We start from the raw sequence: 230686 nt of genomic DNA, 5'->3' as shown, positions 1-230686 counted from the left end.
TCCCGACGAGCCTGCCGTGCTCGTTCACCACCGGCAGGTGGCCTATCCCCTTCTCCCTCATGTACTCCGCGGCAGCGGCGAGGGTAGCGTCCTCGTAGATCGTGACCGGGTTCCTGGTCATTATGTCCTCCACCCGGGTCTTGGAGGGGTCCAGGCCCCGGGCCACCACCCTCCTCACTATATCGCCCTCGGTAACTATCCCCAGTATGGTGCCCTTCTCGTCCACGACCACGACACTGCCCACGTCGTTCTCGGCCATCTTGCGTGCCGCCTCCACGGCAGTCTCGTCGGGCCTAACGGTGACAACGTTAACCGTCATAACGTCGGAGACGCTCAGCTCCTCCGGGGGAGCACTCTCAGAGGACACCATCAGCCACCCCGCTCCTCCGGGACAGTCTTGAAGGCGATTGGGAGGTTAAAGAATGGTACCTCAAGCCCCTAGAGGAGGCCGAGCCGCCGCGCCTTCTCCACCGCCGGGCCCCAGAGGCTTCCAGGCCTCCTACGCCGCAGTGCCTCCAGGAGCCGCCGGTTCCTCTCCTTAGCCCTCGCCAGGACCTCGTTAGCCACGTCCACCATGCGGTGGAGCGCCTCGCGGTCAACCAGCACCCGGTCTCCATCGGCCAGCAGCATGTCCGCCCTCACCCCCGTCCGCAACTCCACCAGCGGGGCCTCGCCCAGCACCATTACCCCGCTGTGCTTGAACCCCGCCTCCCTCGCAGCAGCCAGCAGCTCCCTGGCCTCCTCCAGGCTGGCCGTGTAGACGTGGTATATGGGCCCCTGCACGCTCAGCCAGAGCCGGTGGGCCCAGGGCTTCGCGAGCACCCCCTCTATCTCCTCGTAGCCCACCCTCCCGTGCTTCTTGAAAACAGTCATGGTCTCGTCCTTGGCCCAGGGGTAGGCGGCGTCTATCACGGTTATCCTGCCCGAACAGCTGCTCTTCGGGTAGCTCCAGGGCCGCAGGAAGATCTCGATCAGCACGTCTAGGATATCCTCGTCGAGATAGCCTATCCTGAGGTCCTCCCAGAGCCTCCGCCAGGCCTCCATCTTGGCCTGCTGCCAGCCGCCCCCCGCCGCCACGGCTCCTAGGCCCCGGTGGAGGGTGTTGGAGGAGGGCCTGGAAGACTTGATAAAAGGGCTTGCCGTACCAGCTACTCACTGAAACGGGTACCCATGGCGAGGGAGGGGCGGGGGTGGACGGCATGGGGGCGCTGCTGGAGAAGCTTAAGCCCATGAGCCCCGGGCAGGAGGAGATGCTCCAGGCCCTCACAAGCGACGAGTACGAGATAGTAGGGCTCTTCGGCCCCACGGGGAGCGGTAAGAGCCTCTTCAGCGTCCTCTACGGGATCGACGCGGTGCTGGAGGGCAAGTACAAGAGGCTCATAATCTCGAGGCCCGTGGTCGACGTTGTCACGGGCAGGGAGCTCACGGCCCAGGAGCTGGGGGAGCAGTACTACGAGATAGCCTCGGCCTACCTCCGCGACATCCTGGCAGGCTTCATAGAGTGGCAGGAGGTAGAGAAGCTCATAGACGAGGGCAAGATAATGTTCGCCGACACCCACTACCTCCGCGGCAGGACTTTCGACGACTCAATAATCTTCCTAGACGACTCGCAGAACATCCCCCCGGAGAGCAGCGTTGAGATACTCATGAGGATAGGCAGGAACAGCAAGTTCGTCATAGCCGGCGACCCGGTGTTCCAGAAGCCCCACGGCGTGGAGCGCGACGGCGCCACCGTTATGAGGGAGGTACTGGTCGGCGAGGAGAATGCCAAGGTTGTAGACCTCGGGCTGAAGGACATAGTTAGGCCCGGCGCCCGCCGGGGGATAAGGCTCCTCATAGAGATGAGGATGAGGAACAGGCCCCTCAACGAGGCGGAGAAGAGGGTGATGGAGGCCGCCAGGATCTACGCCCCGGACGCCGACGTGATAACAGTGGTGGAGTTCATAGACGCCAAGAAGCAGTTCCAGATAACGGCCGAGCACGTGCCAGACGCCCTGATACTGGTGAAGGAGGGCTACCTGGGCAGGCTGGTGGGCCGCGGCGGCGAGAGGATACAGAAGATAGAGCAGGACACCGAGCTGAGGCTCCGCGCAGTGGAGCTGACACTAGACTTCACCAACATCATAAGGGCTGTACACCCTGTAAGCTGGATATACAAGCACGTGGTTGATGTGGACTTCGAGGGCCCCTACCTAGCGGTCCGGGTCCGGAGCGACGAGTTCGGCGCCTTCGTCGGCCAGCGCGGCTTCCACGTGAAGTTCCTGGACGCTGTGTTCAGGAAGCTGCTCGGCGTAGGGGTAAAGGCCTACGAGGTCGAGGAGGAGACTAGGCGTAGGAGGAGGCGCTAGCCCCCAGGCCCCCCTTTCTACGGGGCCCCGGGGGCCACCCACTTGTCCCCCCGGGGGCCGCAGCGGCCCCCCTCTGCCCCGGGCAGCCTCCTTGCCGAGGATCAGGCTTGTGCGCGACTCGAGGCTCGGGGAGGCCCTCCGACTCCTCGTGGACGCCCTCGGCCTGGACTACGTGGACAAGTCCAGGCTCTACGCCGCCTGGAGCAGGGGCGCCCGGACGCGAGCATACGCAAGGATATGGGGGGTTCCCAGCCCCTTCACCAGGCTGGGGCTCTGCAGCCCCATGTACGTGGTGGAGCTGGTCTCAGAGAACTTCGCCCACCTGGGCTGCCGCGACCGGGTGGCGGTGCTGGTGCACGAGCTGCTCCACATACCGCGGAGCTTTAGCGGGGGCCTCCGCAGCCACGGGGAGTGGAGCCGCTGGAGCAGGCTGAGGAGGCTGGCGGACAGCCTCCCCGGCGGCGTGGTTGAGAGGGTGTGCAGGCTCCTGGAGAGCTCTCTGGAGGAGCTTATAGGCGGGGGTGCAGGAGGCGATGGGCAAGATCTACGTGCTGAGGGAGCCCCGTAGGGGAGACCGGGCCTGGAACATCTACGCCCTCCGTGAGGCGGCGTGGCTGAAGCGCTGGTTCCAGGGCGTCTACTACAGCCCGCGGCTCAAGAGGCTCCTAGCGGTCTTCAAGCCGACCCCGGGCACCCATGTGAACATGCTGGTGTTCGAGGAGATGGGGGAGAGCGTGCTCAGCGACGCCTACAGGATGGAGTGCCCCAGGGGCTGCAACCGCTGCTGCGTCTTCCGCAGCGGCGCCTTCATCCTCGAGAACGAGCTGCGCCGCCTCCCCGTGGAGGTCCAGGAGAGGATCCGGAGCCAGCCTAGCGAGCTGGTCCGCACCCCTGGCGGCCCCGTGAGGGTCTACAGGCTCGACACCGGGCCTATGGGGCGCTGCATATTCTTCGACGTCGAGGAGGGTAGGTGCATGCTGGAGGACTACGGGAAGCACGCCAAGCCGATAGTATGCCTGCTGACCTACTGCACCGTATTCGCCACCCGGGGCGGCAGGCTCTACCTCAAGAGAGGCTACCGGGTCCTGCGAGACGGGAGGGTGGAGATGCGCTACGAGGAGGTGGACCGGGATACATGGAACAGGATGGTGGCCAGGATGGGCTCCCTCTGGTCCAGCTACCGTAAAACCTTCAGGAGGGCTGGCGCCGGGGCGGTGAAGAGGGAGGCCAAGGCCTAGATGTGCATTACAGCGCCCTCCCCGACACTCATGGGGGCGCTGCTCTCCAGGTACTCCGGGCTCTCCGCGTAGGGCCTCCTCCGCTTCTTCATAACCTTCTCCACCGCGGCCGCGAAGTCCTCCATCGACACGTACCTGCGGCCGCTCCTCAGCGCCATGAGCCCGGCCTCCATAACTATAGCCCTTATATCCGCCCCCGTGGCGCCCTCAGTCACCCTGGCCAGGTAGGCTAGGTCGACGTCCTCCGCCAGCGGCATCCTCCTGGTGTGTATCTTGAATATCTCCAGCCGGCCCTTCTCGTCCGGCGGCGGCACGTAGATCAGCCTGTCGAACCTGCCGGGCCGCAGCAGGGCCGGGTCGAGTATATCGATCCTGTTGGTGGCGGCTATCACCTTCACGTTGCCGAGGGGCTCGAAGCCGTCCAGCTCCGCGAGCAGCTGCATCAGGGTCCGCTGTATCTCGCGCTCACCGCTGGTACCTATGTCTATCCTCTTAGCAGCTATCGCGTCTATCTCGTCTATGAATATGATGCTGGGCGCCTTCCTCCTCGCCAGCTTGAACACCTCCCTCACTATCCTCGCGCCCTCGCCCACATACTTGTGGACGAACTCGGAGGCCACAACACGTATGAAGGTGGCATTGCTCATGGTGGCCACGGCCTTGGCGAGCAGCGTCTTCCCGCAGCCCGGCGGGCCGTAGAGCAGCACACCCTTAGGCGGCTCTATCCCCAGCTCGCGGAACGCCTCCGGCTTGAGCAGCGGGAGTATGACGGCCTCGTAGAGCTCCCTCTTCTGCTCATCCAGCCCCCCTATATCGTCGAAGGTGACGCCAGGCTTCTCGGTGACCTCCATAGCCCTTACGGTAGGGTCCTCCCTCTCGGGGAGCACCTCTACTATGGTCGAGCCCCGCTGGTTGAGCGCCACGTAGGCGCCGGGTGTGAGCCTTGAGACGTCCACGTTGGAGGAGACGTTCACAACCAGGTTGGGCCCGGTACTGCTCTTTACCACGACCCTGCCGTCGGGGAGCACGCTGAGCACTACAGCCTCTATGAGAGGCGGGTTGAGGAGCTTGTCCACCTCCATCTTGTAGCGGCGCAGCTCCCTACGCAGCTCGGCCCTCTCGGCCTCCAGCTCGCGGACACGCCTCTCAAGGTAGTGTATATAGTCCCTGGTGGCCTCGTTGTCGGCGCCGCGCCGCTGCATACCACTACGCCACCATGCACCTAGATTAGAACGGGCATATGAACACCTAAATAATAGTTTGTGCCCCGTGGCTACTCTGGTGAGACGCCCCCTATGCCGCTAGGGAGACGCCGCAGGGAGGTAGTCTACTGCGAGATGTGCGGCCGCCCGATAGAGGGGAGGAGCTACACCATAGTGGTCGAGGGCGTCGAGATGGTGGTCTGCGAGAGCTGCTACCGCCGCTACATGTCCCGCGCCTCCACTACGAGGATGGATGAGCCGCTGCGGCTCCGCGTGGCGCCCGGCTCCCGGGCGCCGGAGCCCAGTGGGCCGCGGGCCGCCAGGCCAGCGGCGCCCCGGAGGGTGCGGCAGAGGCCCCCCGCCCGCCGTGGTTCGGGGCTGGGGCTCGTCGAGCGCTTCGAGGTGGTGGAGGACTACGCTGAGAGGGTGAGGAGGGCCCGGGAGAAGCTCGGGCTAACCCAGCGGGAGCTGGCGGTGAAGGTCAGGGTCGGGGAGAATGTGATAAAGCGTATCGAGGCTGGGACACTGGTGCCCCCGATAGACCTGGCTAGGAGGCTGGAGAGGGTGCTGGGGGTGAAGCTGCTGGAGCCCGTAGCGGAGGAGCCGCTGGAGGAGCTGGAGGAGGGGAGAGACAGGGGCGGCTTCCACCTCACCCTAGGCGACGTCGCGGAGCTGCGCGAGGACTAGCCCCCCAGGGCAGCCCCTATAGCCGGGCTCCCGCCCCACGCCCAAGCCCGGATGGCCTGCCGCTCCCCGCCGGGGATGCGTGGAGCCGCCTTGAAGCGCGCCATTCTAGCCCTGCCGAGGAGTATGGAGGGTTGGGAAGAGAGGGAGGCATACGCGCTGGTGGAGACTGCAGGCTACCGTGTCGAGGGTGTCGTGCGCTACCGCCCCGTGTCGCGCTCCAGGCTCTTCAGCAGGGCTAAGCTCGAGGAGATCGCCGCCAGCGCCAGGGGGCTGCGGGACGACGAGGAGGCGAGGATAATAGTCTACGACGAGCTGAAGCCCCGGGAGTACTTTCGGGTGGTTAGGGAGGCCGGCGTGGAGGCTATAGACAGGACGCTCCTCATACTGGAGATCTTCGCCCTCCACGCTGGCAGCAGGGAGGCCAAGCTGCAGATAGAGCTGGCCCGGCTCAGGCACCGGCTGCCGCTGGTGAAGGAGGCTATAAGGCTTGCCAAGATGCGGGAGCTGCCCGGCTTTCTGGGCCCCGGCGGCTACGCGGTGGACGCCTACTACCGGTACATGGTCTCGAGGATAGCGAGGATAAGGAGGGAGCTGCAGAGGCTCCGGGAGCGTAGGGGGCTGGAGAGGAGGAAGAGGAGGAGCGCCGGGCTCCCCCACGTAGCTATAGTGGGCTACGCCAGCGCCGGCAAGACGACGCTGTTCAACATGCTGAGCGGGGAGGCTAAGCCCGTTGGCCCGGAGTACTTCACAACCGTGTCCCCCAAGGTCAAGGCTGTAGGTGTTGACGGGCTCCGCTTCGCGGTGGTCGACACGGTCGGGCTCATCTCGAGGATACCCCCGGAGATCATAGAGGCCTTCCACTCCACCCTCGAGGAGGCCGCCGAGGCCGATCTAATCCTCTACGTGCTGGACGTGTCGGAGGAGGAGCACGTGCTGGCGGAGAAGCTGAGCGAGGGCCTCGACACGCTCCGGAGGATAGGGGTGATCGACAAGCCCATGGTGATAGCCGCCAACAAGATGGACCTGGTCAGCGACAGGAGCGAGCTCGACAGGGTGCTCCGGCTCGTGGAGGCCATGGCCTCCTCGGTCTACCCCGGGCTCCAGGGAGTTATACCCGTCTCAGCCGCGACCGGTGAGGGCCTGGGCAGGCTGCTATGCCGGCTGTCCACCCTGCTGAGAGGTACGGCCGGGTCTACGTGCTCCGGATAGGCCACAGGCCCCAGCGCGACAAGAGGATAACCACCCACGTGGGCCTCGTAGCCAGGGCGTTCGGGGCCAACGGCTTCATACTCGGCGACGTCTGCGACGACCACGTGATGGAGTCGCTCCGCGGGGTGCTGGAGAGATGGGGCGGCTCGATGGAGCTGCGCTGCGGGGTCAGCAGCCGCCGCTACGTGGCTGAGTGGAAGAGGGGCGGCGGCGAGGTCATACACTTGACCATGTACGGGCTTCACGTGGACGATGTCATAGGCGAGATAAGGGCCAGCCCCAGGCCTAAGCTGATAGTCGTGGGGGCGGAGAAGGTGCCCCCGTTCTTCTACGAGGCCGCCGACTACAACGTGGCTATAGGGAACCAGCCGCACAGCGAGGTGGCCGCGCTGGCAGTGTTCCTCGACCGGCTCTACGGGGGCGAGGAGCTCCGCATCGAGTTCCCCGGGGCCAGGGTGAAGATCATACCATCGCCCAGGGGCAAAAGAGTAGTAAGCCTGGAGTGAGCACAATTATACCTGGCTGACGTCATGGGGCTGAGCAGGCCATGCAGGGCAGCGAGCTTGAGAAGTTCTACCTGTTCGTGGAGAGGCTTGTGGACAGCGAGGCCCGGCAGGTGATCCAGGCCCTCTACGAGGAGGGGGGCGAGCTCTCCGAGGCCGATATAGCTGAGAAGACGGGGTTGAAGCTCAACGCCGTCCGCAGGGCCCTCAACCTCCTGGCGGAGAAGGGGCTTGTCGTGTACAGGAGGCAGAGGCACCCGGAGAAGAACAGGCTCGTCTTCTACTGGAGGATAAACTACGAGGGCCTCCCGGCGATCATCGAGGCGAGAAGGAGGGCTGCGCTGGAGAGGCTCCGGACGCTGCTCGAGGGGGAGGAGGGCACCTACTACTACGTCTGCCCCAACGATGGGACCAAGTACACGTTCGAGGAGGCGCTGGAGCACGAGTTCACCTGCCCCAGGTGCGGCACCATGCTTGTCCCGGACCCGGACCGGGAGCTGCGTATACAGATCCTCCGGCAGTACGTGTCGCTGCTGGAGGCGGAGGTGAACAGTGCTAGGCGTCGTTGACCTCTTCGCGGGCGCCGGGGGGTTTGCGGAGGGGTTCCGGCGGGCTGGGTTCCGCATCCTCCTGGGCGTGGACAACGACCCGGCGGCGATAAGGAGCTATAAGGCGAACTTCCCCGAGTCGGTAGCCCTCGCCATGGATATCAAGGAGGTGACGGGGGCGCTTATAGAGAGGCTCGTGGGCCGCCCCGACGTGGTGATAGGCAGCCCTCCCTGCGAGCCCTACACCGGCGCCAACCCCAGGAGGATGCGGAACCCCCTGGACAGGCTCTACCAGGACCCGGCGGGGCAGCTGGCCCTGCACTTCGCCAGGATAGTCGGGGAGCTGCGGCCCAGGGTATTCGTCATGGAGAACGTGCCCGGCATCCTGGACGTGGAGGAGGAGCTGCGCCGCGTCTTCGCCGAGGCCGGGTACCCGAGGATATACTTTAACCTCCTCCGGGCGGAGGACTACGGCACCCCCAGCCACAGGCTCCGCGTATTCATCTCAAACATCAGGATAAAGCCGCCCAGGAGGAGGCGGAGGATAACCGTCGAGGAGGCCCTGCGCGGGCTCCCCGAGCCGGGCAGCGAGGGAGTGCTGAACCACGAGCCCCCCTCCATGAGCCCCAGGAAGGCCAGGAGGATAGCGAGGCTCCGCTGGGGCCAGGCCCTCATCTACTACGAGGGCGCCGAGGGCCGCCGCTACCCCAACCTGATAAGGCTGGACCCCCGCCGCCACGCGCCCACGGTGCTGGGCTCCAGCAGGTTCATCCACCCCTACGAGCCCAGGTTCCTCACCGTCAGGGAGCAGGCCAGGCTGATGGGGTTCCCCGATAACCACGTCTTCCTCGGAGGGAGGGACGAGCAGTACAACCAGGTGGGGGAGGCCGTCCCGGTCCCGCTGGCGGAGGCTATAGCCTGGGAGGTTAGGAGGTTTCTCGAGAAATCCTCCTAGCCAGGGGGTAGAGGAGGAGCGCCGCCTCGGCCACCGGGGTTAGCCTGCCCTCGCTCCCCACGGGGTAGACAGCCTCCCCGAGCCCCGCCACGTCCCTGCCCGGGGCCGCGTCTATCCCGCCGAGGACTATCATCAGGCTCTCCTCCCCGGCCAGCTTCTCCGCGTAGCTCCACGGGTCCACGGGCTCCCCGTACTCCCTCGACACCACCACTATCCTCCCAGGGGAGAGGATCTCCACGGCGTCCTTCACGCTGGGCAGCACCGAGAAGCTCCTCCCCAGCCGCAGCGCCAGCCTCATCGCCTCCGGGACCCCGCTGGAGGCGGCGGCGCCGTAGACCTTGGTGGCCACCAGGTGGGTAAAGCCTAGGCCGTAGACGAGCTTAGCCATGTCTATGAGGCGCTGCGCGCTCGAGACGTCGTGAACCACTACGGCCACCCTCGGCCTCAATGAGCCGCTCCACCCCCTGCCCTGGTAGCGCGCCGCCGGGGGCTCGGCACTTAAAGGTGTCCACATCGCGCCCGGGCTCGGCGAGTACAGCCTTCGCCACAGCCCCCGGCCATCTAGAACCTGCCAGAAGGCCTAACCCGAATTATAGGGACGCGCCGCCTAGACCACCCCAGGGGCCCCTCTAGCCCGTCATCACGCTGAGGGCCCTCCGGCCGGCGAGTGGTGGACGCTCATGCCGCGCCTGGTAGCTCTACGCCTCCCCGACGACGTGTACAGGGAGCTGGAGGAGAGGGCCAGGAGGGAGGGCTTCCCCCTCGTCTCCGACTACATCCGCTACCTCGTGCTGAGGGAGCTGGGCCTCCTCGGCGAGGAGAGGAGCGTGGAGGCGCTGGTGGAGCGCGCCGTCTCGGAGAAGCTGAGGGAGCTGGCCGGGGAGGGCAAGCTGGAGGTCACGCCCCCGGACGTGGAGAAGCTGGCGTCCAGGCTGGAGCGCAGGATACAGGACATGATAAACCCCTGGACGGCTAAGATAGACTCGCTGTCGGCGAAGCTGGCCGAGGCCATAGAGAGGCTGGAGGCTCTGGAAGACAGGCTGAAGAGCCTCGAGGAGGCCGTGGAGGCCCAGCGCCGCCAGGAGCAGCCCCCGCCGCCGAGGGCCCCGGTCCAGCCGGCCCCGGGCGAGAGGGCGGCGGGGAGGGAGCACCACCGGGGCAGGAGGCGCTCAGCCATAGAGAGGCTCCGGGAGCAGGGCGTCGTCTTCGAGCACGAGGTCCACTGGCTCCGCGACCGCGACGCGTTCTTCGAGAAGCTCCGCCGCGAGGGGGCGCTGGTGCTCGACCTCGGCGGGGAGCGGGTGGCGGTCGACAGGGGCTTCTGGGAGAACTTCCGCGAGAAGGTGGAGCAGCTCCCCACCGCCAACGACGAGGAGATAAGGATGCTGCTCACCGACGCCCAGTACGAACTGTTCAAGAGGCTCAAGGAGGCCGGGCTAGTCTACTTCGACGCCTCCAGGAAGGCCTGGCGCTTCGTGGAGGAGCCCGAGCCGGGGTAGGCGGCCTCGGAGCCAAGTCACTCTTCACAGCCGGCCCCTAGGGGCTCCGGCGCTGGCGTAGTCTTCATCGGCCATCCCCAGGGAGGGGGCCGGGGATGCGGGGGCTCCCGAAGGGGCGAAACTCGCCATCCCCCGCGCCGCTGCGCGGGGCTCGGATCGGCTGTAAGGCTTCACAGCCCCCATAGGGCTGGGGCCCGGGGCCCATCCCTAAATACGGTGCCTGGAGCCAGGGGGCCGGGGAGCATGGCCAGGCTGGGCGACCTGGAGGAGAGGGTGCTGAGCTACCTCCGCGACCACCCGGGCAGCGGGCCGAGGGAGATAGCTGACGCGCTCGGAGAGCCCCTGCAGAGGGTGCGGGCGGCGCTCCAGAGGCTCCGCGACGCCGGCCTCGCCGCCCGCGGCGAGGAGGGCCGCTACTACGCCGTCGCCCCCGCGGTCCGCGGGCTGCCCCGCAGGGAGCTGCGCCGCCCCGGGGGCCACTTCTCCCCCGGCGACCTCGAGGCGGTGGTTGCGAAGCTCGCGGAGCTCGAGGAGAGGGTCGGGATGCTCGAGGCTGCGGTGGAGAGGCTTCTCCGCCGCTGCGGGGCCCGCGGCGATGAGTCCAGCGCCTTATAGCCTCGCCCCCGTCGGCCGCGAATGATACCCCTCCGGGGGTCTGTGCAGGGTGTCCGCCGGGCTGCACAAGCTGGAGGCAATGGCCCGGGGCTACGCCCTCGCGGCCGTGAGGGCCGACCGGGAGGGCAGGATACAGGAGGCTATATCGAACTACAAGAAGGCCATAGATATACTCGGCAAGATAGTGAGGCTCTACCCCGACAACCCACTGGCCCATGTCTACCGCGGGATAATCCAGCAGTACCGCCGCCGGGTAGAGCAGCTCGAGAAGCTCGGGGTCCCGGCCTCCCCGGCGGAGGCGGAGCAGCTCGAGGACTGGATAGTCACGGAGAGGCCTAGGGTGAGGTTCAGCGACATAGCGGACCTGGAGCACGCGAAGCAGGCGATAAAGGAAGCTATAATATACCCGGTTAGGAGGCCGGATCTCTTCCCCCTCGGCTGGCCCCGCGGGATACTCCTCTTCGGCCCGCCGGGCTGCGGCAAGACAATGCTCGCCGCGGCGGTGGCCAACGAGGTGGACGGGGTCTTCTTCAACGTGGACGCGGCCAGCATCATGAGCAAGTGGCTGGGGGACGCCGAGAAGAGGGTGAGGATGCTCTTCGAGAAGGCGCGCGAGGCGGCCCGCGGCGGGAGGCCGGCGATAATATTCATTGACGAGATAGATGCGCTCCTCGGCGTCCACGAGAGCGAGGTCGGCGGGGAGGTTAGGGTGAGAAACCAGTTCCTCAAGGAGATGGACGGGCTCCAGGACAAGAGCAGCAAGCTGCACGTATACGTTATAGGCGCCACCAACAAGCCGTGGAAGCTAGACGAGCCCTTCATAAGGAGGTTCCAGAAGAGAATCTACATACCCCCGCCCGACCGGAGGGCCAGGCTGGAGCTCTTCAAGCTCTACACCCGCGGGCTCCGGCTGACCCCCGACGTGGACCTGGAGAAGCTCGCCGACATGACCGAGGGCTACAGCGCCAGCGACATAAAGGACATAGTCATGGAGGCCCACCTCCGCACCGTGAGGGAGCTGTTCGAGCGGCAGGGAGGCCAGGGCGAGCCCAGGCCCCTGACCATGGAGGACTTCGTGGAGTCGATAAGGTCCAGAAGGCCGAGCATAACGAGGGAGATGATAGAGGCCTACGAGAAGTGGTACGAGAGGTTCAGGGGCTAGCCCCTCCTACCAGACCACGGTCTCCCGGTGTATAGCCGCCCGGCGCGGCGGGCCGCAGAGCCGGAGCCAGGGGAGGGGCTCGCCGCAGCGGGGGCACCTGGGGGCCGTGCCGCCCCCCGCGTCGGCGTACACCCTGACCCCCCAGGGCTTCCTCGAGACCACTGGGGCGCCGCACCTGGGGCAGGCGGTGTCGGTGAGGGTGTAGCTCTCCTCCGGGTAGAGGTAGACGTTCCACCTCCCCCGGTCCCTCAGCTTCTCCACGAGGCTGTACGCCTTGTCGCCCAGCTCCTCCCCCAGGGGGAGCACGTGGACCGGAGTGCCGGGGTACCTAGCCGCCAGGTCGGCCACGGCGGCGGCCGCGCCGGGGGAGCCGTCGTAGGGGACGTGGATCTCCACGGCCTCGAACAGCCGGTGCGCCTCCCTCAGCGCTGCGGCGGCGTGGTCGGGCCGGGGGAGCTTCTCGACGGCCAGCAGGTACTCGAACACGACGCCGTTGTAGCCCGCCTCCCGGGCCTCGCGCAGCCTCTCCAGCGCCACCAGGCCAGCGGTGCGGGCGAGCACGTAGCGCACGCCGGGGGCGGCCTCGCGTACGAGCCCGGGGAGCTGCATCACCCAGTCAGCCACCAAGGGCTCGCCGCCGTCGAGGAGGAAGACGCTGGGGGACAGCATGCGGAGCCTCCGCAGCTCCCCCGGCTCCAGCCTCCGCAGCTCCAGGCCCCTGGGGTCGGCGTAGTCCCTCCAGCTGCAGCGGCTGCAGCGGACCGGGGAGCCGGGGAGCATGAGCCTGGCCGCCACCCCGCCGGGGCAGGTGTGGGCGAGGGGCACGTCCTCGACGCGGAGCACGCTGAGCCAGAGGGCCCTCCAGGGGCGGAGGTCGCCCCTCCCCGGCGCCACGACGCCGCAGCGCCCCTCGCCGCGGCAGTGGAGGATGCAGCGGCTGCACACCGGCCCCTGCCCCTCCAAGGGCCTCCTACCTCCGGCGGAGCCACCAGCTGCTCCGGTACCTCTCCTCCAGCCGCCGGGCCAGGCTCTCCTCCTCCGGGCTGAGGACGTCCAGCCTCACGGTGTCGTAGCCGAGGGCGCGTCGGAAGCCCTCCACCAGCGCCAGGGCGGCCTCCTCCCGGGCGGGGCGGCGGCCCAGCACCCTCTCGACGGTGGTGACCCTCTCCTCTATGCTCCGGGCCCCGTGGCTCTCCAGCTTCTCCCTGGGGGCGCGGAGGAGCCTGGCCATGACCTGGAGGTCTGAGGCGTAGAGGAGGGTGCCGTGCTGGAGCAGCGCCCCCGCGGCCCTCGCCTGCGCGTTCCCCGAGATCTTCCTCCCGGCCACGACCACGTCGTTCACCGGCTTGAACTCGGCCTCCACGCCCAGGACGCGGAGCGCCTCCACAACGCCCCTGCAGAGGACCCGGTAGCTCTCCTCCACGTCCCTCAGCCCTGGGAGAGAGTCCAGCCCCAACGCTATGGAGTATGTAACCTCCCCCGCCGGGTCGTGGTAGACGCTCCCCCCGCCTGTGAACCTCCTCACCACGTCGATCCCCATCCTCCTGGCCTCCTCCAGGTCCACGCTGGCCTCGAGCCTCTGGAACCTCCCGATAGTCACCGCCGGGGGGTTGAAGACGTAGACTCTGAGCGTGTCCGGGACCGCGCCCTCGCCGCGGAGCCGGAGCAGCGCCTCGTCCACCGCCATCTGCCAGGAGGCGGGGTGGCCCTCCAGGTCCAGGATCACCCGCAGCACCCTCGCCAACGCCTACCGGGCCCTCCTCCCGGGGGCTGGAGCGCGCCTGCCCATATATGCCGGCCCCGGAGGCCCCGTGGCCAGGGGCCGTGCAGGGTGCTGGTACGCGCCTCCATAGGCACGCTGGCCGTGCTGGGGCTCGAGAGGATCCCGCTGGCCGCCAGGCCCACCACGGCCTATCTGCTCCAGTACAGCCCCCAGGGCTGTATGGCGCGCTGCATGTTCTGCAGCCAGTCCGTCTTCTCCAGGGCGGGGAGGAGCCTGCTGAGCAGGGTCACCTGGCCCGTGGTCAGGCTCGGGGACATCCTCTCTAGGTGGAGGAGGGGGCTCTTCGCTAGGGTCTGCATCCAGACCGTGCTCCGGCCCGGCTTCGCCTGCGAGGCCTACAAGCTGCTGGAGGGGCTGCGCCGCGTCGACCCCGACACCCCTGCATCGGTGACCACCACGCCGGTGGCGGCGGGCGTCCTCGAGGCCTGGCGGCGGCTCGGGGTGGACACGCTCGGCGTAGGCCTGGACGCTGCAAGCCCCAGGGTTTTCGCCGAGGCCGGGAAGCCCTACAGCTGGAGCACCTACATAGGGTTCATAGGGAGGGCTGTGGGGGTCTACGGGAGGGGCAGGGTCTACGTCCACCTGGTGGCCGGGCTCGGCGAGACGCCGGCCGAGATGCTCAAAGCGATGAAGCTCATCTACTCCCTCGGCGCCCGGGTGGCGCTCTTCAGCTACACCCGGGTCCCCGGCACGCCGCGCCGCTTCCCGGGCGTGGACATCCACACCTACCGTGTCTACCAGGTCGCCCGCCTCCTCCTCGAGGAGGGCCTCGACCCCCTCGACTACATCGACCCTGGGCCCCCGGCCCGGTTCGCCCGGAGGCCCCCCGTGGACCCGCTCCCTGGGCTCCTCACCAGCGGCTGCCCCGGCTGCAACAGGCCCTTCTACAACGAGTCCCCCAGGGGCCCCATCTACAACTACCCCTCGGCCCGCCTCCTCCAGCGGGACCGGGGCCTCCTCGAGGAGCAGCTCCGCAGGATAGGCCTAGGGTGACTGGGCGTGGGGCTCCCGAAGGCCTTCAGGATGATGAAGAGGTTCACGGAGATAAGCCTCACCGGCGCCAGCTGCCCCCTCAACTGCAGCCACTGCGGGAGCCGCTACCTCCGCGGCATGCTGCCCGTCCCCCGGGGGCCCCGCGGCCTCCTGGGGCTCCTCGAGTCTCTCCACCGCCGCGGGGTCCGAGGCGCCCTGGTGAGCGGCGGCCTGACCAGGGAGGGGAGGCTGCCGCTGGAGCCCTTCCTGGACCAGCTGGCGGAGGCCCGCAGGGAGCTCGGCATGGTGTTCAACCTCCACCCCGGCTACGAGGACCGGGGCTGGGTCCTCGAGAGGCTCCGCGGCGTCGTGGACATACTAGACTATGAGCTGAGCCTCAGCAAGGAGATGGTTATGGGTGTCCGCCGTCTCCCCTTCGGCCCCGAGCGCGTCGCCAAGATAATGGAGCGGATGATGGAGCACGGGCTCGAGGTTGTGCCCCACATCTTCCTCTGGCACCCCTGGAGCAGCCCGGAGCTGCTCCGCCGGGAGCTGATGCTCGCAGCCGACCTGGGCGCTGAGAGGGTGACGCTCCTCGTCTACATCCCCCCGCCCGGCGAGCCCGCGCCCCCCGCGGAGAAGCTCCCCGGGCTCCTCCGGCTAGCCCGCAGCGTCTGGCCCGGGGAGCTCTCGCTCGGCTGCATGAGGCCCTACCAGGTGAAGCCCCTCCTTGACCGGGTGGCGGTGGAGGAGGGCATGGTGGACCGGATAGCCAACCCGAGCCCCAGGGCGCTTAGGGAGCTGGGGGTCAGGCTGCCGCTCTACGATGCCTGCTGCAGCCTCCCCGAGAGGGTGCTCCCACTGTTCAGGGTGAGGTAGGGGCTCTGGGCCGTGGAGTGGCTCGAGATAGGCATCAAGCCGAGCAGCTACATCTCCTCCCTCTGCTACAGCGTGTTCCGGCTGGAGCCCTTCACCGGCTGCGTCTTCGACTGCCTCTACTGCTACGCCCGCTGGTACCGCGGCCTTCGGGCCCCTGGCCAGGAGGCTCCAGGGGCTCCCCAGGCCGGTGCTCCGCCTCTCCACCCTCTCCGACCCCCTCCAGCCCCCGGCGGGGCCCACCCGGCTGTGAAGGAGCCGCTCCGGGCCGGCCCTCCGCCACCGGGTCCCAGCCATAGTTAGCACTAAGGGCGACCCCCTGGCCGACCCCGAGGCGCTCAGCCTCCTCTCCCTAGCCGACCACGAGCTGCTCCTGCTCCAGGAGACCATAGCCCTCCCCGACGGGGCCTCGAGGCTGCTGGAGCCCCCGCCTCCAGGAGGCTCGACGCCGCCGAGGCCCTGGCCAGCCACGGGGTTAGGGTGGTCGTCAGGGTGCAGCCCCTGCTCCCGGGGCTCGAGGAGGAGCAGCTGCGGGTGGCAGAGGAGGCCCTGGAGAGGGGCGCCGCGGGCGTCATAGCGGAGCCTATACGCGAGACGAGGGAGGGCCTGGAGAGCCTCTACCGGGTCCTCGGCGCCGCGTCCCCGAGGCGGGCTGGGAGCCCTACCAGCTGGGCCCGGAGCCGGGGAGGGGCTCCTCCACCCCCGGAGCCGAGTGGAGGAGCAGGATCCACCGCGCTGGAGGCCCTCTCCCTCCGCCACGGCGCCGTCTACGCCCCCTGCAAGGACGCCGTTCTCCCCCTCGTGGCCCGCTGGTACCGGCCCGGCAGGAGCTGCTACCTGGAGTGGCTGGCCGTGGACGAGCCCCCTGCTGCTCCGGGCCCACGCTGCACTAGTACCTCTACTGGCGGCTCCTCCAGGGCGGGGGCGGGTCCTGGAGAGGCTTCGAGGGCTACGCCTGCAGCCTCCCCGAGTTCGAGGCCTTCTGCAGCATGCTGGACCGCCACCCGGGCCCGTGAGGCACACCCTCCGCGCCCACCACCAGCGGCTCCGGCGCCAGCATCCCCAGAGAGCCCCAGGGGCCCGCCGTGGCCGCCGCCAGCCCCCGCCAGCGGTTTTAGTCGACGCCCCACACGCCCTGTGGGGAGAGGGCCGGGAGCATTGAGGATCGTAAGCCTCTCCCCCTCGGTAACAGACACCCTGGTGGAGCTCGGCGCCGGCGACGAGCTGGTAGGGGTCTCCTCCTTCTGCCTCCCCTACGCGCCCGGGAAGAGGATAGCAGGCGACTACCTGAAGCCCCGGCTCGACGTGATCCAGGAGCTCAGGCCAGACGTGGTCTTCACCAGCGGCGAGGCCCAGCTCCCGGCGGCAAGGCTCCTCACCGCCCACGGCTACCGCGTAGTACACATCGACATCCCGGCAAGCCTCCACGGGGTAGCAGACATGGCGTGGAGGATAGGCGTCCACATAGGCAGGATAAGGGAGGCGGAGGAGCTATCCCAGAAACTCCACCAGCGCCTCGCCAGGCTCCACGCCGCCGCCAAGGGAGCACGCATAGCCTACATCATAGACCTCGGCGAGCCAGTCTCACCAGCCGCCCTCAGCTACGCAGGCCACGCACTAACCCACCTAGGAGCAACCCACCCCTACCAGAACAGGCAGGCCAAATGGGCCTACCCCACACCGGAGGAGCTAGAGAAGCACAACCCAGCCATAATAGTCTACGAGGCCAAATCACCAAACCCCACCCACCGCCTCGCACAGAAACGCCTAGAAACATGGCGCATGGCAGGCCTCCTAGCCAGAGCAAAGCTACTAGTAACACCAGTCGACACACTAGCCCACTACGGGCCAAAACTAGCACAAAGACTAGAAAAACTAGCAGAACAACTCAAAACAACTCCAACACCCCCCTGACACCCCCCTCCAATCCTATTTGTTTAGGTTTCATCAAGAATGGCGGCGGGTAGGCAGAGCTATAGAGCAATAGAGCCCCCGGCAACACGGGCCAACACCGATGCCCGGCGATGAAGAGATGCAGAATCTGCCCTTACGGCTTGTGGCTGGCGCGGAGGTGGCAGTTTTTGTGCGTCGCCATGCTGGGGCCGGCGGGTTGGGCCGGGTTGGGGCTGGCTGGTATTGTGGCTGGTGTTGCTGCTGGTGTTGTGGGGCTGGCTGCCGCTGGTGTTGTTGAGACTCTGGCTGCTGGGGTTGAGCTCACGCGTGTCAGGCTTGGTGTTGGTAGGCGTGTGCTTCTTCTCGCCGATCTCCATGTTCATGGGTCTCCTGGCTGGAGGGCTGTGTGGGCTGCGCGTGCCGCCCGCCCGGACCTGGTGGTGCTTGCGGGGGATACGTGGGATGAGAGGACGAGGGGGTTTGGGCCGGTGTGGGAGACGCTGCGGGAGGTGGCTAGGTACATGAGGGCTGGTGTGGCCGTGCTTGGGAATCATGAGGTGTGGGCGGCTCGCAGGCTCCCCCTGGGGGAGGGGGTGAGGCTGCTGGAGGATGCGGGGTTCTCGGTGCTCCTTGACTCTGACGCCGAGGTCCTGGGGCTGCGGGTGGCGGGGCTGGCTTGGAGGGAGGATCCCCGTGGCTACCGGGGGCCCTTGGAGAGGCTGGCGCGGGGGGCGGATCTGGTGGTTGTCCATAGCCCCGACGCGTTCAGCCACCTGCCTAGGGGTGCTAGGGTGGTGGTGCTGGCCGGCCACACTCATGGGGGCCAGTGGTGCCTGCCGGTTAACCGGAGCGTGTGGACTAACAGCCGGTATGGCTACGCCTGGGGGCTCTACCGCCGCGGGGAGTCGGTGATGTACGTGTCTAGGGGCCTGGGGGAGAGGGATCCGCCCCGCGTCTTCTGCCACTACCAGGCCGTGCTCATAGAGTAGGGGTGGGGCTAGCCTAGCAGCTGGCGGGCTAGCTGGGCGAGGCCGCGGAGGAGGGGCAGCTCGTCCACGCCTATCACCTTCACGCCGCTGTCGGTCCAGAACTCTACGCCCTCGGCGGCCCCCCGGAGCCACTTATGGAAGCCGGCCAAGTCGACCACTAGGTCGTGGGGGCCGCGTCTGCCGGGGCCGGCGGGGCCCGGCGCCAGGTTGTAGACTACCACGTAGCCCCCGTGGTCCACCTCCACGGAGTGGCCGTCCACGACTAGGACTAGCCTCGGGCCCTCGCCGCTGGAGGGCTCCGGCGCCACCACAGCCTTGAGCGTGGAGGCCTCGGCCTGCTGGTAGCGGAGGCCCTGCCCCGTATACCTTATCGTGGTGTTGGAGGCTACGAGCCTATCGTTGACGTATATTGCCTCCACCGGCGTGTCCCTTATCTCTACCCAGCCGCCGCTGTTGAAGTGGATGTAGCCGCGGGTGGTGTTGAAGACCAGCCTCACCCGGTCGCCGGGATTGACCACCACCGGCCCGCTGTCGGTCACTATGGTGCCCGCGCCTCTGGGGTGCACTGTGAACTCTATGTAGCCCGTCAGCCTCAAGACGAAGCTGCCGTCCATGCGGATCTCCACGTAGTGGTGCCCGTCCCCTGCCGCGGCCGCGCCCACCGCGAGCAGCGCCGCGCCGAGGAGGGCCGCGGCGAGCACGGCGAGGCTGCCGGCGCTCACCCTGCGCATCCCTCTCCCCTCCGGGAGCGGGGGTCCCCGGCCATGCCGCTCTTATAAGCGCCCTAGCCGGCCTCTCGAAAAGCTTGTTGCAGCCGGGGGCCTCACCGCGGGCCTGGCTTTATAGCCGGAATACCCGGGGGGCTGCGGGCCCCTAGGAGTAGGAGCGCTCCCGGAGGGGAGGGTGCGCGGTGCGGGCTGTGCGGGGCCCGGGGTTCAGCGTGGAGGCTGTAATCGGGCTCGCCAGGGTGCTGGCGCCGGGGGGCGGCGTGGAGCCCGCCATCGTGTACCGCGGCAGGGTCTACCCGCTGGGCCCCTGGGGCTTCAGCGACGTGAGGGAGGTGATGCTCGAGTACCCGCCCGAGGAGTTCGAGGCGCTGGCCCGCCGGGTCTCCGGGAGCGACCATGGGCTCCCGCTTCGCGGGGTGAGGCTCGCGGCCCCAGTGGAGAGGCCGGGGAAGCTCATACTGGTGGGGCTCAACTACCGGGACCACGCCAGGGAGATAGGTGTCGAGCCGCCCAGGGTCCCCGACCTCTTCTCCAAGGGCAGCAACGCGGTTGTGGGCCCGGGGGACCCGATACTGCTGCACGACCCGGGGCTCCGGGTGGACGCTGAGGCCGAGCTCGCCGCGGTGCTGGGGCTCCCCGCGCGCAGCCTGGAGCCCGGGGAGGCGCTGGAGGCTGTCTGGGGCTACACGTGCCTCAACGACGTCTCGGCGAGGACGGAGCAGCTGCTCTCCGGGGCCTCCCAGTGGTGGAGGGGGAAGAGCAGGGACACCTACTCGCCCCTAGGCCCGGTGGTCGTGCCGAGGACCGTGCTGGACCCTGGCAGGGGGCTGCGCTTAGCCCTAACCGTGTCAGGGGAGAGGCTCCAGGAGGGCACCACGAGCGACATGGTGCACAGCGTGGCTGTGCTCGTCTCCTACGCGAGCAGGGGCACTCTGCTCGAGCCCGGCGACGTAGTGGCCACCGGGACGCCGGCGGGGGTGGGGCACGCCCGCAGGCCGCCCCGCTACCTGAGACCCGGCGACACCGTGGAGGTCTGCGTCGAGGGGATAGGCTGCCTGGAGAACCCGGTGGTAGCCGACTCCCCTGGGGAGGGCTAGCTCCCGTTCACCCTCCCGAAGCGGTGGAGCTTCCCCCTGGCCTTCTCGAGCACCGGGTCCAGCATCTCACGGTACTGCTCTATGCTGTAGCGTGGGAACGGCCTGGGCGTGCCCCGGTAGACTGGTGTCTCCCTCAGCGTGTAGGAGTTGACCCTCACCACCTCGACCTCTCCGCCCTCCTCCACCCTCAGCACGTTGAAGGAGGGGACTGTGCCCGCCTTTATCCTGGTCGTGGTGGCCGTGCCGGCGTGGACGAGGAGCATGCCGTTGAGCTCCCATATCCAGGGCACGTGCTTGTGCCCCGCGAGGACTATGTTGACGCCGAGCCTCATGAGGAGGTCCAGGAAGTCGCCGGCGTCGGCGGGTATGTTCCTCTCCCTGCCCGTGCCCGGCACCGGCACCAGGTGGTGGTGCAGCGCCACTATCCTGACCCCGTTGCAGCCCCCGAGGTTCTCCTCCACGAGCCTGTAGGCCAGCCTGCCTATATGGCCGTCGTCCAGGTCGGGCTCGCTGGAGTCCACGCCCTGGATGCAGACACTGCCGCTGCGCAGGAAGGGGTACCGGGTGCCGAAGAGCTCCTCGAATACCACGTAGCCCATGTTCCTGGAGTCGTGGTTCCCGGGCACCAGTATGAGGTCCCGCGTGTTTATCCTGGAGAGGAGCTCCACGGCTTTCTCGTACTCGTGGATGTAGCCGTAGTCCGTTATATCCCCGGTGACCACCACTATATCCGGCTCAAGCCTGTCCAGGTACCCCACAACGTTCTCGGCAAGCTCGGGGGAGAAGTAGGGTGCGCCCACATGCAGGTCCGAGATATGCGCTATCGTGGTCAAGGCTCTCCAGGCCCTCCTTTCTCAGCCCCTAAGCCCGGGGGCCCTGGGGGAGGGTAAAGAGCCGGATCCACTGCCTCTAGAGGCGGCTGTATACGCCTATAGAGCCTGCCGGCGGCTCTATAGGGCCTGGCCCCTCTTCCTCTGCTCCCCGAGGTACTTGCTGAGGTCTATGAGGCCGAGGGCGGCCTTCTGCTTGCACTCGCTGCACAGGTAGATCTTCATGATGGTCTCCTCCGGCAGCCCGCTGGCGCGGAGCCTCGCCTCCACCTTCCTCAGCATGCTCAGGGGGCCTATCGGCCTCCCGCAGACTATGCAGTGGGCCGTCTCGTCGCTGTGGAGCAGCCTGGTGCCGCCCGAGAGGAGCCCGGGATCGACGGCGCGTGTGAGGCGTATCGCGTCCTCCGGGCAGGTGTCCACGCAGAGGCTGCAGGCGGGGCAGCGGTCGGGGTGGAAGAGCAGCCGGGCGCCCTCCCCGCCCTCCACCATCTCGAGCGCGCCGGTGGGGCAGGCCCTGCTGCAGGCGCTGCAGAGGGTGCACCTCGAGGGATCCACCTCCACCACGCCGAGCAGCGGCGCCGCCGTCTCAACCCTGGAGCCGGGGGGCCTAGCCTTAACCGCCTCGACCGCCGAGCGCCACGCCTTCTCGGCCCCCTGCGCCGCCGGCTTCAGCCCCGGCTCCCGCTGCAGCACCTCCCCGAGCTCCCCCCGCTCGGCGGCGAAGACCGGCTTCAACCCGGTGAGCGCAGTGTAGTCCGCAGCCACCGTCTCCAGGTACCTCTGGAAGGCCTCCACCCCGCAGGCCTTCACGCTCCCGCTGCTGCAGACGTAGACGGGGGCGAGCCCGGCGCCCCAGGCTGCGAGGAGGAGCCGGAGCCCCGCCTGCCCGGGGCAGGTGAGCGGGAGGATGTAGGCCCTGGCCGCCGGCTCGGCCCCGCGCAGCGCCTCGACGGCCCAGGCCGCGTCGCGGCGGCAGAGGATGAGCAGGTAGCCCGGCCCACGGGCGCCTAGGAGGCGTAGATACCTCCAGGCCGGGTCCTCGCCGGCCCCAGCGGCCTCGAGCACGCCGGCGGGGCAGGCGGAGAGGCAGAGCCCGCAGCCGGTGCACTTGTATGGATCAGCCCTGGGCGGCTTCCCCTCCAGCGCCCCGTAGGGGCAGGAGTCTATGCAGGCCCTGCAGCCCTTCAGCAGGCTGCAGGCCTGGGGGTCGACCACCACCGGCGTGTCCACGGCCTCGAAGACGGCGGCGGGCCCGGAGCGGAGCAGGTCGCGGCGCCCAAGCTTCTTCCCGGGGGCTGTGCGGAGCCCGGCCTCCTCGGGCTGGAGCCACTCGAGGAGCGACCGGCGGGCGGCTGCAGCAGCCTCGAGAGGGACGCCGGCAGCCCGGGCCTCGACGGGGTCGAGGCCCCAGACCAGCAGCGGGTTGCCGCCGGTCTTCTCAAGCCTCTCCCAGGCCAGCTCGGCCGCCCTCCACGCCCCGTCCCCTACTATGAGCACGCGCTCGCCCTCTCCGGCCAGCTCGGCCGCCTTCTCGGCGGCGTTCTCGAGCCCGTCAGCCTCCACCGCACCCTCCACGCTGGCGCCAGGGAGCGCGACAAGTCTCGCCAAGTGGGCGCGCCTCCATCCTCATCGGGGGCGGAGGCGATACTAATAATAATGTTTTTTGATGGGGGATGGGCCGCTCTGCGCTCCCCCGCGGGGACCCCCGGGGGCTCCACGCATACCACGGAAAACATGGTGCAGCACAACAGTGATGGAGGCTCTCCACGGCTCCAGGCTCGGGGCAAGCCCCTGGACCGGCTCATAGCAGGCTTCACGGCGCTGAGCCGCGTCTACTGCGTGGGGGTGCGTGACCAGCTGCACAGCCCCGGGGGCGGGACCCCGTGAACCCTCGTGGCGGGGCTAGCGGCCCCCGATAGAGGGGCTGGAGTCCATGGTAGGCCGGGTTTTGACCGGGATGAGGGCCCCTAAGAGGCCTGGCGGGGCTGCCTAGATCCGGGCTGCGAGCCCGTCGGAGGGGACCAGCACGCCCCGCGGCAGCTTGCCCCTCCTAGCCCTCTCCCTCAGCTCCCCCAGGCTGCTCCCGGTGAGGTGGACTAGGGCTAGGATGCTGCCCGGCTTCATGTACCTCCGGTGGGCCAGCGCCTGCTCGACAGTGTGGTGCCCGGTGGCCGCCGCCACCTCGGCCAGGCTGCTGGGCATCGTTGCCTCCACTGCTGCCAGGTCTGCCTTCCCGGCGGCCTCCTCCACCGCCCTGGAGGGGGCCGTGTCGGCGCTGTAGTAGAGGGCTGCGCCGCCCTCCTCCCGGAGGAGGGCGCCGTAGCAGGGCACCGTGTGGCGGGCCTCGACGGGCTCCAGCGCGAGGCCGCCCAGCTCCAGGCTGCCGCCGGGCTCCACCGCCTCCAGCCGGGCCTTCTCGCGGAAGCTGCCCGGCATCCTGGGCAGCAGCACCTCCCTCGCCTCGGCCGCCACGGGGCCTGCGGCTAGCAGGGCTGGGGGCCTGCAGGCCTGCTCCGAGGCCTGGACGGCTAGGTCGAAGAGCCCGGACCAGTGGTCGAGGTGGAGGTGGCTGATGTAGACGTAGCTGATGTCGCAGACGGTGTAGCCTGCCTCGAGGAGGCGCTGGCTGCAGCCCGGCCCGGCGTCGAGGAGCACAGCCACCCCGCCGGCCTCGGCCAGGATGCAGTTCTCCGCCCTGCCCGGCGGCGCCCCGCTCCCGCCCGTGCCCAGGAAGACCACGTGCACCCTCTCCCCCGGGGAGGGCGGGCTTGGTGCACCGGGCACCGCTTTAGAGCCCCCGGCCGGCCGCCGCAGAGCCTAGCCGGCCGGGGGGCTAGAGGGCTTGGAGGGCCTGCTGGCGGGCTGGGAGGGCGGCCCGGTGGAGACGGCGCTTGTAATGGGGCTGGTGGCGGCGGCCTTCACGAGCATTGGAGGGGTGCTGGCTCTGCCCCTGAGCCGCCGGGGGCTGAACCCCAGGGACCTGGATGTGGGGCTGGGGTTCAGCAGCGGGGTTATGACCGTTGCTAGCTTCACCAGCCTGCTGATACCGGCGATAGATCTGGCCGGGAGCCCGTGGAGGCCCCTCCTCGGCTTCGCCGCTGGCGCCATCGCCGTAGCAGTGCTGAACCGCGTCCTCCCCCACGAGCACGCGCTGATAGGCAGGTATGAGGGGCCGGAGTGGGGGAGGAAGCTGCGCGCCGCCTGGCTGGTGGCGCTGGCCATACTTATCCACAACCTGCCGGAGGGCATGGCTATAGGGGCTGCCTCCGCCTACAGCATCGCCAAGGGCGTAGCCACCGGCCTCGCCATAGCGCTGCAGGACGTGCCGGAGGGCCTCGCGGTAGCCATGCCCATCCTGGCCGCCTCCGGGAAGAGGCTCACCGCGCTTGGAGTGAGCGTCCTCAGCGGGCTGAGCGAGACGGCCATGGCCGTGCCGACGTCCATGCTCGGGAGCCTCGCCGCCAACCATCTCCCCGAGCTCCTGGGCTTCGGGGCCGGGGCTATGATGTACGTGGTCAGCCACGAGGCTATACCGGAGAGCCACCGCAGCGGCCACGAGGACCTGGCGACCCTGGGCTTCTTCCTAGGCTTCGCGGTGATGCTGCTGCTCGACACCCTGCTCCAGGGGGCCTCCCCGGCGCCCCGGGGGCCGGGGGAGATATAGCCTGAAAAGCCGCTGCCCCGAGGAGGCGCCGGAGGGCGTGGAGGCCCCAGCCGTGGCGCCGGGGGACAGGGCCGGGGAGCTGAGGCTCCGGCTGGAGGCGGTGGAGCTCCTCCGCCTCCTCCGCCGCTGGTGGAGCCTGAGGGAGCTGGAGGAGATAACCGGGGTGCCCCGCGGGGCCCTCTCCCACTACGTCTCGGGCTCCAGGGTGCCGAGCACGGGGCAGGCGAGGGCGATAGTGGAGAGGGTGCTGGAGAGGCTTCCCCCGGGCAGGCTGCTGGGGGAGAGGATACGCGGGGCCAAGGGCATGGTGGACACCCAGGAGCTTGTGCTGGACCCCCTGGTGCTCCGGCTGGCCTCCCTCTGGGCGTCCCACCGGTACCGGGGCAGGGCCGGCAAGGTGCTGGCCGCCGAGACCGCGGGGGTCCCGCTGGCGACCGCGATAGCCCTGGGGCTCGGGGCCGACCTGGTGCTGGCCAGGAGGAGCAGGGAGAACCCCTACCGGGGCTACATCCGGGGCGAGGCGGGGGAGCCCCCGTTCAGCGTGAAGGTGTTCTACGCCCCCGAGGGGAGCCTACAGCGGGGCGACAGGGTGCTCCTCGTGGACGACCTGGCTAGGACGGGCGCCACCCTGGAGGCGCTGGCCAAGATAGTAATCCGGGCCGGCGCGGAGCCCGTGGCCGCGGTGGTGCTGATAGCCCTGGGGAGCGAGTGGCGCCGCCGCCTGGCGGGCCTCGTCCCCGAGGCCCTCGCCATGCTCGAGATAGGGTAGCCCCGCGGGGGGAGGGTGCCGCCGTGGTGCTCGTTGACGCTGTGCAGGCCGCCAGGGTGGGGGAGGCGCTGCGCCCCGCGCTGGAGCGCTACCGGCCCGACTCCTTCACCGACCCCCGGTTCTACCCCCCGGCGGGCGAGGACCCGGAGACCGTGGCCCGCTACTTCCTCGTAATGGTGGCCATAGACCACCGGCTCTCGAGGCCCGGGAGGCCCTACGAGGCCGTGGTCAGGGGGGAGAGGCTGCACGGGGCGGACCTCCTATACAGGCTTGGCCGCCTCAGGCTGGACGAGGATCCTGGCTTCTTCAGCCCCCGGAGGCTTGCAGGGATCACCGCCAGGGACGTTGAGGAGTGGCTGTGCGTGGGCGGCGTGTGCCCGCCCGACCCCGGGGTGAGGGCGGCGCTGCTCCGGGACCTGGGCTCGAAGCTGGAGGCGCTCTACGGCGGGAGCGCTCTCAGGCTCCTCGAGGAGTCGCGGGGGCTGCTCCACAGCTGGGACCCCTCGAGCCCGGGGCTGGTGGAGAGGCTCCGGGTGTTCGAGGCCTACGGGGACCCGGTGGAGAAGAAGCCGATGCTCCTGGCGAAGTTCCTGGAGAGGAGGGGGCTGCTGGAGATAAGGGACCCGTGGGACAAGAGGGTGCCGGTTGACAACCACGTGGCCAGGATAGCTCTCCGCCTCGGCCTCGTGAGGCCGGAGCCCCGCCTCCTCGAGAAGATACGCGGAGGCCGGGAGACCACGCCCTGGGAGGACGTTCTCATCCGCATCGCCGTCCGGGAGGCCTGGCACCTGGTGGCGGAGAGGATCAGCGTTGACGACTTCATCCTCGACGACGTGCTCTGGACCATGGGGAGGAGGGTCTGCGTCCACGGGAGGCCGAGGTGCAGGGGCTGCAGCGGCCACCCCGCGTGCGAGGGGGGAGGCTGCATCCTCCGCGGCGTGTGCCCCGTGGGCCTAGGCGTGGAGGAGCCTGTGGAGGAGCATAGGTTCCTAAACACCTGGTGGTACTAGCCCCCGGGGCCCCGGGGGCCGTGAGGCCGCCTCCCTTTGGCTACCTCCCGAGCCCCTCGGAGGGAGGGGTGGTGAGGAGTCCTGGCCTTGCCGAGCCCCCGGGGCATGCTGCCGCTGCTCTGCGGTGGATGCGGAGAGAGCCCCCCGGGAGCCAGTGTCAATAACGCCGGGGCGCGGGGGGCGGCTGGGGTGCTGCCCGGGCATGGCTCCGCCCGGCCGTGGCCTGGTAGCTTTCATGACTGACTTCGGGCTCAGCGACCCCTACGTCGGGATCGTGAAGGCTGTCATCGAGAGGCTCGGCGCGGGGCGGGTGAGGGTGGTGGATATAACGCACGAGGTGGAGGCCTTCAGCATCCTGGCGGGCGCGTATGTGCTATACACGAGCTACCGCTACTTCCCCCCGGGCACGGTGTTCCTGGCCGTGGTCGACCCGGGGGTTGGGACCGAGAGGAAGCCCGTGGCTATAGAGACCCGTAGCTACTACTTCATCGGCCCCGACAACGGGCTCCTCTACCCGGCCGCCTCCGAGGACGGGATAGTGAGGGTTCACATGATAAGCAACGAGGCGGTCTACATTAAGCCCGTGTCCCGCAGCTTCCACGGCCGCGACATATTCGCCCCCGCCGCCGCCCACCTAGCCCTCGGCGGGGGCATCGAGGCGCTCGGCGAGCCCCTGGACCCGGGCTCGCTGAGGAGGCTCAGCCTCCGCAGGAGCTGCAGGGGCGACGAGGAGGAGGTAGAGGCCATGGTAGTCTACATAGACAGGTTCGGCAACGCGGCCCTAGGCCTCACGGAGGAGTGCTTGAACATGCTCTGCCGCCACGGGGAGGTGGAGGTGGAGGCCAGGGGGAGGAGGAAGGCCCGCTGCCTCCCCGTCTTCAGCCAGGCCGAGCCCGGCGAGCTGGTGTTCTACATGAACAGCCTCGGGTTCCCCGAGCTGGCGGTGAACCTCGGCAACGCCGCCAGGGAGCTGGGGCTCGCCCCGGGCTCTAGCCTAGGGCTGCGCCCCGCCGGGCCCCGCGGGTAGGCCCCCCGGGGCCGGGGGCGAGAGTGAGGAGAACCCCCGCGGGGCAGGAGTAGGAGGCCCGGAGGCGCCTAGCCGTGGCGGCCCGCGGAGAGGCCCTGGAGAGGCTCCGGGCGAGCGGCCTCGACGCCCGGGTCGAGGATGGGAGGCTCCATATACGCGCCGGCAGGGGCTTCAGCCTCGCCGACCTCCCGGCGGAGCTGCTCGAGGACCTCATGGGCTTCGAGGAGATACTGGTGGAGGCCCCGGAGGGCTACTACTTCTACTTCCGCAGGGGGGATGTGGAGAAGCTGCTGGAGCTGAAGAGGAGAGAGGATGGGGGCAGGGGCCCCTAGCCCCGCGGCAGGTACTCCTCCAGCTCGCCGGGGAGGCGGAGGAACTTCCACTCCAGGTACTCCACCAGCGCAGCCGCCGAGGGCTTCCCTCCGAGGCTCCTCTCCACCAGCTCCAGCGGCGGGAAGGTGGCGCCCCAGCGGTGTATCCTCTCGCCCAGCCAGGCGCGGAGCCCCGCCAGGTCCAGCCCGGTCAGTAGCTCGGGGCTCCCGCTCCACAACCTCCTCCATATCATAGCCGCTATCACGTTGCCTAGCGTGTAGGTGGGGAAGTAGCCGAAGCTCCCGTGGCTCCAGTGTATGTCCTGGAGCACGCCCTCGCTCGGGCTCCTTGGCCTCACCCCCAGCAGGTCCTCCATCATATCGTCCCAGGCCTGGGGGAGCTCGTCCACCATCACGCTGCCCTCTATAAGCTTCTTCTCCAGGATGTAGCGGAGGTAGATGTGGAGGTTGTAGGTCACCTCGTCGGCGTCAACCCTTATGAGGTCTGGGCGGACGGTGTTCACGTAGCGGTACAGCTCCAGCGGCTCTAGCCGGAGCCCCAGGTGCTCGGCGAGCCTCTTCGAGAGGAGCCCCATGAACCAGGGGCCGCGGCCGACCACGTTCTCCCAGAACCTCGACTGGCTCTCGTGGACACCCATGCTCACCCCCGTCCCTATCGGGGTGTAGGCCAGCCTCCGGTCTATCTGGAGCTGGTAGAGGGCGTGGCCGTACTCGTGGACGAGGCTGTAGACAGCCCTCTTGATGTCGCGGCCCTCGTAGCGGACTGTTATCCTTACATCATCTATGCCCATGTCTATTGTGAAGGGGTGAGCGGACTCGTCCAGCCTCCCCCGGTCCCAGGGCCAGCCCAGGTCGTCCAGGAGGCGGCGGAGCATCGCCCTGGCCCGTTCCACGTCGTACCCCTGGTCCTCGAGCGGGTGGCGGCTGGGGTAGAAGCCGCCGGTTAGGACGCGGTCGAGTATCCTCCTGGTCGCCGGCACCAGCTCGTTGAAGAGCGGGTCCAGGTGGCGGACCCTCAGCCCCTCCTCGTAGAGGTCGAGGAGAGCGTCGTAGGGGTGGTCCTCATAGCCGAGCAGCTCTGCCTTCCTCCTCTGTATCTCGACTATCTCCTCCAGGTAGGGCTTGAACATTTTGAAGTCGGCCTTCTTCTTGGCCTCCTTCCAGACCTGGGTGGCCTCGCTGGTCACCCTCGCCTCGCGGCGGGCAAGCTCCTCGGGCACCGCCTTGGCTATCCTCACCGCCCTGCGGAGGACCCTCACCACGCCACGCTCGTAGACGTTGAGGCTATCGAGCTTCTCCTCCGCCTCGCGGAGGAGCTTGTCGAGCTCGGGGTCTAGCAGGAGCCGGTGGCTCAGCCCCTCCAGCTCCTCGGCCGCCGTGGAGCGGTCCTTTACCCCCGCCCTGGGCATGTAGGTCTCGAGATCCCAGCCCATGAGGGATAGGGCGTGGCCCAGGGCCCAGAGCAGCCGGTACTTGCCAAGGATTCTCCTGACCGTCTCGTCGCGGAACAGGGTCCCCGCCTCGGAAGCTGTCTCGGGCATTAGCTCCCACGCCTCGCCCAGCAGGAGCAGGCCTCCATATATACATCCCCGGGGGTCTCTGCGGGTATTCGCTGTTTCGCCGCACACTCGGAGCGCTGTATGGGGCAGCGCAATTTAGGGTCCAAGCCCCACGGGGCAGCAGCGAGGATTGGTGGAGTATGCGCGGCTGGAGGCTCTACGCTGCAGTAGCTGTAGCGGTGGCCGTGGCGGCTGCCGCGGCGCTGCTCCTAACCCACCGGGGCGGGGGAACCGCCGCCTCCAGCGCGGCCGGGCCCCGGGCGTGCGGCAGCGGCCCAGCAGTGATGGTCGTCTACGAGAAGGGGCAGGAGAAGCTCGCCTCGGTGGTCCAGGAGCTGCTCAGTAGGCAGCTGGCGGGGCTCCTCCCCAACGGCACCAGGTTCTGCAATGCCACCGCCGAGGCCGCGGGGCTTAGGGGGCTGCGCGTCTACCCCGCGATACTGGTGAGGGCCGGCAACGTTAGCGGCGAGCTCGCCCGGGCGCTGCTGAACGAGACCCTGCCCGGCGGCTGGAGGCCCCTCCGCTACGACTACACAGCCGCCTTCGAGACCCAGGTGGCGCTCCGGCTGGGGCTCCCCAGGCCCAGCTACGCGTACACCGCCAAGCTGCTAGTTGTTGAGGGCGACATGCCCTACGCAACGGTGAACAGGGACTCGCTCAAGCCTGGGAGCAGTATAATGGAAATCCTCTCATCCCTCTTCGCCGCCAAGATAACCGGGGTCGAGTACGTCAAGAAGCCGCCCGCCGGCGTGGACCCCAGGGAGCTGCCGGCCTTCTACGCCGTTTCCCAGCAGCCCCTGGACAGGGGCGTCCCCGGCGTGAGGAGGATAAGCGACAACGTCTACGAGGTAGCCGACGTCAATATAACTGATCTCCTCCTGGAGTCTGGCGCAGTGGAGGCAGTGGAGAGGGAGGGGCCGCCCCCCGGCATAGAGGGGCACCCCGCCCTGGGCCACGGGAGGGTGCACATCGCGATATACGAGGACTTCGCCTGCCCCTACTGCGCCAGGTTCTACAGGGACATCTTCCCCGAGATCAAGAAGCTCGTGGACGAGGGCAAGATCACCTACCATATAGTCGACCTCGTGGTGCACCTGAACCCCAACGTAACCAGGCTGCACGAGCTGTTGCTATGCTACTACAATAGGACGGGCAACGCCACCGCCTACCTGGAGGAGGCCACAAGGATATATAGCAAGGTCTACAAGCTCTACCAGGAGGGGCTGGCCAGCGCGAGCCAGCTCTACAACAGCATGGGCAAGCTACTGAGCGAGGAGGAGCAGAGGCTCAACGCCACCCCCGACTGCCCCGCAGCCAGCCTGGTGGAGGAGGCGTCCCACGCAGCGGTCATGGCGGGGCTCCAGGGCACGCCCAGCTTCGCAGTGTGGGTTGAGGGGAGCAACAAGACCCTCTACATACTGGGCTACAGGGACGCGGACTTCTTCAGGAAGCTGGTGGATCAGCTGGAGAAGAGCTAGCCCTCCAAGCGCCGCAGCAGGGGCCGCACCCGCGTTTTTAGCCCTCCACGGGCCTCCCCCGGGGGCTAGTAGACTATCCTGCCGTACATGGTCTCGAGCACCACCGCCGGCTCCTCCCCCTCCGCCTCCTCCACGCGGCCCAGCAGGTGGGCCCGGTGGCCCATCCTCTCGGCGAGGGAGAGGGCCTCCTCGGCGCGGTCGCCGGGCGCGGCCACCACGAGGCCTATGCCCATGTTCCACACGCGGTAGGCCTCCCTGGGCTCCACCCTCCCGGCCTCCATCAGTATGCGGAATATGGCGGGGAGCTCGGGCATCTCCATCACCGCCGCGGAGCCGTGGGGGAGGATCCTCTTGACCTTGGTGAAGGCCCCGCCGGTTACGTGGGCGGCCGCGGTTATGAGGCCCCGGCGCCAGGCCTCGAGGAGGAACGCGGTGTAGTTGGCCACTGGCTTCGAGAGCTCCTCCCCCAGCCTAACGCTCTCCACAACCGTGTCGTAGCCGCCCAGCCTCTCCTCCACTATCCTCCTGGCCAGACTGTAGCCGTTGGCGTGGAGCCCGCTGCTCTCCAGCCCGAGCAGCACGTCCCCGGGCTTCGCTCTGTTCCCCCTCCAGCCCTTCTCCCTCACAGCCAGCACCGTGCAGACCACGTCCACGCCGCCCGCGAGGCCCGGGAGCACGGCGGTCTCGCCGCCCAGCAGCGCCGCTCCCGTAGCCTCCGCCGCCTCCCTGACCCCCTCCAGGACCTCCCGGAACACCCTCTCGTCGGCCCTCGGCATGGCTATGTAGTCTACCAGCGCCAGGGGCCTGGCGGCGTCGCAGGCGACATCATTGGTGTTCATGACCACGCAGTCCCAGCCGGCGACCCTCATCCTCCCGGTCCTCTCCAGCACCAGCGTCTTGGTGCCGACGCCGTCGACGTGGAGCACCAGCTCGTAGCCTCCAAGCTCTATGGAGGAGGTGTAGGCCTCCCGGCGGCCGGCGAGAAGCCTCGAGGCGAGGCGGTGCATGGCCTCGCTGGCGTCCAGGTCGACGCCGGCGTCGCGGTAGCTGAGGCCCCTAGCCACCACGCCTCCCCGGCCGCCACCCGGCGGCTGGCAGGGATATAGAGATGGCCCGGGGCTGGTAGGATACGCGGGAGGGCATGGCGGGCTGGACAGGGGCCTGCCGCCGAGGATATGCTGGGAGACCAATGGGCTTGCAAACCCCGCGGTCTTCAGGGAGGCTGTCAGGCTCAGCCTCGAGGGCGGCGGCATAGTGAAGGTTGACTGGAAGGCCTGGAGCCCCAGCGTCTACGAGGCCCTCACCGGGTCGATGGGCGCAGGGCTGTTGAGAGGCTGAAGGATAGCCGCCGAGCTGGCTAGGGAGAGGCCGGAGCCGCCGCTCCTGGTGGTAAGCATACTCCTGGTACCAGGCTACGTCGACGCCGAGGAGGTGCGTGGAATAGCGGGCTACATAGCCGGCCTGATGGAGGAGTACGGGGTGAACATACCGCTGGTCCTCCTAGCCTTCCACCGGACCACAGGATGCTGGACCTGCTGCCTACCAGCCGCCGACACGCCCTCGAGGCTAGGCGCGTGGCGCTGGAAGCCGGTGTTAGAGAAGTAACAATAGGTAGTGTAATGCCTGGCTCCCCGGCGACTACTATTAGAGCCCCCTGGAGGCCTCACCCCTCGGAGTGACTCTCAGCCTCCTGGCGGCCATCTGGGCCTTCCTCCTGGCCTCCTCCACCGTCTCCGCCCTGGCCAGCACCACCGCCATGCGGCGCCCCCTGTAGGTCCGGGGCTTGCCGAACCAGCGCACCTCCACCCCCGGCTCCCCGAGGGCCTCGTAGACCCCGTCGAGCACCGGGTACCACTCGCCGTCGAGGTCGGTGTACACCGCTAGGCTCGCGGCGGGGGTGAGGACCCTGGGCCTGGGCACGGGCAGCCCCACGGAGGCGCGGACGTGGACCTGGAACTCGCTCATATCCTGGCTCGCCATGGTGACCATGCCGGTGTCGTGGGGCCTCGGGGCCACCTCGCTGAAGAGGAGGCGGCCGTCCCTGGTCTGGAGCAGCTCGACGCCGAAGACGCCCACCCCGCCGAGGCCCTCGGCCACCCTTATCCCTATATCCCTGGCCTTGTCCAGCAGCTCCCTGGGCCTGGTGCTGGGCTGCCAGGACTCTATGTAGTGGTACTCCCCGTACCTCCAGTGCTCCACGGGCTCCATCGCATCCGTCCTGACCCTGTCTCCGTCCAGCCAGCGGTAGGCGAGCACAGTGTACTCCGTCTCGAGCTGGACGTACTCCTCCACTATCACCCTCCTGCTCGCGCCGCGCGCGTGCCTTATCGACTCCATGTAGGCCTCCTCCACCGCCCTCCTGCTGGGCTCCTCGACCTTGACGTGCCCGTGGCCGCTACTGCTCATCTCGGGCTTGATGAGGCAGGGGTAGCCTACGCGCTCGCAGGCCTCATAGGCCTCCTCCGGGCTCGAGGCGAAGGCGTACCTGGTGGTGGGCAGCCCCAGCTCCTCCGCGGCCCAGCGCCTCAGCTCGATCCTGTTCATCGCTATCTTGACCGCCCTGGCGTTGGGGACGACGTGGAAGCCGCGCTCCTCCAGCCTCTCCAGGGCCTCCGTGTCCACGGCCTCTATCTCGGGGATCACAGCCACCGGGTTCTCCCTCTCCACTATAGCCTCCACCGCCCTGCCGTCGAGCATGTTGACCACGTAGCGGCGGTGGGCTACGTGCATCGCCGGGGCCCAGTCGTAGCGGTCGACAACGACCACCTCTAGGCCGAGCCTCTGCGCCTCGATGGCCACCTCCTTGCCCAGCTCTCCTCCGCCCAGGAGGACTATCCTAGCCGCTCCGGGGCCCAGGGGGCTGGGGAGCCTCTCCATCCTAGAGGGCACGCCCATCCCGGATGGACACCTCCACGCTCACGGGGTGTACACGGGTGACTGGGTATGGGAAAGAAATTAGCCGTAGTCGTAGACCAGGAGGCCGCGACCGGGGATCCAGTCGTAGACCCTGGTCTCGCCCCTCTCACGGCGCCTCAGGTAGGCCTTCCTCACGCGCTCGGCGAGCCTCACCCGGGCCTCGATGTGGCTCCGGGAGCCTATGTCGCGCCGCCACACCAGCGGGTGGCCGTCGAGCAGGCGCACCGCCGAGGCGGCGCGCTGGGCCCTCGCCGCGGCGTCCTCGTAGCCCCTGGTGCTCGGGCAGGCTATCTCCACGAGCCTCGAGCCGGTGGAGACCAGGCCCCCGGGGCCCTCGTCCACGCCGGCGTAGAGGAGGCTGCAGCCCTCCCTCTCCACGGCCCCCCGGTCCACCGCCACGGGGTGGCCCCTGGCTATGGAGCGGTTGTTCGGGTAGCCCGCCGGCGCCAGGGCTATGGTCACCACGTAGGTGTCCTCCGCCACCTCCAGCCTGTAGCCGGCCAGCCTCCCCGAGGCCGCGCGGTCGAGAAGCTCGAGGAAGTCGCTCTCCACCATGTGGACCAGGTTGGCGGTCTCCGGGTCGCCGAAGCGGGCGTAGTACTCTATCACCGTGGGGCCCCAGAGGCTGGTGAGCATCATCTGGCCGCTCAGCGTCCCCCGGTAGGGCTCCCCGGTGTCGGCGCGGATAGCCTCCACGGTCTTCTCGAGGATCTCCACGGTCTCCCGGTACTCACCGGGCTCCAGGAAGGAGGGCGTGGTCCCGGGGCCGCTGACCGCCCCCATGCCGCCCGTCTCGGGGCCGAGGTCCCAGGTGAAGAGGTGCGGGTGGTCCTGGATCGCGGGGAGCGGCACCACCGTGGAGCCGTCGGTGACAGCCATGACCGTGTACTCTACGCCCTCAACCCTCTCCTCCACTATCACCGCGTGCTCTATGTCGCTGTAGCTCTCCCGGATCCTCTCCGCGAGCCTCTCCGCGTAGCCCGCGGCCGCCTCCCTCACAGCCGAGCCCAGGTGCTCCATGGGCTCGGCGAAGACGCGCACCCCGCGGCCGCCCGCCTGCCTGGCAGGCTTCACCGCCACGTCGCCCGCCGCGCGGGCGTACTCGGCCGCCTCCCTCGGGTCGGTGAAGACGCGGTAGCGGAGCCGGCCCGGGATGCGGTGGCGCCACATCAGCTCCCTGGCGTAGGCCTTGTCCTTCTCGATCCTGGCCTGGGCCGCGCCGGGCCCGTAGACGGTGAAGCCCCTCTCCCTCAGCGCGTCGGCCACGCCGGCGAAGAGGGGCTCCTCCGGCCCTATGACCACGAGGTCGGGGCTCCACTCCTCGGCGGTCCTGGCCACGTCGGCCGGGCTCGTGGGCTTCCCGGTGTAGAGCCTGCCCCCCGTCCTCTCGGCGGCCTCGGCGAGGCCCGGGTTCCTCTTGTCGCTCACCACCGCTATCCTGGGCTCCAGGCCGCTCCTGGCCATCAGTACTGCGAGGGCGTGCTCCCGGCCGCCGCTGCCGACTAGGAGGACCTTCACTTCCCGGCCACCTCCCTGTCGCTCATGCAGGCCGTGCAGGGGTCGACCCCGCGGGCCCTGAGGTAGGAGACCGCCTCCCCCAGGGGGAGCCATGCGAGGCTGTCGACGTCGAGCACGCGCTTGATATGCTCGTCGCGGAGCTGCCGGGCTATCAGCGTCCCTGGGTCGAGGAGCTGGACCCGGTGGGGGCAAGGGGCGACTATCCTCGGGCTCGAGACGGCCACGTGGATCTCGCGGGGCGCCTGGCTCCTCCAGAGGCGGTGGATGAACGTCTTCAGCGTGAGCCCGGTGACCACGCTGTCGTCGACCACGGCTACCCGCTTGCCCTCGAACACGCCCGGTACAGGGTTGAACTTCAGGCTGAGAGCCATCAGCCTCTCCTCCACGGAGCCTGTGGACATGATAGCGGTGCGGACCCTGCCCAGTGTGGAGACCAGCGCCAGCTCCAGGGGGGCCCGCTTCTCCTCCGCGTAGCCGAGGGCGTAGGGGAGCGCGGTCTCCGGGACCCCCACCACGACGTCGACCTCCACCTGGTGGCTGCGGGCGAGCCTGCGGCCCATCTCCCTCCGGAACATGTAGACGTTCACGCCGTCCACAAGGCTGTCGGGCCTGGCCAGGTAGATGTACTCGAAGAGGGAGGTGCCCCTCCTCCCCCTCCCCGCGGACACAGTGTCGAGGCTGTACCGGTCCCCGTAGACCGCCTCGCCCGGCTCCAGGTCGTGGCGGTGCTCGCCGCCCATCAGGGTTATCGGCGCCGTCTCGGTCGCGGCGTAGAGGGCGTCGAAGCCGTAGCCGCCGACGGATAGGGGCCTCACCCCGAGCCTGCCCCGGTAGAGCAGGTAGCCCCCGTCCGCCCTCAGCGCCGCCACGCTGCAGGCGTCGAACTCCTCGAGGGAGGCGAGGGCCTCCCCGGCCTCCCCGGGGCCCCGGGCCCCCTCGACAGCCTTGAGGGCCTTCTCGGGGCTGCAGGCGCCGTCGACGGCCACCGCCGCCCTCCTGGAGGCAGCGAGCCTCCCCGTGGGCTCCACGGCCGCCACCACCGCGCCGCCGGGGGGCAGGCTCCAGCCGTCGCTCCAGGGGTCGATGCTGCCCGCCTCCAGCCCACCGCCGCGGAGCACGGCGTAGGAGACCCTGGGGCCCCGGTGCCGGAGCCCCATGACCCCGTAGCGTGCGTACACGTGGGCAGGCTGGTCCTCCTCGTAGAAGTAGGCCAGGAGGACTCCCATACCCTGCCCTCACCTCCTGCCCTCTGTGAACACCTTCTCCAGCCTCTCCACGTCGAGCGGGAACGGGTAGGAGCCGCCGAAGCAGCCGAGGCAGAGCCGGCGGCCCACGGCCTCCTCCAGCCCGCGGAGGCCGAGGTAGAGGAGGCTGTCCACACCGAGGAGCCTGGCCACCTCGTCCACGCTCCTCCCGTGGGCTACCAGCTCGCGGCGGCTAGGCATGTCTATGCCCAGGAAGCAGGGCATCACCACGGGGGGAGAGGCTACGCGGAGGTGCACCTCCCTCGCGCCGGCCGCGCGGAGGGTGGCGGCTATCCTCCTGCCGGTCGAGCCCCTGACAACACTGTCGTCGATGAGGATTATCCTCTTGCCCCAGGCGGCGGAGCGTATCGGGTTAAACTTCCTCCGGAGCCTCCCGTCCCTCTCCCTCGGCGGGGCTATGAAGGCGCGGCCGGCGTACCTGTTCCTGTAGAGCACCTCCACCAGGGGGATGCCCCGCTCCAGCGCGTAGCCTATCGCCGCGCTCCTCCCGCTGTCGGGCACCGGGGCCACCAGGTCTGCCTCCACGGTGTCGCTCCGGGCGAGCCTGCGGCCCATCTCCACCCGGGCGGCGTGGGCCTCCACGCCCTCGAAGACGCTGTCCGGGCGGAGGAAGTAGACGTACTCGAACGCGCAGGGCCTGGGCTCGTGGGAGGGGGCGAGACGGGTCTCGACACAGTCCTTGGGGCTCCCGTTGCAGTATAGGAGGCCTCCGGCCGGCAGCTCCCTCCAGGCCAGCCCCATGGTGTCGAGCGCGGCTGTCTCGCTGGCTACAGCGGCGTAGCCGTCGCCGAGGGCGTAGGCCAGCGGCCGGACCCCATAGGGGTCCCTCGCCGCCGCCAGCTCGCCCCTCGAGCTCAGGGCGACCATGCTGTAGGCGCCGCGGAGCAGCCGTGCCGCCTCACGGAGCGCGTCGGCCAGGCTGCCGTGCTCCAGGTAGAGGGCCTCCACAAGGTCTGCCACGAGCTGGGCGTCCCAGCTGTAGCGGCGGCCGAGCAGCTCGCCGCCCAGCTCACGGTAGTTCACAATGTTGCCGTTGAACGCCACGTAGACCAGGCCCCGGGCGCCCGCCACGGGCTGGAAAAGCTCGCCGCCGTAGAGGCTGCTGGTGCTGTACCTCACGTGCCCTATCGCTGCCCACGCCCTCGAGGCCTCGGGCGGCAGCTTCACCGCCTCCTCCACCAGCCCGCCGCCGCCGGCGAGGCCGATGCGGCCGCCCGCGAGGAACGCCACGCCTGCCGCCTCCTGGCCCCGGTGCTGGAGCTCCAGCAGCAGCTCGTAGACCGCCCCGGCGGCCCCCTCCCCCATCCACGCCGCCACGCCGCACAAGGGCCCCTGCTCACCCCCGGGCTAGGCTCCTCTCGAGAGCAATCTCGTAGGCCTCGCGTAGCCCCTCCAGCGGGAGCCTGGATACCAGTCTCCCCGAGGACAGTAGCTCCACATAGTCACCGCCGGTCTCGCCCACCGGGCGGGCCCAGACCCCGAGCCTCCTCGCCTCCTCGAGCACCTCCCCCAGGCTCTCACGGGGCACCTCGAGGAGGTAACGGCCGGGGGTCTCGGAGAACCCTGCCTCGAGGAGGCTGCTGCACCGGGGGCAGAGCGCCCCGAGGTCTATGCTGGCCCCGGCGCCGCCGGCGACGGCCATCTTGGCTGCGGCGGCGGCCGCGCCCCCGAGCCCCACCGAGTGGGAGGCGGTGACTAGCCCCCTCTCGACGAGCCTCCTCACAAGCTGCGCCGCGGCCTTCTCCTCGCCGGGCCTGGGCTCCGGCGGGGCGCCCGCGGGCTCGCCCAGGAGGATCTCGGCCGCCTCGCTAGCGCCCAGCTCGGGCCTGGTCTCCCCCACCGCCACGAGGACGGCGTCGCCCTGGAGCGCCAGTCCCGTGGCGCGGCCGGCGTCGGCGATCCTGCCGACGACGAGGACGGTGGCCACCGGGTCCACCATGTGGCCCCTCTCGTCCTCGTTGTAGAGGCTTACGTTGCCCCCTATGAAGGGTATCCCCAGGCCCCTGGCCATCCAGGCGAGGCCGTCAACCATCCTCTCGAAGTACCAGAACTGCCTCGGCTTCTCAGGGTTCCCGGCGTTGATGTTGTCGAGCGCCGCCAGCGGCTCCCCGCCCACCGCGGCCACGCTGCGGTAGGCCTCCGCGAGGCTGAGGGCGGCGCCGCGGAACGGGTCCTGCCTCGTATACCTCGGGTTCCCTGCCAGCGCCGCCACGACGCCCCTGGCCGTGCCGTCCTGCAGCCAGAGGACCGCGGCATCCCCATGGCCCGGCGGGAGCCTGGTGCGGCCCTGGACGCCCCAGTCGTACTGCTCATAGACCCAGGCCTTGGAGGCCGCCCTGGGGCTGGAGAGGATCCTCTCGAGCAGCCGGCCCAGCTCCTCCTCCGCCACGCTGAGCCCGGGCAGCGGCCCGGGGGGCTGGGGCTGCTCCGAGCGCCTCTCCACCGGCGGGGCCTCGGCCGCCAGCTCCACGGGAAGGTCCACCACTGTCCTGCCCCTGTAGACCGCCCGGAGCCTGCCCGTGTCGTCGAAGTAGCCTATCACGCTCGCCTCGACCCCGTAGCGGTCGAGGATACGGAGCAGCTCGCCCAGCCTACCCTTCTCCGGCACCAGGAGCATGCGCTCCTGGCTCTCCGAGACCAGTATCTCAGCGGGGTCCATATCCGGCTCCCGGAGGTGGACCCTGTCGAGGTGCACGACGGCGCCGACCCGGCTGGAGGCCGCGGTCTCGGCCACCGCTGTGGCCAGCCCGCCGCCGCCCAGGTCCTTTACGTGGCGGAGGAGGCGGCGCTCGAAGGCCTCGGAGAGCGCGTCTATGAGGAGCTTCTCGAGGAACGGGTTCCCCACCTGCACCGCCGCTATGTCCTCCTCCCTCTCGCCCAGCGGGCGGCTGGCGAAGCTGCTCCCGAGCATCCCGTCCCTCCCGGTGGAGTTCCCCGCCAGCACCATGACGTCGCCAGGCTCCACCCTGCCGGGGAGGATGGCGTCGGGCCTGGCCACGCCCAGGCAGGCCACGTTGACCAGCGGCTGCCTCTCGTAGCTCGGGTGGAACCACGTCCGCCCGGCCACGGTGGGGACTCCTATCCTGTTCCCGTAGTCGCTTATCCCCCGGACTATGCCCCTGGCGAGCCACCTGGAGACGGGGGTGCGGAGGCTCCCGAGGTAGAGGGCGTCGAGCAGCGCTATGGGCCTGGCCCCGAGGCTGAGCACGTCCCTGACGATGCCCCCCACGCCGGTGGCCGCCCCGTTGTAGGGGTCCACAGCGGATGGGTGGTTGTGGCTCTCTATCCTGGCTACCAGGGCCACGTCGTCGAAGAGCTTGACCGCGCCGGCGTCCCTGCCGGGCCCGACCAGCACCCAGGGGGCCTCCGTGGGGAGCCTCCTCAGCAGCCTCTTGGTGCTCTTATAGCTGCAGTGCTCGCTCCAGGTGGCCTCGAAGAGGGCTAGCTCCTCCCTGGTGGGCTCCCTGCCGAGCCTGCGCCGTATCTCCTCCAGCTCCTCCCGCGTCAGCGGCATCACCAGCCCCTCCGCAGCGCTGCCCCGATGGACTCGAAGAGGACGCGGCCGCCGGTTCCCCGGCCCCTGGGCGTCTGGAGGGGGTGGGCGGCCCTCTCCGGGTGCGGCATTAGGCCCAGCACCGCCCCGTCCTGGCTACCCAGCCCCGCGATGTTGGCGACGCTGCCGTTGGGGTTCTCGAGGTACTCCAGCCAGGGCCTATCCCTCAGCAGGGAGCCGGGGTCTGGGTGGTAGTAGCGGCCCTCCGCATGGGCTATAGGCATCTCCAGCACCATCCCCTCCTCGGCCGCGAGGAGCCAGGGCCCCCGCGGCGCGTGGACCCGGACACGCGTCCAGCGGGCGATGAAGCGGCCGCTCTCGTTGGGGAGGAGCGCGCCGGGGAGTATGCCGGCCTCGACGAGCACCTGGAAGCCGTTGCATATGCCGAGTATGGGGGAGCCGGCCGCCGCGGCCTCCCGGAGCTGCTCGGCTGCTGGGCTCCAGGAGGCGAGTAGCCCGGCGCGGCCGTAGTCGCCGTAGCTGAAGCCCCCGGGCACCACGGTGGCGTCCCAGCTCCTCCAACTGTACTCGGTGTGCCAGACCACGTGGGCCTCCACGCCGGCTACCTCGCGGAGCATGTAGGCGGTCTCCTCGTCGCAGTTGGTGCCGGGGAACTTCACCACCGCGACCCTAGGCAAGGGGGATCACCAGGAGGCTGTGGACGGCGGGGTTGTAGAGCCGGGTCTCCCTGGCCATCTCCTCTACGAGCCGGGCCGCCTCCTCCCTTGACCCGGCCTCGACCTCGAAGACGAAGGCCTTCCCGGCCCTGGCGCCGAGGATCCACGTGTAGCCGAGCCTCCTCAGCTCCCCGGCCAGGGTCTCGCCCTCCGGGTCCCGGGCGGAGGGCTTATAGGACACCATTACCAGCACGCGGTGCCTCGCCAAGGCCTCCTCACTCCCCGCAGAGCCTCTCCGGGGCCCCGGCCAGCCTGGCCAGCTCCCTGTACGCCTCCACCAGCTCCTCCACGCTACCTCCCCGGCGGTAGAGCTCTTTGTCCAGGTGCCTGCCCTCGGCGTCGACGAGCCTCATCGTGTCGCCCGACACCTCGTCGACCACCACGAAGCCCCTCGGGGTCCTCGCCACCTCTATCTTGAAGTCTATGAGCCGGAGCCCCCTCCGCCTCCAGAAGGATTCGAGAACCGCGTCCACCCGGAGGGCGAGGCTCCGGAGCGCGTCCAGCTCGCTCCAGGAGAGGAGCCCCGCCTCCACCACGTCCTCCGGGAGCAGGAGGGGGTCGCCCCTCTCATCGTCCTTGAGGTGCAGCTCCACCAGCGGCCTAGAGAGCCGGGCCATGGGCTTGAGGAAGGGCATGCGCCTGACCATGGAGCCGTAGGCGTAGTTACGCACTATCACCTCGAGGGGGGCCACCTCGTGCCTCTCCACGAGGATCCGGGAGCCGCCCATGTAGCAGATGTAGTGGGTGCGCACCCCGTGCTCCTCGAGGAGCTCGAACATCCTGGCCGAGAGCCGGGCCGCGGCCTCCCCCTTGCCCGGCGCCGGGTCCCTCCTCCTCCCGTCGAACGCCGTGACCCCATCCTTGAACTCCATGACCGCCCTTCCGTCGCCGGCGTCTAGGACTCGCTTAGCCTTCCCCTCGTAGAGGAGCCGCCCGGGCCTCAGCGTAACCCCCATGATTGGGACTTGGCCGAGTAAGGGGTCTAAAAGCATTCCAGGATGAGGGAACCCCTCGCCTCTACTTGGCCAAGTATAGAGGATGGAGACTCGCGCTAGTCGCCCGGGGGCTCCGCCGCAGCCACCCTGTCTCCACCGCCACGTCCCCGGCCTTCCCCAGCCGGCCCCGTGGAGCCGCGCGTAGTAGACGTAGGCGGCGTCGTAGACAGTGAGCCCCAGCTCGCCGGCGAACCTCTCCACGGCCTCCACGTCGCCGGGCTTTATCCTCAGCAGGGTGAGGCTCTCAGCGAGCACGGCAAGCGCCCGGGCCAGCGCGCCGCGCCTCCACGAGGGCAGCGTTAGCGGCCTCGTAGAGGGCCAGATCCAGTATGGCGGCCTCCTCGCGGAGTATCCTCTCCGCAGCCCTCTCCACGCCACTCTCCTGCGCCATCTTCGCCAGCGGGTAGAGTGCCGAGGCGTCGAGTGTGATCAAGCCGGGCTCCTCCCCTAGGGGAGGCCTTCACCGCCTCAACCCGGTCGCCCGGCTCGAGGCCTCCGCCGGCCTCGGCGGCCCCGCGGAGGGCTTCGGCGAGCCTACGCCTCCTCTCCTCCTCCACCGCGCGGCGGATAGCCTCCACCACCCTGATGTCGATGCCCAGCCTCTCAGCCTCCTCCTTCAGCTCCCTGGGCACCCGGACGGAGACTACGGCGGTAGACACGGGGCCCCGTGTATACAGGGTGGGGGTGTATACAGGCTGTTAAGGCCTGCCGCCCGGCCCTACAGCCTCCCGCCGCTGCTGCCCCGCGGCCGGCATAATCCCCCGTGGAGGACCCTGGAGGCGGGTGCCGCCGAGGCCTTGCACAGGGTGCTGGGCAGGACCGGGCTGAGGGTCTCCAGGGTCGGGCTGGGCCTCTGGCAGGCCAGGTCGAGGCTCTGGGGCTCCCCTGGGGAGGGGCTGCGGGGCGCCCGGGAGGCGGTGAGGGGCCTGGCGGGCTACATAGGGGTCTCCAACTACCCCCAGCCCCTCCTCGAGAAGGCTATGCTCTGCACGCGGCGCCACGAGATAGCTGTGAACCAGGTCCACTACAGCCTCGGCTGCCGGGTGGCCGAGAACAGGCTGAAGCCCTTCATGGAGAGCCGGGGGTGGCTCTGCAGGCCTGGAGCCCCCTCGACAAGGGCGCGCTCGCGGGCAGGACCCGGGCCGACAACCCGGCCCGCCGCATGGACCCCGTGTTCAAGACCGTGGCGGGGGACAGGGTGCTCCAGGAGACGCTGGCGAGGGTGGCGGAGAGGCTCGGCACCAGCAGGGCCGTGGTGGCCCTCGCCTGGCTCGTGGCGAAGGGCGCCTTCCCCCTGGTGGGGGCTAGGAGGAGGAGCCACGCCGAGTCGGCCGCGGAGGCGGCCCGCCTAGACCTCCCCGGCTGGGCAGTCGGGGAGCTCGACAGGGCTAGCGGGCGGTACCGGAGCCTATGGGGCAGGTGCTGCAGCGAGCTGTCCTGGAGCCGCGTCCTCCCTGGGCTCCTCCAGGCCCTAGTCTTCAAGTACATACTCCGAGGCATATAGCCGGCCAGTCTTGCAGCAGCCGGGATGGGCACATAGATGATGCCCCTGGCCCCCGCCCTCCTCCCGGGGAAGGCCGGAGCCGAGGCCGGGCAGACGGGTAGAAAACTAGGGAGAGGCTACCCGCCCTTCTGCTCCTCGAACTTCTTCTTCAGCTCTAGGAGGCAGGCGCCAAGATGCTTAGCCATAGCTATCAGCAGGCCTATGCCATGCTGCACCTCCGGGTCGCGGAGCGCCCCCATGAGGCCTAGCAGCCCAAGAGGTTTGACCTCACTGGGCTTCAGCGATGCCATGGACTTCATGGTGCAGCTTGTTATCCCCTCAACGTTCAGCTTGGCTGAGACGACCTCCTCGGGCTCCAGGCTATTGATGCCCCGCGTGGCGCCATGCGTGAGGGCGAGCAAGCGGTAGAGCGTCGGATCGCGGCTGAGTATGGTAAACAGCTCATTGCTCTTCTCGGCTATGAACTTCAGCATATCCAGCATACCGCTTTTCTTGAGGTAGACAAGGGCCTCTATGATGTCCTCGAGAGCCTTCATACTCTCCTCGTCGAACTTGAGGGCCTCCTCTATAGTGCCCCTCTTCTCCCCAGCCTGGGAGGCCATAGTGCACCACCCGAGCCGGCTGCTACTTCATTGCGGCTATCCATGACTTGTAGAAAGCCTCCTTTACTATACGGAGCAGGGGGTTTGTGGCGGCTATATACCTGGCAGCCTTCCACTGGTCACTCTTCTCATCATATTTCATGTCGAACGCTATCATTATGCCTGAGGTCGCGCCGAAGTATCCGACAACCATGGTGCCCCTGGCGAACTCGGCCACCGGGTAGCCGCCGGTTATCTCGCTGATTATCTGGTCGGCTGCGTAGTCGGCTGCAAGATGCACCGGCACGCCTGCGCCCGGGAAGCCGAGAGGCGGCATGGAGTGCTCTCCCACCATGAATACGTCGTCGTAGTCTGGGTGGCGGAAGTTCCTGGGCCTCGCCGGCGCCCACCTCGGATCCTGCTTGAGCTGGAAGCCCTCACTCCTGGCCAGGGGCTCCGGAAGCCTACTAGGAGGCACCTTAATCAACAAATCATACCTCTCCTCAACATTCCCCGCACGAACAACACCCCTCTCACCATCAACCTCGACATTACCGTCATGCATTACAACCTCTACCCCTGTCTCCTCCATCTTCTCCATCCATATGCGTAAGGTGTCGAGAACGCTGAGAGGCGGCGGCATCCTCTCCATCTTAGGCATCATCAAGGCCACCTGTGGCTTCACACCACGGTGCTTGAGGCTCTCAGCCAGCGTGGTGGCAAGCTCCATGGGGAACATTGGGCAGCGATGCTCGGCCTCTGGCACTAGTATGACTATCCTCCCGCCCTTGAAGCCCTCCAGGGCCTTCCTCATCTCCAGTGCTCCTTCGAGCGTGTAGCTGTGGTACCCGTAGCGGTCTAGGCCTGGGTAGGCCTCCCAGCCGTAGCGGACCCCGAGGCTCACGACGAGGTAGTCGTAGCCCAGCCTCCCACCCTTCTCAGTCTCAACAGCCCTCTCGCCGGCATCAATCCGGGTAACCCGGTCAACCAGCACCCTGAAGCCAAACCTCCTACCAGCATCAACAATAGAGGCGCGAACCTCATCCGGCACAGCAGCGCCGAGAGCAACATCTCCATAGAGGGGGCGGAAGTCGTGCCAAGGCTCATCAGCCACAACAGTAACCTCGGAGTCAGCATTCATCTTCCTGAGGTATTCGGCGAGCCTGCGGGCGGCGACGTAGCCTCCGGAGCCGCCACCTAGGATGAGGATGCGTTTAGTCACAGCCTAACACCTAGCTACTAGCCCGTTGCGTCATATTGATTGACTGGTAGCGCATTCAAATAAACTTATCCACATTTCTCTCTGCTCTTGCATTAATACATATATATCTTTTAATCCATAAATACCTATAGTATCTCCATGAGGGGTCGCGTGGATAGGGTCTCCAGCGACGCGGGTTCCGGCTGCACCGCCGCCGGCGGTAGGAACCGGGCAGGGGCGGCGGAAGCCCGGCGGAGAGGAGGGTACGGTAGCGCCTGGGGCTCGGCTCCCCGCTTCCGGTCACCGCCTCTCCCGGGCTCCCTCCTTCTAAGCCTCCTCACAGCCCCGGGCGGCGTGCTAGAGGGGTCTCCTCCGCCTCTCCACCTCCGCCAGCGCCTTCTCCGCGTCCTCCACCGCCCAGTCGAGGCCCAGGCGGCGCAGCGTCTCGGGGAGGGGGACGCCGTACTCCTCGTGGTAGCCTCTCCTCCTGTAGAACTCGCGGATCGCCTCCATGAGGTCGCTCCAGTCCAGCGCGGCCTTCTCGCCCTTCAGGGGGCCCTCCCTTATCGGCTCCATCCAGCGCTTGGGCGGCCGGTCGCCCTCCGGCACCCTGCCGGCCAGGGCCGCGTGTATCCTCGCCAGCGCCTCCGTCCTCCAGCCCACGAGCATCAGCTCCTCTATCCCGGCGTCCAGCCCGGTGACGGCGCTGTAGAGGGCCTGCACCTCCCCGGGCCGGTAGGGCACGAAGCTGCAGAGCCCCATGCTATCGAGCAGGGCCTTCCAGTCCCTGTCCCTCAGCATGCTCTCCACAGTCTCCCTGGCAGGGCCCTTGCTCGGCGGCTGATGGGGGCTGGGCCAGCCGCGGAGGTGGCTAGCGCCCACATCCGCGGTTGCGTAGCTCACCACCAGCCCCCTGCGGCCCCTCGGGTCCCAGGCCGCCGCCTCGAGGCCCTTGACGTGGACCGCCCGGTCGCCGCCGCGGCCCAGTATCCTGGAGGCCTTCTCAACGCCCTCTGCCAGCACCGCCCCTATCCCGCGGCGCTCTGCCACGAGGCGGGCCAGCTCGCGCACTGCCTCGGGGTCGCCGTGCCTCGGCTCCCTGGTGAGCCCGGCCAGCTCCTCCCGGGAGACGAGGCCCTCCTCGTAGAGCTCCATGAGCCAGGAGGCTGTCTCGCCGAAGCTTATGCTGTCCAGCCCCAGGCTGTTGATGAGCCACTCGGTGTAGAGCACCTCGTCGGGGTCAACCACCCCGGGGGCGAGGCCCAGCATGGCCAGGTTCTCGTACTCGGGCTTGACCACTATGTGCTCCAGGCCCCTCCTCCTCGGGGAGGCGAGCTTGCTGCACTTGACGGGGCAGCCCCAGCCCCAGAGGATGCCGGCGTACCTCCGGTAGACGCTCCTCGGCGCCTCCCGGGAGAGGATCTCGTCGCCGCTCAGCCTCCTGGCCTCCTCCTCGGGGAGCCAGTTCCTCCTCCAGTGCCAGCCGGGGCACATGCTCAGCCTGCTGCAGACCGAGACGCCGTCGTTGGTGCCGTAGCGGGCCCAGGCCCTGGTGGGCTCGTCGCCGCGTATCCTCTCGTAGACCTCCAGGTAGAGCTTCCTCCACTCCTCGGGCCTGGCTCTGGCGGGCACACTGCTCCCCCAGACGGCCACGGCCTTCAGCCCCATGGAGCCCATTACTGCTCCCAGCCCGCAGCGGCCGGCGGCGCGGAACCCGTCCACGATTATGTTGGCGTAGCGCACCAGCCTCTCCCCCGCGGGCCCTATGGCCGCGACGCTGGCGCCCAGCCTCGTCTCCTTCCTCACGGCCTCAGCTGTCTCCACCGCACCGCTACCCCAGAGGTGGCGGGCGGGCCTCACCTCGACCCCGCCATCCTCTATGTAGAGGTAGACGGGTTCCTCGGCCTTACCGTAGACAACTACCGCGTCGAACCCCGCCATCCGCAGCTTCCCGGCGAACACCTGGCCAGCGTAGCTGTCACAGAGGATGCCGGTCAGCGGGCTCTTGGCCAGGAACCCGGTCTTCGACGCGCCGGGCGCGTGGGTCGCCAGCGCCCCGGCGGCGATGACGAGCCTGTTAGCCGCCGGGTCCAGGGGGTCGGCGCTCGGCGGGATCAGCCTGTAGCCAAGGAGGTAGAGGAGCCCCTTCCCTCCGAGGAACAGCCTGGCCTCGCTCTCGCCCAGCTCCCGCGTCTCAACCCTCCCGCTGGAGAGGTCTATGAACGCTATCCTGCCGGCGTAGCCGGGGACGGGCACGGGCCGGAACACCCGGGGGTGGAGCCCCGGGGCCCCAGGGTAAAGAGGGCCCCATAGCCGGGACGCCTAGAGGCAGCGGGGGCCCCTGGAGAGGGATTCAGCCACCCCTGGCCCGGCGCCCGCGGCTGCCATCAGCCGGCTCCACCTGCTCCAGGCCCGGCTGCACGTCTCCCTAGCCTCTTCGAGGGGCCTAGGCTCCCTCGTGGGGGCCGGGTCGAGGGCTGTTAGGCAGTAGATCTCCGGGGCTATCTTCTCCTGCCACTCCCAGTCGCCCTCCACTACGCCGCGGCCCAGGAGCCTGCGGACCGCCTCCCGGTACCGGGGGTGCACCGGCCTCGGCCGGGCCCTGGCGAGAGGGGTGCCGGGGAGGGGTAGGAAGCTGTGGAGCCGAAGCCTCGCCCCCATGCCGGCCAGACGGTATATGACCTCCACGGTCGCCTCCACCGCCTCCTCGTCCTCGCCGGGGAGCCCGAAGATTATGTCCACCACCGCCTGGAGCCCGTGGCGGTGTATCAGCTCCACGGCTTCGAGCGCCTCCTCCACAGTGTGGCCCCTGCCAACGGCCTTGAGCACCTTGTCGCTGCCGGACTGGAGGCCCACCGACACCCTGCGGTTGGCGGCGTAGCGCTTCACCACGCGGAGAGCCTTAGGGGTGACGTACTCGGGCCTGGTCTCGCTGGGGAAGCTGCCCAGGTAGGGCTCCCCGCCCGCCTCCCTGACGCCGCGGAGCAGCTCCTCCAGCGCCTCCGGGTTCGGCTCGCCGGGCCGCGGCGACATGTAGGCGAAGCCTATGGGGGCTATGAAGCGTATTCTCCTCCTGCCCGCCTCGATGTAGGCCCTCGCCGCCTCCACGGCGCGGCCGGGGCTGCGGAAGCGCACCCTGGACTTGAAGAGCCAGGGGACCTGGCAGAACCTGCAGGAGTAGGGGCAGCCCCTCATTATCTCCAGAGGCGGGTAGAGCTGGTAGCGGCTGCTGTAGGGCCGGTAGTCGTCGAGGTCGACAAGCTCTATCCTCGTGACACGGAAGACGCCCCCGCCCTCCATGTAGGCTATGTTCGGGACCTCGGATATGTCCCGCTCCCCGAGAAAGTGCTCGGCGAGGGCCACGATAGCGTTCTCCCCGTCTCCCACCACGGCGGCGTAGACGCCGAGGCGGAGGAGCTGCCAGTAGGCCCCCTCCGCGTGGGGGCCCCCGGCCACCACTGGGTAGCGGGAGGCGGCCCCGGCGATCTCATCCATCAGCTCGAGGAACACTGGGGTGGAGACCCCGTAGAGCAGCACGGGGCGGTAGCCCTTCTCCTCCAGCCTCCTGGCCAGGGGGACCGGGTCCTCCTCGGCGAAGAAGAGGTCCAGGCCCTGGCCCAGCAGCCCGCTATCCTCCAGCGCCGCGGCCAGGTGGGCGAAGGCGTTGCGGGCCCCGTAGAGCGTCCGGGCCACCAGCGCGACTCTCTCCGGCAAGACCCCCTATACCCCTAGGCCCCTGGGGGCCTCCGACCCCTAGGCCCGGAAGGGGGTCTAGTATTGGAGTGAAGGGATATAATAGATTGGGATTGGGGGAGCCGCCGGGCCAGGAGGAGCGCCGGGGTGGCGTGGCTTGCATAGCTCTAGACGCTTGATGCTAGCGGCCGCATTGGCTGCGATAGTCCTTGCGGCCGCCGTGGCCCTCCTGAGCCTCCGCATGGGGGCTGGGAGCGGCGGGGAGCTCGTCGTATTCACCGCCGGCTCGCTGAGGATCCCCCTGGAGAAGGTGGCGGAGGAGTACAAGAGGCTCCACGGGACGGACGTGATAATAGAGGCTAGCGGCAGCGTGGAGGCGATACGCAAGGTAACCGACCTGGGGAGGAAGGCCGACATCATAGCCGTGGCAGACTACAGGCTTATACCCAGGTTCCTGGTCCCCAGGTACGCGAGCTGGTACATAGCCTTCGCGAGCAACGAGCTGGTACTAGTATACACGAACCACTCCAAGTACCACGAGCTGCTCGAGAAGCACCCGGAGGAGTGGTACGAGATACTCTCGAGGAGCGATGTAAAGTGGGGCTTCTCCGACCCCAACAAGGACCCATGCGGCTACCGGGCGGTGGGCGCGATAGGCCTGGCCTCCCTATACTACCATAACGCATCGATACTAGGGCTGCTCACCAACAACACCAACATAGAGGTTAGGAGGATGGAGAACGGCACGCTGGAGCTGGTAGTCCCCGCGGACCTCGAGGTTAGGAGCGGCAGCAACCTGGTGGTGAGGCCCAAGAGCGTGGACCTCATAGCCCTCCTCGAGGCCGGTGAGCTGGACTACGCCTTCGAGTACCGCAGCGTGGCGGTGCAGCACCACCTCCACTACCTGAGACTCCCCCGGGCAATCAACCTGGGAGACCCCAGGGAGAGCAGCTTCTACAGCAGGGTGGTGGTCAGGATACTCTCGGGGACTGACAAGGAGACGGCAGTGGCCATGGCCCCGATAGTGTACGGCATAACCGTGCTCGATGACGCGCCGCACCACGAGGAGGCGGTAAGGTTCCTGAGGCTCCTGCTCGGCCCCTACGGCAGGAAGGTGTTCGAGGAGGCGGGGCAGCCCTTCCTTGAGAAGCCCCTCGCGTATGGCAGGGTGCCGGAGGAGCTTAGGAGCCTTGTCAGCCTCCAGGGCCAGGAGGGTTGAGAGGCTCCTCCTGGTTTTCGCCGCCTTCTCCTCGCTCGGCATGCTGTTCATACTCGCGCCCCTGGCAGCTCTCCTCGTCAGCGTGGACCCTGGGACATTCGCCAAGGTGTGGCTCCGCGACACCCCCTACGCGCGGCAGGCCTACCCCGCGCTGCTCCGGACCCTCGAGGCCTCCCTAGTATCCTCGACACTGCTGCTGGTAATCGGTATACCCCTGGGCTACCTGCTGGCCCGCAGCGAGTTCCCCGGGAAGAGGCTGGTCGAGGCCCTGGTGGACGTGCCGCTGGTAATCCCCCACGCCGTGGCCGGTATAATGATCCTGCTCGCCTACGGCCGCCGGGGGCTCCTCGGGGGCCTCGCAGCCGCCCTGGGGCTCCAGGTGGAGAACGGCTTCTGGGGCATAGTGGCCAGCATGATGTTCGTGTCCTTCCCGTTGATGGTTGACGTGCTGAAGCTGGGCTACGAGAGGGTCGGCGCCTCCCTGGAGCTCGTAGCCAGGAGCCTGGGGGCAAGCCCCTGGATGGTGTTCAGGAGGGTGACGCTGCCGCTCATACTGCCCCACATCGCCGCGGGCTTCCTCCTGTCATGGGCCAGGGCTATGAGCGAGGTCGGCGCGATACTCATAGTGGCGTACTACCCGAAAACAATAAACGTGCTGATATACGAGTGGTTTAACAACTACGGGCTAAGATACGCTGTAGCCCTCTCAGCCTTCGTAGTGCTCCTCTCCATCGCGGCTTTCACGGCGATAAGGGTGCTGACCCGCCATGATCACGGTGCGTAACCTCCGCGTAGAGCTGGGGGGCTTCACGCTGACCATACCGCGGCTGGAGGTGAGGGAGGGGGAGTACCTGGTGGTAATGGGGGCCAGCGGCGTCGGCAAGACGGTCCTGCTACACGCCCTCGCCGGCTTCATAAAGCCCGCTGAGGGCGAGATACTCGTCGACGGCCGGGACGTCACCAGCCTCCCCCCAGAGGAGAGGGGCTTCGCCTATGTTCCTCAGGATTATGGGCTTTTCCCCCACATGACTGTCTACGAGAACATTGCCTTCGGCCTCCGGGCCCGCCGCTGCCCCGGGGAGGATGTGGACAGGAGGGTGCGGGGGGTCGCCGGGGTCCTCGGGATAGAGCATCTCCTCGACCGCAGGCCCGCGGAGCTGAGCGGCGGCGAGAGGCAGCGCGTGGCGCTCGCCAGAGCCCTCGCAGTAGAGCCCAGGCTACTCCTCCTCGACGAGCCCACGGCCAACATAGACCCGGGCAACCGGGTCAGGGTGAGAGCCTTTATCCGAGAGCTTAGGGAGAAGCTGAGGTTCACAGCAGTACACGTGACCCACGACATAGTGGAGGCCCTGGAGCTGGGGGACTCGATAGCCTGCATGGAGAGGGGGAGGCTGACCGGCAAGTGCAGCGTGGACGAGTTCCTCGAGACGGAGTATGCGAGGCCCTACCTCGAGGAGCTGAAGCCGCTGCTGAAGCGCCTCGGCTACGCGTGACAGGAACCCGGGGGGGGCGAGGAAGGCCCGCAACGGCTGCTGCTCCTCGGCCCTGGGAGGGCTAGCCCTGCTCCCCCACCGCCCGGAGCGCCGCCCGGTAGGCCGCCTGGAGCGCTGCTGGCGGGTAACCGGGCCTCACCAGCTCCTCCCAGGGCCTCGGGCCCTTCCCGGAGGTGTAGGCGTCGAGGCTCACCCCTAGCCTCCTCGCCGCCGTCCATAGCTGGCCCAGCCTGCCGCCCAGCCGGGCCCACTCGGCCAGCAGCTCCGCCACCCTCTCGTCGCCCCTCGCCACCACCGCCTGGGCGTAGGCGTAGCGGTAGCTGAGAGCATCTACGCTGAGCACCTTGCTCTGGGCACGGCGGAGGATCCTAACCCTCCTCTCGTAGACCCTCCGGTCTATGAGGGGGTGGCGCTGGAGGGGCGTCCAGGGCTTCGGGACCAGGGGGTTCACGCTGACCCGTATCGCCTCCCTGGCGGGGGGCGCGCGGCGGCTCAGCCTCCGGAGCGCCTCGGCGTAGGCCTCCACGTCCCCGTCGCTCTCGCCGGGGAGGCCGAGCATGAGGTATAGCTTGACGTGCATCCTCCGGCGCCAGGCCAGCTCGGCGATCTCCTCGACCCTCTCCAGGGGTATACACTTGCCTATGCCGCGGCACAGCCTAGGGCTGAGCGTCTCCGGGGCCACAGTCACCACCCTCTGCCCGGCCCTGCTCATCAGCTCCACCCTGTCCTCGGTGAGCTGGTCGGCCCTCAGGCTGCCTATCGAGGCCTCCAGCCCCTCCCCGACGACCCACTCGAGGAGCCTGTCCGCACCCGGGTGGTCGAAGAAGCTGAGGGAGTAGAAGGCCACCCCGTTGACCTTGTTGGCCTCCACGCCCTCCTCTACGAGGCTCCTTATCCTCGCGGTGCTCCGGTGCCTGGCCGGGAGCAGGAAGTGGGCCTCCATGCAGAACCTGCACATGTGGGGGCAGCCCCTGCTGGCCTCGACCATGTAGGCCTCTCCCCAGGGCTCCCCGCTGCCGGGGACGCGGAACTGGATGGTCGTGTGGAAGGCCTCGTCCAGGCTGGCGACCACGGCCTTGTGGACGGGGCTGCTGCAGCCGGGGGCCAGGAAGCCAGTGCTGCAGGCCAGCTCCTCGGCGCCGCCTGGGCCCCCGCCGTGGAGGGCATCGAGGAGCCTCGGCACCGTCTCCTCTGCTTCCCCGACCAGCACCAGGTCGGCGAGGCCGAGCGCCACGGCAGGGTTCATGCTGGGGACGGGGCCGCCCACCGCGACCAGCGGGCCCCTCCCGCCCCTCCTGCGGCGGAGCGGCTCAATGCCGGCGGCCAGGAGGATGCGGGCGAGGGTGACGTAGTCTAGCTCGTAGCTCACGGGGGCGAGTATGAGGTCGAAGCTGGAGAGGGGGGAGCCGGTCTCGAGGCTCCTGGGGGGAGGCTCCTCCCCGGCCGTCGAAGCCGCCACGAACCTCTCGGCTACAGCGTAGTCGAGGCTGTTGATCATGTAGTAGAGGTTCTGGTAGGCCAGGCTGGCCACCGCAGCGCTGTAGACGGATGGGTAGACCAGGGCCACCCGGAGGCAGCCCCGGCACCGCTTCACCACTACACCGTGCTCCCTCAGCCGCTCCGGGCCTCCTGGCACCGCCGCTGCAGCCCTGCCCGTGGCCCCGCCGCCGGGACGCGAATATACCGTGGCCCCGGGGCCTCTACCGCCCCGTCGCCGGCGCGAGGGGGCACAGCGGGTCCGGGGCCGGGAGGCGGCCCCAGCGGAGCATTGCCCTAGCGTAGCAGCCCCCGCGGCAGCGGGGGCGAGGGGGCAACCCCTACACTCCCTGGGCACGCTGTGGGTGAGCTTGTTCAGTGGGTGGCTCTGCAGCTTCTCCCAGGCCCTCCGGAGCCCCTCCTTCGCCGCGTCAGCCACCACTACGCCCAACACGTCGCAGAGCACAACCTTGCCCGACGGCGTTATATCCATGACGGCCCAGTCCCTGCAGTTGCTGGCCCTCAGGTGCTTGGCCCAGGGCAGGGCCTCGACGAAGGGGGCGCACCAGGCCGAGACCGTTACGCCGAGCCTCTCGGCTGCCTCCTCCGCGCCGCGGAGGGCCTCAAGGAGCTCCCTTGAGGAGATGTAGCTGCGGGTCTCCACCGCCCTGCCCGAGGGCATCGCCGGGATGATGGAGACGCTTGCAGCCCCCAGCCCAACCGCCGTCTCGACGGCCTCGCCCACCCTCCTGTAGTTGAGCCGGGAGACCGGGATGTTGACGTGGAAGCCCAGGCCGTGGCGCCGGGCCGCCCCCAGGCCCTGAGGAACCTCTCCCAGCTCCCCGGGCCCTTCGCCGCCTCGTAGACCTCCCTGGGCCCGTCGAGGCTGGTGTAGAGGAGCACCCCGAGCCTCGCCAGCTCCCCCGCAACGCCGTCGCGGAGGAGAGCCATGTTCGTGAAGAGGCTCGCCTCTATGCCCGAGTCGACCGCCGCCGCCAGGAGCTCCAGTATGTCGCCGCGGAGGAGGGGCTCGCCCCCAGTGAGGTTGATATGCGCGACCCCCAGCTCGGCCGCCTCCCCCACCAGGCGGAGCGCCTCCCCGGTGGAGAGCGGCCTCTCACCGAGGTAGCGGGCGGCGTAGCAGTAAGGGCAGCGGAGGTTGCAGGCGGCAGTCACTATCCAGACTATCCACTCCGGCCCCTCGCAGCCCAAGACCCGTCCAGCCCATCCAGCTCGGGGCGGCTGGCCCCCTCTTCTACCCCCAGCCTCCCCGGGGGGCCGCGGGGCCATCGCGTTACAAAAATTATAAATATAAAAAGGAGCGCCCCTGGAGCGCCCGCGGAGGGGCGGGGAGGAGGCCCGTTAGGGGGCCTCCTCCCTGGCGCCGCCCCGCACCCCCTCTACTGCTGCTGGCCCTCACTCTCCTTGGACCGCTTGGACCTCTTCTTCTTCTGGGCCATGTAGGCCACCTCCCTCAGTCTTAGCGTGTGGGAGGGGGAGGGGGGTCCAGGCTATCTAGTGTTCACTTAATCACGCATGCCCGGAAAGGGATATCTACCCCCGCATGGGGCCGCCGGCGCCCACCCCCCGCCCGGCGCGGCGGGGCTAGATGACGAGCCTCTCCTCCTCCACTCTCCTGCTCCTGGTGCCTAGTATGCTCGCGTCCACCTCCTCTCCGCCGTAGAGCGCCGCCCTCTTCTTGCCCAGGGCTAGGGAGGCAGCTATCCTGCCGACCGCGTCGGCCTTCATTATCCCGCTGCCGCTTGTGCCGGCCGCCGCCACGAGCCCGGGCTCGGACAGCACGACGGGTTGCCCGTCTATGGAGATGTCGTAGAACCCCGCCCAGGCCGAGGAGGGCCGCGCGTTCTCGAAGGCCGGGAGGTAGTTGTGGAGCACCGGGTAGATGCCGTACTCGTAGAAGTGCTCCTCGGGCTGGGGGTCGGGCTCCCAGGAGAAGGGCCTGCCCAGGTGGTCGGAGGCCCCAACCCAGAAGGCGTTGTCCTCGGGGGCGGGGCGGATGTAGACGCCTTTCGGCAGGAGGATGAAGGGGGCGAGCCCGAGGCTGTTGAAGCCCTCGGCGTGGAGCAGCCTCCGCAGCTCCGGCCGGTCGGCGCGTATGACGAAGACCTGCCTCTTCTTCGGCTTCGCGTGTATATCCACGCCCACAGGGTCGAGGAGGAAGGGGGTCTCAGCACCCCCGGCCACTATGGTTACGTCGGCCCTTATCTCGCCCCTCGACGTGGCCGCGCCCACCACCCGGGCCTTCTGCCAGGGGAGGGGCTCGCCGGGGACCCCCAGGGGCTGCTCCGGCTCCACCAGTATCTTCTCCACCCTGGTGTTGTAGAGGGCCTCAACGCCCATCTCCCCTATCCTCCTGCTGTAGTACTCCACCAGCCTCTCGGGCCTGATTATGCCCGCGTTCTCGGCCAGCACGCCCACGTCTATGCCGGGGAGCTGCATCAGCTCCGCCTCCTCGCCGCCCGGCCTCGTCCTGAGGCCCAGCAGTTCCTCTAGCTCCTCGGGGCTGTAGACCCGGTAGCCCAGGCCGCGGCGCCGCAGCTCCTCGAGGACCGGCGCGAGGGCCTGGTGCTGCTCCTCCGTGAGGAGGAAGAGGTAGCCCGTGAACCTCATCCCTAGGTCGAAGCCCTCCCTCTCCTGCACCTCCCTGTAGAAGGCTATGCTGCTAGCCGCCAGCGCCATATTGGTCCTGGATGTGAAGAACGCGCGGAAGGCGGCGGCGCTCCTGCCCGTGTCGCCGTGGCCGGGGCCGGGGTGCTTCTCCACCAGGAGGACCCGGCAGCTGGGGCACAGCCTCTTGACGTGGAAGGCGGAGGAGAGCCCGATTATCCCTGCCCCAACTACGAGCACGTCCACCCTGGTCATAGCAGTGCATCCCGCGCCCCTTCTACGGCCCCTCACCCATGCTGTGGGCCGGCGGGGGGAGCCTACGGGGGGTGGTCTACCAGTGGGCCAGCTATAAATATCGAGCATGGTGCCGCCCAAGCCCCGGGGCGTGGAGCAGGCCTTGCCTACAACACCGCAGGGCGGCGGCTTCCTAGAGGCGCTGCGGAGGACCGTGGAGATACGCTTCCACGGCCGCGGCGGCCAGGGGGCGGTGACGGCCGCCTCCATACTCGTGAGGGCGGTGCAGCTGGAGGGCAAGTGGGGCCAGGCTATCCCCAGCTTCGGCGCCGAGAGGAGGGGCGCCCACGTCCTAGCCTTCGCCCGGGTGGCCGACCGGCCGGTGCCGGTCCACAGCATGGTGCGGAGGCCCCACGTGGTAGTGGTGCTCGACCCCTGGCTCCTCGAGACCGAGAGGGAGAAGGTTCTGGAGGGCATGAGGCCTGGGGCCACGGTGGTGGCCAACCTGCCCAAGCCCGTGGACCTCGGCGTCGAGGGGCTCCGGCTCTACTGGGTCAACGCCACGAGGATAGCGGAGGAGCTGGGCCTCGTGGTGGCGGGCTGGCCGGTGGTGAACACGGCCATGCTGGGCGCACTGGCCAGGGCCACCGGCATAGTGTCGATAGACTCGGTGGCCAGGGCCATCCGGGAGCACTGGAGCGGCAGGCCCCGGGTGGCGGATCTCAACGCCGAGGCCGCCAGGCGCGCCTACATGGAGACCGGGGAGGCGGTCCAGAGGCCCGTGGAGGTGGCCGGGCTGTGACCGCGGAGGCCTCGGGGACCCGGAGGCCGGGGGAGGTGGCTGCCGTTGACCCGGCGGGCCACGCGCTCCCCATAGCGGTGGCTGGGCGTGGCTCGGCCGGGCGCACCGGGTCCTGGAGGGTCAAGCGCCCCGTCCTCCGCCCTGAGAAGTGCACCGGCTGCTACCTCTGCTGGATCTACTGCCCCGAGGATGTGATAGACATGAGGGAGGGCGCGGGCCCTAGGGGCCAGGCGATACCGGTGATAGAGTACGACTATTGTAAGGGCTGCGGCGTCTGCGCCATGGCCTGCCCCACCCACGCTCTCGAGATGGTTGACGAGGAGGAGTTCCTCCAGCGCGAGGGGTGAGGCCCGTGCCCGTGGTCACGAGTCTCCGCGGGAACGAGGCGGTCGCGTACGCGGCCAAGCTGGCCCGCGTCGAGGTGGTGGCGGCCTACCCCATAACCCCCCAGACCATAATCGTCGAGAAGATCGACGAGCTTATCTCCAGCGGCGAGATGGACGCCGACTTCATCGATGTCGAGAGCGAGCACAGCGCCCTCGCCGCCGCCTACGGCGCCGCCGCGGGGGGCGTCAGGGCGTTCACCGCCACCAGCAGCCACGGGCTAGCCTACATGTATGAGATGCTCTGGTGGACGGCCGGCAGCAGGATCCCCCTGGTAATGGCCGTGGTTACCAGGGCCATCGGGCCGCCCTGGAACATTCACGTGGAGCACGCTGACATAATGAGCACTAGGGACACGGGCTGGCTGATCTCAATGGCCGAGAACAACCAGGAGGCCCTAGACCTGACGATAATGATGTTCCGGGTGACCGAGGACCCGAGGGTGTATCTTCCCGGGATAGTCGGGCTGGACGGCTTCATACTCAGCCACACCGTGGAGCCAGTGGAGCTGCCCGACCAGGAGACCGTGGATGAGTTCCTCCCGCCCCGCCGCCAGCCCTACGTGATACAGCCCCGGGAGAAGATCGCGATGGGCAACCTTGTGCCCGACGAGTACTTCGAGGAGCTGAGGATGGACATGCACCGGAGCATGGCCAGGGCCAGGGAGGTGATAAGGGAGGCCGGCCGGGAGTACGGGAAGCTGACGGGGAGGAGCTACGAGAGCCTCATAGACTGCTACCGTTGCAGCGACGCCGACGTGCTGGTGGCCGGCATAGGCTCGTGGATGGGCGACGCGAAGATAGCTGCCGACATGCTTAGGGAGAAGGGGATACGCGCCGGGGTGCTGAGGCTGCGGTGGATCCGGCCCTTCCCCTGGGAGGAGGTCCGCGAGGCAGCCATAGGCAAGAAGCTCGTGGCCGTGATGGATAGGAGCATCTCCTTCGGCCACGCCGGGCCGCTGTTCCTGGAGCTGAGCAGCGCCCTGGAGGCGAGGCCTAGCATGGTAGGGGTGCCGGCCGGGATAGGCGGCGTCGATATCTCCTACGAGGACATAGCATCTATAGTGGAGCATGCTTACAGCCTGGTGGAGGAGGAGGGCCGCGTCTACATACCCGCCTACTGGTACCACCTCGGCAAGTTCCACCCCATGCCCCCGCTCGAGCACCCCGTGAGGGGGGAGAAGCTGCGGGAGGCCCGGAGGTGAGCCCCGGGATGGCTATAAACATACGTAAGCTACCCAAGGAGAAGTACGTTATGCCCGGCAACGCCGCGTGCCCGGGCTGCCCGGAGACCATGGGGTTCAGGTACCTCGGCATGGCGCTCGGCGACAAGGCTGTGGTAGTGATCCCCGCTGGCTGCAGCTCCGTCATACAGGGCATGTGGCCCCGGCAGGGCTGGGGGCTCCCGGTGCTCAACATAGTGTTCGCCGCCGGCGCTTCCGCCGCCAGCGGGCTTGCCAGGGCGCTCCGCCGCAGGGGCGTGGACGCGCAGGTGGTTGTCTGGGCCGGGGACGGCGGCACCGCTGACATAGGCCTCCAGGCCCTCAGCGCCGCCGCGGAGAGGGGCGAGGACATAATCTACATCTGCGTCGACAACGAGGCCTACATGAACACGGGTATCCAGAGGAGCGGGCTCACCCCCTACGGCGCCTGGACCACGACCACCCACCGGGGCAAGAAGGAGTTCAAGAAGCCCATGCCACAGATAGTAGCCGCCCACAGGGTCCCCTACGTGGCTACCGCAAGCGTGGGCTACCCCTGGGACTTCATAGCGAAGCTGCGCAAAGCCGCCAGCATAAGAGGGTTCAAGTACATCCACCTCCACGCCCCCTGCCCTGTGGGCTGGAGGTTCGACTCAAGCCTGACCGCGAGGATAGCCCAGCTGGCGGTCGAGACGGGGATGTGGATACTCTACGAGTACGAGAACGGCCGGCTGAGGCTCAACCCGCCGAGCAACAGGCTGCTAGACCCCTCGAAGAGGAAGCCCGTGGAGGAGTACCTCAAGCTCCAGGGCAGGTTCCGCCACCTGACCGAAGAGGACATCAAGAAGATCTACGAGGAGATAGAGGCCAACTGGCGCGAGATAAGGGCGATGCTCAAGCTCCAGGAGCTGGAGGAGCAGGACAAGCTCTAGCACTAGGCGCCTAGAGCATCGGGAGAACGCCTCACCCTTTTCCACGCGCCCCCACGCTCTCCCGGGGAGCTCTTGAGCCCCCGCCTTGACGCCAGGGTGCCCTGGCAGCGGCGGCCCGGCGGTGAGGGGCAGCTCCGCTGCGTCGAGGAGGTATGGCCCTGGCAGCCTCGTCCACCAGCACCTGGAGCCCCTCCCCCGCCCCGGGGGCCACATTATTAAGCCTGTTACATGGGTGCACTTCCCTACACCCTCCAGGGCGGAGGGCCCATGGCCGGCGGGATGGCTAGGGCCTATCTCCGCATCTACGGCAGGGTACAGGGCGTCTTCTTCCGGGCCACTATGAGGGAGGTTGCCCGGAGGCTCGGGGTCACGGGCTGGGTCAGGAACATGCCTGATGGGAGCGTGGAGGCTGTTGTCGAGGGGCCCCGGGAGGCCGTTGAGGAGGTGATACGCTGGGCCCACCGGGGCCCGCCGGCGGCCCGGGTTGAGAGGGTCGTGGTGGTCTGGGAGCCGTACCGGGGCGAGTACCGGGACTTCACTATACGCTACGACCTGGAGCCGTACCGGCCCACGCCCCTCCAGGAGGAGGGCTAGAGGCCCCAGGAGGCTCCGGCGCCGCGGCCATAGTGCTACCCGTGTACTACGGGCTGGCCGCCGGGAGCCGAGGGGTGCCGCTGTATGAGTGTTACTCATGCCTCTACACCCGGGTTTCGGCTATGCCTCCGGAGACTGTGGCCAGGCGCTGCGGGCCGCCGCCCGCGAGGCTGCCGAGCCTGACTGGCACGGACGCCAGGAGGCTCGACGAGTACCTCCCCCCGCTGCCGAGCAGGCAGAGGGTCTACCAGCAGGTAGCCGAGGCCCTCAACGAGATGGAGAAGAGCCAGGACCCCGTCCTCGTGCTCCTCGTGGCGGAGTGGGGGGAGGGGAAGACAAGCGTATACAACGCTAGGATCAGGCCCTGGCTGGAGGAGAGGGGCTGGCTGGGCCTCGAGGCCCGGGCCGCCACGGTGCTCGCCCACCTCTCCTCGCTGCGCGGCAGGAGCGAGAGGGGCCCCGCCTACCGGCTCGCCGCCGCGCTCCTCGCCGCGGGGCTGGAGCAGAGGGGGCTCCTCCCCCGCTACGGCGGCCCCGATGGGGCGGAGAGCCTCCGGGGCTACGTGGAGAGGGTGCTCCGCGGCCTGGTGCCCAGGGGCGGTAGGCTCGTAGTGTTCATAGACGAGCTCGAGGACCTCGTCGCCTCGGCGAGGGAGGAGGAGCTGGCGGAGCTCGTGGCAGGGCTCGTGGGCATACTGAACGGCGACGTGGAGATAGTCTCCGCCGGCTGCAGCGGCGAGGGCTGCATGCCGGGCGCCCTCCACCTGGTGGCCAGCCTCACTCCCCCGGCCTACAGCAGGCTGATGGGGCTAAGGGACTTCGCCACCGTGGCCGCGAGGCTCCGGAGGAGAGTGAGGAGTATCTGGATAAGGCCGCTCACCAGGCGCGAGGCCTTCGCCTTCCTGGAGAGCCTCGCCCGCTACACTCTCGGCAGGGGGCTCGAGGGGCTGCTCAGGGACCACAGCCTGGCCCACGCTGTGGTATCAGGCACGCTGGGCAACATGGGGGCACTGGTCTCGGCCTTCCGCTACCTAGTCTCCTGGGCGCGGGGCCGCGGTGACTGCGGCGACGGCGTGGCCGTGCTCGATACCGGGGAGCTGCTGGAGGCCCTCCAGGGCCTCACGCTGAGCGTCGGCGGCGCCGAGCTGCCGGCCCTCAACAGCGAGGCCTACTCGAGGCTGGCTGAGGGCTGGGGGGCCCGGGCGAGGCTGGCGGGCTTCGACGCGGGGCTCGCCAGGAGGCTGCTCGAGGAGCTCGTGGCCAGGGGCGCCGCGCCGGTGGAGGACCTCGCCGCCGCGCTCGGGGCCAGGCCCGGCGTCCTTGAGGAGATGGTTAGGGAGATGAACCTCTACGGCGAGCAGTCCTGGCCCCGCCGCGAGCTGGGGGTGCAGAGGCTCGTCCACGAAGTGCTCGAGACCCCGGCGGTGGAGGATGCCTTCAAGCTTCTCCGCACGGTGGAGCCGGAGGCTGTGAAGCTCCTCCCCCAGCTGGCGGGGATGGATGGGGGGAGCCCGCTGGAGCAGCTGCTCGACAGCCTCGTCTACACCGAGCCCACGGGCAGGCTGGTCGTGGCCGTGCCCCCGGACGAGAGGGCCGCGGTGGACCTGGTGGCGGACGCGTCGCCGCTGGAGCTAAGCCGCTCGGAGGCCGAGAGGCTGGCCCAGCTGCTCTGGGAGGCCCTATTCTCCCGGCTCCTGGGCGCCGGCGGCTCCAGGGCCTACATGCTGTCGCCGAGGCTGCAGCGCCTCCTCTACGTGAGCCCCGAGCTGAGCTACCTGGACTTCATAGCTGACCGTGTCGAGAGGCTGCAGGTGATACGCCGCGTCTACACCGAGGCCGGCCGCAGCCACCTCGCCGCCGGCGCCGCCGCTGTGCTGGCCGCCGAGGGGCTGCTAAGGGAGCCGCCGGCGCTCCAGGGCGAGGGCGTGGCTAGGGCTGAGGCCGTGCTCCAGGGGGGCGCGAGGGCCCGGGTGCTGGTCTACGCGGTGCCGGGCGAGGTGACCGCCGAGGAGGCTAGGAGGCTGGAGAGCCAGGTGATGGCTGCCGTTATGAGCGGCTGGAGGCCCCACGCCGTGCTGCTGGTGCACCATGGAGGGGTGGAGCCGCGGGCCAGGAGGCTGCTCGAAAGCCTCGAGGGCAAGCTCTTCCTGAAGATAGTCGACGCCCCCATAGAGTCCATGGTTAGCCGCGTCAGGCTCCAGGCCCTCGGGGTGAAGCTGGCCGCCGAGACGGGCGGGCTGGAGGAGGCGCTGCACGCCGCCGTGGAGGCCGCGGGGAGCCCGGAGGCCGCCGAGAGGCTCGGGCTGGACCCCCTCCGCCTCCACTCCATGCTCCGCGAGCTCGCCGAGGAGCTGAGGCCCAGGGAGAGGCTGGAGCGGGGGCTAGAGGAGGGCGTCGAGGGGGCCCCGCTTCTGGTGAGGGACCCGAAGCTGGGCTACGACGTCGAGAGGCCGACGGAGCTGAGCGGCGCGCTCCGCTACTTCCTCGTGGTCCCGAGCACGAGGGCCTCCGCCAGGGAGGCGCTGCACGCCGCCTACGAGTACGTTATGAGGTACCACCTCTACCGCGGCCCGGGCGGCGAGGGGCGGGGCCTGCTGAGCCCCGACATAGACCGGGGCGAGGTCCAGACCCTGGAGAAGTACATGCTCCTGCTGGCCGCCAACGGCTTCCTGGAGAAGACGAACGGCTCGGCGAGGGTGGACGTGCTCAGCCCCGTGGAGAGGAGCGTGCTCCGGGCCCTGGAGCAGCTGGGCGCCCGGAGCCAGGAGGTCCAGGCGTCCAGGGTTTGGGAGCTGCTGGTTGTCGAGGCTCGCAACCCGGGCACTAGGAGAATGCTGCTCCAGAGCCTCGTCTACCGGGGCCTCGTCGCCGCCTCCTCCGAGAGGAGGGTTGACCCCGAGCGCTCCAGGCTCCGGCTCCGCGACAGCGAGGAGGCAGCGTGGCAGCTGATACGGGAGGCCCGGGAGCTCGTCGAGGAGATAGAGGGGGACCCCGAGGCGAGGAGCTGGGGGCTGATAGTCTCCGCGAAGGCGAGGGACTACAGGGCTGGAAGCCTCGAGGGGTTCGCCAGGAAGATGAGAGGCCTGCTGGCCACTGCCGAGGAGGCCCTGAAGGCTGGCAACCTGCTCATGTCCCTCCGGCTGGCCCGCACCGTGCTCGACGCGGCGGAGTACGTGAGAGGCGAGATCCTCCGGGGCCACGTGAAGCCCGCCGCCGCGGAGGCGAGGAGGCTGAGGGCGCGGCTGGAGGAGTACGCCGGCAGGATAGAGGAGGCCCGCAGGGAGACCGAGAGGCTGCTGGAGAGGCTCACCGGCAGGAAGGTGAGGCTGAGGATAGAGGGGCTCGAGAGGCTGAGGGAGGCGGTCCACGCAGTGGAGGAGATAGAGGAGCTGAGGATCAGCGAGGCGCAGCTGGAGGAGGAGGCCAGGAGGCTCTGGGAGGAGGCCAGGCGCCGGAGGCCCCGCGACCCCGGCCGGGTGAACCCCTTCTACGTCTCCGGCACCGGGCCGGCGCTGCACTTCAACTACAAGCTCTGGCTGGTAGCGAGGAGGCTCGAGGAGCTGGGGCTGGCCAAGCTGACCCCCAGCGGGATAGAGGAGGGCGAGTGGCTGCAGAGCACGCTCAGGGCGCTGGAGGAGCTGGCCGAGAGGCTGCGGAGACTGCTGGAGGAGACCGCCGGGCTCCGGAGGAGGGCGGAGGAGCTGGCCGAGAGGCTGCGGAGGCTGGGCGCCGAGGCCCCGGAGCCCCAGGCGATAGTGCTGCAGGGCCTGGAGGCGCCCGGCGAGATAGGCCTGGACGAGGCTGAGCAGCTGCTCGCCGAGGCCCGGCGCCAGCTCGAGGAGGGCCGCCGGCCCCTGCTGGAGCTGGAGGAGCAGGTGGACCGGCTGCTCCAGAGCCTGGAGGCGATGGAGGAGCTGGCCGCCGAGGCGGAGAGCTGGCTCCACGGCCTCGAGGAGGCCAGGGCCAGGGCCGGGGAGGCCGGGCTCCCCTCCTCGAGGAGGCTCGGGGAGGCGGTGGAGGACCTGGCGCTGGCCCTGGACCAGGCCAGGGCGCTCAGGAGCAATGCGATGGAGGCGCTGAGGAGGGGCGGGGGCCGGGTCGAGGCCGCCAGGGAGGCCAGGGGGCTGGTGGAGAGCGCCGTGGCGGTGCTCCGGGACAGCCTTGAGAGGGCTAAGAGGGTTCACGCCGACGCGGTGGCGGAGGCTGAGAGGCTGCGCAGCGCGCTGGAGGCGGAGGCGCAGGCGCTCCGCGAGGCGCTGGAGAGGGCGGGCTCCGGGGCCCCGGAGCCCCCCAGGGCCGGGGACCCGTTCGAGGCCGTGGCCAGGCTGCACGGCTACATGGAGGAGCTGAGGAGGATGGCTGAGGGAGCAGGGCTGCTCTCGCCGGAGGAGCTGGAGGCCTACAAGCTGGTGGCGCTGGAGCGGAGGAGGAGGGGCGAGCTGCTGCTCCGCGAGGCCGCCGAGATAGTGGCCGAGAGGATGGGGATCGGCCTCGAGGAGGCCAGGAGGATACTGATATCCCTCATCGAGAAGGAGGTCCTGGAGCCCAGGCTCTAGCCTCTCTTCCCCGCGGCCTCCGGGCGGCGGGATTAGCTTCGGCCACCCCCAGGCAGAGCTATAGGGAGGCCCGGCCGGCAACGAGCGAGAGGGGGAAGAGGGGCCGGGAGAACCCCTCCTCCCAGAGCCTCCCGGGGGGCAGGAAGGGGCAGCGGTGATGCCTAGGAACCGGCGGCTGGACGACTACCTCCGCGAGCTGGGGGCGGCAGTCCACTCCAGGCAGGTAGACGTGGAGGAGCTGATCCGCCGCGTGGCGGAGGAGGCCGCCAGGGAGGCCGGCGGGGGCTGCGGGGAGGGGGCCGATAAGGCCCTCCTCGAGAGGCTTGAGAGGATAGAGGAGAGGCTGGAGGCCATCGAGAGGAGGCTGGAGGCGCTGGAGCGCCGGGGAGGCGGGCTAACGCGCCGCGACGTGGAGGAGCTGGCCCGCGCCATATCGGCCGCGGTGGCCCAGGCGCTGCGGCAGGCGCAGGGGAGCCGGGCCAGGGAGGAGCCCGCCTGGCTCCGCGCCGTGGCCGAGAGGCTCCGGGGCAGGGGCTACGTGCTGCTCCACGAGCTGCCGCCGGAGGCCCGGGAGGGCTTCGACCCGGAGGAGGCCCGGAGGAGGGGCCTAGTGGTGGCCGGCCTGGGCGGGGAGACCGTGGTGCTGACGCGGCAGGGGCTCCGCGAGTTCCTCGAGAGGCTGAGGGGGCTCCGGGCGAGCGACGAGTACGAGGCAGAGGCGCAGATGGGCCGCTACAAGGCTCTCTTCCGGCTCCTCCGCGAGGAGGGCCTCGTCTACTACGCCGGCCCGGGCCGGGGCTGGGTGGTGCAGGGCAGCCTGGGGAGGATGCTAGCCGAGGAGAAACTTGTATAGCAGGAGCCCGGCCAGGGTCTTGCAGTCCCTTATCTCCCCCCTCTTGATCATCTCCAGCGCCTCCTCCAGCGGGACCCAGCGGACCTCTATCACCTCGTCCTCCTCCGGCCTGGCCCCCACCTCCCTGAGCCCGCCCGCCGCGTAGATGTAGAGCATCTCTGTGGAGACCCCGGGGCTGCTGTAGAACCTGGCCAGGGGCCTGAGCCAGCCCGGCTCGTAGCCGGTCTCCTCCACAAGCTCCCTCCGCGCAGTCTCCTCCGGCTCCTCCCCCGGCTCCAGCGTGCCGGCGGGGATCTCGTAGAGCCACTCCCCCACGCTCGGCCGGTACTGGCGCTCCATAAGCACCCTGCCCCGCTCGTCCACCGCCACCACGGCCACCGCGCCCGGGTGCTGGAACGTGTCGAACAGCCTCCTCTGCCCGTTAACCAGGGCCTCTACCTGGCCGAAGGAGAAGCGGCGGCCGCGGCACAGCTCCCGGAAGCCTAGCACCCTTGGCTCCTCTCCACGGCTCCCCGGCAACCATGACCCCCTCGCTCTGGGTTGCATCCCCTGGAGCCGCCGGGGCCTGGCTGGCTCCGAGGGGGACCGGGCTAGGCGGTATATAGCCTCTAACCCCGGGGTGGAAGCCTAGGTGTGTAGAGGAGGGCGGCGGGTTGAGGGCTTTATCGCCGGTGGTGGCGGAGGTGCTGCTGATACTCATAGCTGCCGCGGCAGCCGCCCTCCTCTACACCTGGCTCAGCGGCCAGGTCTCGGGCTCCCTAGGGACTCCGGCGCTGCTGCCCGAGCTGCGTATCGAGGACGCCGCGCCCCTCTACAGCGGCAATGGGAGCTACTGCTACGGGGTAAAGGTGTCGCTGAGCAACACGGGCCTCGCGGCGGCCGAGCTGGACAACATGACTAGCGGCTACATACTGGACTCGACGGGCTCGGCGATACCTGCGGTGGTCTACAACATAACGGGGGGCATGAGTATCCCGCCCGGGGGCTTCACCGCCCTGATCGTGCTACCCCTCGAGAACACCAGCCTGGTCAACCCGGTGTACGCCAAGATTGTGGCGCGCAGCGGCGTGGAGGCTGTGGCGCCCGTAGCCCCCCTATGCAGCCTGATGGGGGCGATAGTTGCTAGGCTCCCCGCCCAGGACGGGTACAGCAGGACCCTGGAGGCGGGTGACGCGAACCTAACGCTATCCGTGACAAGCCCCAGCACCGGCCTATACCGGGTGGACTATAGGATAGACGTGCCCGGCGGCTACAGGCTCGTCTACGCCATGATCGAGGTCTTGAACTCGACGGGCCGGCACCCCATGTGGGCCGCCAGCCCGGTGGTGGTCTACAAGGACGTGGCGGGGCCAAACTACGTGGCGGGCTACTGGTACCCTATAGCCGGCCAGGAGTTCCCCGTAACTGTGAGGCTCGTGCTCTACGTGGAGAGGGCCTCATAGGAGGCGGCGGCCTTGGGGATGGAGGTTGTGCTAGTACCCTTCCACCTCGCCAGGCTCGGCGACCGGCTGGTGGGAATGGACGCCTACTTCTGGCCGAGCCTGGAGGAGAGGTACCGGGTGGTCCTCCTAGTCCAGCCGGCTGAGCGTCTCTCCGGCGCCCCGGCCGGCGGCTGCCGGCTCCCCGCGAGGGTGGAGGCCCGGGACCAGGTGGAGGAGATCCAGCACCTCGCCAGGGAGAGGATCCCCAGGCCCCGGGTGCGGAGGGGCAGGGCGTGGCGCAGCCTGGCCTGGCTCCTCATACCCGTGAAGCTGCTCGAGGCGGCCGGCCTCTGGGACCGAGTGGAGGTGCCCGAGAAGGCCTACGCCCTGGCGCTGGCCCGCGGCCTCCAGGGGCTCGAGCCCCTAGGCGAGACGCGGTACGCCGCCTTCACCCGCGGCGGGGATGGCGTTCTCCTCCCCGTGGACGAGGGGATGAGGAGGATCTACTCCGAGCTGGCCCGCCGCGACAGGGGCTACGCCAGGGCCGCCAGGGAGGCTGCATGCAGGGGCTAGAGGGGATTGGCGGGTCGGCCAGCAGCCCCTTGGTCTTCACACCTAGGCCCCCACGGCCCCCGGGGGAGACGCCGTGGAGGGCCTCAGCTTTGCTACATCTCCTCACTCCCGCCTACCCCGGGCTGGCGGCTGGCGAGGCGCCTATTGTCTTTACCCCGGCGGGCCCCCGGGGGCCGGGCCGCCGGGGGTGGGGATGGGCTGAGGCCTGGAGGCGGTAAGCTGAGCCTCTGGGAGGCCACCGCCATAGCCGTCGGCATGATCATAGGGGCTAGCATATTCGCGCTGGTCGGCGTGGGGGCCGAGGTCGCGGGCAGGGACCTTCCCCTGGCGCTGGTCCTCGACTCTCTCGCGGCCGGCCTCGTGGCCTACTCCTATGCCAAGCTGGGCGCCAGGTTCGTCTCAAACGCCGGCCCGATAGAGTTCATCATAAGGGGGCTGGGGGACGGCCTGGCCACCGGGGTCCTGGCCTTCATGCTCTGGCTCACCTACGTGCTCTCAATATCCATGTTCGCCAAGGCGTTTGCCGGCTACCTCCTCGCCCTCCTCGGCCGGGAGCCCGGTGGCCTCGCCGCCGGCCTCGCCGAGGCGCTGGCCATAGCCTTCTTCACCGCGCTCGACATAAGGGGCTCGAAGACCGTGGGCAGGGCCGAGGGCGCCATAGTGGCTGCCAAGCTGGCGGTGCTGGGCCTCTTCATAGCCGCCGGCATCTGGAGCGTGGAGCCGGGCCTGCTCGCCCCCGACCTCAGCCCCCGCGGGCTGCGGGGAGCGCTCTACGCCGCCTCGGTCTTCTTCCTCAGCTACACCGGGTTCGGGCTGGTGACCAACGCCTCGGAGGACATAGAGGACCCCGAGCGCAACGTGCCCCGGGCAATCTACCTGAGCCTGGTGATAGCAAGCCTCGTCTACGTGCTCGTGGCTGTTGTCGCCGTTGGCAACCTGCCGGTGGAGGAGCTGGCAAGGGCCAGGGACTACGCGCTCGCCGAGGCGGCGAGGCCCTTCCTCGGGAGCCTCGGCTTCACAATGGTCTCGCTGGGGGCGCTGCTCTCCACGAGCAGCGCGATAAACGCCAGCCTCTACGGGGGCGCCAACATAGCCTACGCGCTCGCCAAGAAGGGGGAGCTGCCCAGAGTGTTCGAGAGAAGGAGCTGGCTCAGCGAGCCCGAGGGCCTCTACATAACCGCGCTCCTGAGCCTCGCCTTCGCCCTCGGGCTCAACCTGGACGGGGTGGCGGAGGTCTGCAGCGCCACATTCATAGCCGTGTATATGGCCGTCATAGTGTCCCACTACCGGCTCGCCGGCGAGACCCGGGGGAGCAGGCCGCTCATACTGCTGAGCCTCGCGGTGGTGCTGGCCCTGCTGGCCCTCCTCCTCTACTACCAGCTGGCGAGCAACCCACGCGCCTTCTACACCACGGTCACCGTCTACACCGCCGTGGCCCTGCTGGAGGCCGTGTACCGCCGGGCCACCGGCCGCCGGTTCCGCGCCGGGGCTCAGGAAGGCCAGCTCAACAGCTATAAGCATAAGTATTGGACCCCGGGTCCAGCCAGTGCTCCGGCGGCAGGCCTTGAGGACCGGAGCAGCTGTGGCCCTGGCAGTGGTCCTCCTCCTAGTGGGCCTAGCAGCCGGCTACCTAGCTGGCAGGAGCGGCTCCAAGACAGCCACGGAGACGGTGGCCACTACCGTGACAACCACTGTGACGCAGACCATGCCGCCGAGCACCGTGACGGCTACAGAGACCGTGACAAAGACCCTGGTGGAGAATCACACGATCGTTGAGACGAGCACGGCCACCGTGACAGCCACGGCCACGAGGATAGTGCTCGTGGACGCGCTGGGCAGGAGTATTGTGCTGGAGAAGCCCGCGGAGAGGATAGTAACCCTGGCCCCCTCGATAACGGAGGATGTGTGCAGCCTAGGGCTCTGCAGCAGGATAGTGGGGCTAGACAGCTACTCCAAGACGGTGGAAGGGGTGCCGTCGAACGCCACCGTGGTGGGCGGCTACTGGAACCCCAGCCCGGAGAAGATAGCGGCGCTGCACCCCGACCTGGTGCTCGCCTGCAGCGGCGTACCCTACCAGGAGAGGATGGCGCCGCAGCTGGAGCAGCTGGGGATAAGGGTGTTCTTCCTCCGCTGCGACCGGGCCAGGGACCTGAACGACATCTACTGGGACCTCCGAGCCGTGGCCACCCTGCTCGGCCGCCCCGAGGCAGCCGATAAGGTGATAGAGGGGATGCGGGAGCGGGTCGCCAGGCTCGAGGAGGCGCTGGCCAACATGACCAGGCCCAGCGTGGCGCTGCTAGTCTACCTGCAGAAGAACGGCGCCTGGGTGGCCGGCGGCGGCACATTCCAGGACACGCTGGTAAACCTTGCAGGCGGCACGAACGTGTTCCACAGCCTCCACGGGTGGCAGATGGTCGGCTACGAGGAGATACTCTCCAAGAACCCCGACTACATAGTGGTGACGGGTATGTCCCCCGCCGACTACAACCGCACCATAGCGCTGTTCGAGTCCACGCCGCTGAAGAACGCGAGGGCCTTCAGGGAGGGCCACGTCTGCGTGCTCTACGGCGAGGCGGCAAACCGTCTAAACCGCCCAAGCCCTGGAGTGGTTGACGCCGCCTACCTGCTAGCCCACTTGCTCCACCCCGACAAGGTGGAGGCCCCGGCAGGCCTCGCCGAGAGCTACCACTGCCTAGGCCAGAGCGGCTAAGGGGGACCGGGGCGCCTCCCATGGGGAGCCCGCGTGTTTTTCCCTGGCTCGGCGCGGCCCTGGCGCTGCTCTTCCTGGCCTCGCTCTCAGTCGGGCCCGCCGGGGTCTACAACCCGCTCGATCCGGGCGGCTGGGGGCTGATCCTCCGGCTCCGGCTTCTCCGCAGCCTCCTAGCCCTAGGGGTTGGCGCCGCCCTGGGGGCTGCCGGGGCGCTGATGCAGTACAGCGTCTCCAACCCTCTGGCCAGCCCGAGCATACTGGGCGTCTCGCCCGGGGCGCTGCTGGCCTCCGTGCTCGTCTTGCTCGCCTGGGACGGGGCGCCCCTGCCCGGCCTGCCTCTCCTCGCCGGAACCCTGGGCGGGTTCGCCGCCTACCTGGCCTCCGCCGGGCTCGCAGCCCGGCTGGGCTTCACCCGGGCCGGGCTGGTGCTCGCCGGCCTGGCGGTCTCGAGCCTGCTCTCGGGGCTCTCGAGCATGCTCGTCATGCTGGCAGAGGCGAGGCTGGGCATGCCCGCCGCCATGGTGCTCCTCGGCAGCTTCGCCTACGCGGTCCCGGGGGACGTCTACACAGCGCTGGGGGCGGCCGCGGCCGCGGCCCTACTGGGGGCGGCTCTGGCGAGGGGCCTCGACGCGGTCTCCTACGGCGACGAGGCCGCCGCGGCCATGGGCTATAGCCCGGCCCGGGTGAGGCTGGCGGCGAGCCTCGCGGCCGCGGCGCTGACCTCCGTGTGCGTCTACGCCGCCGGGCTCATAGGCTTTGTTGGCCTCGTAGCCCCTAACGCTGCAAGGCTGCTGGCCGGCGGCCACCCGAGCCGCAGCATCCCGGGCTCCCTGCTCCTGGGCGCGGCTACGGCGTTGTCCGCCGACCTGGCGGGTAGGCTGCTCGCCCTGGCCATGGGCCTCGGCGAGGTGCCCGCCGGGCTGATAACCAGCAGCGTGGGGGGCGCCTTCCTCGCCTACATGCTCCTCCGCGGCGGCCTGGAGGAGGGCTAGGTGAGGCATGGAGGAGGCTGAGGGGCTGAGGGCCCTCGATATCCGCGTGGAGCTGGGCGGCGCCACCATCCTGGACGGGGTGAGCCTTGAGGCCAGGCCCGGGCTGGTCACCGTGGTGCTTGGGCCCAACGGGGCCGGGAAGACCACGCTCCTCAAGACGGTGGCAGGGCTGCTGGAGCCCAGCAGGGGCCGCGTCCTCCTCGACGGGGTGGAGGTCCACCGGCTCCCCCCGAGGGAGAGGGCCAGGCGGCTAGCCTACATCCCGGCCTTCCTGGAGGCGCCGGGGCTCGGGCAGAGCGTCGAGGAGTTCGTCGCCGCCAGCCGCTACCCGCTCCGCCGGAGCCTGGCCCTGGGCCCCTCGGAGAGAGACCTCGCGGAGGCTAGGAGGCAGCTTGCCAGGGTGGAGGCTGCGGGGCTCGCGGCGAGGAGGCTTGCGGCGCTGAGCAGCGGCGAGAGGCAGCGGGCCCTCCTAGCCCACGCTCTCGCCAGGGGCGCCCGGGCGCTGCTCGCCGACGAGCCCACTAGCTTCCTCGACCTGCGCGGGAGACTGCTCACCTACAAGCTGCTCGTAGAGGAGGCGAGAAGGGGACGCATCGTGGTGGCCGCGACCCACGACATGGTGCTAGCCGGGCTCTACGCCGACCGGGTGGCAGTGCTCCACCGGGGCCGGGTGGTGGCCGCCGGGGGGCCGGGAGAGGTGCTGGAGCCGGGGCTGCTGGAGGAGGTGTTCGGGGTTAGGGTGGAGATGGCCCGGGTGGCCGGGAGGAGCGTGCCCGTGCCGGTGGACACCGCGTAGGGAGCGTAGAACCCGGGGGGACGCGCCGGGGCCCGCGAGAAGGGGCCCGGTGGAGACGGGGAGAGGGGAAAAAGACTACGGGTTCACAGGGTTGGCCGGTTACTTCACTGTGACTGTTATCTCGCTGAACTTGGTGCCGCCGTAGAGCAGTGGGCCGGCGTAGTCGTCGGGGTCCAGGTAGTCGGGCGCCCAGCCTATGATGTAGACGTCGAAGTCGCCCTTCTCGGTCTTACTCAGCAGGGTTGGCCAGTTCAACGCCTTCACGGTCACCCTGAAGCCCAGCTGGCCCCAGGTCTGCTGGAGTATCGACGCTATCTTCTCGCGCTGGCTGTTACCAGTGTTGTACCATATCTCTATCGTGTACTCGGATGGGTTGATGCCGCTCTTCCTTATCAGCTCCGTGGCCTTAGCGGGGTCGAAGTGGTACTTGATCACTATGTCGTCGTTGTGCCCGGGGAACCCGGCGGGTAGCACGCCGTACAGCGGCACCAGGTAGCCAGCGTACACAGCGCTGCTTATCTGCTCGAAGGGTATCATGTATATCAGCGCCTGCCTTACCAGCCTGTTGTTGAACGGAGGCTTCATAGTGTTCAGCACTATGTAGATTATCGTGGGCTCTATGCCGCCCTCCTCCACCTGTATCCTGAAGCTGGTGCCCTCCATCTGGTAGTCCTTCACGTCCTTGAGCCTGTCGAGCGGTATCGCGCCGGTGTCGGCCTGGCCGGACTTCAGTATCTCTATCCTGGAGACCGCGTCATTGTTTATCAGGTAGATCACTGTCTTGTGGCTGGGGACGCCGTTCTCGCCGTAGGGCTTCATTGTCCAGAGGGTCTTGTTCCAGTAGTAGGGGTTGTACTCGAGCACTATGTAGCTGTTCTCCTTGTACTCCTTCACGTAGTAGGGGCCGGTGCCGACGGGCTTCTTGTGGAGCAGCAGGTGGGTCGGGTCCTGCTCGCCGGGCTTCACGTAGGCTGCCCAGGCGGCGGGGTTCTTGCCGTAGTTGCTGGCCTTGAGCGCCTCCTCGTACTTGCCCTTCAGCTGGTCAATGTTGTCGAAGAAGTACTTCATGGGCACGACGCTGGCGAAGGGGTCGGCGAGTATGCTTAGTATAGCGCCGTAGGGCTGCTTCAGCTTCAGCATGACTACGCCGGCGGTCCCGCCGCTGTAGCCGAAGAACTTTAGCAGCTCGTCCAGGCTCTTCGGCTCCACGGTCTTCCCGTGGTACTCGGCGTAGATGCCGCCCTTCTGCAGGAGCTGGTTGAACTCCTGCTCGGTCAGCACCTTGGAGTTGTTAACGTCGACGAACTCGGTTATCATCCAGCTGGGGTCTAGGCCCAGCCTGGCTATGCGCCATATGCTGAACAGCGCATCGACAGCGGTTATATTGTAGGTCTTCTTGTCCCAGGGGTCGTAGGCCTTCACGCCGCCCCTTATCACGAAGTACCACACGGTGCCGTCCTCGCTGTGGGCCCAGGCCACCGCTAGGTCGGGGCTCACCTCCTTGGTCTCGTTCTTCCAGTAGGTTACCAGGGTGTCGCCTATGTTGTGCCATATCGCCCAGCCGAAGGTCTCGTAGTCGGCGGCGGGGTCGAAGGTGTCAGGCCAGCCTATGGTGACTATCACGTAGGTGCTGGGATCGTTCTTGTAGCCTCCCAGCCCAAGGTCCACGCTGGGGGCGTTCTTGTCCTCCCAGAGGAGGTCGTAGCGCTCGGCGAGGATCGGGTGGTAGTAGCGGCCGTGGAGCCAGCTCCACTGGACGCGTACCTGCTTATACTGGCCCAGCCAGAGTATGGGGACCTCGTAGTTGCTCAGCTTGTAGATTGCCTCGTAGAGTATCTCGCGTATCTCGGGGTTGGTCTCCCTCCTGGCAGCGATTATCAGCGCGTCTATGGTTGTGTTCCTGTAGAAGGCGGGGTCTATGGTTGTGAAGGCTACCGACTCGTTTATGGGCTTGGTGTGCTTCTCGTCTACAACGTACCTCACTACCACTAGCTTCTTACCGTGGGTCTCTATTTGGGGTATGCTGACCCCCTTGGGAGCCACTACCACCACGGCCTTGCTCGTCTCTATCACGTGGACTCCCTTGGGCAGCTGAGCAGGCTTCGCTGTCTGGGTGGCGGTGGCCGTTGGGCTGGCTGTAGCGGTGCGGGTCGTGGTGGTCCCGGGAGCCTGCGTTGCCGGGGAGGTCGAGGCGGCTGTGGTCGTGGCGGCCGTGGTGGTTGTAGTTGCTACCGGTCCTCCGCCCTTGTGGAGGGACACGTAGGCAGCTATTATGGCCAGGATTATGATTAACACGCCTATAGCGCCTAGGGTCTTCCCGGACGCCATGCCAGGTGCACCTCTCCCGTGGGCATAGGGCTGCCAAGTGTTCGGGCATTGTTTTAGTACACTATCTGGGTTAGCCCTAGGCCGCATCAGCAGTGTTTATAAAAGCTATCATGAGGTTCCACTGGGTCTTCAAAGCATAGCGCGTGGGATAAGCTTCCCGCAAAGAGTTATCCGGGGCCCCGCTCGGGGGGCAGCCGACGCGGCGGCCAGTGGGCCTGGAAGCCCCCGGGGGCTGGAGGAAGAGCCTCAGGGTGGGCTCTTGTGGCGGACCTAAGGAGGTTCATCGCGCGTAGGTTCCTAACCTTCGTGCCCACCATTATAGGGGTGACTCTCCTCGTCTACATTATAGCTGCTGTTATACCGGCTAACCCTGCGAGGCTGTGGGCGGGCGGGCAGAAGGCCTCGCCGGAGGTCGTGGAGAGGCTTATCCGGGAGTACCATCTGAACGACCCCTGGTACATCCAGTACTACTACTTCATGAAGAACTTGTTCTTCGGCAACCCCGTGAGCCCTGTGACCCACAACAACGTGTGGAGCGAGATCACGGACCGGTTCCTCACGGTCACTCTGCCCCTCACGCTCCTAGCCTTCGTGCTGATAGTTGTTATTGGTGTTCCCCTGGGGGTGTTGGCGGCGATTAAGAGGGACACCGCGGTCGACATGGTTATCCGGGGCCTGGCCCTGGTCGGGCTCTCTACGCCGATCTTCTGGCTGGCCTACTTGATGATATTCGTCCTGTACCCCCACGGGCTCGTGACCCTGGCGGGTATGCCGACGCCCAGCTACCGTATCACGGGCGTGCCCCTCGTGGACGCGCTGCTGAAGCTCGACCCCCACTACCTGGGGCTGATGCTGAAGAGGCTCTGGCTGCCAGCGTTCATGCTAGCCTACCCTGGTATAGGCGTGATAACAAGGCTTGTCCGGAACAGCTTCCTCGACGCGTATAGCAGGGACTACGTGGACTTCATGGAGGCCCGCGGGTTCCCCAGGAGGAGGGTGTACCTGCACGTGCTCCGCAACTCGCTCTCCCCGATAGTCACCGTGCTGGGGCTCCAGTTCGGCGGGCTGCTGGCCGGCGCCCCGATAACCGAGACGATATTCGGCCTGCCCGGGCTCGGGCTCTACATGCTCCAGGCTATAGAGAACTTCGACTACATGTCCCTGACCGCGTCCGTGCTCCTAGTAGCCTTCATCTACACCTCGGTCAACCTCGTGGTGGACGTGCTCTACGCGGTGATAGACCCGAGGGTAAGGTATTGACGAGGGGCTCCTCCGGGAGGGGTGCATCAGGGCTTGGCGGCGGAGGAGGTGTATGAGAAGAAGCTCCTGGACCACATGTCCGACCTGATGCTGGCCGGGCTGGCCGCGGTGGCCGACAGGATCCGCCCGGGCTGGAGCACGAGGAACCGGGGGAGGCTGGAAGAGTGGAGGCTGATGCTCTACACGCTGAACCGCTCCCCCCTCGGGCTCCTCGGCCTGCTCCTAGCCGCGGTATTCGTCGTGCTCGCCCTGCTCGGCCCCAGCATAGCGCCCCTAGGGTATGACACCCAGCTCTTCCTCTGCGACAGCCACGCGAGGCTCGCGCCGCCGGGCACGGTGGTGCACATACCCGATAACGCGTTCTGCCGGAGCCTCGGGCTCCACCCGGGCAACTTCACCATGCTCCTGGGCGGCGACGACTACGGTAGAGACCTCTGGAGCAGGATCCTCTACGGCGCCCGCACCAGCTTCATAGTCGCGGTCATAGTCATGGCTGTGGGCCCCTGGATAGGGATAGCGCTGGGCCTGGTGGCCGGCTACTACGGCGGCGTGGTGGACGAGGCTGTAATGAGGCTCACCGACATATTCCTCGCGTTCCCCGGCATGATACTGGCTATAGCGTTCTCCGCCGTGCTGCCCTACAGGATCCAGGACCTGCTCCAGGCCCACCCGCACCTGGCGGACTTCCTCCGCATGCTCTTCGCGGTCAAGCCCAAGGACGAGCCGGCTCTGGCCAGCCTGCTCTCGGTGATAATCGCGCTCTGGCTGGTCTGGTGGCCCGGCTACGCGAGGCTCGCCAGGGGCATGGTGCTGAGCACGAAGGAGAACACGTACGTCGAGGCGGCTAGGGCGCTGGGCGTGCCGACTAGGAGGATACTCTTCAGCCACATACTCCCCAACATAGCCGGGCCCCTGCTGGTGTTCCTAACGATAGACTTCGGCGGCGTGATACTGACGGAGGCCGGGCTCAGCTTCCTGGGCCTCGGCGCGGTGCCGCCGCTGGCGGACTGGGGCAGGATAATCTACGACGGCTCCCAGTACTTCCCCGACAGCTGGTGGCTGGTGTTCTTCCCGGGCCTGATGATATTCCTCACGGTGTTCGGCTTCAACCTGCTGGGCGACGCTCTACGGGACATAATGGACCCGAGGGTGAGGCGGAGCATAGAGTTCAAGGTGAAGAGGAGGGCTGGGGCCGCGAGCCCGGTCGGGGAGGCGGAGGCCGTAGCCGAGGAGTGGACCCGAGGTGAGGAGGGTGGCTGAGCGGAGGAGGCTCGACTGCAGGGACCCGATTATACTGGTGAGGGGGCTCCGCGTCAACTTCTACACCTACGCCGGCGTAGTTAAGGCTATCGACGGGGTGAGCTTCTGCATAGAGAGGGGTGAGACCTACTGCCTGGTCGGGGAGACCGGCTGCGGTAAGAGCGTGACCAGCCGCGCCCTCACCAGGCTCATAAAGCCGCCGGGGAGGATAGAGGGGGGCGAGATAATCTACTACCCCGAGCCCGGCAAGCCCGTGAACATCATGGAGCTAGGCGAGGAGGAGCTGCAGAGGATAAGGGGCAGGGAGATAGCCTACGTGTTCCAGGACCCTGGCGCCGCGCTTGACCCTCTCTACACGGTCGGCTACCAGGTCTCCGAGACCATGCTAGTCCACGGCATAATTAGGAGGATAAAGGACGGGTTCCAGAGGGCCGTGGAGCTGCTGAGGAAGACGCTGATCACCGACCCGGAGAAGAGGGTCCGGTCCTACCCCCACGAGCTCAGCGGCGGCATGAAGCAGAGGAGCGTGATAAGCATAAGCCTCTCCACTAAGCCGAAGCTCCTAGTGGCGGACGAGCCCACAACGGCCCTCGACACGACGGTGCAGGCGGAGATAATGGACCTGCTCCGCAGACTCAAGAAGGAGGAGGGGCTGACGCTCCTCCTAATAACCCACAACATGGGCCTAGTGGCGGAGATGTGCGACCGTGTAGCGGTAATGTACGCGGGCCAGATAGTGGAGGAGGCCCCCGTCGACGAGATATTCAAGAACCCGCTGCACCCCTACACCAGGGCGCTGCTGAGGGCCATACCAGACCCCTCTAGGAGCGTTGAGAAGCTCGAGTCGATACCCGGCACCGTGCCCAACCTGGTGAACCCGCCTCCGGGCTGCAGGTTCCACCCACGCTGCCCCGAGGCTATGCCGGTCTGCACGCGGCGGCCCCCCGTGCTCAGGATGGGGGACCGCCACTACGTGGCATGCTGGCTCTACGCGGGCAAGGGCAGGAGCGGGGGTGGCGGGGCGTGAGCGCCGGCGAGGCAGGGCTCGCGGCCAGGGAGGACCCGGGCTATAGGGAGGCCCTACGGGAGCTGGGCAGGCTGTTCCCCGGCGAGGAGCCGCTGGTGGTAGCCCATCACCTGGCCAAGTACTTCCCCGTGAAGGGGCTCTTCTTCACCAGGGGCTGGGTGAGGGCGGTAGACGATGTATCCTTCATAGTGCCCCGCGGCAAGACGATGGGCCTTGTGGGGGAGAGCGGGAGCGGGAAGACCACCACGGGCCGGCTGGTGCTCAGGCTGATAGAGCCTACGAGGGGCACCGTGTTCTTCGAGGGCCGCGACGTGTTCAAGCTGAAGGGGAGGGAGCTGAAGTGGTTCCGCAGGCAGGCGCAGATAGTGTTCCAGGACCCCTATAGCAGCCTCAACCCCCGGATGACCGTCTACGATATCCTCACCGAGCCCCTCCGGGTCCACGGTATAGAGGTTGACGACACATACAGCTACGTGGTGAAGCTGCTCGAGGAGGTGGGGCTGAACGAGAGCCACGTCTACCGCTACCCCCACGAGTTCAGCGGCGGGCAGCGCCAGAGGATAGCAATAGCCAGGGTGATGGTGCTCAAGCCCAAGTTCATAGTGCTCGATGAGCCCACCAGCGCGCTCGACGTCTCGGTGCAGGCCCAGATACTCAACATGCTGAAGGAGCTGCAGGCGAAGTACGGGCTGACCTACCTCTTCATAAGCCACGACCTGGGGGTTATACGCTACATGAGCAACTACATAGCCGTCATGTACCTGGGCAAGATCGTTGAGCTGGGGCCGGCGGAGGAGGTGTTCGAGAAGCCCCTGCACCCCTACACGGAGATGCTGCTCTCCGCCATACCTGTCCCTGACCCGGAGAGGGCTAGGAGCAGGAAGCGGGTGAGGATCGAGGGGGAGCCGCCGAGCCCCATCAACCCGCCGCCGGGCTGCAGGTTCCACCCCAGGTGCTGGAAGCGCCTCGACCACTGCAGCCGCGAGGAGCCGCCGCTGGTCGAGGCCGAGAAGGGCCACTATGTCGCGTGCTGGCTCTACGCCCGCCGCTAGCCCCTGAGGGGGCCGAGGAGAGGGAGTCTACACGAGATCCCGGGGGCGCCTCGCCTGGCCTGTAGGCCCTCCGGGGCCGGAGCCCGCGGCGGCTGGAGGGCTACTAGCCCCGGAGCCCCGGGAGCCCGAGCGAGCGGCATACAAGGGGGGCCAGGGGCCTAAGAGTCGTCAGGGAGGGCCCTAGGGGCCGGGAGTGAAGAGCGGGCTACCAGCCCGGGCAGGCCCGGGGCCGATGCCGGGGAGAACCTCGGGGGCGACCCGGCCGGGGCCCCTCCAGGCGCCGGGCTTATCAACCGGGGGCGCGGCGCCCCTCCCCCGCGAGGAACCGGGGCCAACGCGGAGGCCTGGCAGGCAGCTGCGGGGTGCCCGGCTTGGTGTTCAGGGTTAAGGCGTGCACGATGTTCTCAGCGGCCCACCGGATAGAGGGCCACCCCCGCTGCGGGCGGGTGCATGGGCACAACTATAGGGTCTGCATAGTGCTCCGGGAGGACAGGCCCATGGGGATAGACCTGGACGAGCTGGAGAAGTGGCTGCGCGAGAACGTCTACAGCAAGTTCGACCACCGGTACCTCAACAGTGTTCTCGCCGAGGGCGGCGGGGAGCTGCCGGTGGTGACCAGCGAGGATCTCGCCGTCCTGGTGGCCCGCGGCCTAGAGGAGAGGTTCCCCGGGAGGGTGGAGCTTGTCGAGGTCTGCGAGACAGAGGATCTCTGCGCAAGCTACCAGCCCTAGGCTCCGCGTCTCCGAGCTCTTCCTGAGCCTCCAGGGGGAGGGCCCCTTCACGGGCATGAGGGCCCTCTTCATAAGGCTCGCCGGCTGCAATCTCCGCTGCCCCTTCTGCGACACCAAGTACAGCCTCGACCCCAGGGCCGGCAGGCCGGTGGAGCTGGAGGAGGTGCTGGCTAGGGTGGAGGAGCTGAAGCCCAGCCTGGTGGTCGCGACGGGAGGGGAGCCGCTGCTCCAGCGCCGGGCTCTCAACGCGCTGGCGGAGCGGCTCCACGAGCGGGGCTACACGCTGCAGCTTGAGACCAACGGGACGCTGCCGGCCCCGGAGGCGGGGGAGCCCCTCTACAGGGCCTACCACGTGGTCTCCCCGAAGGACGTGCCCGTGGCGGTGCCGGGGGCCAGGACGCACCCTAGCTGGGTGAGCTACGCCAGGGAGACTGGCAGGGCCTGGTTCAAGTTCCTCGTCTCCGGCGAGGAGCACGTGAAGGCTGTGGAGAGGTACGTCGAGGAGAACGGCATCCCCCGGGAGAGGGTCTACCTGATGCCCCTGACGTCCGAGGACATGGGGCCGGAGGAGCTGCTGGAGGCCCACCGCCGGGTGGCCGGGCTGGCCCTCGGCAGCGGGTTCAACTTCAGCCCACGGCTCCACCTTCTCCTAGGCCTCCGCTAGGGGCCGCGGAGCACCGGGTAGCTGCCCAGGACGCGGAGGAAGAGGCTCCTCTCCCGGGCCTCCTCCAGGGCCTCCGCCACCCTCTCATCGAGCCTGCTGCCCTCCATGTCTATGTAGAAGTTGTAGTGCCAAGGCTTGCCGTGGATGGGCCTGGAGTAGATCATCTTCAGGTTCACCCCGTGGCTGGCGAAGGGCTCGAGCAGCCTGTAGAGGCTGCCAGGCTCATCCGGCACCGCTGTTATGATGCTCGTCCTCTCCCCCCTCTCCGGCTGGTCCCTCCACGCCAGCGCTATGAACCTGGTGTAGTTGGGGCCGTCCTCGACGCTCTCGGCGAGCACCTCCAGGCCGTGGGCCGCCGCTGCCCGGTGGCTGCAGACGCACAGCGCCCCCTCCTCCGCGGCGCGGCGGGCGGCCTCGGAGGTGCTCGAGACCGCCACCCTCTCCACGCCGGGGGCGAGCCTGTCGAGGCTCCTGGCCGCCTCCCGCAGCGCGTGAGGGTGCCCGTAGAGCCTCGGAGCGCCCCGCCGGCCGGCTAGGACGAGGCTTATCCTGGCCTCGAGCGCGGCGTAGACGTGGAGCATCGTGGAGGCCAGGTTGTCGAGCGTCTCGCCCACGGGCCCCTCGAGGCTGTTCTCCACGGGGACGACGCCGTAGTCGGCCTCGTAGCCCTCTACAGCCCTGAAGACCTCGGTTATGCTCCTGCACGCAATGTACTCGGCGCCGGGGAAGAGCCTCTCGGCAGCCATGTGGGTGAAGCTGTGCTCCGGGCCTAGGAAGGCGACGCGAACAATAGCGCCCCACCGGGGGCCCACCACGGGCCCCGGGGAGGTTATACTCCTGACGGCGCGGGGCCCGGGCCGTCGGAAGCCGTTTAGCCAGCGAGACGGCGTCCTCCAGCAAGCCCCGGGGGAGGCTATGGCGCAGAGTACTGGGGGAAGGGAGGGCTCCGGGTCCCCGGAGCCGGAGAGGCACGACATAATAGTGATAGGGGCGGGCATGGCTGGGCTCACGGCCGCCCTCTACCTGGCTAGGCAGGGTGTCGACGTGCTCGTGGTCAGCAAGGACCTCGGGGGCCAGCTGCTCCAGGCCACGGTCATAGAGAACTACCCGGGTATTGAGGCTATAAAGGGCGTAGACCTGGCCATGAAGGTGGAGAAGCAGGCCAGGACCTTTGGGGCCAAGTTCAGGTACGGGGAGCTTATAACTAGGATAGAGAGGCTTGAGGACGGCAGCTTCCTCCTCGAGAGCGCTAGGGGCAGCCGCTACCAGGCCGAGGCGGTCATCCTAGCCTTCGGCAAGACCCCGAAGAGGATGAACGTCCCCGGGGAGGACGAGTACGATGGCCGCGGGGTGAGCTACTGCACTATCTGCGACGGGCCCCTCTACCGGGGCAAGAACACGGCGGTGGTGGGGATAGGCGACCAGGGGCTCGAGGCCGTGGCGCTCCTCGCCGGGCTCTGCCCCCGCGTATACTACGTGACCCCCACCAAGCTCTTCGGCGACCCCGACCTGGTGGCCAGGGTGCGCAGCGCCGAGAACGTGACCATACTGGAGAAGCATGAGCCTGTCCGCGTCCTAGGCGACGGCAGGAGGGTCGCCGGGCTCGTGGTGCGGGACAAGGAGACCGGCGAGGAGAAGACCCTGGAGGTGGAGGGCGTGTTCGTGGAGCTGGGCTACGAGGCCAAGACGGAGTTCGTGAAGCACCTAGTAGACCTTAACGAGAACGGGGAGATAGTCACCGACTGCATGGGGGCAACCAGGACGCCGGGCCTCTTCGCGGCCGGCGACGTGACCCATATACCCTTCAAGCAGGCCGTGATCTCGGCGGGCGATGGAGCCAAGGCCGCGCTGGCCGCGTTCAACTATCTGCAGAAGAGGCGGGGCAGGAACGTGGAGATAAAGGGCGACTGGAAGAAAACCGGCCGCGTTAAGCCGAAGGTACAGCTCCGCGTGGGCCTCAAGAAGAGGAAGGAGCAGTAGGAGAGGGCCTAGTGGCCCTCCTCCTCCCTGCGTATCTTTTCCGCGTACTGCTCCGGCGTAAGCAGCTTCTCGAGCTCGCTCTCATCGCTTATCCTTATCTTGAACATCCAGCCCTCCCCGTAGGGATCCTTGTTGACAAGCTCGGGCTCGTCGTAGAGCCTCTCGTTAACCTCGACAACCTCCCCGGAGACGGGGGCGTAGATGTCGGCGGCGGCCTTCACCGACTCTATGCTCCCCACCGCCTCGCCCGCCTTCACCCTGGAGCCCGGCTCCGGCAGCTCCACGCCCACTATGTCGCGCAGCTTCTTCTGCGCATAGTCGGTTATCCCTACCACTACAACGCCGTCCTCCCTCTTAGCCCACTCATCGGTCCTCGTGTAGAGCCTGTCCCGGAGCACTATGTAGTTGCCCACACGTATCTCCTCGGCCAAGCCGGGGCACCTCGCGTGGCCGCGCTCCAGGCAATGCCCAGCCTGGGGAGGATAAAGAGGGCCCTGGCCCCGGGGGCAGGGCTATAACGCTGCCCCCGCCGCCCTAGAGGGGCCGGCGCCGCGGGGCCGAGCGGGGGAGCTGGAGGGGCGTGGATAGGGTTGGCCGCGGGCTATGCCGACGCTATAGTGTCTATAGCAGCTGTCCTCGTGCTCGTACCCGCCAGCATTATCCTCGCCTACCTGCTCCTCTCCCGGGCCACGCGGGGCCCGGAGCACGTCTTCAAGAGGCTCCGTTTCGAGGCCGGCAACCCGCCCGGCGGGGAGGCTAGGGTTCCGACGCTCTACCAGTACCTGGGCTACATACTCATATTCATAGCGCTTGACCCCGTGTTCATGCTGCTCTTCGTCCTCCCGGCGGCAGGGGGGAGGAGGTACCAGGTGGCTTTCCTCGTCCTAGCCTCGGTGGCGGCAATACTCCCGCCCATAGTGTACGCCGTAAGATATGCCAGGAGGCGGGAGTACTGGGGCCTGCCCTAGGGGGTGGAGAGCCGCATGTACCAGTACCGGGATTGGAGGCGCGGCCTCATACTGGTGGGGAACCTCGAGGAGGCTGCTGAGAAGGCGGCGCGCTGGCTGGTGGAGAAGACCCCTATCAAGACTCTCCGGGACTGGGCTACCAGCTTCAGCCTCTGGCCGGTGCACCTCACCACCAGCTGCTGCGGCGCCGAGTTCGCCGCCCTCTACGCGCCCAAGTACGACGCTGAGAGGCTGGGTAGCCTGCCCTTCACCCACGCGCGGAACACCAACCTGGTGATTATAGAGGGGACGCTCACCAGGAAGATGGCCAGGGTTGCAAGGATAACCTGGGAGCAGATGCCCTGGCCCAAGTTCGTGATAGCTATGGGGGCGTGCGCGCTCACCGGCGGCCTATTCTACAACAGCTACAATGTAGTGTTGGCCCACGAGGTGCTCCCCGTCGACTACTACGTGCCGGGCTGCCCGCCGCCGCCCGAGGCCGTCGCCCACGCGCTGGTGAAGCTGCAGCAGAAGGTCAGGCAGGGCAAGTGGAGGCCCAGGGACGTCGAGGACAAGAGCAAGCTGAAGGAGCTCATGGAGCCCATGTACAGGAGGGCTGAGGAGTACCAGCGTGTTGTCGCCGAGCAGCGGCTCCTGGCGGAGGGGTAGAGGGAGGGCTCCCCTCAGCCTTTTCCGCCTCCCTCTCCAGCCCCGGCTTCGCCGCCGGGCTTCAGCTCGGGCTTCAGCACCCATATCGGCTTGCTCGGCTTGGAGGATATGTAGGGCTCCTCGGCCACGTGGAAGTCCTTGCGGAGCGGGTAGACACCCTCGGGCCAGTCCTCGGGGAGGAGCAGGTGGCGGAGGTCCGGGTTGCCCTCGAACACTATGCCCAGCATCTCGTGCTCCTCCCTCTCCTGGATCTGCGCCGCCGGGTAGATGTCGTATACCGAGGGCACGCGGGGGTCGTCACGCGGCACCATGACCTCGAGGGCGACTAGCTCGGAGGGGTTGCTGCTCCTCGTTATATGGTAGACTATTCTCATCCTCCCCTGCTTTGGCTCATCCACCCCGCTGACCATGAGGAGGTAGTCGTAGCCGGCCTCCCGCAGCCTCTCCGCAGCCTCGCGGAGCCGGCTAGGCTCCACGATAGCCACCTTCACTCCCTGGCGCTCCTCGACACGCTGAGCTAGGCCCGCTAGGAGCTCCTCTAGCTCCTGCAAGGGTCTCCTGCACCTCCCGCCTAGGGGCCGGAGGAGCCTCCCGGAAGCGCTGTGAAGCCCTCCCCCGGGCCCCTTCTTAGCCGCTGGCCCGCTGGGTGTGCGGGGTCCTATTGACCGATGCTGTACAATGGCTATTCCGTCTGGGGCTCAGTATTTTAGGGTGCTTGACGCCTTGGCCGGTGCTTCGGGCCGGGGGCGCCTAGCATTACGCGTCAGTAGTCGAACCCAGGTCTTCATGGTCTCAGCCGTCCGCCGTGCTGCGCGGGGTGGCTGACGCTATGGCCGCGGTGGAGCTTCCGGGGATGATGGGCCGGGAGCTCGGGACCCGGGAGGGCTACCGGGTGGTCGAGCTCTACATAGGGCCCCAGCACCCCGCCTCGGGGCATATGAGGCTTATCGTCTATCTTGACGGTGACAGGGTTGTACGGGTCGACCCGGATATAGGGTATGTGCACCGCACTATGGAGAAGCTCTCCGAGGTAAGAGAGTACGTCCGTATCATAAGCCTCCTGGAGCGCATGACAATAATCGACGCCTGTAACATTACCCTCCCCTACGTCGAGGCTGTGGAGAAGCTGCTGGGCGTTGAGCCCCCGCCCAGGGCCAGGTACCTGCGCACCATCCTCTGCGAGGTGAACAGGATAGCGAGCCACCTCTACGGCCTCGGGATAGGCGGGATATTCCTCAACCACTCTACCATGTACATGTGGGCCTTCGGCGACCGCGAGGTATTCGTCCACCTAGCCTCGCTGCTCACGGGCACGAGGCTTACCCACACCTACCCGATACCCGGCGGGGTCCGTCTCGACCTCCCCCAAGTGTTCCGCGAGGAGTTCGAGAAGGCGAAGCGCTACATGCTGCGCAGGCTCCGCGAGTACGACAAGGTGTTCCTCAACAACCCGGTGATAAGGGGGAGGCTCGAGGGAGTCGGGGTCCTCCCCCGCAGCCGTGCCGTGGCCCTCGGAGCCACTGGGCCTAACCTGAGGGCTAGCGGCGTCCGCTACGACGCCAGGCTCCTGGGCTACGCCGCCTACGGCGAGCTCGACTTCGAGCCCGTGGTCGGGAGCGAGGGCGACGCGCTCGAGAGGATATGGGTCCGGCTCCGCGAGATAGAGGCCAGCCTCGAGCTGATAGAGAGGGCGCTCCGCCAGCTCCCCGAGGGCCCGTTCATGAGCGAGCGGTTCATCCGCCAGGTGCCCCCGGCCATGAGGAAGTGGTTCGAGCGGGGCCGCGTCAAGCTCCCCGGGGGCTATGTGAGGCTGAAGGCCAAGCCCGGCGAGGTGGTGGGCCGGGGAGAGATGGGGAGGGGTGAGGTGACCTACTACCTGGTCAGCAGCGGGGATACGAAGCCCTACCGGCTCCGCGTGGTGACGCCGAGCGCTAGGAACGTGGTGCTCTTCGACGCCCTGGCCAGGGGCCACACGCTAATGGATGTGCCCGCTATATACGCGAGCATCGACTACTTCCCCCCGGAGGCTGACCGGTAGAAGGAGGGGGTGAAGGCTTCCATGCTGCTCGGCTGGCTCGCAGCCCGCCTAGGCGTGCCCGAGTGGGCTGTGAGGGCGGTGTTCGCGCCCCTCGTCTACCCGGGGCTCCTCACATTCACCCTCCTGGCCCTCTTCATAATCTGGGCTGAGAGGAAGATCGCTGCCAGGGCCCAGATGAGGGTGGGGCCCTACTATGTCTCGCCGAGGCTCCAGGGCGCGCTGCAGATGCTGGCGGATGGCGTGAAGTTCGCCTTCCAGGAGATAATAGTGCCGGTCGAGGCAGAGAAGTGGAGCTTCCTCTTCGCCCCGGTACTCGCCTTCACCATAGTGGCGCTCGCATTCACCGTAGTGCCTGGCGGCCCCGGGATCTACGGGTTCAGGACGCCCTTCAGCATACTCATCGCCACAGCCATTATTGGCCTAACCCCGATACTAGCGGTCATAATGGGCTGGGCGGCCTCCAACAAGTTCGCCTTCATCGGGGCCAGCCGTGAGGCCCTGGTCTCGGTGACGGGGGAGGCTACCCTACTCGCCTCCCTCCTAGCGACCACAATGATGTATGGTGTTCTGGACTTCAGCGAGGCTGTCGAGAAGCAGATGGCTACAGGGGTTATAGGGCTCGTGGCCAACCCTATAGCGGCGCTGCTCTTCTTCATAGCCGCGCTCCTGGTCACCGACAGGGTGCCGTTCGACCTGGTGCTGGGGGAGCAGGAGATAGTGCAGGGCCCCTACACCGAGTATAGCGGGCTCCTCTACGCGCTGGTAATGGCCCTGGACTACGCCAAGCTCTACGTGCTGATGCTCATGTTCACACTCCTCTTCCTGGGGGGCTGGATGCCCTTCACGAGCCCGCTGCTCGGCAGCATCGCCGTGCTGGCCAAGACGGTCGCCCTAATGCTATTCACGGTGTTCCTCCGCGCAGTATATGGGAGGATGCGGCTGGACCAGACGGCCGACATGTTCTGGTCGCGTCTCTTCCCCCTGGCCCTCCTGGCCTTCGCCGTCTCGGCTCTCGTGCGCTACATCTACACGGGGTGAGCCATCTTGGCTCCGGGCCTCAGCGAGAGGAGGGATAAGGGTCGGGCTGGCCGTAGGCCGCCGCGCGTGAACCCGGTTAAGGGCCACCTGGACGCCATACTCACTGTGGCTAGGCGGATGCTCCACCCGCCTATGACGCTCCAGTACCCCGACGTGGAGGAGGAGAAGCCGGAGTACTACCACGGCATAATACTCTTCGACTATAACAAGTGCATAGGCTGCACGCTATGCGCCCAGGTCTGCCCCTCCAGGGCGATCAAGATGTTCAGGGTGCCGGGCGATAAGAGGATGAGGCCCGGCTACGATATCGGTCGCTGCATCTTCTGCGGGCTCTGCGCGGACATATGCCCGACTGACGCGCTTGAGACGAGCATAGTGCATGACAAGGTGTTCGAGAAGCTTGAGACCATGGACCTGGACCCCGTGGACTGGGCTATATACTCCAGGAAGCTGCGGGAGGAGATAAAGAAGCCCTCAAGGCCCCGGGTTAGGGCCAGAGTTGATGAGAAGGCGGGGCTCCGCTATGAGCGTGCAAGCTAGCCTCCTCGATGCGGCTATAGTTGTGTCGCTGCTAGCAGCGGCCTCGGGCTCTGTAGGAGCCATTATGGCTAGGAAGACGGTGCATAGTATAGCCTGGCTTGTCATTGCCTCGCTCGGGGTTGCCGCGGTTCTCGCGCTGACGGGCTACGGCTACCTCTCGGTCTTCCACATAGTCGTCTACACGGGGGCGGGCATCATGCTCCTAGCCATAGTGGTTATGATGCTGGGTTGCGGCGTGGAGCCGAGGACTCTGAACCCTGGCAGGCTTGTGCTAGCCTTCTTCGCCGCGGCCGCGCTCGAGGCGCCGCTGGCGATGTATGCGCTCAGCCACCCCGTGTCAAGCAGCGAGCTGGCCTCCAGGAGCCTCAGCTTCACCCAGGCAGCCCGGGTGCTGATGGACTGCTGGCTCTGCACCCTCCTAATGGTGGTGACGGTTGCAGCGGTGCTGATAGAGGCCCTCTCCATGGCGCGGGGCTCCGCCGCCCCCCGGGGGGAGTAGAGGGGGCCGGCGCGCCGACGCCGCGGCGTGGAGGCAGAGTAGAACTTTTTCCCAGCTGGTCCCCGAGCCGGGCTGGCACAGCCCTTGGGAGGATGGCGGGGCTGTGAACGGCGAGGCCCTTACGCTGCTCGTCTACCTGACCGCGCTGGTGGCCGGCATGTCCGGGCTCTACGGGGTTATGACAGCGCGTAGTCTCGTGAAGCTCTTCATATCGGTGGAAGTATTCTTCAACTCTGTGGTGCTTACCGCCGCCTACACGGGCCTCGTTGCAGGGGCCCGCCCAGGGTTCTACAGTGTCCTCCTCGCAACCATAATGCTCACTATAGCCGAGATCGCGGTGGTCGCTGCACTCCTCATACTCGTGTACCGTAAGAAGAGGAGCATGAGCGTCGACCTGCTGAAGGAGACCCGGGGGTGAAGGGGCTGATGGAGGAGACTGGGCTCGGCCTCCCTCTGCTCTGGGCCAGCGTGGCCGCCCCGGCCATAGCGGGTACTGTCAGCGGGCTCTACGCCTCGAGGATCGGGCGGAGGGGCCACGTGCTGCTCAACTCGGGCAGCTGGCTGATCTCCCTGCTCCTCCTCCTGCCCCCGGCCGCGGCCGCGCTGGGAGGCAGGGTTGTCCTAGACCCTCTCTGGGCGAGGGTGCCCGGCGTCGGGGTGTTCAGCCTCTTCCTCGACGCCGTGGGGGCTGCGATGGCCCTCACCATCGCGGTTGTGAGCCTGCTTGTGGCCCTCTACTCCAGCCCCTACATGGAGCACCGCTTCGAGGAGATGGGGCTGGATGAGAGGCACTGGGGCGTCTACTACCTGCTCTACCAGCTATTCACCGCGGGGATGCTGGGCGCTGTCATGGCTGGCAACGGTATACTCTTCTACCTCTTCCTCGAGCTCACGCTGATCCCGAGCGCGCTCCTCATAGTCCTCTACGGCTACGGTGACCGGGTGCGCGTGGGCCTCATCTACCTCGTCTGGACCCACCTGGGCGCGCTCCTCTACCTCCTGGGCCTCTTCCTCATCCACTCCTACGACTTCTACCTGCCTGGCTCCGGCTACGTAACCGGGGCCGGCGGGGGCCACGCGCTGGCGCTCGCGCTCATAGTCGTGGGGCTCGCGGTCAAGATGGCCATGTCTGGGCTCCACCTCTGGCTCCCCTACGCGCACGCTGAGGCCCCTACCCCGGTCTCGGCGCTGCTCTCGCCGCTGTTGATAGGGATAGGGGCCTACGCCATGCTCCGGGCCGGTGTCGGGTTCTTCCCCCGCCTCTGGGGCTCCGTTAGCCCCATCCTCCTCCTCTGGGCCCTGGCCACCATGCTCTACGGGGGCTTCCTGGTGCTCGCCCAGAGGGATGTGAAGAGGCTGTTAGCCTATAGCAGCATATCGCAGATGGGCTACCTTATGCTGGGGCTCGCGGCCGCAAACCCGGTGGGTGAGACCGGGACGGTGCTCCACTATATGGCCCACGCGCTGGGCAAGGCAATACTCTTCGGCGTCGCCGGCGTCTTCATAGTGGGTCTGGGCACCCGCGACCTCGGGGAGCTGGGTGGGCTGCTGCAGCGCATGCCCTACACGGCTGCCGTAGCCCTCCTCGGCTTCATGATGATATCCGGTATACCCCCGACGCTGGGCATGTGGAGCGAGGTCTACCTGGTCTTCGGATTCGCCAGGTGGGCCAGCGGCTACGGGCCCGGCGCCTTCGTGGTCCTCGCGGCAGGCGTCGCGGCGGCAATGACGCTCACTGCTGTCTACAGCTTCCTCGCCTTCAGGAACATGTTCCTCGGCAGGCCGGGGAGGGCGTACGAGAGGGCTGGGGAGGAGGGCGTGCGGGGCCTGCTCGCGCCCCTCGTGGCCCTGGCGGTGCTCGGCGTAGCCCTCTTCATACTCGTCAACCTGGTTGCCGGCCCGGTGCTCTCCCTGCTGAGGCAGGTCTACGGCTGATCCCCGGCGAGAGGTGGGCTGGATGGCCTCGCCCGGGCTGCTGGCGCTGGCGGCGGTGGCGTCCGAGTACCTGGCGGCCCTAGCCGTGGTGCTGCTCGCCGTGCTCGGCTCCGGCTGGAGGAGGATTGCCTGGACCGGGGTGGCGGGCGCCGCAGCGGCCACCGTGTTCTCCTGGCTCGCGCTCGCCGCGGGGGAGGGGAGGCTCAGCTATCCCTGGGTGCCCGGGCTCGGCGTCGACCTGGCGCTCCGGGTGGATGCGCTCTCCGGGATAGTGGGGGTGGTCGTCTCCACCCTCAGCCTGCTGATAGCCCTCTACAGCGTCGACTACATAGGAGAGTGGGGGGCGGCCAGGTACTGGCTGTTCTACAGCTTCTTCGTGGCTAGCATGCTGCTGCTCGTCTACGCCGACGACCTTGTTGTAATGTTCATAGGCTGGGAGGGCACCGGGCTCTCCAGCTGGGCCCTCATAAGCTTCTACCACGACGACCGGGAGGAGGCGTGGGTGGGCGACCCCGGCCGCTCCAGGCTCGGGGTGCCCATGTGGTTCACGCCAACTCATAGCGGGCTCCGGGCACTCTCATTCACGCGGCTCGGCGATATGGGCATGCTTATAGGCATGGGCCTCGTGGCCGCCTCCCTCGGCTCCACGAGCATGTCGGGGATGGAGGGGCACGCCGCCTGGCTGCTCTCGGACCTCAACATGAGGGGGCTCCTGGCTGCGTGGCTCGCCCTCTTCTACCTAGGCGCGCTGGCGAAGAGCGCCCAGTTCCCCTTCCACGAGTGGCTGGTAACCGCCATGACGGGCCCCACCTCGGTGTCGGCGCTGATACACGCGGCAACCATGGTGAAGGCGGGTGTCTACTTCGCGCTCCGCTTCACCCCCGCCATAGCGGCGGGGCTGGCCCTCTTCCACGGCGCCGGCGCCGGCGTCTATCGGGGGCTGGCCTGGCTCGCCCTGCTCACAGCCTTCTCGACGGCTACAATGGCTATAGTGGCTAGGGAGCTTAAGCTCATACTAGCATTCTCCACGGCCAGCCAGCTATCCTACATGATGGCCGCCGTCTTCGCCGCCGCGGCCGCGGGGAGCCCGGCCCTCGGCAGCCTCGGGGGGCTGGCCCACCTAATCTCCCACGCCGTGTTCAAGGCGGCGCTCTTCCTCGCCGCCGGCGCGGTGATACACGAGGTGGGCAGCCGCTACATAACAGACATGGGCGGGCTGCGGCGCTCAATGCCCTACACGTTCCTAGCCTTCCTCCTGGCCGGGCTGAGCCTGGCCGCGCTGCCGCCCTTCTCGGGCTGGTGGAGCAAGGACCTGGCCGTGGAGGCGATAGGCCTGCTCGGCGGCTGGGCCAGCCTAGCCGCGCTGGCCACCGCTGTGCTCACAGCGTTCTACACAGTTAGGATGATCTACTACGTGTTCCTCGCCCCGCCCCGGGGGGAGCGCCACGCCGGGGAGCCCGGCTGGCTGATGCTGGGCCCCTACCTGGCCCTCGGCCTGGCCTCCCTGGGCCTCGGCCTCGCCTGGCCCTGGCTCGCGCGCCTCCTGGAGGAGGCCGTGGGGCTCCATGCTTTCAGGGAGGAGCTGGGCGTGGTGGCCTACGGCACCCTCGCTGCAGCGCTGGGGGCGTCGGGGATCCTGCTCTACCGCGCCCGCCTCCTCCCCCTACGGGGGGTTGAAGAGAGGCCCCTGCTGGGTGCTCTCCACGGGTTCCTCTACGACAGGTGGCTGGTGAACCCTCTGATATACAGGCTCGTAGTCTACCCGGGCGCGTGGCTCTCGCGCGCCCTGGCCCGTGTGGAGGAGCTGCTGGACCTGGCTGTGCACGGCGGCGTGGCCCGGGCGGGCTGGAGGATGATTGGGGCGCTGCAGGAGGGGGCTGAGCTGAGGCTGGACCGGGCGCTCCACGTGGAGCTGCCCGCCGCGGCTGCGGGGCTGAGTGCGGCCGTTAGGAGGCTGCAGAGCGGGGACGTGAGGATCTATATCGTGTACTTCATGGCTGGAATGGTGCTCGCGGCGATCCTCTCCACGGTGGTGATATTCTTCATAGCCCACGCGGCCTGGCCCGCGCTGGCAAGCCTTGCTCCAGGGTGGTAGCCGTGGTGCCGCCCGTCCTCACTGGCGTGGCCGACTACAGCTTCCTCGCCGTGCTCGTGGGCTATGCTTTCACCGGCCTGGTGGCCCCGCTCTGGGGGCCGCGGGCCGCGAGGGTGAGCCTCTACGCCGCCACCGCCGTGGCTCTCGCCGCAGCGCTCTACATGAGCCTGGCCTTCGCGCCGGCGCAGGGCTATACCACAGCGTTCAACGGGGCCCTGGTTATCGACACTTACTCCGTGTTCCTACTCTCCACAGTGGTTATCGTGTTCGCCCTAGCGGCTATGGCGGCGTCGCGTATAGTCGACTACTGGGAGGCGGGCGAGGCCTTCTACGCCGTCATGGGGCTTATGGCGCTCGGCGTCATAGTGCTCGGGCTCGCCCGGCTCCTCTACCTCGTCTACGTGGGCTGGATACTCGCGGCCGTCTCAAGCTACATCCTGGTGGCCCTCTACCGCGACGCCATATCGGCGGAGGCTGCTATAAAGTACGCTGTAAACGGGACCATTGCAACCATTATACTCCTACTGGGGCTCACGCTCTTCTACATCGTGCACGGGGACGCCGCCATATCGCCGGGGCTCCTGATCCGCGATGCGCTGCTCGTGACCCCCACAGTCGCAATGGTGGCCGTGGCTGTAGGGTTCAAGATGGGTGTTGTCCCCTTCCACGGCTGGCTAATAGACGTCTACGGTAACGCGAAGCCCCTGGTGATAGCTGTCGCGAGCGCAGCCGCGAAGATAATAGCGGCGCTTATGATAGCCAAGCTGGTCGCGCCCTTCGCGGTGGTGGAGCCACACATAGTGCTCTGGACCATGGGTGTGCTCGCCGCCCTTACGATGCTCTACGGCAACCTGGGGGCGCTGCTCACGGTGAGGGACTCGCCCCAGAAGCTGCTAGCCTACAGCAGCGTGGCCCAGGCCGGCTACATCGTCGTCGGCTTCGCGGCGCTCGCCCGGCTCCCGGGCATAGATAACGTGGCCGCGCTGGCGGGTATAGCGCTCCACACGGCTGGCTACGCGTTCTCCAAGCTCGCGAGCTTCCTGGTGCTAGACACGGCCTGCGAGGACGATAGGCCCTGTAGCTGGGAGAGGCTGCGCGGCCTCGCCTACCGGAGCCCCGTGGCGGCGGCAGCGCTGGTGCTGGCCCTCGCCTCGCTGGCCGGGGCGCCGCCCACGCTAGGGTTCTGGGGGAAGCTATACCTGCTCATAGCAGCTGTCTCGGCTAGCCCCGCCCTGGCGGCCCTCATGGTTATCAACTTCGCTGTGGCGGTATTCTACTACGGCTACATGATATACATGGTGTTCACGGGGCCGCGGGAGGCGGCCGGGGGGAGGCCGGGGGCCCGGGAGGCGGCCGCGCTGATAGCGGCGCTCTTCACCGTGCTGCTCGGGCTGGCGCCCTGGGAGGGGTACGGGCTAACCCTCTACGCCTACACCACCGCCTAGCCGCCGCGCCGCCGCCAGCTCCTCCGCCACCCTCCTCCAGCCGCCGAGCCGGTCACGGAGAAGCCTCATGGATATCGGTATGGGGAGCGAGGTGTCCTCGAAGAGGCCCTCGGCGAGCGCCTCCAGGGTAGGGTGGCAGTCGAGAGCCCCCTCCCTGACCATGCACGTCTTCGTGGACAGCTCCAGCACAGCGTCCAGGTCGTGGCTGGCCATAATCACTGTCTTCCCCCTCGCAGCCGCCTCGCGCACTATGCTGAACAGCTTCTCCACCCCGGCCCGGTCCAGGTTGGCAGTGGGCTCGTCCAGGAGCAGCACGTCGGGGTCGTAGACAAGTATGGAGGCAAGGGCTACCAGACGGCGCTGCCCCACGCTCAGCCTGTAGGGCGGCCGGCTCAGGAGCCCCTGGATCCCTAGCCTCCGGGCAACCCTCTCCACCCTCTCCTCAATCACGCGCCCGGGGAGCCCGAGGCCGCGGAGAGCGTAGGCTATCTCATCGTACACCGTGGGGTTGAAGAGCTGGTCGTCGGGGTTCTGGAAGAGCAAGCCTATCCTCCTTCTAGCCCCCGGCAGCTGGCTCCACAGCGGCCTGCCGTCGAGAAGCACCTCCCCCCGGCTCGGCCTCAGCAGCCCGGCCAGGATGAGGAGGAGCGTCGACTTCCCAGAGCCCGTGGGCCCGGCCAGCGCCACAACCTCGCCGGGGCCCGCCCGGAGGCTGGCGCCCCGCAGCACCGGGCTGCCGCGGGAGTACTCGAACCAGACGCCACGGGCCTCAACAACCGGCAAGCAGGGCCGCCACCTCCACCGCCACTACCGCTGCCGGGGGGAGATAGGCGAGAAGCTCCGCGGCTGAGCCTGCCCACCCCCCTCCACGCCCCCGGCCCCGGGTCAGCGGGGACAGGCTTCTAGCCTCGATAGCCATGCCGAGCAGCGTGGCGCGCTGCATACTCCTCTCCAGGAGCTCCCCGGCAGCACCGGCCAGGAGCCTCCAGGCCTCGCGGAGCCCCGGGCGCCCAAGGCTCCTGGCCCTCCTGGCAGCGAGGAGCCGGAGCATCTCCGAGGCGAGGAGGGGCACGTAGCGGGCCACCAGGCTGAGGCCCTCCACGATCTCTCCCGGGAGCCCGAGCTCCCCCAGGCCCTCGGCCAGCCGCCTCCACCCCACCAGGGCCGCCACGGAGGCCACCATGGCGGAGGCCGCGGAGACCCGCAGGAGGAAGAGGAGCGCCTGAGACCCACGGTGGAGGGGCAGCAGGGGGAGGGCGACCAGGGCTGAGGCCCCCACCACGTAGGCTGCCGACCTGACCACCGGGGCTACGGGGCCTCGGCGGGATAGGGCAGCGTAGGCGAGCACGGGCATGGAGGCGAGGAGCCCCGCGGCTGCTGGGAGCGGCGGCGAGTAGGAGACGAGGGCCACGCCCACGACGAGGAGAAGAAAAACGAGGCCAGGGTGGCGGGGCTCCACTGGGCCCTCGCCGGCCGCCAGGTAGAGAGCCGCCTCCCTAAGCTCGCTGAGGAAGCCCGCCAGTGCCTCGTCCAGCAAGCCCCGTCCTCTGCTCACCGCCCGACGCGCCTCGCAGCCACGTAGCCTATGGCGAGGATCACTGCTACACCTACGGCGCCGGCGACTATGTAGCCCAGCGTGTCGGGCAGCCCTGGGAACGTGTAGTCGCTGAACGGCGTCCACTCGCCAAGGCTCCTCTCCTGGAGCCCTAGCTTCTCGGCGGCGACGTCGAGGGGCTCGTGGTAGCCTAGCTTGTCCGCCAGTATCACGCCGAAGACCGGGCTCACCACCAACAGCACGGCCATGGCTATGAACGCGCCCCGGTACCTCGAGAAGAGGCCGGGCACGGCCCCCACCCCCTCTAGGCTTTGACTGTTAGGGTGGCCCTCTCAGCCGCCTCGACCAGCGGGCTGCGGTGCTGGTACAGGTAGTCCACAACCAGCGCCGTTATCACACCCTCTATTATACCTAGGAGGGCGTGCCAGCCAGCCATTACAGGCACAGTTATCTTCACACCGTAGGGGAACGACGGGCTAAGCCCTATCTCGACACCGGCCATCGCTCCAGCCAGGGTTATGCCTAGCCATCCCCCCAGGAAGGCACCCAGCAGCCTCGCTCCACGCGTAGCCCCCAGCGCCCTCACCGTGGCCCGGTACACCGCGTAGCCCACAAGACCGTCTATGATAGCCATGTTCAGTATGTTGGCGCCCAGCGTTGTTATCCCGCCGTCGTGGAAGACGAGCGCCTGGGTGGTTACAACCAGGGCTAGCACGTAGGGGCCGAGCCAGGGCCCGAACAGTATGGCGGCGAGAGCGCCGCCCACGAAGTGGAGCGAGGTGCCGCCCGGTATCGGCCAGTTCAGCATCTGCGCCACGAATATGCCGGCCGCCAGCACCGCCGCGGCTGTCACCTGCTCGCGTGTCAGGCGGCCGCGGAGCCTCCTCCACGCAGCCGCCAGGTAGGCCACGCTGACGGCGTAGGTGGCTGCGCACCAGTATGGATCCAGGTAGCCGTCGGGTATATGCAACCCGTCACACGCCCCCTGGTACACCTTTCCGGGGCCAGCGGTGCACCATAACCAGATATTATTTAAGGATATTGCTGGAAGGGTGCCGGTGGGCAGCCCATTGGTCCGAGTGGCCCTGCTATCCGGGGGCAAGGACTCCCTCTACGCAGCGATGCAGAGGTGGCCGGTGGACCTCGGCCTGGTGCTGGTCTACCGCTTCCCCAGGCCCAGCCCCCACCTGCTGAACCTCGGGAAGACCGTGGAGACCCTCAACCTGGCCGGGATACCGGTGGTGGTGGCGAGGCTCCACAGGGGGAGGGAGAGGGAAGAGACTGTCGAGATCCTACGCAGGCTAGGCGCGGACGAGGTGGTCGCGGGCGACGTCTATGTCGAGGACCACCTCCGCTACATGGAGGCTGTGGCTGCAGACGCGGGGGCCAGGCTGAGCGAGCCCCTCTGGGGCATGGATCCCGTGGAGCTGGCCTACCGGGAGGCCGAGGCGGGGATAGAGGCGCTCTTCACCGGGGTTGACGCCAGGCTTAGCCGGTGGCTGGGCAGGGTCTTCTCACGCGATACTGTGGAGGAGCTAGTGGAGGACGCCAAGCGGGCCGGGGTAGACCCCCTCGGCGAGCAGGGAGAGTACCACACCCTGGTCATCGACAGCCCCAGGCACGAGGAGAGGCTCCCCTACCAGGTGGTGGAAAAGCTGGAGATCCAGGGCTATCATCTCCTCAGGGTGGTGTAGCTGGGTGGCCGGGCTCTCCTGCAGAGCGGCTGAGGAGCTTGTGCTAAGCGCCCTGCGCCGCTACGTCGGAAGCGTGGGCTGCGACTGCATAGCTATGAGCGGCGGCATCGACACCACCGTGGTGGCGCTCGCCGCGAGGCTGGAGGCCCTGCCCCTACGCGGGGTCACGGCCTTCTACACCCGGGGGCTGCCGAGAGACCTCCCCTACGCACTCTACGTGGCCGGCAAGCTGGGGATAGAGCTCCACGTTGTCCCCGTAGACCCGGGCTACATAGCGGGGCACGCACCACTGGTCATAAGGTGCACGGGCAGGAGGGACCACGTGGAGCTGAGGAACGACATTGTATTCCTCCGGGCGCTTGAGGAGGCTAGGAGGCTTGGCTGCCGCTACATCCTCCTAGGCGAGGGGGGCGACGAGGTGTTCGCTGGCTACCGGTTCATGCTGAGCCTAGGCCCCGGGGAACTGAGGGATACAATACTCCGGATGGCCGCTAGGGGCAGGTACCCGGGCATGGAGCTGGCCGAGTGTATCGGCGTGGAGGCCCACGCACCCCTGCTCAGCGACGAGGTGCTCGAGACTGTTATGAGCACGCCCCTCGAGTGCCTCCGGCAGAGCGTGTGGGAGGGGAAGGAGTTGCTCCGCAGCATCCTCCGCCGCCACGGCCTCACGCTCGTCGCCGACAGGCCGAAGACCCCCGCGGAGCAGGGAGCCGGCACCGAGGCGCTGGGCAGGACGGAGCTGGAGGCCCTCACCGGCATAGAGCTGCCGGACTGCCACTGCTAGGCCAGCGTGAGGGCGAGCAGTGCCAGCAGGAGCCAGGCAGCGGCCACCAGCAGGGCGACGCGCACAGCGCGCCTCATCTCCCGGGGACCGGGTAGCTGGGCCTCCCCGAGCGCGTAGTTGCTGGGCTTCTCCAGCCTCACTCCCAGCGCGCCCGCCATGGCGCTCATCGGGTGGCCGGCGTTCCTGCTCTCGGTGGAGGAGGCGTAGCGGCTCCAGACCCGCAGCGCCGCCGCCACGCTGCCCCCGGCGGCGGGGGAGGCCAGGGCTATCAGCACGGCGGTGACGCGGGCGGGGACGTAGTTGAGCAGCGTGTCCACCCATGCGCTCGCCCAGCCGGCCTCCAGGTACTCCGGCGTCTTGAAGCCGAGGGCGCCGTCGAGCGTGTTAGCCAGCCTCTGGAGGAGGCCGCCGAGCGGCCCGAGGAGCAGCGTGTAGAAGAGCGGCGAGGTGTAGCCGTCCACCAGGCTCTCCGCGAGGCTCTCCACCGCCGCGCTCGCCACGTGGCCAGGGCCCAGCCTGTAGACGTCGCGGCGCACCAGGCCCTGGACCAGGCTGCGGGCCTGGTCGACGCAGCCCTTCTCCATGAGCGCCGCGGCCCGCCAGACGGTCTCCAGTAGGAGGCGGAGCGAGAACGAGGTCTTCAGCACCCAGGAGGCGGCCAGGAGCCAGGCCAGGGGGCTGAGCCTCCACGCGGCGTAGAGGAGGAGCGCGTAGCCCGCCAGGTGGGAGCCCACCACAGCCGCCCAGGCCGCAGCGCCCCGGAGCCTGCCCGAGCCGGGGGGGAGCCAGCCGCTTGGCCATGAAGTAGGAGGTGTGGACGGGGTGCACCCGGAGCAGGAGGCCCCGGTGGAAGGGGTAGATGAAGTCGAGCACATGAGCCAGTAGGATAGCCTCGGCCAGAAGGACTCTCCCGGGATAGAGCCACACGGGGAGCCACGCGGGAGCCATGGCGCCGCGGCACCCCTAGCCGGCGAGCAGCGCGGCCGCTAGGAGGGCGGATGTATGGGCGAGCTCGTAGGCGAAGCCGAGCACGTCGCCCGAGGCGTAGCCGAGCCTCCCCCGAGCGTCCCGGGCCGCCACCAGGGCGGCCGCCACGCCCCCAGCCAGCGCCGCGGAAGCCCCCAGAGGATCCTGGAGCAGGAGCGCCAGGGCCGCAAGCGCGTAGACGGCCATGTTAACCGTGGCCGCGCCTCCCCCGGTGCCGAGCCTCCGGAAGAGACTGCCGAGCCCCTCGTAGCCCGGGGCGGGGAGGAGCAGGGAGACCATGTACATGGCCTCGGCTGCTGCCAGGTAGGAGGCGAGCACCACCGGCCAGCGACGCCACGCCGCCATGAAGCCCGCGTACTTGGCCAGCAGGAGGGTGGCCGTATAGGCTAGCGCGAAGCCTCCGCGCCTCGGATCCTTCATTACCTCCAGCGCCCTGTCGCCGCGAGCGCCGGCGCCGGCAGCGTCGCTGTAGTCGGCGAAGCCGTCCAAGTGGAGGGCCCCGGTCACCAGCACGTGGGCCGCCAGCCCGAGGGCGGCCGCTACGCCGGGGAGCCGGGAGGCCAGCATGGCAGCGTAGACGAGCACTCCCTCGACTAGCCCGACTAGGGGGACCAGGGGGTAGCCCCTGGCAGCCTCCTCGATATCGTGGCAGCCCAGAGGGAGCCGCGTGAGGAACGACGCCAGGCAGGCCAGCCTCCTAGCAGCCCCCGGAGGCCTAGCCCCCCTCGAGCGCCCTCTCGAACGCGCGTAGGAGGACATCGTTCTCACCAGGGGTTCTGATCGAGACCCTGCTGTAGCCCGGGCCCAGCCCGTGGAAGCTCGAGGCATCCCTCACGTAGACCCCCTGGGCCGTGAGGGCCTCCTGCATCGCGGGGTGGGGGAGCCAGGGATGCCCCAGGAGCAGGAAGGGCGCCCTGGAGGGGTAGACGCGCAGCCCCATCTCCGCGAGCCTCCGGGCGAGCCTCCTGGACTCCAGCGCCGCCAGCTCGCGGCCCCTGGCGACGTAGTCCCGGCTCCGGGGGTCGTGGAGCAGCCTGGGGTAGACGCAGGCCTCGAGACCCCCTACGGGCCAGGGCTGGCGAGCGCCGTCCAGCTTCCTGGCCAGCCACTCCTCGGCGTAGATGTAGCCCAGCCGGAGCCCCGGGGAGGCGAAGGTCTTGGTGAGGCTCCGGACCACCACCAGGCCGGGGCCCGGCTCCAGCGGCTCCGCGCCCGGCGAGAGGTCGATGAAAGCCTCGTCCACCACAAGCCACGAGCCCCTCTCCGCGAGCCTGCGGGCGAGGTCCGCGAGGAGGTCGGCGGGCGCCAGGTAGCCGGTCGGGTTACTGGGCCTGGAGAGGACCACCACTGAGCCCTCCTCCGCCGCCTCGAGCACACGGGCCTCGTCGATAGTGAAGCCCTCCCCGCCCCTCTCCATGACCACCCTTGCCAGCCCCAGCCCCATGGCCGGCGCCTGGACCCCGTGGTCCCCGAACCCGGGCTCGACCACGACGAGCCTCTCCGCGTGGAGGAGGAGCGGGAGCACCGCCAGCGCCTCGGCTGCGCCGTTAACCACCACTATCATCCGGGGGTCGGCGCGGTGGAACCAGGCTATAGCCTCCCGCAGCTCCTCGAGGCCAGGGCTCGGGTAGCGGAGGTGAACCCTCCTCGCCATGCACTCCTCCAGAAGCTCGCCCAGCCAGGCCGGGGGCCCCAGCGGGTTGGCAGGAGCGCTGAAGTCGTGGCAGCAGGGCGGCGGGCTGCCCCCGTGGATCCTCAGGCTAGCCGCCGGCAAAGCCTCTCAGCCTCCACAAGGTCCTCCGGGGTGTTCACGTTGAGGAGGTCGGGCCCCCACTCCTGCCGGATCGTCACCCAGGGCTCCCAGCCGCCGAGGAGCAGGGAGACGCCCAGCGGCCCCCGGCCGCCTGCCTCGAGGGTGGCCAGGCCCGCGGCCGCCGCCACAGCCTCCCTGACAAACCTCCTGAGCCTCCGGGGGCTGAGGAAGGGCGTGTCCGCGGGGAGGAACAGGAGGGGCCTAGCCCTCACAGCCTCGGCCGCGAGCCTCATGTCGGCTGGGTAGCCGGCGCCCGGGAGCTCCATGCACGCGTCTACCGGGAGCCGGGGGCAGAGAGGCTTGGCCGCGGGAAGCGTGTAGGGGGAGAGAGCCACCGCCACCCTCCGCGCAGCCTCAAGGGCGGCGGCCGCTACGCGCTCGAGAATCGTGGAGCCGCAGACCCGGAGCAGGGGCTTAGCCACGCCCCCCAGCCTCCTAGCCCTCCCGCCGGCCATTATCACCGCGGCCGCGGCCATCAAGCCGGGTCCACGCCCTAGACGCCGGTGCCCAGCAGCCGGTCGTAGAGCCTGGCGAGCAGCGCCCCCGCGAGCGCGGCGGCCGCGTCATCCCCGAAGACGGGCAGGCTGGCCAGGCGCAGGCCAGCCTCGTGCTTGGAGCGGTCGACCCAGTAGGCTGCAAGGAGCCCGCGGAACCCCGCCAGGTAGAGCGCGAGCGCGGCTGCGAGCGCCTCGTCAGCGACTATGCCCCTGCTGTCCGCCTCGAAGCCCCCGCGGCTGAGCCCGGGCAGGGTGCCAGAGACGCCGTGGATGTCAAGCTCCCTGGCGGCGACGAGGAAGGCCCAGACGTTGGGGTCGCGGAGCACCCTGTCAAGCATCTCCTGGAGCAGCCTGGAGGCCTCCTCCAGGCTCACCCCGGGCACCGGGGCGCGGCGGTACATCCGCAGCATGTCCTCGAGCAGCTCCTCGGGGCCGAGGCCCAGCGCCCCGCGCAGCCTCTCCCCTAGGCTCCTCCTGTCGCCCCGGAGCACGGCCTCGCGGACAAGCCTCGCCACGGTGTTGCCGAGCCTCGTGGCCATCCCGGCCCAGGGGAGGCCCTTCTCATCCACCCTGGCCGCCACCGCCACCGCGTCGGTGGCTGTGCCGGAGGCGCGGCCCCTGCAGGGGAGCAGGAGGAGGGAGGCCGCGAGCGTCTTAGCCTCCACGGCCACGCGGAGGAGGTCCACGAGCCCCGCCGGCGTGAGGACTTGCTCCTCCACTATCACTGCTATGTTTATCGTGCCGGCCATGGGGGGCTCGTAGAGCCGCTCCTGCTCCACGCAGACCGGGGGCTCGAGCCCCACCGTGGCCACCACGTGGACGCCGCCGCTGCTCAGCACCTGGTGGCGGCCGGGCTCCACTGCTGTGAGGAAGACCGGCGTCTCCTCCGGGAGCCCGTGGCTTCTAGCCACCTCGCGGCGGTAGGCCTCCACGTCGCGGACGCTGAAGCCCCTGGGCACGTGGTGGAACACTATGTGCTCTGAGGAGACCAGCCCTGAGATGCTGGAGAGGACCTTGTACCTGCCCCCCAGCTCCACCACCAGGGTGTCGCCCTCAAGCCTGGCCCCGGGAGCCGGCATCCCCGGCACCACGGGTTATCCTCTCATACTCCTCCTCGACCGCCTCCAGCATCTCCCTGGCCGGGAGCCCGCGGGCCGCGCCGAGGACTAGCGCGCCGCCGGCGCCCACACCCTCCTTCACGTAGCCCTTCTCGTAGGCCCGGAGCCCGGCGTGCCTCGACCCGGCCATGGAGAACCTGGCGGCTAGCACCGCCACCCTGGGGGCTATGTCGCGCACCAGGCCCAGGAGGTCGGCCGTCCCGTCCCTGATTATCCACGGCGTGGTCGCCACAGCCACCCTCTCCAGCGCCTTGGGCTCCGCCCTGGAGAGTATCGCCAGCACCGCGGCCATCTGGGTGCCGCCGGCCAGCACGGCCCACGCGCCCGCCTCCACGGCGCCGGCCGCCAGGCCGGCGAGGGAGACGTGGACCGGGTCCCCGATCTCGTCTACAGCCTCGAACACGTCGCCGGCGCCGTGCAGCCTGGAGAGGGCTGCCCTCACAACCCGCTCGCGGAGCCCGTGAGGGTTGCTCGCGGAGCTGCTGCTCACCCTGCCCAGCGCCCGGTAGCCTAAGGCCTCCATAACCGCTGCCGCCACAGTGGTGCCGCCGGGTATGGTCTCGCCCGCCACGAGCGCGTCGAGGCCCCGCGCAAGGCTGGAGCCCAAGAGCCGGGCCTCCATGTAGAGGCTGCGCGCGGTGCCCCTGGGAAGCGCGGGCTCCTTGTCTATCCTCCCTCCAGGCATCCTCGAGGGGAGGGCTGCGTGAGGCACCCTCGGTACCTGCTTGCAGCCCGCGTCGACGACGAGCAGGGGCAGCCCAAGCCTGTTAGCCACTATGGCCCTCGATATGACCGCGGGCGTCGGGAGGCCCTCGGGCGAGACGGGGACCACGCTGAGCGTTAGGGGGCGGCCGGCCAGCAGGTACTCCGCGTCGAGCGTGGGGGTGAGGACGGTGGCTTCCGGGCTGGGCCCGGCTATGCTTATCCCCGGTATGGTGGACGTCGCCGTGCTCCCGGCCACCACGGAGAAGAGGACCCGGCCTCGCAGCGCCTCCAGCACCTCCCCGGCAGCGGGGCCGTAGGCGTCCAACCCCTGAGAGGTGTGCATGGCCTAGGAGCCCCGAAGGATGTTGGCCCTAGGGTCCAACTATTTACCTCTACCCGCGGGGCTGGCCGGCGGCTACAAGCTTATAGAGCGCCCCGAGGATGCGGGGAAGGCCCTCTGGAGGCCGCTGACGTGTGCACGTCAGCCCGAAGCCCCCGGGGCGGAGGGGGCGGTGTGGGCTACGGCCGTGAGCCGAGGCCGCCCACGCGGCGCCGGCAGCCACATTATCCCAGCCGCCCCTCCTTTGCGAAGCCCTGGTGGCCGCCGGGCCTTGTGCCGCATGCTGGCGGGTGCCGCGTGGAGCAGGGACGGCGCCTGGCTCCTGGCAAGGCTGCTACGGCTCCTCGCGAGGGCCGCATCGGGCGACCCCTACCTTGCCGAGGTTACCGGGGGCGAGGCCAGGCACTGCCACGGCTACGGCTTCCTCATAGCCGCCAGGCTGGCGGGCTCCTGGAGGCTCCTCTACGAGAGGTTCGACGCCAAGACCCCCGCCGCCGGCGAGGAGGAGGCCTGCAAGGCCAACCTTGAAGCGCTGAGCGGCGCCGCAGAGCGGGCGGCGGGCCTCATAGCCGCTGCCGAGGAGGCCTACGTGGTGGCCCATGCCAGGAGGGCTGGGCGGAGGGAGCCCCGGGGCACGCTGAACGCCCACCCCTACCCCGTCACGCTGGAAACGCCCGGAGGCAGCCTCGAGCTCTACCTAGCCCACAACGGTGGGCTCGATAAGGAGAAGCTGGCCGGGGCTCTAGGGCTGGAGGCAGACATGTACACTGACAGCCACATGCTAGCCGTGCTACTCGCAAGAAGGATTAGAATGGGCGTTGGGCTGGCGGAGGCGCTGGCAGAGGCCACGGCGTTCACCAGGAACGCCCTCGACCTCGCGGTAGTGGTTCTGGAGAGGAGGCGTGACGGCATCGAGCCGAGCCTCTACGTTACCGGCTACCTCAGGCCAGGCCTCGACGAGGCCAGGAAGAGGTACTACCAGCCCATAGGCTTCCAGGCGGAGGGCGCCGCGGGATACATATCAAGCACGCTCCGCGACCTAGCCCTTGAGGAGGGGCTGGCCCTCGAGACGGTCGAGCTGGAGGGCGTCTACAGGGTGGAGCCCGGCAAGGGGCTCGAGAAGCTAAGGAGCCTACCCTAAGCCCCGGAGGGCCACGGCTATATTAGCACCGGGTGGGCGGGCACCCTGGACCACCAGGGGGCGGGTGAGGTAGTAGGGACGTGCCGACGCCAACACCCCCTGGATGAGGAGTGGTGGAGCGACCCTGACGCCCCCTACACGCCCGAGCCCCCGGGCGCCAGGGGCCCGCGGGCCATAAGCGCAAAGCTAATTGGAAATCTTGCGAAAACCTCGCTGAAATTCGCGGGAGCGGCTTTGGCTGAGGCCCGTGGACCGCTACTGTGCCCGGAGCTGGAGGAGGGCGTCTTCAGCTACGATCCAGAGCATGGCTGGCAGCGCGTCAAGGGGCAGCCGGGCCTCGATAGCGCGATACTCGTGTTCGTTAATGTTGTGTGCAGGCACTCCTGCAACGAGGTGCTCCAGAAGCTCTCCGAGAAGCTGGGAGAGGCCCTGGGCACCAAGCTGAAAGTATACCTGGTGGTGTGCACCAGGTTCCACAAGACGTGCCTAGACGCGGACGCCCGGAGCCTCTTCTACCACCACCACGTGATAGCGAGCCCCGCGGTGGTGCTGTATATTGGAGGAGAGCCGGTCATGAGGCTTCAGGGCCGTATGAGGATTGAGGAGGGTCTAGACCGGCTTGTAGAGGCAGCGGCTGGCCCGAGGGATGTGTAGAGAGGGGCCGGCGCGCGGGCCCCCTTCTCGGGGGCGCCAGGGCTGGGGTATCGTTGATACGGGGCCGGCGCCCATCCGTAAGGCTGGGTAGCAGGCTGTGGCGTCCACTACCTCCGGCGGGCAGGTGAGGCAGGAGAGCCTGCCCCGGCGTCCCTATGTGCGTGAGGCCGAGCTGTGGGTGCCGCTCCGGGATAGGCCGGGCTACGTGCGCTGCGACCTCTGCGCCCGCCGCTGCATCATAGCGCCGGGCAAGTATGGGGTCTGCGGGGTCCGGAAGAACGTAGGGGGTAGGCTCTACACCCTCGTCTACGGGCTGCTCACGGCGATGAATATTGACCCTATAGAGAAGAAGCCCATGTTCCACTTCGAGCCCGGGAGCCAGGTTCTCTCGATAAGCACTGTGGGCTGCAACTTCTACTGCCAGTTCTGCCAGAACTGGGAGATAAGCCAGTCCCGGCTCGAGAGAGGGCTCTACGGCCGCTACGTGGAGCCCGAGAAGGTCGTAGAGAAGGCCCTAGAGTATGGGGCCGACGGGATAGCCTACACCTACAACGAGCCTATAATATTCTTCGAGTACATGAGGGATGTAGCTAAGATAGCTAAGAAGCACGGGCTCTTCAACATGATGGTGACCAACGGCTACGCCACCCCCGAAGCGATAAGGGCGCTAGCCCCCTACATGGACGCCGCCACGGTGGACTTCAAGGGCGGCGGGAACCCCGAGTTCTACCGCAGGTTTATGGCTGTCCCCGACCCCTCCCCAATCTACACCGCGCTGCTGGAGATGAAGAAGGCCGGCTGGTTCATAGAGGTCACCAACCTGGTGGTGCCCAAGTATGGGGACCGAGTGGAGGATATTAGGAGGCTCGCACGCTGGATAGTCGAGAACCTCGGCCCGGAGACGCCCTTCCACCTGCTCCGCTTCCATCCAGACTTTAGGATGAGGGATGTGCCGCCCACACCCGTGGAGACCCTGGAGAGGCTGGCCAATGCGGCGAAGGAGGAGGGTCTACAGTACGTCTACATAGGCAACGTGTGGGGCCACCCGCTTGAGAGCACCTACTGTCCACGCTGCGGCTACAAGGTGATAGAGAGGAGGGGCTTCGCTATACTGGCCTGGAGGCTCACCCGGGACAACCGCTGCCCCAAGTGCGGCTACAGGATAAACATAAGAGGCAGGTTCCATGGCGGGGGCGGCGACATACTGCCCCTCATGATATACTAGGGTGGGCCCGAGGGCATGGAGGACAGCTTTTTATTTCAAGGAGCCCCCTACACCATATTACGGGTGTACGTATGGCCGCCCAGGAGTCTAACCAGGAGGAGGGCCTCAAGCTACGCGAGGTCTCCCTGCCGGTAGAGGTTCCGGTCAAGCCCGTCTCCAAGAGGGAGGTTAGGCAGCTCGAGGCAATGCTCATAATAGGCACCATGTTCAGGCCGGACGTTATAAAGGCTGCTCTGAACAAGGAGGAGTTCCTCACCTGGGTCGACAGCCTCGCGGTGGCGGCGGCAGCGCTCGCCATGGAGAAGGCCGGGTACACTGTGAGCCAGATAGCCGAGGAGCTGGGCCGCACCGAGGCTACGATACGCCGCCACCTCCGCGGGGAGACCAAGGCGGGCAAGCTGGTCCGGGAGACCTACGAGATGCTGACGCGGGGCGAGTTGAAGCTGGCGGTCCCCATAGTAAGCCCGGAGGCCGAGACGGAGCTGAAGCAGCTCCACGAGCAGGTGAAGAAGCTGGAGGAGGAGCTGAAGCAGCTACGCGCCGAGAACACTGAGATGCGGGAGAAGCTCGGCCGGCTTAGGGAGGCGGTCCGCCAGGCCTCCGGCAAGCTAGAGGAGGCCGAGAAGGCTATCCGCGAGGCCAGGGAGGCCCTCAGTCTCTAGCCCCGCTTTCTCCTCCTTAGCATCCTTAGGCGCCACGGCTAGCCTTATCAATACCCGGTCTTCTCCGCGGGGAAGCACTAGAACACGGTGCGCACGCCTTGCCGGGGGAGTATAATAAGTATACGCTCTACATCCACCCGACGTGCGCCAGCAGCTACGAGGTCGTGAAGCACCTGGCGGGCAAAGGGCTGCTAGACAGCGTGAGGCTTGTCTCCACGGCGGAGCCCGCCGCCTCTCAGGTTCTCGGGCGCTCTGTATGGAGCGTGCCCTGGCTGGTGGTGGACGAGGTACCCGTCGCAACGGACCCGGTGGAGCCTGCCGAGGTTGAGGCCATACTGCTCGGCGAGGGCCCGCTGGAGGCGGGGGACCCGGTGGAGGAGTTCATGGAGGCTGTGCTCCACAGCGCCTACGCGGCTGCAGTGGCCTATCTGCACGGGAGCGTTAAGCCCGTCGCTGATACCGCGCTGATCTCCGCCGCGACCCGGGCGCCCCTCCGGGGCCTCGACGTGGAGGAGGTGGCTAGAGAGGTGCTGGAGAGGGCTGACGAGCTCTACGCCGGTTGGGAGGACAAGATAATGAGGGCTCTCGGCATCTCCTTCGTCCGGGAGCTCTGGTGGGCTCATGGCGGGGAGCTGGAGAAGGAGCAGGTCAGGGAGCTGGCGACACCGGGCAACGTGGGGCTCTGGCTGGTGGCTAAGGCGAGTATCGGGAGGAGCGGGCTCCCCTCGAGGCCCATGCCTCCGAGGGAGAGGCTTGAGCGGCTAGCCGGCTTCGTGAGGCGTGGCGCGGCGGGGCTGCTCTTCAAGGTGAGGAGGGAGCAGGAGACTATACTGGGGGACGAGGAGTACTGGAAGCTGCTGGGGGAGAGGCTAGCCGGCTAGGAGCCTGCGTAGGGGCGGCGGTATCCTCCCACCCCTCTCGATGAACTCCTCCACCCTGCCCGGCCCCGGGTCCATGACCGGGGCCTCGCCGAGCAGGCCTCCCAGGCTCACCGTGTCGCCGGGCTTCTTCCCTGGGGCCGGGAGGAGGCGGACTCCAAGCACCTTCCCCTGCGCCATGCCTAGGGCGAGCACGTCCGCCGTGAGGGCTGCGAGCCTCCTCCAGTCAGTGTCGCCGGGCACCGGGACCATGTCGAGCCCGGTGCTACAGACACCCGTCATAGCTATCAGCTTGTACATGGTGGCCAGGCCCCGGGCCGCTGCCTCTGCAATGCCGCTGTCCTCGGAGACGGGTATCATTGCGCCGCTGTAGCCGCCGGCGCAGCAGACTCCCATGCCGCCCCCCTTCCGAAGCGCGTCTATGAGCATAGCTAGCGCCGCTATGCTGCCCGGGGCGCCGAACTCGACGCCAATGGCCTCCAGCACTGCGGCGATGCTGTCACCAGGCTCGGGGGTGGGCGCCAGGGAGAGGTCGACGCTGCCCAGCGTGTAGCCGGCCTCCGCTGCGACCCACTCCGCCACGAGCTGGCCCAGCCTGGATATCTTGAAGCCTATCCTCTTCAGCTCCTCGTAGAGCCTCTCTAGGGGCGTGTCCTGCGGGAGGGAGCGGAGCACAGCCGCCACGACACCAGGGCCGCTTATAGCAACGTTGACCGCTCCATCAGCCTCTCCGAGGCCGTGGTGGGCGGCGGGGAGGAACGGTATATCGGGCGCAACGTTGACCGTGACCAGGAACTTCGCCCCCGGCAGCGGGGAGCCCGCCGCCTCCACCGCCCTCAGCAGCGCCTTCACAGCCGCCGCCACCGCCTCCATGTTCAGCCCCAGCATCGTGGAGGCAGCGTTGACGAAGCCCATCACCCTCCCGGTCTCCGCCAGCACCCTGGGGAGCGCCTCCACCACCGCCCTGCCGCCGGGCCCCACACCCCGGTCGGCGAAGGCCGAGAAGCCGCCGATGTAGTCAACGCCGGCCCGCTCCGCGGCCCGCTCCATCTCGGCCGCGGCCTCAAAGCCCGCCTCGGCTGCCTTCTCCACGCCTAGCGAGCCGGCCACGGGAGCAAGCAGCTGCTCCATTGGAGTGAGCGCGAGTCTGGCCGTGGTCACGGGTACCCCGAGCCTGGAGGAGACCCGCTCCACAGCCCGGCGTAGGCGGCGGCCATGCTCCTCGACGAGGCGGGCCAGGCAGTCGACCAGCTCCCTGGGCCTGGGGGAGGAGCAGACACCGGCGTCTATGCTCAGAGTGACGCTCCTCACATCCAGGCTGCGGTAGCGTATCATCTCGGCTACTTCGCTTATCTCCGACACGCTGAACCTCGTAGACAAGCCCAGGCAACCCCCGCTAGGGCCTCTCCAGGTACCTTACCACGTCTATGTGGTGGACGCTGACCTCCACGCCAAGCTCCGCCGCCTTCTCCTCGAGCCGGCGGCGCAGCTCCTCGACGCCGAGCCTCGCATCAGTGACATCGACCACCATAGCCATGGTGAATATGCCCCTCATAACAGTCTGCGAGATGTCCATTATGTTTGCGTTCGCCTCCGCAAGCACCCCAGCTATCCCGGCTACTATGCCGGGCCGGTCCCTGCCGTGGACGAAAACCGCTATGTACTCGCGGCCCCTCTCGAGCCCCCCGCCACAGGAGTCCATGACTGGTCCTCCGCCCCTCCCCCGGGGGAGGCGGGCCTAGAGGCATGGCCCCGGGCTTATAGGGGCTTCCAGCCCCATCCCCCGGGAGGAGGGCGCCGCGGGCCATGGGCCTAGCCGAGGAGGCCAGGAGGCTGGCCAGGCTACTGGCAGGCTCCCGCTACGCGGTAGCCTTCACCGGGGCGGGGGTGAGCACCGAGAGCGGCATCCCCGACTTCCGGGGCCCCCAGGGGCTCTGGCGCCGCGTGGACCCGGAGGTCTTCAGCATAGAGTACTTCATGGAGGACCCGCTGGGCGTCTGGAGGCTCTTCGCAGAGCTCTTCGCAGGGTTCCGCGGAGCCCGGCCCAACCCCGCCCACCACGCCCTGGCCAGGATGGAGGAACTCGGCGTCGTAAAGACTGTCATAACCCAGAACATTGACGGGCTCCACCAGGCGGCGGGGAGCAGGAGGGTTATAGAGCTCCACGGCAGCCTCCGCTGGGCCCGCTGCACCCGCTGCGGCCACCGCGTCCCCCTCGAGGAGGCGCTGAGGGAGGTGGAGGAGGGCAGGCTCCCCCGCTGCCCCCGGTGCGGCGGCGTCCTCAAGCCCGACGCCGTGTTCTTCGGCGAGCCCCTGCCGGACGATGCGCTGCGGGAGGCCTACCGGGAGGCCGGGCGCGCGGACCTCGTGCTAGTGGTCGGCTCCAGCCTCACAGTCTACCCCGCCGCCCTGATACCAGAGTACGCCGCCCGGAGGGGCGCGAGACTGGCAATAATCAACCTGGAGCCGACCAGCCTCGACAGCCTCGCAGTCTTCGTATCGAGGCGTAGGGCCGGCGAGATACTGCCAGCCGCCGCCAGGGAGCTCGAAGCCATGATGGGGGCCCGGTAGGGGAGGCGGCTGGGCAGCTCGGGGCGGGGTTGCAGCAGTCGAGAAGCCCCGCCACCCGCCTCTCCGCCCAGCGGGGGCCGCAGCCTCCGGTGCAGAGGAGCGGAGCCTTTAAGAACGATTGAGCCCGGCGGCGGGATTAGCCTCTACACGGATCCTTGAAGAGCTTCTCCCCGCGCAGGGGTGGAGGGCTGTGACGGAGGACTGCGTGTTCTGCAAGATAATCCGCGGCGAGCTGCCCTCAGCGAAGGTTTACGAGGACGAGAACGTGGTGGCGTTCCTCGACATATACCCGATAAACCCAGGCCACACACTGGTCGTGCCCAAGCGTCACGTGGAGCGGCTCGAGCAGCTCAGCGACGAGGAAGCGGCTGCACTGATACGGGTGGTTAAGAAGCTGGCGCCGAGGATCGTCGAGGCCGTGGGCGCCCAGGGCTACAACGTTGTAGCCAATAATGGGCGGGCCGCGGGCCAGGTTATATTCCACGTGCACTTCCACATAGTGCCGAGGTTCGAGGGCGACGGCTGCCAGATGGACTGCAGCCGCTCCAAGCCCAGCATGGAGGAGCTGCGGGAGATAGGGGAGAAGATAAAGAGGCACCTGGAGCACTAGCTCCAGGGGCTGAGGGCGCCACGTTATTACTCTCACCCACCCTCTAGGCCCTCCTCCCCCGGGGCGCCGGGATGACGGCGGGCAAGAGGGCCATAGCCGAGCTGAGAGAGGCGCTGCAGCGGCTCCTAAAGGACTTCCAGGAGGCGGGCAGGAGGGGGAAGCTTCTCCTAACCCTCGTCGCGGCGCTTAAGCTGCGGGAGAAGGAGAAGCCCATAACCCCGGCGAGCGTGGCCGAGGAGGCTAGGAGGATAATAGAGGAAACAAGGGGCGAGATCAGCTGGGGTGTGGAGAGCGCCCAGTACACCGCCGCCCTGGCGGCCGACCTGCTGCAGGAGCTAGTCGAGATGGGGGTCCTCGAGCCCGGCCCCGAGATACTGAGGGAGCTGGGCAGGCGCTACCGGTTCCGCAGCTACGGGGAGGGGGACGCGGAGGCGGAGGCCCGGAGGATACTGGCGCCGGTGCTGATGAAGATGGCCTAGAGGCTACCTGCCCGAGAAGAGGGACAGGACGCTCTGCACCGCGAACAGCGCGGCGAGGAGAGCGCCCGCGAGGTTGTTCTCGAGCGCGAAGGCTAGGGCACCGGTTATGGAGAGGAACAGCGCGAGTACGTGGAGGCGGCGCGCCCCCATACCAGGCATTGCCCTCTATCCTCCGCCCTCTGCTAGCAGGGGCCGGGGTTTTAAAGCTACATGGCCTTGGAGCAAGAGGCCTGCTCCATGGCCGCGCTAATACCCCGGGATGAGCCCGTAGCACGGGCAGGCTTCTGCCAGGGTTTATGAGGGCTCGTGGTGCCGGCTCTACGTGGAGCCCCCCGGGCTCCTCCTACACCATGCAGGGAGCAGAGCGTACGTGCGTGGGTGCCCAGCGTGCCGCGCGACGCTTACCAGGAGTTCGTGGATGAGGGCTACGAGCCCGGCCCCGGGGACCTCGTCGCCGTGTTCCGCGTCGCGCCGGCTGAGGGGCTCAGCGTGCGCGACGCCGCCGCCCGGGTGGCGGCTGAGAGCAGCGTGGGGACCTGGACCACGCTTAGCGTTAAGCCGAGCCTCTACGACCGGCTCCGCGCCAGGGCATACCGGTTCCACAGCCTGGGGGATGGGAGCTGGCTCGTCTGGATAGCCTACCCCTCGGAGCTCTTCGAGGAGGGGAGTATACCGAACCTGGCAAGCAGCGTCATGGGCAACGTTTTCGGCATGAGGGCTGTCGAGGCCCTGCGGCTAGAGGAGATAAGGCTCCCCCGCGGCTACGTCGCCAGCTTCCCGGGCCCCGGCCACGGGGTAGAGGGCGTGAGGAAGATACTCGGCGTCGAGAGCCGCCCCATCCTAGCCACTGTGCCCAAGCCGAAGATGGGGTACACCCCCGAGGAGTATGGGAGGACGGCCTACGAGATACTCGCGGGCGGGGTGGACCTCGTGAAGGATGACGAGAATGTTGCCGGCCAGCGGCTCTGCAGGTTCGAGGCAAGGCTCCGGGAGGTGATGAAGGCCGTCGAGAGGGCTGAGAAGGAGACGGGGGAGAGGAAGGGCTACCTGGCCAACGTGACCGCGCCAGTGAAGGAGATGGAGCGGAGGATCAAGCTGGTCGCGGACTATGGCAACAAATTCATAATGATAGACTTCCTCACCGCCGGCTGGGCCGCGCTCCAGCACGCCAGGGAGCTAGCCGGGGAATACGGGCTAGCGATCCACGGGCACCGCGCCTTCCACGCCGCGTTCACCCGGAACCCCCGGCACGGCGTCTCCATGTTCGTGGTGGCGAAGCTCGGGAGGCTGGCGGGGCTCGACCACCTCCACGTGGGCACGCCCGGCGTCGGCAAGATGGAGGCCCGGGCCGGGGAGGTGGTCGAGTACGCCCGCGTGCTCCGGGAGCCCGTCTACAAGCCACGGGAGGGCGACATCATCCACATGGAGCAGGACTGGGCCGGGCTCCGGCCGGTGCTCCCCGTCTCCAGCGGCGGCCTCCACCCGGGCAACATCGAGCCCGTCATAAGGAGCCTGGGCCTGGACATAATCATCCAGGCGGGCGGCGGCGTCATAGGCCACCCCGACGGCCCCAGGGCGGGCGCGGCGGCGATGAGGCAGGCGGTGGAGGCTGCTGTGGAGGGCGTGCCCCTCGAGGAGTATGCCGAGAAGCACCGCGAGCTGGCCCGGGCGCTGGAGAAGTGGGGCCACACCCGCCCCGTCTAGCCCCCGCTGCAGGCCGGCGCCCCCTTCTTATACTGGGCGGGGCCCCTTCCCCCAGGGGCTGGATGGTTTTGAGGCGTCTACTCCCGCCGGCGCTCCTCATCCTGCTGCTCGCCCTGCTAATCCACGCCCACGCAGGGGCCGCCACGGGCGGCCAGCAGGGCAGGGTGGTACTGACGGCCAGGGTGGGTGGCGACGGCTGGGCCTACATCCACGCCGTGCTCCCACCCGGCAGCTACCGGGTGGCAGGAGTCCAGGGCTGGGAGCCCAGGGCCGCCAACCCAAGGCCGCTGCTCCTCAGCTTCACACCAGACCCCGAGCTATGGAGCAGGCTCAGCAGGCTCGCAGTAGCCGCGCCCGCGGAGAGCCTGGGGCCCAGTGTTAGGCTTGTCCAGCGGCCCTGGGGGGTGGAGCTCTACGCCTGGGTGCCGGGCAGGCCAGGCTCCACCGTAGAGGTCGTGCTGGAGGAGGCGGGGGCCGGGCGCCAGGCCGCGGGCGGCGCAGCCTCGATGATAATAGTCGTGCCCGGCGAGCCCGCCGCCCTGGAGGCCGCCGGGGAGATAGCCAGGATCCACGAGAGCCAGGGCCTCAGCGTCAGGATAGTGACCGTGGACGAGATACGCTCCAGCTACAAGCCGGCGCCGCAGCCCCCCGGGGCGTGCAGGCCGGGGAAGAACGGACCCAAATACGACATGGACCTGGCGCTCAGGATAGTATCCATGCTCCGGGAGGCCGCGGGGAAGGGGGCCAGGTACGTGCTCATAATAGGCGGCGCCAGGGACGTGCCCCCCATCTACTACTGCAGCCCCATCCTCCGCGAGCTAGTGGGCCCCGACGAGGCGGCCGTGCCAACCGACTACTACTACGCAGACCCCAACTACGACGGGCTGGCGGAGCTCGCGGTCGGCAGGATACCCTTCACCGACCGGGGCATGCTCCAGGCCTACGTCGAGGCCCTGCGGAGGTGGGTCGAGGGGGGCAGCTGGCAGGGGGAGGCGTTCCTAGCCGGCGGAGCCCCCTTCGCCACCGACCTCATGGTGGGCGAGGCCGCGGTTGTGAAGGCCCTCGAGGAGGCCTCGGGGCTCCCCCTGAAGCCCGACGTCATGATGCTCAGCCTGGGGGGCTACACCGGGACGGGGTTCGCCAGCCGCCTGGGAGACTACGGGCTCTACTATCTGGTCACCCACGGGGCCGGGAACGCGCTCCTGGACTACGTGCCGGGCGGGCTGTGGAACTACGACTTCGAGGAGAAGCTGCGCAGCGACCAGGTCACCGCGGCGGGTGAGCCCGGGGTCTTCGTCACCCCCGCCTGCCGCTCAGCGTTCTGGGACTACGACCTCGTAGACCCGCCCTTCAAGCCGCCGAGCCTCGCAGACGCGCTCCTCGGCCGCGGCGACGCGGTGGCCTACCTGGGCTACACCAGGATAGCCGTGGAGATGGTAGACGGGGTCAGCGCCGGCGACAGGGGCGTCGAGGTGAGCCTCGCGGGGGCCGACGCGCCCCTCCTCCTCTTCCTCCGCAGCCTTGGCTCCGCCAACACCCTCGGCGACGCCTGGCTCCAGGCGCTCAACGCCTACGCCGTGTCGCCCGCCAGCCACTACCGGGCCTACCTCACCAGCGGCCAGGAGGACATAGGCGAGCTGGTGCTGCGCGAGGCAGCGTTCCTCGGGGACCCGGCGGCCCCCAACCCCTGGAGGAGCGGCGGGGCCGGCGGCGAGGGGGAGCCGCCGGGCCTGGTGCCGCCCAGGGGGAGCATACGGGTCGGGGCGGCGCTGCTCGCGATGCCGCTGGCCCGCTACGCCTCCGGCAGCCTGCCGGCCTTCAACCCCGGCGGCTCCACGGAGGTAGCCCTGGGCTTCCAGGGGGCCTGCCCCGACAGCATCGCGGCCAACGCGGTCTACCGGGTGGAGGGGGTCTACCTGCTGGGCCTCCGGAGGCTCGACGCCAGCGTCAAGAGGAGCGGCGGGGAGTGCGTGGCCAGGATAAGGCTGCCCCTCGACTCGCCCGGCCTAGTCAGGATAGTCGCCATGTGGGGCGGGAGGGCCACGGCCTACTACCTGGTCGCGGCAGGAGCCTGGCTAGACGCGGGCAACGGCACGCTGGTGCTCCGGGGCCTAGACGTGCTGGAGACCGTGGGCGACGAGCCGCTACTCCTAACCCTCAACGGTACAGCCGCCACCCTGCTGCCGGGCGGCTCCACGAGCTACACCCTGCCCCTCGCGATGCTCGGGCCCCGGGCCCGGGGCGCGGTGGCCGCCGTGGAGCCTGTCCACCGCTACGACGCAATCTACGGCGGCGAGTTCGTGGAGAGCGTTGAGGCCAAGCTGGCCAGGCTATTCCGGGTAGAGCTGCCCGCCGGGAAGTTGAGGCCTATAACCACGCCCTTCACCGCAAGGCTGGCCGAAGCCAGCCCCGCCGAGAAGCCCAGCCCGCTCCCGCACGCGGGCGCGGGCACCGCGCTCCTAGCAGCAGCGCTGGCGGCAGCGGCTGCAGCCGCGGCAGCGGCCAGGAGGAGGGCAGGAGGCTAGAGGGGGGCTCTACCGGGCGCTAAAGACTATCCTGGCGCGGCCGTAGGTGTAGACGCCGGGGGCCACCTCAAACACCTCCCTAAGGTCGACGAAGCAGCGGGCCCCGCCGGGCAGGTAGGCGGTGGCCCATATCCAGCCGGCCAGCCAGCTCCCCCCGGAGCCCGTAGGCGCGGCCGAGACCTGGCCGGTGCTGCTGGACACTATGACCCCGTCCACTACCTCTATGGGCGCCGCCGCGGCCCCCGACGAGTTGTAGAGGAAGATGTAGACATGGCCGCTGTCCAGCAGGGTGCAGTTAGTGTCCACGAGCTCGAGCCACGTCACGAAGCCCTGGGCGAGGTCCGAGTAGATGTCTAGCACCCTGCCGGCGAAGCGCTCAACCCTGTAGACGTCGCCGCCGACAACGTAGCTGAAGCTCGCCCTGGCCACCAGCCGGCCCTGGTCGTCGTAGACCTCTATCGAGGCATTGGGGACTATCAGGTAGCCCCAGACGCTCAGCGAGGCAACGCCATCACTCCCAGCGGTAGCCTCGTCCACCACCCCGCCGGTAGAGTTCAGCAGCACAACCCTCCAGCCGGGCAAGAGCCCCGTGACATTAACCAGCCAGGGATAAGCGTCAACAGTGACAACAAAGTTGTCAAAGTATATGTATGGGAGTCCATCGAGGGTATAGGCGTAGATATACTCTGTGTCGACGCCCACGCCGACGCGATTAGGCGTGAACCTATACGACTCGTTTATATAGGCTTTGAGCGCTCGCAGCGTGCTCGAAGAGTTCACGGTAAGGCCTATGCTCCAGAACCCCGCATCCCATGCGTTGAAGTCTATACCGGCACTCATGTTATGGTGGTATAGTCCCTCGAAGCCATACGCGCCGCTTGGGAGAGACGACTCGTTCAGCAACGAGACGTAGTACGTCCCCTGAGAATAATTGTAGTAATACGCTGTAGCATTAGCATTATCGCCGGTAAGACCAGCGAGAACTTCATCGCGTAGGCCTATGAGGTAGCTATCCCAGGTGGTGTCGTTAGCGTATGCGAAACCCACGCGCAGCCAATCGCCAACATAGTAGTATCCATTACGCCACATTATGGCTGCCGCGTAGACCCCGCTACCGTTGGCCACGTAGCTGCTTATATCGAGGCTTGACGGGTAGAAGTAGCAGTACCACCTAGGAAGCTGGTAAACACCATACCGCCTGTCATAATACCATCCAAGGGCACTTATGTTTACCACCATGTAGTGGCCCGTCTGGTTCCACTCCAGGACGCCGCTACAGTATGGTGAGGATGTGAAGTTGGGCTGCTGGTCGAACGTGTCGTAGTAGATTGCGTGCCTCTTTTCAAGCACTATGCCCGTCGGCACCTCCACGGTCGCGCTAGCTTCCAGCCCATCTATGCTCGTTACCACGCCCGGGGTGCCGGGATCCTGGTACCATATCAGCCAGGTTGGCTCGGCGTGGACGCTCCCCTCCAGGCTCCTGACAGCGAAGAGCGTGGCGTCGGCCACAAGCGCTAGCATGGCTAGAGCCAGGGCCGCGAGAGCTAGCCTCCTGCGCCCCCCGCGCATCACGGCTCTCCCTCCTCCCCGGCTAGCTGGTATTGTAGACGAGGGGTTCTTCGAGGAGGTCCTCGTAGTAGCGTGCCAGGTAGTATACGAGGGCCGCGGCGGCGGCTATGAGGAGGGCTGCGAGCAGGGGGTAGAGGCTCCAGAGGCGTAGGGCTAGGAGCCCCGCGTCGGTGTACCAGCCGCTCGAGCCGCGGAGGGTGAAGACCCCGTAGGCTGTGGGCAAGCGGCCGCCGAGGGGTATGGAGGGTATTATGTCCCTGAAGAGGACGCGGAGGAAGGATATGAGTAGGGCTACTGTGAGCCCGGCTACGGCGTAGCCGGCCGCCGCCGCCTCGAGGTAGACCCTGGGCACCTTGGGGCTCATGATTGTGGAGGCCAGGGCTAGGGAGACGAGGGCTGTTGAGAGCAGGGGGCCGAGCACAAGGGTGAAGGAGAGCCTCACGAGGGAGTCGAGCACGGGGACGCGGAGGGGGCGTCGTAGAGGGCCAGCTGGTACCCGGTGAGCCTGATCCAGCCGCTGAGCATAATCCCCTGGAACCGGTAGAGCGGGGTGAGGGCCAGCAAGAGCACCAGCAGGGAGGATGCTATGGCCAGCAGGGAGGCCGCTGCAACTCCCAGCCGGGCGGCTCTGCCCAGCATGTAGTATCTGGAGGCCCTGAGGGCTGCCTCCCGTGCCTCGTACACGTTCCAGCCGCTAGCCATGGAGGGTCACCCCTACGCTCCTAAAGTGGCCTAGGAAGGTGTAGCGGACGTAGGCGCGGAGGCTCCCGGGGAGCTTGGAGAGGTCGAGCCTCTCCACGGTGAAGGGGTCTAGGACGAGCCTCTCCCGGTGGACCAGCCTATACCCTCCCCCGGGGCTGGGCGCGTAGACTACGACCTCCACGGGGATTGGCACCGGGTTGTGGTTCCCGAGGACCAGGGTCTTCCCGGAGGCCTCCACCACGGGCTCGGACCACGAGAAGGCTACGGGGTAGGTGTCCTCGAGAACCCCCTTGTCGAAGTCTAGGCTGCAGCGGAGCATGAGCCCGGTAGCCACCTTCGCTGGGGGAGGCGGGAGCGCTGTCCTGGAGACCCGCCTGGTGTCCAGGAGCCATAGCTCCATGAAAGCCTCCTGGGGGATGCGTATAGCCATCACCGCCTCCCCGGGCTGGGCGCTGAAGCCCTCGACCACCGGCGACGCGTTGAACCCGCCCACGAGGCTGCAGCTCGGGAGCCCGGAGGGGTGGAGGCTAGTATTGTAGCTCAGCTTCACCGTCAGGAGGCCCGCCGAGAGGTTGAAGGATAGATGCTCCCCATAGACCCTCGGGAGGTCGATGATGACGGGCGAGGCGTCTAGCATGCCGGAGCCCACGTAGGCGATGTTGAAGAGGGCGTAGGCGAGCACCATGAGCAGCGCCGGGGCCCCGGGCTCCAGCGCGTAGCGGCGGTGGGTCACGTAGGGGAGGTAGAGGTAGTAGTACCCTGCAGCCGCGGCGGCTGCAGCAGCGAGCAGGGGGAGAACGAGCCCCCGGGGAGCCCGGTAGACTACAACATATGCAACCCTCTCCATGGGGACCGGCGGGTCGCTGACATCCAACGCGTCGCCCTTAGTGACCACCAGCACCCCCCTGCTCGTGTTCACCAGGTCCACCACGCGGTGGACGACGCAGCTGCTCCTCCAGAAGTCGCCCGGAAGGCACCAGACCACTACATCGCCCTTCTCCACGCCCCCAGCCAGCCAAGGCTCCACCCCGAGAACCAGGTCCAGGGGCTCAAACGTAGGCTCCATGGAGGTGCCGTAGACAATCATGAGGGCCACGGGTAGGCGGAGCATCTTACCCGCGAGGAGGACTAGCAGCACACCAGCCGCTAGGTAGCCCAGAGCCCTGGCAAGCCCCGGCATGGCGTCTCTGCACCATCAAGCACCCCTGCTGGGGCCGGCGCCCCCGAGACCCTCTGGGAGCCGCGCGGTGAAGCAGATGCAAGAGGCGGCAAAGACCGTGGAAAAAGAGAGGGAGCTAACCCCGGCCACCGGGTGCCGGCTACCTAGGCTGCTCGCTGCTCGGCGATATGTAGAACCTCACTGTGAAGTTGTCGAGTGATACAGCACCGGTGGCGGAGAGATCCAGGTCTATCTGGACTCCCTGGCCGGGCATCAGCGTGAAGTTGATGTAGTCGCCGTTGTTCTTCAGGTCTATCTGCCCTCTGAGGTTCCCGCTACTAGCATCGTATATCTTCAGTAGAGCTTCAGTTATGTTGGTGTTGCTGAGGGCTCCCTCGACACGCACTGTCACGTAGGCGGGGCTTGGGCTGCTCGTTATGTTGGGGTAGCCGAAGCCGAGTATGTCCTTGAAGTACCAGTCACCGTTAGTGACGTTTATATACACTGTCGCTGTCTTGTAGAGCGTGTTGGTGTTATTGGTGCTCGTGTTTGTCCAGCTGCAGGCAACGTCTCCGGGGACTACATTCACGCCGTACCAGCCGCCGGTGCTCGTGGTCCCTATCGGCGCAGCGTTGTAGTTCGTGCCCGCGGTGGGCAGCACACCCCGATCCTCTATAGAGTCGCTCGTGTAGAAGCCTACGCATGCCAGGCCATACTGCGTTATGCTGGTCTGGTCCTGGCCCTGCGTTATATCAGCTATCTTGACGTTGCCATAGAGTGTCCGGTAGGCGAAAACGCTCGCGTTAGCTACCGACAGGGCTGCCACCGCCGCCAGGATGACTAGTAGGGTTGCCCTGCGCCTGCCCTGCAGCCTCACCGCCAGCCACCTCCGAACTCCATGGCCGCCGGGGCCTCTGGGAGGCTTTCAGCCAATATAAGGGGTATAGTACGGCTCTCGAACACTACTGCTCTAGAGCCCCGGGGGAGTGCCCAGGGGTGCCGCAGGGGAGGGCTGCCTCCAGCGGAGGCCGGCTGCGAGCCCCCTAGACTGCCGCCAGGGTGATGCAGTGGAGGCTCCCCGAGGGGAGGCCTGGGGGCAGGGGCCTCATCCCCCTGGCCGCCGGATACGCTGCCCCTAGGGGACGTGTCTCCAGCCCCCTATCCCTTCGGGGCCCCTCCACCCCCGCCCGGGCAGGGGCCTGGCTGGGGGGTCGGGCGTGGAGAGCCCGGGGATTGGCCTGGGAGCCATTCACTCGCCTACATTCTGCTCCTCGCCGCAGACCTCATCGAGCCTGCCCCGGAGCCTCCTGGCGAGCTCCCGCAGGCCCTCTAGCCCCCTGACGCTTATCCCGTAGCGAGCCGCCACCTCCTCCGGCCGGGCGCCCGCCGCCAGGTCGCGTAGAACGCTGCAGAACAGCCTATCCCTCCCAGCTATACTCCTGACGGCCTCGAGCTCGCGGCCCCGGAGGTAGTAGATGGTATACCTACGGTACCGGATGGCCCCGACACGCCCCTCCCGCAGCAGCACGTAGAGGTGCCAGCTGAGCGTAGCCCGCGAGGCCTCAAGGCTGCGCAGGAGCTCGCTATAGTATACCGCGCCATGCTCCCTGAGCAGCTGGAGTATCCGGGCCCGGAGCGGGTGCTCCTCCACGAATATTACCTCCATCACAACCATCACAACTGTAATGTTAGTACTCTGCACACTCTAATCTATGCAACTCCTAATCCGCCAGGAAAGCTGGGGCACACCATTATATGTAGGCTAGACGGTTTCTCGAACAATCAGCTTCGAGACAGCTCCACAAGCCCGCAGGGGAGGCGCATGGAATCCCGGGGCATCCTTCACTAAGGAATAACATAATTTATAAAGGGAGAGAGGAAGGTCCTGTAATGCGGTGTGAGGCGCCTCCCCAGGAGCCCGGAGGCGACGATCCCTCCGGGCTCCTGGGGTGAGCTGCCCCGGCTGCCGCCCTCGCCGGGTAACACCCGGGGTCCTGGCCATTCCGTTTATAGCTTATAGTCGGTTATTAGGCTGCGGTATCTCGAACTGAATTATAAATACGTATTAAGGCTTGGAATAAACTATTATGAGATTTACCATGTAATTGTTTGGTTGCCTGTAGGGGTCTACAGGGCTGCTCGGCGCCGGCATCACGTGTTCCGCGCCAGTGCTCCACCTAGGCGTCTTCGGGGCTGCCGTGCCTGCTTCCTGGGGGCTTGAATCCTAATTACTGCGGGGCAGGGGCCGGGGGCGCCTCCTGGGGGCTGTGTTGGCGGGTGTGGCTAGTGCGGGTGAGCTGGCCCGTCTCCTCCCTGGGAGGGTCTGCGGGGTTGCGGTGGATATTGACGGGACGATTACGGAGAGGAGGGTTAGCGGCGACTTCCGCCTGAGCCTGGAGGCTGTGGAGGCGCTGAGGAGGCTGGAGGATGCCGGGGTTCGGGTTATCCTGGTCACCGGGAACTCCGTCATGGTGGCTGCGGGGGTCGCGCGGTACATAGGGGTGCGGGGCCCGCATGTGGCGGAGAACGGGTGCCTGGTCTACCAGCGTGGCAGCGTTGTCCACGCCTGCCGGGGGACTGCGAGGGCTGCCGCGGAGGCGCTGGAGGAGGAGCTCGGGGGGCTGCTGGAGCCGAGCTGGCAGAACCGGTGCAGGATCCACGACTACGCGTTCCTGGTGCGCCGCGTGGGCCCGGAGGAGGCCTGGAGGATGGCGGAGAGGGTGCTCCGGGAGAGGGGGCTCCGGGCCAAGCTGAGCCATAGCGGCTACGCGCTCCACGTGAGGCCGCTGGAGGCGAGCAAGGGTCTGGGGCTCCGGGTGGCCATGCGCATGGCGGGGCTGGAGCCCGGCTGCGTGGTGGCCGTCGGGGACTCGGCCATGGACCTCGAGATGAGGGATGCGGGCGTAACCCTGGCCGCCGTGGGGAACGCGGACCCGAGGCTGCGGGAGGGGGCGGACCTGATCCTCCCCGGCGAGAGCGGTGGCGGCGTGGCCCTGCTCGCCAGGGCCATCCTCGAGAGCCTCTAGCCCCTCGGGCCCCCGTACCCCTGGGTGTTCGAGCACCGTTCTATCCCCGCTATAAGGCCGGTCGCGCACAGCTATACCAGAGGGCTCCCCGGGGGGGGCCGCGCACCGGCGCTGTGCTGCATTACGCTCGCGGGAGGGCTGGGAGGGGCCGAGGCCCCGGGGGCAGCCTCGGCCGCCAGGAGGACTGGGGCGCCGCTCGACGGAGCCTAGGGTGTACACGGCTATGGGCAGGGTGGGGGCAAGGCTCCAGCCGGTGGCGGTGGCGCTGGCCGCCGCGCTTGCGGCCGCTGCAGCCGCGCCGGCCCTGGCGGGGCAGGGGGCAGTATTCCTGGCGAGCGACCGGGGCGATCTACTCTTCCTCGAGGAGCTTGGGGCCGGGTTCACGCCCGCGAAGTGCGTGCTGCCGGACACGGTCCCCGGCTACGTGTACGTGCTCGACTACAACGCCCCCAGCTGCGGCGGCTGGCCCCGGGGCCTCGGGGAGAGGCTGCTAGAGCTCGCGGAGAAGGGCGCCACCGTGGTGCTCGGCTACAACACGCTGCGGGCTATCAGCGTCTACGAGCCGGGCGTGCTCGCAAGAGTAGGGTTGGTGGCTAAGGATGAGGGGAGCGGTGTTCACGCTATCCACGCTTCCCTCGGCCTCCAGCTCCACGGTGCTCCGGCGAGCATAGTGTACAAGACGTGGAAGTACCGCCGTTTCCGCGTCCTGCCTCAGGCGGGCTGGAGGGTGCTGGCGCGGTTCAGCGACGGCGACCCGGCGATAGTTGCGATGCATTATGGCCGTGGGAGGCTGGTGCTCCTCTTCTTCAACCCGGTCTGGCCCACCATCGACGGGGAGAAGGGGTTCACCAGGCTGGTCCGGGCCCTCCACAGCTACCTGGCCGGGGGCCTGGGCACGGCTCTGGCCGCCGCAGCTGTCGCCGCCGCCCTCAGCGCTGCCGCCGCCCAGTCTAGCTCCAGCAGCAGCCGTGGAGAGAGGATGCTCCGGCACCTCATGAGGCCCTGGGCGGCTGTAGCGGTACTGGCCCACCGAATACGCGGGGCGGACGCCGCCAAGCACCCGGTGAGGGCTAAGATCCTGGAGCTGGCTGAGAGGCGGGGCTACGTGACGCTCGGCATGGTTGTGAGGGAGCTGGGGCTGAAGAGGACGCCGGCGCTCTGGCACCTAACCCTGCTCGTGGACGCGGGGCTCCTCGAGACCCGCAGGGTGCTGAACACGCAGATATACTATAGGAGGGGGAGAGCCGTTGAAGCCGTGCTCGCATTCCTCCTCGAGGCTGAGCCGCGGCGCCGGATAGCGGAGGCGCTGCTCCAGTCGCCTGCCAGTATATCTCAGCTCGCCCGCGCTCTGGGCATGAGCAAGTCCACCGTTAAGCATCATATCGATGTTCTACGCGTGCATAACGTCGTGGAGGAGGCCGGCTACGGCTACCGGCTCTCCGACTGGGCCCTTAGGCTGGTACCCAGGCTTCTAGCCCGCGGTGGCGAGGCCTATGCCTAGGCTGCTGGGCAGGCTGGCCGGCCGGGCGGCTGCCGCCCTAGCGGCCGCGGTCCTGGTCTGGGCTGCGGCGGGCCTGGCCGGCGACAGGCCGTTGGAGGTGGAGGCGGCCAGCCTGAGCGCCATACTGGACCTGGCCGGGGTGAGCCATGTAAGGGTAGGGAGGACTATCTACATCATCCGCGGCGGGGAGGTGGTCGGGCTTAGGATAGACTGGCATTGCAGCGGCCTGGTATCCTACACGATATTCCTAGCCGCCTCGCTGCTCCTCCCCATGAGGCTCTGGAGGAGGCTCTACTGGCTCACGGCAGGCTTCCTCGTCATATACCTCGCCAACATACTGCGCATACTCCTCGTAGCCGCTGCCGCTGAGAAGCTTGGCGTGGAGGCTGCGGCATCGATGCACAGTATTGCCGGGCCCCTGCTCCTCCTCGGCAGCGTGGCGCTACTCCTCTCGCTTGAGGCGGCAGAGGTCATTAGGAGAGGGGGGAGGCTGTGACCGGTAGCGTAGAGGGCTCAATGACCGCGGGGAAGGGCTACAGGCTGGGGAGTGCAGCCAGGTGGCAGACCAGGCTCGTGGGGATAGCCGGGGGCGTACTCTGGTTCGCCCTAGGGCTCCTCCTAGCCCGCGTGATCATGGACCGGCTGGTGGAGGCCCTCCACCTCGGCCGGGGCGCGGCTAGCCCGGGGCTCCCCTTGGTCGTCCTCCTCTACAGCCTCATCGGGGGCGTGACGGCAGCCTTCTACGCGTCGAGGGTCTTCAGTAAGCTCGTGCTGGCCAGGGTCTACAAGGCTCATCCCGGGGGGCGGCTGCACCCGGGGATACCGGCGAGGGTCTCGGTAGAGATCCCGGTGTTCAATGGCGAGCAGGTTATCGGCCGTGTCCTGCGCGCCCTCCTCCATCAGGACTACCCGAGGGAGCTGATGGAGGTGATAATCGTTGACGACGGCTCCACGGACGGCACCTGGTCTATAGTGAGCAGCTATGCTAGGAGGTACCCGTTCATAAGGGCTGTGAGGCACGAGGTCAACCTGGGGAAGGCCGAGGCGCTAACCACGGGTATACGGAGAGCCACTGGAGACGTCATAATCGTCCTTGACGCTGACACGGTGCCGGAGAGGGACGCGGTCAGGAGGCTCGTGTCCAGGCTCCTCTACGAGGACGGGCTGGGGGCCGTGTGCGGCCGCCTCATCCCGGCCGGGCATGGGGGCCTCCTCTACTGGATGCAGCGCATAGAGTACTTCCTCGGCTTTGAGCTGGGCCGCTTCATGGAGGACGCGGTCAGCAGGGCCACGCTGATACTCTCGGGCGCGTTCAGCGCCTTCCGCTCCATAGTATTGAAGCCCCTGGCTGAGCGTGGCATACCGGAGGACACTCTAGCGGAGGACTTCGACCTCACCGTAATGGTGTGGAAGAGGGGGCTGAGGACTGGCTACGAGCACAGCGCCGTGGCTTACACCATCACGCCCTCGAGCCTCCGGGGCCTCTATAGGCAGCGGATACGCTGGTATGCTGGGGGCCTCCAGGTTCTCCTCAAGCATGCAAACCTGCTGGGCCTCCGGAGGGCTGGGCACGCCTCCTACCTCTATGGGCGGCTGCTGGCTGTCTACCTTCTGGGCGTCGAGTATCTCCTCCCCCTGCTCCATGTAGCCGGCTACATAACGCTGGCAGCTATAGTGGCTGTCTACGGGCTGCTCGGGCTAGAGGTGCTGGCCCTCCCCCTGCCGGTCTTCCTGGCAGCCTATCTGGCCGCGCTGGCTTCCACGGTCATAATGGGGTCTCTCAGCATTATAGTAGCGTATGGGGCCGAGTACGGGGCAGGGAGTGCCGTGAGGATAGCGCCCTACGCGTTCATATACACGCTCCTCTACATCCCGCTGCTGGCGGTGGCTAAGACTGATGCCATGATAAGAGCGCTGCTCCGCGAGAGGATTACATGGGGCGCTGCATAATTGTTGGAGAGCCGTGCTGGCAGCTTTAAAGCCGGAGGCCGCCTAGAGGCTCTCCAGGCTCAGGCGAAGGGTGTAGTATTTGCCTAGGAGCGCTGCCCCGGTTCTAGTGGTGCTGGCAGCCGCTATCCTAGCCTGCAGCGTCTCCGCCGCCTCCGCTGCCGGGGGCCCGGGCCGCCCCCGCTCCATGCTAGTGGTGGCCAGCGATTTTGACGACATACTATGGGCCCGCAGCATAGCCGACAGCGCTGCCGCCGCCGGGCTCCAAGTGGATGTGAGAGTGCTGTACCTGAGCAAGAGCTACCCCTCCGCCGGCGCGGAGCGCGCAAGGCTCAGCGATCCCGCGTTCCTCTGGCGCTACGACGCAGTGCTCATACCAGACCTTAACAGGCTCTTCACCTACGGCGGGCGGCTTACACCAGCTGAGATAGAGGCGCTGGCGGAGTATGTTAGGGGAGGCCACCTGCTCTTCATAGGCATGAACACCTTCGTGCAGCACTGGCACCCTCTTCTAGAGTCCATGGCTGGGGCCAGGGTAGCCGGTGTAGCATCCAGTAGCGCCGACACGCCCCTCTACGACATAGTCTACCGGGGGCGGGTATACGCCTACAACGACACCTACGGCGCCATGCACCTCGAGCCCCAGGGAGCCCGTGTGCTCGCCGCCTTCCAGGAGGGACACCCAGCCATACTGGCCAACAGGTACGGCCGCGGAGTCGTTGTCACTGCCGCGTTCAACCCGGTTAAGGCGGTGGTGAGCCAGGGCAACGGGGCGGAGATGGCAGGGCTCCTAGCAGGCATAGTGGTGGAGGAGATGCAGGCCGTCACCCCGGAGCCCCCTCCGGCAAGGCACCGTGTGAAGGCTGTGCTGCACAACGCGGCCCTGGCCCTCCTCAGGCCTTTCGGGAGAGTGGCGGCTGCCGCGGGAGGCGGGCTGCCCGGAGCCCTGGCCGCGGCAGCCCTCGTGGCATTCCCCGCCTACCTGGCGTTGCTCGCCGCCTCGCTGGCCTGCCTGGCGCCCCGCAGGATCCGACTGCTGGTGCTGAGGCCCCTGGCCAGGCTCTACAAGCCGCGCGAGATGGATGCGAGGATAGTCGAGCTGCTGAGGGACTCGGGGCCTATGAGCCTTGAGGAGCTGGCGGCCAGGCTGGGGGCGGGCTGGCGTAGGCTGTGCCGCCGCCTCACCCTGCTCGAGCTGCGGGGCGCCGTGGCCTCGGTGCCGGAGGCCCGGGGGCGGCTCTACGTATACCCCGAGGACCTGCCGGCGGCGCTACTGGCCGTCGACCCGCTCTACGAGGAGATAGCCCGCCTGGCCGCCCGGGAGCCCGGGGTAACGGTGCACGAGATAGCGGCCAGGCTCTCGATACCGCCCGGCGCGGTGCTGAAGGCTTGTAGGAGGCTGGCCGGCTACGGCCTCCTCGAGCTGCGCAAATCCCTCTTCGAGTACGAGGTCTACCCTACGAGGCTGCTCTACCGCTACCACTACGTCCTCGGGGAGGGCTCGGCGGCCCTGGGGGCCCCCAGGGGCTAGGAGCGGTGCCAGCGGGGCAGGCTGGAGGACGTGTTATAGACCATGGTGTTCCTCTCCACGGCTGTGCTGCTTGCTCTCCTCCTCGCCCACAGCTACCTCGGCGCCGGGTTCCCCCGCCTCCAGGGCCGGCGATATCTAGCCCGCCGAGCTCGGTGCCCGGCGCCGCTGGCTGGGAGGCCGAGTACAGCTACCAGGGAGACGCATGGGTCGCCACGGTCTACAGCGGCGGGTCCTGGAACTCCGTGCTCCTGGAGGCTAACGGGACCCCCGTGGTGGCGGCGAGGAGGGCGGGCAGGGGGCTGGCCGTCTTTGTCTCGCTTAACATGTTCTACCACGCCTCTACAGCCACAGCAGGGCCGAGGAGGAGTTCCTGGGGGAGCTGGTGTACGCGTTCTACCGGCCGCCCAGGCTTCATGTGTCGGGCATGCACGTCGGCGACGGGCTGATAGAGTTCAGCGTGGAGCCCGATAAGCCTGCCTGGCTCCTGGTGAGCCAGGCCTGGTACCCCCACTGGAGGGCCTACTTCAACGGGTCGCCGGTCCCCCTGGCGAGGGATGCCGAGGCCAACGTGATCCTCGTCCGCGTCCCGTCGGGCAGCGGGACGCTCGTGCTCCGCTTCGAGGACCCCTACCAGGGGCTCTGGGGGCTGGAGCCCCTGGCCCTGGCCGGCCTTCTCGCAGGCCTCGCCCTCTACGCGGCCTCGGGGAGGCGGGGGCCCGGGGGTATGCCGGCGGCTCGGGGCAGCCAAGGCGGCTTCTATGGCCGGGGCCGCCCCTGGGGCACTAGGCTATCTTCTTAGCCTCTCGTCCCCGGGCTCCTCCGGGGCAGCTGGATGGGCTCTAGGCTGGTGGAGGGCAGGAGGGCCCCGGGCTTCGGCGAGGGCGGCCGCTACGTCTCCCACCCCTACTACAGCGGGTGGTTCGAGCGGCTCCTCGGCTGCAGGCCCTTCCCCGGCACCCTGAACATAGAGGCTGGCGTCGACTGGAGGCAGCTGGCCGGGGAGTGCGAGCCCCTCGTCATCCCCGAGACCATCTGGGAGGGTAGGAGGCTGGGCGCCGTCTATGCCTGGAGGGCCCGTGTCAGGACGCGGGAGGGCAGCGTGGAGGCTATGCTTATCCGCCCGCTCCTCAGCCGGCACGGGCCACGGGTGCTGGAGCTGGTCGCCTGCAGGCGCCTCGAGCCCCTCCTCCCCGGCGATCGGGTAGTGGTTGAGGTGGAGTGTGGGGCGCGCAAGGGATGAGGATAGGCCTGGTGCTGGCCGGGGGCGAGGGGAGGAGGTTCGGGGGCGACAAGCTCCTAGCCCTCGTCGACGGCGAGGTCTCCATAGCCAGGGTGGCTGAGGCGCTCCGGGAGGCGGGCGCAAGCCTCGTCTACGCGGCCACCAGGAGCGGGGAGAGGTGCCGCCTCTACACCGAGGCCGCGGGGCTCGACGGCTGCATCTACGACCCCCCGTGGCTCGGCTGCGGCGGCCCCGCCGCCGCGCTGGCAGGGCTCGGGGGGCTCCGGGGCAAGGTGCTCCTGGTAGCGCCGGGCGACATGCCCTGGCTGGAGCCGGGGGTGCTCCGGGGCCTGGAGGCGTTCATGGAGGAGGCGGGGGCGGAGGCGGCGCTCCCCCTCCACGCCGGGGGCTACCTGGACACCTTGGCGGCGGCTATGAGCTGGAGCCTGGTAGAGAGGCTCCCGGGCGTGCTGGGGCGGCTCTGCAGGCTCCGCGGCGAGCTGCGCGCCAGCGACCCGGCCAGGGCGGCCGAGAGGCTGGTCCTCGTAGGCTCCGGGCTCCTCGCCTCAAGCCCGCTGGCGTTTGCCCACATAAACACGAGGGAGGCCCTCCGCAGCAGGGAGCCCAAGAACCCCCTGGGCCCCAAGCAGGCCTATATTCTGGAGCCGGGCCTGGACCCCGCGGCGCCCCGCGGCAGGCTCTGCAGGGGGCTGGGGATGGAGCTGGAGGAGTACAGGAGGCTCGGCATACGCCACCTCGAGAGGCAGGCTGCGAGGGACATGGAGAGGCTCTGCAGCCCATAGCCCTCGGGGGGCGGCCGGCGCGAATCCTCCAAAAACACCGTGATGGCTGCCCATTTCACGTATATAACGTATACTATGTGTGATTCGAATTATAGGTTAAATTATCACGCTAATACGATGGCTGCCTTAAACACCGGTTATCCACTAAAATCGGCACTGATACCGAAAATATATTTTAAACAACAGCGATGTTAAGGGGCTGCGTGGGGTGCCCTGCCAGCCTTGGCACAGTCGGGCCATGTTCTCCGCCTGGACAGACGGAACTTCCTGAAAAACCGCCGCGACGGTTGCCACGCTCGCCGCGCTGCCGGGTAGCGTTAGGAGGGCCCTCGGCTACATGGCCCCGAAGCGCTACCGTCTCGGCGAGATAGGGGGCAAGAACCTCGAGGAGACCGTTGAGGTCCGGGGTGTCTGCACCTACTGTAGCGTGGGCTGCGGCATCATATTCTACAAGAGGGGCGACAAGGTAGTCTACCTCGAGGGCGACCCCGATAACCCGCTTAACGAGGGCAAGCTCTGCGCCAAGGGCAAGGCCTCCATCCAGCTCTTCGGCGCCTACAACGGGCTGCGGGCGAGGAAGCCGCTGATACGTGTAAACCCCAAGCCCCGGCCCGAGGAGATACTCGCCGCCAGGGACTCCAACGAGCTCCGGAGGGTGCTGGAGAAGTACAAGCCCGTCTGGAAGCCGGTGACCTGGGAGGAGGCGTTCGCCTACATAGCGAGGAGGATGAAGGAGATACTCGGGGAGAATGCTGGCGCGGTGCGCTCTTACCACCCCTACGACGGGAAGCTGTGCGGCAGCAGGAAGGGCTGCTACTTCCGACTGGGCAACCAGTACCCGCTCATGATAATGGCCGGGGCTAAGATGCTGAACGAGGAGGCATACCTGATAAGGAAGATCTCAATGCTCCTCGGCAGCAACAATATAGACCATGATGCGCGCCGCTGCCACTCCACCACCGTGGCCGGCCTAGCGGGCACCGTGGGCTTCGGGGCCCAGACTCAGAGCTTCCCCGACACCCAGTACATCAGTGTCTACCTCATCCTAGGCGGCAACCCCGCCGAGGCCCACCCGGTCTCCATGAGGCACGTGATGAAGGGTATTAAGCGCGGCACCCTCACCCTGGTAGTCGTCGACCCGAAGTACGGCCGCACAGCCTCCAAGGCCCAGGTGTTCGCCTTCCACAGGCCCGGGACCGACATACCCGTGATGTACTACCTTCTCCACTACGCGTTCTACGAGCGCAACCCGCCCGTAGACCAGCTCCCCACGTTCAGGGAGTACGCCAAGAGGTTCAACATAGACCTGGAGGAGATCTCGGAGATAAAGGATATAGCAAAGAGGTTCACCGCCGAGGAGGTCTCGAGGATAACCGGTATACCGGTCGAGAAGCTTAGACAGATAGCGAAGCTCTTTGTCGAGAACAGCGGTGTAACAACAAACTTCAAGAGGTTCGCCTCCATAGAGTGGGCTATGGGGCTCACCCAGCACCACGTGGGGACCCAGAACACCCGAATGGCCGCGCTGGTCCAGCTGGTCCTCGGCAACCTGGGCTTCCCCGGCGGCGGCCTCAACCCCTACCGCGGCCACAGCAACGTGCAGGGCACCACCGACCTCTGCATACTGAGCCACATATTCCCAGGCTACGTGAAGATACCAACCAACAGTAAGCAGGTGCGCGCCTACCAGGAGTGGAAGCTCAAGGGCTTCCCCGACGCCTTCAACTGGCGCCCCAGCATGAAGACCTGCAAGGCCCTGGGGCTGAAGTGCAGCGGCTGCGACGAGAAGGGCGACAACTGCAGGCTCACGGTCAACAGCACGGCGCTGCTCTGGTCATGGTGGTTCATGAACTGGCGCCGCTACGAGCTGTCCATGGGGATCTTCGTCGGCACCGACCCCGAGGACAGGCCCTGGGACGAGGACAGCGTGGTTATCAGCGACCTGCCCTTCAACAAGGGCTACACCGAGAACAACTGGTGGATGGGCGTACTATTGCCCGATGACCCGAGGACTAGGAAGCTGGGCGGCAAGATTGAGGCTATGTGGCTGTTCGGCGAGAACATAGCGATAAGCGACGCAGACTCCAAGATGACTATGGCAGCGCTCTCCGCGCTCAAGTTCCTAGTCGTCTCGGACATCTTCCTCACGGAGACAGCCTGGTTCGCCGACGTCTTCCTCCCCGCAGCCTTCCAGTACGAGAAGGAGGGCAGCATAACCAACAGCAACCGCTGGATACAGTGGCAGCACCGCGTGGTCTCGCCGCCCGGCGACGCCAAGCCGGACCTGTGGATAATGTACAAGCTCTGGGAGCACATGAGGAGGGCTGGGCTGGCGAAGCTGCCCAGCGAGGAGTACGGCAAGCACGTGGAGCGCGTGCTGGTGAAGCATCCCGAGGCCGATACTCTTGTGGAGCTGTACAGGCGGAGGATAGCCCCCTACATGAACTACAGCAGTGACAGGTACCCGTGGAGCGACTACCAGGAGGTAGACCCAGTACTCGTCTACAAGGAGATAGACGCGGCCGTCGACCTCTACTATGGCCAGTACGACTGGGCCCACAATAGGGTGCTGGCCGCGAGGAGGGTCTCGGCACCGCGGTCGCCCGGCCAGCCCGACGGGCTGCTGGACAGCGGCACCCTCACACACCCTGGAGCCAAGGCGCCGCTGAGGCTCTACAAGGACTGGGGATGGAGCTGGCCCAGAAACGTGAGGATACTCTACAACCTCTACACGCTAGAGAAGACCTTCGGCCGCAAAGACAGGTTCACCTTCGAGGCGGGCAGGTGGGCTGTAGGCCCCGAGCTGGACGGCAAGACGGTCGAGATACTGGGCGAGGCCGGCGACATAGTAGACGCCAAGACTGGTGAGATGAGACCAGCGTTCATACCCGGCCACAACTTCCTGATAGGAAAGTTCTACAAGCGGGCCTGGACATGCCTCAACGAGCGCTGCAGCCAGAAGACCACGGCCGACATATTCACCGGCGCAGCCGACCCGGAGGCTATGATACGCTACGGCAAGACCGTGGGCAGGATAGTGTTCTGGAAGCCCGGCGGCGGCTACGAGGTAAAGACCGTGGAGGAGCTTGGAATCAAGTGCCCGATGTGCGAGAGCTTCTACTACGACCCCGAGCTGGTGCTCGACTACGGCAAGGCGAACTTCTACAAGCCCTACTTCAAGGGATCCAAGACCGTCAACGGCAAGACCATAGTATACAAGGACTGGAAGGAGTGGCGCCGGGTGCACGACAAGTTCATCAACGAGTTCAAGTCCTGCGTCGACGGCAGCCCCGACAACTACAAGAAGTGCGTGAAGGAGCTAATATCCCGGTACGGCGAGTGGTACGCCACCCTAGGGCCCGACGGCAAGGTCTGGGCGTACAGCATCGACTACCCGTTCCACTTCGAGCCCGGCGAGAGCCCGAGCCTGGAGCTGGCGACGGAGTACCCGGCGCTGGCGTGGAGGAGGATAGAGAACCTCTTCTACATAGAGCCGCCGGAGCAGATGCCAGAGCTCTACAAGGCGATTACGGCTAGCTACGAGGAGCTGAAGAAGTACGCTCCCAGCGGGTCCGAGGTGGTAGTGGTTACCGAGAATAGGCTGGAGGAGCACTGGCACACCGGCATAATGACCAGGAACGTCCCCTATCTCGCCGAGATGGTGCCGGAGCCCTTCGCGGAGATACCGGTCGAGCTGGCTGAGAAGCTCGGGATAAAGAGCGGCGATATTGTCGAGCTGGGCAACAACCGCAACAGGATATACGTGAGAGCCCTGGTGACCAACCGTATGCCGAAGCTGAGGATAGCGGGCAGGGAGGTCTACGTGGTAAACGTGCCGTGGCACTGGGGCTGGAGCGGCGCCCACAACAGCTTCGACGTAGCCAACACTATATCGATACTGCTGCTCGACATAGTGACAACCATGCAGGAGACCAAGGCGTTCCTGGCATGGGTGAGGAAGGCGAGCCCCGAGAAATACACCTACCAGTCGAAGCCCAGCGTGCAGCCCATACTCTAACCCTTCTTCCGCCCAACGGACCGGGAGGTGAGATGCCCGTGACGGAGTATGGGATAGTAGTCAACCTGGACACCTGCATAGGCTGCAGGGCATGCCAGGTAGCATGCAAGGTGTGGAACGGGCTCAAAGCCGAGGAGACCAGCTTCAACCCCCAGGGCTACACCAACCCGCCGGACCTCACCCCGAACACCTGGATGATAATGCAGTTCCTGGAGGGCGTCGAGGACGGGGAGCCCTTCTGGCTGTTCAAGAAGCACCAGTGCCTCCACTGCAGCGAGGCGCCCTGCGCCAAGGCGTGCCCGGTCAACGCCATCGAGGTCCACCCCGAGGGCGCCGTGGTGATACGCTCCGACAGGTGCATCGGCTGCCGCTACTGCATCGAGGCCTGCCCCTACAATGTGCCGCGCTACGACCCTAAGACGAACAAGGTGTACAAGTGCACGCTCTGCATAGACCGTATACAGAACGGGCTCCAGCCCGCCTGCGTCGAGGCCTGCCCTACCGACGCGCTCGAGTTCGGGCCGTGGAGGGAGCTTGTGGAGAAGTACCGTGCAGCAGGCTACGAGGTCTACGGCGACCACGTGAACGACTACGTGGGGCACACCCACTACCTCTACGTGACCAGGAAGTATAGGAGCCTCGGCGCCAAGCAGGGCAAGAAGTGGTACGAGGTATTGGGGCTCCCCGCCGACCCGAGAGGCCGCCTGCCAGGCGTGCAGCTAGGCCGCGAGGTCGGCGTCGGGCTGGCGGCGCTGGCCGCGCTAGGCGCGGTGGCGCACGCCGTCTACTGGCGGGCCAAGAGGATGGAGAAGCGCAGCGGCTCCAAGGGCGGGTAGCCAGGCTCACCCCTTTCTCCCATGACCCACCCACGCCCTGGGAGGTGGCTCCAGGTGGCGCGCGAGATTAGGCTCTTCAGCGAGCTGGAGATATGGACGCATAAGCATGTGGTACACTTCGCGGCGGCGCTGATACTCACGGGGCTAATAATATCGGCCGCCAAGCTGCCGAGCCCGCTGGACAGCTTCTTCGGCTGGCTAGCCTACGCGCTCGGCACACCGGCCTCCTACCTGGCTAAGGCGCTCGGCTACTCCCCGTTTGAGCAGGGCTACAGCGCCTACAGCCTAGGGGTGCAGGTGGCCAGGGTAATCCACAGGCTGGCAGGAGTAGGCATGGCGGCTATAGGCTTGGTATGGCTTCTCGGCGAGCTGCCGAGGATAAGGAAGTGGCAGATCTGGCCTGAGGGCGGGCTGGGCGAGGCAGTGAGGAACCTGGCAGCCTACTACCTCGGGAGGAGGAGCGTCAGGTTCGGCAAGTATAATCTAGGCCAGAAGCTGTGGATATTGAGCGTGTTCATAGGCTTCGCAATACTCTTCGCCACGGGCATGGTAATGTGGTTCCGCAGCAGCTTCAGCCCGGAGACAGTGGCGCTGGCGCACACAATACACGTGTGGGCAGCATGGCTCGGCATAGCAGGGCTCATAGTGCACGTGTACCTCGCCATAGGGATACCGGAGCACAGGCCCATGGTGAGGGCTATCTTCCGCACCGGCACCGCTCCCGAGGACTTCGTGAAGCACCACCACCCGCTATACTACGAGAAGGCCGCCAAAGAGGCCGAGGAGGCCTAGAGGCGCTCAACCAGCCCACACACCTTTTTCCCCGTACCAGCGGTTATGCACGCCTTAACCCTGCCATGGAGGGCAAATAGGCATGGAGGAGCGTGTAGCCAGGGCCGTGGACGCTGCCCGTGAGTGCAGCCTGGCCACCACCATGGTCTCGGGGCTGCGCGTGGCAGCCGACTACGAGTACGTGGTTGAGCTGGACGGGAGGAGGCTAGGCTCGATATACACTAGCCCAAACTACCTCGCCGACGCCGTGGCGGGGCTGGCGCTGCGCGAGGAGCTGGCGGAGCTGGGGGACCACGTAGAGCTCCTATCCGTCACGGGCACCGGGGATATGAGCTTCCTCGTGAGGGCCCGGCTCGCTAGGGCGGCCGCCGCCGGGCTACCCGAGGACCGCAGGGTCGAGTGGAGCCTGGTGGAGGAGGCCTACCGCGACCTGGTGCATATGGTGCCGAAGCACCGGTGCCCCTACGCGCTCCACTCGGTCGCCGTCTACGGGGTGGAGCGCGGCTCGGGCTCCGCGGAGAGGCTGCTGCTCGTAAGCGATGTCAGCAGGCACAGCGCCATGTTGAAGGCGGCGGGGATGCTGTCCAGGCTCGCCGCGGCCGGGAGGCTCAGGGGGCTAGCCCTGGTGGCCGTCTCGACCGGCAGGGTGTCGGGGGACGCGGTCAAGGCTCTCGCGAGGGCGGGGGTCCGGGTCATCGTGGCCAACCACCACCCCCTGCTCAGCGGGCTCGCGGCCGCGAGGAAGCATGGCGTCACGCTCGTGCTCCGCAGGCCGGATGGCCGGGGCCTGGCAGTCTACACGGCCCCGGAGAGGATCCAGGGGGCGCCACTCGTTATGCCCCTAGGCCGCCTGGGGCTGGAGCCCTATGCAGAGGCTAGCCCCCTATCGCCCCTCTGCTAGCCCCGAGGGGCTCGCATGGGGTGTCCCCGTTGTTCCCGCTTGCTTTATTCACTGCCCAGTGTCTTCTTAGCCGCTTGGTGCTCCGCCCGCTGGAGCATCCCCGCGTATCACTAGCTAGAGGCTGTGCGTGATGGTAGAGTCGGGGCATGGTCTTAGGCTCCTGAAGGATAGGCTTCCCGAGATAAGGGCGTGGCTCGACCGGCTGGCCCAGGAGGAGCCGGAGAATAGCCGTACCTACCGCATCCTCGAGGCCCTCTACGAGGCCCAGGCACGGGTAGAGGAGGAGGCGCTCCGCCGCCTCCGGGAAGCGGGCCTCGTGGAGGAGGTCCAGGCCGCGGCGCGGAGGATAGCCGTGGAGCGTAAGCCTCTCGTAGCCCTGCTCGGCGGGCTCCCCCGCCCGCTGATGGGCGAGGCGTTCCTCCGCGACTCCATGCTGGCTATAATGGACGCCGCGGCCGGGGCCGGGTTCAGCCTGGAGGGCGCCGCCGCCTCGCTGCGGGACCCCGTGGAGAAGGCTGTGCTCAGCCTATCCCAGCTGGTCGAGGAGCTGCTCCAGGGGAGGGAGGACAGCATACACGCCTGGGCGGGCGCGGTCTCAGCCGACCGGGACCGGGTGCGCGCCCTCGCCCTCTGGCTCCTCCAGCCCCTCCTCAGCGCCCTCCGCCTGGCCGCCGGGCCCGCGCTCGACTGGGCCAGGGAGTACTGGCAGCAGGGCGTCTGCCCGGTCTGCGGCTCCGCCACCCGCGTCGGCTACATGAGGGGTGAGGGCCGCCGCCAGTACCTGATCTGCCAGGCCTGCGGCATGGAGTGGGTGTTCCCCAGGGCCCGCTGCCCCTACTGCGGCGCCGAGAGGCCCGGAGACGTGGTGCTCTACCGCCCGCTCCCCGACAAGCCCTGGCTCCGGCTCTACCGGTGCAGGCGCTGCGGCGGCTACTGGAAGGTGGTCGACGAGGAGGACGAGAAGGCTGTCAAGGCGGGGCTGCCCCCGAGGGGGCTATACAACGTCTACAGCTTCGCCCTGGACGAGATAGCCGAGGGAGCAGCGCTGGAGGAGAGGCGGTGAGGCATGAGCGAGGAGGAGGGCGGCTTCTACGAGGAGATGCCGGAGGACTTCTATGCAGCCGAGGAGCTGGAGCTGGGGAGGCTCTCCAAGTGCAGGGGCATGGGCAAGAAGAGGAAGAGGAAGACCGAGGACCGGGTGCTGGAGGAGGAGAGGAGTTGACCCGGCTCCCGGGCCTCCGGGAGGCGGTGGAGGCGGCGCCGCGGGGCGGCAGGGAGCTGCTGACTGTGCTCGAGGAGCTGGCGGACAGGATGGCGCTCGCCGCCCGGAGGACGGCGCCCGGGAAGGCGGTGGAGGTCTACGCCATGCTGGCCCGGGCCGGCGGCCTCCCGGTCGCGGTCCGCGGCGGGCCCCCGCCGCTCAGCCCGGCCCAGTACGCGGACTTCGCGGCCGAGACCATAGCGAGGCTGGAGTCGAGCGGGTTCTACGAGGAGGCCAGGCCTCTCCGCAGCGCCCTCGCCGCCGGGAGGCTCCCGGTCTACGACCTGGCCCGCAGCTACCTCCTCGGCGATACGGGGTTCGTAGACCACGTCGCGGAGGAGGCGGGGGCGCCGGCGTGGCTTGTCCGCGTCCTCGCCGCCACACTGGCCGCCGGCGCCGCCAGGGCGGTGAGGCTGCTGCTCGAGGAGCGGGAGGCGCTGCCGGAGGCCAGGGGCGGGGCCTGCCCGGTCTGCGGGAGGCCCCTCGTGGAGGGCCGCTGCGGCTTCTGCGGCTACGGGGAGGGGCGCTCGCTATAAGGCTGGCCGGCCCCCGGGCCCTGGAGGCTCCTGGGAAGGCCGCCGTGGCTGTCCGAGTCGCCGTGGTGGGCGGCGGAGCCGCGGGGATGGCCGCGGCTAGCAGGGCTAAGAGGATGCTGGGCGACCGGGCCGAGGTGGTGGTTTTCGAGAAGGGGAGCTGGGTCAGCTTCGCGCTCTGCGGCACCCCCTACTACATCGGCTGCAGGGTCCGCAGGCTTGACGATCTCCTCTACTACCCGCCCGAGGAGTTCACCAGGCGCCGCGGGATAAGGGTGATGCTGAGGACGCTTGTGACGGAGCTGGAGCCGGGGGAGGGGAGGCTGCGGTACCGCAGCCTCTCGACCGGGGAGGAGGGCTGGTACGAGTACGACTACCTCGTCCTAGCCACCGGTGCCCGGCCCCGCGTGCTGGGCGAGTGGCTCCGGTACCGTAACGTCTACACCCTCCATAGCCTCGGCGACGCCGACAGGGTAAGGGCGGCCGCTGTCCGGGACGATGTGAGGAGGATCGTGGTCATAGGCGGCGGCTATACGGGCGTCGAGGCAGCCGAGAACCTCGCCGGGCTCGGGAGGAGGGTTACGATCATCCACCGGCGTGGCTGGCTGCTGAACAGGATGCTGGACGAGGATATGAAGGGGCTTGTGGAGGAGAGGGCCCGGGCGGCGGGGGTCGAGCTCGTCCTCGGGAGGAGGGTGGAGGGCCTGGAGGGCTCCGGGGACCTGGCTGTATCGGCTGTGCTCGACAACGGGGAGAGGGTCGGCGGAGACCTCTTCATAGTGGCCGGCGGCATCGAGCCCGCGGCGGATATCGCTGAGAAGGCTGGCATAAGGCTGGGCGAGACGGGGGCCGTGTGGACGGACGAGAGGATGAGGACCAGCGTTGACAACGTGTACGCTGTCGGCGACGTCGCTGAGACCAGGGACCTGGTGACCGGCGGGAGGGTCTGGTGGCCCTTCGCCCCCGCCGCGAACAAAATGGGGTACGTGGCCGGCACGAACATAGCCGGTGGGGACGCCCGGTTCCCCGGCGTGGTCCGGACCAGCGCTGTGGGGGCCTTCGGGTTCTACGTGGCGGCCACCGGGCTCGGCGAGGAGGAGGCCAGACGCCACGGCTTCAACCCGGTGGCCGCGAGGCTGAAGGCCAGGACTAGGGCCCACTACATGGGCGGCGAGGAGATAGTGCTCAAGGTCGTGGCCGACGCCGATACCGGGAGGCTGCTGGGCGCCCAGGCGGTCTCCGGCGACCCCAGCGGCTTCTGGAGGGTGAATGTGGTCGCCTCCCTCCTCTACAAGGGCGCCACAGTCTGGGACCTCTTCGGCGTAGATGTAGGCTACTGGCCCGGCCTCAACCCGGTCTGGGACCCGCTGACCGTGGCCGCGAGGCTGCTCTTCCGGCAGCTAGGAGCCGCGCCCCCGAAGCCGGAGGACAAGGGCGGCTAGAGGCCGGGAGGCCGCTACAAGGCCGGCGAAGAGGGCGAAACCGGCCACCCTCGCGGCCAGGCCCAGGCCGTCGAGCACGGCAGCCACCGCCATGGCCGCGAGCGAGGCCAGTAGGGAGAGGAGGCGGAGGCGGCGGCTTCCCGAGGACAGGGCCCCGGGGGCCCACCGGGCGCGCCCCAGGAGCAAGGCCGCGGCGGCGAGCCCCGCATCTATCCCGGCCAGCCTCGCCGCGGAGGCGTAGCCCGGGCTCCTAGAGAGCGCCAGGGCTGCCATGGGGAGGGAAGCGAGACCCAGCAGGGCCGCCGCGCGGAGCCGGCCGAGCCTCCTGGCCGCGGCGTGGGCGGCGAGGGCGGAGGCGAGGCCGAGGACGAGGCCGCCGGCCACGTCTCTGGGGTAGTGGACGTGGAGCACGAGCCTGGACAGCGACACCGCTCCGGCGTAGAGGGCGCCCGCCAGCGCTGCCACCGGGCTGCCCGCATGGAGGGCTACCAGGGTCCAGAAGGCGGAGGCTGTGGTGGCGTGGCCGCTGGGGAACCCGGGGCCGTGGGCCTCTGCGAGCCAGAGGCTCATGGGCGGCCTGGGCAGGTTCAAGTAGACCTTCAGGAACACCGCGGCGCTGGCTGCGAGGGCGAGGCCGGAGACTATCTCAACCCCTAGAAGGCCGTCCACCAGCGCGTAGACCAGCACCCCGAGGAGCATGTAGGCTGCCTCGCCTCCGGCCAGGGAGACGAGGCGGCACACGCCGACAAGGCGGGCCAGGCAGGCTAGGAGCGAGGCGAGGCCGCCGGCCGTCAGCAGGAGCCAGCCGAGCCTGGCCATCCTGTCTCCGCTCAACCCCTCACCGCCCTGGGGCGGCGGGCGAGGCTCCTCGCTATAATCTCTAGCTGTATATCCCCTGTGCCCTCGGCCGGCTCGAGGCCGTAGAGGTGGAGGAGCAGCTCGGGGCCCCGCTCCCGCTCCTCACCGCGTGGCCGCCCATAGTCCTGGCGAGCGTGTCCGCGGCCTCGAGCCCCGCCTCGACAGCTACGTACTTGGCTGCGCTGGTTAGGGCCCAGTCCGGCTCCCCCTCCCTCTCCAGGGCCTCCGCAGCCTTCTCCACAAGCGCCCCCGCCGCCTCTAGGAGGGCGTGGCTGCGGGCAATCCGGTGGCTCACGGCCTGGAACCTGTATACGCCCCGCTCCAGCGCCCACGATAGGGCCTTCTCGAGCGCCCTCCTGCCCAGGGAGACTGCGAGCGCTGCTACGAGGACCCTGCTCTCGGCGAGCGAGCGGAGGACGGCAAGGTAGGGCTCGCGGCCGGGGCCGGCGACAAGCCTCGCCTCCACGCCCTCGAGCCGGAGCCTCGCTATCCCGCTGCACCGGTAGGCCTCGATGTCGAGGGGCTCCGCTGCGAGGCCCCTGGAGCCGGGCTCGGCAAGGGCTAGAGCGTAGCCGTCCCCGCTCCGGGCCAGGACTAGTATAGCGGAGGCGTGGAGAGCATTGGTGGCGAACACCTTCTCCCCCGTCAGCCTGGCCCTCCCCCCTTCCAGCACCTCGGCCCTGGTCTCGACCCTGGCTGGGTCGGAGCCCCCCTGGGCTCGGTTAGGGCGGGGGATAGCAGCCCCTCCGGAGCCTCCACGCCTAGCCTATGGAGGATGCGCCTAGCGACGCAGCGGCCTACGAGGCTCATACCGGTGCAGGGGTCCACGCCCTCCCTCATGACCCTCCTGGCCAGCACTGCCAGGCTGCCGCAGTCGCCCGCCAGGCCCAGAACATGTTCCATCGTGGGCAAATAGGTTCACCGAAGACCGTGTGTTGTCCCGGGGGTTTTCAAGGTGCCCCCTCCCCCGAGCTGTGCACCGGCAGAGAGGGGCCTGGACGTGGCGCCTAGAATAGCGGTGGTGACGGGTAGGAGGGCCAGGAGCTACCTGGAGGATATCGTGGGGGAGCTGAGGAGGACCGGCTGGAGAATAGAGGTCGTAGAGGCGCCGGCCGAGGTTGCCGCCCTGATCCCCAGGGACGTCCTCGCCGCCACGCTGAGGAGGCTGAGGGGCCGGTACGACCTGGTCATTGTGCCGGGCACGCTGGAGTACAGCCTGGAGGGGCTGGGGAGAGAGGCCGGGGCCCCGGTGGTTAAGGGGCCCAGGGAGCCGGAGGCACTCCTGCTCCTCGCGGAGCTGGGCGAGGAGGGCCTCGAGAAGCTCGCTGAGCGGGGCGAGCTGGAGCCCTCACTCCTCCTGGACAAGTGGCTCGAGGAGCTGAGGAAGCGCCACCTCTCCGCCCCGGGGCTGGAGGCCTGCGGGGTCAGGGTCCCGGCCCGGCCGCCTCCCCTAGTGGTGGCGGCCGAGCTCTACATCCAGCCCCACACGGGCGGCGAGGAGGCCGCCGAGAAGGCGTGGGAGCTGCTGGGCCGCGGAGCCGACATACTCGTGGCCGGCTTCGGCAGCGACTGGGACCGCGGAGAGGCCCTCGAGGTGCTACGCGCCATAGCCGATAGGGTTGGGCCTGTGGCGCTCGACACCCCGGATAAGGGGCTGGCGGCGGAGGCCGCGGCGAGGGGGCTGAGCTGCCTAACCCTCAGCATCGGCTGGGGCGACCCCCTCCTGGAGAAGCTGCCGCGGGGGAGCAGGGCCGTTGTTATCCCCCTCCGGGAGGGGGCCCCGCCGCGGGACCCGGCGGAGAGGGCTGAGCTGCTCGCACGCCTCGTCGAGAAGGCCCGGGGGGCGGGCCTGGAGCCTATAGCGGACCCGCTGGTGGACCCGCCAGGCATGGGCTTCGCCTCCAGCGTGGCCGCCTACCTGGAGGCCTCGAGGAGGCTGCCCGGCACCCCTCTCATGGCGGGGATAGCCAACGTCTACGAGCTTGTCGACGCGGACACCCATGGCCAGATAGCGGTACTGGCAATGCTCTACGCTGAGGCAGGCGCCTCGGTGCTGCTGGTGACCGAGGAGAGCTGGAAGTCCAGGATGGCTGTGGCAGAGGCATCCATCGCCGCCACCATGGCGGGGGTGGCGTTGCTCAAGAGGAGGTGGCCCAAGGACCTCGGGGTGGACCTCCTCTACGCTAAGGAGAAGAAGCCGCGCGGCCGGCCCCCGAGGCTGCCCAGGAGGAGGAAGAGGCTGGACGCGGCGAGCATAGCCGGGTGGCAGGGCTTCCGGGTGGACAGGGCCGGCAGCCACCTCATATCGGTGGAGGACGGCGTGATCAGGGACGTCTACATAGGGAGAAAGGGCGTGCTGGAGCTGAGTGGGGTGAGCGCGGAGCAGGTCTACAAGGCGGCGGCCTTCCTACGCCTCGCGAGCGAGCCCAGCCACTACGCCTACCTGGGCTACGAGCTCTGCAAGGCCGAGCTGGCGGCGCTGATGAGGAGGAGCTACGCCCAGGACGAGCCCCTCATAGAGCCCCCCTGGACCCGGTGCAAGAGGTACAGCGCCAGGGAGAGGAGGGTGGTGAAGCCGGAAAATAGAGGCTAGGAGGACTGCTGCTCCCCCGCGGGCTTGACTACGAGGCTGCGGCCCCTCCACTCGTAGCGGCCCTCCCGGAGCGCCTCCAGTATCTCTCGAGCCACCCGGTCATTCGGGTGTTTGCGTAGGTGCCTCTCAAGCCTCCTTATCATGCGCAGCTTCCGGCTCACACCCGCCACCCCGTCCAGGCGCCATCGCCCCGGCGGGGGTATAAGGGCGAACAGTCCTGCAGTAGGCACACGGGACCCAAAGGGGCGCGCGGGGCCGAGCCCCCTTCGAGCGGAGAAGGACTTCTACGAGAACTGGCTCCCCGCGGAGATGGTGAGAGATGGCGTCAGGGACGTGGAGAATCTCGTGGAGAGGCTGAGGAGGCTCCTTAGGCCAGGGAACCGGGCCCCAGGCCCCAATGAGGGCTACCCCGCCTGCCCGGCGGCCAGCCGGCTTCTCACAGCTGCCGCCATGTCTGGGTAGTCGGTGGCTATCCCGTCCACCCCGCGGCGGGCCAGCTCTAGGATCCAGCGCTCCTCGTTCACCGTCCAGGCTACGACGCGAAGGCCGAGGCGGTGGGCGAGGGCCGCAGCCTTCTCCGTGGCCAGGGGGTAGCGGGGGAGGACTATCCTGCAGCCCAGCCTGCGGCAGTCGAGGATCCTGCCCGGGGGCTTGAAGTAGACTATCCCCGTGGGCAGCCCCGGCTCCAGCCTCCTGGCCTCGAGGAGGGCCTCGTCGTGGAAGCTTATCAGCGCCACCATGTCCACCGCCTTCTCCCTCCTCACCACCTCCAGCACGCGCCCCGTGTCCCCGGGCTCCTTGACCTCCAGGAAGAGGAGGATCCTGCCACGAGCCTCGGCCAGCAGCTCCTCCAGGGTCGGCGGATGCTCGCCTCCGCCCAGGTCCACCGCCTTGACCTCGTCCAGGCTGGCCTTCCTCACGTTCAGGGTCCTGTCGTCGACGCCCTTGATAACCGGGTCGTGGGAGGCCACGACGCGGCCATCAGCCGTGACCTGCATGTCGAACTCCGCTATATCAGCCCCGGCCTCCACCGCCCTGCGGAGCGCCGCCAGCGTGTTCTCGGGCGCCAGGCCCTTCGCCCCACGGTGGCCCACCACGGCGAAGGGCCGGCGGCCCAGAGCCTCTAGGATGGGGTGCACAGCGCCAAGCACCGGGGAGGAGGGGTGCACTAGCCCCAGGGGTTTAAACCCGGGGAGGCGGCCCGGGGGTGCTCCTAGAGCATCTCTCCAAGCCTTCGGGCCACGTTCTCGGCCACATCCATCGTCTTGGCTGTGCCGCCTAGGTCCGGAGTGAGCACGCGGTCCTCGACCAGCGTCTTCTCCACCGCCTGGTCCAGCTTCTCAGCCGCCTCCGCCAGCCTCCGGTCGCCGTGCCTCTCGGCCAGGTGCTCCATCATGAGCCGGGCGGCGTGGATTGCCGCCACGGGGTTCGCCACCCCCTTACCGGCTATGTCGAAGCCCGCCCCATGGACCGGCTCGAAGACGGCGTAGCGCTCCCCTATCTGGCCGGAGCCGCATAGCCCCAGGCTGCCGGCGAGCCCCGCGGCGAGGTCGCTGAGTATGTCGCCGTACAGGTTGAGGGTCACTATTACCTGGAAGCGCTCCGGCGTCCGCGCCATGTTGTAGGCTGCGGCGTCGACTATCATGTCGTCCGCCTCTATCCCCGGGTACTCCCTGGCCAGCTCCCGGAAGGCCTCGAGGAAGAGGCCGTCGCTCAGCTTGAGTATGTTGGCCTTGTGGACTGCTGTGATCCTCCTGTAGCCCTTCCTAGACGCGTAGTCAAGGGCGAACCTCGCTATCCTCTCGGAGCCCCTGCGCGTCACTATCTTCAGCGCCACCGCCTGGTCGCGGAACGAGCCCTCGATCCCGGTGTAGAGGCCCTCGGTGTTCTCTCTCACTATAACCATGTTGAACACTCTGGGGGAGACGCCGGGGTAGCCGCGGCAGGGCCTAAGGTTGGCGTAGAGGTCCAGGCTCTGCCTGATGAAGACGTTGATGCTCCTGTAGCCCCCAGGGCCCACGGGGGTTGCGAGGGGCCCCTTCAGCACCGCGTCGGCGGCGCGTAGCCGGTCGAGGAAGTCGTCGGGGTATGGCCGGCCTGTCCGCTTGTAGTAGGCTAGCCCCGCCTCCAGCTCCTCTAGCTCGAAGAAGCCGAGGGGCTCTATCACCCGGCGGGCGGCCGCTACGACCTCCGGGCCTATCCCGTCGCCGGGTATGACCACCACGTGGTAGCGGCGTGGCATGAGGCCTTCACCAGGGGAGCCTGCCGGTCTTCCGTATGTACTCCACTATGCCCCCGGCCTCGAGTATCTCTAGGAGCCTGGCCGGCGGGGGCTGGAACCTCTCCTCCACCCCCCTGGTGAGGTTCCTCGCCACGCCCGCCTCCAGGTCCACCTCCACCTTGTCGCCCTGCCTGGTCACGTCGGGCAGCTTCCTGACCACTATCACCGGGAGGCCTATGTTTATCGAGTTCCTGTAGAATATCCTGTGGAAGCTCTTGGCGAGCACCGCTCCTACGCCGGCTAGTTTGAGGAGCCTCGGCGCGTGCTCCCTGCTGCTGCCGTAGCCGAAGCCCCGGCCCGCCACAATCACGTCGCCGGGCCTGAGCTTCTTGTAGAAGCCTGGTATGACCTCCTCCAACACGTAGGGCAGCATGTCCTCTAGCCTATTTATCTTAGCGAACTTGTACTTCCCGCTTATTATGTGGTCCGTGCTTATATTGTCCCCGAGGACCCACGCCCTCCCACGTATGACCCGGGCCATGCCGCTCGACACCTCCATGGCAGAGGGCTTAGGGCTTGTAGCTGTAGCTAGGGTCAACAACCATGAGCCTTGCGTCCGGGGGCAGCAGCTCGCGGGGGTCGGTTATCCTCCCCGTCGCCGCCGCCGCGGCCGCCGTGGCGGGGCTGGCCAGGTATATCCTTGAGTCCTTGTGGCCCATGCGGCCTGGGAAGTTCCTGTTGCTCGTCGATACCGCCACCTCGCCCTCGCCGAGGAGGCCCAGGTGGGCGCCTATGCAGGGGCCGCAGGTGCCGAAGGCTACGAAGCAGCCCGCCTTGACCAGTATGTCTATGACCCCGTTGCGGAGGAGTCTCTCGTAGACCTTCCTGGACGCGGGTATGGCTATGCAGCGCACCCCCTCCTTCACTCTCCGGCCCTTCAGTATCCTCGCGGCCGCCACGTAGTCCTCGTAGCGGCCGTTGGTGCAGCTCCCTATGAACACCTGGTTGACCTCGACACCCTCAACCTCCCTCACGGGCTTTACGTTGTCCACGTTCGGTGGCGCCGCCACCACGGGCTCCAGGCTAGGCAGCTCCACCTCCAGCTCGTCGTCGTAGTCGGCGCCGGGGTCGGGCTCCAGCCTAGGCACCTCTAGGCCGTGGACACCGCGGAACCACTCCACCGTGACGTCGTCGGAGGGGAAGAGGCCCACCTTAGCCCCCATCTCAACGGACATGTTGCTTATAGTCATCCTCGAGTCCATCGATATACTCTTGAGCCCCTCGCCCTGGAACTCCGCGGCCTTGTATATCATGCCGTCGGAGCCCACCTTGCCTATAATGCTGAGCACGATATCCTTGCCCATTATGTAGCCGGGAGGCTCGCCTGAGAGCCGGACCCGCACCTGCTCGGGGACACGGAGCCATATCTTCCCAGTAGCCATGGCTACAGCCGCGTCCGTGCTCCCCACACCCGTGGCGAAGGCTGCGAAAGCGCCCCCGGTCACCGTGTGGCTGTCAGCGCCGACGATGAACATGCCCGGCCGCGCCAGCGCCTCGTCCGCGACCACCTGGTGGCATATCCCGGTGCCGACGTCGTAGAACCTCACGCCGCGCTCCCTGGCGAACCTCCGCATCACCTCGTGGACCATTGCGGCCGCCACAGTCGGCGGCGGCGCTGCATGGTCTATGAAGAGCGCCACCTTATCCGGGTCGAATATCCTGTCGAGCAGCTGCGTCTTCTTCATGACCTCCAGGGCCAGTGTGAAGGTGCCGTCATGGGCGTAGACAAGGTCCACCGGGACTACTGCTATCTCTCCCCTCTCGGGCACCCTGCCGAGCTTGCCCTTGAACAGCTTCTCGGTGAGGGTTAGACCGCTGCCCAACCCGCAACACCTCTCCTCAGGCCATCACCCTATGCTTCCGGAGGCTCACACCCTCCATGACATTGGGCCGTGCGCAGAGGCATGCACGGGATGGTGCCCGCGGCGGCCTGCGGACGCGCCCACCCTTATAACTCCGCGCACACGGTAAACCCTGCATGGAACAAGTGTGGAGGGGCTAGTCCCGGCCCCCTAGCTCCGGGAAGTAGCGTGCGGCAATCCTCTCCATTTCCTCGTCGCTGAGCGGCGTGTGGCGGCCGCTCTCATCAAACACCCTCACAACCTCCCTATAGACCGCCTCCACCCTGGGATCGTTCTTGCTCAGCCGCTCGGCGGCCTCCCTGGGGAGCCTGCTGCGGAGCCACATGAGGACCGCCGCGCGGCCCCCGTAGGCGGTGACCGCCACCTCGGCCTTCCTCCCCACTATGGCGGGGTCGAAGGGGAGGTAGACCTCCGGGTTCTTCAGCAGCCCGTCTATATGCACCCCCGCCTTGGTGCGGAAGGCGTTCCTCCCGACCAGCGGCTGGTACTCGGGTACCTGATAGCCCATCGCCTCCAGCGTCTCCACCACCCTGGGGAGCGCCTTGAGGTTCACCCTGTCGAGGCGGCCGGTGAGCCCGGCGTAGTGGAGCAGCATCACCTCGAGCGGGCAGTTCCCAGCCCTCTCCCCTATACCTAGCAGTGTGCAGTTGCTCAGCCCCGCCCCGTAGATCCAGGCAGCCAGGTGGTTCGCCACAACAAGGCCCAGATCGTTGTGGCCATGAAACTCTATCTGGTCGGCCCGTAGCCCGGCCTCCCGCAGCGCCGACACCAGGGCAGGCACGCCGCGTGGAGGCGGGACCTCCGGGAAGGGGAGCCCCAGGCCCAGGGTGTCGGCCACCTTCACGCGGAAGTCCACACCGTAGCGCTCGCTGAGCCTCATAAGCCTCTCCACGAAGGGCAGTACGTTCTTCTCGAGGCTGGCCCTTGTAGCGTCCTCCAGTGTGCAGCGCACCACTATGCCCCGCTTCATAGCCTCCTCGACGACCGAGAGATACTTCTCGAACGCCCTCTCCCTTGTAACGCCGAACTTGTAGTAGATGTGGTAGTCGCTTATACTAGTAAGTAGCGTCGTCTCCTCAAGACCTGCCTCCACGACCAGCTTCAGGTCGTTCATAGTGGCCCTTATCCAGCCTATGGGCCTCGGGTACTCGACGCCATACTCTATTATCTTCCTGGCCAGCTCCCGGTCCCTAGGCGTGTAGAGGAACAGCTCGGTGGACACTATCGAGCCGCGGCCGCCGAGCTCGACGAGCAGCTCATATATCCTCAGCCCCTCCTCGACGGTTATCGGCCTCCAGCCCTGCTGCCCATCCCTCAGCGTGGTATCGGTGACGGCTATCCGGTCCGGCTCAAACCAGCGGGGAGCCCCGCCATCGAACAGTATTCGAGGAGGCTCCCCCCGGGGGAATACGTCCCGGTACAACTCCAGCCCCGCTACCTCCGTAAACCCGCACCACCCCCGATGGCGTGGCGGCGGGGCTCCAGGACGGCGGCAGGCCCCGCTCCTGCAACCCGGGGACAGAGGGCCTCAGCCGATCCACCAGCTAATAATATGCCGGTAATGGGCGCCGGACTCCTGGCCGGCGGAGATGCTTCACAGCTACTGTTTCCGCACCTCTGCTCGTGTAACCCGCACCCCTCCCAGCCTAGAACGGATCCCGAAGCGCCTAGTGCATAATGGATCCGGTATCCGGGCCAGAGAGCAGGGGGAAAGGCCAGGTTCCGCAGTTACCATGCGTTGTCGCCGAACGTTCTGAAGCCGCCCCGCCGGGATCCCTCCTAACTACTGTGTTGCTTCCAGGCCATAGGAGCTGGAGAAGCGTTCGCCAGTAAGGGGGGCCTGGGAGAAGGGCGGGGAGAGGAATGCGCGCGGAAAAGTCGGGACAATGGCGCCTTGCAGGGGCCGAGCCCTGCGCTAGATGCCTAGTAGTAGTACCATATGCTTTTGTAGTCCTCGGGGTCCTCGCCGAACACCTCCCGGAGCTTGTCTAGATACATCTTTATCGATACCATGTCGGTGTATATGTAGGGGTCCACCAGCTGGATGTTCTTCTCCCAGGGGTGCCAGAGGTAGACGCGGCGGCCGTCAGGCCTTATCATTATCAACTCGTGGTCCTGGCCGGCGCGGAGATGGTTCTTGCCGAGCCTCGGCACGTTGAACACCGGTTCCTCGGTCCGGAAGGTTCCTGGGAGGAGGCGGGCCTCCTCCTTCCTCTCCTGGAGTATCCTGGCCACCGGCACGAGGTAGTCCTTGGTCTCCCACTTGCCCTTGGGGTAGAAGGTGTAGTAGGGGTCTATCCCGGCCTTCTTGAGGGCTATTCTCAGCGCCACCGTCTCGAAGCGGCGGCTCACCCAGAAGGTGTAGACCTGCTGGTTGTACACCATTATCCCGTTGCGGCGGAGCTTGTAGACGGCCTCAGCCATCTCGGGCGTGACCTCGTAGGCGGACTCCACGTGGGTCGAGATGCTTATCACCCTCTTGCCGGGCTCGACGTAGCTGCCAAGCATCTCGGCCAGCTCCTCGGTTATCCTGAAGGGCACTGTTACGAGTATCCTCGTGCCTATCCTTATCAGCTCCACGTGGTCCAGCTCGGAGAGCCTCTTCACTATATGCTCTATAGTGGCGTCATCGAGTATCATAGAGTCGCCGCCGGTTACCAGTACATCCCTTATCTCCGGGTGCTCCGCGAACCAGTCTATCGCCTTATCTATCAGCTTCCTGGCGGGTATCCCCTGGGGGTCTAGGGCGGTCACTATCTCCCAGTTGCGCTGGCAGTAGACGCATATCTGCGGGCAGGTGTTAGCCGCCTTGAGTATAGCCACCATCGGGTAGCGGCGAGTTATCAAGGGGTGGGGGCTGGTGTCGTGCTCCCCCATGAAGTCGAAGTAGTACTCCCTGTCATCCCTATGCTCTATCATCGTCTTCACGTAGTGGAGCGGTGGGAGGACCTGCCTCCTCACCTGGTGGTCGTGGCTCCACGGGCTGTCGAGGTCGAAGAGGTGGAGGTAGTAGGGGGTTATGCCGAAGGGTACACGGTGCTCCAGGGCCTTGGTGAGCGCCTCCAGGTCCTCGCCCTCGAGGCCAAGGAGCTCTCGCAGCACCTTTATCCCGCGGCGGCCCTTGAGCGCGTTGCGGAAGTGCCAGCGGTAGTCTCTCCAATCGTCGGGCGAGCCTCCCAGCACCTGGAGTATCCTCTCGACATTCCTCCGCCTCCGCTTCACCACCTCCGGGTCGAGGCCGCTGGGGTAGCGTTTGAGGTACTCCCTAACCCTCCTGGCGAGTTCGTCGAGGTAGTTGCTCCTGGCTATGCCGGCCCTGCGGCCCTTTATCCTGGTGAAGTCTACCTGTTCCAGGCCCTCCGCGTACTTGGCGGGGTAGATGTCCGGCCTCCCGTTTATAGCCTTGAATAGGTGCTTGAACTCGTATACGAAGCCCTCGTCAACCTCCCTGGCGGCCGCTCTCCCCTCCCGGGCGAGCCTCCAGAGACAGTAGAGGGCGCTGTAGCCGGTCAGCTTCTCGTTCCTAGGCGATATTATGTTCTTGAATACGCGTATAGCGTCCCTCGCCACGGCCTCCACTAGGGGGTGGAGCTTATCCTCGCCGCTGTAGAGGCGCCACTCGAGCTGGTTTAGGTAGAGGAATAGGCTCCTCCTGGCCTCCTCGAGGCTGCTCGAGGAGGCCAATATCTCCTTTATACTGGGGTCCTCCCTCCAGAGGAACCCCTCCAGGTCTATGCTGGTGGCCGGCTTCACTACCTGGAGGGGCACGTCCGTGCTGTGTATACGGGAGTAATCGTAGTGCCCGTAGTGGCTCTGCAATATAGAGGCCAAGTTGCTCCACCCTGCAATGTTACCTGGAGGGCACCACTACCATTAATAATTTCTTCTTCTTTAATTCTAATTTAATTTCTCCTAAGGTGGATCTTCCGGGTGGAACGATGTGGACAAGCACAGCCCGCGACGAGCCGGCTCCATGGACGCGAGGGCCCCGGCGCCCTGCGCCCCGGGCCGGCGGCTATGCCGCTCCACCGGCCTTTTGAGCCTATTCGGCTGGAGAGTGCTGCTAGAGCCTGGGCCCTGAGAGCTGTGGCATACGGCATACGGGTTGAGGGCCTCAGCGTCAGCCTTGGGGGTAGGAGGGTTCTCCACCGGGTGAGCTTCGGCCTCGAGGAAGCGGGCTACCTGGTGGTACTCGGTCCCAGCGGCTCGGGGAAGACAACGCTGCTCCGCACCATAGCAGGGCTGCTGGAGCCCGATGAGGGCCGCGTGCTGGTCGGGGGCAGGGATGTGACGAGGAAGCCCCCATGGGAGAGGGGGGTCGCTCTGGTCCAGCAGGTGCCGGGGCTGCTCCCCCACCTAACGGTCGAGGAGAACATCATCCTAGCGGCCGAGACGAGGGCGGGGCTCAGCCGGAGCGAGGCCCGGGAGGAGGCCCGGCGGCTGGCGGCGATGCTGGGGATAGAGGATGTTCTCGACCGTAGGCCGGGCGGGCTCAGCGGGGGCCAGCTCCAGAGGGCCGCGATAGCGGTGGCGCTGGCTACCAGGGCAGGGGTGCTGCTGCTCGACGAGCCGCTCAGCCACCTGGACCGGCCGCTGGCTGAGCAGCTCCGCGGCGAGTTGGCGGCTATACATAGGGCAACCGGCGCCACTGTGGTGCACGTCACACATGACCAGGACGAGGCCCTGGCGCTTGCAACCCACCTCGCGGTACTCATCGAGGGGAGGATCGAGGCTTTCGGGAGATCGGTGGAGGTGTACTACCGGCCTCCCTCGGCGCGTGTGGCGAGGTTCCTAGGCCACAACGTGGTCGAGGCAGGGAGGCTCGACCCCGGCATGCAGGGCGTCTACTCCGTGCCGCCGGAGGCGGTGGCCCCGGATCCGGACGGTGCCTACAGGGGGAGGGTCCGGAGCCTCGCCAGGGAGAGGGGCAGGGTCACCGTGCTGCTGGAGACGGAGGCGGGGCTGCTGAGGGCCTACCTCCACCCCAGGGATGCAGAGCACCTGGAGCCGGGGATGGAGTTGCGCTTCAGCATAGACTGGGGCCTCGCCCACCCGCTCAGCGCCTAACAAGCGGGGGCATTATTTACACCGGGGCGCCGCTGCAGGATAAGGCGACTGCAGAGGGGCTGTGTGCCATGAATGCTGCCAGGCTCAGGCTGCTGCTACTTCTCGCAGCCCTCCTCGTATCGCTCGCAGCCCTGTACCACTACACGGTGAGCGCCAGCCGGGCCGCCGTGAGGGTCTACACAGGGTATGCGAACGGCTACTGCATGGCCTCGCTGCACGGCGTGTACTGCAGCGTCTACATAGACCTTGACAGAGCGCTGCTGCTGAGAACGGTGATCCTCAGGCTAGGGGAGACGGGCACCAACATAACGCTGCCCTGGGGAGGCATCTACATCAAGAAGGACGCCTCCATAATGATTACCCTGGGCGGCAGGGGCAGGGGCCTGCTCCAGGTGTCCCCCAGCAGAGGGCCCATCATAGAACTCGAGTTCAACGCTACCGGCCTCCTGGAGGCCCTAGAGTCCCTGCACCCGGTGCTGGTGAGGGCTTACAAGCTCCGCATACCCCCCGGCTCCCTCTCGCTCCTGGATCTCGGGGGGCTGGAGCCTAGCAGTAGGGAGAGCTACTACCTGGCGGTGGACAGCCTGGAAAAGGCCCCCCACGGGCTGCTTCACCTCAAGCTCTTCCGCGGCCAGGACACGCTGTCCTGGGAGCACCTCTCCAGGGGAGACGGCTTCCTGGCACCCCTCGGTGGGCTGCTCGTGGGAGGGGCGCCCCCCTACACCCGTGCAGTGATCCAGTACCTCTCCGAGGATAGGGAGCCGGCGGAGCTAGTGGCAAAGCTCTATGCCACCACGCCTCTCGTGCTAGGCCTCGTGGATCCTAAGGGGGGTAAAGCTGAGGCCGTAGTCCCCGTGGCGGTGGCGGGAGAGCCGTCCTAGCCGGGGGCTCCTTCTGCGTGCCTATCCGCCTGCAGGAGCCAGCCCAGGTGCCCCGACGCTAGCCCCAGGAGGATGCCCGCTACCGCGTCGAGCAGGTAGTGGTTGGCCGTGTAGAACGTGGCTAGCGCCATGACCAGCACCCAGGCCGCACCGGGGAGGCGGCGGCCGGTGAGCCTCCAGAGGTAGTAGGCGAACAGGGTTGCCACACAGACGTGCATGCTAGGCATGGCCGCGAAGGGGTTCGGGTCTACGGGCGTCCCCATCCCGAGTATAGCCTCCTGCAGCTTAAGCAGAGAATTGGGCGGCCTATTGACGCCCGGCAGCGCCACCCAGGGCGGGGCCGTGGGGTAGAGGGCGAACACCAGCGTCGCCACCGAGCTGGCGGCCAGGAAGGAGAGGAGGAGCCCGCGGAAGAGGCGGGGACGGCGGAAGAGCATGTAGAAGGAAAAGACCAGGAAGTAGAGGGGATGGAGCGCGTAGACAAGGTTAGCAGCCACGTCAAGTGCCAGGCTCCGATGGGCTGCGAAGAAGGCTGCGAGGGTTTCGCCGAAGAGCCTCCTCTCGGCATCTATGCTCGCCGTCGGGATGAAGGCCGCCGCCCCGTGCAGCCGCAGCGCTATGTCGCGGGCCGACTCGTAGCCGATGTAGACCACTATGAAGGGGATGGCGCCCGTGAGCACGCGCGACAGCAGCACCCTCCCCCTTCCGCCGCCCCCGGCCTGGAGGACACCAGCCCTGCCACCATAGCCGGCCAAGACTATCCCCGGCAGCCGCCCGCGCGCCCCTGGGCTACCCAGGAGGCCCGCTCCCCGGGATAAAGGAAGCTGGAGGGCTAGCGGCGGGCGAGCGCCGCTAGGCCGCGGGGGCCCGATAGGTCGAGGTAGCGCTGCGCCCGGCGCCAGCCTGGCCCTAGGATGCGGCGTAGCGTCGCCGCGTCCAGCACGCCCTTCTCCCTGGCGTCGAGCAGCCTCCTCGCCCTGGCGGGGCCGATGCCGGGTACCCGGAGCAGCTCCCGCAGCGGGGCGGTCCAGGGGTCCACGGGGAACCACTCGGGGTGCGCCTCGGCCAGCCTCTCCTTGAGCGGCCTGGTGGAGGGCGGCAGGTTGCCATCATCGTCGAGCAGGGGCTCGATGTCCCGCAGGGTGAAGCCGTAGCGGCTGATGAGGGTCCAGGCCTCGTAGAGCTGCCTGCTCCTCCAGGCGGGGGTCGCCCTCCTCACCCTGGCGAGTGGGGTCCCGGGCACCGGGGTGTAGGGGCTGAAGTGCATAACCCCGACACCCTCCCTGGAAAGGTTCTCCGCAAGCTGCAGTATTTCCCAGTCGCTCTCCCCCGACGCCCCGACAACGAGCTGGGTATCAACCCTACGCGGGTCCCCGGCTGCATGGGCCGCGTAGAGGAGGCGGCTGAGGAGGTCGAGGCTCCAGCTTCCCTTGCTCGGCGCTATCTCCGCCAGCCTGCTGGGCCCCGGCGCCTCCAAGTTGAGCCCCACACGGTCCGCCACCCGGAGCGCCTCCCGGACCAGCCACAGCGGAGTACCGGGCATGAGGCGGAGGTGGAGGTAGCCCCTGTAGCCCCTCCTCCTCAGCTCCCAGGCGACCGAGACGAGGTCCTCGCTAACTCTCTCCGGGTCGGCGTAGAGCCCGCTGCTGAGGAAGAGCCCGCGGACCCAGCCCCTGCGGTACGCCTCCAGGAAGACGCGGACCAGCTTACCGGGGCTCCACGCCTCCCTGGCCACGGGGACGCCGTGGGCGAAGGGGCAGTAGCGGCAGTCCATCCTGCAGCCGCTGCTCAGCAGCGTCTTGAACACCGGGCCGCCGCTGCTCCGGTAGACGGGGATCTCCACCCGCTCGTAGCGCTCAGCACCCTCGACCAGTATGCTGGGCCTGCTCCACTTCCACCACCAGGCCACGGCCCCGGCCCCCGGGGCCTGCTAGAGGGCTGTACTACCATAACTGGTGGCCGCCGGCTAGGAGGAGGGCTGAGCCAGGGCCTCGGAGAGGGCCTCGAAAAGCTTCTCGAACGCGCCGTGGGGGAGCCAGCCCATAGTGGCTATTCTAACCACCCTGTCGCGGAGCTGGCCCATGCCGCGGGCCACGCGTATCCCGCGGCGGGCCAGCTCCGAGGCCAGCGTGCCGCTCGGCACCGGGGTGTAGAACGCCGCCACCGTGTTGGCCCGGTAGCCCGGCTCCACCACGGGCTCCAGGCCGTAGCCTGGAAGCTTGCTGTAGAGGATCTCAGCCCTCTCCCGGTGGGCCTCTATCCAGGCGTCGACGCCCCTCTCCACTATGAGCGTCAAGGCCTCCCGGAGCCCGTAGAGGAGGTTGACTGCGGGCGTGTAGGGGGTCTCCCTCCTCTCGCTGTGGAAGCTATACACCTTCCAGAGGTCCAGGTAGTTAGGCGGCCTCACGCGGAGCCTCCTCATCTTCTCCAGGGCGTTGCCGGATACGGCTATGAATGAGACGCCGGGGGGCCCCGCCACAGCCTTCTGGGCCGCCGAGGCCACCGCGTCGACGATGCCGAGGGCCGGCACCCTCTCCCCGGCGAGGGCTGAGACGGCGTCGACGAGCACTAGGGCGCCGCGGTCCTTGGCAGCCTTGGCTACGCGCTCCGCGTCCCGGTAGCTGAGCCCGAGGCTGGTCTCGGTATACACCATTGCCACTGCGGCGTACCCGGCCTCATCCAGCTTCTCGATCACCTTCTCGGCCGGCACGTGGACGCCCGGCCTCTCGGCCTCCACAGTCTCGACCAGAGCCCCCCTGCGGCGCAGGGTGTCGACCAGCCTCTCGCCGAACTCCCCGTGGCTGACCACGAGAACCCTCTCGCCGGGCTCCACCAGGCTCCATGCCATAGACTCTACCGCTAGTGTGCCGCTGCCCGTGAGCACTAGAGGCTCGCCGCCCCCGTACACCCTGGCGAGCAGCTCCCGGACCTCGTCGAGCAGGCGGCGGAACTCCTCGGACCGGTGGCTGATCACCTGCCCCGCCATGGCGCGGAGGACGCGCTCGTGCATCATAACTGGGCCCGGCGTGAAGAGCAGCTCCCCGGTCACCTACTGCACCCCCTGGCCTCGGCCAGCGCTTCTAGGAGCCTCCTCACAGTCTCTATCGCGACGCGGCGCTGGGCCTCGACGGTTGAAGCGCCTATATGGGTTGTGAGTATGACCCTCGGGTGCTGGGCCAGCCTCTTCTCCGCCTCCGTCGCCGGGGGCTCGTGCTCCAGTACATCAAGCGCCGCCGTGGCCACTACCCCCTCGTTGAGGGCCCATAGCAGGGCCTCGCTATCCACCACGGCCCCCCTGCTGGTGTTTACCAGTATGGAGCCCCGCTTCATCGCCTTGAACTCCTCCCAGCTCATGAGGTGGTAGGTGTCGGGGGTCAGCGGCACGTGGAGGGTAACCACGTCCGCCTCGGCTAGGGCGCTGTGCAGGTCCTCGGCGACTCGGGCGCCCAGTTTCTCCGCGTGGCCCCTTATATCGACTACATCGTACGCTATTATGTCCATGCCTATGGCCCTCGCTATCTCGGCCACCCTCCTGCCTATCCTCCCGAACCCTACTACGGCCAGTGTCTTGCCGTAGAGCTCGACACCGACAACCTTCTTCCAGACTCCTCTGCTGGCCAGCTCCATTGACTCGCGGAGGCGGCGGGCAGCAGCTATCATGAGGGCTATGGTGAGCTCGGCGACGCTCTGGGTGGCTGCGCCTGGCGCGTTTACTACACGCACCTTCCGCTCCCTGGCAGCCTCTAGGTCCACGTTGTCGAGACCCACGCCGGCCCTAGCGACCACGAGCAGGTTCCCGGCACGCTCGAGTACCTCCCGGTCCACCCGGGTCCGGCTTCTCACGACGAGGGCCTCGTACCTGGGCACGAGGGCGAGCAGCTCCCCGCGGCTTATCCCGGGCCTGTAGTCCACCTGGGCCCCTACCGCCCGGAGTGCCTCCAGGAGGAGGTCGTCTACCGGGTCGGTTACCAGGACGCGGGCGCCCTGGAGGCAGGGGCGGAGCTTCTCGATGTAGGCTAGCTCAAGGCCGAATCCAACTGCACCACCTCCCCTCACGGGCCTTCCGGAGCTTCCTCCAGCCCGCCGGGAAGAAAACACAGCTCGCCCACGGGCTAATTTAAGGCTTAGCCCTGCCCGTGGAGGCTCAGTGTTTTCCTCAGTGTTTCCTCGAGGCTGCGGGTTGAGAAGATGGTGTAGCCTGTGTGGTACTCTCTGGGCCACTTGGCGGCTTTCTCCCGTGCCTCCCTCCAGAGTGTGAGGTGCTTCCTGGGAAGGAATACTACTGCCTCCCTGAGCCCCCTCTCCACCAGCCTCTCCACGGCCTCTGCGAGCAGGCTTGTCACCATGCTCCTCAGCTCCTGGCTCCCGAGCACCAGGTCTGGGGGTGCCTCGTAGCAGCAGGCTGGGTAATCCCCGGCCCTCTCGTAGGGCACCAGGATGAGGAGGTCTGAGAAGTAGAGCCAGGTGACGCCCCTGGGGGCCCCGCCGCCCCATAGGCCGAGGCGGCGGAGGAGCCCCCTCACCTTCCTGGAGGTGGGGCTCCTGGTGTAGGGCTTCACGTTGCTGCAGGGCGTGACCAGGGCCACCGGGCTGGGGGGCCGGTACTCCTCCCGAAGCCAGCGCCACCACTCCTGCACCGCTGGGTGAGTGTAGGCGCGCTCCCCCACCAGGCCGGGGTCCAGGCCGGAGTGGTGCCGGGGCACGAGCCGGCCAGCCTCATCCTTCCTGATGCTGAACCTGGGCCTCGAGGCCACAGTGCCCGGGATCGGGGAGGCCGGAGTGGTGCCCGGGAGGGCCTCGGCGGACATCGGGGCGCACCGGCGCGGTAATACCATTTACTGTCCTTTTAGAGCCTACAGGGCCATTCTCAGCCCTCCTCTCTATGGCTGCCATAGAACACTACCTCGACAGGCTCGATCGTAACGAGGCCCTCCCTAACAACCTTCTTCACCTCCTCCAGCACCCTTCTCACCCGCTCCTCCTCATCGACAACCTCCACCACCAGGGGAAGATCCTCAGAGAGCCTCAGCACATGGGGCGAGTGGATCACGCTATGCCTCCCATACCCGGCCAGCGCGCGGAACACTGTAGCGCCCCTCATCCCGCGGCTTCGGAAGAGCTCTAGGAGGTACATGTAGAGGGGCTTGCCCCTATAGCGATCGGACTCGCCTATATAGATCCTAAGGCGTAGCCAGCGTGCCACGCCCATACACCATGTTCGCTAGCACAGCCCCTAGGTATATACCTGCGAGCCCCAGGCCGAGGCTCAGCGCTACATAGGCCAGCGCCTGGAGCCCCTCATGCTCCCTTACCAGGGAGAAGCTCTCATACATGAACGTCGAGAAGGTTGTGAAAGCGCCCGCGAACCCCGTGGCTATTAGGAGGCGCTGGTCCCTAGTGAACACACCGTAGAGCAGCGATGCCTCGAGCACGAAGCCCAGGAGGATGGAGCCGAGCACGTTTACCGCCAGCGTGCCCACCGGGAACTCGTGGCCCGCCTGGATGGCCTTGGAGAAGAGCCACCTCGCCACAGCCCCTAGGGCTCCCCCCAGAGCCACCAGCAGGGTCTCCCGCAGCACCGCCCGGCTACCCCTGGGCCCAGCAGCCCGGGGGCCTGGAGGCATTTCACGTTGTTTACAGGATTATAGATAATGTGGGTCACCGCCGTCCTGGGAGGCTGGACCTAGCGGGGCTCGACTATAGTCGAACCGGCCCAGGATGGGGATTGGACCACCATTTATGAGAGGGGGAAGCCGAGCCCACTAGTATAAGGGTGCGAGGGAGACATGATGCTGCAGGCCGTGCTGGCGCTGAGCCTCGCCATAGTCCTCGGCGGGCTCGCGTATAGCCTGCACGCTGAGAGGAAGGAGCGTGGAAGCAGGAGGGCGGCGGACGGCTGAGCCACGCCGAGCCGAGGCCCGCTCACAGAGACCGCCGCGCGGCGGCCTCGCGGGCGGGCCAGCGAGTGCCGCCAGGAAATAGTAAAGAACAGGGTTAGGAATGAGGGGCCGCGTCTAAAAGCCTTTCACTGGATAAGGGTTTCTCCCCGGGGGGCGGGACACTGCTAGTAGGTGCCTAGGCTGAATATGGTCTCCTCGCTGCCTCCCCGTGCCTGGGCCTCGCCCAGGGAGAGGAAGCCCACGCTCGCCAGCACCGCGCCAGCCGCGGCCAGCAGCTTGGCGAGGGCGGCTGCGCCCCCAATCCTTGATATGAGGCCCTGGGCCGCCTGGTTGGCCCAGACCACGCCGCCCCAGTCGACCACACCCCCGCTGGCGGCCCTGGTCGCCGCGTCCACGCTGCTGGCGCCGGAGACTGCTAGGAGCAGCGACATGGCTAGGAGCGCCGCCGCGGCCTTGAGGGGGGTGCTGCCGGCCCTTATCCCCAGGGTCCAGAGGGCTACGACGCTCAGGGCGCTGTAGAGGAGTAGCACCGTGCCGCCGGCCTCCGCCAGGCCGTGGCCGCTGCCGTAGTAGTCCGCCAGCACCGCCGCTACCCCCAGGAGGCCCGCCATGCCTATACCGGTGTAGAGTGGCCGCCTCGACTCGGTCCCGTAGGAGAGCCAGCCCGCGGCTGTCAGCACAGCCGAGCCTGGGCCGGCGAAGGGGGCTGATAGGTAGCCTAGTGCCAGCAGGAGCCTGGAGTACGACACAGCTCTCCCCGGTCCCGGGATAAGGGGTTGGAGGCCACTAGCGGGCCTCGGGAAAGTAACACCGGGCCGGGGGTTAGGCGTAGAGCCAGCAGGCCACCCTGCGGCCGCCGCCCATGTCTATGAGAGGGGCTCCTCCTTCTCGCAGCGCGGCCGGACCCCGGGGTGCCTGTCGTAGGCTATGCAGCGGGGGCGGAACCGGCAGCCCGCCGGTATGTTCACGGCGCTGGGCACCTCGCCCTTTATCGGGATGGTGCGGAGCTTCTTCCTGTTTGCCGGGTCCGGCTCGGGTATCGCTGCCACCAGCGCCCGGGTGTAGGGGTGGAGGGGCTCCTCGATCACCTTGTCCGTCGGGCCTATCTCCACTATCCTGCCCAGGTACATTACTGCTATCCTGTCGCAGATATACCTGGCCACTGCCAGGTCGTGCGTTATGAAGAGTATCGCCGTGTTGTACCGGTTGCGGAGCTTGAGGAGCAGCTCCAGTATCTCAGCCCTTATAGACACGTCCAGCATGGAGACGGGCTCGTCCGCAACCACCAGCCTGGGCTCCAGTATGAAGGCCCTGGCTATGGCAACCCTCTGGCGCTGCCCGCCGCTGAGCTGGTGGGGATAGCGGTCCAGGAAGTCGTCGGCGGGCACGAGCTTGACCGCCTCAAGCATCTCCCTAACCTTCTTGAGCCGCGTCTCCTCGTCGCCTATACGGTGTATTATCAGGGGCTCCTCGAGCGTGTAGCGTATCGTATACCTCGGGTTGAGGCTGCTGTACGGGTCCTGCTGGACCATCTGTATCTCGCGCCTTACAGCCCGCCGTAGCCTGCCCCTGAGCTTCGTTATATCCACGTAGCCGTTCTCGAGGCTGACACCGTTCTCCTCCATTATCTTCGCCAGCCTGGGGGAGGGCTTGAAGAGTATGCGGCCCCGGGTGGCCTTCACGAGGCCCAGGAGGGCCCGGCCGGTGGTCGTCTTGCCGCAGCCGCTCTCGCCCACCAGGCAGAGGACCTCGCGCTCCGCGAGGCTGAGGGATACGCCGTCGACCGCCCTCACGTAGCGCCTGGGCCTACGCCTCAGTATGTCGGCGAGGCCGCGGCGCAGGGGGAACCAGACGTGGAGGTCCTCTACCCGGACAACCTCCTCCGGCACGGCCTCGTCGCCCCCTCTACTGCCCTGCCTCTCTAAGCTTCTCCACCGCCGTCCCGGCGAGCCAGCAGGCCACGTAGTGGCCGGGCCCGCCCGGCTCGTAGGGCATGAGCGGGGGCTCTTCCCTGCGGCACCGCTCCTCCGCCAGGGGGCATCGGGGGGCGAAGCGGCAGCCCGGCGGCGGGCGGCGGAGGTCCGGCGGCTGGCCGGGGATGTAGCGGAGCCGCTTGGGGCCGTGGAGCCTGGGGAAGGACTCTAGCAGCAGGTAGGTGTAGGGGTGGCGTGGCCGGTAGAACACATCCTCCGCGCTCCCATACTCCACGGCCTTGCCCGCGTACATTATCATTACCTTGTCTGCAAGCTCGGCTATCACGCCGAGGTCGTGGCTTATTATTATTATGCTTATGCCCTTCTCCCTCTGCAGCTTCTTCATGAGGTTGAGTATCTGGGCCTGCACAACCACGTCGAGCGCTGTTGTAGGCTCGTCGGCTATCACTATGTCGGGCTCCAGGGCTAGGGCCATCGCTATGACGACGCGCTGCTTCTGGCCCCCGCTCAGCTCGTGGGGGTAGCGGTAGAATATGGAGCGGTCCAGCCCGACGCTCTCGAGGAGCTCGTGGGCCCTCTGCCTGGCCTCCTCCTCACTGTAGCCTCCGTGGAGAGTTAGCACTTCCACTATCTGGCGGCCCACCGTGTAGACGGGCGTGAGCACGTTCATAGCGCCCTGGAATATCATGCTTATACGCTTCCAGCGTATCTTCCTACGCAGCTCCGCCTCGCTCATCCTGGTGAGCTCCTGGCCCTCGAGCTTCACGCTACCCCCGACGATGCGGCCTGGGGGAGGGACGAGCCCCAGGAGCCCCCAGGCGAGCGTGCTCTTACCGCAGCCGCTCTCGCCGGCTATCCCCAGCACCTCGCCCTTCTCGAGGTCGAATGAGACGCCGTCAACTGCCTTCACTACACCGCGGAGCGTGTAGTAGTAGACCTTCAGGTCCCGTACCTCGAGAAGCGCCATCCCCCTGGCCACCACGCTACCTCCTAAGCCTGGGGTTCAGTATCCGGTCGAGCGCACTGCCTATGAATATGAACGAGAGCCCCATGAGGGCTATTGCAAGGCCCGGCGGCACCACCCACCACCAGTAGCCGTTCAGCGCCGCGTTAGCGGCCTCAGCCTCGTGGAGTATGCGGCCCCACGTTATCTTGGACGGGTCGCCGACGCCGAGGAAGCTCAGCGAAGCCTCAGTTATTATCGCGCCGGGCACCCCGAGCGCTATAGAGGCGAAGACGTAGGGCAGTATCTGCGGCATAACGTAGAGGAAGAGTATGCGCTTCGTGCTGGCACCCAGCGCTCTCGCCGCCTCCACGTAGGGCTCCGCCCGGATCTGCAGGGACATAGACCTGGTGATTATCGACACGCCGGGCCAGCCGAACGCGACAAGCATGAAGATTATCAGCCATATGCTGGGTCTGAAGAGCGCCGCGAGCAGGATCAGCAGGGGCAGGGCCGGGAGCGAGTAGACGATGTAGGCTATCCCCATCATCACGGTGTCTACAGCGCCTCCGAAGTACCCCGCGATGGTGCCGTAGATGGCGCCCAGTATGATCGCGAGGCCGCTCGCCAGCAGGCCGACTATAAGGGCCCAGCGGGTGCCGTAGAGAAGGCCCTGCCAGAGGTCATGGCCCTGGTTGTCGGTGCCCATGAGGCCGTAGCAGGAGCCTATGACGGCGAGCTTCTCCGGCCTAAACACTATGGTGGCGTTGTAGCCCTGGAGCTTCACCACCCACCAGTAGCGGCCCTTAAGCGCAGTAGTGGAGTTGCCCTGCAGCGCGGCGGCCATGTCCTTCGCGTAGAGGGCGTCGAACAGCGACAATACTATCGAGGGGACATCCACGAAGCTGACCTGCAGCCCCATCCGCTGCAGCTCGGGCAGCACATGCCTGAGTACTAGGAGCTGGTTCTGGGTCAGCGTCCTGAAGCTCAGTACGGTGGTTAGGTTAGCGTGGCGGCTGGGAAGCCCGCTGAACACGCTGCTTACCGGCTCCCGGGAGCCCGGGGGCACGAGATAGAAGCGCTTACCATCGGGCCTCACTATCCCGAGCTCGGTCACATAGATAGGCTGGCTCGACGAATTATAGAAGACATGCGCCTTCAGAAGCACGTCGCTGGGCGGCTTAGTGCCCGTCACATCCACCGGGACCTCTATAGTCACGTTTACATACGGCATGCCCAGCTGCTTGTCAAACCCCCTGGAGGCTAGAACCTTGACCGGCTCACCACCAGTAATTATGGTACGCGTGTACTCCTCGCCCGTGAGCACCGAGGCCCAGCAGGGCGGGACAGCCTTCGGGTAGAAGCGGAAGTACTCGTAGTTATCCCAGTTCTTGATAACCTCCTCGTCGCCTATCAGCGGGAAGGCTACAGCCACGAATATGAAGACTGCGAGGAGGGCTAGCCCGAGCATCCCCAGTTTATCGCGCTTATACTCGTCCCACACGCTCTTTACGCGCTCAGCTAGCCCCATGCCGGGCCACCCCTAGCCTCGGAGCACCGCCGCTAAACCGTCTCATGGGTGCGGACACGCGGGTCGAGAAGCATGTATATGAAGTCGAGAGTATACACGAGAGCCACGAACAGTATCACGACAAGCGCTGTAGTGGCTATCAGCACGTTTACCTCGCTATTGAGCAGGGCAACCCAGTAGAGTAGCCCCATGCCGGGCCAGCCGAACACGGTCTCGGTTATAATGGCGCCGCCGAACGAGCCCACCAGGGACAGGGCGACATTAGCCACTATCGGAGGGCTGCTGGTCCTCAGCACATGGCCGTAGATGACGCGTCTCTCGGGCAGCCCCCTGGCGCGGGCCGCTATGACGAAGTCCTGCTGCATAGTCTCGAGCACTATGGTGCGCACAACATAGGCCCAGCCGCCTACACTCACGCTAACAATGGTTATCAGCGGTAGGGCCATGTAGTAGAGCCACGTCTTCAGCTCCAGGAAGAGCCTGGTGTAGAGGGGCAGGTTCTCGGGTATAGCCTGGAGAGCTGCGTAGACCTCCTTAGCCTGCGTCGGGAACCAGCCCAGGTAGAAGGAGAATATGAGGAGGAAGAGTATGCCTACCCACCAGGTGGGAAGACTCCAGGACACCATGCCGAGGATCGAGACGGTCCTATCGAGGACGCCGCCCGGCTTGCGGGCCATGTAGAGGCCCAGGAGAATACCTATTATCGACGTTATGATTGTAGCTGTTGTGAAGAGTATAACCGTGTTCTTGAGAGCTATCTTGACCTGCTCGCCTATATCCGTGGTGCCGAAGTAACGGTTCCTCGACGTGCCGAAATCGAATGTGAACACTGCCAGCAACTGCCTCTTAACATCATTGATCACGTCATGGTAGAAGGAGCCGGTTACACCGTACTGCCGCATCAGGGACTCCTTGAGCTTCTTGAGAGCCTCCTGCAGCTCTCGGGGATCCTTGTATTTCTGCTGGAGCTGCCGCGCCATAAACACGTACTGCTCCTCTACAGCGGCCTGCTTCTCCTTAACGCTGTAGACAGCGTATATGGTGGAGATGAAGACGAGCGCGACAATTAGAGTGATTGATGCATTAAGCAGTCTAGCCGCTATAAAGCGGCCGATTCCGGCCATGCTGCTGCCCAGCCCCGGGGAGGGCGTCCTGGTCTTAGCTTATAAGTTTGGGCACCAGGTGAGCCCAGAGCAGGCACGGTATCAACTATGGGCTAAAACATCGTCTAAAGCATAGCATAGGGAAAAGAGGCTAAAACAGGTATTTAGGGTAAGCAGATAACTTATTGTAAACTTAAAAACTGGTATCGTGGCGGAGGGCTACTTGCGTCTTAACGCTAGGTTGGCGCCAGCAACTATCAGTATTATTATGATTACTATTGCCGCAGCTGTGCCGGCTGATATGCCGCCAGGCTTCGTGGCTGCCGCTGTGCTGGTGGCAGCAGCACTGGTGGTCTGGGTGGGCGGTGCTGTGGTCTGGGTCGTAGTTGTAGCGGGTTTGGTAGTCTGAGTAGTTGTGGTCATGGTGGTTGTTGTAGCGGTCGGAGTCGTAGTCGTCGTAGTCGTGGCTGTCGTAGCTGTGGCTGTGGTGCCCTGGGTCGTGGTCTTCAGCGGTGCAGGGTTGTAGAACACGTTGTTGTGGGTTACCTCTAGCAGCTGCTTGGGTATGTAGCCTCTGGGCAGCGGGTAGTCCTTGAACGCCTTTAGCACCAGCTCATTGGCCGAGGGGTTGTAGCTCACCACCATGTAGGGGCCGTTGGACACCACGGCGTGGCCGTAGGTGTCTATGAACTTTGCTAGGTACTCTACCCTCTCGTCGAGGTTGAAGGGCAGGTTCAGCCCGTTGAGGTAGACCACCTTGCTGCCCTTCAGCTCTAGGGCCATCTGCTTTATCACCTTGCCGTCCTTCAGCATGTCTATGGCGCGCTCGTGAGTAGCCTCTCTCGTGGTCCAGCCGTAGTTGGTGCCGCCGGGATCCTCTACCACGGCCTTCTCCATGGCTAGCAGTAGGTGCAGTGGCACCGTGGGCCATATGTCGACCTGGCTTGCTATCAGCGCCGGGTCCACGTCGACGTAGGGGGTGTAGATGGCTACAGCTGTGTCGTTGATTATCTTTATGCCGAATATGTTGGCTAGAGCTGGGGTGACAGCGCTATCGATCTCGGGGTCGTAGTAGGGGTCGGGCTTGCCGGTCACCTTGGTGTCGTTAAACGCCCACTCGTAGTCGAAGGCCAGGCTGCCGAGGATGTCGGCTAGCGTCATCTTGCTGCCGTCGTGCCACTTGCCGAGCTTGTAGTTGAACACCACCACCGCCTTGGCCTTGCCGCCGCTCTCGATGAGGTCGCTGACGCCGGGTATGTAGGTCTTATTCTCGGCTATAGCCTCGCCGATGGTTATCCACTTGTTGGCCACGGGATCATACACCATGGCGTCCTCGGGCACGGTTATGTTGCCGATCTTCACGTCCCAGGTTGCGCGCAGCGGCGTGGGCATGCCGGTTACCGGGTGGTTGTACATGGAGAAGTCATGTATCAGGTTCCATATGACGTTGCTGTAGATGTCGTTGAAGCCTAGCACAGGGTTCCAGGCGCTCATGAAGAGGGCGCCCTGGCTCGAATACTCTAGTATGGTTAGCTTGCCGTCCACGGTACGTATTGTCCTCAGGGCCCAGGGCGTCCAGAGCCCGGATATGGCGCCGTATATGCTGTAGGTCACGCGGTTCTTGTTAACCGCGAAGTACTGGAGGCTCTGGGCTATGAATACGCGTATGGACTGCTCGAGGCCCCACTTGACCATGGCGCGTATATCGTTTATCAGCTGCTGCTTCTGGTCCGGCGTATAGGCTCCGAAGAACAGCTTCTTACCGAGTTCATAGGCCCACGGGTTGTAGAAGTACCACCAGCTGGTCACGCGGTGGTTGGGGCCGTAGCCTAGAAGCGGCGCGTAGAAGAAGGCCGCGCTGCCGCGGCCGTGCCAGTAGGCAGGCTCCTCGCCGGTTGACACCCAGCCCTCGGTGTACATGCTCCACATCACGTTGCCCAGGGTCTTGCTCGTGTCTATCGGGTTCTGGCCGTACACCACGGGGGTTACTACGCTCCTCTCCCTCTCTATCCTGTTCACCTTGATGCCGAAGTAGTCCTCTATCCACTTGGCTATCTGGCGGCCTATCTGCAGCCTCTCATCCTCGATACGTATCAGGAAGTTCACTGTCACGGGCTCCTCGTAGCCGTCGGGGTACTTGAAGTAGAGCACCTTCTTCCCGTTAACGGTCTTGTAGTACAGCTTGTAGCCGTACTGCTGGTACGTCTTGTTGAGCTCGTCTATAGCCTGGTTGAAGAGCTTGACAGCCTTCTGCACGTCGGCGGCCGCTGATATGCCCATGCTCTCGGGTATGTCCTGCACGAACCCGTAGTCGCCGTGGGTGGGCAGCAGGGCGGTGAGCATGGGGACGGCGCTGCCCTGGTAGATGCTCTGCACTATGAAGTTCCTGTCTATCAGGTACTCTAGGGCTAGCCTTATCTTCCAGTAGCCCCAGGGGTTGAACTTTATGTTGTGGTCGTTGGGCGCCACCTTGTTTATGCCTACCCAGTTGCTGCCGGTCACCTTGTCTGCGTTGAGGTAGACGAGGCCGGGTATCCTCTGCCCGGTGATGTTCCTATCCTTGAGCTGTACCACTCCAGGCTTCTTGGAGTCGTAGACGTTGGAGGCGGGGTTCAGCGCTATGTCCACGAACACTGAGCCGGAGGGTATCAGCGCGAGGTTATTCATGAGGTCCTTGGGCACGTTCTTGTAGTTGCTTAGAGGCTGGCTCCAGAGGAATACGTCGGCATCGCCCTTAGCCACCTGGATAATGCCGGCCGTCTGGTCGGTGACGCTCTTGAACACTATCTCGACCGGCGGCTGGCCCACAGGCTGGTTGGCCTGCTGAGCCGCCGCGGGGGTCAGCGAGGCGATGGTTGGCAGCAGGAAGAGGGATATGACGAAGAACGCGACAATACTTCTATGCTTCACGGCCCGCTTCACCCTTGGAGCTAACCATGTCGTTGGTGGTATAAGGCTCCCCGACTTTATAAAGATACTTGCTCGGCGGCGCTGCTAGCTATCGACGAGACTGCTTCCAGCCCGCCGGGAGGGCTCCATCGCAGGCATAGCGGGTGCTACCGGGAGCCCTGGAGGGCCTGGAGGAGCCTGGAAGGAGGGGTTGCAAAAACGGGGATCATGGATCGAGCCGCTGTGCAGAGCTCTGGAGGCTTAGAAGCGGGGCCTGTAGCCGCGGCCGCGGTAGCCGCCCTGGCGGCGCGGGGGCCTCCAGTCCTCCGGCGCCCTGGGGGTCTCCTCGGGTATCTCGTCCTCGGCTGGGAGGCTCTCGCTGTCCACGCGTCTTATACTGACGCGGCCCCCGGCGTTTAGGACGACCTGGCCCCGGTAGGCTGTGGTCCAGGCCCCGGAGATCTCGACCGTGTCGCCGGGCTTGAGGCTGCCGGCCGCGTGGCCCCAGAGGGTGAGCCTGGTGCGGCCGGTCTCGTCCCCGACGACGGCCTCACTTATGGTCCGGGGCCCCCTCCGGGTGTTCACCGTGCGGGGCGCCTCGGCCTCGAGGACGCGGACGCGGACGCTCACGTTGTTCATTCCAGGCTTGAGCTCGGATATTTTTACGATATTATTACGCTCCTCCGACATGGATACGATCTCCTCTACGCTACGGGCGCGCCTAGCGCGCTTAACGAGTGGAACGGAGCATCTCCCCTGCTTTTAAATGTAGCGGCCCCGCCGGGGGCAGGCTATATGCCATGGCTCCGGGGGCTGCGGGCCACGGGGGCTGTGGGGAGGCCGGCCTGTCCCGAGGCCCCCTGGGGCCGAGAGGGGCCGCTGCGGAGGAGGGACTAGGGAGCGGCGTCCGAGCCCCTCCGCGGCAGCTGCCTGGCTGTGAACGCGTGGGGGAGCAGCTCGCCTAGCCTCCACTCCCTCCTCTCCCCGGTAGCCGCGGAGATGGATACCACCAGCGTGTCCGGGTCCCCGAACTCGGCGAGCACCTGGCGGCAGGCGCCGCAGGGCGGGAGGGGCTCCCTGGTGTCGGCCACAATGGCCATCCTCTTCACCCTCCTGCGGCCGGCAGTCACCATGGCTGCCACCGCTACCCTCTCGGCGCAGACTGTGAGCCCGTAGCTGGCGTTCTCCACGTTAACCCCGGTGTAGACTGTGCCGTCCTCTGCCTCCACCGCAGCCGCCACGTGGACGCCGCTGTAGGGCGCGTAGCTGTTAGGCAGCACCCTCATCGCCGCCTCGATAAGCTTCTCCGCGGGGTCCCTGGCCTGGCCCACCCGGCCCCACCCCTCGAGCAAGCCCGCTGGACCCAGGGAGGGTTCAAAGACCAGCGCTGCCTCCCAGGCCACGCGAGTAGGGGCGCCGGGGTATGGTGAGCGAGGCCAGAGCTACTATAGGGCTTGAGGTGCACGTGCAGCTGACCAGCCTGAAGACCAAGCTGTTCTGTAGCTGTAGCGCCGACTACCGGGGGGCGCCGCCTAACACGCACGTCTGCCCCGTCTGCCTCGGGCTCCCAGGCGCGCTGCCGGTGGTGAACAGGAAGGCTGTGGAGAAGGCTATCCAGGTTTGCCTAGCGGTTAACGGCAGCGTTGCACGGATGCTTAGGTTCGACAGGAAGCACTACTTCTACCCGGACCTGCCGAAGAACTACCAGATAACCCAGTACCTGGAGCCCATCTGCACCGGGGGCTACGTCGAGATAGATACGCCTAAGGGGTCTAAGAGGGTGAGGCTGAGGAGGATAAACATCGAGGAGGACCCGGGCAGGATAGTCTACCCCGGCGGCAGCCCCCTCACCAGCCCCTACGTGCTCGTCGACTACAACCGGAGCGGCGTCGCGCTCCTCGAGATAGTCACGGAGCCCGACCTTGAGACGCCTGAGGAGGCGATAGCGTTCCTGGAGAAGCTGAGGAGCATACTCGAGCACCTGGGCGCCTGCGACTGCGGCCTGGAGGGAGCGATGAGGGTGGACGCAAACGTGAGCGTGGAGGGCGGCGAGAGGGTTGAGGTGAAGAACATAGGCAGCTTCCACGAGGTGAAGAGGGCCCTGGCCTACGAGATAACGAGGCAGAGGGATGTGCTGCTGAAGGGGGGGAGGGTGAGGAGGGAGACGCGGCACTGGGACCCGGTGAGGAAGGTGACCCTCCCGGCGAGGGTCAAGGAGACGGAGGAGGACTACCGCTACATGCCAGACCCGAACCTGCCGCCGGTGGCAATACCCGGGGAGCTGGTGGAGAAGCTCCGCGCCACGCTCCCGGAGCTCCCGGACGCGAGGGCCCGGAGGCTGGAGAAGCAGTACGGGCTCCGCCCGCAGGTGGCGAGGGTCCTGGTCTCCAGGAAGGTGCTCGCCGACTTCTTCGAGGACGCTGCCAGGCTGTACAGCGGAAGCTACGACAGGATGGCAAACTACCTGGTGAACGACCTGCTAAACTGGCTTAAGGACGACGACCTGGCGGGGCTGTACCGCAGGGTGAAGCCGGAGCACCTGGCGAAGGTGATGAGGCTCCTCGACAGAGGGGTGATAAGCATAAGGCAGGCGAAGGAGATGGCCGAGCACATAGCCAAGAGGGGGGCTGACCCCGAGAAGCTCGTGGACGAGCTGGGCTTCCGGAGGATAGCTGACCCGGAGAAGCTCCGGCCGGTGGTGGAGGAGGTGCTCCGTGAGAACCCTAAGGCAGTGGAGGACGCGCTGCGGAACCCTAAGGCAGTCAACTTCCTTGTAGGCATGGTTATGAGGAAGACCCGGGGCCGTGCCGACCCGGCCGTGGCCAGGCGCCTGGTGCTCGAGAGGCTTGAGGGGCTGCGGAGGGGCCGGGGCTAGAGCCCCAGCCGGACCGTCTCCACGTCTATGCTCCGGGCGTAGCGCTCGGCATCGTAGCTGAACTGGTAGGCCGCTGCCACGGGGACCACCTCGGCGGCGCCGAGCCTTTCGGCAAGCTCCCCCGCCTCGTCCACCAGCACGTCCACATCCTCCACATCGATGTAGGGCTTGGCATAGAGGTAGAAGACCAGGCCCTCGAACTCGACCAGCACCCGGGCTCTGGGGATCTCGCCCATCCTATAGTCCTCCCGGATGCGGAGCAGTCGGGCCCCCTCAAGCCCGCCGCCGAGCACGAATGCCTCGGCCACAGTCCTCACATCGGCCATGAAGCGTATTATGCTTAGCCCGCCCCGGGCCCCCTCCCCAGCGGCTTCCGGGAAGCTGTGGGCCAGGCTCTCTAGTGCCGCGGGCTCCTCTAGTACGAGGCTCACGCGTCCCACCCGAACAGAGTATTGGGGAGAATCCCTGGGAGTTCAGCCCCAGGGGGCCGTGTAGAGCCGGGTGCTACCCCGGCGCCGCCGCGACGGCTCCAAGCCCTCCTGGGGCCGGATATCCCCGTGATACCGGGATATAGCTCCCGGGGAGACGCCAGTCTCCTGAGAGAAGGAGGCTAGGCCGGGGGCCTGGAGCTGGGCTGCACCACCGGGAAGTCGACTATCTTGGCCTTGTATCTTCTACCCCTCCTCTCGACCTCCACTGTCATCCCCATGAGGGCGTGGCTCGGCTCTATGTACGCCTGGGCCAGGCTTCTCCGCAGCATCGGGCTGTAGGCGCCGCTCGTCACGTAGCCCACCTCTACATCCTCCACGTACACCTTGTCCCCCTGGCGCGGCACTACGCGGGCCTTCTTGCCCAGCTTTAGCCCCACCCTCACCCTCGAGGCGCCGCGGCGGAGGGCCTCGCGGAGCGCCGGGCAGCCGACGCACTCCTTCTTGGGCCCGGGCTGGAATACCCACCAGTAGCGGGCCTCCACGGGCGTCGTATCCTCGTCTATCTCGTGGCCGTAGAGGACGAAGCCCATCTCCATCCTCAGGCTGTCTCTAGCGCCGAGGCCGCACAGCCGCCCCTCGAGCTTGGGGAGCAACTCGGCCGCCTTGCGGAGTATCTTCTCGCCCTCCCCCGCCTCGGCTATTACCTCGAAGCCGTCCTCCCCGGTCCAGCCGCTCCTCGACACTATGAGCGCCCTGGCGCCCGCGGCCTCCAGCTCCACGTTGCGGCGGAACCGGAGGATGCGGAGGTCGAGCACCTCGCTTGGGGCGCCGAGCATCCTCATTAGCTCGGCGGCCTTGGGTCCCTGTATGGCGAATAGCACCCAGTCCATGGTATGGTCCTCCACCCTGGCCTGCGCGTTGAGCCTGCCTATCCACCCCTCAAGCCAGGCATAGATCTTCTCTATGTTGGCCGCGTTCGGCACAATAAGCCAGCCTTCAGAGCCAAGGTTGTACGTCATAACGTCGTCCCTGAAGCCTGCCCGCTCGTTGAGGAACGCCGTGGGCCCAACCATCATGCCCTCCTCTGAGGATATGTCGCGGGGCACCAGTCTGTCGAGCACCCGTATAGCATCGGGCCCGGAGAGAAGCAGCCTACCCATATGGCTGAGGTCGAAGAAGCCGACGCTAGTACGTACAGCCACATGCTCCTCGATCACGCTGGTATAGTTTATCGGTGCCTCCCAGCCGGCGAACTCGCCGAACTGAGCCCCTAGGCTCTTATGCACATCGTAGAGGGGGATGCGGCGTAGCCCGGCCAAGGCCTAGCTGCACCAGGCTCCCCGGGGGCGCCGGCTCATGATAAACCCGCTCCCCGGGGGCTGTGGTGAGGCTCGGGGAGGGGGCCACCCCCCATCTCCACGGCCCCGCGGCGGGGCCATGGCCCTTCGGGCTAGGGGGATATCCCCCAGGCGCCCTCACAGCCCGGGGCTCCCCCTAGAGGAGGGGCTAGGGGGTAATGTAGGGTGGGGGTACCGGCCGCCGATGCTAGGCCTTGGCAGCGAGGGCCCTGCCGAGGTAGAGGACCCGGCCGCGGCGCGTGTCAAGGTAGTAGCGCAGCACGAGCTTACCCGGGGCCTGGGCGTGCCTCGGCCTAGCCGAGTCGGCCTCAACCTCAACTATCTCGTCGGCGACGCTTGGTATCGCCTCCTCCTCTAGGCCCATGCAGTCGAGCCCGGCGAGGACGGGGCAGAGGCGGCGGCTCCACCAGCCAATCGGGGCTGCGACCCAGCCGAGGCCGTGAGCGTATGCGACGGCGCGGGCTAGCTCCCCCACGAGGCCGAGGGCGCGGCTCGGGGAGGCAACCTGCTCGGGGCTGGGTAGTATGAGGCCCAGGCCGCCACGGTGGTGTATCAAGGTTCTCCGGCCCTCACGGGGTCGTTCTACTATCCCAGCTTTTGGCCTGTATTAAGCGTTAGGCCCACCCCCGTCCCACGTGGAGGCGGTAGCCAGAAAAGGCCAGACCCGGCCCGCTGCCAATGAGATCTTGGGGTCGCGGGGAGGGCAGCCGGGTCGTCTAGCGGCCAAGGATGCGGGGCTTTGGCCCCCGTGACCGGGGTTCGAATCCCCGCCCGGCTACCAGTCAACCCGGCTGCGGGGGCCCCCTCCTACTCCACAGCTCCTCTATGATCCTCGCCACACCCTCCATGGTGTACTCTTCGGGGTAGGGCGGCGCCGGGAATCCGAGCTCTATAAGCCTCCTGGCTGTGGTGGGGCCTATCGCGATCGGGGTGAAGCCTGGGCTCCGGGGCCTCGGGTAGTGGCGGGCAAACACCTCGGCCACGCTCGGGCTGGTGAAAACCACGTAGTCGAACCGATCGGCCACGCTTGCCGCCGCGCCGGCCAGGGGGTCCAACGCAACCGGCCTGTAGAGGGGCACCTCGACGACGCGGACACCGCTCCTCTTCAGCAGCTCCGCCAGCTCTGGCACCGCCCTCTCCGAGCGGGGGAGGAGGACGCAGCCTGGCCTCCGCCCCGCCAGCTCCCGGGCCAGTGCCGCCCCTCGGTACTCCCTCGGCACGTGGTCTACGCGAAGCCCCAAGGCTTCGAGGGCCCTCTTCGTCCTGGGGCCCACGGCTGCTACGCGGATACTGCCCTCCCTCTGGAGCCTCTGCAGCTCCCCGGCTAGGCTCTCGAGGAGGAAGGGGGCCCTTGGGCTTGTGAATGCTACCCAGTCGCAGCTGCCGAGCAGGCTCCGTATCTTCTCCGCCGCGCCCGGCAGGGGCTCTAGATCCACGACGGGTATGTGGGCTACAATGGCTACCTCGGCTAGGCGCCCCGGCTCAGAGCCAGGCGGGCGAAGGAGAAGGACGTAGGGCTTTCTCCTCAGCTCAGCTTCCAAAGCCGCTCCCTCAGCTTCACCGTGGGGCCGAAAACTATGACCGCGGGGGGCTGGATCCCGGCCCTCCTGGCTTTCTCGGCTATGTCGCGGAGCCTCCCGGTGACGACGCGCTGCCTGGGAGTGCTTGCATTCTCTACAACTGCCACCGGGAGGTCCGGGTCTATGCCGCCCTCCAGCATCTCCTCCACTATCTTCTCCAGCGTGCCGACACCCATCAGTACCACTAGCGTGTCGACGCTCTTCATTATATCGGCGTACCGCACCATTCTCCTAGGCTTGCCGGGGGCCTCCTTCCCGGTGGCCACTGCGAAGCTTGAGGCGAGCCCCCTGCTTGTTACCGGTATCCCAGCATAGGCTGCGCCTGCTATGGCGCTGGTGACGCCTGGCACCACCTCGCACTCGACCCCGTGGCTGCGGAGGTAGATGCACTCCTCCTCGCCGCGGCCGAAAACGTAGGGGTCGCCGCCGTGCAGCCTCACAACAGTCTTGCCCTCGCAGGCCTTCTTGAGGAGCAGCCTGTTTATCTCCTCCTGGGTCATGGCGTGGGCTCCGGGCTTCTTGCCGGCGTAGACCAGCTCCGCCCCGGGCTTGGTGTGGTCAAGCAGCTCCCTCGGCACCAGCCGGTCGTACACTACAACATCCGCCTGCTCTATGAGGCGTAGGCCCTTGACGGTTATGAGCTCCGGGTCTCCCGGCCCCGCTCCCACTATGTAGACGCTGCCGCAGCCCGGCACGGCCCGCCAGCCCCCGGTGGCTGTAAGGGCCTACAGTGCTATGCCGGCCGCCGCGGCCCGGGCGCGGAGTTCCAGCGCCGCGTCCACGCCCAGCTGGGCCGGCCTCTCCGGGTCGCCCTTCAGCTCCACGTCGACCCTCTTACTCCCGTCCGGAGACGCTGCCGCAGCGTGGATGCGCAGGCTGCCGCCCTCGACCCAGGCGTAAGCTCCGATGGGGGTATGGCAGCCCCCGCCGGCGTAGGCTAGGAATGCCCTCTCAGCCCTCGCCTGGATCATCGTCTCTCTGTGGCTCGAGTCCTCCAGGAGCGGGAGCAGGTCGCCGCGGCTGTAAAGCGTGTAGACCCCCACTATGCCCTGGCCGGGCGCCGGGGGCAGCACGTCGGGAGGTATACGCCAGTACTCGACCTCCATCCCGAGCCTCTGAAGCCCCGCCTCCGCCAGGACTATAGCGTCGTAGAGACCCTCCCGGAGCTTCCTAAGCCTCGTGTCTACATTCCCCCTCAGGGGCTTGTAGACTAGGTCGCTGCGGAGCCTCCGGAGCATCGCCACTCTGCGGGCGCTGGAAGAGCCTACCACCGCACCGGACGGGAGGTCCCAGAGTGTCTTCGCCCCCTCCCGGGTGACTAGCACGTCGAAGGGCGAGGCCCTCGGAGGAGTCATAGCCAGTACTAGGCCGGGGCTGACCTCGCTGGGCACGTCCTTGAGGCTGTGCACCGCTACATCGGCCCGGCCCTCCAGCACTGCCAGGTTGACCTCCCTCTCGAAGAGCCCCTTGCCGCCTATCTCGGTGAAAGGCTTATCCTGGTGCACATCGCCCCTGGTCCTCACTATCACGAGTTCAAAGTCTACTTGAGGGTGCTTCTTCCTAATCTCCTCCAGCGCTAGCCTGGTCTGGGCTAGGCTTAGCTTGCTCCCCCGGGTGGCGACGCGTATCTTCATTGCTCCCCGAGCCTCTTGAACGCCTCCTCCAGCGCCTCTATGGTCTCGTCCACTACCTCGCGTGTGTGAGCGGCGCTGGTGAACACTGCCTCCATCTGGCTAGGCGCTATGAAGACGCCGCGGCGGAGCAGCTCCTCGTGGAGCCTGGCGTACAGCTCCCTGTTGCTCCTGGCCGCGTCCTCCGGGGAGGATACATCCCCGTCCACAAAGAATACCTGGAACATGTTCTCCACGTGGTTCACGGTAGCCTTTACGCTGTAGCGGCTTATGAGGTCCTCTAGGGCCTTCACCAGCCTGGAGGCGGCCTCGCGCGCGACGCGGTAGGGCTCGCCTGTCTCTAACACCTCTATCGTGGCAAGCCCCGCGGCCATGGTAACCGGGTGGGCGTTGAAGGTGCCAGCGTTGAAGACCCTGCCGCTGGGGGTCAGCTTCTCCATTATCTCCCTGGGCCCAGCCACAACCCCTATCGGGAAGCCTCCCCCAACTATCTTGCCCAGGGTGGTGAGGTCTCCCCGGACGCCATAGTACTCTTGGGCGCCTCCGAGGCCTAAGCGGAACCCGGTTATCACCTCATCCATTATCAGGAGCGCACCGTACCTATCGGCCAGCTCGCGTAGCCCCTTGAGGAACCCGGGCTTGGGCGGGATCACGCCAGCGTTGCCCGCGACCGGCTCCACTATTATAGCTGCCACTTGGTCCCCATACTGCCTCATTATCCTCTCAACGCTCTCCAGGTCGTTGTACCTGGCCACTAGGGTGAGCCGGGCCACCTCCTCGGGGACCCCTAGGCTCGTGGGCACCCCGTACTCCGCTGCCGCGCTCCCAGCCCCCACAAGCACCGAGTCATGGGCGCCGTGGTAGCATCCGTTAAACTTCACTATGTACTTGCGCCCGGTGTAGCCCCTGGCAAGCCTTATGGCGGTCATAGTAGCCTCTGTCCCTGTGTTGACAAAGCGCACCATGCCACCGGGGTGGTAGTAGCGGAGTATCTTCTTCGCAAGGGCAACCTCAAGCTCCGTAGGAGTGCCGTAGAGCCAGCCCTTCTCCAGCTGCTCCCGGACCGCCTCCAGGACGCGGGGATGCCGGTGGCCGAGGAACAGGGGGCCGTAGGCCAGCACGTAGTCGATAAGCCTCTCCCCGTCAACAGTGTAGATGTAGGGTCCCTCGGCGCGGCTCACGTAGAAGGGGTAGGGCTTCACGGCGGCCCGGACGGGGCTGTTCACGCCGCCCGGGAAGAGGCCCAGCGCCTCCTCGTAGAGGCTTCTGCTCCGCTCGCCCGGCAAGGACTATGCACACCCTCCGACCAGCCGGATACACGCGCTAAAGCATGTATAATTTAGACGTTGACCCGGAGACGCCCAGGCTCCTCGGACGGCTCTGGGATAATTCGTGGAGGCCGTCGCGCCCCCGGGAGGCAGCTTCACAGCCCCTAGGCCCGGGCCATGGCAGCCTCCCGGGCACCCCGGGGAGCCTCTAGGGGCCTAGGGGCTCCAGCCCCGTGACCCACAGCTCATCCAGCCAGCCCGGCCAGGGGCAGAATATGCAGGGGCTGGAGCCCCTTCTAAAACCTGGGCGAGGCTGGCGGGGCTACTTCTCCTTCTTCTTCTTGGCGCCGCCTCCTCCACCCTTGCCCTTGGGCTCTATGAACTCCTTGAAGTACCAGCCGTGAACCCTTTTTATGTGCTCCAGCAGCGCCTTCCTTCTGTACATGCCCTTGCCACAGACTGGGCACGCCCTAGCGCCCGCCATGACTATGCCTCCCCTGCATCCGAGGGCCTGTCTGCAGGGCGCCTCTGGGGGTTAAGGCTGGTTCCCCTGGGCTGCGGCGAGGAGGGCTCTACGCGTCCTCTCCAGCAGGTTGGGCGGGGCAGCGGCCAGGAAGGGTGCCATGTACTTGTACTTTGCGGCTTCTAGGAGGACCTCTCTGCCGCCGCCTGCCTCGAGGTAGCCGGAGGCTATCATGGCGGCTCTCTCGGGGCCGCTCCGCGGCGCGTATATGAGGGAGTAGTATGACGCCATGGCTATGTCCCAGGCTGCTTCCCCGATGCCCCTCAGCCCCCGGGCCTGCTCCAGGTCCACTAGGTACAGGTTCTCGCCGTCGTAGACGAAGTTGCCTGGATTAGCGTCCCAGAGGGCCACCCCGCTACGGTGTAGCCTTGCCAGGAGCCTTCCGGCCTCCCGGTAGGGCTCTGGTGCAGGGTCCCTCTGGAGCAGGGCTATGAGGTCGCTGCCCTCTATGTAGCTGTAGGCTGCTAGTCTGCGCCTCGGGTCAACTAGGAGGGGGTGGGGCACGTGGAAGCCCTTCTCGGCCAGCAGCCTGTTGTAGTAGTACTCGGCGTCGAGCCGGGCGAGGGGCCTGAGCCTAGGCTTCGGGAGCGGGAGGGAGGCGACAGATGCCACGATCCACTTGACCGCGCTCAAGTCTATATAGCGCTTGACCACTGCTGGCTTGAAGTCTCCTGTTCCTAGCACTAACACGCTTCTAACAATGCTCTTCCGGCGGAGCTTTAGGCTGTCTAGGAGCCTCTTCACCCCGGTTATCGCGTATAGCTGGTCCTCGAAGCTAACCAGCTTCGTAGCGAGCCTCGCCGAGTCCAGCCTGGCCAGGAGGAGGGGGTCGCTCGTGAGCGGGTGGGGCTTCTGGCCTATGCTCTCCATGAGGAGGCTCTGGGGCAGGGCCCTGAGGAGGGGGAGAAAGGCTTGCTGGGCGAAGCTTCCCAGCACCCCTATAGCCCTAGCAGCCTCGCCTAGCCTGTTGATGAGGGGGTGACTCTTCCCCTTCGAGGCTATGAGCTTTGCCGGGATCCAGCGGCTATGGGTGTCCACGCCGGCCAGGACGGTCTCCCGGAGGAGGCGGCGGAGCCAGGAGTAGTAGCTGCTACGCTGAAGCGCGGCCGAGTAGGCTATCCGGAGCCAGGGGTAGATGCGCTGAAGCCTAGACATGCGGGCTACAGCGGGGTATATGTCGGCCACGTAGAGCCTCTCGAAGCTCCTGGCCAGGAGCCTCCGGAGCCTCCCAGCCTCCTCGCCGAAGACCCGGCCGAGGTACTTTGAGACTAGGAGCCGGTAGGCCTCCACATCGCCCTCGATGCCGGCTGGCTCTAGGAGGAGCAGGGAGGCCAGCAGCTCGCCGAGGAGGGACTCCTCTACATCCGCCTCAACCACGTCCAGGCCTATGGAGGCCTCCACCCAGCCCGCGCCGCCCATGACGCAGCTCCGGCCCCGGCTGACCCCCAGGGTAAGGCGGAGGCCAGGCAGCTCGTAGATGATCCTCGTCAACTGCTCGCAGCCGCTCTCTTGCAATCCCCGACCCCTCGATAGGCCCCCCCGGGGCCACCGAGGCTCCATGGCGCCACGAGCCCTCTTATGCAGCTTCCTCCCAGGAGGAGCCGGGCATAGCCCTGGAGGGCTGCGCCCGGGATGAGCGGCTTCTGCATCTACTACGACCCCGTGTTCAAGCTCCACGAGCCCCCCTACGGCTACCACATGGAGGCGCCGGAGAGGCTGGACCAGGCGGTGGAGGGGCTTGTAGAGTCCGGCATCTGGAGCCTGGCGGAGCATAGGACGCCGCCCCGCCGCAGGGGCCTATATGTGTTCAGGGAGGTTCACAGCCCAGACTACATAACGGCTGTGCTAGAGCTCGCCATGCGGGGCGGCGGCTACCTGGACCCCGACACCTACGTGTCCCCGGGCACGCCCCTCGCCGCCGAGGCCTATGCAGCCGCTGTACTTGACGCGGCGGAGAGCCTGCTGAGGGGCGAGTGCAGGGTGGCCCTGGTGCTCGGCAGGCCCCCGGGCCATCATGCGGGGTTCTTCGGGCGGGCTATGGGGGCTCCCACCCTGGGCTTCTGCATATTCAATGTATCAGCGCTAGCGGCTCTCACGCTCCACCGGCTCGGCTACCAGCCCCTAGTAGTGGATATAGACCTCCACCATGGCAACGGTACCCAGGACATACTCTACGACAAGCCCGTGTACCATATAGACTTGCATCAGGACCCCTCCACTATATACCCGGGCAGCGGCTGGCCCTGGCAGACCGGAGAAGGCGAGGGAAGGGGAACCAAGCTAAACCTGCCCCTGCCGCCGGGAACCGGGGACGACGCGTACCTTGAGGCCCTGGACGCGCTGCTGGCGCTCTACCTGGAGCGCGCCACGGCGCCCGATATAGTAGTGGTTGACGCCGGGCTGGACGCCTACTGGGACGACGAGCTGGGCTCGCTCCGGCTCACCACCGCCGGCTACCACGCCCTGGGCAGAAGGCTCGCCGGGCTGGGGGCCCCGGTGCTCCTCGTCCTCGAGGGAGGCTACTCCGCCGGGCTGCGCCGCGGCCTCCCCGCGCTCCTAGCGGGGCTAGCCGGCTGGGCCAACCCATTCCCCGAGAAGCCTACCACCACGGACCGGGCGGCGAGGAAGCAGGTAAAAGACTACCTGGGGGAGCTGGTGGAGAAGCTGGCAGCCGGCTAGAAGCCTCTCTTCAGGCTCCGCTACTCTCTCAACAGCTCGTGGAGCATCCCGAGCCCAGCAAGCGTGAGTATGGTGTCCATTATATCCCGCGCCGATATTATCCCGATAGGCTTACCCTCGTCATCGACGACCGGCAGGTGGCGGACGTTAGCGTCACGCATCTTCTTTATGACATCAACTATGTCCTCGTCGGGCTTAACGGCTATAGGGTCCTCTGTCATTATCTCCCAGGCCTGCTTAGTGTTAGGGTCCCAGCCCTCCGAGCAGGCAAATACTATGTCTCTCTCGGTGACTATGCCTCGGAGCTTGCCCTCCTCGTCGACGACCAGAACGCTGCCGATACGATTCTTCCTCATAAGCTGGGCCACGTCCCTAATGCTGGTGTTGAGGCCTACTGTAACCGGCTGCTCGGTCATAATGTCCTGCGCGCGTAGGGGGACTCTCCTACGGCGGAAGAGGAGGACCACGCTACATCTCCATAACCTATGTAGAACGGATTGGGAATATAAAAGGCATGCACCAGCGCGGCGGGTCTGTGCCGCTGCAGGGGCCTAGGCGGAGGCCTGCCGGCCTAGTAGGGGGTTATGAAGTCCTCGGGCTTCGGCGGCTCCGGAGGCAGGCCTTTCCTCTCGCGTATCTTCCTAACGACATCCATCAGCATGTTGTCGGGTAGTGGCGCCCAGCGGCTGAACTCGGTGCCCCAGAAGGCCCTGCCCTGGGTGGCGCTCCTAAGCTCTGCCGCTAGGTCGAAGCTCTCTGCCACGGGTATCTCCGCCAGGACCCTCATCATTACGCCGTACTCCTTCATGTCCAGTATCTTGCCGCGCTTCCTCGATATGACCGCTATCACGTTGCTCACATACTCCTGCGGCACGCGTATGTCGAGCTTCTGCAGGGGCTCCAGCAGCGTCGGCTTAGCGGTCAGCATGCCCGCGTAGATGGCGTTGCGCACTGCCGGGTAGATCTGCGCGGGGCCGCGGTGAGCAGGGTCCTCGTGGATCACGGCGTCGTGGAGCACTACCTTGACGCCCCTGACCGGCTCCTTGGCCAGCGGGCCCTCCTTCATTGCCAGGCGGAAGCCCTGGATTATGGTGTCCTTCACCTCGCGGAGGTGCTGTATACCGGTGGTCCTGTCGACGAACACGTTGATGTTCTCGTCGATAGCCCATATCCTCTTGGCCTCGTCGTAGTCCCAGCCGGCCTTCTCCTTGAGTATCTTGGCTCTCTCATAGACGTCCTGGTCCTCGGTTACCTCGCCGTTGTGTATAAGCTTTATGGTCTCCTCGTTGAGAGGCTCAACACTTATGTAGAGCTTGTTGTGCTTGTTGGGGCTCTTGCCCTCGAACACCTGGCTCTTAGCCCTCACGGTCTCGCGGTACACGACTATCGGCGGGCTGGTCTTCACCTCTATGCCGAAGGTCTCCTTGAGCCACCAGGTGGCTATCTCTATGTGGAGCGGGCCCATACCGCTGAGGAGGTACTCGCCGGTCTCCTGGTTGATCTTAACCTGTATAGTCGGGTCCTCTATGCTCAGCTTGTAGAGGGCGTCTATGAGCTTCGGCAGGTCCTTGGGGTTCTTGGGCTCGATGGCAACCGTCACCACGGGCTCGGAGACGTAGTGGAGCTTCTCGAACGGCGGCACCTTGTCCTTGAGGCTTGTCGCTACAGCCGTCTCGCCGGCCCTGGCGTCCTCGAGGCCGAGCGCTGCAGCTATGTTGCCGGCAGGTATCTCATCCACAACCTCGCGGTCGGGGCCCATGTAGATGCTTACCTGCAGCACCTTGGCGTTCTTCCTAGCGTTCACAAGCCATACCTCATCGCCCTGGTGGAGGGTGCCGCTGAATATGCGGCCGGTAGCCACGAGGCGGCGTATCTTCGGGTCGACCCTCATGAACGAGATGGCGTACACTAGGGGCCCGTTGGGGTCAGCCTCTAGCATAGCCTTGCCAACTTCACTGTTTATGTCGCCCTTCCAGATCTTGGGGATACGGTACCTCTGGGCCTCCCTAGGGTTGGGTATGAACTTCACGACAGCGTCCAGGAGTGCTTCGTGGAGGGGGGCCACCTTGGTGGCGAACTCCTCCACTGCCTCCTTGCCACGCTTGTAGGCCTCTATGATGTCGCTGAACTTTATGCCGCGCTTCTGGGCGAGAGGTATGCTTATGCCCCACTTGTCCCTCGCGCTGCCGAATATCACCATGCCGCTGGCAGGGTCTAGCTGCCACTTCTTCTTGAACTCCGGGTCAGCGTAGAGGCTGATCAGGTGGTTTACCTCCTTTATTATCTCTACGAAGCGCTGCTGTATCTGCTGGGGGGTGTACTTAAGCTCCTTGATCAGCCTGTCGACCTTGTTTATGAAGAGTATGGGGCGTACACGCTCCTCAAGGCTCTGGCGCAGCACGGTCTCCGTCTGGGGCATCACGCCCTCGACAGCGTCTACAACCACCACGGAGCCGTCCATCATGCGGAGGCTCCTTGTCACGTGGCCGGAGAAGTCCACGTGGCCCGGCGTGTCTACCAGGTTTATCACGTAGGGCTTGCCCTGGTACTCGTGGTAGAGGCTTATGTTGGCGGACTTCACGGTTATACCGCGCTGCTGCTCCACCTTCAGGTAGTCGAGCGCAAGGGCCTCGCCGGCGATACGCTGCGAGATTATACCCGCGGCTGCGAGCAGCGAGTCGCTAGTAGTAGTCTTGCCATGGTCCACGTGGGCCACGATACCTATATTTCTGATCTGCTCAATGTTTCTCATTATCCTCAGTATCTCGTCTACATGCTTTACTCGCATAGCCTACCCTACCCGGGGCTGGGGACCCGGCGGTCTCCGGGTTATAAGTACACTCTGAGGCCTCTTCCCTCAGGGGCTCCGGCCCTCACCCCCTTCCTTGCCCCTCCCCGGGGGCTTGTAGGGGGCATGTATCACCCTGTAGACGCGCTGGGCCCTCTCATAGCCCAGGATCCTCTCGAGCTCGACCACAGAGGCCCTGCATATTGCCTCTATGCTGCCGAGCCTCTCGAGCAGCTTCTCCGCCAGCCTTGGGCCCACACCGGGGAGGCTCTGGACCACGTAGAGCTGCTGCATCCACAGCTTCTCCAGCCTAGGCTTCCTGTGCACCACTACGCTCCGCTTGCTCCCGTACTGCTCGCGGCAGGCTATACTGTATATCATCCTAGCCGTCTCACGCTGGTTGGCGCTCCAGAGGACTCGTACCCCGTGCTCTATGGATAGCGAGGCTAGCGCCATCCTGGCCTGCATGCCCCTGGTGGTGTACTCCTCGATCTTCCCGGGGTCGCCCTCAACTATGAGGACGGGTATCTCGTAGTGCTCGCTCAGCCTCCTAGCCTGGTCGAATAGCCTGCCGTCGAAGAGGCTTTCGGCCAGGTCACGCACCGTCTTCCTCTCTATGGCCACGCGGTCCGACACTATATAGTCCCCGACCCCGGCCATAGTGTAGACCACGGCCGCGCCTAGCTCGGCTAGGGCCTCTGGGACCCCGCTGCCCCGCTCCCTCTCATCCACGTACACCCTCGGCCTCCTGCACTCGGCCGACAATCCCCCGGCTCGCCGGCTTGCAGGGCCCTGGGTGTGGAGTGCACTAGAGGCTGACGCCGGCCCCCGGGTGATGAGAGTCCGGCGCTCCGAACTCCTCCTCGTCCAGGGGGTGCAGGGCGCTCCCCCTCTGGGCCACTGTTTTAGCCCCGTACGCCCCTGCTATTCCAGCGGGGACTCCGAAGCCTGCGGAAGGATGGGGTGAGATTCGTTGGCGAAGACCAGCGGTAGGAAGAAGGAGCCCGTGGGCGGCACCAAGAAGGAGCTCGTTATAGTATCCAGGCCGGCTGTGACAAGGGAGCAGATTGAGAGGGACGAGAGGAAGAGGAAGCTACTCCTAGTGCTCAAGGCTATGGAGGATCAGGGGGGTATATATGAGAGGAGCCTGGCGCACCTCGTATACTGGCTCCAGAACGAGAAGGGGATAAACCTGGGCTATAACTTCTTCATGGTAGGCGACGTGCCTACCTCCAAGGAGTTGCACGAGGACATCATAGCTCTGCTCTACGTGGGCTTCGCGGAGACCGATCCCAGGACGAAGAAGCTGAGGCTAACCAATGACGGCAAGGAGTTTCTGGAGAAGAAGGGTGTAGACCCCGAGTTCTACGAGAAGCTCCGGGCGGCCGTGGAGGAGCTAAAGCCCAAGATAGCGGCGCTTGACGCGCAGATAGAGCTGACCACTGTGCTCTCCAGGCCCAGGGCACCTAGGAGGCGTAGGCTCTTCTAACCACCCCAGGGCTTTTCTACGGGGCAGCCCAGGGACCTCAGCTAAGCACACACCATATAGCCCGCGGCCCCCCCCCGGGCCCCTACCCGTGGCAGCGGGGGTCAGGGCCCCGGCAACGCCGCCGTGGCGGCGGGCCCATGGGGTGAGCCGGGTGACGGATTGCACGCCGCCACAGCATTCCTCTCCATTTACCCGCCTCCTCCGCGGCGCCTCAGCCTCGCTATGAAGAAGCCCTGCGTGCCGTGGAGGTGGGGTAGGAGCCTGCGCACCTGACTCCGGAAAGCGTAGGGACTGTAGCCCGGGGCTCCGGGGATCGGCGGCTCCTCCAGCTCGATACCCGCCTCGAGGGCTGCTATGTGCTCCTCGCCCTCGAATGGGAGTACACTACAGACAGCATACACCACGTATTCTGGGCCGAGGCTTAGCGCCCTCTGCAGCATCTCCCTTTGTATCCGGGGGAACCTCTGGACCCATGAGAGATCCTCGAGATGCATCTTTATCGCCGGGTCCTTGCCGACGGCTCCGCTGCTAGTGCACGGCGCGTCGAGGATTATCTTGCCCGGGGGGAGCCTCAGCGCCATGAAGCGCGAGTCTGCGTGAAGCAGCTCAACCCTGGACATGTCTACCCCGTAGAGGTGGAGAAGCCTTCTCGTTCTCTTCAGCCTCTCCCAGGAAACGTCTACCGCTATTATCCTGGCGCGGTTGCCGGTTAGCTGCATTATGAGGGAGTCCTTGACCCCAGGGGCGGCTGCCATGTCCAGTATCACGTCCCCCGGCTCCGGCTCGAGGGCTTCAACCACGAGGGCAGACGCCTTGTCCTGGAAGACTATCTCGCCCCTCCACATCTCCTCCAGGTGGTGGAGGGGCTCGCTGAAGTCCACCACTTCGAGCATGTAGGGGAGGTCGGGGTCCCTGCGTACAATCACGCCCTTATCCAGGAGCCGCTGAGCCACGATATCCACGTCGGTCTTGAGCGTGTTCACCCTTATCCACCACTTCTCCGTGTTGAGCGCGGCTAGGAGCCTCTCGGTCTCACTCCTGCCCAGCAGCTCAAGGAATATCTCTACGAACCAGCGTGGGTAGGAGTACTTGACTGAGAGGCGGAGGGCCTCATCCTCCACGCGCTCTAGAAGCTCCTCGACGCTCTCCACCTGCCGGGGTAGGCTCTTGGACAGCTTCCGCCGGAGCCTCTCAACGCTCTCCACGTAGCCAGCTAGATGCTCGGACTCTAAGCCCCGGAGGAGGAGCCAGAGCCTGGCCATTCTCCTCGCGCTGCCCCGGCTGCCGTAGATCTTCTGCTCCGCGTACCGGAGGAGGTAGTAGTCCGACACTATGTCGTGGGAAACCCTGTAGAGCACGCGTGGAGGCACATAGCGGGCCGCCTTCCGGAGCTCTCTTATGGCCTCCTGGTACGCCTTATCATGGCTCACATGCCTCGTCATAACCGTATGCAGCACCTTGGCGCTAAAGTCTATAATCGCCCTGGCCACCTTGTCCATAATGCATCACGCCGCCTGCCAGACCCTGCCAGCACATCCAGGACGCCGGCCCTGGAGGAGCCCGCGGAGGAGAGAAGGACCCCTAATCTGGCCTGCCACCCCCTCCGAGGGGCCGCGCACCACGCGGGCCGTGATGATAGGTGGGCTTACCAGAGCCCCTCGGAGGGGGTGAAGAGTGTGGCCGTAACTGAGCCTCCCCGGCCCCTAGTTTCTGGCACTACTGCCCTCGAGATAGTCTAGGAGGGACCGCCTCCTGCCTTGAGCGGTGCTAGTCTGGCTCTTGGCCCTATACCAGCCCGGCGCTACCCGGCGGAGCGTGGACCAGGAGCGCCTCACGAACCATGGCGGCTGGCTGGGGCTCCGACGGTAGGCCTCCCTTATCCACTCAAGGGTCTCCGGGTCAGTGGGGTAGCCGGAGCCCCTCACCCCGTAGAGGCGGCGGAGCCTCTCAATCTCCTCGTCGCGGGCCACCTTGGCTACTATGCTGGCCGCCGACACCGCTGGGTACTTTGCGTCGGCGCGGGGCTCTGCAACTATCGGGGCTCCCAGCCCCGTGAGCCTTCTTATCTCGCTAACCATCTTGTCCACCGGGCCGACGGCGTCAAGGTAGACCGCGTCAACCCTGCCCAGCACGCTCCGGACCCGGCCGAGTATGTAGGCTATGGTCTCCAGCTCCAGCCTGTTGAGGTTAACCATGTCTATGAGGGCTGGCGGGAGCTTGACCACGACCACGTACTTGGCTAGCCTCAGTATCTCGGGGAGCAGGCGGCGCCGCTGCACCGGCGAGAGCTCCTTGCTGTCCCTAACGCCTAGCTCCGCTAGCCTCTCCAGAGAAGCCTCGTCCACCACAACCCCTGCAACCACCATGGGGCCTATGACTGGGCCCCGGCCGGCCTCGTCCACCCCGGCTATGAGCCTGCCCCTGGGGCTTCTCCTCCCCAGTGCTGTACCACCTCCCAGCGCTAGCCGCAGGGATAGCCGTAGCGGCTGCCGTACGCGATGCATGCAGCCTCCTCCGGGTCCACGAGGAGGACCCGGGAGAGCGAGTAGCCGCGGGCAGCCAGCACTCGCCTTATCACCTCCTCCGCCTCCCTAGCCTCGGGCCAGCATTCCTCGTCGCGCAGCAGGAGGCGGCAGCCGAGAAGCACGCGGGAGCCCTGCCGCCCGCCCACTATCGCCACAGTCTTCACCGCGCCGGTCTTCATATAGTCCAGCCTCCTCCCCGCCTCTGCGAGGAGCCCGCAGATGCTGGACGGCTGCAGCCTCCTACCCCGAGCCACGTGCTCGTATAGATGAAGGATGCAGCCGCCGAGGAGCCCCAGCTGTGCTGCAAGGTCCAGAGAGTGCTCCAGCGCCGAGGACGCGTAGGCGTCGCCGCCGGTGAAGGCATCCTCTAGATGCCTCTCAGCCTCCCTTGCCAGATCGACGCCCGCCTCGGCGAGGGCTGCGAGGTGGACGAGAGAGCGGAGGTGGAGGGAGCTCAGCAGCCTAGACGCGACACGGGAGAGACTGCTGAGCCCTAGCTCACCCTCAACAATCATGTACGCCGCCTCTAGAAGGGCCTCACCACCATAGCCTTCTACGAGCACCCTCCCCCGGGAGGCGTGGCGGCGTAGCCAAGCTACTACCCCGAGGAGGGAGAAGAGTGTCGGGGAGTCGCTGGGGGAGAGGGGATAGGCCTCCACCCTCTCGACTCCGAGCATCTTGTACGCCTCTATGCGGGGTAGCGCGTCCAGGAGGGGCGCTACCACTAGCACGGTGTCGTAGCGGGCGGCCCTGCTGGAGGCCTTGCCGCTCATAGGCTGGAAGTCGATAGCCACGGCCGAGCATCACCAGGCGGTCTAGACCACCTAGACGGCGGGAGGGGTGGAGGCTCAGCCTAGTATGCGGTCTGCATCCGGGATGCACTGATCTACGCTCCCGGATTCCACATCACTGCCTCCCAGGTGAATACCCGGGGGACCTCTCCGGGGTTTATCCGGCTTGCAGCCCATGGCCAGCCTGGCTGGTGAGTACACCCCTCTCCTGCCTCAGCCTCCCTATGATCATCGGGAACAAGGTTCTAACGAGATCCTCTAGGGTGACGACCCCCACGTACCGGAGCATATTATCCACTACTATGACATAGTCGGTACCATAGAGGACCATCTGCTCCAGGGCCCTCGTCACACAGTCGCCTAGCCTCACCAGAGGGGCCTGCGAGAGCGAGACCTCCGCAACCGGCTCATTGGAGCGGAGAGCGTAGCGCAGGTCTAGGCCGGCGTAGCCGGGATCCAGGACGCCAACCACACGCCCATTATCATCCACCACCGGTATTATGTGCTGACGGCTGTTGATCATCTTGTGGATTGCCTCGCCCAGCTTCTCATTCCAGTTGGCAGTGATGGGGCTCTTGTTAACTAATTTGTCTACCGGGATGCACACACCATACTCCCGTATGAGCTGGAGCAGTGACTCAGCAGTGAATATGCGCGGGGATATGGGGTGCGGCAGCTGGGACTCCACTATAGTTATGCCGCGCGTAGCCAGCGAGGCTGTCAGGGAGGTTATCAATGCGGGCACTATGAGTGCCGGGCTGCCCCCTATCTCGGCCACCAGGAAGGAGAGGCCGACCGGAACCTTGGAGGCCGCGCCGAAGAGGGCGGCCATGCCTAGGTAGGCGTAGAGCGCGGGCCTGACAGTGGTATGGCCCTCCATGATGAGGCCGAATAGCTCCCCAACCATGGCGCCGGCGTAGAGGCCTGGGGCTAGGAGGCCGCCGCTGCCGCCGCTGCCGACGGTAAGTGACGTGGCCAATATCTTTAGCACCGCCAGCAGGAATAGGGCCATGAGCAGGCCTACGTGGAGGCTCCCGAGAATCCTTGCCACGCTGGCTTCTCCTATCGACTGGAACGCCCTGAGCATCTCTGTGAGGAGCTCCTCCCCCGTGCCCAGTATGTGTGGCACCAGAAGGCCTATCGTGCCGACAAAGAGGGCGCCTATGACGGGCTTAACATACACTGGAATCTTCCTCTTCTCCACTAGTGTGTTCATACTCTCCCTGATCCGGCGGAAGGTGAATACGTAGAGGTAGGCGAAGGGTGCGACGAACAGCCCGAGGAGTATGTATGAGGCCACAGCGCTGATGCTGTAGAGGTTGAGAATGTTGCTGACTGCTATGGAGGGTAGCCTGTACTCGGGCCCCAGTATGTGCAGCGAGAGTGCATACGCTATAACCGATGCGAAGAGCGACGGGATGAGCGCAGCAACCTCCATGTCCTGCTCGTAGAGCACCTCCACAGCGAATATCGCAGCACCCACCGGGCTCTTGAATATAAATGAGAGGGCTGCAGCCACGCCTGCTATGACAGCTATCTTTCTCTCCTCAACGCTGAGCCTTAGGAGCATTGAGGCAAAGGAGCCGGCGGCGCCGCCTATCTGGACCGCCGGGCCCTCGGGGCCCCCGCTCCCCCCGGTGCCGAGGAGCAGGGCGGAGGCCACCGCCTTGACTAGGGCAACCCTGGGCCTAACTATACCTGCCCCGTGGTGGTAGGCTTCAACTATGGCGTCGGTGCCTCCGCCCTCGGCCTCTGGCGCCCAGCGGTAGACTATGACCGCTGCTAGGGCGGCGCCAGCTACAACGGTTAAGGGTATTATATACTTGTTCCGGCTCTTGAGGGCTATTATGGCGTAGTCGGAGACTCCGTGGAGGCCCAGCGCGAAATTGAGCCCATGTAGGTGCGACATAATGAAGGTCACTATGTGCAGCATTACATAGAATAGGCCGATGGCTAGCGACGATATTATAGCTGTAGCCGTGCTTATGACGAGCCAGCGCTCGACATAGGTAAGCCGCTCATTTATAGCGTTAATTATGTTATTAAGCTTGCTTAGAGCCCGTTCACGCGGCATAGCAGCCTCCCTGCACCCTCACACATAGACCCTTGGCCCCGGACTCCTGGGGTGCACCGCTGGGTTGAATAAGAGGGACACCTCCAGGACGCAATGCCACAGGGGAATATCCGGCACGGGGGTGCCGAGGCGTGTCGGCCGCCCCTACGCTGGACCTGGCCCGGCTCGTGGAATCGGGCATAGAGGAGGCCCGCAAGGCCCTGAGTGCCGGGCGGTTCCAGTTAAAGGTCTACGCCCTTCCAAGGCCCCGGATCAGGATCCGCACCCCCAGCAAGAAGATCCTCGAGGTCGACGAGGGCAAGCTGGCAAGGCTAGAGTACGCGCTATTCCGCTCAGTGCTTGCAGCCAAGTCGCGCGGCACCAAGCCCAGCTTCCGCGAGTTCGCCGACCTGGTGGGGGACTACAAGGCGTCTGCCGCCTACCTGGCCGTCCTCTGGCGCAGCGGCCTCCTGGAGTTCGAGGACCCCTCGAAGGCCGTGGAGATATACACAGCTGCCTCCTCGCTTAGCCAGAAGGGCTACGAGAGAAGGATAGCCAGGGCCCTCGACGCCAAGTTAACCCTAAAGGCAGAGGAGCTGGCCAAGCTGCCATCCGACCAGATAGAGTGCATAGAGAGGGACGGCAGAATATACTGCCGCTACATCCTTACCAACACCGCCAGAAGCCAGGCTAAGGCGCAGGTCAGAGCGCTCAGCGACGTGCTCTCAAGCTAGCCGCCGGCGAGGGATCCTCTTTATAGCCCTACCAGGGGCACGCGCCCCCTTCTCAGCGGAGAGGCCCCCACCAGGGCCGTCGAGGGAGCAGCAAGGGGGCAGGCAGGTAGGGCAAAATGCCGCTCAAGCTGAGATGGTGGCTGCACGCCTGCTTCGAGATAGAGGCTGGCGGCAAGAGGCTGGTAATAGACCCCCACGACGGGGGCAGCCTTGGCGTCGGCTTCGAGGCGCCCATGGTTGTTGCCGACTACGTCCTGGTGACGCACGAGCACTACGACCACAATGCCGTGGAGAAGGTCTCGGGCAAGCACACGGTGGTTGTGAGGGAGGAGACCGGGGACTTCGAGCTGGGCCCTTTCCGGGTCCGGGGTGTGAGGCTGCCCCACGACGAGTTTGAGGGCAGGCTGAGGGGCTTCGTGGTAGCCTACCGGGTTGAGGCCGAGGGGCTGAGCCTGGTGCATCTAAGCGATCTTGGCCGCGCACTGCGCGAGGAGGAGGCTGAGGCCATAGGCAAGGTTGACGTAGCCCTCATACCCGCCGGCGATGTGTACACGCTGCATCCCAGGCAGGCGCTTGAGGCCGCCGAGGCCCTGGGGGCACGGGTAGTGGTGCCTATGCACTACTGGCTGCCGGGCATACAGCTCCCCTTGGAGCCTCTTGACGAGCTGCTACGCTACGCTAAGAAGTGGCGTGTAGTACGCCTAGACTCCAACACGCTGGAGCTGAGCCGCGAGGAGCTGCCAAGCGAGAAGACCATAGTGGTGCTCGCGCCTCCGAGGAAAGGGGCTGCCACGCTTGAAGCCAGCCAGGCGATGTAGGGGCGAGGTTCTGGCCGCGGAGGGGCTCGTCAAGCGGTTCCGGCGGGGCCCGGTTATAGGGCCCATCTCCCTGAGGGTTCCCGCGGGCAGTGTGTTCGCGCTAGTCGGGCCAAACGGGGCAGGGAAGACCACAACGCTGAGGATGATACTCGGCATCTACAAGCCTGACGAGGGCAGGGTTAGGATCTGCGGCGTGGATCCCTACCGGGCCCGGGGCGCCTATGGGCTCGCCGCCTACGTCCCCGAGGAGACCGCCGTATATCCCCGGCTCACCGGGTACGAGCATCTCTGGTTCTACGCCGCCCTCTACACCGGGTTGCCAAGGGAGGCGGAGGAGATTGTTGAGAGGGCCTCCAGGCTCTCGGAGCTCGGGGAGCACCTCAACAGGCCCGTGGAGAGCTACAGCAAGGGCATGAAGAGGAGGCTTGTGCTGGCGCTGGCACTCGCCCTTGAAACGCCCCTGCTGGTCCTAGACGAGCCCACCTCCGGGCTAGACGTGTACGCCGCCGTGAGGATAAGGCAGCTGATACGCCGGGCGACGAGCGAGGGCCGGGCTGTGCTCGTTACCAGCCACAACATGCTCGAGGTTGAGAGGCTCGCCGACCGTGTAGCCTTCATGGCCCGCGGCATGGTAGTGGACGAGGGCGAGCCCCGGGAGCTGGTGGAGAGGTACGGCGCCAGGGACCTGGAGGAGGCCTTCGTAAAGGCCACGCTGGGGCGGTGAGGTGGAGTGGCACGGCTCGTCCACAGCTACCGGCTCGCCGTGCTAGCTAGGAAGGAGGCCCTAGAGCTGCTACGTGACAGGAGGAGCCTAGCGCTAATGGCGATATCGGCCTTCCTCTTCCCCCTCCTGGGGCTCCTGGTTACCGGGCTGAAGACGCAGCAGGCAGCCCTCGTAGCCATAGTCGTGTGCGACCGGGGCGCCCCGGCTGAGAGCCTGGCCAGGAGCCTCTACGACGTGTTCGCCGGCAGCCCCGGGTTCAGGGCTGCTATTGTCAACAGCTCCAGCTGCAGGCCACCGCGGGGAGCAGTAGCGGCCATAGCGCTGCCCCCAGGATTTAGCGCGAACGCCACGGCAATAGACAAGCCTGTCGTCATAATGGTGTACCAGGTTGTGGGCAACCCCGCTGCCAGTGACGCGCTGAGCCTAGCCTACAGTGTGGTCTCCAAGTTCTCCGAGAGGCTCGCGCTGCAGCGGGTAGAGAAGCTGGCCAGCCTAGCTGGCCGGCGGATTGACGTCGCCCACGTACTCCACCCGGTTGAGGTAGTGTCGGAGACGGTCACCGCTACCGGGCAGAGGGCCCCGCCGCAGCTGGAGGAGAGGGCCAGCGTCGCCAGGTTCCTAGCGTTCTCAGTGTTCTTCCTGCTCAACCCTGCTGCTATGGCCGTATCAGACTCCATAACCAGGGAGAGGGCCCGGGGGACGGGGGAAGTGCTCGCTGTGACCCCTATCACTGGCGTCGAGCTAGTGCTGGGCAAGACTCTGGGGTCCATCACGGCCGCCCTCCTTGCAGGCGGGCTCGACGCGCTGGCAGCAGTGGCTTATGCCGAGGCCGTCTCGGCCACGGTAGGGCCCGATATGATACTGTTCCACGCTCTCCAGGTCGTGCTGGCCATTATTGTGACGGCCTCGTTTACAATGCTCCTAACCCTGCTGGTGCCGGGTCAGAGGGCGGCAATCCTCGCGACGAGCCTCGTGACAAGCGCGGCGCTCATGGTGTTCTTCTCGGTGCTCTTCGTGGATCTAAACACGCTCCCGGAGTGGATAAGAATACTGCTCTATGCTATACCCTACATCCATACCGCCGAGGCAATTGAAGACTATGCCCTAGGCTACACGGGGGCAGCACTGGCCCACACGCTTGTCATATCGGTGCTCGCCGCGGTCTCTGTGGCCGCCGCCGCAAAGCTCTACAAGCCGGAGAGGCTTGTGAAGAGGGAGTAGGGGAGAAGCCCCGGAGGGATGATGTAGCTCTTGATAACTGCTTGAACCCCCGGCGACCGGCGGGGAGCCCTGGAACCCCCGGCCGGAGTGAGCAGGGAGGCCGTGCTGACCCCCAGGTGCCAGGCACGCTAGGGCTGCACCGCCACCACTACCGCCTGCCTCCATTGCTCGCCCAGGGCCATAGTGTGCGTGTTATACCCGCTGAGGCGGAGCAGGGCTTCGACCCGGGAGGGCTCTACAAGCGGCGGGTGCGTCTCGACCACTAGCTGCTTAACCCTGTCGGGGCCCAGGAGCCCCTCCCTGGCAGCGTGCTCCAGGACTTCGAGCTCTGCCCCTTCTATATCGAGTTTCAGGAGGTCGACCCGCCCGAGCCCGTGGCTGGCCAGCAGCCTCGGGAGCCCCACGGCGGGCACTTGGAGCCTCCCCGTCCTATCGGCGCCCATGTACTCAAGGTAGCCGGGCATGGTGCTCGTGTTCACCCAGGGCTCCGCCAAGTAGAGGCTGCGGGTGCAGCTGCTGCAGCCGGCAAGAGCTCTCGGGTCTACCCGGGCCACGTTCTCGAGGCCGTTAGCCTCGAGGTTTGCATAGAGTATTTGCCTCGCGTAGGGGTTTGGCTCGACCGCTACAACTAGGCCGCGGCGCCTCATGAGCAGCGCGGCCCTGACCGCGAAGAAGCCTAGATAGCTGCCTGCATCGATTACCACGTCGCCCGGCCTAACCTCTAGCAGCTCGCCCACCCGGTAGTCGTTGAGGCAGTAGACGTGCACCAGGTTGGCCCAGGCCTCCGGGAGCTGGCTGCACGGGATGAGGAAGAGTGCCTCCCCCAGCCTGACCTCAACAATGCCCCTGCAGCCGGAGAGAGTAGCGTCGAGCAGGTGCGCCGCCTCCCGCCCCTCTATACAGCCCCGCGACGCTTCGAGGAGCCACTCCAGGTATTCCTCGTCACGGGGCTCTAAGCCCCACTCGCCGGCAGCCAACCAGCAGCGTCCCCCCGGGTATAGCTCCTCCCGTAGGGAGGTCGGTGATGGGACTACTCTTCACCGCCCCTAGGGCCGGGGCTCGTGGAGCCCCCAGGCCTCATCCCCGGGGGCGTGCTGCCTACAGGAGCAGCTCTTATGAGCAGCTGGGCACCTCCCCTAATAATGCCTCGCGCCGGACGCCCAGGCCAGGGGTGATGAGCTGGGCCCTTACGGTTGCCCTCCGAGGCCCGAAGGCAGCCAGTGCGGAGGGTTTCGCGCCCTGACCCCACGGGCCTCTACACGGTGTAGACGCTATGAAGGCCAGGGTGGTAGGCTGCAGGGGAGTGTCGGGGAGGGTGGAGGCTACGCCATCCCTCTGGGACTCAATGGTCAAGATTGTAGCGGCCGCGGCCGGCGGCGGGGGCGAGGTTGACAACCTTAGGATGGAGAGCCGCTGCATTCGGGACATGGCGAAGGCCCTAGGGGGGCTAGGCTACCGTGTAGAGTGGGTCTCCTCCACGCGGCTCCACATACGCGATGAGGGGGGCGAGCCGGGCTCTAGAGTAGTAGTGGATACCTCCTGCGGGCTGCTGGTGCCGGGGCTCCTGGCCCCTCTCGCCGCCGTCCGCCTGCCGCCCGGCGGGCAGTTCGTGGTACGCGGGGCTTCCAGGCGGCCGCTAGCCTACAGTCTCCGGCCTATAATAGAGGCCGTGACCGCTGTAGGCGGCCGCGCATGGCCCGGCGGGGGCCCGGCGAGGCTCATTGTGGTCGAGCCTGCCGCCTACACTGGGGCCGGGCGGGTAGCTAGGCTCCAGAGCCCTCCGGGCTACGTGGCCGCCGGGGTGCTGGCGGCCCTGGCCGCCGCGGGGGGAGGAAGGCTGCTGGTCTACGGCTCTGGAGTTAAGGCGGCTAAGAGGCTGGAGGGCATGAAGCACGCTCTCCGCGAGGCAGGCTTCCGGGTGGAGGAGGGTAGGTGGGTAGAGGTGGCGCCCCGGGAGGCCGGCGGCCCGCGTCTCCTCCGCGCCGAGCCGGGGCTGCACGAGACGGCGCTGCTGCTGGCCCTAGCCTCACCCTGCATGGAGGGTGGATTGGAAGTCTCCGGCCTACCGGGGGGCGAGGGCCTCTCCGGCCTCGAGTACCTCCTGAAGGCCTCCGGGTTCGAGGCCAGGGTAGAGTGCGGCCGGGACTGCAGCCTGCATGTAGACTCCTTCGCCCCCTCCTCGGCTGTAGTGAGCCTGAGCGAGGACCCAGGCTACGTCTTCTTCGCAGCCGCCTACACGGCGGCATGGGCTAGGCTAACAGTCACCGGGCTGCGCTCCGCTGTCCTCGAGGGGCTGCTGGACGAGGGCTTCGAAGCCTTCCTGCACCAGCTTGGCGTGGAGGTGTACATCGAGGATGGTGATAGGCTCGTAGCGGCCGAGCAAGAGCCCGGAGAGCCCGGGCTGGCCAGGATAGAGTGCGGGGAGCCGGCCTACTGCGTGGCCGCTCTCGCGAGGTTCATGAAGGCGGGCAGAGGGGTTGTAAAGGGCGTCGAGAGGATAGAGGATGTTGCCCCAGGAGTGCTGGGCTCCCTCCAGTCGCTGGGAGCTGGTATTGACGTCTACTGAGCGGAAGTATACCCCTGGAGCGCCCGAGGGGTGTAAGAGGAGGCTAGAAAGGGGGTTAGCTGGACGGCATGTACGTGTAGCCTTTCACCCTCCGGAGCCGCTTGCTGAAGGTCGCTATCTTCTGGATGCGCAGCCTCTCCGCCACCGCTAGGGTTATGGCCTCGCTGAGGCCCAGCTCGTGCCTCCGTGCCAGCTCCACAGCCCTGGCTATGTCTTCCACGTTCACGCTGTAGACTGTAAGCCTCCCTATCCGGGCCAGCCGGGCTATATAGGATGCAAGCTTCTCCACCGCCTCAAGGGCCCTGGCCCTAACCTCGCTGCTGGACTCAAGCTTCTCGATGCTCTCCGGCAGCCCCGCTCCCGTGACTGCTGCCGCCGCGGCTACAGCGGTCTTGGAGAGAGCCTCGACCACAGCCGTGCTGGGTATCACGATGTCATCGCTGCCCTCCTCGGCCCGGCTGAAAATATTGACGGCGAAGTCTGCACCGCTCTCACCGAGGACCAGCCTAGAGAGCACGGTTGAGTCAACAAGTATAGGGCTCGCCAAGCCCCTATCACCCCCTGGGCAGGCTAGCCTGGCAGGATGTATTTGTCCAGCTGCTCCGGGTCAACCCCGGCCCGCACTATGCCGCGGAGCCCGCGGACGCTAGGCGCCCTCGAGTAGCGGATAAAGAGCTTCATAGCCTCCCTTATCGCCTCGCTCCTGGACAACCCGTGCTCCTGCGCCACGCGGTCGAACTCGCGGAGCAGCTCCTGGGGCACCCGGACATAGATGGCGGAGGTGCTGCTCATCACGACCACCTATAAGGCTTCTGCACTATTCTTGCGCGGGTATAGAGGAGAGAGCAAACCCGATATATACCTTTACATAGATTATGCTGTAACATATCCTAGCCCGGGTTAAAAGAGCCCCTAAGGAGGGATGAAGCCTCAAGCCACGAGGTAGGGTTATAATAGGAGAACGCCCCGGCCCCGGGAGGCCGGTGGAAGCCCAATGCCGGTGAGCCGCAAGTACACTGCATACAGGAAGGCGCTGGAGCAGCTCAAGCTACGCCAGCTAGACGTGTTCAGGTACAAGGACCACGATGAGATAAGGGTACTAACCCCAGACAATAAAGTTGTGCTGATAAAGCTGCCAAGGCACAGGGATGAAATGACCGTAGAGGAGTTCATGGAGTATGTGAGGAAATCCCTTGAAGAGAGCGGCTAGCCCCTTAAACCCCGCGGGCCTGCGGAGGCCCTGGAGGACTCCGCCGCGTATCTTAGGCAGCTTCTTATCCCGGGCTTCGGCACCATCTCGGGGCAGCGCGGGATTGTGAAGTCGCAGTCGCCGTTCAGGTATTGCTCTAGGCTGCAGGGCTCGGGCCTCACCCTGTTCTCCTCCAGGATGCATCTGGGGCCCGCGTAGCGGAATATCTCCGGGTGCACCTTCATGAGCTCTCTCCACACGCCCCATGCCAGCATGCGTATCTCCCACTGCGCGTGGCTGCACATCCTGAGCGGGAGGAAGGACTCCAGCAGCTCCCTGGCGTTCATGGTGAAGACTATCCTCGTCCTGACCGCCTGGGGGATGACCATGCGGGCGTCCTCCCTCGGCACCCTGCCGGCGAGCAGCCCGTAGTACTCCGCAGTGGCCCCGAGGTAGGCCCTCGCGACCCGAGCCATGGTCTCGGGGCTCCAGGAGGGGTTGAACACGTAGCCCCTGCTCGCGGCCACAATCAGCGCCCAGCCGCTTCCGTCGGGGCCTTCGAGCCTCCCTGCTGCTTCTCGTAGAACAGTCTCATAGACTCTGTAGTCGTTGGCGCTGGTTGGGCGCTCGGGGCAGCTGCCAACTCCCATGATACTACACACTTTCAGAGCCATGGATCTGAGGAAGCCCTCGGTGTACCGCATGCTCTGCTGCGTGTAGCTCGCCAGCCGGTGGCGGACGAGCTGGTGGCTGCAGACCCTGCTACACTCCGCCTCGAACGTGTAGACGGCGTGCTCCAGCGGGCTCCCGTGGCCCCGGCGCACCAGCTCCCGGATCCACTTCTCCACCTCGCCAGGCCCCATCTCCATGGCCCGCTCCACGGGCTTCTTGCTAACCGTTATCCGGGCCGCCGCGGCCACCAGGAGCGGCCCGTCCCGGGTATAGCGCAGGAGCCGAACCCTGACAGGAGGCTCCAAGGCCTGCATAGCGTTAGCCTGGGCTTCTAGCATACATGCCCCTTGAACTATGTCTTGTGGAACGGGCGGGAGCAAGTATATAAAACTAGAGATCAAGTGTCATGGGGCCCCAGGCTTTAACAGAGAGCCTCCCAGGGCTTCCCTGGAGCCGTGGGGCTATATCTCGCATGTCTTGCATGTGCTGTTCTCGGTGAGCTCTACCACTACCTCGCCTGTCTCCGTCTTCCTCTCCTTTACCTCGAAGAGCTCTCTGGCTCTGGTGTCGCGTTCTAGCTCCTCTTTCTTCATCCTCCTCCGGAGGTGGGTCATCCTCATTGTTTTCCGGTGGCCGTTCCCCCCGCGGCGTCTGATGGGCTTTGCTTCCAGCGTGTACTGTTCTCCCCCGAAGTAGATGACCTGCCTGCCCTTGCTCTCGTCGCGGTAGACTGTTACGCCCTTTAGGCCTCCTAGCCAGGCTAGGAGGTAGGCTGTGTACACCGCGTCCTTGGGCGCGTCCCTGGGGAGGTTGATTGTCTTGCTTATAGCCTGGTCTACGTAGAGCTGGGCTGCCATCTGGTGGGCTAGGTGGTACCAGACGTCGAAGTCCATGCTCATGGTGAAGAGCTTGGCCAGTCTCTCCACCTCGGCGAGGAAGCCGTTCATTATGCCCATGTTCATGAGCCTCTCCCTTACCTCGCCCAGGGCCCAGCGCAGGCTGCCCTTATGCCTCGCCACCGCCTCGTAGACGGCCGCCACCGCCTCCCTCGGGGCGTTGTAGCGGCGGGCCGCCTCCAGCAGGGCGTCGCGGAAGGGGCGGACTACCTCCAGGAACTCGCCGACGGCCACCACACGCTTGTAGACCAGGGCGAAGTAGGGCTCTATCCCGCTGCTGGTGCCCGCTATTATGCTTATAGTCCCCGTGGGCGCCACCGTCGTTGTCACTGTGTTCCTCGGGGCCCTCGCCCCCAGGCTCCTCCCGTACTGCCTGAGCACCTCCCACGCCCTGCCGGGGGCCCAGAGGGCTAGGGCCAGCAGGTGCCTCGGGCTCCTCGCCGCCTCCACCGGGCTCATCGACAGGGCCTCCTCCAGGTGCCTCCGCTCCACCCCGAACACCCTGGCCGCCACCCTCTCCAGCGTCTCGGCGGGCACCAGCTTCACCGAGCCGTCGCCGCCCACCCTCTCCCTGGCCAGGCCCACCAGCCTCTCCCTGACCTCCTCGGGCAGGGCGGCCTGGTGGTAGTGGAGCACCAGCCAGCCGTCCTCTATCCTGGCCACCTCGGCGGCCTTGACGAGGGCGGGGGTGTGGAGCTCCGCCAGCTCATCGGGCTCGGCGCGCTCCAGGCACTCCATCCTCCTCCAGTCCCAGCGGCGGCACTCGAAGGCGGGGGCGTGGCCGAGCCTGGCGCCCAGCTCCCAGCTCCTCTTCCAGCTGAACGCCTCCAGCGCGGCCATGACGGCCAAGGTGAAGGCTACCGCCTCGTCGCTGTCATAGGCCATGCCCAGCCGGGCGAGCGCGTCCGCGAGCCCCATGACGCCCAGGCCTATCTTCCTGGTGAACTTGTTGGCCCTATCCTGCCTGGGGTCGGGGTGCCTGTTGAGGTCTATAACCGCGTCCATAGCGTCGACAGCCGCCTCCACGTCGCGGGCGAACTCCTCCAGGTTGAAGCGGCCGGCCTCCACGTACTTGTCGAGACTCATGCTGCCCAGGTTGCAGCTCTCGAAGGGGTAGAGGGGCTGCTCCCCGCAGGGGTTGGTGGCGTTGACCGCTCCTAGCCAGGGAGTCGGGTTCCACTTGTTATGGTTGTCCGCAAGGAAGAGGCCGGGATCTCCACCCGCCCAGGCGTTCTCCACTATCTTCTCCCAGAGCCTCCGGGCGGGGTGGCGCCAGGCGTGGGGGTTCTTCTCGTCCACGCTGGCCTCCACGCCCCTCAGCCTGGCCTCCTCCCGGAGGGCCTCCAGGGCCCTCCCGCGGGCCTCCTCCAGCGTGTCCTCGAAGACGTTGAGATAGGGGTTGTCGAGGAGCCAGGGGTGCTTTGCCAGCAGCTTCCCCAGCCTCCCCATGCCCGTGGCCCTGCTCACGGTGTAGTGCAGCCTGTACACCCCGTCGCCCCGGTCGCTGTAGCGGGGGTTGACCATCCACCACTCCCCGTCCCGCAGCACGGCCTCCATGAAGGCGTCGTTGACGCCCACGCTTATGTTGAAGTTGGTTATGTTCGCGTCCTGGAGGGGGGGCTCCTTGGCCTGGATGAAGCCCGCGTCCTCCACCGTGCTCCAGCCGCCCCTGGTGAGCCTATCCAGGGCCTCCTTGACCGCCGGGTCTACCTCGTACTCCCCGTCCCCCTCGATGGTGTCTACTATCTCCTTCAGCTGGCGGAGCAGCTCCTGGAGCTGCGGGGGGAGCTTGTTCCAGAGGGCCGCCCAGGGGTCGAACCAGGGGTTGTAGACGTCGGGGTGCCAGGCGTGCATTATGCCCATGTTGGCCCCACGGCGCTTCCCGCCCTGCTTAACCATCTCGGTCACGACGTCGAATATCTGGATGAAGCTCATGGGCCCCGAGGCCTGGCCGCTGGTGCCCCTCACCACGTCCCAGCGGGGCCTCAGCTCGCTGAAGGAGAAGCCCTGGCCCCCGCCCCACTTGAAGGTCATCGCCTGCACGGTGGCTGCGTCCATTATCGCCCCCATATCGTCGTACACGGGGGTCACGTAGCAGGCGCTCAGCGTCCCCCGGGCGCCGTCGGCGTACATGTTGAAGAGGGTGGGGGAGTTGAACACGAAGCGGCGGCGGATCAGCAGCTCGTAGAGCCGCCTGGGCTCAACCCTCTCCCGGAACCCCAGGGCCACCCTGGCCATAACCATGCTGGGGGTCTCCATGTAGACCCCGTGCTCGCTCCTCGTCATGTACCTGGCCATCAGCACTCGCACAGCGTTATAGGTGAAGCCCATATCGTCCCCGCAGGGCTCCCCGCCAGCCCCCGCAGCCCTCTCCACGCACTCCGGCAGCGGAGCCAGCAGGCCGCCGTTAGGAGCCCTCTCCCTGTACCCCCTAACCACCTGCGCGTAGACCTCGCGGAGGAGCAGCCGCTTAGCCTCCTCCTCCGCCTCGGGCCGGTACAGAGACTCGCGGATAAGCTCCAACTGCCTTTCATCACTACCGCTGGTGCCTGCCACCACTGAGACACCCCTTTACTGGAGTTGCCGGGGAACCCTTACCCAGATTCCCTCTAAGAAGCCCGTGTAATACTCATTGAATTATGCTTCAGAGGGATGCCTTAGGCATTATAACGCTTTAGATAAGGGGCATGCGGGATCGCATTGATCCTTAGGGTGTCACGCGGCAATACCAGTACTCCTCTCAGCCTGTCAGGGCTACAAGGGCTGCAGTGTGAGCTCCACACTCCATATAATTGAATATTATTGAATACGTTAATTCCTGGCTATAGCCGCGCGACCTTTGCATAATAACCAAGCCATCAATCACTTTCACTTTCTCCAGGATGCCTCATACGGCTGCGGGTATCCATGCACCACGGCCGCAGGACAACTACGCCCGAAGAGCATTATACTATATGTACTGAAATTTTGTCATAAGGCTCCTCCTCGTAGTATAGCTTGCGTTTAGCCTGTAGATGCACCATCAAATCTCTCGTAGTGACCACGAAATAATCGTAGAGGAAGCTGGCGGGTGTTATAACTGTGAGGTACTTCTCGAAGTCGAGGTCTGTATAGATCACTTCAAAGTAGCCTACATACGTCCTACCCACGATATCCACGCGGGGGGCCTCCAGAGGCTTCAGCGGCTCAGCGAAGCCTATGTAGAGTGTCTTCCTATTCTTGTCCTCGACCTCCTTCCTGTAGCTGTACCTCGCCTCCAATAGTATGCTCCTTGGCTCGAAAAGCATTCTGGCGTTGGCGGCCCGCAGCTCGAGGGCATCGCTCATAACCCGTAGCTCTAGCGCGCCCGGCCCCCAGCGGACGTAGAAGTTCTCGTACTTCGCCATCCCTGCATCCTCCTTGAGGCAGCCCCGGGGCCTCGCAGCCCTGCCGGGGATGCTCTTCTATGCTTCGCTCTCGCTATCGGGGACTTCAAGCAGCTTCTGGAGTTCTGCTGCTAGCATCCTTGCGGCCACTGATGGGGGTAACGTGGTGTCCTCCTTCCTATATACGGTGGGCGCCTTGACTCTCATACCGGAGCCGTTCCTTATCTCTATCTCGTGCATCTGCAGGCTGTGCTCCGTCTGCCTCATCTTCTCTATTATCACGTACCGCCTCAGCTCCCCCCTTACTATGGACTTCCTGAACCTTATGATGCCGTCCGCTACATGCTCTATGCCGAAGCCGAAGCCCAGGCTTGTGGTGACTGCGTACTGGCTTATGAGGAGTGCTGTGAAGTCCCATCGGTAGAGGACGCGCTTTACATAGTAGCTGTATTTTCTCGCCATTGCTGGCTTGTCGAGCCAGAAGGCCGACATAGAGTCTACTACGAGGCGTGCCCTGCCGTAGCCTAGGTACTTTTTGGCCTCTATCACCTTGTTCACAAGGGTTTCCACGTCCAGCTCCTGGAGGCTCCAGGGGTCGTCCCTTCTACCCATGAGGGCGTCTATTACCACTAGCCTGCCGTCTCTAATCGCCTTTTCAAAGTCGAAGCCGAACATTGCAGCCTGCTTTATTATGCTCTCCCTTGACTCCTCCGTGGTCACGTATATGTTCTTGTCTCCCTGCCTTATCCCCTCGGCTATGAAGTGTATCGAGAATATCGTCTTGCCCGTGCCCGGCTCTCCTACAACGGCTACGAAGAAGCCCCGGGGTATGCCTCCCTGCACAAGCTTATCGAAGCCCGGTACCCCTGTCGGCAGGCGCTCAATCTCCACCATTACTGGTGTGGCACCCCGCACCAGCCAGTCCTGCCAGAGGAGGGGCGGCGAGAGCGTTCCATTCCGGCCCCGCTCTGCCTATAATCCCTGATCCGGCTGGTAGCGGCTAATCTGGCTACTGGCTACTCTGGAATCCCGGGGACTCCTGCGCGGTAGTAGGAGCAGTACCCGGTCGCCGTGCAGGCCTCCAGGTAGACGAGGTGTAGGCTGCGGCCGGTGCTCGCCAGCTTCTCCTCAAGGCAGCCACGGATCCTCGAGACCAGTATCTCGGCTGTTGCGTCTCTCACGCCGAGAGCCTCGTTCAAGTATCTATGGTCCAGGCTGCTGGCGCACTCCTCAAGCATGCTGAGGAGCCTGTAATGGTCTATCACAGTATTGTCCTCGGCTAGGCTGTCCTCGACGCAGGCCTTTACCCGGTAGTCGTGGCCGTGGAGCGAGGCCGCTGCACCCCCAAGGCTCTCGACGCGGAGCGCTACCGATATCCACGTGGAGACGCAGACGCCCAGAGGCATCGTCCACCCCTTCCAGGCTAGCTGGGCCCCTCCCTGGCGCGGGGGAGGGTGCATGGGGGAGGCTTCCGGACGAGCCTTCTTAGCTGCTAGCTGGGCCCTGGGGCGGCCGGGGCTGGGCGGCTTTGGCGCTTCCAGGGGCTCTCGCAGCTGCCAGTCTCCTCGCGGGAGCGGCTCCCGGGCAGGTGCAGCCCGCCGGCGTGGATCTACGAGTCGGCGAGATCCATGCATTCGAGGAGGAGGGCTTCCTGGGGACCGGGGGTAGGAGGCTGCCAGCCTCCAGGCCGCTTGAGCCCCACGGGGGAGGCTGGACCCTCGGGCCCGGCTTCTACAAGGTTGTATTCATGGACCCGGTGAGCATACCAGAGGACACTCTGGGGCTCTGCTTCCCGAGGAGCAGCCTGCTCCGCATGGGGGCGCTGCTCTCCTGCGCCGTCTGGGACCCCGGCTACCGTGGTAGGGGCGAGTCACTGTTGGTGGTGGGGAATCCCCGCGGAATCCGCCTGGAGGCCGGGGCAAGGGTGGCTCAGCTTGTGCTGATCCGGATCTACCCGCAGCAGGGGGCTAGGTATGAGGGCTTCTACCAGGGAGAGCGGCTAGCTGGTGAGAAGTTCTAGCACCTTCTCGAAGAACGCCCTCTCGCCGCTATTCTTGGAGCGGCGGAGAAGCTTGGTTACTATGAGCTCGGGGGTGGAGCGGGCTAGGTAATTGTACCGGGGGCTCCTGTCGACTATCAGGTTGTAGTTTTCATCAAGCCCCCTAGCCTCTATACCGTCTATCCTGACGCGGCTCCGGAGATCCCCCGGTATAGCCTCCATCACCTCGCCGGCCAGATGGCTTACTATTACTGCCACCGACTCGCTTGTCTCAGCTATTGACGACGCTATTGCAGCTACTATCCTCGCCGCCGCGTGGGCCTCGGTCACAGCCTCCAGCTCGTCTACGAGCAGGAGGACCCGGCGCCTCCTGGCTTCCTCGACTATAGAGGCTATCTTCCTCAGCGTCTCCTCCAGGCCGCCCGCATCCAGCATGCCGGTAGGCTTGGATATATAGTAGACGCGGTCGAAGCCGCCTATCCACGCCTTGGAGGCCGGCACCGGGAGCCCTGCGTGAGCCGCAAGCACTATCTCGCCTATCGTCTTCAGAAGTGTGGTCTTCCCGCCGCTGTTGGCACCGGTCAAGAGTATAACCCTCTCACAGCTCGTGCCCTCGGGACGGTAGGGGATGCAGCCAACCATGTAGTCGACGCGCTGCACCTCGGCGCCCGCAGCCAGCAGCCCTGCTTCCGCGGCCCCGGTGAATCCAACTCCCGTGAAGCTTCTGTCCAGCATGGGTATTGACCCATGGTTCTCCTCGATGAACTCGGTGGCTGCCAGGGCGAAGTCGCTCCAGGCAAGCGTCTCCGCTACCGCCGGCAGCAGGTCGAGGAGCTTCCCGAGCCTGCGGGCATGCCTCCTGGCGAACATGTAGAGTATTAGCTGTCTCTTGCGCTCCAGGAGGCTTCTAAGCCTCTCCACGGGCTCTCTCCTAACCTCTATCGGGAACTGGGGCTTCGGCTCAACAAGGCCCTCCAAGAGGCCGCGCTCCTCTGGCTCAAGGCCGAGGGCCTGGGCGAGCCTCTCCTCGGCCGCGGCGCTCACTTCCTCGAATATCTCGAGTAGCTCCTCGGGCACGCGTATCTGGCCCTCCTCCAGCGAGCTTATGAGCCGTAGTAGCTCGGCCGCGCTCAGCCTCAGCTCGCGCTCCTCGAGGCGGCGGCGGGCCTCCTCGTTAACCCAGACCTCGATGTCGGATACTATGGAGTCCAGCTTCTTCAACGCGGAGGAGAGGCGCTGGTAGTCCGGGTCCACCTCGCCCCGTTCAAGCAGGCTGATTGCCTCAAGCGCCTCCCTCGAAAGGCTGGCCGCCGTCTCAACCCCGCGCGGATCCAGCCCTGCAGCCCTCGCCGCCTCCGAGAGGAGAGCGGGCGCCGTGTCGTGTAGCTGGACTAAGGCCTCGAGTATGCCGCGGTTAGCCCTCAGTATTTCTATAACGGCCTCGGGCACCACCGTGTACGGGTCGAGGCTGTCTATCTCCACAACGTCCTCCCGGCCGGCCGTGTCCACCATGTATGCGAGGACTAGGCCATGGCCTGGAGCCTCCTCGGCCAAGCCCGCCTCAACAACCACTACGCCCTCCGCGAGGCCGCTGAGGGCGCGGCGGGCCTCCTCACCCCTGCCAGGGGGCACCAGGATGACGCGGTCTAGCCTCACCAGGGGCTTCCTAGGCCAAGAGGCTCCTGCAAGGGCTCCTCTCAGCCTCCCCCGCACGTCCCGTGAAACGCGGGAGGCCGCCTCGACAAGCCTCCTGGTCCTCGTTATGCTCTTTTCCACCTCCGGCCAGGCCCTGGCGGGGACAGGAGCTAGCGACACGGCTATGTCCCTGCCGGGCTCGGAGGCCATGTAGCGAGTGAAGAGCCTGAGAGCCGTGTCGTAAAGCCTGGCCGCGTCCAGCGTGCCCAGCATTTCCCCGGGCTTGTAGCCGCCCAGGAGCCCTCTGGCCTGCTGGACTAGGCGTAGGGCTCTACGCGGCGAGGAGAGGGCCTCCGCCACCCTGGCTACCTCGCCGCGTAGCAGCGCCTGGATAGCCGCCTCCTCGGAGCCGAAGTAGACTACCAGCTTCTCATAGGCCTTCTCGCCCACGCCAGGTATGTCGCGGAGCCCTAGCCTGCGCCCCCGCTGCGCTGCCACCGGGCCTCCCCGCCCTCCCCTTATCCCAGGCTCCCGTACCACTATGGGGCCCGGCGCGCTAGGCTCTAATGACGCTACTTAGACACCGTTTTATAGCCGGGCGCTTCTTGGAGCGGCCGGGTGGAATCATGGCAATCGTTGAGCGGCTTGAAGAGGCTGCCAGGAGTCTGGAGGCCCTTGCCAGCCAGATAAGGAGGGGTATAGGCCCGGCGGAGAGCCTTATCGAGAATAGGGCTAACACGGCCATAAGCGCCATAGCTGATACCGTAGATCATATAGCCGAGGCCTTGAGGAGGCTTAGGTGCATAGCCGAGGCCCGAGGAGCGAAGGACCGTGTCGTGCCACTCTGCGTCACCTGGAGGGCGCTCGAAGAGGACGGCGGCCTAGTTCTTGTACGCGTAAAGCCCGAGACCGTTATCTCGCTGCGCGGCGGCAGGCTAGTGTTCCACCGCGGCAACACCCGCCTGGAGGCAGAGGGCCGCAGGGTAAGGCTCTGCAAGCTCAGCTACTGCAAGGAGTTCGACCCGGCAGATAGGAGGCAGATAGTGGAGGAGCTGCCTCAGATATTCTACCTCCTCCGCGGCATATCCAACAATGTCAGGAAGACACTGGAGAGCATCATCGTGTGTGCCAGGAGGGAGGCGCCAAACTGCACGAGGATCTAGGCCCGGTCGAGGGCTGGATAGCCTACACGAGCCACACTATAGGGTTTGTGAAGGGGTGTTTCCAGCCCCTCCCCCTGCTGTTCTACACGCCCCGGATAGTGGACGGACGGAAGACCTGGATCCTCCCAAGGACAGTGCCGCCCGACGAGGGCTTGGCTGCCGGGAGGGAGCCGTGCCTCGGAGGCCGGGAGACCCTTCTCCTACGCCCCGGGAGGGCTAGGCTCGAGTCTCCAGTAGCCGCTGCAAAGAGGCTGCGCTCCTGCAGTACGAGGCTCTGCAGGGCCGCGCTACAGCTGCTCGACGAGCTGAGGGCCTACACCGAGCTGGCGGGTGTCACGGGAGGGCTAGCCTACAACCCCGCCGGGGCAGGCGACATAGACATCGTGGTCTACGGTACCGGTATTGAGGAGGTCTACAAGCTGCTACAGGATCTAAGGATTGAGGGGGTGACGAGGCCCTACCACGGGAGAGGCCATGGCTGGAGCAGGGCTGACATGGAGCTGAACAGGGCCATAGCCGGGGACCGTGTCCTCATAGGATACATGGGCGGGTTCGAGTACAATGTTAAGCTCGTGCCCTGCAGGAGGCCCGCACGCTGCACACCCATAAGGATACTAGCCGAGGGGGCCCTCGTAAGGGGTGTACTGCGCCCCGTCTCTCCCTACACAGTGCCGGCCCTCTATAAGCTGGAGCTCGAGAAGCCCCTCCGCCTAGGCCTGGGGAGCTATAACTGGATCTACCTGCTCACCCACCGGCTCCGCTACACAGAGATGCCGAGAGGCTTGAGGGTAGAGGTGCTAGGCGACATCGAGCATTTTGAGGGCTCTGTTAGGCTGGTGCCGGACCACGGCGGCTACGTAAAACCCTTGAACCACCGGCCTGGGCCCGTAAGGCCCTAGGAGGGCGGCCTTTATGAAGCCCCGCATATTCGTTACCAGGAGGCTCCCGGGGCCCTGCTTTAAGAGGCTCCTAGAGGAGTTCGAAGCGGAGGTCTGGCCCGAGTGGAGGCACCCGCCCTACGACATACTCCTCCAGAAGGCGGTGGAGTTTGAGGGCATAGTATCGCTGTTGACAGATAATATTGACTGCAGGCTGCTCACCGAGGGGGCTAGGGCGGGGCTCCGGATAGTGGCCCAGTACGCCGTCGGCTACGACAACATAGATGTCGACTGCGCCACCCGCAACGGGGTCTACGTCACAAACACGCCTAACGTGCTCACAGAGGCAACTGCAGAGCTCACGTGGGCTCTCATACTAGCCACGGCGAGGAGGATAGTGGAGGCGGACCACTATGTTAGGAGCGGGGAGTGGTATAGGAGTGGCACGGGCTGGCATCCAGAGCTGCTCCTCGGCATGGAGCTTGAGGGCAGGACTCTAGGCATCATAGGCTTCGGCCGGATAGGCCGCGCGGTAGCCCGGATCGGCGCGAAGGGCTTCGGGATGAAGGTGCTCTACTACAGCAGGCACCGTGCCCCCGAGGAGGTTGAGCGGGAGCTAAACGCTACCTACGTCCCGCTGGAGACCCTGCTACGCGAGTCCGACGTTGTAAGCATACACGTCCCGCTAACCCCCGAGACCAGGCATATGATAGGTGAGCGGGAGCTGCGGCTAATGAAGCCTACAGCCATACTCGTCAACACGGCGCGGGGGGCTGTGGTAGACACTGAAGCGCTGGTGAAGGCCCTTCGGGAGGGCTGGATAGCTGGTGCCGGGCTAGACGTGTTCGAGGAGGAGCCCCTGCCACCGGACCACCCGCTCACAAGGCTCCCCAACGTGGTCCTGGCGCCCCACATAGGGAGCGCCACCAGGAAGGCCAGAGAGGCCATGACCTGCGCCGTGCTCGATAACCTGCTGGCGTTCAAGCGGGGCGAGGTTCCGCCGAACCTGGTGAACCCAGAGGTTGTGGAGAAGAGGAAGCCGGGCTTCAGCACCCAGGGCTAAAAGGGACTATATGAGGCCGCGGAGCCTCATAGCCTCCACGACCCTCTTCACCGCTAACGCGTAGGCTGCATCCCTCATGCTGTGCTTGCCGGGCTCGAGCGCTCGGTGCCAGAAATCCCAGACCTCTACCGTGTTACGGGTCATCTTCTCCTCGAGGCGGCGGCGGGCCTCCTCCTCGCTCACCCAGCCGCCCATACGGTTGTTAACCCACTCTATGTGGCTGGCTATGACGCCGCCCGCGTTGGCTAGTATGTCGGGGACTATGACCACGCCCTTTCTGGATAGGTACTGGTCCGACTCCGCCGTGACGGGGCCGTTAGCACCCTCCACGATGAGCTTGGCCTTTATCCTGGACATGTTCTCCTCTGTTATAACGTCCTCTATCGCTGCCGGTACTAGTATGTCGACATCCAGCTCCAGCAGCTCCTCGTTGCTTATCCTCCTCTCAGCCTTCTCGTAGTTGATGACTGATCCTGTCTTGTTCTTCACCTGCTTAACCTCGTCCGGGTCGAGCCCCTTGGAGCTGTATATGCCTCCATGGCTGTCGCTCACAGCAACCACTATAGCGCCCATCTCGTGGAGGAACTTGGCAGCATAGTAGCCCACATTGCCGTAGCCCTGCACAGCCACAGTCCTCCCCTCGAGGCCTCCCCACATCCTCTTAGCAGTCTCCCTAGCCGCTACAGCTACCCCGAAACCGGTGGAGTAGACCCTGGTCTCCAGGCCTCCCAGCTGCTTAGGCTTCCCGGTTATCACTGCGAAGGCGTTCTCGCCGGTGAGCCTATAGTACTCGTCCATCATCCAGGCCATTATCTGCGGGTTGGTGTAGACATCTGGCGCCGGTATGTCGGTGTCGGGGCCTATGTACTTGTACAGCGCGCGTATGTACCCGCGGGAGAGCTGCTCTAGCTCCCGGGTGGAGAGGGTATGTGGGTCAACCCTTACACCACCCTTGCCGCCTCCATAGGGGAGGCCTGCGAGTGCATTCTTCCACGTCATCATCATGCTTAGTGCCTCGACCTCCTCCATAGTTACGCCGGGGTGAAAGCGTATACCGCCCTTATAGGGGCCGAGGGCGCTGTTATGCTGGCTCCTCCAGCCAATAAACACTCTCACACTGCCATCATCCATGCGCACCGGGATCTTGACCTCTATAACGCGCTCGGGCAGGCGGAGCATATCGTAGATGCTCTCATCGTAGCCTAGCAGCTCTATAGCGTGGTGAAGAATCTTCTCCGCCTCCTGGAGGAGGCGCTTCGAGTTGGCAGAGGACCGCCTAGATTCTGAGGAGGACATAGAGGCATACCTCCACGTGTTTATTATAATGCTGGTGGGATTTAACGCTATGCGTTTATGGTGCTTAGGTTGTGCCACCGGAGGGCAGGGCCCCTATGAGGAGGAGGGCAGAGTCAAGCGGGCACATTGCCGTCGAGGGCTCCATAGTTATGATAGACTTGGACCGGTTCGGCGAGGTTGTAGAGGAGAGAGGTTGGAGCGAGTACCAGCCTAACCCTGCTACAGGGCTACTTACGAGCCTTGTGGAGTCGTTTTTGAGGAAGTGGCATGGCGTGATAGTGTATGGTCTAGACGAGACTAGGGGCACCGAGGAGGCGGTTATAGAGATACCGCTGGTGGAGCCGGTAGAGCTGAGAAGAGATCTCGAGCGCATCCAGAGGGAGTTGAACAGTATAGGCGTGGGCGTCACAATAGTCGCTGTAAAGGGTTATGTCCTCGGCAAGCCGGCTAGGAGCAGGAGGGAGGCCTACACAGCCACTCCTTTCCGCCGCTATGCGGCGTCCCTGCTCCGCGAGGCCAAAAGACGCGGGGGAAACCGGCTAATCATAGCATAGGCGCTGGCTAGACCCTCTCGATGGAGGTTGCCATATCCGCGCTGCCGGGGGTGGAGCTGGGTAGCCGCTCTACCGTGGCTATCTCTCTCACCTCCTCGCCAGCTTCCATCTCGACTGTGCCAGGCTGATAGCTGAGCAGGGTTGCGAGCTTCGCCTCAAGCTCCTCCGGCGGAAGCCTGAATAGAGCCCTGGCCGACTCGTAGAGCTTTACAAATGGCTTGCTGGCCCCGTTGTAGGTGCCGCCGTTGCTGGCTACCTGTAGGAGCACCCAGGCGTTGAACAAGGCGCGGGCCTCGAAGCTTGAGACCAGGCTCTCATGGCTCACGTTGAGCAGCTTGGATGCCTTGTCGACGAAGCTTCTGTACACCGCTACCTCGTTCTCGTCCCGGAGCACTGCTGGGCCGAAGCGGACCCTCTGGCCGCTTATATGGCGCTCGCCAAGGCCCGGCACGATTATCTTTCCGAAGGCCGCCTTATGCCTCCACGTCTGAGTATCCCCGCTGTCGACTCCAACCACCCGAAGGAGGGGTATCACGGCAGCCGAGGCTAGGCCGAGGGCGTGGAGCCTCCCCCTCCACAGCTTGCGTAGGAGGATTAGGAAGAGCACGGCCTTGAGCCTTGAGTATCTACCGGACCGCTGCATGAAGTACGGGATGAGCCCGCCGGCCGCGGCTACCGGGCTATGGGGCTCGTAGCAGCGCAGCTGGAGCCTTAGCGACTCGCCTACAGATATGTGGAATACCGGGATAAGCCTTCCTTCTTCGACCAGGCTTCTAAGCATACCCTTGAGCGACATGAAGCTGGATATCGTCTTGGCTATTTTCCTGGCGCGCATGCTCGGGTCGTCCATGGGGCCCGGGGGGTAGTCGAGGCTAATGTAATAGTCGGCGTCGACCTCTCGGTAGATCTTAGCTATCTTGTAGGTGCCTGGATCCATGCTTCTCTTGAGGAACTGGTAGCCGCCACTGTCTATCCAGAGCTCGGTATCATCGTCTATGCCTAGAAGCTTGCGTAGGCCCCTCCCGCGCACACGGCTGAGACCAACTCTCATTATGTCATAAGCGTTGACCATCACCCCCGGGACGTTGAGGATAAACCATGGCTGCGGCACGGCGTTGATCGGCGTCCCGAGGATCAGCTTGAAACCGCCCATGGTGATACGCCAGTATTACTGCAATACCAGAGGCCTCATGGACTAAAGCCGTTATCCGGAGGAAAGACCATGGGTATAATAAACGCGAGTTAAACTTTATGGCTATAAGCCCTCCCTCCGAGCCCTGGGTTTAGGGGGATGAAGAAGCTCGAAAGGGCAGATGCCATGCCGGCAGAAAAGGCGGTGAAGAGCCGCGCAGCACGGACCCGCCTCCAGGGGTGCAACGTTTAGGGAAGCCTCAGGGTGATGAGGTTACGCACTCTATGAGCCCGCGCAACCATGGCGGCGATGAAAGCGCCCACCTCACTGACACACTAGTCCACATTCATACCCGGCGCCGCCGCAGGATACACGGACATCGAAAACCCCCTCACCGCCGGCCCTCAGCTCTATCTCCGGCCTCTCACAGCCTGGAGGGATGACCAGCAGCACTGTGCCGAGATCCCGGTACCGGCGCTCCTCCACAACCAGGCCCTGGAGGCCCATACCCGTGTAGGCGGCGTAGAGGTCTCCCGCCAGGAGCCTCAGAGCCCGCAGAGCCGCTGGCTTAGGGCCGCAGGCTAGGAGGCCTATGTACTTGCAGGAGAGTCTAGCCAGAGTCTCCACCGGCGAGTCGTAGGCGTCGAGAGCAGCAGACCCGCCCTCATCGAGAGAGGCGAAGCCCCCGAAGATGTTGACCCTGGCCAGCCTCACAGCCAAAAGCCTACCCCGGCTCGTAGGAGAACCTGGGCTTCAGCCCCAAAAGGCGTAGGCGGCGCCTGGCGGGCTGGTAGAGCACGAGGGGCTCCACCTCAACACCCTCCAGGGCCTCCGGCCCCGCCTCCTCGGCGAGCCTCTCCAGCAGCCTCGCCCAGCACTCCTCGCTCCCGAAGGCAGCGAATAGCGCTACATGAAAGGATACTCCATAGTCTGCGAGGTACCGTATAGCACGGATGGGGTACTCGAAGAACTCGGGCCGGGCCCCCGTTATGAGGGCGAAGAGGTCGGGGCTGCACGCCTTGATCGAGACCCTTACATGCAGCCGGCGGAGCCCGGCCAGAGCCTTCACATAGCCTGGGCGGGCGCCGAGGAGCACCCCGTTGGTCTCGAGTATGAAGGTGAAGCGCCCATCCTGCTCAATAAGCTCTAGGAGCTTTCGGAGGTGCTGGAACCCTATAGTAGGCTCGCCGCCGGACAGCCTTACGTATCTATACCTCCTCGAGGAGGCTATCTCCGTGAGCCTCCGATACGACTCCTCGGGTGACACGAAGAAGCCTAGCCTTAGATCATCCCGGGGCCTCCCAGTCCAGCAGAAGGCGCAGCGGAGGTTGCACCCGACTACATCTCCTACAGCGCTTCCACCATAGAAACGGCTCCCCCTAAACCGGTAGTACTTCCGGAGCTCGCCCTTCACCACCCTCTTCTCTATCTCATCAGCCAGCTTTACGGGGTCAAAGCCCCTCAACCTGGGCCGGGCGGCCCTGGAGCCCTCGCCCTTGGAGGCTGAGGCCATCCGGGCACCTGGACACTTGCCGGAGAGGGGCATACTATATACCTGGAGATGCTTAGGGGCTAGCAGTGGGTGAGTGAAAGAACCCCGGCTGAGCCTCCGTCCGGCCCAGCCTCGCCACGGAGGGATGACGAGGTCCTATCCTTACTGACACTGTGCAAGGACTATCCTCTCCTGCCGGGCCTTAGCCCTGCCGAGGCTTCTCCTGAAGCACTATGTTGAAGCTCCTTGGAGGCAGGTTGAAGGCTCTAGCAATAACCGGGCATGGAACGGCAAAGAGAAAGAGCATGGGCGCCTCAACCGGGTTGTTATGGAAGTATGTTGCCTGAAGCTCTCCCTTGACGACAACCAGCGAGGCGTTATTCAACTGCTCGTATAAATGCTCATTACTATCAATTGTCACCGTGACATCATCGCTCCCCAGGTCTATTACCTCCGATAGTGTATCTGCTATCCCTATAGACTCAAGGTCCTCGGTAACCACGTAGTCCTCGTACCTATCGCTACGTGTAATGCCGGCAACGCTAAGCCCCAAATCGTTCACGAGAATCCTCAACAGTATCGCATCATAGGGCAGCTCGAAGACCGAGCCGAAGAGGTAGTAGATGGTCCCACCGTTCCGCTGTAGGTCGTGGAGTAGCCTTACCACTCGCCTTGTATCATCGCGCCCTACTTGCAGGGAGGTGCCAAGAGCTGTCAAGTCCACTGTAGAGGGGGGCTCCTCTAGAATCTTATCTGGGGTGTTGAAAGCCCTGTAGCCGGTTGCAAGGCTTGCCGCCCGGAGGGCGAGGGATAGCCTCTCATCTATAGGCTTGCCCGCAATCAAGTCTTCTATACTCTTTGCTCTAGCCACGGCTTTACTGAGGTTCTGCTCTATAAGCTGCTCGTAGGGTGTACTCTGCTTCACTAGTGCTTTGAGCCTCCTAAACGATACGGTAGCAAGCTCCACTACCTCGGTGTCAGGTGTAATATAGAGGTTTACCGCGTCAAGCAGCTGCCGGTATATGGCGAGCTTCTCGGAGTTATCTATGGGGAGGGCTTCTAGCTCAGCAGCTCTCCTCATTGATATGCATGCCGTACAGTAGGGCGTTATATGCAAGAATGACACCTGCGCATCAGGACTGTTCCCGCCCATGCTACCCCGTGCCTTGCCGAGACTGCGGCCCCGGAGCCTATTAGACCCGAGAGGGGTGGCCAAAAACACTGGCCCCACAGCAGCACGGGGTCTTCTTAGAGGGCTATTCTTCGACCTGGGCTCAGCCCTTCTTGGAGCGGTAGCGCTCGATAGCATCCTTTATCCTGCGCTTGGCCTCCTCGGGGCCTAGCCACTCGCGCACCTTTACCCACTTGCCCGGCTCAAGCTCCTTGTAGTGCTCGAAGAAGTGCTTTATCCTATCCCTCAAGACCTCTGGCAGATCATCTATGCTCTTTACATTCTTAAAGCTCGGGTCGAGCTTGTCCTTAGGCACAGCTACTATCTTGCTGTCGGGGCCCTCCTCATCCTCCATAACAAGTACTCCTATAGGCCGAGCCTCTATAACTGTGCCGGGGAGAACCGGCTGAGCAGTTATAACGAGTACATCGACGGGGTCGCCGTCCTCCTCAAGAGTGCCTGGCACGAACCCATAATTGAAGGGATACACCATTGAGGTGTAGAGGAATCTATCAACCTTTATGACGCCTGCCTCCTCGTCATACTCGTACTTTACGTTGCTGCCCATGGGAATCTCTATGAAGACGTTTACTACCTCAGGGGCGTCCTTCCCGGGTCCTAGCCTCCCATGTATGCTGGACATTCGCTTCACCGTGTGCCTACAGCTGGAGCCTTCTCAAGGGTATTAAATCATTATACTCTGAGCCGGGCAGGCGCGTGGAGTACTTAGGCCAATAGGACTATTAGGCAGGGTATGGTGCTTGGCCGCCTGCTATATGCCAGCATGGTGGCTGGACTAGCCACTTAAAGCTGCTTGAGTGTTGTCCGCCGCGCGCTTGGAGATGCGGGAGCGAGGGCGTTGAGCCGTGATAGATAAGGCTAAGATCGAGAAGGCTGTGAGAATGATCCTCGAGGCTATCGGGGAGGACCCAGAGCGTGAGGGGCTCCGGGATACGCCCCGCCGCGTAGCGGATATGTTCGAGGAGCTTCTGGAGGGATACCACAACAACGAGGAGTACGCATGGTTCACGGAGACTAGCGACTTAGTCGTGGTCTCTGGGATACGCTTCTACAGCCTATGCGAGCACCATATGCTGCCCTTCTTCGGCGTTGCCCATGTCGCCTATCTGCCCAGGGGCAGGGTGGTAGGGCTCTCCAAGATAGCGAGGATTGTGAACAAGTATGCGCGGAGGCTGCAGATCCAGGAGAGGATGACCCAGCAGATAGCCGCCGAGGTGGAGAAGGCGACAGGGTCGCCTGATGTAATGGTGGTCACCGAGGCTGTGCACCTCTGCATGGCCATGCGTGGAGTTAGGAATCCGGCCCCGACTGTGGTAGCAGCGCTCCGCGGCGCCTTTGCCAAGGAGCCTGCGCTGAAGCAGGAGGTGTACGAGATAATAGCGCCCCACCGCTTCAAGGGCTTCCCGCTCTAAGCCGTCTATACACCTCATAGAGGGCCATAGCCAGGGAGGCAGCCACATTATAGCTCATGCCTTGCACAGCCGTGGGTATCTTAGCTACGGTAACGGGTCTTTTGAGGGCCTCCAGCAGGCTAGGGGGTATCCCATAGTCCTCGGCGCCTATTACAAGCACTATGCTATCCCCCTCCATCTTCACCTCGTGGAGGTACTTGTTCCCATACGTCTCCAGCACGATATAGTTTGCATCACCGATCCTATCCACGGCCTCAGCCAGGCTACCAACCATTACTAGGCGGCTGCGCAGCCTCCCCTGGAGCATCTCAAGCTTATAGTCCACGCCCGGCCGGGGCACAACGTAGAGTCTGGCGCGGAGCGAAGCGGCCAAAGCTGCCACGTCATGTAAGTTCTGGGGGTTCTTAGGATGGTAGAAGATGACGCTGAGGTTCATATCGTGGTCACCACCCCTCCATCCATATTCGACGCGGCCGTGCTAGCCCGCACCCTGTACGCGGCCCTAGGGACCCGCGGCTGGAAGCTCACCGTTATAGGTATGGGCCGCCGCTTGCCGCTGCGGCTTGTAACCGAATCCAGACTCCCAATAAGCGTTGCCAAGAGCAATATATCGATGGAGCTTGCCTCTGAGCCGCAGGAGCCCATCTATATAGTTGATGCCAGGGGCGAGCCTGCCTGGAGCATGGAGCCTCCTAGAACGTTGATAGTAGACTATGGGGGTGCCTTCGCCTCCGCCTTCCGAGGGGCCCGAAGGGTGCGCGGCCTGGGGCTGCCGAGTCTCACGTACGAGGCCGTCACGCTGGTGTATGAGTTCTTCATAAGGAGGAGGAGCTGGAGGCCCGACTACTCTAGGGCCTTCTCGAGGGATTTGAGGAGCGGCCTCTACCTAGCGCGGAAGCTGCTGGAGGCTCTCCAGGTGTTCGACAACTACGCCGTGTTGGAGCCCAGTGTTGTAGCCTACACGCTACGCAGGGTATACATCAACAAAGGTATAGCGCTGGATCCCGAGGAGGCCACAATGAATATAGACGTTGTTGAGGGCAGGGTTAGGCAGCGTATAGTGCTCCGCGCCTACTCTACCAGGGGTCTCCGGGAGGCCGGCCGGGTAGAGGTCTTGTTCGACGGGGAGAATGTAGAGATACGCGACCATGGCGGCCTCGCCTACCGTATAGTAGTGGATGTGTATAGACGTGTGGCCTGCAGCGCCCCGGGGCTCTGCGCGGGCGGGAGCGAGGAGCCGCCCGGAGAGGCCTTCCCACAGCTCTAGCCACGTTCCAGCGATATGATCAAGCCGGCCTCCCTAATGCTCTCAAGGGTCTCCCGCAGGCTTCCGCCAACGAGGCTACTGGCCACCCGGCAGGCCGTGATATAGGGGGTCTCGACGCCTAGGTCGCTGAGTATGGCTTTCACTACCCGCAGCAGGCCTGCTTCAAGGCCTATGCAGAGAGGCGTAGGCTGGGCCGGGGCTATGGCCACCACCGGCCTGCCGTCAAGGACAAAGGCTATTATGTAGCACGGGCCCGTGGCGCACCTAGCCCTATAGATAGCGGCGGCTTCTGGGAGGCTCACGTCGCGGCTACCCCTGCGCCAGAGCATAGGGGCCGTGGCCGAGGCACCCCCGGGCTGGCGCGAGCCCCCGTGGAGGGACCCGGTCAGCCTATTAGCCTCACCCGGGGGTAGATGTAGACGTGCCGCCTGGAGCCAGCGGGGCTAGCCGCTCCTCACTAAAGGCGGCCGGTGAGCGGCTCACGCAGAGCTGAGGCCGCGTGATGATGCTCGGGCATAGGCGAGGCCGGTAGCCAGGCCTTCGAGGGGGTTGAAGTGTCTGCGCGCTGGCTTACCGCCGATACACTCGTGAAGCTCGTTAAGAGGATTAGGGAGCGCTGGCGGGACGCAGAGGTGCTCCGGATAGTGCAGAAGAGGGGCAAGCAGATACTCTACGTGAGGGTTGGCGGCGGAGTGGTTAAGCTAATAGTACACCGTGATGGGAGGGTAAGGGCTTTCGGGAAGCCCGAGGGCCTGGCCATAGCCCTTAGGACAATAGCTGAAAGGGTGCTAGGTGTTGGAGAGCATTGAGCCCCGGAGAGCCAGAGAGACGCACAAGCAGAGGATAGACGCGGCTATGGAGGTTCTCTCCAGGCTCCTACAGGAGGGCACATCCGACCGCAGAAAGGCCGTCAAGCTCCTCGAGGAGGTCTACAAGGAGAGGGCGGTGCAGCCAATCCGCGGCAAGGCATGGCCGGAGGATATCTGGGACAAGGAGATGGCCACCCTCTACGTTATAGCGAAGTATGCGCTGGCCCTCAACGAGGAGAACCCGGAGTTGTTCCACAAGCTATTCAGCTACGAGGAGACCCTCGAGGAGGCATCAGAGCTGATAAGGGAGAAGCCGCCGGAGGAGGCGAGGAAGCTAGCACTCTTCATGCTCGGTGGGAGCATAAACGATAACACTGTAGCCAGGATGCTAAGGATCGTGGCCACAACAATAATAATGGGTTTCGCGAGCGAGAACACTATCATAGAGCTGCTGCATAAGCTTGTAAAAGTGTTCCCGGAGCACGAGCGCACCGTGAGAAAATACGCCCGCTACTTCATAGCCCTCCGGGTGGCGCAGGCCATAGCTGCCAGGCTTATACGCTCCCGCATAGAGAAGGAGGCTTTCAAACAGGCCCTGGCCGCGAGAATCGGACTGGACAAGATCATGCCTGACGACGAGTACATAGCGTTCATAGCCTCCACAGTGTTCGAAGTACCGAGGAGAAGGCTTGCCAGGATACTGAGCATGGAGGAGAAGGAGGGGAAGGCTAGAGGGAAGGCTAGACGGAGGTCAGCCGCGGGTTCATAGCCCATCACCCCGGCGACGGGGCTAGGCCCCTTGTAAGCCTCATCACGCCTCCCAGGGCCCGGTCCCTAGTCACGCTCTCGCTCCAGCCTCTTTACCTCCTCGATTATAGCCTCTACAGCGTTCATCAAGGCCTCCTCATCTATTGTGAGCGGCGGGGATATACGTATAGTCGACACGCCGGCCCCTATCACCAGGTAGCCGCGCTTGAACAGCCTCATCAGTACCTCTGCAAGCTCCCGGGAAGCCGGCTCCTTAGTCTCGCGGCTCTTAACCAGCTCCACGCCTATCATAAGGCCTTTGCCGCGGACATCACCTATCATACTGGTCTCGTCCATGGCCTCCTTGAGCCTCTTAAGCGTCTTCTCCCCCAGTCTCGCTGCGCGGTCGCAGAGCCTCTCCCTCTCCATATAGTCTATGGCTGCTATGGCTGCGGCCGAGGAGACAGGGTTCCCTCCGAAGGTTGTAGCATGGCCGCCGGGCCTTATAGTCATTGCCTTATCGCTCCCCACCACCGCTCCGAGCGGGAGGCCGCCCGCGATCGCCTTGGCGAGCGCCACTATATCGGGCTTCACTCCCCAGTGTTCCACCGCGAATCTCCTACCGGTCCTGCAGAACCCTGTCTGCACTTCGTCCGCGACCAGTAGAATGCCGTGGCGCCGGGCGAGCTTCTCGAGGCCTGGAAGGAAATTGTCGGGAGGCACTATGTATCCACCCTCGCCCTGTATAGGCTCGAACACGAATGCAGCTACCTCACTGGGATCCACCAGCTTACCCAGCACCCACTCCTCTACGAAGCCTAGAGCCATCTCTCCGCACTCTCCGGGCTCCTCCGCCGCGAAAGGGCAGCGGTAGGGATAGGGGTAGGGCACATGGACCACGCTGGGGAGGAGGGGTGAGAAGCCGAGACGCTGGACCGGCTTGCTGGCCGTGAGCGAGAGGGCGCCCATGGTTCTGCCGTGGAATGCCCCGAGGAAGGCTACTATGTACTGCCTCCCGGTCGAGTACCTGGAGGCCTTCAAAGCGGCCTCAATGCTCTCCGCGCCGCTATTGGTGAAGAACACCTTGGCGGGCTTCTCCACTGGCGCTATCCCTACCAGCTTCTCCGCGAGCCGTACTGCCACCTCATAGTAGAAGTCTGTGAGGCTGTAGTGGGTGAAGCGCCTCAACTGAGAGGCGGCGGCCTCGACTACTGCAGGGTTGGTAGAGCCTACATTGAGCACAGCTATGCCAGCATTAAGATCTATATAGGCGTTACCGTCAACATCATACACTACGTAGTCCTCGGCACGGTCAACAACAAGCGGGTACCACCTGGCAAAGCTCTGCATAAGATACATCCTATCCTTCTCAATAACTTCTCGAGCCCTGGGCCCGGGGGGCTCCACCACTATACGGGGTTCCTTGAGCTTGCCGGTCAAAGCGCCCCTATACCCCCAGCCGCTTTGGCACTGCTATCAGCTTTAAAGACCCAGGGCCGGCTTCACCGGTGCTGCCCGGGGCAACAAGGTTGAGCGGAGAGGCCGCGAAGGTCTATACAGGGTTAGTCATAGGCTATAGGCTTGGCTCAAACACCCAGTACGAGAACCAGGTGCTGATAAGGGTTGACGGGGTAAACGACTCCAGGAAAGCCGCGCAGCTCATCGGCTGGCGCGTCCTCTACCGCGACAACAAGGGTAACGAGTACCGTGGAAAGATAGTACGTGTCCACGGGAACAAGGGCGTAGTTATAGCCGTGTTTAAGCCAAACCTGCCGGGCCAGGCGAGAGGGGGCAACGTCTACATCTACCCGCGGGGCGTCGAGCTAGTGTTCGAGGAGCAGAAGAAGTAGAGAGGGAAGAGAAAGAGGATACTGCACAGGGTTTAGAAGATCTAGGAGCACTCCAACGACAGGATCCCGCTGCCCGTATGTCCGGCGCACTATGCTCTCCACCCTATATAGCCTGGACGAGCCGCTCAAAACCACTGATAATCTCTTTCAAACGATCTATGGCTCTTCTTGTTAGGATCCTTCGTTGTAACGTGGACCCGGTAGAGGTCGAAGAGTCCACCGGTAACTACTGTAAGGTTGCATAGAGCAGTATAGTATATTCTTCTTAGGGACAACAACGAACTTGTCAATGTCTAATTGGACGCTAACCTCCTCTCTCCCTCAGGGGCTCTACGATGCCGCTTAGGATACGTTATTCAAGCAAATTATGGTGCATGAAATCTCTGTTGGGGAAATAGTATATGTGGAACATTGCTAAGGCCCAGCTCCTGGCTTAGGTCATGTGCCGCGGCAAAGAAGAGCTTAGATCTTGCAGAATGATCGTTGATTTTCTGCTAACCCGCCTATGTACGACATATGTATTTTAAGTCGTTATGTAGTCCGTCTTCTCCGCGCCCCCATCGCACTTCCTAAAGGGAATTGACCATTTCCATCGACAAGCTTGTGGCCACCAGCAGCCCAATACATATGGTGAGTAACTCTAAATAAATACCTCGTGTTTTTCCAGGTCTAGGCCATAGGCGTGTAGATACTGGGCGCAGTGTCCGCCGCGCCATGGCTGGCCCGCATACTCTGTGCCCATTGTGATAACAGGGGTGGTGGCCGGGGCGTGGAGAGGGCTCGGCTATACCTGGCCCACATCCACGTTTATGATGTACCTGGGCTGGAGCTCCCTGGCCCCGTCTAGCTTGCGGAGGTAGCTGGCTAGCGCGGAGGGCTTGAAGTTCTTGGCGTTGAGTTCTTCTGGTTTTATCCAGCGTAGTTTTAGGTGGTCCTCCCTAGGCTTTACATTAGGGCCTATGGGGCTCTTGCAGAGGAAGTAGAAGCCCAGCTCGTGCACTATCCCGCTGCGGCGGCGGTAGAAAGACTCTACTATGAATGCGAGGCGCGCGTCACCTATCTTCGGTATACCGAGCTCCTCCATGAGCTCCCGCTGAAGACCTTGAAGCACCGTCTCCTCTGGCCGTACACGCCCGCCTGGTAGACGGTAGAAATCGCCTTTCTTGCTCAGCTGGACCAGGAGGAGGCCGTCTTGCAGGATTATGCAGCGGGCTGTGACCCTGAACAGCATCAGCGGGCCCCGGCCTTAAGAACGATTAAGGCTGCTTGAATATTAGTTTACGTGGAGCGGGCGCCTTGGCCCCTATGTAGAACCGGCCCTAGGCCGTGGGCACGGCTATGGGGGCTTCAACTCTGTCTCCCAGCTCGCGGTTGAGGGCTGAGATCGTGTAAGCGGTCTCCGCGTCCTCAGCCACCACTATCAAATGGCTACCATGTATATCCAATCCCACGGCTATGGCACCCTGCTTCAGCAGCCTTTCGCGGAGGCGCTGGAGCCTCCGTGAGCCGGTCAGCTTTGCCAGCCTCTCGCTGATAGAGTCTATCATGTCTACTGGGTTATCCAGGGTGTCGTAGGCGGCCTTCTCTAGTGCTCCTATATTCGTGTAGACTGCCTCGGCCAGCCTCCTCTCCAGCGGCTTCTCCAGTCTCACCACGACTGCCCAGAGCCCGGATAGGTCGTATAACGGCATCACTGCAGTGCCTAGCACCGCCGTGCTGCCCTCCAGGGATGATATCAGGGTCTCCGTCCCCGCGGCTGGGCTGCGGAGCCTCTCCACCGGCAGCTTCCCCTCCCCCGCGTAGGCATCCATTACTACGCGGCTGAGCAGGCCCCCGAGCAGGGGGCTGGAGTAGTATAGGCCGCGGCCCCACACCCTGGCCTCGACGTCCTCAACCACCCCTACCATCCCCATGCCGCATGCCTGCGCTACCACGGGCACCTCTACCGCCACCGCTACTCCGAGGCTCGCCACCCGTGGAAGCAGGGTAAGCGACGCATAGGCCTCAAGCTCTATGCAGCGGGACGCCCCCGTGGCGGTCAGTATTATACCGGTGTAGATGACGAGCCTGTCATCCAGTGTCCCTAGCACGTCTGCCCCCCAGTGCGAGGCGCTTTAGCATTGACTGTAAGCTAGAAACGGGCGGGCTAGTAACACTGTAGTAGCACTACAATACTTCCGCCGGGCCCTGGGCTAGCCATGCTCCACGCTGACCCCTCGAGCGCCGAGGGCGGCCTCGTAGACTCGTAGGCCTAGCTCCCTCAGCTTCTCCGAAACCCTTGGAGCCTTCTCCCTCTCCACAAGAGCTATGGCTGATCCGCCCATGCCTGCTCCCGTGAGCTTAGCGCCTAGAGCGCCGCTAGCCCTGGCGGCCTGCACAGCCTTCTCCAGCTCAACATGCGAGACCCCCATGGCGTTCAGGAGCCCGTGCGCCACATCCATGAGGAGGCCTAGGCCCGCCGCGTCTCCACGGCGAAGCGCGCGCAGAGCCTCATCAATAATCCCCTCAGCCACCTCGAGCAGCTCTCGGCCCAGCCCCCCAAGCCTATGAAGCCTCTCCGTGAATAATCTAACAGCTCTCGCCGTGGAGCGCTTCACCCCGGTGTCTATGACTACTACAACCACGTCGCCAAGTCCGCCGAAATCCAGCGGCATAGGCGTCTCGCCACGCCTATAGAGAAGGAACCCGCCGTACGAGGATACCGTGTTGTCGACCCCGCTAGGGTTCCCATGGACCAGCTTCTCGCTCTCAAAAGCCGCGCGTGAGACAAGCTCCGGTGCCACCTCGAGGCCGGCTACGCACGCGTAAGCCGCTGAGGCAGAGACCGCTACCGCTGCACTGCTCCCCAGCCCCGCGCCCACCGGTATCTCAGAGTCTATGATGAGCCTGGCGGGCCACAGCCTGCCGCTAGACCTGGCGCTCGATATGTACTCGAACGCCTTCCTAAGGCTACAGAAGACCTGGCAGCCGTGCAAGACGTCTTCACGGACCCCGAGATTGACGGACTCCACCACCACACCATCATCAGCAGGCTCGGCGTACGCGCGGGAATAGAGCCCTACCGCAGCGGCAAGCGCCCTACCCCCATGGACGACCCAGTGCTCGCCAAAGAGTATGACCTTCGCGGGAGCCCTGGCGCGGCACCTCAAGAGCCAGACCCTGCCCCCCTCCAGCGCCCGGGGAGCAGGGAGTACCCAATTAGGGTACAGAAACTCTAATACCCAGGCCTCGCGGGGCCCGCAGCTGGGGCCCACCCAGGAGGGGAGCCGGGAAGGCACCCCAGCAGTGAAAAAAGCGCGGGAGTGGCTCCACCCCCAGCGCTGCCTTGGTGCTAGCTGCATATCGGGTAGTCGTCTGGGACCTTGGCGCGGAAGTACTTGCCTGTCTCGGGGCTCTTGAATAGGCCTATCTTTACTCCCTTCCTCCCCCTGGGGGCTAGCTGCCACACCTTGATCGGCACCAGCTCCGCCTCCTTGCCGGTCGTGGGGTCACGAACCCTCACAGCCTTCTCACACGCCAAGCACAAACACCCCCACTAACTCCCCTTACTCCGGTAGTAGAGTGCTCTTCCACTCTTTTATAGGCTTTACTTTGGGGGCCGCTAGAGGAGTTTCCTACCCCTCCGGCACGCACTAGGAATACATTTGTATTACCGGGGAGCCTGGGCACAGCGCTCCGGAATAGAGCCAGCCCAGTATTATCACCAGCCCAGTGCTAGGCGGGACCGGCAGGCCCGGTAACGCACGCAGAGAGGCCAGCGGGAGTTTATTACTAAAGCCTCCAGCAGCGGCGAGCCCTCTTTTACCCAGGACGCCTTGAGGTGCGGCAGCGTGGGTGCCAAGCCTTCGTCTGGGCAGAGCTTCCTACCTAGGATAAAGGAGAAGCGATGGAGCAAGGAGCTGGAGAAGGAGCTCCTAGAGAAGTGGAGCGAGGAGCGTCTCTACGAATTCGACCCGGACCGTGAGGGACCCGTGCTGGTAATCGACACCCCACCGCCCTATCCTAGCGGCAAGTGGCATGTGGGCGGGGCGGCGCACTACGCTCAGATAGACATGATTGCACGCTACTTCCGTATGAAGGGCTGGAACGTGTTCGTGCCCTGGTATGCCGACCGTAATGGACTACCGGTAGAGGTTACAATCGAGAAGAAGTATAACATTCTAGCACACGAGATGGCCAAGACCAAGGAGGGTCGTAAGAAGTTCCTAGAGCTCTGCAGCCAAGAGCTTGACAGGGTTGAGGAAGAGCTCGTGAGGATATGGAGAGGGCTGGGCTGCAGCTTCACCTACATAAGGAACGGCACCGACAGCCCTGAGTACCGCAGAATCACCCAAGCCACCTTCATAGAGCTCTGGAGGAGGGGGCTCATCTACGAGGACGAGAGGCCGGTCAACTGGTGTCCCCGATGCCGCACCTCGCTCAGCGAGGCTGAGATAGAGCACCGCGAGGAGGACTCCTACCTCTACTACGTAAAGTGGAGGGTAAAGGAGACCGGGGAGGAGATACTGATAGCCACGACGAGGCCCGAGCTGATAGGCGCAGCGCGGGCGGTGGTATACAACCCCGAGGATGAGCGCTACAAGAGGCTAAAGGGGCTCCACGCAATTGTACCTATCTACGAGTACGAGGTGCCTATACTCGAGCACCCAGCCGCCAAGCCCGACTTCGGCACCGGGCTTGTGATGGTGAGCAGCTATGGCGACTGGACAGACGTCCAGATGATAAAGGACCTCGGGCTGGAGCCCAAGGTGATAATAAACCAGGACGGCACAATGAACGAGAAGGCAGGGTTCCTCAAAGGCCTGCCCGTACGCGAAGCCAGGCGCCGCATGGTGGAGGAGCTGGAGAAGAGGGGCCTCATAGCGAAGAAGGAGCTGATACGCCACAGCGTCCCCGTATGCTGGCGCTGCAAAACCCCCGTCGAGATAGTACATGTGCGCGAGTACTTCCTAAAGCAGCTCGAGTTCCAGGACAAGCTGCGCGAGATAGTCAAGAAGATGCACTTTAAGCCGGAGAAGCACCGGCAGAAGCTACTGGACTGGATAGACAGCCTGAAGATGGATTGGCCCATATCCCGCACAAGGTACTATGGCACCGAGATCCCCATCTGGACCTGCCGTCGGTGTGGAGCAAAGCTCGTCCCAGAGCCTGGCCGCTACTACCGCCCCTGGCTAGAGGAGCCGCCGTGGGAGCGCTGCCCACGCTGCGGGGCCCCACGAAGCGAGCTAGAAGGCGAGACCAGGGTGTTCGATACATGGTTCGACTCGAGCATAAGCGTGCTCTATGCTTCCGGCTACATGAGGAACCTCAAGCTGTTCGAGCGGGTCTTCTCCCGGGACGAGGAGCTACCATACACCCTGAGGCCTCAGGGAGTCGACATAATAAGGACATGGCTCTACTTCAGCGTGCTCCGCGTCTACCAGCTGCTCGGCAAGCCGGCGTTCCGCTGGGTACGCGTAACCGGCATGGGGCTCGACCCTAAGGGCAGGGCTATGCACAAGAGCCTGGGGAACGTGATAGACCCGGAGCCCTATATAGAGGCCTACGGTGCCGAGCCGTTCAGGTTCTGGGCCGCAGCGGCCGCCAGGCTGGGAGACGACTACCGGTTCAGCGAGCAGACGCTTAAGACCGGTAAGCTCTTCCTCACAAAGCTATGGAACATCGCCAGGTTCGTATCCAGCTTCCCGAGGCCCACGGACGGCTACAGGCTGAGGCCTATCGACCTAGTGTTCCTCGGGGCCCTCAACAACCTGATAAGGAGAGTAGACCACTACTACGGCGAGGAGCTGGACGTGCACCAGCCGGTTAACGAGCTCTATAACTTCACCTGGAACATATTCGCGGCCCACTATCTGGAGCTAGTGAAGACGAGGGCTTACAATAGGGAGGGCGAGTTCAGCGAGGAGGAACAGAGGGGGGCCTGGTTCACACTCCACACTATACTGGACGCCTTGCTGAGAATGCTAGCACCTATACTCCCCTTCATAACCGACGCGCTCTACCGCAGGCTCTACGGAGACTCGGTTCACCGGCAGAAGTTCCCCGAGCCCAACCCCGAATGGGACACAGCATACGCGAAGATGCTCGACAAAGTGCTCCAGCTGAATAGCGCGCTATGGACCTGGAAGCGCAGCCACGGCTACAAGCTGTCCCAGAAGGTCGAGGGCTACAAGCTATACCTGAGCAAGGAGATGGAGCCCTTCGCCAAGGACCTGGAGTACATGCACCGTATCGAGACCGTTGTAGGCGAGCCGCCCGAGACGGCGGAGAAGCTGACAGAGGGAGCCTACATAGCCGGGCTCCGAGGAGGCACTGGCGCCCAGAGAGGGGGGATGACTGGAGCCGAGCAGCTGAACCGGTGATGTATCGGATTTCGCCTGACCCTCCTTTCAAGATGCTACTTTAACCCCTTAGGAGAGCCTGGGGAGCCTGGAGCCGCGACGCCCGGGGGAAGAGGCCGCCGGCGGGCGGTGCAGTGACCCCGGGTCTCCCGGCCTTCAATATACCCTTGGGCTTTTAGCGCCGCCCCCAGCAGGCCGAGGAGAGGGGCCTAGAGCCCCTGGGTCAGGAAGGCTTCTCGTGCATCCCACCGGGAGCTGGATTATAGCATTCTTTCTGCATCGAACCCCCGGGATCCAAGGGAGGGATCCATGCGATGTCCCTGAGCCGCGAGGGGCTCCGCAGGCTCGACCGCATGCTGGCAGCCCTTAAGGCAACACCACGTACCGGCTGGATGCTCAGGGGCGTGCACGCTGCCATAGCCGAGAGCATTGCAGAACACATGTCCGAGGCGACAGTGCTAGCGCTAGTCCTAGCCGACTACATGAGCCAGCACGGGGTGAAGGTGGATCCCTTCTACGCGGCAGCTATATCGGCCGTACATGACCTCTCAGAGTCCGTTGTGGGCGATATAGTGAAGCTGACCGTCGACGCCATAGGAAAGGAGAGGAAGGAGAAGCTTGAGCTGAAAGTAGCCAGCGAGCTGCTCGGCAACGATAGTGTAGTATACAAGCTGATGATGGAGTATGTGGAGCAGAAGAGCTTAGAGGCACACGTAGCCAAGCTAGCTGAAACCCTATCAACGCTCCTGCAGAGCCTGAGATATATGAGCCAGGGCTTCACCGATGTCGCGGAGATAGCATGCTCATCCGCCAAGAGCATAGAGAAGCTCATACATGAATATGGTGAGATGGCTGTGCTAGAACCTCTAATACGAGACGTGGTAAAATCCGGAAAAGAGGCATGTAGCATCGCGGAGACCATGTAGCCCGTGGGCACGGCTGCCGCATAGCCACCCAATAATGTACATTTATAAAATAAATTGTTTTAAATGTTATTATAGAAAAAGGTCAAGTATTATCGTGCCTAACATGGGTCGCTCTCAAAGCTCTAGCTGCAAGAAGAATCTTGTAATTACTACTAGCCATGGAGGTTCTCATGCCGTGTTGCTGGGATCAGGCGAAGTTGGGCTGCACGTACAGCCTTCCCGGAGCTGTCCTGAAGCGATGTGGTAATATGCATGAGCAGTGTATTTCAATAGGTTGTCCATCTGTTTTATATGTTATGTAATACGCTGCCTAATTTACGTTGTGTAACCTCGTGGTTAGTTGATATAAGTGGTGTGGCACGTGGCGTCAGGCGATGTAGCCCTCTCCGGGTTGGGGTAGGGGGGCACCCGAGGCAGCATGAACCTCGCAACCCGGTATGGGCTGGCTGCTATAGAACACGTTGACCCTAGCTAGATACTTCGCATCTAGCTATGCTTAAGGATACACATTGCATATTGTTGTGTGGGTTATAGTGTATGAGAATAACTATACTGCTATGACGCGTGCTGGGGTCTAATTCTACTCTCTGCTAGCCCCTTCAAATAAACCGGGGATCATGCAGGTTACAGGACTATGAGGAGTGCCGGTCTGGGAGAAGCGGGGCTGAAAGCCTGGGGCTGGGTCAGCCTAAGGGTTGCGAGGGAGCTATAGCATTTATGAAGCCTCCCCGTGTGCTCAGCTCGATAGCTCGAGCGGCCGAGACTGGCTCGACGTGAGCCCCGAGCCGCTGAGCTAGGATGGAGAGGGCGTATAGGAGAAGCGGGACGGGACCCCAGACTCGTTTCCCGCGGAGACTCGCTAGGAGCTTGTAGTAGCGGGTTGCGAGGAACTTTGCTAGCTTCTGCCTAGCCTCCCTGCCGCTCTGGGCGAAAAATGTCTTGAGGCCTATGGCTAGCCTCCTAGCCCCTCTAGTGAGCCCCCTTGGGGATATGTAGATGTAGGCCACGTCCGCTGCGTTGAAGTACCTTCCCCGCAGCCTCGCCACGAAGCCGGCAAGCCTCTTCATTCTCTTGGCGAGCTGCTGGGGCGAGGTGGGCCTGGACTCCTGTGTCGACGAGTACACCGCCACCACGAGGGGGCTCGAGCCGGGCAGCTCAAGGATAAGTGCGTGAAGCCTCTTATCACCGGAGCTGTGCAGCGATACCGGCCTGGCCGGGCTTCTACCTGCAGCCTCTAGCACTCTCACCAGAGCACGGGCTCCCCCTAGGAGTGGTAGTAGCACCTCGTTGGCCTCGGCCAGCGCCCTGGCCCTCCTCTCCCTCGCCTTCATCCTGATCTCCTCAGCGCTCTCTCCTCAGGCTGTCTTCCCCGGAGAGCCCATGTATAGCAGCATCTGTATGGAGCGCCTACTGAAGCGGTGCCGGCGTGCTAGGCTGTACAGGAAGCCTGGGAGGCCCTCAAGCCCCGGCTCTGGCCGTGGTAGCACGTAGGAGGCCTCCCCTCAATCCTGTGCAGTTTAGCCTGTCAGGCTTAGGGGGAAGGCCCGGCCTGGTAGCATCATTATCCAGAGGAATGCCTGACAGGGTTAAGTTCGGGCTGGGATACCGGGCGCCGGAGAGGGCTGCCGGGGGCTCCGCTGGGGCCCTCTCCCAGCCTGGCTGTGAAGAATGGACCACGGAACGAGCCCTCCCGGGGCAGGGGCCCCTGGGGGCGGTGAGTGTAGTACCCCGCATCTCTGAGCCGCAGCCCCTTCTGCGTCGGCCGTGTGCCGCTATGCGGGACATTTGCTAAATTAGGGCATAGAGCGTAGGATGCCGGTCCGGGTGCATTGGAAGTGATGGAGGAGGCCTTGAAGAAGTATATTGAAGCCGGGCGTATAGCCAAGATTGTTAGGGACGAGGGCGCTAAGCTGATAGAGGCTGGCCGCAGACTGATAGACGTCTGCGAGCATGTTGAGAGGAGGACCCGCGAGCTCGGCGCAGCCCCAGCGTTCCCCTGCAACATATCTGTGAACGAGGTAGCCGCCCACTATTCTCCGCTGGTGGGGGACGAGTCAACCATACCGGAGAACGCTGTCGTCAAGCTGGATGTGGGAGTCCACGTGGACGGCTACATAGCTGATACTGCAGTGACCGTTGCGCTTGACGACAGGTGGAACCCCCTCCTGGAGGCGGTGCAGGAGGCTCTCTCAAAGGCCCTCGATGCAGTAAAGCCCGGGGTACGCTTCGCGGAGATAGGCCGGGTCATAGAGAATACTATCAGGAGTAGGGGGTTCAAACCCATAGTTAACCTGGGGGGCCATAGTCTTGCGCGCTACACTATACACGCGGGCGAGAGCATACCCAACGCCTATGACCCTATGACGCGCGGCCGCTTCTCTGCCGGAAAGGCGTACGCCATAGAGCCTTTCGGCACCAACGGCTCCGGCCTCGTGTACGAGGGAGACATAGTGGCTATCTACGCCCTCGTGTGTACTGGGCTCCGGCGTAGACTCGATAATGTAAGTAAGAAGGTACTTGCAGCTATACGCGATAGATTCAAAACCCTGCCGTTTAGCGAGAGATGGCTAGCCGACGTCGAACCCGACATCGAGAAGCTGCGTAGGAGTCTCAGGAAGCTGTCTCGTATGGGCTTTCTCGTTAGATACCCCATACTGATAGAGAAGGCTAAGGGTATTGTGGCACAGTTCGAGCACACCATAGTGATAACCGATGACGGGGAGGTAATAGTTACGACCAGTTGACCCCGCTTTACACTATATAGGGGCTAGGAGCTGTGTGAGGGAAACAGCGTCTCCCGCGTGTAGGTATATATGAGGGAGTATTGGCATGCCCGGGGCTGCCGCAGCAGCCTTGACCGGCTCTTCATCGGACATAGCCACCTGGATAATAGCAATAAGCATACTTATCTCAACGGTGCTCTCGATAATGGCGTTCTTCGGGGCCGCTCAGGGCCTGCAGCTGAGGATATGGAGGAGCCAGATAGAGTCGAGGCTAAGGATACTCGCCGGCTACCGGGACAAGGCTCGTGAAGAGGCGCGTAAGAAGCTTGAGAAGCTGGGGTCCAAGGATCCCGATGCGGTGCTGAACACTGTTATGGACTACTTTGTTATAGAGCCTGTATCCATAGAGCCCACGGATATAACCAAGAGGCTTGAGAGAATACTGCGCACGGAGGAGGAGCGGATAGAGGAGGTCATCTCCCGCAGCCTGCCACGAGAGGTTGACGATGCCGAGAAGAAGAATGTTGCAACCCTGCTAGTGATAGCTAATGCGCTAAACATGCTCTACAAGTACCTACGCCATATACTACTCCTGGGCGTGAAGACTAGAAATGCGATGCTCGTAGCGCAGCTGTGGATGCTGCTCCCCCTCTACATGAGGATAGCTAAGGCTTACTATGATGCAGTAGGTGTTGTGAGTAAGGGTGTGCCTATAGGCGATGCAGCCGGCCCGCTTGCGGCCTATAAGCTGATGAGAATGCTTGAGGTGGAATCGGAGCCGCGCGAGGTGACCAAGGACACTGTTTACAGCGTGCATAGGTATGAGGACCGGAGGGTAGTGATCGTGAAGGCCCGCGGCCCGGGGAGCACCGTGGGGAGGCCAGGGGAGGCTGTAGAGAAGATTGTGAGCGAGGAGCTTCAGGGCAACGTTGCCGCCATAATAACTGTGGATGCCGCTCTAAAGCTCGAGGGGGAGGAGACGGGCTCCATAGCTGAGGGCACTGGGGTTGCGATGGGCGATCCGGGGCCCGAGAAGATACGTATAGAGCGTATAGCTGTAGCCCATGGGGCCCCGCTCTACGCCATAGCTATAAAGATGGGTCTCGAGGAGGCTATAACGGCTATAAAGAAGGAGGTTGTGGATGGTGTCGAGAAGGCTGTAGAGCGGGTAAAGCAGCTGATACTCGAGGCTACGCGGCCCGGCGACACAGTGATAGTTGTAGGTGTTGGCAACACACTGGGTGTGGCCCAGTAGCTCTTACCCCCGGGGGTGGACCTCCATTGGCCGCCTGGGTGAATGAGCCTCTAGCCCTAGGCTATGTAGCGCTGCTGCTCACCGCGGCGGCTGTCGTAGCCTACATGTCCATAGCTACTGTGAGGAGGCGCCGTGAGGCCGGCAGGCGCATAGTTACCGTTCTCCGCTGCCTATCCTGCGACGGTGTTGTGAAGAGAGGGTTCCGTGAAGGAGACTACGTTGGTAAGATTGTGGACGAGGAGTGCCCTGTATGCGGTGGTAAGATGGTCATAGAGGCGATTTATGAGGAGAAGGCCGAGCCTATCTCGAATAAGATCCTGTGGGGATAGCTGGGCTGCGTAAGACTTAAATAGCTCAGGAGGAGCCCCACTGTTGCATGGCCCGACCCGGCCATAGCGGCCGGGCAACACCCGGACTCATGTCGAACCCGGAAGTTAAGCCGGCCGCGTTGGGGGATGCTGTGGGGTCCGCGAGGCCCCGCAGCGCCCCCAAGCCGGGATCGGG

At 65.9% G+C, this 230686-nt stretch carries 230 protein-coding genes, 1 tRNA gene, 1 rRNA gene and 1 pseudogene (1 of these 233 cut by a window edge); 117 read left to right on the top strand and 116 right to left on the bottom strand.

Annotated features, from left to right (window positions below; genetic code table 11):
- Positions 1-370, bottom strand: the 5' portion of a protein-coding gene (locus CF15_RS05095) for a CBS domain-containing protein (RefSeq protein ID WP_058370822.1). It extends 86 nt beyond the left edge of the window; 370 of the gene's 456 nt are visible here — the first part of the coding sequence; the start codon lies at positions 368-370; its stop codon lies beyond the left edge, outside the window.
- A 68-nt stretch (positions 371-438) separates the two neighbouring features.
- Entirely contained in the window at positions 439-1077 is a 639-nt protein-coding gene (locus tag CF15_RS05090; protein WP_236698138.1) for a tRNA(Phe) 7-((3-amino-3-carboxypropyl)-4-demethylwyosine(37)-N(4))-methyltransferase, read from the bottom strand.
- Between the two features lie 122 nt (positions 1078-1199).
- Here CF15_RS05090 and CF15_RS05085 point away from each other — a divergent pair, with 122 nt between their 5' ends.
- From CF15_RS05085 to CF15_RS05075, 3 genes are all read left to right on the top strand, one after another.
- On the top strand, positions 1200-2348 hold the full coding sequence (locus CF15_RS05085) for a PhoH family protein (protein WP_058371405.1): 1149 nt from the start codon (positions 1200-1202) through the stop codon (positions 2346-2348).
- Positions 2349-2439: 91 nt separating this feature from the next.
- The gene (locus CF15_RS05080; protein WP_070807827.1) at positions 2440-2916 is read left to right on the top strand and encodes a putative metallopeptidase; all 477 of its coding nucleotides are present in this window, start codon (positions 2440-2442) and stop codon (positions 2914-2916) included.
- The gene (locus CF15_RS05075) at positions 2870-3586 is read left to right on the top strand and encodes a hypothetical protein (RefSeq protein WP_236698137.1); all 717 of its coding nucleotides are present in this window, start codon (positions 2870-2872) and stop codon (positions 3584-3586) included. The genes CF15_RS05080 and CF15_RS05075 overlap by 47 nt, the downstream gene beginning before the upstream one ends.
- Here the strand turns inward: CF15_RS05075 and CF15_RS05070 are convergent.
- Entirely contained in the window at positions 3583-4788 is a 1206-nt protein-coding gene (locus CF15_RS05070) for a proteasome-activating nucleotidase (protein ID WP_058370820.1), read from the bottom strand. The genes CF15_RS05075 and CF15_RS05070 overlap by 4 nt on opposite strands.
- 93 nt (positions 4789-4881) lie before the next feature.
- On the opposite strand from CF15_RS05070, the gene CF15_RS05065 reads away from it, so the two are divergent.
- From CF15_RS05065 to CF15_RS05045, 5 genes are all read left to right on the top strand, one after another.
- On the top strand, positions 4882-5475 hold the full coding sequence (locus tag CF15_RS05065; RefSeq protein ID WP_058370819.1) for a multiprotein bridging factor aMBF1: 594 nt from the start codon (positions 4882-4884) through the stop codon (positions 5473-5475).
- 90 nt (positions 5476-5565) lie between these two features.
- Complete coding sequence (gene hflX / locus CF15_RS05060) at positions 5566-6684, top strand: GTPase HflX (protein ID WP_058370818.1); 1119 nt, start codon at positions 5566-5568, stop codon at positions 6682-6684.
- Positions 6630-7190 carry a tRNA (cytidine(56)-2'-O)-methyltransferase gene (locus CF15_RS05055; RefSeq protein ID WP_058370817.1) on the top strand — a complete coding sequence of 187 codons (561 nt, stop codon included), beginning with the start codon at positions 6630-6632 and terminating at the stop codon, positions 7188-7190. Before hflX ends, CF15_RS05055 begins: the two co-directional genes overlap by 55 nt.
- Positions 7191-7231: 41 nt before the next feature.
- Entirely contained in the window at positions 7232-7756 is a 525-nt protein-coding gene (locus CF15_RS05050; RefSeq protein ID WP_058370816.1) for a helix-turn-helix domain-containing protein, read from the top strand.
- Entirely contained in the window at positions 7740-8690 is a 951-nt protein-coding gene (locus CF15_RS05045; RefSeq protein WP_058370815.1) for a DNA cytosine methyltransferase, read from the top strand. Before CF15_RS05050 ends, CF15_RS05045 begins: the two co-directional genes overlap by 17 nt.
- Here the strand turns inward: CF15_RS05045 and CF15_RS05040 are convergent.
- Entirely contained in the window at positions 8662-9138 is a 477-nt protein-coding gene (locus tag CF15_RS05040) for a RecB-family nuclease (protein ID WP_058370814.1), read from the bottom strand. The genes CF15_RS05045 and CF15_RS05040 overlap by 29 nt on opposite strands.
- Before the next feature lie 232 nt (positions 9139-9370).
- Between CF15_RS05040 and CF15_RS05035 the strand changes: the two genes are divergently transcribed.
- The 3 genes from CF15_RS05035 to CF15_RS05025 all read left to right on the top strand — a co-directional run bounded on the left by CF15_RS05035 (position 9371) and on the right by CF15_RS05025 (position 11966).
- On the top strand, positions 9371-10189 hold the full coding sequence (locus CF15_RS05035) for a hypothetical protein (protein WP_058370813.1): 819 nt from the start codon (positions 9371-9373) through the stop codon (positions 10187-10189).
- A 243-nt stretch (positions 10190-10432) separates the two neighbouring features.
- Positions 10433-10804: a winged helix-turn-helix transcriptional regulator gene (locus CF15_RS05030; RefSeq protein ID WP_058370812.1), complete on the top strand. Its 372-nt coding sequence runs from the start codon at positions 10433-10435 to the stop codon at positions 10802-10804.
- Positions 10805-10883: 79 nt separating this feature from the next.
- Positions 10884-11966 carry an AAA family ATPase gene (locus CF15_RS05025; protein WP_201783112.1) on the top strand — a complete coding sequence of 361 codons (1083 nt, stop codon included), beginning with the start codon at positions 10884-10886 and terminating at the stop codon, positions 11964-11966.
- 6 nt (positions 11967-11972) lie between these two features.
- Here the strand turns inward: CF15_RS05025 and CF15_RS05020 are convergent, their stop codons facing one another.
- Together CF15_RS05020 and CF15_RS05015 are read right to left on the bottom strand one after the other, a co-directional pair.
- The gene (locus CF15_RS05020; RefSeq protein WP_058370810.1) at positions 11973-12929 is read right to left on the bottom strand and encodes a hypothetical protein; all 957 of its coding nucleotides are present in this window, start codon (positions 12927-12929) and stop codon (positions 11973-11975) included.
- A gap of 7 nt (positions 12930-12936) precedes the next feature.
- Positions 12937-13701, bottom strand: a complete 765-nt coding sequence (locus CF15_RS05015) for a lipoate--protein ligase family protein (RefSeq protein WP_236698197.1) — start codon at positions 13699-13701, stop codon at positions 12937-12939.
- 96 nt (positions 13702-13797) lie between these two features.
- Between CF15_RS05015 and CF15_RS05010 the strand changes: the two genes are divergently transcribed.
- The 5 genes from CF15_RS05010 to CF15_RS04990 all read left to right on the top strand — a co-directional run bounded on the left by CF15_RS05010 (position 13798) and on the right by CF15_RS04990 (position 18479).
- Positions 13798-14742, top strand: a complete 945-nt coding sequence (locus CF15_RS05010) for a LipS2 family lipoyl synthase (protein ID WP_058370809.1) — start codon at positions 13798-13800, stop codon at positions 14740-14742.
- 6 nt (positions 14743-14748) lie between these two features.
- Complete coding sequence (locus CF15_RS05005; protein ID WP_058370808.1) at positions 14749-15600, top strand: LipS1 family lipoyl synthase; 852 nt, start codon at positions 14749-14751, stop codon at positions 15598-15600.
- 12 nt (positions 15601-15612) lie between these two features.
- Positions 15613-15900 carry a hypothetical protein gene (locus CF15_RS05000; RefSeq protein ID WP_058370807.1) on the top strand — a complete coding sequence of 96 codons (288 nt, stop codon included), beginning with the start codon at positions 15613-15615 and terminating at the stop codon, positions 15898-15900.
- A 177-nt stretch (positions 15901-16077) separates the two neighbouring features.
- Entirely contained in the window at positions 16078-17511 is a 1434-nt protein-coding gene (locus CF15_RS08585) for an ABC transporter substrate-binding protein (RefSeq protein ID WP_168371289.1), read from the top strand.
- Positions 17512-17735: 224 nt separating this feature from the next.
- Positions 17736-18479, top strand: coding sequence for a metallophosphoesterase (locus CF15_RS04990; protein ID WP_168371288.1), 744 nt, complete (start codon positions 17736-17738; stop codon positions 18477-18479).
- 8 nt (positions 18480-18487) lie between these two features.
- On the opposite strand, the gene CF15_RS04985 is transcribed toward CF15_RS04990, so the two are convergent.
- Complete coding sequence (locus CF15_RS04985) at positions 18488-19210, bottom strand: hypothetical protein (protein WP_058370804.1); 723 nt, start codon at positions 19208-19210, stop codon at positions 18488-18490.
- 179 nt (positions 19211-19389) lie between these two features.
- Between CF15_RS04985 and CF15_RS04980 the strand changes: the two genes are divergently transcribed.
- Positions 19390-20304: a fumarylacetoacetate hydrolase family protein gene (locus CF15_RS04980; protein ID WP_058370803.1), complete on the top strand. Its 915-nt coding sequence runs from the start codon at positions 19390-19392 to the stop codon at positions 20302-20304.
- Here the strand turns inward: CF15_RS04980 and CF15_RS04975 are convergent.
- Positions 20301-21137, bottom strand: a complete 837-nt coding sequence (locus CF15_RS04975; RefSeq protein ID WP_070807826.1) for a metallophosphoesterase family protein — start codon at positions 21135-21137, stop codon at positions 20301-20303. The two genes, CF15_RS04980 and CF15_RS04975, sit on opposite strands and share 4 nt — an antisense overlap.
- 117 nt (positions 21138-21254) lie before the next feature.
- A complete protein-coding gene (locus CF15_RS04970; RefSeq protein ID WP_058370802.1) occupies positions 21255-22742 on the bottom strand; it encodes a 4Fe-4S binding protein in 1488 nt (495 codons plus the stop codon).
- A 126-nt stretch (positions 22743-22868) separates the two neighbouring features.
- On the opposite strand from CF15_RS04970, the gene CF15_RS08870 reads away from it, so the two are divergent.
- Positions 22869-23021, top strand: a complete 153-nt coding sequence (locus CF15_RS08870) for a hypothetical protein (RefSeq protein ID WP_168371287.1) — start codon at positions 22869-22871, stop codon at positions 23019-23021.
- 102 nt (positions 23022-23123) lie between these two features.
- On the opposite strand, the gene CF15_RS04960 is transcribed toward CF15_RS08870, so the two are convergent.
- Positions 23124-23918: an MBL fold metallo-hydrolase gene (locus CF15_RS04960; protein WP_168371286.1), complete on the bottom strand. Its 795-nt coding sequence runs from the start codon at positions 23916-23918 to the stop codon at positions 23124-23126.
- Between the two features lie 58 nt (positions 23919-23976).
- Between CF15_RS04960 and CF15_RS04955 the strand changes: the two genes are divergently transcribed.
- The 5 genes from CF15_RS04955 to CF15_RS04935 all read left to right on the top strand — a co-directional run bounded on the left by CF15_RS04955 (position 23977) and on the right by CF15_RS04935 (position 27936).
- The gene (locus tag CF15_RS04955) at positions 23977-24798 is read left to right on the top strand and encodes a ZIP family metal transporter (protein ID WP_168371285.1); all 822 of its coding nucleotides are present in this window, start codon (positions 23977-23979) and stop codon (positions 24796-24798) included.
- A gap of 37 nt (positions 24799-24835) precedes the next feature.
- Positions 24836-25567 (top strand): phosphoribosyltransferase family protein, encoded by a 732-nt coding sequence (locus CF15_RS04950; protein WP_058370799.1) that lies wholly within the window; start codon positions 24836-24838, stop codon positions 25565-25567.
- Positions 25568-25590: 23 nt separating this feature from the next.
- Complete coding sequence (locus CF15_RS04945; protein WP_058370798.1) at positions 25591-26577, top strand: hypothetical protein; 987 nt, start codon at positions 25591-25593, stop codon at positions 26575-26577.
- Positions 26578-26779: 202 nt separating this feature from the next.
- Complete coding sequence (locus CF15_RS04940) at positions 26780-27604, top strand: SAM hydrolase/SAM-dependent halogenase family protein (RefSeq protein WP_058370797.1); 825 nt, start codon at positions 26780-26782, stop codon at positions 27602-27604.
- Between the two features lie 74 nt (positions 27605-27678).
- On the top strand, positions 27679-27936 hold the full coding sequence (locus CF15_RS04935) for a hypothetical protein (RefSeq protein ID WP_058370796.1): 258 nt from the start codon (positions 27679-27681) through the stop codon (positions 27934-27936).
- On the opposite strand, the gene CF15_RS04930 is transcribed toward CF15_RS04935, so the two are convergent.
- Complete coding sequence (locus tag CF15_RS04930; protein WP_058370795.1) at positions 27933-29477, bottom strand: carboxypeptidase M32; 1545 nt, start codon at positions 29475-29477, stop codon at positions 27933-27935. The genes CF15_RS04935 and CF15_RS04930 overlap by 4 nt on opposite strands.
- A 158-nt stretch (positions 29478-29635) precedes the next feature.
- Here CF15_RS04930 and CF15_RS04925 point away from each other — a divergent pair, with 158 nt between their 5' ends.
- A complete protein-coding gene (locus tag CF15_RS04925) occupies positions 29636-30973 on the top strand; it encodes a DsbA family protein (RefSeq protein WP_058370794.1) in 1338 nt (445 codons plus the stop codon).
- 65 nt (positions 30974-31038) lie between these two features.
- Here CF15_RS04925 and purM read toward each other — a convergent pair whose 3' ends face one another.
- Positions 31039-32040: a phosphoribosylformylglycinamidine cyclo-ligase gene (gene purM / locus CF15_RS04920; RefSeq protein ID WP_058370793.1), complete on the bottom strand. Its 1002-nt coding sequence runs from the start codon at positions 32038-32040 to the stop codon at positions 31039-31041.
- Between the two features lie 319 nt (positions 32041-32359).
- Here purM and CF15_RS09060 point away from each other — a divergent pair, with 319 nt between their 5' ends.
- Positions 32360-32578, top strand: coding sequence for a hypothetical protein (locus CF15_RS09060; protein WP_058370792.1), 219 nt, complete (start codon positions 32360-32362; stop codon positions 32576-32578).
- A gap of 39 nt (positions 32579-32617) precedes the next feature.
- Here the strand turns inward: CF15_RS09060 and purT are convergent, their stop codons facing one another.
- Genes purT through CF15_RS08860 form a run of 9 tightly spaced genes read right to left on the bottom strand, consistent with a single transcriptional unit; the run spans position 32618 to position 42330 of the window.
- Entirely contained in the window at positions 32618-33868 is a 1251-nt protein-coding gene (gene purT, locus CF15_RS04910; protein ID WP_168371284.1) for a formate-dependent phosphoribosylglycinamide formyltransferase, read from the bottom strand.
- Between the two features lie 60 nt (positions 33869-33928).
- Positions 33929-35407, bottom strand: coding sequence for a phosphoribosylamine--glycine ligase (purD, locus tag CF15_RS04905; RefSeq protein ID WP_058370791.1), 1479 nt, complete (start codon positions 35405-35407; stop codon positions 33929-33931).
- Positions 35404-36633, bottom strand: a complete 1230-nt coding sequence (locus CF15_RS04900; protein WP_058370790.1) for a phosphoribosyltransferase family protein — start codon at positions 36631-36633, stop codon at positions 35404-35406. The genes purD and CF15_RS04900 overlap by 4 nt, the downstream gene beginning before the upstream one ends.
- Positions 36634-36642: 9 nt before the next feature.
- The gene (gene purF, locus CF15_RS04895; RefSeq protein ID WP_236698196.1) at positions 36643-37989 is read right to left on the bottom strand and encodes an amidophosphoribosyltransferase; all 1347 of its coding nucleotides are present in this window, start codon (positions 37987-37989) and stop codon (positions 36643-36645) included.
- Between the two features lie 19 nt (positions 37990-38008).
- Positions 38009-40186, bottom strand: coding sequence for a phosphoribosylformylglycinamidine synthase subunit PurL (purL, locus tag CF15_RS04890; RefSeq protein ID WP_058370788.1), 2178 nt, complete (start codon positions 40184-40186; stop codon positions 38009-38011).
- Positions 40186-40863, bottom strand: a complete 678-nt coding sequence (gene purQ, locus CF15_RS04885) for a phosphoribosylformylglycinamidine synthase I (RefSeq protein WP_058370787.1) — start codon at positions 40861-40863, stop codon at positions 40186-40188. The genes purL and purQ overlap by 1 nt, the downstream gene beginning before the upstream one ends.
- Positions 40856-41110, bottom strand: a complete 255-nt coding sequence (gene purS / locus CF15_RS04880; protein WP_058370786.1) for a phosphoribosylformylglycinamidine synthase subunit PurS — start codon at positions 41108-41110, stop codon at positions 40856-40858. Before purS ends, purQ begins: the two co-directional genes overlap by 8 nt.
- Before the next feature lie 7 nt (positions 41111-41117).
- The gene (locus CF15_RS04875; RefSeq protein WP_236698136.1) at positions 41118-42152 is read right to left on the bottom strand and encodes a phosphoribosylaminoimidazolesuccinocarboxamide synthase; all 1035 of its coding nucleotides are present in this window, start codon (positions 42150-42152) and stop codon (positions 41118-41120) included.
- Entirely contained in the window at positions 42142-42330 is a 189-nt protein-coding gene (locus tag CF15_RS08860) for a hypothetical protein (RefSeq protein WP_058370785.1), read from the bottom strand. The genes CF15_RS04875 and CF15_RS08860 overlap by 11 nt, the downstream gene beginning before the upstream one ends.
- 651 nt (positions 42331-42981) lie before the next feature.
- Between CF15_RS08860 and CF15_RS08855 the strand changes: the two genes are divergently transcribed.
- The gene (locus CF15_RS08855; protein WP_058370784.1) at positions 42982-43401 is read left to right on the top strand and encodes an aldo/keto reductase; all 420 of its coding nucleotides are present in this window, start codon (positions 42982-42984) and stop codon (positions 43399-43401) included.
- Positions 43402-43517: 116 nt separating this feature from the next.
- Here CF15_RS08855 and CF15_RS04860 read toward each other — a convergent pair whose 3' ends face one another.
- The 4 genes from CF15_RS04860 to CF15_RS04845 form a co-directional block, all read right to left on the bottom strand.
- On the bottom strand, positions 43518-44003 hold the full coding sequence (locus CF15_RS04860) for a DUF1641 domain-containing protein (protein ID WP_058370783.1): 486 nt from the start codon (positions 44001-44003) through the stop codon (positions 43518-43520).
- 22 nt (positions 44004-44025) lie between these two features.
- Positions 44026-45204 (bottom strand): NAD(P)/FAD-dependent oxidoreductase, encoded by a 1179-nt coding sequence (locus tag CF15_RS04855; RefSeq protein ID WP_058370782.1) that lies wholly within the window; start codon positions 45202-45204, stop codon positions 44026-44028.
- Positions 45205-45540: 336 nt separating this feature from the next.
- On the bottom strand, positions 45541-47451 hold the full coding sequence (locus tag CF15_RS04850) for an aldehyde ferredoxin oxidoreductase family protein (protein ID WP_236698135.1): 1911 nt from the start codon (positions 47449-47451) through the stop codon (positions 45541-45543).
- A 54-nt stretch (positions 47452-47505) separates the two neighbouring features.
- Positions 47506-48897: a TIGR04013 family B12-binding domain/radical SAM domain-containing protein gene (locus CF15_RS04845; RefSeq protein WP_058370780.1), complete on the bottom strand. Its 1392-nt coding sequence runs from the start codon at positions 48895-48897 to the stop codon at positions 47506-47508.
- A 136-nt stretch (positions 48898-49033) separates the two neighbouring features.
- Between CF15_RS04845 and wtpA the strand changes: the two genes are divergently transcribed.
- Genes wtpA through CF15_RS04830 form a run of 3 tightly spaced genes read left to right on the top strand, consistent with a single transcriptional unit; the run spans position 49034 to position 51588 of the window.
- Positions 49034-50095 (top strand): tungstate ABC transporter substrate-binding protein WtpA, encoded by a 1062-nt coding sequence (wtpA, locus tag CF15_RS04840; RefSeq protein ID WP_236698134.1) that lies wholly within the window; start codon positions 49034-49036, stop codon positions 50093-50095.
- Positions 50067-50879: an ABC transporter permease gene (locus tag CF15_RS04835; RefSeq protein WP_236698133.1), complete on the top strand. Its 813-nt coding sequence runs from the start codon at positions 50067-50069 to the stop codon at positions 50877-50879. Before wtpA ends, CF15_RS04835 begins: the two co-directional genes overlap by 29 nt.
- The gene (locus tag CF15_RS04830; protein ID WP_058370777.1) at positions 50863-51588 is read left to right on the top strand and encodes an ABC transporter ATP-binding protein; all 726 of its coding nucleotides are present in this window, start codon (positions 50863-50865) and stop codon (positions 51586-51588) included. Before CF15_RS04835 ends, CF15_RS04830 begins: the two co-directional genes overlap by 17 nt.
- 61 nt (positions 51589-51649) lie before the next feature.
- Here CF15_RS04830 and CF15_RS04825 read toward each other — a convergent pair whose 3' ends face one another.
- The 3 genes from CF15_RS04825 to CF15_RS04815 form a co-directional block, all read right to left on the bottom strand.
- Complete coding sequence (locus CF15_RS04825) at positions 51650-53746, bottom strand: B12-binding domain-containing radical SAM protein (protein WP_168371283.1); 2097 nt, start codon at positions 53744-53746, stop codon at positions 51650-51652.
- Positions 53644-54276, bottom strand: coding sequence for a radical SAM protein (locus tag CF15_RS08570; protein WP_168371282.1), 633 nt, complete (start codon positions 54274-54276; stop codon positions 53644-53646). Before CF15_RS08570 ends, CF15_RS04825 begins: the two co-directional genes overlap by 103 nt.
- 393 nt (positions 54277-54669) lie before the next feature.
- Positions 54670-55947 carry an NAD(P)/FAD-dependent oxidoreductase gene (locus CF15_RS04815; RefSeq protein WP_058370774.1) on the bottom strand — a complete coding sequence of 426 codons (1278 nt, stop codon included), beginning with the start codon at positions 55945-55947 and terminating at the stop codon, positions 54670-54672.
- Positions 55948-56053: 106 nt separating this feature from the next.
- Between CF15_RS04815 and CF15_RS04810 the strand changes: the two genes are divergently transcribed.
- The 7 genes from CF15_RS04810 (at position 56054) to CF15_RS04780 (ending at position 65248) form a co-directional block, all read left to right on the top strand.
- Positions 56054-56728, top strand: coding sequence for a 2-oxoacid:acceptor oxidoreductase family protein (locus CF15_RS04810; RefSeq protein ID WP_083494502.1), 675 nt, complete (start codon positions 56054-56056; stop codon positions 56726-56728).
- A 35-nt stretch (positions 56729-56763) separates the two neighbouring features.
- Positions 56764-57075: a 4Fe-4S binding protein gene (locus CF15_RS04805; protein ID WP_058371399.1), complete on the top strand. Its 312-nt coding sequence runs from the start codon at positions 56764-56766 to the stop codon at positions 57073-57075.
- 11 nt (positions 57076-57086) lie between these two features.
- The gene (locus CF15_RS04800) at positions 57087-58316 is read left to right on the top strand and encodes a transketolase C-terminal domain-containing protein (protein WP_083494600.1); all 1230 of its coding nucleotides are present in this window, start codon (positions 57087-57089) and stop codon (positions 58314-58316) included.
- Positions 58317-58324: 8 nt separating this feature from the next.
- Entirely contained in the window at positions 58325-59245 is a 921-nt protein-coding gene (porB, locus tag CF15_RS04795; protein ID WP_058371397.1) for a pyruvate synthase subunit PorB, read from the top strand.
- Positions 59246-59512: 267 nt separating this feature from the next.
- A complete protein-coding gene (locus CF15_RS04790; RefSeq protein WP_058370773.1) occupies positions 59513-59839 on the top strand; it encodes an acylphosphatase in 327 nt (108 codons plus the stop codon).
- Between the two features lie 122 nt (positions 59840-59961).
- Positions 59962-64395: a coiled-coil domain-containing protein gene (locus CF15_RS04785; RefSeq protein ID WP_058370772.1), complete on the top strand. Its 4434-nt coding sequence runs from the start codon at positions 59962-59964 to the stop codon at positions 64393-64395.
- 157 nt (positions 64396-64552) lie between these two features.
- Entirely contained in the window at positions 64553-65248 is a 696-nt protein-coding gene (locus CF15_RS04780) for a hypothetical protein (protein WP_058370771.1), read from the top strand.
- On the opposite strand, the gene CF15_RS09280 is transcribed toward CF15_RS04780, so the two are convergent.
- Positions 65225-65767, bottom strand: a complete 543-nt coding sequence (locus CF15_RS09280; protein WP_269082809.1) for an NUDIX hydrolase — start codon at positions 65765-65767, stop codon at positions 65225-65227. The genes CF15_RS04780 and CF15_RS09280 overlap by 24 nt on opposite strands.
- Positions 65768-65901: 134 nt before the next feature.
- Here CF15_RS09280 and CF15_RS04770 point away from each other — a divergent pair, with 134 nt between their 5' ends.
- From CF15_RS04770 to CF15_RS04745, 6 genes are read left to right on the top strand one after another with little or no spacing between them, the layout of a single operon-like run.
- Complete coding sequence (locus CF15_RS04770; RefSeq protein ID WP_168371281.1) at positions 65902-66690, top strand: hypothetical protein; 789 nt, start codon at positions 65902-65904, stop codon at positions 66688-66690.
- A 12-nt stretch (positions 66691-66702) separates the two neighbouring features.
- Positions 66703-67242 (top strand): hypothetical protein, encoded by a 540-nt coding sequence (locus CF15_RS04765; protein ID WP_058370769.1) that lies wholly within the window; start codon positions 66703-66705, stop codon positions 67240-67242.
- Positions 67243-67248: 6 nt separating this feature from the next.
- The gene (locus CF15_RS04760) at positions 67249-69018 is read left to right on the top strand and encodes an APC family permease (protein WP_338052274.1); all 1770 of its coding nucleotides are present in this window, start codon (positions 67249-67251) and stop codon (positions 69016-69018) included.
- Positions 68948-69952: an ABC transporter substrate-binding protein gene (locus CF15_RS04755; RefSeq protein WP_083494499.1), complete on the top strand. Its 1005-nt coding sequence runs from the start codon at positions 68948-68950 to the stop codon at positions 69950-69952. The genes CF15_RS04760 and CF15_RS04755 overlap by 71 nt, the downstream gene beginning before the upstream one ends.
- Positions 69953-69972: 20 nt before the next feature.
- Positions 69973-70944 (top strand): iron chelate uptake ABC transporter family permease subunit, encoded by a 972-nt coding sequence (locus CF15_RS04750; RefSeq protein WP_058370767.1) that lies wholly within the window; start codon positions 69973-69975, stop codon positions 70942-70944.
- Between the two features lie 7 nt (positions 70945-70951).
- Positions 70952-71740, top strand: coding sequence for an ABC transporter ATP-binding protein (locus CF15_RS04745; RefSeq protein WP_058370766.1), 789 nt, complete (start codon positions 70952-70954; stop codon positions 71738-71740).
- A gap of 99 nt (positions 71741-71839) precedes the next feature.
- On the opposite strand, the gene CF15_RS04740 is transcribed toward CF15_RS04745, so the two are convergent.
- Positions 71840-74068 (bottom strand): ABC transporter substrate-binding protein, encoded by a 2229-nt coding sequence (locus CF15_RS04740; RefSeq protein WP_058370765.1) that lies wholly within the window; start codon positions 74066-74068, stop codon positions 71840-71842.
- A 261-nt stretch (positions 74069-74329) separates the two neighbouring features.
- Between CF15_RS04740 and CF15_RS04735 the strand changes: the two genes are divergently transcribed.
- The 6 genes from CF15_RS04735 to CF15_RS04710 all read left to right on the top strand — a co-directional run bounded on the left by CF15_RS04735 (position 74330) and on the right by CF15_RS04710 (position 80062).
- Entirely contained in the window at positions 74330-75328 is a 999-nt protein-coding gene (locus CF15_RS04735; RefSeq protein ID WP_058370764.1) for an ABC transporter permease, read from the top strand.
- Positions 75329-75361: 33 nt separating this feature from the next.
- The gene (locus CF15_RS04730; protein ID WP_070807824.1) at positions 75362-76588 is read left to right on the top strand and encodes an ABC transporter permease; all 1227 of its coding nucleotides are present in this window, start codon (positions 75362-75364) and stop codon (positions 76586-76588) included.
- Positions 76572-77615, top strand: a complete 1044-nt coding sequence (locus tag CF15_RS04725) for an ABC transporter ATP-binding protein (RefSeq protein WP_236698131.1) — start codon at positions 76572-76574, stop codon at positions 77613-77615. The genes CF15_RS04730 and CF15_RS04725 overlap by 17 nt, the downstream gene beginning before the upstream one ends.
- A 71-nt stretch (positions 77616-77686) precedes the next feature.
- The gene (locus tag CF15_RS04720; protein ID WP_058371394.1) at positions 77687-78667 is read left to right on the top strand and encodes an ABC transporter ATP-binding protein; all 981 of its coding nucleotides are present in this window, start codon (positions 77687-77689) and stop codon (positions 78665-78667) included.
- A 374-nt stretch (positions 78668-79041) separates the two neighbouring features.
- Positions 79042-79398 carry a 6-pyruvoyl trahydropterin synthase family protein gene (locus CF15_RS04715; protein WP_236698195.1) on the top strand — a complete coding sequence of 119 codons (357 nt, stop codon included), beginning with the start codon at positions 79042-79044 and terminating at the stop codon, positions 79396-79398.
- Positions 79349-80062, top strand: a complete 714-nt coding sequence (locus CF15_RS04710) for a 7-carboxy-7-deazaguanine synthase QueE (protein WP_168371280.1) — start codon at positions 79349-79351, stop codon at positions 80060-80062. The genes CF15_RS04715 and CF15_RS04710 overlap by 50 nt, the downstream gene beginning before the upstream one ends.
- On the opposite strand, the gene CF15_RS04705 is transcribed toward CF15_RS04710, so the two are convergent.
- The gene (locus CF15_RS04705; RefSeq protein WP_058370761.1) at positions 80059-80877 is read right to left on the bottom strand and encodes a prephenate dehydratase; all 819 of its coding nucleotides are present in this window, start codon (positions 80875-80877) and stop codon (positions 80059-80061) included. The genes CF15_RS04710 and CF15_RS04705 overlap by 4 nt on opposite strands.
- Before the next feature lie 100 nt (positions 80878-80977).
- Between CF15_RS04705 and CF15_RS04700 the strand changes: the two genes are divergently transcribed.
- Entirely contained in the window at positions 80978-82042 is a 1065-nt protein-coding gene (locus CF15_RS04700) for an NAD(P)/FAD-dependent oxidoreductase (protein WP_058370760.1), read from the top strand.
- A gap of 8 nt (positions 82043-82050) precedes the next feature.
- Here CF15_RS04700 and gcvH read toward each other — a convergent pair whose 3' ends face one another.
- A complete protein-coding gene (gene gcvH / locus CF15_RS04695) occupies positions 82051-82473 on the bottom strand; it encodes a glycine cleavage system protein GcvH (RefSeq protein WP_058370759.1) in 423 nt (140 codons plus the stop codon).
- A 159-nt stretch (positions 82474-82632) separates the two neighbouring features.
- Here gcvH and ndhC point away from each other — a divergent pair, with 159 nt between their 5' ends.
- Both ndhC and CF15_RS04685 read left to right on the top strand, forming a co-directional pair.
- Positions 82633-83010 (top strand): NADH-quinone oxidoreductase subunit A, encoded by a 378-nt coding sequence (gene ndhC, locus CF15_RS04690; protein ID WP_058370758.1) that lies wholly within the window; start codon positions 82633-82635, stop codon positions 83008-83010.
- A gap of 3 nt (positions 83011-83013) precedes the next feature.
- Positions 83014-83658, top strand: coding sequence for an NADH-quinone oxidoreductase subunit B (locus tag CF15_RS04685; protein ID WP_236698130.1), 645 nt, complete (start codon positions 83014-83016; stop codon positions 83656-83658).
- A gap of 14 nt (positions 83659-83672) precedes the next feature.
- On the opposite strand, the gene CF15_RS04680 is transcribed toward CF15_RS04685, so the two are convergent.
- Complete coding sequence (locus CF15_RS04680) at positions 83673-84209, bottom strand: NADH-quinone oxidoreductase subunit C (protein WP_058370756.1); 537 nt, start codon at positions 84207-84209, stop codon at positions 83673-83675.
- A 278-nt stretch (positions 84210-84487) separates the two neighbouring features.
- Here CF15_RS04680 and CF15_RS04675 point away from each other — a divergent pair, with 278 nt between their 5' ends.
- From CF15_RS04675 to CF15_RS04640, 8 genes are all read left to right on the top strand, one after another.
- Positions 84488-85696 (top strand): NADH-quinone oxidoreductase subunit D, encoded by a 1209-nt coding sequence (locus CF15_RS04675; protein WP_058370755.1) that lies wholly within the window; start codon positions 84488-84490, stop codon positions 85694-85696.
- Between the two features lie 9 nt (positions 85697-85705).
- Positions 85706-86734, top strand: coding sequence for an NADH-quinone oxidoreductase subunit NuoH (nuoH, locus tag CF15_RS04670; protein ID WP_236698129.1), 1029 nt, complete (start codon positions 85706-85708; stop codon positions 86732-86734).
- Between the two features lie 6 nt (positions 86735-86740).
- Complete coding sequence (locus tag CF15_RS04665) at positions 86741-87274, top strand: 4Fe-4S binding protein (protein ID WP_058370754.1); 534 nt, start codon at positions 86741-86743, stop codon at positions 87272-87274.
- A complete protein-coding gene (locus CF15_RS04660) occupies positions 87258-87773 on the top strand; it encodes an NADH-quinone oxidoreductase subunit J family protein (protein ID WP_058370753.1) in 516 nt (171 codons plus the stop codon). Before CF15_RS04665 ends, CF15_RS04660 begins: the two co-directional genes overlap by 17 nt.
- Before the next feature lie 103 nt (positions 87774-87876).
- On the top strand, positions 87877-88191 hold the full coding sequence (locus CF15_RS04655; RefSeq protein ID WP_058370752.1) for an NADH-quinone oxidoreductase subunit NuoK: 315 nt from the start codon (positions 87877-87879) through the stop codon (positions 88189-88191).
- A gap of 8 nt (positions 88192-88199) precedes the next feature.
- Positions 88200-89708, top strand: a complete 1509-nt coding sequence (locus tag CF15_RS04650) for a complex I subunit 5 family protein (RefSeq protein ID WP_070807897.1) — start codon at positions 88200-88202, stop codon at positions 89706-89708.
- A gap of 22 nt (positions 89709-89730) precedes the next feature.
- On the top strand, positions 89731-91803 hold the full coding sequence (locus CF15_RS04645) for an NADH-quinone oxidoreductase subunit 5 family protein (RefSeq protein ID WP_058370750.1): 2073 nt from the start codon (positions 89731-89733) through the stop codon (positions 91801-91803).
- A gap of 2 nt (positions 91804-91805) precedes the next feature.
- On the top strand, positions 91806-93248 hold the full coding sequence (locus tag CF15_RS04640) for an NADH-quinone oxidoreductase subunit N (protein WP_058370749.1): 1443 nt from the start codon (positions 91806-91808) through the stop codon (positions 93246-93248).
- Here CF15_RS04640 and CF15_RS04635 read toward each other — a convergent pair.
- The 4 genes and pseudogenes from CF15_RS04635 to CF15_RS04620 form a co-directional block, all read right to left on the bottom strand.
- Positions 93219-93947, bottom strand: a pseudogene (locus tag CF15_RS04635) (energy-coupling factor ABC transporter ATP-binding protein); the annotation flags it as partial. The gene CF15_RS04640 and the pseudogene CF15_RS04635 sit on opposite strands and share 30 nt — an antisense overlap.
- Positions 93948-94017: 70 nt before the next feature.
- Entirely contained in the window at positions 94018-94803 is a 786-nt protein-coding gene (locus tag CF15_RS04630; RefSeq protein ID WP_083494494.1) for a CbiQ family ECF transporter T component, read from the bottom strand.
- Positions 94800-95093, bottom strand: a complete 294-nt coding sequence (locus CF15_RS04625) for a PDGLE domain-containing protein (RefSeq protein ID WP_236698128.1) — start codon at positions 95091-95093, stop codon at positions 94800-94802. The genes CF15_RS04630 and CF15_RS04625 overlap by 4 nt, the downstream gene beginning before the upstream one ends.
- A gap of 14 nt (positions 95094-95107) precedes the next feature.
- Positions 95108-95773 (bottom strand): energy-coupling factor ABC transporter permease, encoded by a 666-nt coding sequence (locus tag CF15_RS04620; RefSeq protein ID WP_058370746.1) that lies wholly within the window; start codon positions 95771-95773, stop codon positions 95108-95110.
- A gap of 109 nt (positions 95774-95882) precedes the next feature.
- Between CF15_RS04620 and CF15_RS04615 the strand changes: the two genes are divergently transcribed.
- Together CF15_RS04615 and CF15_RS04610 are read left to right on the top strand one after the other, a co-directional pair.
- Positions 95883-96497: a TTX_0299 family putative ATP pyrophosphatase gene (locus CF15_RS04615; RefSeq protein ID WP_236698194.1), complete on the top strand. Its 615-nt coding sequence runs from the start codon at positions 95883-95885 to the stop codon at positions 96495-96497.
- Between the two features lie 4 nt (positions 96498-96501).
- Positions 96502-97281: an asparagine synthase C-terminal domain-containing protein gene (locus CF15_RS04610; RefSeq protein ID WP_058370745.1), complete on the top strand. Its 780-nt coding sequence runs from the start codon at positions 96502-96504 to the stop codon at positions 97279-97281.
- Here the strand turns inward: CF15_RS04610 and CF15_RS04605 are convergent.
- The 6 genes from CF15_RS04605 to cobT all read right to left on the bottom strand — a co-directional run bounded on the left by CF15_RS04605 (position 97278) and on the right by cobT (position 102726).
- On the bottom strand, positions 97278-98156 hold the full coding sequence (locus CF15_RS04605) for a CobD/CbiB family cobalamin biosynthesis protein (protein WP_083494493.1): 879 nt from the start codon (positions 98154-98156) through the stop codon (positions 97278-97280). The two genes, CF15_RS04610 and CF15_RS04605, sit on opposite strands and share 4 nt — an antisense overlap.
- Positions 98157-98244: 88 nt before the next feature.
- The gene (locus CF15_RS04600; protein WP_058370743.1) at positions 98245-99027 is read right to left on the bottom strand and encodes an adenosylcobinamide-GDP ribazoletransferase; all 783 of its coding nucleotides are present in this window, start codon (positions 99025-99027) and stop codon (positions 98245-98247) included.
- Positions 98984-100042 (bottom strand): pyridoxal phosphate-dependent aminotransferase, encoded by a 1059-nt coding sequence (locus CF15_RS04595; protein ID WP_058370742.1) that lies wholly within the window; start codon positions 100040-100042, stop codon positions 98984-98986. The genes CF15_RS04600 and CF15_RS04595 overlap by 44 nt, the downstream gene beginning before the upstream one ends.
- Positions 100024-100557 (bottom strand): NTP transferase domain-containing protein, encoded by a 534-nt coding sequence (locus CF15_RS04590; RefSeq protein WP_168371278.1) that lies wholly within the window; start codon positions 100555-100557, stop codon positions 100024-100026. The genes CF15_RS04595 and CF15_RS04590 overlap by 19 nt, the downstream gene beginning before the upstream one ends.
- A 17-nt stretch (positions 100558-100574) precedes the next feature.
- Positions 100575-101657 carry a bifunctional adenosylcobinamide hydrolase/alpha-ribazole phosphatase CbiS gene (gene cbiS / locus CF15_RS04585; RefSeq protein ID WP_058370740.1) on the bottom strand — a complete coding sequence of 361 codons (1083 nt, stop codon included), beginning with the start codon at positions 101655-101657 and terminating at the stop codon, positions 100575-100577.
- A complete protein-coding gene (cobT, locus tag CF15_RS04580) occupies positions 101632-102726 on the bottom strand; it encodes a nicotinate mononucleotide-dependent phosphoribosyltransferase CobT (RefSeq protein ID WP_236698126.1) in 1095 nt (364 codons plus the stop codon). Before cobT ends, cbiS begins: the two co-directional genes overlap by 26 nt.
- Before the next feature lie 295 nt (positions 102727-103021).
- On the opposite strand from cobT, the gene CF15_RS04575 reads away from it, so the two are divergent.
- The 5 genes from CF15_RS04575 (at position 103022) to CF15_RS04555 (ending at position 107304) form a co-directional block, all read left to right on the top strand.
- A complete protein-coding gene (locus tag CF15_RS04575) occupies positions 103022-103882 on the top strand; it encodes a hypothetical protein (RefSeq protein ID WP_420820197.1) in 861 nt (286 codons plus the stop codon).
- A 234-nt stretch (positions 103883-104116) separates the two neighbouring features.
- Positions 104117-104536 carry a hypothetical protein gene (locus CF15_RS04570; protein ID WP_058370737.1) on the top strand — a complete coding sequence of 140 codons (420 nt, stop codon included), beginning with the start codon at positions 104117-104119 and terminating at the stop codon, positions 104534-104536.
- 124 nt (positions 104537-104660) lie between these two features.
- Positions 104661-105761 carry an AmmeMemoRadiSam system radical SAM enzyme gene (gene amrS, locus CF15_RS04565; protein WP_168371277.1) on the top strand — a complete coding sequence of 367 codons (1101 nt, stop codon included), beginning with the start codon at positions 104661-104663 and terminating at the stop codon, positions 105759-105761.
- 71 nt (positions 105762-105832) lie between these two features.
- Entirely contained in the window at positions 105833-106423 is a 591-nt protein-coding gene (locus CF15_RS04560) for a helix-turn-helix domain-containing protein (protein WP_083494492.1), read from the top strand.
- Between the two features lie 98 nt (positions 106424-106521).
- Positions 106522-107304: a hypothetical protein gene (locus CF15_RS04555; RefSeq protein ID WP_058370735.1), complete on the top strand. Its 783-nt coding sequence runs from the start codon at positions 106522-106524 to the stop codon at positions 107302-107304.
- Here the strand turns inward: CF15_RS04555 and CF15_RS04550 are convergent.
- On the bottom strand, positions 107293-108681 hold the full coding sequence (locus CF15_RS04550; protein WP_058370734.1) for a DUF711 family protein: 1389 nt from the start codon (positions 108679-108681) through the stop codon (positions 107293-107295). The two genes, CF15_RS04555 and CF15_RS04550, sit on opposite strands and share 12 nt — an antisense overlap.
- Before the next feature lie 16 nt (positions 108682-108697).
- Positions 108698-109003 (bottom strand): ACT domain-containing protein, encoded by a 306-nt coding sequence (locus CF15_RS04545; RefSeq protein ID WP_058370733.1) that lies wholly within the window; start codon positions 109001-109003, stop codon positions 108698-108700.
- Positions 109004-109107: 104 nt separating this feature from the next.
- Between CF15_RS04545 and cobB the strand changes: the two genes are divergently transcribed.
- The 3 genes from cobB (at position 109108) to CF15_RS04530 (ending at position 110961) form a co-directional block, all read left to right on the top strand.
- Complete coding sequence (gene cobB, locus CF15_RS04540) at positions 109108-109872, top strand: NAD-dependent protein deacetylase (RefSeq protein ID WP_058370732.1); 765 nt, start codon at positions 109108-109110, stop codon at positions 109870-109872.
- Between the two features lie 190 nt (positions 109873-110062).
- Positions 110063-110482, top strand: a complete 420-nt coding sequence (locus CF15_RS04535; RefSeq protein WP_058370731.1) for an HIT family protein — start codon at positions 110063-110065, stop codon at positions 110480-110482.
- Between the two features lie 71 nt (positions 110483-110553).
- A complete protein-coding gene (locus CF15_RS04530; protein ID WP_058370730.1) occupies positions 110554-110961 on the top strand; it encodes a hypothetical protein in 408 nt (135 codons plus the stop codon).
- 3 nt (positions 110962-110964) lie between these two features.
- Here CF15_RS04530 and CF15_RS08850 read toward each other — a convergent pair whose 3' ends face one another.
- Positions 110965-111120 (bottom strand): hypothetical protein, encoded by a 156-nt coding sequence (locus tag CF15_RS08850; protein ID WP_168371276.1) that lies wholly within the window; start codon positions 111118-111120, stop codon positions 110965-110967.
- Positions 111121-111348: 228 nt separating this feature from the next.
- Between CF15_RS08850 and rbcL the strand changes: the two genes are divergently transcribed.
- Both rbcL and CF15_RS04520 read left to right on the top strand, forming a co-directional pair.
- The gene (gene rbcL, locus CF15_RS04525; RefSeq protein ID WP_058371389.1) at positions 111349-112665 is read left to right on the top strand and encodes a type III ribulose-bisphosphate carboxylase; all 1317 of its coding nucleotides are present in this window, start codon (positions 111349-111351) and stop codon (positions 112663-112665) included.
- A 68-nt stretch (positions 112666-112733) separates the two neighbouring features.
- On the top strand, positions 112734-115190 hold the full coding sequence (locus CF15_RS04520; protein WP_058370729.1) for a C25 family cysteine peptidase: 2457 nt from the start codon (positions 112734-112736) through the stop codon (positions 115188-115190).
- A 9-nt stretch (positions 115191-115199) separates the two neighbouring features.
- Here CF15_RS04520 and CF15_RS04515 read toward each other — a convergent pair whose 3' ends face one another.
- From CF15_RS04515 to CF15_RS04490, 6 genes are all read right to left on the bottom strand, one after another.
- Positions 115200-116762: a hypothetical protein gene (locus CF15_RS04515; RefSeq protein ID WP_168371274.1), complete on the bottom strand. Its 1563-nt coding sequence runs from the start codon at positions 116760-116762 to the stop codon at positions 115200-115202.
- Positions 116763-116781: 19 nt separating this feature from the next.
- Positions 116782-117216, bottom strand: coding sequence for a hypothetical protein (locus tag CF15_RS04510; protein WP_058370727.1), 435 nt, complete (start codon positions 117214-117216; stop codon positions 116782-116784).
- Positions 117198-117461 (bottom strand): hypothetical protein, encoded by a 264-nt coding sequence (locus CF15_RS04505; RefSeq protein ID WP_058370726.1) that lies wholly within the window; start codon positions 117459-117461, stop codon positions 117198-117200. Before CF15_RS04505 ends, CF15_RS04510 begins: the two co-directional genes overlap by 19 nt.
- A complete protein-coding gene (locus CF15_RS04500; protein ID WP_058370725.1) occupies positions 117454-118641 on the bottom strand; it encodes a S24/S26 family peptidase in 1188 nt (395 codons plus the stop codon). Before CF15_RS04500 ends, CF15_RS04505 begins: the two co-directional genes overlap by 8 nt.
- A gap of 139 nt (positions 118642-118780) precedes the next feature.
- Positions 118781-119497, bottom strand: a complete 717-nt coding sequence (locus CF15_RS04495) for a hypothetical protein (RefSeq protein WP_058370724.1) — start codon at positions 119495-119497, stop codon at positions 118781-118783.
- 372 nt (positions 119498-119869) lie between these two features.
- Positions 119870-120322, bottom strand: a complete 453-nt coding sequence (locus CF15_RS04490; RefSeq protein WP_168371273.1) for a winged helix-turn-helix domain-containing protein — start codon at positions 120320-120322, stop codon at positions 119870-119872.
- Positions 120323-120899: 577 nt separating this feature from the next.
- On the opposite strand from CF15_RS04490, the gene CF15_RS04485 reads away from it, so the two are divergent.
- From CF15_RS04485 to CF15_RS08840, 17 genes are all read left to right on the top strand, one after another.
- On the top strand, positions 120900-121646 hold the full coding sequence (locus CF15_RS04485; protein ID WP_168371272.1) for a phosphoglycolate phosphatase: 747 nt from the start codon (positions 120900-120902) through the stop codon (positions 121644-121646).
- A gap of 223 nt (positions 121647-121869) precedes the next feature.
- Entirely contained in the window at positions 121870-123147 is a 1278-nt protein-coding gene (locus tag CF15_RS04480) for an ArsR family transcriptional regulator (RefSeq protein WP_058370721.1), read from the top strand.
- Positions 123140-123643, top strand: a complete 504-nt coding sequence (locus CF15_RS04475; protein ID WP_168371271.1) for an exosortase/archaeosortase family protein — start codon at positions 123140-123142, stop codon at positions 123641-123643. Before CF15_RS04480 ends, CF15_RS04475 begins: the two co-directional genes overlap by 8 nt.
- Complete coding sequence (locus CF15_RS04470) at positions 123640-125097, top strand: glycosyltransferase family 2 protein (protein ID WP_058370719.1); 1458 nt, start codon at positions 123640-123642, stop codon at positions 125095-125097. The genes CF15_RS04475 and CF15_RS04470 overlap by 4 nt, the downstream gene beginning before the upstream one ends.
- A gap of 79 nt (positions 125098-125176) precedes the next feature.
- Positions 125177-126625 (top strand): DprA-like winged helix domain-containing protein, encoded by a 1449-nt coding sequence (locus CF15_RS04465; protein ID WP_058370718.1) that lies wholly within the window; start codon positions 125177-125179, stop codon positions 126623-126625.
- A 152-nt stretch (positions 126626-126777) separates the two neighbouring features.
- A complete protein-coding gene (locus CF15_RS08845) occupies positions 126778-127071 on the top strand; it encodes a hypothetical protein (protein WP_168371270.1) in 294 nt (97 codons plus the stop codon).
- Entirely contained in the window at positions 127041-127424 is a 384-nt protein-coding gene (locus tag CF15_RS04460; RefSeq protein WP_168371269.1) for a hypothetical protein, read from the top strand. The genes CF15_RS08845 and CF15_RS04460 overlap by 31 nt, the downstream gene beginning before the upstream one ends.
- A 33-nt stretch (positions 127425-127457) precedes the next feature.
- A complete protein-coding gene (locus tag CF15_RS04455; protein WP_058370716.1) occupies positions 127458-127865 on the top strand; it encodes a DUF120 domain-containing protein in 408 nt (135 codons plus the stop codon).
- The gene (gene mobA, locus CF15_RS04450; protein ID WP_058370715.1) at positions 127862-128647 is read left to right on the top strand and encodes a molybdenum cofactor guanylyltransferase; all 786 of its coding nucleotides are present in this window, start codon (positions 127862-127864) and stop codon (positions 128645-128647) included. The genes CF15_RS04455 and mobA overlap by 4 nt, the downstream gene beginning before the upstream one ends.
- Positions 128648-128984: 337 nt before the next feature.
- Entirely contained in the window at positions 128985-132665 is a 3681-nt protein-coding gene (locus tag CF15_RS04445) for a molybdopterin-dependent oxidoreductase (RefSeq protein WP_058370714.1), read from the top strand.
- A gap of 32 nt (positions 132666-132697) precedes the next feature.
- On the top strand, positions 132698-133501 hold the full coding sequence (locus tag CF15_RS04440; protein WP_070807822.1) for a 4Fe-4S dicluster domain-containing protein: 804 nt from the start codon (positions 132698-132700) through the stop codon (positions 133499-133501).
- Between the two features lie 54 nt (positions 133502-133555).
- Positions 133556-134293, top strand: coding sequence for a cytochrome b/b6 domain-containing protein (locus CF15_RS04435; protein ID WP_058370712.1), 738 nt, complete (start codon positions 133556-133558; stop codon positions 134291-134293).
- An 82-nt stretch (positions 134294-134375) separates the two neighbouring features.
- On the top strand, positions 134376-135194 hold the full coding sequence (locus CF15_RS04430) for a formate dehydrogenase accessory sulfurtransferase FdhD (protein ID WP_058370711.1): 819 nt from the start codon (positions 134376-134378) through the stop codon (positions 135192-135194).
- Positions 135195-135324: 130 nt separating this feature from the next.
- Positions 135325-136257: a formate dehydrogenase accessory protein FdhE gene (locus tag CF15_RS04425; RefSeq protein ID WP_058370710.1), complete on the top strand. Its 933-nt coding sequence runs from the start codon at positions 135325-135327 to the stop codon at positions 136255-136257.
- A gap of 3 nt (positions 136258-136260) precedes the next feature.
- Entirely contained in the window at positions 136261-136416 is a 156-nt protein-coding gene (locus tag CF15_RS09055) for a hypothetical protein (RefSeq protein ID WP_201783087.1), read from the top strand.
- Complete coding sequence (locus CF15_RS09050) at positions 136413-136991, top strand: hypothetical protein (protein WP_058370709.1); 579 nt, start codon at positions 136413-136415, stop codon at positions 136989-136991. The genes CF15_RS09055 and CF15_RS09050 overlap by 4 nt, the downstream gene beginning before the upstream one ends.
- Positions 136992-137035: 44 nt before the next feature.
- The gene (locus CF15_RS08840) at positions 137036-138430 is read left to right on the top strand and encodes an FAD-dependent oxidoreductase (RefSeq protein WP_201783086.1); all 1395 of its coding nucleotides are present in this window, start codon (positions 137036-137038) and stop codon (positions 138428-138430) included.
- On the opposite strand, the gene CF15_RS04410 is transcribed toward CF15_RS08840, so the two are convergent.
- The 3 genes from CF15_RS04410 to CF15_RS04400 are packed head-to-tail and all read right to left on the bottom strand — an operon-like array spanning position 138389 to position 140200.
- Entirely contained in the window at positions 138389-139264 is an 876-nt protein-coding gene (locus CF15_RS04410) for a phosphatase PAP2 family protein (RefSeq protein WP_058370708.1), read from the bottom strand. The two genes, CF15_RS08840 and CF15_RS04410, sit on opposite strands and share 42 nt — an antisense overlap.
- A gap of 46 nt (positions 139265-139310) precedes the next feature.
- Entirely contained in the window at positions 139311-139961 is a 651-nt protein-coding gene (locus CF15_RS04405) for an acyl-CoA dehydrogenase family protein (RefSeq protein WP_058370707.1), read from the bottom strand.
- Positions 139934-140200: a hypothetical protein gene (locus CF15_RS04400; RefSeq protein ID WP_168371267.1), complete on the bottom strand. Its 267-nt coding sequence runs from the start codon at positions 140198-140200 to the stop codon at positions 139934-139936. Before CF15_RS04400 ends, CF15_RS04405 begins: the two co-directional genes overlap by 28 nt.
- Positions 140201-140288: 88 nt before the next feature.
- On the opposite strand from CF15_RS04400, the gene CF15_RS04395 reads away from it, so the two are divergent.
- Positions 140289-141881 (top strand): DUF4346 domain-containing protein, encoded by a 1593-nt coding sequence (locus CF15_RS04395; protein WP_168371266.1) that lies wholly within the window; start codon positions 140289-140291, stop codon positions 141879-141881.
- Here the strand turns inward: CF15_RS04395 and CF15_RS08835 are convergent.
- From CF15_RS08835 to CF15_RS04365, 7 genes are all read right to left on the bottom strand, one after another.
- Positions 141878-142042: a hypothetical protein gene (locus tag CF15_RS08835; RefSeq protein WP_168371265.1), complete on the bottom strand. Its 165-nt coding sequence runs from the start codon at positions 142040-142042 to the stop codon at positions 141878-141880. The genes CF15_RS04395 and CF15_RS08835 overlap by 4 nt on opposite strands.
- A 243-nt stretch (positions 142043-142285) precedes the next feature.
- A complete protein-coding gene (locus CF15_RS04390; protein WP_236698125.1) occupies positions 142286-143032 on the bottom strand; it encodes a glycerophosphodiester phosphodiesterase in 747 nt (248 codons plus the stop codon).
- A gap of 62 nt (positions 143033-143094) precedes the next feature.
- The gene (locus CF15_RS04385) at positions 143095-144123 is read right to left on the bottom strand and encodes an isocitrate/isopropylmalate dehydrogenase family protein (RefSeq protein ID WP_058370704.1); all 1029 of its coding nucleotides are present in this window, start codon (positions 144121-144123) and stop codon (positions 143095-143097) included.
- A 7-nt stretch (positions 144124-144130) separates the two neighbouring features.
- The gene (locus tag CF15_RS04380; protein ID WP_058370703.1) at positions 144131-144643 is read right to left on the bottom strand and encodes a LeuD/DmdB family oxidoreductase small subunit; all 513 of its coding nucleotides are present in this window, start codon (positions 144641-144643) and stop codon (positions 144131-144133) included.
- A gap of 28 nt (positions 144644-144671) precedes the next feature.
- Positions 144672-145985, bottom strand: a complete 1314-nt coding sequence (locus tag CF15_RS04375) for a 3-isopropylmalate dehydratase large subunit (protein WP_058370702.1) — start codon at positions 145983-145985, stop codon at positions 144672-144674.
- Positions 145986-146160: 175 nt separating this feature from the next.
- Positions 146161-147447 (bottom strand): homocitrate synthase/isopropylmalate synthase family protein, encoded by a 1287-nt coding sequence (locus CF15_RS04370; RefSeq protein ID WP_236698124.1) that lies wholly within the window; start codon positions 147445-147447, stop codon positions 146161-146163.
- A gap of 500 nt (positions 147448-147947) precedes the next feature.
- The gene (locus CF15_RS04365) at positions 147948-149855 is read right to left on the bottom strand and encodes a KamA family radical SAM protein (protein ID WP_236698123.1); all 1908 of its coding nucleotides are present in this window, start codon (positions 149853-149855) and stop codon (positions 147948-147950) included.
- Positions 149856-150110: 255 nt separating this feature from the next.
- Between CF15_RS04365 and CF15_RS04360 the strand changes: the two genes are divergently transcribed.
- Positions 150111-151091 carry an ABC transporter ATP-binding protein gene (locus tag CF15_RS04360; RefSeq protein ID WP_168371264.1) on the top strand — a complete coding sequence of 327 codons (981 nt, stop codon included), beginning with the start codon at positions 150111-150113 and terminating at the stop codon, positions 151089-151091.
- Positions 151092-151159: 68 nt separating this feature from the next.
- Positions 151160-151972 (top strand): hypothetical protein, encoded by an 813-nt coding sequence (locus CF15_RS04355; RefSeq protein WP_058370699.1) that lies wholly within the window; start codon positions 151160-151162, stop codon positions 151970-151972.
- Here CF15_RS04355 and CF15_RS04350 read toward each other — a convergent pair.
- The 15 genes from CF15_RS04350 to CF15_RS04280 form a co-directional block, all read right to left on the bottom strand.
- Positions 151969-152727, bottom strand: coding sequence for a phosphatase PAP2 family protein (locus tag CF15_RS04350; protein ID WP_058370698.1), 759 nt, complete (start codon positions 152725-152727; stop codon positions 151969-151971). The two genes, CF15_RS04355 and CF15_RS04350, sit on opposite strands and share 4 nt — an antisense overlap.
- Positions 152728-152804: 77 nt before the next feature.
- The gene (locus CF15_RS04345) at positions 152805-153881 is read right to left on the bottom strand and encodes a radical SAM protein (RefSeq protein WP_236698122.1); all 1077 of its coding nucleotides are present in this window, start codon (positions 153879-153881) and stop codon (positions 152805-152807) included.
- A 57-nt stretch (positions 153882-153938) separates the two neighbouring features.
- Positions 153939-155021, bottom strand: coding sequence for a pyridoxal-phosphate-dependent aminotransferase family protein (locus tag CF15_RS04340; protein ID WP_058370697.1), 1083 nt, complete (start codon positions 155019-155021; stop codon positions 153939-153941).
- Positions 155018-156028, bottom strand: coding sequence for a D-2-hydroxyacid dehydrogenase (locus CF15_RS04335; protein WP_201783085.1), 1011 nt, complete (start codon positions 156026-156028; stop codon positions 155018-155020). Before CF15_RS04335 ends, CF15_RS04340 begins: the two co-directional genes overlap by 4 nt.
- Positions 156029-156096: 68 nt before the next feature.
- A complete protein-coding gene (locus CF15_RS04330) occupies positions 156097-156780 on the bottom strand; it encodes a DUF5591 domain-containing protein (RefSeq protein ID WP_083494487.1) in 684 nt (227 codons plus the stop codon).
- Between the two features lie 59 nt (positions 156781-156839).
- Positions 156840-157181 carry a DUF190 domain-containing protein gene (locus tag CF15_RS04325; RefSeq protein WP_058370696.1) on the bottom strand — a complete coding sequence of 114 codons (342 nt, stop codon included), beginning with the start codon at positions 157179-157181 and terminating at the stop codon, positions 156840-156842.
- Positions 157153-157551 carry a fluoride efflux transporter CrcB gene (crcB, locus tag CF15_RS04320; RefSeq protein WP_201783084.1) on the bottom strand — a complete coding sequence of 133 codons (399 nt, stop codon included), beginning with the start codon at positions 157549-157551 and terminating at the stop codon, positions 157153-157155. Before crcB ends, CF15_RS04325 begins: the two co-directional genes overlap by 29 nt.
- Before the next feature lie 485 nt (positions 157552-158036).
- Positions 158037-158621 (bottom strand): hypothetical protein, encoded by a 585-nt coding sequence (locus CF15_RS04315; protein ID WP_058370694.1) that lies wholly within the window; start codon positions 158619-158621, stop codon positions 158037-158039.
- Between the two features lie 117 nt (positions 158622-158738).
- Positions 158739-159761, bottom strand: coding sequence for an ABC transporter ATP-binding protein (locus CF15_RS04310; protein ID WP_338052273.1), 1023 nt, complete (start codon positions 159759-159761; stop codon positions 158739-158741).
- 16 nt (positions 159762-159777) lie between these two features.
- On the bottom strand, positions 159778-160773 hold the full coding sequence (locus tag CF15_RS04305) for an ABC transporter ATP-binding protein (RefSeq protein ID WP_058371382.1): 996 nt from the start codon (positions 160771-160773) through the stop codon (positions 159778-159780).
- 16 nt (positions 160774-160789) lie between these two features.
- On the bottom strand, positions 160790-162280 hold the full coding sequence (locus tag CF15_RS04300) for an ABC transporter permease (RefSeq protein ID WP_058370693.1): 1491 nt from the start codon (positions 162278-162280) through the stop codon (positions 160790-160792).
- Positions 162281-162312: 32 nt separating this feature from the next.
- Positions 162313-163404: an ABC transporter permease gene (locus CF15_RS04295; protein WP_058370692.1), complete on the bottom strand. Its 1092-nt coding sequence runs from the start codon at positions 163402-163404 to the stop codon at positions 162313-162315.
- Between the two features lie 198 nt (positions 163405-163602).
- Positions 163603-166293 carry a hypothetical protein gene (locus CF15_RS04290; protein WP_058370691.1) on the bottom strand — a complete coding sequence of 897 codons (2691 nt, stop codon included), beginning with the start codon at positions 166291-166293 and terminating at the stop codon, positions 163603-163605.
- Positions 166294-166533: 240 nt separating this feature from the next.
- Positions 166534-166962: an OB-fold nucleic acid binding domain-containing protein gene (locus CF15_RS04285; RefSeq protein ID WP_058370690.1), complete on the bottom strand. Its 429-nt coding sequence runs from the start codon at positions 166960-166962 to the stop codon at positions 166534-166536.
- A gap of 203 nt (positions 166963-167165) precedes the next feature.
- Positions 167166-167603, bottom strand: coding sequence for a cytidine deaminase (locus CF15_RS04280; protein WP_269082808.1), 438 nt, complete (start codon positions 167601-167603; stop codon positions 167166-167168).
- A gap of 92 nt (positions 167604-167695) precedes the next feature.
- Here CF15_RS04280 and gatB point away from each other — a divergent pair, with 92 nt between their 5' ends.
- On the top strand, positions 167696-169147 hold the full coding sequence (gene gatB, locus CF15_RS04275; protein ID WP_058370689.1) for an Asp-tRNA(Asn)/Glu-tRNA(Gln) amidotransferase subunit GatB: 1452 nt from the start codon (positions 167696-167698) through the stop codon (positions 169145-169147).
- On the opposite strand, the gene CF15_RS04270 is transcribed toward gatB, so the two are convergent.
- The 3 genes from CF15_RS04270 to CF15_RS04260 all read right to left on the bottom strand — a co-directional run bounded on the left by CF15_RS04270 (position 169144) and on the right by CF15_RS04260 (position 171492).
- Positions 169144-169578, bottom strand: coding sequence for a hypothetical protein (locus tag CF15_RS04270; protein ID WP_058370688.1), 435 nt, complete (start codon positions 169576-169578; stop codon positions 169144-169146). The two genes, gatB and CF15_RS04270, sit on opposite strands and share 4 nt — an antisense overlap.
- Positions 169579-169757: 179 nt before the next feature.
- The gene (gene gcvT, locus CF15_RS04265) at positions 169758-170897 is read right to left on the bottom strand and encodes a glycine cleavage system aminomethyltransferase GcvT (protein WP_058370687.1); all 1140 of its coding nucleotides are present in this window, start codon (positions 170895-170897) and stop codon (positions 169758-169760) included.
- 226 nt (positions 170898-171123) lie between these two features.
- On the bottom strand, positions 171124-171492 hold the full coding sequence (locus tag CF15_RS04260; RefSeq protein ID WP_058370686.1) for a hypothetical protein: 369 nt from the start codon (positions 171490-171492) through the stop codon (positions 171124-171126).
- 149 nt (positions 171493-171641) lie between these two features.
- Between CF15_RS04260 and CF15_RS04255 the strand changes: the two genes are divergently transcribed.
- Positions 171642-171717: transfer RNA gene (locus CF15_RS04255), tRNA-Gln, on the top strand.
- 1 nt (position 171718) lies between these two features.
- Here CF15_RS04255 and CF15_RS04250 read toward each other — a convergent pair.
- The 6 genes from CF15_RS04250 to CF15_RS04230 form a co-directional block, all read right to left on the bottom strand.
- Complete coding sequence (locus CF15_RS04250; RefSeq protein ID WP_058370685.1) at positions 171719-172477, bottom strand: uroporphyrinogen-III synthase; 759 nt, start codon at positions 172475-172477, stop codon at positions 171719-171721.
- Entirely contained in the window at positions 172462-173211 is a 750-nt protein-coding gene (gene cobA, locus CF15_RS04245) for a uroporphyrinogen-III C-methyltransferase (protein WP_058370684.1), read from the bottom strand. The genes CF15_RS04250 and cobA overlap by 16 nt, the downstream gene beginning before the upstream one ends.
- Before the next feature lie 30 nt (positions 173212-173241).
- Complete coding sequence (hemC, locus tag CF15_RS04240; RefSeq protein ID WP_058370683.1) at positions 173242-174150, bottom strand: hydroxymethylbilane synthase; 909 nt, start codon at positions 174148-174150, stop codon at positions 173242-173244.
- Positions 174147-175433: a glutamate-1-semialdehyde 2,1-aminomutase gene (hemL, locus tag CF15_RS04235; protein ID WP_058370682.1), complete on the bottom strand. Its 1287-nt coding sequence runs from the start codon at positions 175431-175433 to the stop codon at positions 174147-174149. Before hemL ends, hemC begins: the two co-directional genes overlap by 4 nt.
- Before the next feature lie 304 nt (positions 175434-175737).
- On the bottom strand, positions 175738-175899 hold the full coding sequence (locus CF15_RS08830; protein WP_168371263.1) for a hypothetical protein: 162 nt from the start codon (positions 175897-175899) through the stop codon (positions 175738-175740).
- Positions 175900-175950: 51 nt separating this feature from the next.
- Positions 175951-177453: a phosphotransferase gene (locus CF15_RS04230; RefSeq protein WP_168371262.1), complete on the bottom strand. Its 1503-nt coding sequence runs from the start codon at positions 177451-177453 to the stop codon at positions 175951-175953.
- 117 nt (positions 177454-177570) lie between these two features.
- On the opposite strand from CF15_RS04230, the gene CF15_RS04225 reads away from it, so the two are divergent.
- Complete coding sequence (locus tag CF15_RS04225; RefSeq protein WP_058370680.1) at positions 177571-178617, top strand: arginase family protein; 1047 nt, start codon at positions 177571-177573, stop codon at positions 178615-178617.
- Positions 178618-178637: 20 nt separating this feature from the next.
- Here the strand turns inward: CF15_RS04225 and CF15_RS04220 are convergent, their stop codons facing one another.
- The 3 genes from CF15_RS04220 to CF15_RS04210 form a co-directional block, all read right to left on the bottom strand.
- A complete protein-coding gene (locus tag CF15_RS04220; protein ID WP_236698121.1) occupies positions 178638-179084 on the bottom strand; it encodes a CBS domain-containing protein in 447 nt (148 codons plus the stop codon).
- A gap of 104 nt (positions 179085-179188) precedes the next feature.
- Complete coding sequence (locus tag CF15_RS04215) at positions 179189-181405, bottom strand: elongation factor EF-2 (RefSeq protein WP_058370679.1); 2217 nt, start codon at positions 181403-181405, stop codon at positions 179189-179191.
- A 69-nt stretch (positions 181406-181474) separates the two neighbouring features.
- A complete protein-coding gene (locus CF15_RS04210) occupies positions 181475-182170 on the bottom strand; it encodes an ERCC4 domain-containing protein (RefSeq protein ID WP_058370678.1) in 696 nt (231 codons plus the stop codon).
- Positions 182171-182378: 208 nt separating this feature from the next.
- Between CF15_RS04210 and CF15_RS04205 the strand changes: the two genes are divergently transcribed.
- Entirely contained in the window at positions 182379-182894 is a 516-nt protein-coding gene (locus CF15_RS04205) for a hypothetical protein (RefSeq protein ID WP_058370677.1), read from the top strand.
- A 188-nt stretch (positions 182895-183082) separates the two neighbouring features.
- Here the strand turns inward: CF15_RS04205 and CF15_RS04200 are convergent, their stop codons facing one another.
- The 4 genes from CF15_RS04200 to CF15_RS04185 form a co-directional block, all read right to left on the bottom strand.
- Positions 183083-184393: an RsmB/NOP family class I SAM-dependent RNA methyltransferase gene (locus CF15_RS04200; protein ID WP_058370676.1), complete on the bottom strand. Its 1311-nt coding sequence runs from the start codon at positions 184391-184393 to the stop codon at positions 183083-183085.
- A gap of 204 nt (positions 184394-184597) precedes the next feature.
- Complete coding sequence (rnhB, locus tag CF15_RS04195; protein WP_168371261.1) at positions 184598-185398, bottom strand: ribonuclease HII; 801 nt, start codon at positions 185396-185398, stop codon at positions 184598-184600.
- The gene (locus CF15_RS04190) at positions 185356-186213 is read right to left on the bottom strand and encodes a hypothetical protein (RefSeq protein WP_058370675.1); all 858 of its coding nucleotides are present in this window, start codon (positions 186211-186213) and stop codon (positions 185356-185358) included. The genes rnhB and CF15_RS04190 overlap by 43 nt, the downstream gene beginning before the upstream one ends.
- A gap of 154 nt (positions 186214-186367) precedes the next feature.
- On the bottom strand, positions 186368-188284 hold the full coding sequence (locus CF15_RS04185) for a chloride channel protein (protein WP_058370674.1): 1917 nt from the start codon (positions 188282-188284) through the stop codon (positions 186368-186370).
- 131 nt (positions 188285-188415) lie between these two features.
- On the opposite strand from CF15_RS04185, the gene CF15_RS04180 reads away from it, so the two are divergent.
- The 4 genes from CF15_RS04180 to CF15_RS04165 all read left to right on the top strand — a co-directional run bounded on the left by CF15_RS04180 (position 188416) and on the right by CF15_RS04165 (position 191760).
- Entirely contained in the window at positions 188416-188997 is a 582-nt protein-coding gene (locus tag CF15_RS04180) for a hypothetical protein (protein ID WP_058370673.1), read from the top strand.
- 116 nt (positions 188998-189113) lie between these two features.
- Positions 189114-189815: an MBL fold metallo-hydrolase gene (locus CF15_RS04175; protein ID WP_058370672.1), complete on the top strand. Its 702-nt coding sequence runs from the start codon at positions 189114-189116 to the stop codon at positions 189813-189815.
- Positions 189793-190539 carry an ABC transporter ATP-binding protein gene (locus CF15_RS04170; RefSeq protein ID WP_058370671.1) on the top strand — a complete coding sequence of 249 codons (747 nt, stop codon included), beginning with the start codon at positions 189793-189795 and terminating at the stop codon, positions 190537-190539. Before CF15_RS04175 ends, CF15_RS04170 begins: the two co-directional genes overlap by 23 nt.
- A gap of 6 nt (positions 190540-190545) precedes the next feature.
- Positions 190546-191760, top strand: a complete 1215-nt coding sequence (locus tag CF15_RS04165) for an ABC transporter permease (RefSeq protein ID WP_058370670.1) — start codon at positions 190546-190548, stop codon at positions 191758-191760.
- A 128-nt stretch (positions 191761-191888) separates the two neighbouring features.
- On the opposite strand, the gene CF15_RS04160 is transcribed toward CF15_RS04165, so the two are convergent.
- On the bottom strand, positions 191889-192737 hold the full coding sequence (locus CF15_RS04160) for an FkbM family methyltransferase (RefSeq protein WP_058370669.1): 849 nt from the start codon (positions 192735-192737) through the stop codon (positions 191889-191891).
- Between the two features lie 296 nt (positions 192738-193033).
- On the opposite strand from CF15_RS04160, the gene CF15_RS04155 reads away from it, so the two are divergent.
- On the top strand, positions 193034-194326 hold the full coding sequence (locus CF15_RS04155) for a hypothetical protein (protein WP_058370668.1): 1293 nt from the start codon (positions 193034-193036) through the stop codon (positions 194324-194326).
- 55 nt (positions 194327-194381) lie between these two features.
- On the opposite strand, the gene CF15_RS04150 is transcribed toward CF15_RS04155, so the two are convergent.
- Together CF15_RS04150 and CF15_RS04145 are read right to left on the bottom strand one after the other, a co-directional pair.
- Positions 194382-194873: a type II toxin-antitoxin system VapC family toxin gene (locus CF15_RS04150; RefSeq protein WP_058370667.1), complete on the bottom strand. Its 492-nt coding sequence runs from the start codon at positions 194871-194873 to the stop codon at positions 194382-194384.
- A 23-nt stretch (positions 194874-194896) separates the two neighbouring features.
- Positions 194897-195118 (bottom strand): CopG family ribbon-helix-helix protein, encoded by a 222-nt coding sequence (locus tag CF15_RS04145; protein WP_058370666.1) that lies wholly within the window; start codon positions 195116-195118, stop codon positions 194897-194899.
- A 208-nt stretch (positions 195119-195326) separates the two neighbouring features.
- Between CF15_RS04145 and CF15_RS04140 the strand changes: the two genes are divergently transcribed.
- Positions 195327-195536, top strand: coding sequence for a hypothetical protein (locus tag CF15_RS04140; RefSeq protein WP_168371260.1), 210 nt, complete (start codon positions 195327-195329; stop codon positions 195534-195536).
- On the opposite strand, the gene CF15_RS04135 is transcribed toward CF15_RS04140, so the two are convergent.
- The 5 genes from CF15_RS04135 to CF15_RS08825 all read right to left on the bottom strand — a co-directional run bounded on the left by CF15_RS04135 (position 195533) and on the right by CF15_RS08825 (position 201854).
- Positions 195533-196501, bottom strand: a complete 969-nt coding sequence (locus CF15_RS04135) for an FAD-dependent thymidylate synthase (RefSeq protein ID WP_058371378.1) — start codon at positions 196499-196501, stop codon at positions 195533-195535. The genes CF15_RS04140 and CF15_RS04135 overlap by 4 nt on opposite strands.
- A 147-nt stretch (positions 196502-196648) precedes the next feature.
- Positions 196649-199642, bottom strand: coding sequence for an adenosylcobalamin-dependent ribonucleoside-diphosphate reductase (locus CF15_RS04130; RefSeq protein WP_236698120.1), 2994 nt, complete (start codon positions 199640-199642; stop codon positions 196649-196651).
- Between the two features lie 386 nt (positions 199643-200028).
- Positions 200029-200469, bottom strand: a complete 441-nt coding sequence (locus tag CF15_RS04125; protein ID WP_058370664.1) for a hypothetical protein — start codon at positions 200467-200469, stop codon at positions 200029-200031.
- Between the two features lie 57 nt (positions 200470-200526).
- A complete protein-coding gene (locus CF15_RS04120) occupies positions 200527-201342 on the bottom strand; it encodes a KaiC domain-containing protein (RefSeq protein ID WP_058370663.1) in 816 nt (271 codons plus the stop codon).
- Positions 201343-201464: 122 nt separating this feature from the next.
- Entirely contained in the window at positions 201465-201854 is a 390-nt protein-coding gene (locus CF15_RS08825) for a 6-pyruvoyl trahydropterin synthase family protein (RefSeq protein ID WP_058370662.1), read from the bottom strand.
- A 122-nt stretch (positions 201855-201976) separates the two neighbouring features.
- Between CF15_RS08825 and CF15_RS04110 the strand changes: the two genes are divergently transcribed.
- Positions 201977-202468, top strand: coding sequence for a deoxyuridine 5'-triphosphate nucleotidohydrolase (locus tag CF15_RS04110; RefSeq protein WP_058370661.1), 492 nt, complete (start codon positions 201977-201979; stop codon positions 202466-202468).
- Here the strand turns inward: CF15_RS04110 and CF15_RS04105 are convergent.
- A complete protein-coding gene (locus CF15_RS04105) occupies positions 202448-204580 on the bottom strand; it encodes a MutS-related protein (protein ID WP_058370660.1) in 2133 nt (710 codons plus the stop codon). The genes CF15_RS04110 and CF15_RS04105 overlap by 21 nt on opposite strands.
- Positions 204581-204687: 107 nt before the next feature.
- Here CF15_RS04105 and CF15_RS04100 point away from each other — a divergent pair, with 107 nt between their 5' ends.
- From CF15_RS04100 to gyaR, 3 genes are read left to right on the top strand one after another with little or no spacing between them, the layout of a single operon-like run.
- Positions 204688-205245, top strand: a complete 558-nt coding sequence (locus tag CF15_RS04100) for a hypothetical protein (protein WP_168371259.1) — start codon at positions 204688-204690, stop codon at positions 205243-205245.
- Positions 205206-206144 carry a hypothetical protein gene (locus CF15_RS04095; protein ID WP_058370658.1) on the top strand — a complete coding sequence of 313 codons (939 nt, stop codon included), beginning with the start codon at positions 205206-205208 and terminating at the stop codon, positions 206142-206144. Before CF15_RS04100 ends, CF15_RS04095 begins: the two co-directional genes overlap by 40 nt.
- A gap of 13 nt (positions 206145-206157) precedes the next feature.
- Positions 206158-207186, top strand: a complete 1029-nt coding sequence (gene gyaR / locus CF15_RS04090) for a glyoxylate reductase (RefSeq protein WP_058370657.1) — start codon at positions 206158-206160, stop codon at positions 207184-207186.
- 6 nt (positions 207187-207192) lie between these two features.
- On the opposite strand, the gene CF15_RS04085 is transcribed toward gyaR, so the two are convergent.
- Entirely contained in the window at positions 207193-208482 is a 1290-nt protein-coding gene (locus CF15_RS04085; RefSeq protein WP_083494485.1) for a Glu/Leu/Phe/Val family dehydrogenase, read from the bottom strand.
- Between the two features lie 95 nt (positions 208483-208577).
- Between CF15_RS04085 and CF15_RS04080 the strand changes: the two genes are divergently transcribed.
- Positions 208578-209036, top strand: coding sequence for a hypothetical protein (locus CF15_RS04080; protein ID WP_058370656.1), 459 nt, complete (start codon positions 208578-208580; stop codon positions 209034-209036).
- Between the two features lie 7 nt (positions 209037-209043).
- Here the strand turns inward: CF15_RS04080 and CF15_RS04075 are convergent, their stop codons facing one another.
- From CF15_RS04075 to ppa, 5 genes are all read right to left on the bottom strand, one after another.
- Complete coding sequence (locus CF15_RS04075) at positions 209044-210189, bottom strand: tRNA guanosine transglycosylase family protein (RefSeq protein ID WP_201783083.1); 1146 nt, start codon at positions 210187-210189, stop codon at positions 209044-209046.
- Between the two features lie 303 nt (positions 210190-210492).
- Positions 210493-210888: a hypothetical protein gene (locus CF15_RS04070; RefSeq protein WP_058370655.1), complete on the bottom strand. Its 396-nt coding sequence runs from the start codon at positions 210886-210888 to the stop codon at positions 210493-210495.
- Positions 210889-210892: 4 nt separating this feature from the next.
- A complete protein-coding gene (locus CF15_RS04065) occupies positions 210893-211714 on the bottom strand; it encodes a radical SAM protein (RefSeq protein ID WP_236698119.1) in 822 nt (273 codons plus the stop codon).
- A gap of 148 nt (positions 211715-211862) precedes the next feature.
- A complete protein-coding gene (locus tag CF15_RS04060; RefSeq protein WP_168371258.1) occupies positions 211863-212786 on the bottom strand; it encodes an ARMT1-like domain-containing protein in 924 nt (307 codons plus the stop codon).
- 148 nt (positions 212787-212934) lie between these two features.
- Entirely contained in the window at positions 212935-213474 is a 540-nt protein-coding gene (ppa, locus tag CF15_RS04055; RefSeq protein ID WP_058370652.1) for an inorganic diphosphatase, read from the bottom strand.
- A gap of 226 nt (positions 213475-213700) precedes the next feature.
- On the opposite strand from ppa, the gene folE reads away from it, so the two are divergent.
- Entirely contained in the window at positions 213701-214264 is a 564-nt protein-coding gene (gene folE, locus CF15_RS04050; RefSeq protein WP_083494593.1) for a GTP cyclohydrolase I FolE, read from the top strand.
- Here folE and CF15_RS04045 read toward each other — a convergent pair.
- On the bottom strand, positions 214245-214700 hold the full coding sequence (locus tag CF15_RS04045) for a TrmH family RNA methyltransferase (RefSeq protein WP_058370651.1): 456 nt from the start codon (positions 214698-214700) through the stop codon (positions 214245-214247). The genes folE and CF15_RS04045 overlap by 20 nt on opposite strands.
- On the opposite strand from CF15_RS04045, the gene CF15_RS04040 reads away from it, so the two are divergent.
- A complete protein-coding gene (locus CF15_RS04040; protein WP_168371257.1) occupies positions 214674-215531 on the top strand; it encodes a hypothetical protein in 858 nt (285 codons plus the stop codon). The two genes, CF15_RS04045 and CF15_RS04040, sit on opposite strands and share 27 nt — an antisense overlap.
- Here CF15_RS04040 and CF15_RS04035 read toward each other — a convergent pair.
- Entirely contained in the window at positions 215528-215860 is a 333-nt protein-coding gene (locus CF15_RS04035; protein WP_058370649.1) for a hypothetical protein, read from the bottom strand. The two genes, CF15_RS04040 and CF15_RS04035, sit on opposite strands and share 4 nt — an antisense overlap.
- Positions 215861-216085: 225 nt before the next feature.
- Here CF15_RS04035 and CF15_RS04030 point away from each other — a divergent pair, with 225 nt between their 5' ends.
- Both CF15_RS04030 and CF15_RS04025 read left to right on the top strand, forming a co-directional pair.
- A complete protein-coding gene (locus CF15_RS04030) occupies positions 216086-216340 on the top strand; it encodes a hypothetical protein (RefSeq protein ID WP_058370648.1) in 255 nt (84 codons plus the stop codon).
- Complete coding sequence (locus CF15_RS04025; protein WP_058370647.1) at positions 216327-217109, top strand: DUF2192 domain-containing protein; 783 nt, start codon at positions 216327-216329, stop codon at positions 217107-217109. The genes CF15_RS04030 and CF15_RS04025 overlap by 14 nt, the downstream gene beginning before the upstream one ends.
- Positions 217110-217174: 65 nt before the next feature.
- Here CF15_RS04025 and CF15_RS04020 read toward each other — a convergent pair whose 3' ends face one another.
- Complete coding sequence (locus CF15_RS04020) at positions 217175-218527, bottom strand: acetyl ornithine aminotransferase family protein (RefSeq protein ID WP_058370646.1); 1353 nt, start codon at positions 218525-218527, stop codon at positions 217175-217177.
- Positions 218528-218616: 89 nt separating this feature from the next.
- Here CF15_RS04020 and CF15_RS04015 point away from each other — a divergent pair, with 89 nt between their 5' ends.
- On the top strand, positions 218617-218937 hold the full coding sequence (locus tag CF15_RS04015) for a 50S ribosomal protein L35ae (protein ID WP_058370645.1): 321 nt from the start codon (positions 218617-218619) through the stop codon (positions 218935-218937).
- Positions 218938-219721: 784 nt separating this feature from the next.
- On the opposite strand, the gene CF15_RS04010 is transcribed toward CF15_RS04015, so the two are convergent.
- From CF15_RS04010 to CF15_RS03995, 4 genes are all read right to left on the bottom strand, one after another.
- Positions 219722-220168, bottom strand: coding sequence for an NUDIX hydrolase (locus CF15_RS04010; RefSeq protein WP_058370644.1), 447 nt, complete (start codon positions 220166-220168; stop codon positions 219722-219724).
- Positions 220169-220256: 88 nt separating this feature from the next.
- Positions 220257-221027 (bottom strand): hypothetical protein, encoded by a 771-nt coding sequence (locus tag CF15_RS04005; protein ID WP_058370643.1) that lies wholly within the window; start codon positions 221025-221027, stop codon positions 220257-220259.
- A gap of 102 nt (positions 221028-221129) precedes the next feature.
- Positions 221130-222086: a mevalonate kinase gene (gene mvk, locus CF15_RS04000; RefSeq protein ID WP_070807888.1), complete on the bottom strand. Its 957-nt coding sequence runs from the start codon at positions 222084-222086 to the stop codon at positions 221130-221132.
- 182 nt (positions 222087-222268) lie between these two features.
- Positions 222269-222457, bottom strand: a complete 189-nt coding sequence (locus CF15_RS03995; RefSeq protein ID WP_058370641.1) for a chromatin protein Cren7 — start codon at positions 222455-222457, stop codon at positions 222269-222271.
- A gap of 295 nt (positions 222458-222752) precedes the next feature.
- Here CF15_RS03995 and CF15_RS03990 point away from each other — a divergent pair, with 295 nt between their 5' ends.
- A complete protein-coding gene (locus tag CF15_RS03990) occupies positions 222753-225299 on the top strand; it encodes a valine--tRNA ligase (protein ID WP_236698117.1) in 2547 nt (848 codons plus the stop codon).
- 293 nt (positions 225300-225592) lie between these two features.
- On the top strand, positions 225593-226204 hold the full coding sequence (locus tag CF15_RS03985) for an HD domain-containing protein (RefSeq protein ID WP_058370639.1): 612 nt from the start codon (positions 225593-225595) through the stop codon (positions 226202-226204).
- Between the two features lie 683 nt (positions 226205-226887).
- Here the strand turns inward: CF15_RS03985 and CF15_RS03980 are convergent.
- A complete protein-coding gene (locus CF15_RS03980) occupies positions 226888-227535 on the bottom strand; it encodes a hypothetical protein (RefSeq protein WP_058370638.1) in 648 nt (215 codons plus the stop codon).
- A 507-nt stretch (positions 227536-228042) separates the two neighbouring features.
- Between CF15_RS03980 and map the strand changes: the two genes are divergently transcribed.
- From map to rrf, 4 genes are all read left to right on the top strand, one after another.
- Positions 228043-228948 carry a type II methionyl aminopeptidase gene (gene map, locus CF15_RS03975; protein ID WP_168371256.1) on the top strand — a complete coding sequence of 302 codons (906 nt, stop codon included), beginning with the start codon at positions 228043-228045 and terminating at the stop codon, positions 228946-228948.
- 85 nt (positions 228949-229033) lie between these two features.
- A complete protein-coding gene (locus CF15_RS03970) occupies positions 229034-230182 on the top strand; it encodes a DUF1512 domain-containing protein (protein ID WP_070807819.1) in 1149 nt (382 codons plus the stop codon).
- 26 nt (positions 230183-230208) lie between these two features.
- Positions 230209-230511: a hypothetical protein gene (locus tag CF15_RS03965; protein WP_058370635.1), complete on the top strand. Its 303-nt coding sequence runs from the start codon at positions 230209-230211 to the stop codon at positions 230509-230511.
- 53 nt (positions 230512-230564) lie between these two features.
- Positions 230565-230684 (top strand): 5S ribosomal RNA (gene rrf / locus CF15_RS03960).
- Positions 230685-230686: the final 2 nt, after the last annotated feature.

Source organism: Pyrodictium occultum (assembly GCF_001462395.1).
GTDB lineage: Archaea > Thermoproteota > Thermoprotei_A > Sulfolobales > Pyrodictiaceae > Pyrodictium > Pyrodictium occultum.
This window is presented reverse-complemented; position numbering and strand designations above follow the sequence as displayed.

Coding starts and splice junctions, on each gene's coding strand:
- CF15_RS05085 (WP_058371405.1), top strand. CDS start 1,200: ATGGGGGCGCTGCTGGAGAAGCTTAAGCCCATGAGCCCCGGGCAGGAG.
- CF15_RS05070 (WP_058370820.1), bottom strand. CDS start 4,788: ATGCAGCGGCGCGGCGCCGACAACGAGGCCACCAGGGACTATATACAC.
- CF15_RS05065 (WP_058370819.1), top strand. CDS start 4,882: ATGCCGCTAGGGAGACGCCGCAGGGAGGTAGTCTACTGCGAGATGTGC.
- CF15_RS05055 (WP_058370817.1), top strand. CDS start 6,630: ATGCCGGCTGTCCACCCTGCTGAGAGGTACGGCCGGGTCTACGTGCTC.
- CF15_RS05050 (WP_058370816.1), top strand. CDS start 7,232: ATGCAGGGCAGCGAGCTTGAGAAGTTCTACCTGTTCGTGGAGAGGCTT.
- CF15_RS05035 (WP_058370813.1), top strand. CDS start 9,371: ATGCCGCGCCTGGTAGCTCTACGCCTCCCCGACGACGTGTACAGGGAG.
- CF15_RS05030 (WP_058370812.1), top strand. CDS start 10,433: ATGGCCAGGCTGGGCGACCTGGAGGAGAGGGTGCTGAGCTACCTCCGC.
- CF15_RS05025 (WP_201783112.1), top strand. CDS start 10,884: ATGGCCCGGGGCTACGCCCTCGCGGCCGTGAGGGCCGACCGGGAGGGC.
- CF15_RS04985 (WP_058370804.1), bottom strand. CDS start 19,210: ATGCGCAGGGTGAGCGCCGGCAGCCTCGCCGTGCTCGCCGCGGCCCTC.
- CF15_RS08870 (WP_168371287.1), top strand. CDS start 22,869: ATGGTGCAGCACAACAGTGATGGAGGCTCTCCACGGCTCCAGGCTCGG.
- CF15_RS04940 (WP_058370797.1), top strand. CDS start 26,780: ATGGCTCCGCCCGGCCGTGGCCTGGTAGCTTTCATGACTGACTTCGGG.
- CF15_RS04930 (WP_058370795.1), bottom strand. CDS start 29,477: ATGCCCGAGACAGCTTCCGAGGCGGGGACCCTGTTCCGCGACGAGACG.
- CF15_RS04925 (WP_058370794.1), top strand. CDS start 29,636: ATGCGCGGCTGGAGGCTCTACGCTGCAGTAGCTGTAGCGGTGGCCGTG.
- purT (WP_168371284.1), bottom strand. CDS start 33,868: ATGGGCGTGCCCTCTAGGATGGAGAGGCTCCCCAGCCCCCTGGGCCCC.
- CF15_RS04900 (WP_058370790.1), bottom strand. CDS start 36,633: ATGGGAGTCCTCCTGGCCTACTTCTACGAGGAGGACCAGCCTGCCCAC.
- purL (WP_058370788.1), bottom strand. CDS start 40,186: ATGCCGCTGACGCGGGAGGAGCTGGAGGAGATACGGCGCAGGCTCGGC.
- CF15_RS04860 (WP_058370783.1), bottom strand. CDS start 44,003: ATGGCCTCCCAGGCTGGGGAGAAGAGGGGCACTATAGAGGAGGCCCTC.
- CF15_RS04830 (WP_058370777.1), top strand. CDS start 50,863: ATGATCACGGTGCGTAACCTCCGCGTAGAGCTGGGGGGCTTCACGCTG.
- CF15_RS04825 (WP_168371283.1), bottom strand. CDS start 53,746: ATGCCCTCGGGCAGGGCGGTGGAGACCCGCAGCTACATCTCCTCAAGG.
- CF15_RS04815 (WP_058370774.1), bottom strand. CDS start 55,947: ATGACCAGGGTGGACGTGCTCGTAGTTGGGGCAGGGATAATCGGGCTC.
- CF15_RS04810 (WP_083494502.1), top strand. CDS start 56,054: ATGGTGCCGCCCAAGCCCCGGGGCGTGGAGCAGGCCTTGCCTACAACA.
- porB (WP_058371397.1), top strand. CDS start 58,325: ATGGCTATAAACATACGTAAGCTACCCAAGGAGAAGTACGTTATGCCC.
- CF15_RS04790 (WP_058370773.1), top strand. CDS start 59,513: ATGGCCGGCGGGATGGCTAGGGCCTATCTCCGCATCTACGGCAGGGTA.
- CF15_RS04785 (WP_058370772.1), top strand. CDS start 59,962: ATGCCTCCGGAGACTGTGGCCAGGCGCTGCGGGCCGCCGCCCGCGAGG.
- CF15_RS04780 (WP_058370771.1), top strand. CDS start 64,553: ATGCCTAGGAACCGGCGGCTGGACGACTACCTCCGCGAGCTGGGGGCG.
- CF15_RS04755 (WP_083494499.1), top strand. CDS start 68,948: ATGCCGCCGAGCACCGTGACGGCTACAGAGACCGTGACAAAGACCCTG.
- CF15_RS04750 (WP_058370767.1), top strand. CDS start 69,973: ATGGGGAGCCCGCGTGTTTTTCCCTGGCTCGGCGCGGCCCTGGCGCTG.
- CF15_RS04745 (WP_058370766.1), top strand. CDS start 70,952: ATGGAGGAGGCTGAGGGGCTGAGGGCCCTCGATATCCGCGTGGAGCTG.
- CF15_RS04740 (WP_058370765.1), bottom strand. CDS start 74,068: ATGGCGTCCGGGAAGACCCTAGGCGCTATAGGCGTGTTAATCATAATC.
- CF15_RS04700 (WP_058370760.1), top strand. CDS start 80,978: ATGGCGCAGAGTACTGGGGGAAGGGAGGGCTCCGGGTCCCCGGAGCCG.
- CF15_RS04675 (WP_058370755.1), top strand. CDS start 84,488: ATGGCCGCGGTGGAGCTTCCGGGGATGATGGGCCGGGAGCTCGGGACC.
- CF15_RS04660 (WP_058370753.1), top strand. CDS start 87,258: ATGAGCGTGCAAGCTAGCCTCCTCGATGCGGCTATAGTTGTGTCGCTG.
- CF15_RS04650 (WP_070807897.1), top strand. CDS start 88,200: ATGGAGGAGACTGGGCTCGGCCTCCCTCTGCTCTGGGCCAGCGTGGCC.
- CF15_RS04645 (WP_058370750.1), top strand. CDS start 89,731: ATGGCCTCGCCCGGGCTGCTGGCGCTGGCGGCGGTGGCGTCCGAGTAC.
- CF15_RS04605 (WP_083494493.1), bottom strand. CDS start 98,156: ATGTGCTCGACTTCATCTACCCCTTCCACCGGGGCCTCCTGCTCCGGG.
- CF15_RS04600 (WP_058370743.1), bottom strand. CDS start 99,027: ATGTCCTCCTACGCGCGTTCGAGAGGGCGCTCGAGGGGGGCTAGGCCT.
- CF15_RS04590 (WP_168371278.1), bottom strand. CDS start 100,557: ATGGCCGCGGCCGCGGTGATAATGGCCGGCGGGAGGGCTAGGAGGCTG.
- cbiS (WP_058370740.1), bottom strand. CDS start 101,657: ATGCCGGCTCCCGGGGCCAGGCTTGAGGGCGACACCCTGGTGGTGGAG.
- CF15_RS04575 (WP_420820197.1), top strand. CDS start 103,022: ATGCTGGCGGGTGCCGCGTGGAGCAGGGACGGCGCCTGGCTCCTGGCA.
- CF15_RS04560 (WP_083494492.1), top strand. CDS start 105,833: ATGGCCGCCCAGGAGTCTAACCAGGAGGAGGGCCTCAAGCTACGCGAG.
- CF15_RS04545 (WP_058370733.1), bottom strand. CDS start 109,003: ATGGACTCCTGTGGCGGGGGGCTCGAGAGGGGCCGCGAGTACATAGCG.
- cobB (WP_058370732.1), top strand. CDS start 109,108: ATGGGCCTAGCCGAGGAGGCCAGGAGGCTGGCCAGGCTACTGGCAGGC.
- CF15_RS04530 (WP_058370730.1), top strand. CDS start 110,554: ATGACGGCGGGCAAGAGGGCCATAGCCGAGCTGAGAGAGGCGCTGCAG.
- CF15_RS08850 (WP_168371276.1), bottom strand. CDS start 111,120: ATGCCTGGTATGGGGGCGCGCCGCCTCCACGTACTCGCGCTGTTCCTC.
- CF15_RS04505 (WP_058370726.1), bottom strand. CDS start 117,461: ATGGCTAGCGGCTGGAACGTGTACGAGGCACGGGAGGCAGCCCTCAGG.
- CF15_RS04500 (WP_058370725.1), bottom strand. CDS start 118,641: ATGCCGGGGCTTGCCAGGGCTCTGGGCTACCTAGCGGCTGGTGTGCTG.
- CF15_RS04480 (WP_058370721.1), top strand. CDS start 121,870: ATGGGCAGGGTGGGGGCAAGGCTCCAGCCGGTGGCGGTGGCGCTGGCC.
- CF15_RS04475 (WP_168371271.1), top strand. CDS start 123,140: ATGCCTAGGCTGCTGGGCAGGCTGGCCGGCCGGGCGGCTGCCGCCCTA.
- CF15_RS04455 (WP_058370716.1), top strand. CDS start 127,458: ATGGGCTCTAGGCTGGTGGAGGGCAGGAGGGCCCCGGGCTTCGGCGAG.
- mobA (WP_058370715.1), top strand. CDS start 127,862: ATGAGGATAGGCCTGGTGCTGGCCGGGGGCGAGGGGAGGAGGTTCGGG.
- CF15_RS04445 (WP_058370714.1), top strand. CDS start 128,985: ATGGCCCCGAAGCGCTACCGTCTCGGCGAGATAGGGGGCAAGAACCTC.
- CF15_RS04440 (WP_070807822.1), top strand. CDS start 132,698: ATGCCCGTGACGGAGTATGGGATAGTAGTCAACCTGGACACCTGCATA.
- CF15_RS04430 (WP_058370711.1), top strand. CDS start 134,376: ATGGAGGAGCGTGTAGCCAGGGCCGTGGACGCTGCCCGTGAGTGCAGC.
- CF15_RS04425 (WP_058370710.1), top strand. CDS start 135,325: ATGGTAGAGTCGGGGCATGGTCTTAGGCTCCTGAAGGATAGGCTTCCC.
- CF15_RS09055 (WP_201783087.1), top strand. CDS start 136,261: ATGAGCGAGGAGGAGGGCGGCTTCTACGAGGAGATGCCGGAGGACTTC.
- CF15_RS04385 (WP_058370704.1), bottom strand. CDS start 144,123: ATGCCACGCCGCTACCACGTGGTGGTCATACCCGGCGACGGGATAGGC.
- CF15_RS04380 (WP_058370703.1), bottom strand. CDS start 144,643: ATGGCCCGGGTCATACGTGGGAGGGCGTGGGTCCTCGGGGACAATATA.
- CF15_RS04355 (WP_058370699.1), top strand. CDS start 151,160: ATGAATGCTGCCAGGCTCAGGCTGCTGCTACTTCTCGCAGCCCTCCTC.
- CF15_RS04330 (WP_083494487.1), bottom strand. CDS start 156,780: ATGTCCGCCGAGGCCCTCCCGGGCACCACTCCGGCCTCCCCGATCCCG.
- CF15_RS04325 (WP_058370696.1), bottom strand. CDS start 157,181: ATGGGCGTGGCACGCTGGCTACGCCTTAGGATCTATATAGGCGAGTCC.
- CF15_RS04305 (WP_058371382.1), bottom strand. CDS start 160,773: ATGGCGCTTCTCGAGGTACGGGACCTGAAGGTCTACTACTACACGCTC.
- CF15_RS04300 (WP_058370693.1), bottom strand. CDS start 162,280: ATGGGGCTAGCTGAGCGCGTAAAGAGCGTGTGGGACGAGTATAAGCGC.
- CF15_RS04295 (WP_058370692.1), bottom strand. CDS start 163,404: ATGGCCGGAATCGGCCGCTTTATAGCGGCTAGACTGCTTAATGCATCA.
- CF15_RS04285 (WP_058370690.1), bottom strand. CDS start 166,962: ATGTCGGAGGAGCGTAATAATATCGTAAAAATATCCGAGCTCAAGCCT.
- gatB (WP_058370689.1), top strand. CDS start 167,696: ATGGTGAGCGAGGCCAGAGCTACTATAGGGCTTGAGGTGCACGTGCAG.
- hemC (WP_058370683.1), bottom strand. CDS start 174,150: ATGAAGATACGCGTCGCCACCCGGGGGAGCAAGCTAAGCCTAGCCCAG.
- CF15_RS08830 (WP_168371263.1), bottom strand. CDS start 175,899: ATGGCGGGCGCTAGGGCGTGCCCAGTCTGTGGCAAGGGCATGTACAGA.
- CF15_RS04225 (WP_058370680.1), top strand. CDS start 177,571: ATGAGCGGCTTCTGCATCTACTACGACCCCGTGTTCAAGCTCCACGAG.
- CF15_RS04215 (WP_058370679.1), bottom strand. CDS start 181,405: ATGCGAGTAAAGCATGTAGACGAGATACTGAGGATAATGAGAAACATT.
- CF15_RS04200 (WP_058370676.1), bottom strand. CDS start 184,393: ATGGACAAGGTGGCCAGGGCGATTATAGACTTTAGCGCCAAGGTGCTG.
- rnhB (WP_168371261.1), bottom strand. CDS start 185,398: ATGCATCGCGTACGGCAGCCGCTACGGCTATCCCTGCGGCTAGCGCTG.
- CF15_RS04185 (WP_058370674.1), bottom strand. CDS start 188,284: ATGCCGCGTGAACGGGCTCTAAGCAAGCTTAATAACATAATTAACGCT.
- CF15_RS04175 (WP_058370672.1), top strand. CDS start 189,114: ATGCCGCTCAAGCTGAGATGGTGGCTGCACGCCTGCTTCGAGATAGAG.
- CF15_RS04155 (WP_058370668.1), top strand. CDS start 193,034: ATGAAGGCCAGGGTGGTAGGCTGCAGGGGAGTGTCGGGGAGGGTGGAG.
- CF15_RS04145 (WP_058370666.1), bottom strand. CDS start 195,118: ATGAGCAGCACCTCCGCCATCTATGTCCGGGTGCCCCAGGAGCTGCTC.
- CF15_RS04135 (WP_058371378.1), bottom strand. CDS start 196,501: ATGCAGGCCTTGGAGCCTCCTGTCAGGGTTCGGCTCCTGCGCTATACC.
- CF15_RS04125 (WP_058370664.1), bottom strand. CDS start 200,469: ATGGCGAAGTACGAGAACTTCTACGTCCGCTGGGGGCCGGGCGCGCTA.
- CF15_RS04120 (WP_058370663.1), bottom strand. CDS start 201,342: ATGGTGGAGATTGAGCGCCTGCCGACAGGGGTACCGGGCTTCGATAAG.
- CF15_RS08825 (WP_058370662.1), bottom strand. CDS start 201,854: ATGCCTCTGGGCGTCTGCGTCTCCACGTGGATATCGGTAGCGCTCCGC.
- gyaR (WP_058370657.1), top strand. CDS start 206,158: ATGAAGCCCCGCATATTCGTTACCAGGAGGCTCCCGGGGCCCTGCTTT.
- CF15_RS04085 (WP_083494485.1), bottom strand. CDS start 208,482: ATGTCCTCCTCAGAATCTAGGCGGTCCTCTGCCAACTCGAAGCGCCTC.
- CF15_RS04080 (WP_058370656.1), top strand. CDS start 208,578: ATGAGGAGGAGGGCAGAGTCAAGCGGGCACATTGCCGTCGAGGGCTCC.
- CF15_RS04075 (WP_201783083.1), bottom strand. CDS start 210,189: ATGGGCGGTTTCAAGCTGATCCTCGGGACGCCGATCAACGCCGTGCCG.
- CF15_RS04065 (WP_236698119.1), bottom strand. CDS start 211,714: ATGCCCCTCTCCGGCAAGTGTCCAGGTGCCCGGATGGCCTCAGCCTCC.
- ppa (WP_058370652.1), bottom strand. CDS start 213,474: ATGTCCAGCATACATGGGAGGCTAGGACCCGGGAAGGACGCCCCTGAG.
- CF15_RS04040 (WP_168371257.1), top strand. CDS start 214,674: ATGGTAGAAGATGACGCTGAGGTTCATATCGTGGTCACCACCCCTCCA.
- CF15_RS04045 (WP_058370651.1), bottom strand. CDS start 214,700: ATGAACCTCAGCGTCATCTTCTACCATCCTAAGAACCCCCAGAACTTA.
- CF15_RS04035 (WP_058370649.1), bottom strand. CDS start 215,860: ATGCTCTGGCGCAGGGGTAGCCGCGACGTGAGCCTCCCAGAAGCCGCC.
- CF15_RS04010 (WP_058370644.1), bottom strand. CDS start 220,168: ATGCTGTTCAGGGTCACAGCCCGCTGCATAATCCTGCAAGACGGCCTC.
- CF15_RS03985 (WP_058370639.1), top strand. CDS start 225,593: ATGTCCCTGAGCCGCGAGGGGCTCCGCAGGCTCGACCGCATGCTGGCA.
- CF15_RS03980 (WP_058370638.1), bottom strand. CDS start 227,535: ATGAAGGCGAGGGAGAGGAGGGCCAGGGCGCTGGCCGAGGCCAACGAG.
- map (WP_168371256.1), top strand. CDS start 228,043: ATGGAGGAGGCCTTGAAGAAGTATATTGAAGCCGGGCGTATAGCCAAG.
- CF15_RS03970 (WP_070807819.1), top strand. CDS start 229,034: ATGCCCGGGGCTGCCGCAGCAGCCTTGACCGGCTCTTCATCGGACATA.